Source organism: Lentzea aerocolonigenes (assembly GCF_000974445.1).
GTDB lineage: Bacteria > Actinomycetota > Actinomycetes > Mycobacteriales > Pseudonocardiaceae > Lentzea > Lentzea aerocolonigenes.
On the sequence record NZ_BBOJ01000008.1, the window covers coordinates 113,193 to 343,878 of the forward strand.

Annotated in this window: 197 protein-coding genes, 7 tRNA genes and 1 pseudogene (2 of these 205 only partly in view); 104 read left to right on the plus strand and 101 right to left on the minus strand. The window is 68.6% G+C overall.

Annotated elements, in window-relative coordinates; all coding sequences use genetic code 11:
* The 3 genes from AOM45_RS17065 to AOM45_RS17075 all read right to left on the minus strand — a co-directional run.
* Nucleotides 1–352, minus strand: partial view of a DUF5994 family protein gene (locus tag AOM45_RS17065; RefSeq protein ID WP_174517912.1) — the 5' portion only. Its footprint begins 182 nt before the window's first position; only the first 352 of its 534 coding nucleotides appear in the window; the start codon lies at nucleotides 350–352; its stop codon lies off the left edge, out of view.
* A 149-nt stretch (nucleotides 353–501) separates the two neighbouring features.
* Complete coding sequence (locus AOM45_RS17070) at nucleotides 502–957, minus strand: DUF6292 family protein (RefSeq protein WP_051783594.1); 456 nt, start codon at nucleotides 955–957, stop codon at nucleotides 502–504.
* 205 nt (nucleotides 958–1,162) lie between these two features.
* Nucleotides 1,163–1,339, minus strand: a complete 177-nt coding sequence (locus AOM45_RS17075; protein WP_059362550.1) for a CsbD family protein — start codon at nucleotides 1,337–1,339, stop codon at nucleotides 1,163–1,165.
* Nucleotides 1,340–1,753: 414 nt separating this feature from the next.
* Here AOM45_RS17075 and AOM45_RS17080 point away from each other — a divergent pair.
* Nucleotides 1,754–2,975: pseudogene (locus AOM45_RS17080) on the plus strand (IS110 family RNA-guided transposase).
* A 127-nt stretch (nucleotides 2,976–3,102) separates the two neighbouring features.
* Here the strand turns inward: AOM45_RS17080 and AOM45_RS17085 are convergent.
* The 4 genes from AOM45_RS17085 to AOM45_RS17100 all read right to left on the minus strand — a co-directional run bounded on the left by AOM45_RS17085 (nucleotide 3,103) and on the right by AOM45_RS17100 (nucleotide 7,153).
* Nucleotides 3,103–3,176: transfer RNA gene (locus AOM45_RS17085), tRNA-Lys, on the minus strand.
* A gap of 58 nt (nucleotides 3,177–3,234) precedes the next feature.
* On the minus strand, nucleotides 3,235–3,855 hold the full coding sequence (locus AOM45_RS17090; protein WP_035910461.1) for a lysoplasmalogenase: 621 nt from the start codon (nucleotides 3,853–3,855) through the stop codon (nucleotides 3,235–3,237).
* Between the two features lie 35 nt (nucleotides 3,856–3,890).
* Nucleotides 3,891–6,161 carry a M4 family metallopeptidase gene (locus tag AOM45_RS17095; protein WP_030468304.1) on the minus strand — a complete coding sequence of 757 codons (2,271 nt, stop codon included), beginning with the start codon at nucleotides 6,159–6,161 and terminating at the stop codon, nucleotides 3,891–3,893.
* Between the two features lie 143 nt (nucleotides 6,162–6,304).
* Entirely contained in the window at nucleotides 6,305–7,153 is an 849-nt protein-coding gene (locus tag AOM45_RS17100; RefSeq protein ID WP_030468303.1) for a helix-turn-helix transcriptional regulator, read from the minus strand.
* Between the two features lie 109 nt (nucleotides 7,154–7,262).
* Between AOM45_RS17100 and AOM45_RS17105 the strand changes: the two genes are divergently transcribed.
* Both AOM45_RS17105 and AOM45_RS17110 read left to right on the plus strand, forming a co-directional pair.
* The gene (locus AOM45_RS17105; protein ID WP_030468302.1) at nucleotides 7,263–7,616 is read left to right on the plus strand and encodes a VOC family protein; all 354 of its coding nucleotides are present in this window, start codon (nucleotides 7,263–7,265) and stop codon (nucleotides 7,614–7,616) included.
* Nucleotides 7,616–8,014, plus strand: coding sequence for an SRPBCC family protein (locus AOM45_RS17110; protein ID WP_030468301.1), 399 nt, complete (start codon nucleotides 7,616–7,618; stop codon nucleotides 8,012–8,014). Before AOM45_RS17105 ends, AOM45_RS17110 begins: the two co-directional genes overlap by 1 nt.
* Before the next feature lie 28 nt (nucleotides 8,015–8,042).
* On the opposite strand, the gene AOM45_RS17115 is transcribed toward AOM45_RS17110, so the two are convergent.
* Nucleotides 8,043–9,536, minus strand: coding sequence for a flavin-containing monooxygenase (locus tag AOM45_RS17115; RefSeq protein WP_030468300.1), 1,494 nt, complete (start codon nucleotides 9,534–9,536; stop codon nucleotides 8,043–8,045).
* A gap of 95 nt (nucleotides 9,537–9,631) precedes the next feature.
* On the opposite strand from AOM45_RS17115, the gene AOM45_RS17120 reads away from it, so the two are divergent.
* Nucleotides 9,632–10,261 (plus strand): TetR/AcrR family transcriptional regulator, encoded by a 630-nt coding sequence (locus tag AOM45_RS17120; RefSeq protein WP_030468299.1) that lies wholly within the window; start codon nucleotides 9,632–9,634, stop codon nucleotides 10,259–10,261.
* Here AOM45_RS17120 and AOM45_RS17125 read toward each other — a convergent pair.
* Both AOM45_RS17125 and AOM45_RS17130 read right to left on the minus strand, forming a co-directional pair.
* A complete protein-coding gene (locus tag AOM45_RS17125) occupies nucleotides 10,258–11,448 on the minus strand; it encodes an amidohydrolase (protein ID WP_051783592.1) in 1,191 nt (396 codons plus the stop codon). The genes AOM45_RS17120 and AOM45_RS17125 overlap by 4 nt on opposite strands.
* An 82-nt stretch (nucleotides 11,449–11,530) precedes the next feature.
* Nucleotides 11,531–12,319 (minus strand): hypothetical protein, encoded by a 789-nt coding sequence (locus AOM45_RS17130; protein ID WP_156093873.1) that lies wholly within the window; start codon nucleotides 12,317–12,319, stop codon nucleotides 11,531–11,533.
* 622 nt (nucleotides 12,320–12,941) lie between these two features.
* Between AOM45_RS17130 and AOM45_RS17135 the strand changes: the two genes are divergently transcribed.
* Complete coding sequence (locus AOM45_RS17135) at nucleotides 12,942–16,136, plus strand: LamG-like jellyroll fold domain-containing protein (protein ID WP_030468296.1); 3,195 nt, start codon at nucleotides 12,942–12,944, stop codon at nucleotides 16,134–16,136.
* 30 nt (nucleotides 16,137–16,166) lie between these two features.
* Entirely contained in the window at nucleotides 16,167–22,841 is a 6,675-nt protein-coding gene (locus AOM45_RS17140) for an RHS repeat-associated core domain-containing protein (protein WP_081902189.1), read from the plus strand.
* Between the two features lie 575 nt (nucleotides 22,842–23,416).
* Here AOM45_RS17140 and AOM45_RS17150 read toward each other — a convergent pair.
* Nucleotides 23,417–24,403: a BtrH N-terminal domain-containing protein gene (locus AOM45_RS17150; protein ID WP_236703718.1), complete on the minus strand. Its 987-nt coding sequence runs from the start codon at nucleotides 24,401–24,403 to the stop codon at nucleotides 23,417–23,419.
* 114 nt (nucleotides 24,404–24,517) lie between these two features.
* On the opposite strand from AOM45_RS17150, the gene AOM45_RS17155 reads away from it, so the two are divergent.
* Both AOM45_RS17155 and AOM45_RS17160 read left to right on the plus strand, forming a co-directional pair.
* Entirely contained in the window at nucleotides 24,518–25,009 is a 492-nt protein-coding gene (locus tag AOM45_RS17155) for a SigE family RNA polymerase sigma factor (protein ID WP_030468292.1), read from the plus strand.
* A complete protein-coding gene (locus AOM45_RS17160; protein ID WP_030468291.1) occupies nucleotides 25,006–25,794 on the plus strand; it encodes a hypothetical protein in 789 nt (262 codons plus the stop codon). The genes AOM45_RS17155 and AOM45_RS17160 overlap by 4 nt, the downstream gene beginning before the upstream one ends.
* Before the next feature lie 359 nt (nucleotides 25,795–26,153).
* Here AOM45_RS17160 and AOM45_RS17165 read toward each other — a convergent pair whose 3' ends face one another.
* The gene (locus AOM45_RS17165; RefSeq protein WP_030468290.1) at nucleotides 26,154–27,644 is read right to left on the minus strand and encodes a carboxylesterase/lipase family protein; all 1,491 of its coding nucleotides are present in this window, start codon (nucleotides 27,642–27,644) and stop codon (nucleotides 26,154–26,156) included.
* Nucleotides 27,645–27,742: 98 nt separating this feature from the next.
* On the opposite strand from AOM45_RS17165, the gene AOM45_RS17170 reads away from it, so the two are divergent.
* Nucleotides 27,743–28,342 carry a TetR/AcrR family transcriptional regulator gene (locus AOM45_RS17170; protein WP_030468289.1) on the plus strand — a complete coding sequence of 200 codons (600 nt, stop codon included), beginning with the start codon at nucleotides 27,743–27,745 and terminating at the stop codon, nucleotides 28,340–28,342.
* 417 nt (nucleotides 28,343–28,759) lie between these two features.
* Here the strand turns inward: AOM45_RS17170 and AOM45_RS17175 are convergent.
* A tRNA-Lys gene (locus AOM45_RS17175) sits at nucleotides 28,760–28,833 on the minus strand.
* A 281-nt stretch (nucleotides 28,834–29,114) separates the two neighbouring features.
* On the opposite strand from AOM45_RS17175, the gene AOM45_RS17180 reads away from it, so the two are divergent.
* Entirely contained in the window at nucleotides 29,115–30,245 is a 1,131-nt protein-coding gene (locus AOM45_RS17180; protein WP_236703733.1) for a L,D-transpeptidase, read from the plus strand.
* A gap of 157 nt (nucleotides 30,246–30,402) precedes the next feature.
* Here the strand turns inward: AOM45_RS17180 and AOM45_RS17185 are convergent, their stop codons facing one another.
* The 3 genes from AOM45_RS17185 to orn all read right to left on the minus strand — a co-directional run bounded on the left by AOM45_RS17185 (nucleotide 30,403) and on the right by orn (nucleotide 32,908).
* A complete protein-coding gene (locus AOM45_RS17185; protein ID WP_030468287.1) occupies nucleotides 30,403–32,028 on the minus strand; it encodes an ABC-F family ATP-binding cassette domain-containing protein in 1,626 nt (541 codons plus the stop codon).
* A gap of 136 nt (nucleotides 32,029–32,164) precedes the next feature.
* A tRNA-His gene (locus AOM45_RS17190) sits at nucleotides 32,165–32,237 on the minus strand.
* 65 nt (nucleotides 32,238–32,302) lie between these two features.
* Nucleotides 32,303–32,908, minus strand: a complete 606-nt coding sequence (gene orn / locus AOM45_RS17195) for an oligoribonuclease (protein WP_030468286.1) — start codon at nucleotides 32,906–32,908, stop codon at nucleotides 32,303–32,305.
* A 72-nt stretch (nucleotides 32,909–32,980) separates the two neighbouring features.
* On the opposite strand from orn, the gene AOM45_RS17200 reads away from it, so the two are divergent.
* Nucleotides 32,981–34,501 (plus strand): helicase HerA-like domain-containing protein, encoded by a 1,521-nt coding sequence (locus tag AOM45_RS17200; protein WP_030468285.1) that lies wholly within the window; start codon nucleotides 32,981–32,983, stop codon nucleotides 34,499–34,501.
* Here AOM45_RS17200 and AOM45_RS17205 read toward each other — a convergent pair.
* Nucleotides 34,433–35,698: an MFS transporter gene (locus tag AOM45_RS17205; protein ID WP_030468284.1), complete on the minus strand. Its 1,266-nt coding sequence runs from the start codon at nucleotides 35,696–35,698 to the stop codon at nucleotides 34,433–34,435. The two genes, AOM45_RS17200 and AOM45_RS17205, sit on opposite strands and share 69 nt — an antisense overlap.
* A 71-nt stretch (nucleotides 35,699–35,769) precedes the next feature.
* On the opposite strand from AOM45_RS17205, the gene AOM45_RS17210 reads away from it, so the two are divergent.
* Nucleotides 35,770–36,705: a GlxA family transcriptional regulator gene (locus tag AOM45_RS17210; RefSeq protein WP_030468283.1), complete on the plus strand. Its 936-nt coding sequence runs from the start codon at nucleotides 35,770–35,772 to the stop codon at nucleotides 36,703–36,705.
* Here AOM45_RS17210 and AOM45_RS17215 read toward each other — a convergent pair.
* The 3 genes from AOM45_RS17215 to AOM45_RS53495 all read right to left on the minus strand — a co-directional run bounded on the left by AOM45_RS17215 (nucleotide 36,684) and on the right by AOM45_RS53495 (nucleotide 38,968).
* Nucleotides 36,684–38,234, minus strand: a complete 1,551-nt coding sequence (locus AOM45_RS17215) for a PH domain-containing protein (RefSeq protein ID WP_051783589.1) — start codon at nucleotides 38,232–38,234, stop codon at nucleotides 36,684–36,686. The two genes, AOM45_RS17210 and AOM45_RS17215, sit on opposite strands and share 22 nt — an antisense overlap.
* Entirely contained in the window at nucleotides 38,231–38,719 is a 489-nt protein-coding gene (locus tag AOM45_RS17220) for a PH domain-containing protein (protein ID WP_372497464.1), read from the minus strand. The genes AOM45_RS17215 and AOM45_RS17220 overlap by 4 nt, the downstream gene beginning before the upstream one ends.
* 117 nt (nucleotides 38,720–38,836) lie before the next feature.
* A complete protein-coding gene (locus tag AOM45_RS53495) occupies nucleotides 38,837–38,968 on the minus strand; it encodes a hypothetical protein (RefSeq protein WP_269083649.1) in 132 nt (43 codons plus the stop codon).
* Between the two features lie 29 nt (nucleotides 38,969–38,997).
* On the opposite strand from AOM45_RS53495, the gene AOM45_RS17225 reads away from it, so the two are divergent.
* Nucleotides 38,998–40,236, plus strand: coding sequence for a helix-turn-helix domain-containing protein (locus tag AOM45_RS17225; protein WP_162185668.1), 1,239 nt, complete (start codon nucleotides 38,998–39,000; stop codon nucleotides 40,234–40,236).
* Between the two features lie 222 nt (nucleotides 40,237–40,458).
* Here the strand turns inward: AOM45_RS17225 and AOM45_RS52150 are convergent, their stop codons facing one another.
* Genes AOM45_RS52150 through AOM45_RS17240 form a run of 3 tightly spaced genes read right to left on the minus strand, consistent with a single transcriptional unit; the run spans nucleotide 40,459 to nucleotide 43,570 of the window.
* Nucleotides 40,459–41,787 carry a LuxR family transcriptional regulator gene (locus tag AOM45_RS52150; protein WP_030468279.1) on the minus strand — a complete coding sequence of 443 codons (1,329 nt, stop codon included), beginning with the start codon at nucleotides 41,785–41,787 and terminating at the stop codon, nucleotides 40,459–40,461.
* Between the two features lie 29 nt (nucleotides 41,788–41,816).
* Entirely contained in the window at nucleotides 41,817–43,316 is a 1,500-nt protein-coding gene (locus AOM45_RS17235) for an AMP-binding protein (RefSeq protein WP_030468278.1), read from the minus strand.
* Nucleotides 43,317–43,369: 53 nt separating this feature from the next.
* Entirely contained in the window at nucleotides 43,370–43,570 is a 201-nt protein-coding gene (locus AOM45_RS17240) for a hypothetical protein (protein ID WP_030468277.1), read from the minus strand.
* 189 nt (nucleotides 43,571–43,759) lie between these two features.
* Here AOM45_RS17240 and AOM45_RS17245 point away from each other — a divergent pair, with 189 nt between their 5' ends.
* Nucleotides 43,760–44,947, plus strand: a complete 1,188-nt coding sequence (locus AOM45_RS17245) for an NAD(P)/FAD-dependent oxidoreductase (RefSeq protein ID WP_030468276.1) — start codon at nucleotides 43,760–43,762, stop codon at nucleotides 44,945–44,947.
* On the opposite strand, the gene AOM45_RS17250 is transcribed toward AOM45_RS17245, so the two are convergent.
* Nucleotides 44,944–45,417, minus strand: a complete 474-nt coding sequence (locus AOM45_RS17250; protein WP_236703719.1) for a MarR family winged helix-turn-helix transcriptional regulator — start codon at nucleotides 45,415–45,417, stop codon at nucleotides 44,944–44,946. The genes AOM45_RS17245 and AOM45_RS17250 overlap by 4 nt on opposite strands.
* An 82-nt stretch (nucleotides 45,418–45,499) precedes the next feature.
* Between AOM45_RS17250 and AOM45_RS17255 the strand changes: the two genes are divergently transcribed.
* The gene (locus tag AOM45_RS17255) at nucleotides 45,500–46,081 is read left to right on the plus strand and encodes an FMN-dependent NADH-azoreductase (protein ID WP_030468274.1); all 582 of its coding nucleotides are present in this window, start codon (nucleotides 45,500–45,502) and stop codon (nucleotides 46,079–46,081) included.
* Between the two features lie 10 nt (nucleotides 46,082–46,091).
* Nucleotides 46,092–46,478 carry an NUDIX hydrolase gene (locus AOM45_RS17260; protein ID WP_030468273.1) on the plus strand — a complete coding sequence of 129 codons (387 nt, stop codon included), beginning with the start codon at nucleotides 46,092–46,094 and terminating at the stop codon, nucleotides 46,476–46,478.
* 43 nt (nucleotides 46,479–46,521) lie between these two features.
* Here the strand turns inward: AOM45_RS17260 and AOM45_RS17265 are convergent, their stop codons facing one another.
* Nucleotides 46,522–47,643 carry an MFS transporter gene (locus AOM45_RS17265; RefSeq protein ID WP_051783582.1) on the minus strand — a complete coding sequence of 374 codons (1,122 nt, stop codon included), beginning with the start codon at nucleotides 47,641–47,643 and terminating at the stop codon, nucleotides 46,522–46,524.
* A 149-nt stretch (nucleotides 47,644–47,792) separates the two neighbouring features.
* Here AOM45_RS17265 and rox point away from each other — a divergent pair, with 149 nt between their 5' ends.
* The 6 genes from rox to AOM45_RS17295 all read left to right on the plus strand — a co-directional run bounded on the left by rox (nucleotide 47,793) and on the right by AOM45_RS17295 (nucleotide 54,310).
* On the plus strand, nucleotides 47,793–49,217 hold the full coding sequence (rox, locus tag AOM45_RS17270) for a rifampin monooxygenase (protein WP_030468271.1): 1,425 nt from the start codon (nucleotides 47,793–47,795) through the stop codon (nucleotides 49,215–49,217).
* 66 nt (nucleotides 49,218–49,283) lie between these two features.
* A complete protein-coding gene (locus AOM45_RS17275; RefSeq protein WP_030468270.1) occupies nucleotides 49,284–50,234 on the plus strand; it encodes a tetratricopeptide repeat protein in 951 nt (316 codons plus the stop codon).
* Nucleotides 50,234–50,560: a hypothetical protein gene (locus tag AOM45_RS17280; RefSeq protein WP_030468269.1), complete on the plus strand. Its 327-nt coding sequence runs from the start codon at nucleotides 50,234–50,236 to the stop codon at nucleotides 50,558–50,560. The genes AOM45_RS17275 and AOM45_RS17280 overlap by 1 nt, the downstream gene beginning before the upstream one ends.
* 74 nt (nucleotides 50,561–50,634) lie before the next feature.
* Nucleotides 50,635–52,755 carry a protein translocase subunit SecD gene (gene secD, locus AOM45_RS17285; RefSeq protein ID WP_308202610.1) on the plus strand — a complete coding sequence of 707 codons (2,121 nt, stop codon included), beginning with the start codon at nucleotides 50,635–50,637 and terminating at the stop codon, nucleotides 52,753–52,755.
* Nucleotides 52,756–52,764: 9 nt separating this feature from the next.
* Nucleotides 52,765–53,136, plus strand: coding sequence for a VOC family protein (locus tag AOM45_RS17290; RefSeq protein WP_030468267.1), 372 nt, complete (start codon nucleotides 52,765–52,767; stop codon nucleotides 53,134–53,136).
* Nucleotides 53,137–53,149: 13 nt separating this feature from the next.
* Nucleotides 53,150–54,310 (plus strand): lactate 2-monooxygenase, encoded by a 1,161-nt coding sequence (locus AOM45_RS17295; protein WP_030468266.1) that lies wholly within the window; start codon nucleotides 53,150–53,152, stop codon nucleotides 54,308–54,310.
* 10 nt (nucleotides 54,311–54,320) lie between these two features.
* Here AOM45_RS17295 and AOM45_RS17300 read toward each other — a convergent pair whose 3' ends face one another.
* Genes AOM45_RS17300 through AOM45_RS17315 form a run of 4 tightly spaced genes read right to left on the minus strand, consistent with a single transcriptional unit; the run spans nucleotide 54,321 to nucleotide 57,386 of the window.
* Entirely contained in the window at nucleotides 54,321–55,100 is a 780-nt protein-coding gene (locus AOM45_RS17300; RefSeq protein WP_030468265.1) for an ESX secretion-associated protein EspG, read from the minus strand.
* A 10-nt stretch (nucleotides 55,101–55,110) separates the two neighbouring features.
* Complete coding sequence (locus AOM45_RS17305) at nucleotides 55,111–56,403, minus strand: PPE domain-containing protein (RefSeq protein WP_030468264.1); 1,293 nt, start codon at nucleotides 56,401–56,403, stop codon at nucleotides 55,111–55,113.
* A 4-nt stretch (nucleotides 56,404–56,407) separates the two neighbouring features.
* A complete protein-coding gene (locus AOM45_RS17310) occupies nucleotides 56,408–56,977 on the minus strand; it encodes a DUF3558 domain-containing protein (RefSeq protein WP_030468263.1) in 570 nt (189 codons plus the stop codon).
* A 16-nt stretch (nucleotides 56,978–56,993) separates the two neighbouring features.
* Complete coding sequence (locus AOM45_RS17315) at nucleotides 56,994–57,386, minus strand: hypothetical protein (RefSeq protein ID WP_030468262.1); 393 nt, start codon at nucleotides 57,384–57,386, stop codon at nucleotides 56,994–56,996.
* Nucleotides 57,387–57,534: 148 nt separating this feature from the next.
* On the opposite strand from AOM45_RS17315, the gene AOM45_RS17320 reads away from it, so the two are divergent.
* Nucleotides 57,535–58,362: a hypothetical protein gene (locus tag AOM45_RS17320; RefSeq protein WP_030468261.1), complete on the plus strand. Its 828-nt coding sequence runs from the start codon at nucleotides 57,535–57,537 to the stop codon at nucleotides 58,360–58,362.
* On the opposite strand, the gene AOM45_RS17325 is transcribed toward AOM45_RS17320, so the two are convergent.
* Nucleotides 58,344–59,000, minus strand: a complete 657-nt coding sequence (locus AOM45_RS17325; protein ID WP_236703720.1) for a helix-turn-helix domain-containing protein — start codon at nucleotides 58,998–59,000, stop codon at nucleotides 58,344–58,346. The genes AOM45_RS17320 and AOM45_RS17325 overlap by 19 nt on opposite strands.
* Before the next feature lie 90 nt (nucleotides 59,001–59,090).
* On the opposite strand from AOM45_RS17325, the gene AOM45_RS17330 reads away from it, so the two are divergent.
* The gene (locus tag AOM45_RS17330; protein WP_030468259.1) at nucleotides 59,091–59,279 is read left to right on the plus strand and encodes a hypothetical protein; all 189 of its coding nucleotides are present in this window, start codon (nucleotides 59,091–59,093) and stop codon (nucleotides 59,277–59,279) included.
* Between the two features lie 53 nt (nucleotides 59,280–59,332).
* On the opposite strand, the gene AOM45_RS17335 is transcribed toward AOM45_RS17330, so the two are convergent.
* The 3 genes from AOM45_RS17335 to AOM45_RS17345 all read right to left on the minus strand — a co-directional run bounded on the left by AOM45_RS17335 (nucleotide 59,333) and on the right by AOM45_RS17345 (nucleotide 62,762).
* Nucleotides 59,333–59,404, minus strand: a tRNA-Val gene (locus AOM45_RS17335).
* Nucleotides 59,405–59,455: 51 nt separating this feature from the next.
* Nucleotides 59,456–60,835 (minus strand): carbohydrate-binding protein, encoded by a 1,380-nt coding sequence (locus tag AOM45_RS17340; protein WP_030468258.1) that lies wholly within the window; start codon nucleotides 60,833–60,835, stop codon nucleotides 59,456–59,458.
* Between the two features lie 286 nt (nucleotides 60,836–61,121).
* Nucleotides 61,122–62,762 (minus strand): bifunctional 3'-5' exonuclease/DNA polymerase, encoded by a 1,641-nt coding sequence (locus AOM45_RS17345; protein WP_301314180.1) that lies wholly within the window; start codon nucleotides 62,760–62,762, stop codon nucleotides 61,122–61,124.
* A gap of 175 nt (nucleotides 62,763–62,937) precedes the next feature.
* On the opposite strand from AOM45_RS17345, the gene AOM45_RS17350 reads away from it, so the two are divergent.
* Nucleotides 62,938–65,337, plus strand: coding sequence for a tetratricopeptide repeat protein (locus AOM45_RS17350; protein WP_030468256.1), 2,400 nt, complete (start codon nucleotides 62,938–62,940; stop codon nucleotides 65,335–65,337).
* Here the strand turns inward: AOM45_RS17350 and AOM45_RS17355 are convergent.
* Together AOM45_RS17355 and pruA are read right to left on the minus strand one after the other, a co-directional pair.
* On the minus strand, nucleotides 65,324–66,247 hold the full coding sequence (locus AOM45_RS17355) for a proline dehydrogenase family protein (protein ID WP_030468255.1): 924 nt from the start codon (nucleotides 66,245–66,247) through the stop codon (nucleotides 65,324–65,326). The genes AOM45_RS17350 and AOM45_RS17355 overlap by 14 nt on opposite strands.
* Nucleotides 66,247–67,875: an L-glutamate gamma-semialdehyde dehydrogenase gene (gene pruA / locus AOM45_RS17360; RefSeq protein WP_030468254.1), complete on the minus strand. Its 1,629-nt coding sequence runs from the start codon at nucleotides 67,873–67,875 to the stop codon at nucleotides 66,247–66,249. Before pruA ends, AOM45_RS17355 begins: the two co-directional genes overlap by 1 nt.
* Nucleotides 67,876–68,060: 185 nt before the next feature.
* On the opposite strand from pruA, the gene AOM45_RS17365 reads away from it, so the two are divergent.
* Complete coding sequence (locus AOM45_RS17365) at nucleotides 68,061–69,584, plus strand: PucR family transcriptional regulator (RefSeq protein WP_030468253.1); 1,524 nt, start codon at nucleotides 68,061–68,063, stop codon at nucleotides 69,582–69,584.
* On the opposite strand, the gene AOM45_RS17370 is transcribed toward AOM45_RS17365, so the two are convergent.
* The 8 genes from AOM45_RS17370 to AOM45_RS17405 form a co-directional block, all read right to left on the minus strand.
* The gene (locus tag AOM45_RS17370; protein ID WP_051783580.1) at nucleotides 69,566–70,183 is read right to left on the minus strand and encodes a YidC/Oxa1 family membrane protein insertase; all 618 of its coding nucleotides are present in this window, start codon (nucleotides 70,181–70,183) and stop codon (nucleotides 69,566–69,568) included. The genes AOM45_RS17365 and AOM45_RS17370 overlap by 19 nt on opposite strands.
* Nucleotides 70,184–70,222: 39 nt before the next feature.
* On the minus strand, nucleotides 70,223–70,507 hold the full coding sequence (locus AOM45_RS17375) for a DUF6412 domain-containing protein (protein WP_030468251.1): 285 nt from the start codon (nucleotides 70,505–70,507) through the stop codon (nucleotides 70,223–70,225).
* A gap of 10 nt (nucleotides 70,508–70,517) precedes the next feature.
* Nucleotides 70,518–71,231, minus strand: a complete 714-nt coding sequence (locus AOM45_RS17380; RefSeq protein ID WP_030468250.1) for a hypothetical protein — start codon at nucleotides 71,229–71,231, stop codon at nucleotides 70,518–70,520.
* A complete protein-coding gene (locus AOM45_RS17385; RefSeq protein ID WP_035910455.1) occupies nucleotides 71,228–71,785 on the minus strand; it encodes an RNA polymerase sigma factor in 558 nt (185 codons plus the stop codon). Before AOM45_RS17385 ends, AOM45_RS17380 begins: the two co-directional genes overlap by 4 nt.
* 46 nt (nucleotides 71,786–71,831) lie before the next feature.
* Nucleotides 71,832–72,419 (minus strand): nucleoside/nucleotide kinase family protein, encoded by a 588-nt coding sequence (locus AOM45_RS17390; protein ID WP_030468248.1) that lies wholly within the window; start codon nucleotides 72,417–72,419, stop codon nucleotides 71,832–71,834.
* Nucleotides 72,416–72,958 carry a ribonuclease FAU-1 family protein gene (locus tag AOM45_RS17395; RefSeq protein WP_030468247.1) on the minus strand — a complete coding sequence of 181 codons (543 nt, stop codon included), beginning with the start codon at nucleotides 72,956–72,958 and terminating at the stop codon, nucleotides 72,416–72,418. The genes AOM45_RS17390 and AOM45_RS17395 overlap by 4 nt, the downstream gene beginning before the upstream one ends.
* Complete coding sequence (locus tag AOM45_RS17400; protein ID WP_051783577.1) at nucleotides 72,936–74,210, minus strand: FAD-dependent oxidoreductase; 1,275 nt, start codon at nucleotides 74,208–74,210, stop codon at nucleotides 72,936–72,938. Before AOM45_RS17400 ends, AOM45_RS17395 begins: the two co-directional genes overlap by 23 nt.
* Nucleotides 74,211–74,470: 260 nt before the next feature.
* The gene (locus tag AOM45_RS17405; RefSeq protein ID WP_500789577.1) at nucleotides 74,471–75,934 is read right to left on the minus strand and encodes a GAF domain-containing protein; all 1,464 of its coding nucleotides are present in this window, start codon (nucleotides 75,932–75,934) and stop codon (nucleotides 74,471–74,473) included.
* A gap of 91 nt (nucleotides 75,935–76,025) precedes the next feature.
* Here AOM45_RS17405 and AOM45_RS17410 point away from each other — a divergent pair, with 91 nt between their 5' ends.
* Nucleotides 76,026–77,363 carry an aldehyde dehydrogenase family protein gene (locus tag AOM45_RS17410; RefSeq protein ID WP_030468244.1) on the plus strand — a complete coding sequence of 446 codons (1,338 nt, stop codon included), beginning with the start codon at nucleotides 76,026–76,028 and terminating at the stop codon, nucleotides 77,361–77,363.
* Between the two features lie 4 nt (nucleotides 77,364–77,367).
* On the opposite strand, the gene AOM45_RS17415 is transcribed toward AOM45_RS17410, so the two are convergent.
* Both AOM45_RS17415 and AOM45_RS17420 read right to left on the minus strand, forming a co-directional pair.
* Nucleotides 77,368–78,930, minus strand: a complete 1,563-nt coding sequence (locus AOM45_RS17415; protein ID WP_236703722.1) for a beta-N-acetylhexosaminidase — start codon at nucleotides 78,928–78,930, stop codon at nucleotides 77,368–77,370.
* A gap of 559 nt (nucleotides 78,931–79,489) precedes the next feature.
* Nucleotides 79,490–80,962: a CYTH and CHAD domain-containing protein gene (locus tag AOM45_RS17420; RefSeq protein ID WP_030468242.1), complete on the minus strand. Its 1,473-nt coding sequence runs from the start codon at nucleotides 80,960–80,962 to the stop codon at nucleotides 79,490–79,492.
* Between the two features lie 152 nt (nucleotides 80,963–81,114).
* On the opposite strand from AOM45_RS17420, the gene AOM45_RS17425 reads away from it, so the two are divergent.
* Both AOM45_RS17425 and AOM45_RS17430 read left to right on the plus strand, forming a co-directional pair.
* On the plus strand, nucleotides 81,115–81,924 hold the full coding sequence (locus AOM45_RS17425) for a hypothetical protein (protein WP_030468241.1): 810 nt from the start codon (nucleotides 81,115–81,117) through the stop codon (nucleotides 81,922–81,924).
* Nucleotides 81,925–81,960: 36 nt separating this feature from the next.
* On the plus strand, nucleotides 81,961–82,311 hold the full coding sequence (locus AOM45_RS17430; RefSeq protein WP_030468240.1) for an SRPBCC domain-containing protein: 351 nt from the start codon (nucleotides 81,961–81,963) through the stop codon (nucleotides 82,309–82,311).
* Between the two features lie 27 nt (nucleotides 82,312–82,338).
* Here the strand turns inward: AOM45_RS17430 and AOM45_RS17435 are convergent, their stop codons facing one another.
* Both AOM45_RS17435 and AOM45_RS17440 read right to left on the minus strand, forming a co-directional pair.
* On the minus strand, nucleotides 82,339–83,874 hold the full coding sequence (locus AOM45_RS17435; protein WP_030468239.1) for an amidohydrolase: 1,536 nt from the start codon (nucleotides 83,872–83,874) through the stop codon (nucleotides 82,339–82,341).
* A 10-nt stretch (nucleotides 83,875–83,884) separates the two neighbouring features.
* Nucleotides 83,885–85,135, minus strand: a complete 1,251-nt coding sequence (locus AOM45_RS17440; protein ID WP_030468238.1) for a lysine N(6)-hydroxylase/L-ornithine N(5)-oxygenase family protein — start codon at nucleotides 85,133–85,135, stop codon at nucleotides 83,885–83,887.
* 93 nt (nucleotides 85,136–85,228) lie between these two features.
* Between AOM45_RS17440 and AOM45_RS17445 the strand changes: the two genes are divergently transcribed.
* Nucleotides 85,229–86,176 (plus strand): methionyl-tRNA formyltransferase, encoded by a 948-nt coding sequence (locus AOM45_RS17445; protein ID WP_030468237.1) that lies wholly within the window; start codon nucleotides 85,229–85,231, stop codon nucleotides 86,174–86,176.
* 64 nt (nucleotides 86,177–86,240) lie between these two features.
* The gene (locus AOM45_RS17450) at nucleotides 86,241–86,882 is read left to right on the plus strand and encodes an HNH endonuclease family protein (protein ID WP_035910453.1); all 642 of its coding nucleotides are present in this window, start codon (nucleotides 86,241–86,243) and stop codon (nucleotides 86,880–86,882) included.
* A gap of 753 nt (nucleotides 86,883–87,635) precedes the next feature.
* Here the strand turns inward: AOM45_RS17450 and AOM45_RS17455 are convergent.
* A complete protein-coding gene (locus tag AOM45_RS17455; protein ID WP_236703723.1) occupies nucleotides 87,636–88,316 on the minus strand; it encodes a hypothetical protein in 681 nt (226 codons plus the stop codon).
* Nucleotides 88,317–88,601: 285 nt separating this feature from the next.
* Between AOM45_RS17455 and AOM45_RS17460 the strand changes: the two genes are divergently transcribed.
* A complete protein-coding gene (locus AOM45_RS17460; protein ID WP_030468234.1) occupies nucleotides 88,602–88,859 on the plus strand; it encodes a hypothetical protein in 258 nt (85 codons plus the stop codon).
* Between the two features lie 4 nt (nucleotides 88,860–88,863).
* Here the strand turns inward: AOM45_RS17460 and AOM45_RS17465 are convergent, their stop codons facing one another.
* Complete coding sequence (locus AOM45_RS17465) at nucleotides 88,864–89,139, minus strand: DUF2277 domain-containing protein (RefSeq protein WP_030468233.1); 276 nt, start codon at nucleotides 89,137–89,139, stop codon at nucleotides 88,864–88,866.
* 7 nt (nucleotides 89,140–89,146) lie between these two features.
* A complete protein-coding gene (locus AOM45_RS17470) occupies nucleotides 89,147–89,707 on the minus strand; it encodes a helix-turn-helix domain-containing protein (protein ID WP_035910452.1) in 561 nt (186 codons plus the stop codon).
* A 50-nt stretch (nucleotides 89,708–89,757) separates the two neighbouring features.
* Between AOM45_RS17470 and AOM45_RS17475 the strand changes: the two genes are divergently transcribed.
* Entirely contained in the window at nucleotides 89,758–90,564 is an 807-nt protein-coding gene (locus AOM45_RS17475) for an NAD(P)/FAD-dependent oxidoreductase (protein WP_030468231.1), read from the plus strand.
* Here the strand turns inward: AOM45_RS17475 and AOM45_RS17480 are convergent.
* The gene (locus AOM45_RS17480; protein WP_030468230.1) at nucleotides 90,548–92,275 is read right to left on the minus strand and encodes a sensor histidine kinase; all 1,728 of its coding nucleotides are present in this window, start codon (nucleotides 92,273–92,275) and stop codon (nucleotides 90,548–90,550) included. The two genes, AOM45_RS17475 and AOM45_RS17480, sit on opposite strands and share 17 nt — an antisense overlap.
* The gene (locus AOM45_RS17485; RefSeq protein WP_030468229.1) at nucleotides 92,272–92,937 is read right to left on the minus strand and encodes a response regulator; all 666 of its coding nucleotides are present in this window, start codon (nucleotides 92,935–92,937) and stop codon (nucleotides 92,272–92,274) included. The genes AOM45_RS17480 and AOM45_RS17485 overlap by 4 nt, the downstream gene beginning before the upstream one ends.
* A gap of 80 nt (nucleotides 92,938–93,017) precedes the next feature.
* Here AOM45_RS17485 and AOM45_RS17490 point away from each other — a divergent pair, with 80 nt between their 5' ends.
* The gene (locus AOM45_RS17490) at nucleotides 93,018–93,806 is read left to right on the plus strand and encodes a DUF3152 domain-containing protein (protein ID WP_030468228.1); all 789 of its coding nucleotides are present in this window, start codon (nucleotides 93,018–93,020) and stop codon (nucleotides 93,804–93,806) included.
* On the opposite strand, the gene AOM45_RS17495 is transcribed toward AOM45_RS17490, so the two are convergent.
* Nucleotides 93,754–94,383 carry a class I SAM-dependent methyltransferase gene (locus tag AOM45_RS17495; protein WP_051783574.1) on the minus strand — a complete coding sequence of 210 codons (630 nt, stop codon included), beginning with the start codon at nucleotides 94,381–94,383 and terminating at the stop codon, nucleotides 93,754–93,756. The genes AOM45_RS17490 and AOM45_RS17495 overlap by 53 nt on opposite strands.
* Nucleotides 94,384–94,467: 84 nt before the next feature.
* Between AOM45_RS17495 and AOM45_RS17500 the strand changes: the two genes are divergently transcribed.
* On the plus strand, nucleotides 94,468–95,031 hold the full coding sequence (locus tag AOM45_RS17500) for a TetR/AcrR family transcriptional regulator (RefSeq protein WP_030468226.1): 564 nt from the start codon (nucleotides 94,468–94,470) through the stop codon (nucleotides 95,029–95,031).
* 30 nt (nucleotides 95,032–95,061) lie between these two features.
* Nucleotides 95,062–95,967 carry a LysR family transcriptional regulator gene (locus tag AOM45_RS17505; protein WP_030468225.1) on the plus strand — a complete coding sequence of 302 codons (906 nt, stop codon included), beginning with the start codon at nucleotides 95,062–95,064 and terminating at the stop codon, nucleotides 95,965–95,967.
* Here AOM45_RS17505 and AOM45_RS17510 read toward each other — a convergent pair.
* Complete coding sequence (locus AOM45_RS17510; protein ID WP_030468224.1) at nucleotides 95,924–96,685, minus strand: AraC family transcriptional regulator; 762 nt, start codon at nucleotides 96,683–96,685, stop codon at nucleotides 95,924–95,926. The genes AOM45_RS17505 and AOM45_RS17510 overlap by 44 nt on opposite strands.
* An 88-nt stretch (nucleotides 96,686–96,773) precedes the next feature.
* Between AOM45_RS17510 and AOM45_RS17515 the strand changes: the two genes are divergently transcribed.
* The gene (locus AOM45_RS17515; RefSeq protein WP_156093871.1) at nucleotides 96,774–97,577 is read left to right on the plus strand and encodes an NmrA family NAD(P)-binding protein; all 804 of its coding nucleotides are present in this window, start codon (nucleotides 96,774–96,776) and stop codon (nucleotides 97,575–97,577) included.
* On the opposite strand, the gene AOM45_RS17520 is transcribed toward AOM45_RS17515, so the two are convergent.
* Nucleotides 97,574–97,981, minus strand: coding sequence for a hypothetical protein (locus AOM45_RS17520; protein ID WP_156093870.1), 408 nt, complete (start codon nucleotides 97,979–97,981; stop codon nucleotides 97,574–97,576). The two genes, AOM45_RS17515 and AOM45_RS17520, sit on opposite strands and share 4 nt — an antisense overlap.
* Before the next feature lie 6 nt (nucleotides 97,982–97,987).
* Here AOM45_RS17520 and AOM45_RS17525 point away from each other — a divergent pair, with 6 nt between their 5' ends.
* Nucleotides 97,988–98,509 carry a DUF4303 domain-containing protein gene (locus AOM45_RS17525; protein ID WP_030468221.1) on the plus strand — a complete coding sequence of 174 codons (522 nt, stop codon included), beginning with the start codon at nucleotides 97,988–97,990 and terminating at the stop codon, nucleotides 98,507–98,509.
* Nucleotides 98,510–98,580: 71 nt separating this feature from the next.
* On the opposite strand, the gene AOM45_RS17530 is transcribed toward AOM45_RS17525, so the two are convergent.
* Nucleotides 98,581–98,653 (minus strand) — tRNA-Arg (locus AOM45_RS17530).
* 131 nt (nucleotides 98,654–98,784) lie between these two features.
* On the minus strand, nucleotides 98,785–99,864 hold the full coding sequence (locus tag AOM45_RS17535) for a LacI family DNA-binding transcriptional regulator (RefSeq protein ID WP_030468220.1): 1,080 nt from the start codon (nucleotides 99,862–99,864) through the stop codon (nucleotides 98,785–98,787).
* A 72-nt stretch (nucleotides 99,865–99,936) separates the two neighbouring features.
* On the opposite strand from AOM45_RS17535, the gene AOM45_RS17540 reads away from it, so the two are divergent.
* Nucleotides 99,937–101,100 carry an MFS transporter gene (locus tag AOM45_RS17540; RefSeq protein ID WP_030468219.1) on the plus strand — a complete coding sequence of 388 codons (1,164 nt, stop codon included), beginning with the start codon at nucleotides 99,937–99,939 and terminating at the stop codon, nucleotides 101,098–101,100.
* Here AOM45_RS17540 and AOM45_RS17545 read toward each other — a convergent pair.
* Nucleotides 101,078–101,593 (minus strand): hypothetical protein, encoded by a 516-nt coding sequence (locus AOM45_RS17545; protein ID WP_030468218.1) that lies wholly within the window; start codon nucleotides 101,591–101,593, stop codon nucleotides 101,078–101,080. The two genes, AOM45_RS17540 and AOM45_RS17545, sit on opposite strands and share 23 nt — an antisense overlap.
* Before the next feature lie 35 nt (nucleotides 101,594–101,628).
* On the opposite strand from AOM45_RS17545, the gene AOM45_RS17550 reads away from it, so the two are divergent.
* Nucleotides 101,629–103,560 (plus strand): bifunctional copper resistance protein CopD/cytochrome c oxidase assembly protein, encoded by a 1,932-nt coding sequence (locus tag AOM45_RS17550; protein WP_236703724.1) that lies wholly within the window; start codon nucleotides 101,629–101,631, stop codon nucleotides 103,558–103,560.
* Here AOM45_RS17550 and AOM45_RS17555 read toward each other — a convergent pair.
* Genes AOM45_RS17555 through AOM45_RS17565 form a run of 3 tightly spaced genes read right to left on the minus strand, consistent with a single transcriptional unit; the run spans nucleotide 103,557 to nucleotide 105,888 of the window.
* Nucleotides 103,557–104,354: an ABC transporter permease gene (locus AOM45_RS17555; protein ID WP_030468216.1), complete on the minus strand. Its 798-nt coding sequence runs from the start codon at nucleotides 104,352–104,354 to the stop codon at nucleotides 103,557–103,559. The two genes, AOM45_RS17550 and AOM45_RS17555, sit on opposite strands and share 4 nt — an antisense overlap.
* A gap of 8 nt (nucleotides 104,355–104,362) precedes the next feature.
* Nucleotides 104,363–105,286, minus strand: a complete 924-nt coding sequence (locus tag AOM45_RS17560) for a daunorubicin resistance protein DrrA family ABC transporter ATP-binding protein (protein WP_030468215.1) — start codon at nucleotides 105,284–105,286, stop codon at nucleotides 104,363–104,365.
* The gene (locus AOM45_RS17565; RefSeq protein WP_030468214.1) at nucleotides 105,283–105,888 is read right to left on the minus strand and encodes a TetR/AcrR family transcriptional regulator; all 606 of its coding nucleotides are present in this window, start codon (nucleotides 105,886–105,888) and stop codon (nucleotides 105,283–105,285) included. Before AOM45_RS17565 ends, AOM45_RS17560 begins: the two co-directional genes overlap by 4 nt.
* Before the next feature lie 237 nt (nucleotides 105,889–106,125).
* Here AOM45_RS17565 and ssb point away from each other — a divergent pair, with 237 nt between their 5' ends.
* From ssb to AOM45_RS17585, 4 genes are all read left to right on the plus strand, one after another.
* Nucleotides 106,126–106,539: a single-stranded DNA-binding protein gene (gene ssb, locus AOM45_RS17570; protein WP_081902183.1), complete on the plus strand. Its 414-nt coding sequence runs from the start codon at nucleotides 106,126–106,128 to the stop codon at nucleotides 106,537–106,539.
* 265 nt (nucleotides 106,540–106,804) lie between these two features.
* Complete coding sequence (gene ettA / locus AOM45_RS17575; protein ID WP_030468212.1) at nucleotides 106,805–108,481, plus strand: energy-dependent translational throttle protein EttA; 1,677 nt, start codon at nucleotides 106,805–106,807, stop codon at nucleotides 108,479–108,481.
* 18 nt (nucleotides 108,482–108,499) lie between these two features.
* Nucleotides 108,500–112,885 carry a hypothetical protein gene (locus AOM45_RS52155; protein WP_051783569.1) on the plus strand — a complete coding sequence of 1,462 codons (4,386 nt, stop codon included), beginning with the start codon at nucleotides 108,500–108,502 and terminating at the stop codon, nucleotides 112,883–112,885.
* Between the two features lie 335 nt (nucleotides 112,886–113,220).
* Nucleotides 113,221–118,158, plus strand: a complete 4,938-nt coding sequence (locus AOM45_RS17585; protein WP_030468210.1) for an NAD-glutamate dehydrogenase — start codon at nucleotides 113,221–113,223, stop codon at nucleotides 118,156–118,158.
* A gap of 51 nt (nucleotides 118,159–118,209) precedes the next feature.
* On the opposite strand, the gene AOM45_RS17590 is transcribed toward AOM45_RS17585, so the two are convergent.
* Nucleotides 118,210–118,707, minus strand: a complete 498-nt coding sequence (locus AOM45_RS17590; protein WP_030468209.1) for a DUF2975 domain-containing protein — start codon at nucleotides 118,705–118,707, stop codon at nucleotides 118,210–118,212.
* A gap of 85 nt (nucleotides 118,708–118,792) precedes the next feature.
* Here AOM45_RS17590 and AOM45_RS17595 point away from each other — a divergent pair, with 85 nt between their 5' ends.
* From AOM45_RS17595 to AOM45_RS17620, 6 genes are all read left to right on the plus strand, one after another.
* Nucleotides 118,793–119,224 (plus strand): acyl-CoA thioesterase, encoded by a 432-nt coding sequence (locus tag AOM45_RS17595; protein ID WP_030468208.1) that lies wholly within the window; start codon nucleotides 118,793–118,795, stop codon nucleotides 119,222–119,224.
* Nucleotides 119,217–119,843, plus strand: a complete 627-nt coding sequence (locus AOM45_RS17600) for a DUF8010 domain-containing protein (RefSeq protein WP_030468207.1) — start codon at nucleotides 119,217–119,219, stop codon at nucleotides 119,841–119,843. The genes AOM45_RS17595 and AOM45_RS17600 overlap by 8 nt, the downstream gene beginning before the upstream one ends.
* Nucleotides 119,844–119,876: 33 nt before the next feature.
* Nucleotides 119,877–120,989 (plus strand): low temperature requirement protein A, encoded by a 1,113-nt coding sequence (locus tag AOM45_RS17605; RefSeq protein ID WP_201780002.1) that lies wholly within the window; start codon nucleotides 119,877–119,879, stop codon nucleotides 120,987–120,989.
* Nucleotides 120,990–121,075: 86 nt separating this feature from the next.
* Complete coding sequence (locus AOM45_RS17610; RefSeq protein WP_030468205.1) at nucleotides 121,076–123,892, plus strand: AfsR/SARP family transcriptional regulator; 2,817 nt, start codon at nucleotides 121,076–121,078, stop codon at nucleotides 123,890–123,892.
* Between the two features lie 128 nt (nucleotides 123,893–124,020).
* A complete protein-coding gene (locus AOM45_RS17615) occupies nucleotides 124,021–125,385 on the plus strand; it encodes a CHAP domain-containing protein (RefSeq protein ID WP_156249730.1) in 1,365 nt (454 codons plus the stop codon).
* Between the two features lie 53 nt (nucleotides 125,386–125,438).
* On the plus strand, nucleotides 125,439–125,888 hold the full coding sequence (locus AOM45_RS17620; protein ID WP_051783563.1) for an NlpC/P60 family protein: 450 nt from the start codon (nucleotides 125,439–125,441) through the stop codon (nucleotides 125,886–125,888).
* Here the strand turns inward: AOM45_RS17620 and AOM45_RS17625 are convergent.
* From AOM45_RS17625 to AOM45_RS17640, 4 genes are all read right to left on the minus strand, one after another.
* Nucleotides 125,852–127,444 carry a glycoside hydrolase family 13 protein gene (locus tag AOM45_RS17625; RefSeq protein WP_030468202.1) on the minus strand — a complete coding sequence of 531 codons (1,593 nt, stop codon included), beginning with the start codon at nucleotides 127,442–127,444 and terminating at the stop codon, nucleotides 125,852–125,854. The two genes, AOM45_RS17620 and AOM45_RS17625, sit on opposite strands and share 37 nt — an antisense overlap.
* A gap of 57 nt (nucleotides 127,445–127,501) precedes the next feature.
* Nucleotides 127,502–127,885, minus strand: a complete 384-nt coding sequence (locus AOM45_RS17630; RefSeq protein ID WP_030468201.1) for a globin — start codon at nucleotides 127,883–127,885, stop codon at nucleotides 127,502–127,504.
* A gap of 138 nt (nucleotides 127,886–128,023) precedes the next feature.
* Nucleotides 128,024–128,932, minus strand: a complete 909-nt coding sequence (locus AOM45_RS17635) for a mechanosensitive ion channel family protein (protein WP_081902182.1) — start codon at nucleotides 128,930–128,932, stop codon at nucleotides 128,024–128,026.
* A 14-nt stretch (nucleotides 128,933–128,946) separates the two neighbouring features.
* The gene (locus tag AOM45_RS17640; protein WP_051783561.1) at nucleotides 128,947–131,043 is read right to left on the minus strand and encodes a prolyl oligopeptidase family serine peptidase; all 2,097 of its coding nucleotides are present in this window, start codon (nucleotides 131,041–131,043) and stop codon (nucleotides 128,947–128,949) included.
* Nucleotides 131,044–131,194: 151 nt separating this feature from the next.
* Here AOM45_RS17640 and AOM45_RS17645 point away from each other — a divergent pair, with 151 nt between their 5' ends.
* Nucleotides 131,195–131,863 (plus strand): HNH endonuclease, encoded by a 669-nt coding sequence (locus tag AOM45_RS17645; protein WP_174517913.1) that lies wholly within the window; start codon nucleotides 131,195–131,197, stop codon nucleotides 131,861–131,863.
* 14 nt (nucleotides 131,864–131,877) lie between these two features.
* Here the strand turns inward: AOM45_RS17645 and AOM45_RS17650 are convergent, their stop codons facing one another.
* Nucleotides 131,878–132,381, minus strand: coding sequence for a DUF2345 domain-containing protein (locus AOM45_RS17650; protein WP_162185667.1), 504 nt, complete (start codon nucleotides 132,379–132,381; stop codon nucleotides 131,878–131,880).
* 557 nt (nucleotides 132,382–132,938) lie between these two features.
* Between AOM45_RS17650 and ctaJ the strand changes: the two genes are divergently transcribed.
* Both ctaJ and AOM45_RS17660 read left to right on the plus strand, forming a co-directional pair.
* Nucleotides 132,939–133,184 carry an aa3-type cytochrome oxidase subunit CtaJ gene (ctaJ, locus tag AOM45_RS17655; RefSeq protein ID WP_030468196.1) on the plus strand — a complete coding sequence of 82 codons (246 nt, stop codon included), beginning with the start codon at nucleotides 132,939–132,941 and terminating at the stop codon, nucleotides 133,182–133,184.
* On the plus strand, nucleotides 133,171–133,650 hold the full coding sequence (locus AOM45_RS17660; RefSeq protein ID WP_030468195.1) for a DUF5130 family protein: 480 nt from the start codon (nucleotides 133,171–133,173) through the stop codon (nucleotides 133,648–133,650). The genes ctaJ and AOM45_RS17660 overlap by 14 nt, the downstream gene beginning before the upstream one ends.
* A 42-nt stretch (nucleotides 133,651–133,692) precedes the next feature.
* On the opposite strand, the gene AOM45_RS17665 is transcribed toward AOM45_RS17660, so the two are convergent.
* The 4 genes from AOM45_RS17665 to pepN form a co-directional block, all read right to left on the minus strand.
* On the minus strand, nucleotides 133,693–134,172 hold the full coding sequence (locus tag AOM45_RS17665; protein WP_030468194.1) for a hypothetical protein: 480 nt from the start codon (nucleotides 134,170–134,172) through the stop codon (nucleotides 133,693–133,695).
* Nucleotides 134,173–134,212: 40 nt separating this feature from the next.
* A complete protein-coding gene (locus tag AOM45_RS52350) occupies nucleotides 134,213–135,268 on the minus strand; it encodes a GNAT family N-acetyltransferase (RefSeq protein WP_051783559.1) in 1,056 nt (351 codons plus the stop codon).
* Nucleotides 135,243–135,854: a GNAT family N-acetyltransferase gene (locus tag AOM45_RS17675; protein WP_051783557.1), complete on the minus strand. Its 612-nt coding sequence runs from the start codon at nucleotides 135,852–135,854 to the stop codon at nucleotides 135,243–135,245. Before AOM45_RS17675 ends, AOM45_RS52350 begins: the two co-directional genes overlap by 26 nt.
* Nucleotides 135,855–135,926: 72 nt before the next feature.
* On the minus strand, nucleotides 135,927–138,488 hold the full coding sequence (pepN, locus tag AOM45_RS17680; RefSeq protein WP_030468191.1) for an aminopeptidase N: 2,562 nt from the start codon (nucleotides 138,486–138,488) through the stop codon (nucleotides 135,927–135,929).
* Nucleotides 138,489–138,661: 173 nt separating this feature from the next.
* Between pepN and AOM45_RS17685 the strand changes: the two genes are divergently transcribed.
* The 5 genes from AOM45_RS17685 to AOM45_RS17705 all read left to right on the plus strand — a co-directional run bounded on the left by AOM45_RS17685 (nucleotide 138,662) and on the right by AOM45_RS17705 (nucleotide 143,630).
* Entirely contained in the window at nucleotides 138,662–139,270 is a 609-nt protein-coding gene (locus AOM45_RS17685; RefSeq protein ID WP_030468190.1) for a mycothiol-dependent nitroreductase Rv2466c family protein, read from the plus strand.
* A 36-nt stretch (nucleotides 139,271–139,306) separates the two neighbouring features.
* Nucleotides 139,307–140,158, plus strand: a complete 852-nt coding sequence (locus AOM45_RS17690) for a DNA-3-methyladenine glycosylase family protein (protein ID WP_030468189.1) — start codon at nucleotides 139,307–139,309, stop codon at nucleotides 140,156–140,158.
* 82 nt (nucleotides 140,159–140,240) lie between these two features.
* Nucleotides 140,241–141,593 carry an aldehyde dehydrogenase family protein gene (locus AOM45_RS17695; protein ID WP_035910447.1) on the plus strand — a complete coding sequence of 451 codons (1,353 nt, stop codon included), beginning with the start codon at nucleotides 140,241–140,243 and terminating at the stop codon, nucleotides 141,591–141,593.
* A 41-nt stretch (nucleotides 141,594–141,634) separates the two neighbouring features.
* Complete coding sequence (locus AOM45_RS17700; RefSeq protein ID WP_030468187.1) at nucleotides 141,635–142,849, plus strand: GNAT family N-acetyltransferase; 1,215 nt, start codon at nucleotides 141,635–141,637, stop codon at nucleotides 142,847–142,849.
* Nucleotides 142,850–142,904: 55 nt separating this feature from the next.
* Nucleotides 142,905–143,630, plus strand: a complete 726-nt coding sequence (locus AOM45_RS17705; protein ID WP_030468186.1) for a hypothetical protein — start codon at nucleotides 142,905–142,907, stop codon at nucleotides 143,628–143,630.
* A 57-nt stretch (nucleotides 143,631–143,687) separates the two neighbouring features.
* Here the strand turns inward: AOM45_RS17705 and AOM45_RS17710 are convergent, their stop codons facing one another.
* A complete protein-coding gene (locus tag AOM45_RS17710; RefSeq protein ID WP_030468185.1) occupies nucleotides 143,688–144,488 on the minus strand; it encodes an Fpg/Nei family DNA glycosylase in 801 nt (266 codons plus the stop codon).
* Entirely contained in the window at nucleotides 144,488–144,937 is a 450-nt protein-coding gene (locus AOM45_RS17715) for a ribose-5-phosphate isomerase (protein WP_030468184.1), read from the minus strand. Before AOM45_RS17715 ends, AOM45_RS17710 begins: the two co-directional genes overlap by 1 nt.
* Nucleotides 144,938–144,964: 27 nt before the next feature.
* Here AOM45_RS17715 and AOM45_RS17720 point away from each other — a divergent pair, with 27 nt between their 5' ends.
* A complete protein-coding gene (locus tag AOM45_RS17720) occupies nucleotides 144,965–145,630 on the plus strand; it encodes a 2-phosphosulfolactate phosphatase (protein ID WP_030468183.1) in 666 nt (221 codons plus the stop codon).
* Nucleotides 145,627–146,232, plus strand: a complete 606-nt coding sequence (locus tag AOM45_RS17725; RefSeq protein ID WP_030468182.1) for an MBL fold metallo-hydrolase — start codon at nucleotides 145,627–145,629, stop codon at nucleotides 146,230–146,232. Before AOM45_RS17720 ends, AOM45_RS17725 begins: the two co-directional genes overlap by 4 nt.
* Before the next feature lie 9 nt (nucleotides 146,233–146,241).
* Here AOM45_RS17725 and AOM45_RS17730 read toward each other — a convergent pair whose 3' ends face one another.
* The 4 genes from AOM45_RS17730 to AOM45_RS17745 form a co-directional block, all read right to left on the minus strand.
* A complete protein-coding gene (locus tag AOM45_RS17730) occupies nucleotides 146,242–146,577 on the minus strand; it encodes a histidine triad nucleotide-binding protein (protein ID WP_030468181.1) in 336 nt (111 codons plus the stop codon).
* Between the two features lie 210 nt (nucleotides 146,578–146,787).
* A complete protein-coding gene (locus AOM45_RS17735) occupies nucleotides 146,788–147,123 on the minus strand; it encodes a VOC family protein (protein ID WP_030468180.1) in 336 nt (111 codons plus the stop codon).
* A complete protein-coding gene (locus AOM45_RS17740) occupies nucleotides 147,113–147,436 on the minus strand; it encodes a winged helix-turn-helix transcriptional regulator (RefSeq protein ID WP_051783555.1) in 324 nt (107 codons plus the stop codon). Before AOM45_RS17740 ends, AOM45_RS17735 begins: the two co-directional genes overlap by 11 nt.
* 650 nt (nucleotides 147,437–148,086) lie before the next feature.
* Nucleotides 148,087–148,157, minus strand: a tRNA-Gly gene (locus tag AOM45_RS17745).
* Between the two features lie 64 nt (nucleotides 148,158–148,221).
* On the opposite strand from AOM45_RS17745, the gene AOM45_RS17750 reads away from it, so the two are divergent.
* Nucleotides 148,222–148,295: transfer RNA gene (locus AOM45_RS17750), tRNA-Pro, on the plus strand.
* A gap of 49 nt (nucleotides 148,296–148,344) precedes the next feature.
* Here AOM45_RS17750 and AOM45_RS17755 read toward each other — a convergent pair.
* Complete coding sequence (locus AOM45_RS17755; protein ID WP_030468178.1) at nucleotides 148,345–149,100, minus strand: alpha/beta hydrolase family protein; 756 nt, start codon at nucleotides 149,098–149,100, stop codon at nucleotides 148,345–148,347.
* A gap of 19 nt (nucleotides 149,101–149,119) precedes the next feature.
* Here AOM45_RS17755 and AOM45_RS17760 point away from each other — a divergent pair, with 19 nt between their 5' ends.
* The gene (locus AOM45_RS17760; protein ID WP_156093869.1) at nucleotides 149,120–150,874 is read left to right on the plus strand and encodes a hypothetical protein; all 1,755 of its coding nucleotides are present in this window, start codon (nucleotides 149,120–149,122) and stop codon (nucleotides 150,872–150,874) included.
* Nucleotides 150,875–150,896: 22 nt separating this feature from the next.
* Here AOM45_RS17760 and AOM45_RS17765 read toward each other — a convergent pair whose 3' ends face one another.
* Nucleotides 150,897–151,838: an ABC transporter substrate-binding protein gene (locus AOM45_RS17765; RefSeq protein ID WP_051783553.1), complete on the minus strand. Its 942-nt coding sequence runs from the start codon at nucleotides 151,836–151,838 to the stop codon at nucleotides 150,897–150,899.
* Between the two features lie 344 nt (nucleotides 151,839–152,182).
* On the opposite strand from AOM45_RS17765, the gene AOM45_RS17770 reads away from it, so the two are divergent.
* From AOM45_RS17770 to AOM45_RS17780, 3 genes are read left to right on the plus strand one after another with little or no spacing between them, the layout of a single operon-like run.
* On the plus strand, nucleotides 152,183–153,100 hold the full coding sequence (locus tag AOM45_RS17770; protein WP_211262999.1) for a quaternary amine ABC transporter ATP-binding protein: 918 nt from the start codon (nucleotides 152,183–152,185) through the stop codon (nucleotides 153,098–153,100).
* Entirely contained in the window at nucleotides 153,100–155,022 is a 1,923-nt protein-coding gene (locus AOM45_RS17775; protein WP_030468174.1) for an ABC transporter permease, read from the plus strand. Before AOM45_RS17770 ends, AOM45_RS17775 begins: the two co-directional genes overlap by 1 nt.
* 12 nt (nucleotides 155,023–155,034) lie before the next feature.
* A complete protein-coding gene (locus tag AOM45_RS17780) occupies nucleotides 155,035–155,988 on the plus strand; it encodes an ABC transporter substrate-binding protein (protein WP_030468173.1) in 954 nt (317 codons plus the stop codon).
* 548 nt (nucleotides 155,989–156,536) lie between these two features.
* Here AOM45_RS17780 and AOM45_RS50915 read toward each other — a convergent pair.
* Nucleotides 156,537–156,713, minus strand: coding sequence for a hypothetical protein (locus AOM45_RS50915; RefSeq protein WP_156093867.1), 177 nt, complete (start codon nucleotides 156,711–156,713; stop codon nucleotides 156,537–156,539).
* Nucleotides 156,714–156,895: 182 nt separating this feature from the next.
* On the opposite strand from AOM45_RS50915, the gene AOM45_RS17790 reads away from it, so the two are divergent.
* Nucleotides 156,896–158,032 (plus strand): cytochrome P450, encoded by a 1,137-nt coding sequence (locus AOM45_RS17790; RefSeq protein WP_156093866.1) that lies wholly within the window; start codon nucleotides 156,896–156,898, stop codon nucleotides 158,030–158,032.
* Here the strand turns inward: AOM45_RS17790 and AOM45_RS17795 are convergent.
* The 8 genes from AOM45_RS17795 to AOM45_RS17830 all read right to left on the minus strand — a co-directional run bounded on the left by AOM45_RS17795 (nucleotide 158,029) and on the right by AOM45_RS17830 (nucleotide 169,002).
* Entirely contained in the window at nucleotides 158,029–159,492 is a 1,464-nt protein-coding gene (locus AOM45_RS17795; protein WP_030468170.1) for a PKD domain-containing protein, read from the minus strand. The two genes, AOM45_RS17790 and AOM45_RS17795, sit on opposite strands and share 4 nt — an antisense overlap.
* Nucleotides 159,493–159,505: 13 nt before the next feature.
* On the minus strand, nucleotides 159,506–160,963 hold the full coding sequence (locus AOM45_RS17800; protein ID WP_081902178.1) for a PKD domain-containing protein: 1,458 nt from the start codon (nucleotides 160,961–160,963) through the stop codon (nucleotides 159,506–159,508).
* Between the two features lie 117 nt (nucleotides 160,964–161,080).
* The gene (locus AOM45_RS17805; RefSeq protein WP_030468168.1) at nucleotides 161,081–161,980 is read right to left on the minus strand and encodes a glycoside hydrolase family 18 protein; all 900 of its coding nucleotides are present in this window, start codon (nucleotides 161,978–161,980) and stop codon (nucleotides 161,081–161,083) included.
* A gap of 3 nt (nucleotides 161,981–161,983) precedes the next feature.
* Nucleotides 161,984–164,890 (minus strand): alpha-mannosidase, encoded by a 2,907-nt coding sequence (locus AOM45_RS17810; RefSeq protein ID WP_030468167.1) that lies wholly within the window; start codon nucleotides 164,888–164,890, stop codon nucleotides 161,984–161,986.
* A gap of 7 nt (nucleotides 164,891–164,897) precedes the next feature.
* Nucleotides 164,898–166,016: a glycoside hydrolase 5 family protein gene (locus tag AOM45_RS17815; RefSeq protein WP_059362564.1), complete on the minus strand. Its 1,119-nt coding sequence runs from the start codon at nucleotides 166,014–166,016 to the stop codon at nucleotides 164,898–164,900.
* A gap of 22 nt (nucleotides 166,017–166,038) precedes the next feature.
* On the minus strand, nucleotides 166,039–166,860 hold the full coding sequence (locus tag AOM45_RS17820; protein ID WP_030468165.1) for a carbohydrate ABC transporter permease: 822 nt from the start codon (nucleotides 166,858–166,860) through the stop codon (nucleotides 166,039–166,041).
* Nucleotides 166,857–167,726: a carbohydrate ABC transporter permease gene (locus AOM45_RS17825; RefSeq protein WP_030468164.1), complete on the minus strand. Its 870-nt coding sequence runs from the start codon at nucleotides 167,724–167,726 to the stop codon at nucleotides 166,857–166,859. The genes AOM45_RS17820 and AOM45_RS17825 overlap by 4 nt, the downstream gene beginning before the upstream one ends.
* 10 nt (nucleotides 167,727–167,736) lie before the next feature.
* On the minus strand, nucleotides 167,737–169,002 hold the full coding sequence (locus AOM45_RS17830; RefSeq protein WP_156093865.1) for an ABC transporter substrate-binding protein: 1,266 nt from the start codon (nucleotides 169,000–169,002) through the stop codon (nucleotides 167,737–167,739).
* 100 nt (nucleotides 169,003–169,102) lie between these two features.
* Here AOM45_RS17830 and AOM45_RS17835 point away from each other — a divergent pair, with 100 nt between their 5' ends.
* Entirely contained in the window at nucleotides 169,103–170,116 is a 1,014-nt protein-coding gene (locus tag AOM45_RS17835) for a LacI family DNA-binding transcriptional regulator (protein ID WP_030468162.1), read from the plus strand.
* Between the two features lie 494 nt (nucleotides 170,117–170,610).
* Here AOM45_RS17835 and AOM45_RS17840 read toward each other — a convergent pair whose 3' ends face one another.
* Both AOM45_RS17840 and AOM45_RS17845 read right to left on the minus strand, forming a co-directional pair.
* Nucleotides 170,611–171,510 (minus strand): LysR family transcriptional regulator, encoded by a 900-nt coding sequence (locus tag AOM45_RS17840; protein ID WP_030468161.1) that lies wholly within the window; start codon nucleotides 171,508–171,510, stop codon nucleotides 170,611–170,613.
* A 291-nt stretch (nucleotides 171,511–171,801) separates the two neighbouring features.
* Nucleotides 171,802–172,527 (minus strand): hypothetical protein, encoded by a 726-nt coding sequence (locus tag AOM45_RS17845; RefSeq protein WP_030468160.1) that lies wholly within the window; start codon nucleotides 172,525–172,527, stop codon nucleotides 171,802–171,804.
* A gap of 192 nt (nucleotides 172,528–172,719) precedes the next feature.
* Between AOM45_RS17845 and tig the strand changes: the two genes are divergently transcribed.
* The 7 genes from tig (at nucleotide 172,720) to AOM45_RS17880 (ending at nucleotide 179,492) form a co-directional block, all read left to right on the plus strand.
* Nucleotides 172,720–174,063: a trigger factor gene (gene tig / locus AOM45_RS17850; protein ID WP_030468159.1), complete on the plus strand. Its 1,344-nt coding sequence runs from the start codon at nucleotides 172,720–172,722 to the stop codon at nucleotides 174,061–174,063.
* 187 nt (nucleotides 174,064–174,250) lie between these two features.
* Complete coding sequence (locus AOM45_RS17855) at nucleotides 174,251–174,835, plus strand: ATP-dependent Clp protease proteolytic subunit (RefSeq protein ID WP_030468158.1); 585 nt, start codon at nucleotides 174,251–174,253, stop codon at nucleotides 174,833–174,835.
* 36 nt (nucleotides 174,836–174,871) lie between these two features.
* Nucleotides 174,872–175,486 (plus strand): ATP-dependent Clp protease proteolytic subunit, encoded by a 615-nt coding sequence (locus AOM45_RS17860; RefSeq protein ID WP_154697940.1) that lies wholly within the window; start codon nucleotides 174,872–174,874, stop codon nucleotides 175,484–175,486.
* Between the two features lie 324 nt (nucleotides 175,487–175,810).
* Nucleotides 175,811–177,091: an ATP-dependent Clp protease ATP-binding subunit ClpX gene (clpX, locus tag AOM45_RS17865; protein WP_030468156.1), complete on the plus strand. Its 1,281-nt coding sequence runs from the start codon at nucleotides 175,811–175,813 to the stop codon at nucleotides 177,089–177,091.
* A gap of 142 nt (nucleotides 177,092–177,233) precedes the next feature.
* Nucleotides 177,234–177,812 (plus strand): RBBP9/YdeN family alpha/beta hydrolase, encoded by a 579-nt coding sequence (locus AOM45_RS17870; protein WP_030468155.1) that lies wholly within the window; start codon nucleotides 177,234–177,236, stop codon nucleotides 177,810–177,812.
* Nucleotides 177,813–177,899: 87 nt separating this feature from the next.
* Complete coding sequence (locus AOM45_RS17875; RefSeq protein WP_030468154.1) at nucleotides 177,900–178,202, plus strand: hypothetical protein; 303 nt, start codon at nucleotides 177,900–177,902, stop codon at nucleotides 178,200–178,202.
* A gap of 12 nt (nucleotides 178,203–178,214) precedes the next feature.
* Nucleotides 178,215–179,492 (plus strand): serine hydrolase domain-containing protein, encoded by a 1,278-nt coding sequence (locus AOM45_RS17880; protein WP_030468153.1) that lies wholly within the window; start codon nucleotides 178,215–178,217, stop codon nucleotides 179,490–179,492.
* On the opposite strand, the gene AOM45_RS17885 is transcribed toward AOM45_RS17880, so the two are convergent.
* The 3 genes from AOM45_RS17885 to fdhD are packed head-to-tail and all read right to left on the minus strand — an operon-like array spanning nucleotide 179,489 to nucleotide 182,351.
* On the minus strand, nucleotides 179,489–180,367 hold the full coding sequence (locus AOM45_RS17885) for an alpha/beta hydrolase (protein ID WP_035910444.1): 879 nt from the start codon (nucleotides 180,365–180,367) through the stop codon (nucleotides 179,489–179,491). The two genes, AOM45_RS17880 and AOM45_RS17885, sit on opposite strands and share 4 nt — an antisense overlap.
* A gap of 39 nt (nucleotides 180,368–180,406) precedes the next feature.
* The gene (locus AOM45_RS17890) at nucleotides 180,407–181,537 is read right to left on the minus strand and encodes a CaiB/BaiF CoA transferase family protein (protein ID WP_063757046.1); all 1,131 of its coding nucleotides are present in this window, start codon (nucleotides 181,535–181,537) and stop codon (nucleotides 180,407–180,409) included.
* Complete coding sequence (fdhD, locus tag AOM45_RS17895; RefSeq protein WP_030468150.1) at nucleotides 181,524–182,351, minus strand: formate dehydrogenase accessory sulfurtransferase FdhD; 828 nt, start codon at nucleotides 182,349–182,351, stop codon at nucleotides 181,524–181,526. The genes AOM45_RS17890 and fdhD overlap by 14 nt, the downstream gene beginning before the upstream one ends.
* Nucleotides 182,352–182,416: 65 nt before the next feature.
* Between fdhD and AOM45_RS17900 the strand changes: the two genes are divergently transcribed.
* Both AOM45_RS17900 and AOM45_RS17905 read left to right on the plus strand, forming a co-directional pair.
* Nucleotides 182,417–183,931: a phytoene desaturase family protein gene (locus tag AOM45_RS17900; RefSeq protein WP_030468149.1), complete on the plus strand. Its 1,515-nt coding sequence runs from the start codon at nucleotides 182,417–182,419 to the stop codon at nucleotides 183,929–183,931.
* A gap of 61 nt (nucleotides 183,932–183,992) precedes the next feature.
* Nucleotides 183,993–184,484, plus strand: a complete 492-nt coding sequence (locus AOM45_RS17905; RefSeq protein WP_051783551.1) for a hypothetical protein — start codon at nucleotides 183,993–183,995, stop codon at nucleotides 184,482–184,484.
* Here the strand turns inward: AOM45_RS17905 and AOM45_RS17910 are convergent.
* Nucleotides 184,429–185,013: a DUF2238 domain-containing protein gene (locus AOM45_RS17910; protein WP_030468147.1), complete on the minus strand. Its 585-nt coding sequence runs from the start codon at nucleotides 185,011–185,013 to the stop codon at nucleotides 184,429–184,431. The two genes, AOM45_RS17905 and AOM45_RS17910, sit on opposite strands and share 56 nt — an antisense overlap.
* A 72-nt stretch (nucleotides 185,014–185,085) precedes the next feature.
* On the opposite strand from AOM45_RS17910, the gene AOM45_RS17915 reads away from it, so the two are divergent.
* Nucleotides 185,086–185,649 (plus strand): winged helix-turn-helix domain-containing protein, encoded by a 564-nt coding sequence (locus AOM45_RS17915; protein WP_051783550.1) that lies wholly within the window; start codon nucleotides 185,086–185,088, stop codon nucleotides 185,647–185,649.
* A gap of 272 nt (nucleotides 185,650–185,921) precedes the next feature.
* Complete coding sequence (locus AOM45_RS17920) at nucleotides 185,922–187,394, plus strand: glycoside hydrolase family 28 protein (protein ID WP_236703726.1); 1,473 nt, start codon at nucleotides 185,922–185,924, stop codon at nucleotides 187,392–187,394.
* Here the strand turns inward: AOM45_RS17920 and AOM45_RS17925 are convergent.
* Together AOM45_RS17925 and AOM45_RS17930 are read right to left on the minus strand one after the other, a co-directional pair.
* On the minus strand, nucleotides 187,391–189,676 hold the full coding sequence (locus tag AOM45_RS17925) for an FdhF/YdeP family oxidoreductase (RefSeq protein WP_030468144.1): 2,286 nt from the start codon (nucleotides 189,674–189,676) through the stop codon (nucleotides 187,391–187,393). The two genes, AOM45_RS17920 and AOM45_RS17925, sit on opposite strands and share 4 nt — an antisense overlap.
* 150 nt (nucleotides 189,677–189,826) lie before the next feature.
* The gene (locus tag AOM45_RS17930; protein WP_030468143.1) at nucleotides 189,827–190,684 is read right to left on the minus strand and encodes a hypothetical protein; all 858 of its coding nucleotides are present in this window, start codon (nucleotides 190,682–190,684) and stop codon (nucleotides 189,827–189,829) included.
* Between the two features lie 119 nt (nucleotides 190,685–190,803).
* Between AOM45_RS17930 and AOM45_RS17935 the strand changes: the two genes are divergently transcribed.
* The 13 genes from AOM45_RS17935 (at nucleotide 190,804) to ndk (ending at nucleotide 209,374) form a co-directional block, all read left to right on the plus strand.
* Nucleotides 190,804–193,431, plus strand: coding sequence for a valine--tRNA ligase (locus AOM45_RS17935; protein WP_030468142.1), 2,628 nt, complete (start codon nucleotides 190,804–190,806; stop codon nucleotides 193,429–193,431).
* A gap of 5 nt (nucleotides 193,432–193,436) precedes the next feature.
* Complete coding sequence (folC, locus tag AOM45_RS17940) at nucleotides 193,437–194,774, plus strand: bifunctional tetrahydrofolate synthase/dihydrofolate synthase (RefSeq protein ID WP_030468141.1); 1,338 nt, start codon at nucleotides 193,437–193,439, stop codon at nucleotides 194,772–194,774.
* Nucleotides 194,771–195,169: a DUF4233 domain-containing protein gene (locus AOM45_RS17945; protein ID WP_030468140.1), complete on the plus strand. Its 399-nt coding sequence runs from the start codon at nucleotides 194,771–194,773 to the stop codon at nucleotides 195,167–195,169. The genes folC and AOM45_RS17945 overlap by 4 nt, the downstream gene beginning before the upstream one ends.
* 488 nt (nucleotides 195,170–195,657) lie before the next feature.
* Nucleotides 195,658–195,963 carry a PE domain-containing protein gene (locus AOM45_RS17950; RefSeq protein ID WP_030468139.1) on the plus strand — a complete coding sequence of 102 codons (306 nt, stop codon included), beginning with the start codon at nucleotides 195,658–195,660 and terminating at the stop codon, nucleotides 195,961–195,963.
* Between the two features lie 4 nt (nucleotides 195,964–195,967).
* Entirely contained in the window at nucleotides 195,968–196,576 is a 609-nt protein-coding gene (locus AOM45_RS17955; protein ID WP_030468138.1) for a DUF3558 domain-containing protein, read from the plus strand.
* The gene (locus AOM45_RS50920) at nucleotides 196,573–197,856 is read left to right on the plus strand and encodes a PPE domain-containing protein (protein WP_030468137.1); all 1,284 of its coding nucleotides are present in this window, start codon (nucleotides 196,573–196,575) and stop codon (nucleotides 197,854–197,856) included. Before AOM45_RS17955 ends, AOM45_RS50920 begins: the two co-directional genes overlap by 4 nt.
* Nucleotide 197,857: 1 nt before the next feature.
* A complete protein-coding gene (locus AOM45_RS17965; RefSeq protein WP_051783548.1) occupies nucleotides 197,858–198,556 on the plus strand; it encodes an ESX secretion-associated protein EspG in 699 nt (232 codons plus the stop codon).
* Between the two features lie 66 nt (nucleotides 198,557–198,622).
* Entirely contained in the window at nucleotides 198,623–200,131 is a 1,509-nt protein-coding gene (locus AOM45_RS17970; protein ID WP_030468135.1) for an alkaline phosphatase D family protein, read from the plus strand.
* A gap of 21 nt (nucleotides 200,132–200,152) precedes the next feature.
* Entirely contained in the window at nucleotides 200,153–201,397 is a 1,245-nt protein-coding gene (locus tag AOM45_RS52160) for a hypothetical protein (RefSeq protein WP_063757044.1), read from the plus strand.
* 94 nt (nucleotides 201,398–201,491) lie between these two features.
* Nucleotides 201,492–206,891, plus strand: a complete 5,400-nt coding sequence (gene pulA, locus AOM45_RS17980; RefSeq protein WP_051783546.1) for a pullulanase-type alpha-1,6-glucosidase — start codon at nucleotides 201,492–201,494, stop codon at nucleotides 206,889–206,891.
* 50 nt (nucleotides 206,892–206,941) lie between these two features.
* Nucleotides 206,942–207,424, plus strand: a complete 483-nt coding sequence (locus AOM45_RS17985; RefSeq protein ID WP_030468132.1) for a MarR family winged helix-turn-helix transcriptional regulator — start codon at nucleotides 206,942–206,944, stop codon at nucleotides 207,422–207,424.
* A 40-nt stretch (nucleotides 207,425–207,464) separates the two neighbouring features.
* Nucleotides 207,465–208,907 (plus strand): DHA2 family efflux MFS transporter permease subunit, encoded by a 1,443-nt coding sequence (locus tag AOM45_RS17990; RefSeq protein ID WP_030468131.1) that lies wholly within the window; start codon nucleotides 207,465–207,467, stop codon nucleotides 208,905–208,907.
* Between the two features lie 56 nt (nucleotides 208,908–208,963).
* Complete coding sequence (gene ndk / locus AOM45_RS17995; RefSeq protein ID WP_030468130.1) at nucleotides 208,964–209,374, plus strand: nucleoside-diphosphate kinase; 411 nt, start codon at nucleotides 208,964–208,966, stop codon at nucleotides 209,372–209,374.
* A gap of 167 nt (nucleotides 209,375–209,541) precedes the next feature.
* Here ndk and AOM45_RS18000 read toward each other — a convergent pair whose 3' ends face one another.
* Nucleotides 209,542–210,132 (minus strand): GNAT family N-acetyltransferase, encoded by a 591-nt coding sequence (locus tag AOM45_RS18000; RefSeq protein ID WP_030468129.1) that lies wholly within the window; start codon nucleotides 210,130–210,132, stop codon nucleotides 209,542–209,544.
* Between the two features lie 55 nt (nucleotides 210,133–210,187).
* Between AOM45_RS18000 and AOM45_RS18005 the strand changes: the two genes are divergently transcribed.
* The 4 genes from AOM45_RS18005 to AOM45_RS18020 all read left to right on the plus strand — a co-directional run bounded on the left by AOM45_RS18005 (nucleotide 210,188) and on the right by AOM45_RS18020 (nucleotide 214,874).
* On the plus strand, nucleotides 210,188–211,102 hold the full coding sequence (locus AOM45_RS18005; RefSeq protein WP_236703727.1) for an ABC transporter ATP-binding protein: 915 nt from the start codon (nucleotides 210,188–210,190) through the stop codon (nucleotides 211,100–211,102).
* On the plus strand, nucleotides 211,102–211,875 hold the full coding sequence (locus AOM45_RS18010; protein WP_030468127.1) for an ABC transporter permease: 774 nt from the start codon (nucleotides 211,102–211,104) through the stop codon (nucleotides 211,873–211,875). The genes AOM45_RS18005 and AOM45_RS18010 overlap by 1 nt, the downstream gene beginning before the upstream one ends.
* Nucleotides 211,872–212,714, plus strand: coding sequence for an ABC transporter permease (locus AOM45_RS18015; RefSeq protein WP_030468126.1), 843 nt, complete (start codon nucleotides 211,872–211,874; stop codon nucleotides 212,712–212,714). Before AOM45_RS18010 ends, AOM45_RS18015 begins: the two co-directional genes overlap by 4 nt.
* 198 nt (nucleotides 212,715–212,912) lie before the next feature.
* Nucleotides 212,913–214,874, plus strand: coding sequence for a TIGR03960 family B12-binding radical SAM protein (locus AOM45_RS18020; RefSeq protein WP_030468125.1), 1,962 nt, complete (start codon nucleotides 212,913–212,915; stop codon nucleotides 214,872–214,874).
* Between the two features lie 87 nt (nucleotides 214,875–214,961).
* Here the strand turns inward: AOM45_RS18020 and AOM45_RS18025 are convergent, their stop codons facing one another.
* Nucleotides 214,962–216,377, minus strand: coding sequence for a S8 family peptidase (locus AOM45_RS18025; protein WP_030468124.1), 1,416 nt, complete (start codon nucleotides 216,375–216,377; stop codon nucleotides 214,962–214,964).
* Between the two features lie 205 nt (nucleotides 216,378–216,582).
* Here AOM45_RS18025 and AOM45_RS18030 point away from each other — a divergent pair, with 205 nt between their 5' ends.
* From AOM45_RS18030 to proB, 6 genes are all read left to right on the plus strand, one after another.
* Nucleotides 216,583–217,308: a TIGR03936 family radical SAM-associated protein gene (locus AOM45_RS18030; RefSeq protein ID WP_030468123.1), complete on the plus strand. Its 726-nt coding sequence runs from the start codon at nucleotides 216,583–216,585 to the stop codon at nucleotides 217,306–217,308.
* A gap of 225 nt (nucleotides 217,309–217,533) precedes the next feature.
* A complete protein-coding gene (locus AOM45_RS18035) occupies nucleotides 217,534–220,596 on the plus strand; it encodes a translation initiation factor IF-2 N-terminal domain-containing protein (protein ID WP_030468122.1) in 3,063 nt (1,020 codons plus the stop codon).
* Nucleotides 220,597–220,890: 294 nt separating this feature from the next.
* Complete coding sequence (rplU, locus tag AOM45_RS18040; RefSeq protein WP_030468121.1) at nucleotides 220,891–221,202, plus strand: 50S ribosomal protein L21; 312 nt, start codon at nucleotides 220,891–220,893, stop codon at nucleotides 221,200–221,202.
* Between the two features lie 14 nt (nucleotides 221,203–221,216).
* Nucleotides 221,217–221,474 (plus strand): 50S ribosomal protein L27, encoded by a 258-nt coding sequence (gene rpmA, locus AOM45_RS18045; RefSeq protein WP_030468120.1) that lies wholly within the window; start codon nucleotides 221,217–221,219, stop codon nucleotides 221,472–221,474.
* Nucleotides 221,475–221,577: 103 nt separating this feature from the next.
* Nucleotides 221,578–223,029 (plus strand): GTPase ObgE, encoded by a 1,452-nt coding sequence (gene obgE, locus AOM45_RS18050; RefSeq protein ID WP_030468119.1) that lies wholly within the window; start codon nucleotides 221,578–221,580, stop codon nucleotides 223,027–223,029.
* Nucleotides 223,030–223,032: 3 nt separating this feature from the next.
* On the plus strand, nucleotides 223,033–224,160 hold the full coding sequence (proB, locus tag AOM45_RS18055; protein ID WP_030468118.1) for a glutamate 5-kinase: 1,128 nt from the start codon (nucleotides 223,033–223,035) through the stop codon (nucleotides 224,158–224,160).
* On the opposite strand, the gene AOM45_RS18060 is transcribed toward proB, so the two are convergent.
* Entirely contained in the window at nucleotides 224,153–225,418 is a 1,266-nt protein-coding gene (locus AOM45_RS18060; protein WP_030468117.1) for an MFS transporter, read from the minus strand. The two genes, proB and AOM45_RS18060, sit on opposite strands and share 8 nt — an antisense overlap.
* Before the next feature lie 35 nt (nucleotides 225,419–225,453).
* On the opposite strand from AOM45_RS18060, the gene AOM45_RS18065 reads away from it, so the two are divergent.
* Nucleotides 225,454–225,828, plus strand: a complete 375-nt coding sequence (locus AOM45_RS18065; protein ID WP_201780003.1) for a VOC family protein — start codon at nucleotides 225,454–225,456, stop codon at nucleotides 225,826–225,828.
* Here AOM45_RS18065 and AOM45_RS18070 read toward each other — a convergent pair.
* Nucleotides 225,810–226,712, minus strand: coding sequence for an AraC family transcriptional regulator (locus tag AOM45_RS18070; protein ID WP_030468115.1), 903 nt, complete (start codon nucleotides 226,710–226,712; stop codon nucleotides 225,810–225,812). The genes AOM45_RS18065 and AOM45_RS18070 overlap by 19 nt on opposite strands.
* 81 nt (nucleotides 226,713–226,793) lie before the next feature.
* Between AOM45_RS18070 and AOM45_RS18075 the strand changes: the two genes are divergently transcribed.
* Nucleotides 226,794–227,204 carry an anthrone oxygenase family protein gene (locus AOM45_RS18075; RefSeq protein ID WP_030468114.1) on the plus strand — a complete coding sequence of 137 codons (411 nt, stop codon included), beginning with the start codon at nucleotides 226,794–226,796 and terminating at the stop codon, nucleotides 227,202–227,204.
* Here AOM45_RS18075 and AOM45_RS18080 read toward each other — a convergent pair.
* Nucleotides 227,182–228,366 carry a cytochrome P450 gene (locus AOM45_RS18080; protein WP_035910442.1) on the minus strand — a complete coding sequence of 395 codons (1,185 nt, stop codon included), beginning with the start codon at nucleotides 228,364–228,366 and terminating at the stop codon, nucleotides 227,182–227,184. The two genes, AOM45_RS18075 and AOM45_RS18080, sit on opposite strands and share 23 nt — an antisense overlap.
* A 190-nt stretch (nucleotides 228,367–228,556) precedes the next feature.
* Between AOM45_RS18080 and AOM45_RS53500 the strand changes: the two genes are divergently transcribed.
* On the plus strand, nucleotides 228,557–230,686 hold the 5' portion of the coding sequence (locus AOM45_RS53500) for an Ig-like domain-containing protein (RefSeq protein WP_156093862.1). Its footprint extends 36 nt past the window's final position; 2,130 of the gene's 2,166 nt are visible here — the first part of the coding sequence; it begins with the start codon at nucleotides 228,557–228,559; its stop codon lies beyond the right edge, outside the window.

A 230,686-nucleotide genomic window follows, 5' to 3' on the forward strand; every position in this document is an offset into this window, starting at 1 on the left:
GGAGCAGTGTGAGGCGGCGCCGGTCTCCCGCGACGACGTCCACGGTGTGCGGCGGCCTCGACCAGAACCCGCTGAGCCGGACCCGCACGCCGTCGGCGGCGATCTCCGATGGCGCGGTCTCCCACTCGGTCAGGTTGTAGCTCACCCGCGGGATCTCGCCCAGCCGAACTGCCAGCACCGCGAGCAGCGCGGGCAGTTCGGCGGCGAGGTCCCGGGAACGCGGCCACCAGGCACCGTCGACATACCCCGTGGTGAGCGCCTTCGGCCGCAACCGCAATCGCAGCGGATACCGAGGCTGCTCGTTGGCCGTGACAGCCGGAGGGGCCGTGGAATGGTGAGGAGCCGACGTCATGCCGGGACTCCCGTCTCCGGCCCTGAAAAAGGACCGGTTCAGGTTTCGCCGAGTGCGACGTGAGCTTGACCGCTCAGGTGCGAGATGCTCTCGGCACAACGGACACTACACGCTTTCAGGCCTGATCGACCGAAACGGCGTCGACCACTTCAGGGCGCGTGACGTTCCATGCACTCGGCGAGGTCCGACCATCCCATCAGCGGCGGGCCTGCCACCGGGGCCTCCCCGGCACCGACGCGTCCCATGGACTCGGCCACCAGACGTGCCACGGCCTCCGGTGCCTGCACGATGTCCCCGGTGGCGCGGGCGAGCACGATCCGAGGCTCGGCGGGATCGGTCTCGATCGACACCGCCCAGCCCTGCGTCGCGCTCCAGACGAGCATGACGTCACGATCCGGGTGAGCCACCGCGCGGCAGCCGAGCGCGATGTAGGCCGTCGCGGTGTCGGTGACCTCGAAGCTGATGCCGTCGCCCGGCACGCCGAGAGCCTCGGCGACCTTCTCCACATAACGCTCAAGGGCGCCTGCCAGCACGTACGTGCCCTCGGAGCTGGCGTTCCGGCCACGCGCGACCCGATCATCACCGATGGGCGCGGTCACTGCCATGCGGACTCCGTCTTCCTCAGATCGCTGCGGAGCCACGGCGGGCGGGCGCACGGACCGCGGAGGTGACGAAGCGAGCGGACGGGCCGATCAACGGCCCTGTGCCTTCACTGTAGCTGCTGCAGACTGACGGAGCGTTCGCCAGATCGCACGCACCCACGAGCGCGCACCGCCGCGGTGCGCGCTCCTGGGGAGAGCAGTGAGCCGTTCAGTCCTTCTTGAAGGCGTCTTTGACCTTCTCGGCCGACTCACTCAGGTGACCCTTCGCCTGGTCTACCTTGCCCTCGGTTTCCAAGCCCTTGTCGTCGGTCGCGTCACCGACGCCTTCCTTGACCTTGCCCTTGAGCTCGTCGGCCTTGGCGTCGAGCTTGTCGTCGGTGCCCATGTGTCCTTCCCCGACACCCGAATCTCAGGTGCGACGTCTGCCTCCGGATGCCCACTGAGACAGACCTCAACCGTCCGCGCCTCATCGGCCTGGGGAGTTGCAGGTGTCGACGACACCATTTCGTGTGAGCTGCACGGAACGTTTGCGGTTCACACGTTCGAGTTCACCTGCGGGCGGCGCACAGAAGCGTCCACCGTGGTGCGCCGACGTTGAGGAACGAGATTGCCGCGCAGCGGGTGAGCACTTGGCTCGTTCGGAATTGGTGAGTCCTGCCTGGGGTTCGTGCGCCTGCTGGTGGCTGGGGGGAGTGACCGCTGAAGGGAGGTCGTGCCGCACCTGACGCCGGTGTGAGCACTTGACCATTGGCTGCTGGCGTTCCCCATGTCCTTTCTGGTCGACTGGAGTTAGGTAGCGGTGTTGTTCGTCGGTGATGACTGGGCTGAAGATCATCACGACATTGAGATCATGGACATGAGTGGACGGGCGCTGGTCAAGGTCAGGCTGCCAGAAGGAGTCGAAGGGATTGCTCGGCTCCACGGGCTGATCGCCGAGCGGATCGGATCGGATGTTGATCCCGACCAGGTGCTGGTCGGGATCGAGACCGATCGTGGTCCGTGGGTGGCGGCGCTGGTGGCGAGTGGCTGTCGGGTGTTCGTGGTCAATCCGCGGCAGACGTTCCGGTTTCGCGAGCGGTTCTCGCCGTCTGGCGCGAAGAGCGACGCCGCGGACGCCCACGTGTTGGCAGACATGGTGCGCACCGACTCCCATCAACTGCGCCCAATCGCCGGAGACAGCGACCTGGCGGAGGCGGTCAAGCTGCTGGCTCGTGCTCACCAGAGCCTGATCTGGGACAGGCGGCGTCTGGTCGCTCGGTTGCGAGCACAGCTGCGGGACTTCTTCCCCGCCGCGCTGGCCGCGTTCGGTGAGGAACTCGCCGCCGCCGAGGCGTTGGACATCCTGAGGCAGGCGCCAGATCCAGACAAGGCGGTGACGTTGCCGCTTGCGAAGATCACCGCAGCCTTGCACCGCGCAGGCAGGCGCAAGATCGACGAGCGTGCGCGGAAGATTCAGGACGGGTTGCGTTCAGAACAGCTGCGCCTGCCCGCGACCGTGCAGCAGGCCTACGCCGCGATCGTGAACTCGCTCGTCGCGATGATCGCCACGACCGTCGAGCAGATCGACCACCTCGAGCAGGAACTGGCTGAGCAGTTCCACGAACACCCGGACTCGGCGATCTACCTCTCCCAACCCGGCATCGGCGTGGTTCTGGGGAGCCGAGTGCTCGGCGAGTTCGGTGACGACCCCGGCCGCTTGCCGGGCCCAAGGCTCGCAAGAACTACGCCGGCACCAGCCCGGTCACGATCGCCTCCGGCTGCAGAAGCGCTGTCAACGCCCGCTACGTGCGCAACGCCAGACTCATAAACGCGCTGATGCGCCAGGCGATGGCCGCGCTCGCGGCTCACCCGGCGCGCGGGCCTACTACGACCGCCAACGCGCACGAGGGCTCCCGCACAACGCCGCGCTGCGGCACGTCGGTAACCGCTTTGTCGGGATCCTCCACGGTTGCCTTGCTACCCACACGACGTACGACGAGACCACCGCCTGGAGCCACCACACCGCGGTTTCAGCGGCCTGATCCCTTAATCCCAGGGATGTCCTCGGGCTCACAAACCATGATCCACAACGATGAAGCGGAGAATGAAGATGTGTACGCAGAATGCAAAGAAGCAGGTAGAGACGAATCTCTACCTGCTTCTTCGAAGTACGCCGCCAGGGACTCGAACCCCGGACCCGCTGATTAAGAGTCAGCTGCTCTAACCAACTGAGCTAGCGGCGCTTGTTCACGGTGCCGTTTCCGACATGAAGAACGTTAGCACAGGGCATCCAACGGGTTTTCACGCGGGGGGTCGCTCGCCCTTCTCGAACCCGGTGTGGATCAGCCACTGCGCTGCCGCGTACGTCGGCATCACGCCGGCCGTCGCCACTCGTGCCGCACGTCCTTTGAGGACGAACCGACTCGCGCCGAGCAGGGCGTCCGATGCCGCGAACAGGGCCGCACCACCGAAAACTCGTCGTGCGCCCGCGCCTCGGACGGTCGACGCGGCGGCCACCATCGTGCCCAGGGTGAGGGCGTAGAGGCCCACTGGCTTGCCCATCGGGCCTGCTGCGCGGGCGAACGCGTAGGCACCGGCGGCGGAGGCTGCGACGATGGGCACCACCGCCTTGCGGGCGCCCGGTGTGGAGCGGCGGGCCAGGGCCGCGGTGTAGCCGACGTGGGCGACCAGGAAGCTGAAGAGTCCTGTTCGGAACGCTCGGTCGGAGTCGCCCAGCAGCGCCACGTCGCCCGCCCACGAGCCGGCCAGGCCCACGGCCATTCCCGGGTCGCGGGGAGGGCTGGCGACTGCCAAAGCGGGCATCAGCGCCGTTTTCGTGACCCTGCGCGCGGGCTTCGCGGAACGCACGGCTGCCGCGATCGAGTCCACGATCGCGGCAGCCGCGTAGAGCTTGTTCTTCATGAGCACCCCTCGTCTTCGAGGTGCTCACCTTAGGCTCAGCTCAGCGTCAGCGCTGTGTCGTCGATCACGAACGACGTCTGCAGCGACGCGTCCTCGACGCCCGTGAACTTGAAGGTCACGGTCTGGCCCGCGAACGACGACACGTCGAACGTCTTGAGCACGTAGCCCGCGGCCGCGTTCGTGTTCGACAGCGTGCCGAGCGTGGTGCTGCCCGCCGTGACCGTCAGCTTGTCGTAGACGGTGCTGCCGGTTTCGGCGGTGTCGATGTGCACGTAGAACGTCAGCGTCGCCTTGCAGCCGGCGGGGATCGTCACCGACTGGGACAGTGAGTCGGTGTGCGACGAGCCGTAGCCGTTGAGCCACGCCGAGTTGGTGCCGGTGCGGGCCGGCTGGGAGCTGTGCTGGCCGATGACGCTCGCGGTCGCCGTCCACGAGGCGGTGCCCGACTCGAAGCCCGGGTTGGCGATCTTCTGGCCGGAGCAGTTGCCGCCGCCCGTGCCGACGGTCCAGCTGAACGACGCGGAGCCGCTCTTGCCCGTGCTGTCCTTCGCCGTCACCGAGACGGTGGAGGACGCGGCGGTGGTGGGCGTGCCGGAGATGGTGCCGGTGCCCGAGTTGATGGACAGGCCCGCGGGCAGGCCGGTGGCGGACCACGTGTATGGCGCGGTGCCGCCGCTGGCCGACAGCGGCAGGTTCACCGCGGTGCCGACCGTGCTCGACTGGTTGCCTGGGTTGCCGACGGTGACGGTGCCGGTCGCGCTGCACGTCGGGTCGGCGGACTGGGCGGGCACGCTGACGGCGTCCCAGGCGGCCTTGACGGTGTCGAACTCCGCGCAGCTGCCGGGGTAGAGGTTCTTCGCGGCGGTCAGGGTCCACGTGCGGTACTTCAGGTACGAGCTGCCGGAGGTCTTGAGCAGCATGGCGTTGTAGAAGATCTTGATGGCCTTCTCGACGCCGAGACCCGTGATCGTCGTGTTGTTGCACGTGGTGCTGGCCGGCTGGCCGTTGGTCGGGTTCGTGCCCTGCGAGAGCAGGTAGAACCAGTGGTTGCCGGGGCCGGCGGCCGCGTGCACCTCGGTGTTCGGGATGGAGCTCGAGTAGCAGTTCGCGTGGCCGAGCGCCGACGGGTTGTACATGTTGCGGATCGGGCCCTTGCCGACCAGGTTGATCGTCTCGCCGACCAGGAAGTCCGGCTGGTCGTACGGCGACGGCTCGTTGGCGAACCACTCGGTCGTGGCGCCGAAGACGTCCGCGACGAACTCCTGCGTGCCCGCGCCGGAGATGCCGCCGGGCGTGTGGTCGTCGATGCCGTGGCCGAGCTCGTGGGCGACGACGTCGATCGAGCCGATCCACTGGTTGGTGCTGTTGTGTCCGATCTGGACCTGGCTGCCGTCGTAGTAGGCGTTCTGGTCGTTCAGGCCGACGCGCATCGGCCAGCCGCCGCCGTTGCCGTCGAAACCGTTGCGGCCCAGCCACTGCGTGAGCATCTTCGACTCGGTCTGCGCCGCGAACAGCACGTCGACGCACCCGGTCTCGCGGTTGGTCGCGGTGCCGTTGCCCCACGTGTCGGTCGACTTGGTGAACGTCGTGTTGGTCGCCGCGTCCTGGCAGCTGACGTTGGTCAGCGTCGGGTCCTTCATGGAGAACGACGAACCGGACTGCGTGGTGGCGATGGAGACGGGGTTCGGGCCGTTCCACGCGCTCGTGCCGGTGCCGTGCAGGACGTGTTCCTGCGTGTGCAGGACCTTGCCGGTGGTGGCGTCGACGACCACGTCGAGCTTGCTCGGGCCCTCGGCGTCCCGGCCGGTGACCGGGACCTTCCACGCGAGCACGGGAGCGGTGTCGAGCGCGTAGACGACCTGTTCTGCGGCGCCGACGCTGTCCACAGTGGACATCGCGGACCTGGCGGTGGTCTCGGCCTGGGCCTTGGTGACCGACCCGGTGGTGCTCGCCAGATCGATCGTCGAGCTCTGGCCGACGGAGGTCTGCAGCACCTGGCCGGTCGAGTTGGTGACGACGACGAAGTCACCGCCCACCACCGGAATCCCCTTGTAGGTCCGCTCGTACGGGATGTACTTGAGCCCGTTCGTGGACGAGATGACGCCGCGGCGGACGAACGTGTCGTTCGCGCCGGCGTGCAGCTGGGACGGCCGGCTGTCGACGAGGCTCGCGGCCGCGTCCACGGCCATCGCCTCGGCGGTCTGCGCCGGCGGCTGGGCGGCGGCGGTCTGCGCGCCGGTCTGGGTGAGAACCGCGGCGACCAGTGTTCCTGCCGCGGCCAGCACGAAAGTGCGTCTGGCTTGCATTTGTTCTCCTCGGTGCAGGGCGAAGACACCGGCCCTCGTTCGCAGGGGGAGCCGGTGGTTCGTCGAGGTGAATGTGGTGGCGGAGCAGGGAAAGGATCGGTTCTCCGCCGATCGTTAACAAGTACTAACTTATTCACACACAACTATTCGTGCATATATGTAGGGATTGATGCCGCACATTCCTGTGTTGGGGTTGTTGGCCGATTTGCCCCGAGAAGTCTGCGCAGTGCGGTTGGGGTGTGGCCGAGGTGTTCGCGCACGGTCCGGCACAGGTGCGCCTGGTCGGAAAAGCCGAGGTCCGCGGCGAGCACGGCCAGGCGGGACTCACCTCGTTCCAGCCGGTCCAGCGCGCGGCCGACGCGAACCCTGTTGCGGTAGCGGGTCAGCGACACCCCGAGCTCGCGGGTGAACGCCCGGCTCAGCCGGTACGGCGAGACACCGAGCAGCTCCGCGAGTCCGATCAGGCCCGCCGCGGCCGGGTGGTCGTCGCCGATCACACCGCGCGCCCTCGCCACCAGCGCCCTGTCTCCCGTGCCGTCCGGGACCGTCGTCGTGACGACCTGCCCCACGACCTCCGCCACCAGACCTGCCACGTCCTCGGCCACGTCGTCCGCGGTGCGGGTGGCGGCCAGGAGCCGCCGGTGGGCGAGGTCGAGCCTGCCGTCCACGTACAGCGACGACCGGGCCAGGCGCGGTGCCTCACCGGCCACGGCGTGCCACAGGCGGGGCGTCAGGCCGATCGACGTGCACACGTCGCCACCGGCGGGATGGGCGAAGTGCTCCTCCTCGCCGGGCAGGCCGAGGTAGCCGACGGTGCGGTCGAGGTCCGCGACTTCACCGCGGGCGCGCCGCCGGAACCCGCCGCGCTGCACGAGCACCAGCCGCACGTCCTCCCTCGGCTGTTCGCCCTTCCAACCGCGGTGGTCGTCCAGGCAGTCCACGACGGACACGCTGAACTCCGGACGCGCTGCGAGGTCGACGAAGGAGAGCACGTTTCCAGGCTAGGCCGGGGGTCTGACAATTTTCGGCGCAAGGATCTTCAAGACCCGCGGGCGGCCACGGCGCAGGCTGGAGCGGAGCACAACCTCGTAAGGAGCAGACATGCCCGCATTGGCCCAGCTCACCACGATCGTCCTCGACTGCGCGGACCCCGGACCGCTGGCCGAGTTCTACCGCGCTGTCACGGGGTGGGAGGTGACCTCCAGCGGTGAGGAGTACGCCTACCTGGGCTCGGACGGCGTCCAGCTCGCCCTCGTCCGCGTCCCCGACTACCGGCCGCCCTCGTGGCCGGGCCCCGACAAGCAGGCCCACCTCGACTTCCAGGTCGCCGACATCGACCTCGCGGTCAAGCAACTGCTGGAGCTCGGTGCCACCAAGCCGGACTTCCAGCCGGGCGGGGACGAGTGGACGGTGCTCGCCGACCCGCAGGGCCACCTCCTGTGCCTGGCCGCGTGATGGCGTCGATCATCAGGGAAGTCGTGATCGAGTCGAGCGCGGACGACGTGTGGAAGGTGGTCGGCGACTTCGCCACGGGTCCCTCGCGCATGGCACCGGGGTTCGTGGTCGACACCGTCGTCGAGGGCGACCGCCGGACCGTCACCTTCGGCAACGGCTCGGTGGCCGTGGAGCGGTTCGTCAGCCTCGACGACGACGCGCGCCGCCTCGCCTACTCGGTCGTCGGCGGCACCGTCGAACCGGAGCACGACAACGCGGTCTTCCAGGTCGTGGCCGACGGTGAACGGCGGTGCCGCGTGGTGTGGACGCGCGACGTGCTGCCGGAGGAGCTCGCTGCCCCGATCGCCGACGCGATGTCGCGCGGTCTGAGCGTCGTCAAGCAGACCCTGGACCGCTGAGCCAAGCCGATCGCGAGCCCGCGGCGGGTCATGCCGGCGTCGCCGCGAGGACGGGCGAGAAGCTGTAGTGCTCCACCGGGAAACGGCTCGCGGCCCGGTGCGCGCTGATCGTCGACGTCGGCCGCAGCAGGGTCGCTTCGCCGTGCTGGTTGAAGTAGTAGCTGCGCGCGGTGGCGCACTGCCCGAGCGAGAACACCGAGTTCTCCGCGACCCTCGTGCGCATGCGGCCGAGGAACTCGTCGTTGGCCCGCTGGGTGATCTCGAAGATCGAGGCGTCGCGGGAACGCATGGCGGTGAACAGCCGCCGGATGTGCTTCATCTGGCACTCGATGGTCGTGAAGTACGACAGACCGCTGTAGGAGTACGGACTGTTGAGCGACAGGTAGTTCGGGAACCCCGGCACGGTCACGCCCTCGTAGGCCTGGAACCTGTTCTGCCGCCACCACGCGCCGAGGTCCCTGCCGTCGCGGCCGAGGACCTCGAACGCGGGGAAGTTGGTGTCCCACAGGTTGAATCCCGTGGCCAGCACGAGAACGTCGATGTCGGTGCGGCCGTCGGCGGTGACCACGCCGGTGGCGTCGATCCGTTCGATGGCAGAGGTTTCGAGGTGCACGCGCGGTCGCGTGAACGTGCGGAAGTAGTCGTTGGAGAACGTGGGCCGCTTGCAGCCGAACGAGTAGTCCGGCGTGAGCTTGCGGCGCAGCCCCGGATCGCGGACCTGGCGGTGCAGATGCCTGCGGCACCACCACTCCGCGAGCCGGTTCGCGACGCGCAGCTGCTTGTAGTGCACGACTCCCGAGATCATCATCAGTTCGAGGAGCGAACTGCCCAGCCACCGCACGGCCCGTTGCACGAAAGGCAGGCGCGCGAACAGCTTCCGCACCGCCGGCGGGATCGGGTAGTCGGGTTTCGGGCTGACCCAGATCGGTGTGCGCTGGTACACCGTCAGCGCCGACGCGGTCTTCGCGAGTTCGGGGATCAGCTGCACGGCGGTGGCGCCGGTGCCGATGATCGCCACCCGCTTGCCCGTCAGGTCGGCGGGTTCCCAGGCGGCGGTGTGGATCACCTGGCCCTGGAACGACTCGATGCCCTCGATGTCGGGAGTCTTCGGCATCGACAGGAAGCCGGTGGCGGTGACCAGGTAGCGCGCGGTGAAGGTCTCGCCGTCGGTGACGACCTCCCAGTGGTCGTCCTTCCAGGTCGCGCCGGTGACGACCGTGCCGAACCGCATGAACCGCCGCAGGTCGTACTTGCGCGCCACGTGCCCGGCGTACCGCTTGAGCTCCTCGCCCGGCGCGAACAGCCGTGACCAGTGCGGGTTCGGCTCGAACGAGTAGGAGTACGTCGAGGACGGGATGTCCACGGCCAGCCCCGGATAGCGGTTGACGTGCCAGGTGCCGCCGAGGTCGTCCTCCCGCTCCAGGATCAGCAGGTTCTCGAACCCGAGCCGCCTGAGCTCGATCGCCGCGCCCATGCCGCCGAACCCGGCGCCGACGACGATCGCGTCGTGCTGCGGAGCCATCCCAGACCTCCTCCTGCGGAATCGCATGTCAGTTCCGGAACCGTATGTCAGTTCTCGGGTGATCACAAGAGTCCGCAGGTCATAGACTTGGCCCCATGACGTCCAGTGCCGAACCCGTCAGCCGCGCCGAGCGCAAGAAGCAGGAGCTGCGCCGCGAGATCATCGACGCGGCGTTCGACTGCTTCGCCGAACGCGGCTACCACGCCACCGGAATCGCCGACGTCGCCGCGCGGCTCGGCATCGGGCACGGCACGTTCTACCGGTACTTCCAGAACAAGCGGGACATCGTCGACCACGTCGTCGACGACCTGGTCGCCCGCATCACCGGCGCGCTCACGGCGGAGAACGCGCCGGACGCGGTGTCGACGCTCGCCGAGTACCGCGAGCAGTCCGCGCGCATCGGCGAGGCGCTGGGCCGCATCTTCGGCGAGGACCCCCGCGTGCCCCGCCTGCTGCTGTTCGAGGCGCCCGGCATCGACAGGGCGATGTCCGAACGGATCCTCGACCTGTTCGACCTGGCCGCCGCGCTCACCGCCGCCTACCTCTCGCACGGCGTCGAGCTGGGCTACCTGCGCGCGGACCTCGACGTCGACAACACCGCCAGGGCCATCAACGGCATGATCCTCGGCACGGCGATCTCGTCGCTGCGCACGCCGGAGGCCCAGGCGGCGCAGAGCGAGGCGCTGCGCCGCGTGATGTACGACGGCATCGCCGCACGCCCCTAGGCGAGCCAGGCCCGCGCGGCCACGACCAGCGCGTCGACCCCGGTGGACAGCGTCGGCTCGATGTCCGGCGCGAACTCGGGGGAGTGGTTCATCGCGACGGGCTGACCGGGTTCGCGCGTGCTGAAGTCGGTGCCGCCGAAGAACCAGAACACCGTCGGCACTCCCGCCGCCGTGCCGAACACGCCGACGTCCTCGCTGGCGTTGACCACGGCGCCCGGGATCAGGTTGTGCTTCCCGAAGTGCTCGGCGAAGACCTCCACCGTCCTCGCGGTCGCGTCCGGATCGGACACGAGCACGGGAGTGCCGTCGTACCAGTCGAACTCGGGCTCGCGCGGCGCCCCGGACGCGGCGGACTCGGCGCGGACGATCCGTTCGACGGCGCCGCGGACGATGCCCCGGACGTGCTCGTCGAACGACCGGATGTTGATCCCGATCTCGGCCGTCTCGGGGATCACGTTCTCCTTCGTGCCGGCCTGCAACCGTCCAACGGTGACGACGGCACGGTCGCTGGGCGCGATCTCGCGCGCGACGATCCCCTGCAACCGCACCACGGTGTGCGCGGCCATCAGCACCGGATCGACGGCCGTCTCGGGAGCCGATCCGTGGCCGCCGCGCCCGAACAACGTGACGCGAACGGAGTCGGAGGCCGCCATCACCGGGCCGCTGCCGTGCGCGATCATCCCGGCGGGCAACGGGCTGACGTGCTGCGCCAGCACGACTTCCGGCTTGCCGAACCGGTCGAACAGCCCGTCCTCGACCATGTTCCGCGCGCCGCAGCCCAGTTCCTCCGCCGGCTGGAAGACCACGAGCAGCGTGCCCGACCACTCCGCACGGGTCCGCGCGAGCTCCGCGGCCGCCCCGACCAGGCACGTGGCGTGCATGTCGTGCCCGCACGCGTGCGCCACCGGCACGTCCTCACCGTCGGCGTTGGTCGCACGGACGACCGACGCGTAGGGCAAGCCGGTCTTCTCCTGCACGGGCAACGCGTCGATGTCCGCCCTGAGCATGACGAGCGGGCCGTCCCCGTTGCGCAGCACTCCGGCGACACCGGTGCCGCCGATCCCGGTTGTGACGTCGAAACCCAAGGGGCGCAAGGCATCGGCGAGCACACCCGCCGTGCGGAACTCCTGCAGCGACAGTTCGGGGTGGCGGTGCAGGTCGCGGTAGAGCTCGTGCAGGTCGGTCATGGCCAGATCCTGACGACTGCGGACCGGCAACGCAAAAGGCCCCGACCGGCGAACCGGTCGGGGCCCTCTCACATCAGGTCGATCAGCCGATCAGACGCGTGCCACCCCAGCCCCAGCCGCGCTCGGTGCCGACCCACTCACCGGACTCGCCGGTCTGGACCCACGCGTACTCCATCAGGACGCCGTCGGTCCGGATGATCGTGAAGTGGTCGGCGTCGCCGCCCGCGATCAGTCGGATCCAGCGCCTGTCGCCACCCTCGTGGAACTCCTGCAGGCCGGTCGAGCCGTTGACCCACCAGGAGAGGGAGTTCAGGGCGTCACCCTTGATCTCGATGAACAGGTACGGGTCGAGACCCGTGATGCTCTTCGTGCCGCCCCAGCCCCAGCCCTTGATGACCTTGGAGAGGACGTTCGAGCCGTCGAACGTCCAGTAGGCCAGTTCGCCCTGGTTGTTGATCTCGATGAACTGGTTGCCGCTGACACCCGTGATCAGGCGGGCGTTGTTCCAGCCCCAGCCGACGACGTTCTCGGAGTAGGCACCGCCGTTCCACGTCCACTTGGACAGGCGGCCGTCGCCCTTGATCTCGAGGAACGTCTGCTCGTCGAGGGTTGTGATGGTGCGGGTGCCACCCCAGCCCCAGCCGCGGACCTGCTTGGCGTAGGACGAGCCCGAACGCTCCCAGTGGACGAGCTCACCCGCCCCGTTGATCTCGAGGAAGGACTGGCCGTTGGTCGTGGCGGTGGACATGCTCCGCTCACGCTCAACGCCCTTGAACGTCTTGTCCCCCTGCGCGAGGCTCGGGTTCGCAGTGACGACGGTGACCATCGCCGCGATGCCGAGCACAGCTGCCATTGCGCGCTTGAAACGCATGATTCGACTGCCCCCATAAACATTCAGTCGTGTACTAGACGCAGGCCATCTTGGCCTGACAACGCGCAGGTCACAACACATTTGTGTGCTATGTGAAACGTAGGTGACGCCGAGAGCGATGGAAGAGGTGCGAGGGAGTCTGTGCAGCACTGGACACACGCGTGCAGACGGGCTTTGAGGCGCGTGAGTGGGGCGAGAAGTGGGCGAGACGAATCCGAACAGGCTTCCCCATGTACATCAACCGGGCTCGAACTCAATTCTCTGATCAAGTGCCCTCGGCTGAGCTTCCGTCATCCGGCCAGGTGATGTCCGCGCAAGGACCTGACGCTGGATATCGTGTTCGGCGATCGGTGGAGCCTGATGATGGGCGGACGGTGGCGACTTCACAGCTTCGCCGCTATCGGTGTGACCGACACCACAAATGTTACTCACCGTATCTCGAGGGTCACGCTCGTTAGACCGGTCGGTCGATTGTTCTGAAGAGAACGCTGGTTGAAGCTGGCTGTCGCTATGGGGGATGTGTTCGACTTGGGGGGCTTTGATGCGCCACAGACCGGCGCGCGTTTTTGGCATGCGTGCATTCGCACTTGTCCTGGCTGTGTCAGCTGCGTCCATCGCACCAGTGGCGAACGCCGCTCCGGCGCCGAACGAGTTGCCGGACGGGGCGTCTGCCTTGGCGGCGGCGCGGAAGTTCGACAAGCCGGTGAAGGTTTCCGGGCTCACGACGGAAGCGTCGGAGACGGTGGCGAACCCGAACGGCACGATGACGTTCGCCCAGACGCTCAGGCCGGAGCGGGCCAAACGTGGTGGCAAGTGGGTGCCTGTTGATACCAAGTTGCGCAAGCATGCGGATGGCCTGATCCGCCCCGAGGCGACCTTGGTGGACCTCAGGCTCGCCGGAAAGGGCGAGGGCACGCCGCTTGCGGTGGTGGCCAAGGACGGCCTGGAGGTCGGCTTGAGCTGGCCCGAGGCGTTGCCGGAGCCGGTGGTCGACGGTGCAACGACGCGGTACTCGGAAGTGTGGCCCGGCGTTGACCTGAAGGTCATCGCGTCCGCTACCGGGTTCGGCCAGGTGCTGGTGGTGAAGACCTCCGAGGCGGCGAAGTCGGAGAAGTTGCGCAAGATCACTTACGGCTCGCACGTCAAGGGAGGAGTGCTGAGCCAGATCGATGGTTTGCTGCAGGTGAAGGACGGCAACGGACAAGTCCGGTTCACCGGTGACGCCTCACAGATGTGGGATGCGACCGGACGCTCGGCAAAGATGGGTGTCGAGGTCGCAGGCGACACGATCTCCGTCCTGCCCGATGAGGCGTTCCTGGCGTCGCCTGAGACGAAGTTCCCGGTGTCGATTGATCCGAGCTACAGGTGGGCCGGCTACAAGAATCACCACGCGGTGGCACAGGAATTGGCCCCGGATGCGCCGAACTACGACCGTACCGACGGCGAGCTGGGGGATCTCAAAGCGGGCTGGCATCCCAAGACTGGTTTCTCGGTCTCCTACGTCGAGATGGACATCGCGCCGATGGTCGGTAAGAAGATCCACTCGGCGAAGCTTGCGATTAAGGTGATCAACTCCGCGAACTGCGACCTGGTCGAACCGACTGCCGCGTGGCACACCGGGCCGATCGGTCCGGGCACCACGTGGCGCACCGGACCCCAGTGGTACACCAAGCAGTCGACTACCAACAAGAAGAACAACCCCAACTTCTGTCCCACTGACGGGCTGACCGAGTTCGACGTGCGGGGACAGATGCAGTACCAGGTCGACAACGGGTACACGAGCATGACCGTTGGACTGTCAAGCGACAACTACGCGGTGAACGACACGGCGTGGCGCCGGTTCGATCTCAACCCCGTGCTGCGTGTGGAATTCAACTCGTACCCGCTCCCGGCATCTGATCGCAGCCTGGAGCGCGGCCTGTTGCCCTGCCGCGAAGGCGGGGCGGCCAACCTGGTCTACGTGCCGACCAGGACGCCCCGCATGCGCGCCAAGCTGCAGGACCCGGATGGCGGTTCGTTGTGGTCATACTTCCAGCTTTACAAGTGGGTCGACCGAGTACCCCAGCGGATCGCGGCTTACCAGAACCAGGACACGCCGTCAGGATCCTATTCGGAGGCTGAGGTACAGCCAGGCACCATCACCCAAGACGGTCACTACTTCTGGACCGTGAGCACCGGTGATGGTGAGCTCGAGACCGTGGCCGGAGGACTGGGAACTTCGTGCGAGTTCATCGTCGACACGGTCAATCCGGTTGTTCCGCAACTGAGTTCGGTCGAGTATCCCTCGTCGCAGCCTGGTGGCGGTGTCGGCGTGACCGGCACGTTCGAGCTGGACTCGGTGAAGTCTGCGAGCGGCGACGTGGCGAAGTTCATCTACTCGTTCACCTCGGACGGGAGTGACTCCCTCAACAAGGAGATGCCTGTCAACTCCGATGGACGAGCGACGATCCGCTGGACGCCGAAAACGGCGGGCCCGCAGACGCTGTTCGTCAAGACTGTGGATCGCGCGGGCCGCCTGTCCGACCTTCAACGCTACGGGTTCATCGTGCTGGCCGGTGGGCATCCCGTCGCGCACTGGCCGCTGGACGGCACGCTGACTGACACCAACGGTGGCAACGCGTTGATGCCGGGTGGCAACCCAAACCTCGCCGCCACCGGTTACGTGGGCAAGGGGGTGGGGTTGAACGGCACGCAGGACTACTTCACCGGTGGCGCGGTGGACACCTCGAAAAACTTCACGTTGTCAGCATGGGCGAAGGCGGACAACGGTGGTTTCGACCGCACTGTTCTGTCTACTGTGGATTCATCTGTGCTCAGCTCGAGTCTGTACTACGACCAGGGGACCAAGCGCTGGACTTTCGGCATGACGGCCGCGGGTAACAAGGCCGACCTCAAGGTGGTGCGCGCAAAGGGTGAGGCGCCGATCGGTGTCTGGACTCACCTCACTGGCACCTACGAAGCCACCACCAAGACGCTCACTCTTCACGTCGATGGCCTGAAGCAGGGTGAGGTCGCGGGAGTAGAAGGCTGGCAGGCTTCGCAGTTGCTGGTGGGGCGGCACCGTTGGAACGGCCAGGACGCCGGCGGTTTCGTCGGCACGATCGACGAGATCAAGATGTACAACCGGACGCTGAATGACTCTGAGATCAAAGTGCTGGCCAGGCAGGCAGGAATTCGCGCCCACTACAAGATCGGTGAGGCCGCTGGTACCTCGACCAAGGACGAGGTAACGGGCAGGAACGCCATTCTCGCTGGCAAGACCACTTGGGAGCAGGGCGGCAACTACACGTCGCTGCTCCTCAACGGACCTGACGCGGACGGCAATCCGCAGGATCTCGAGGCATATGTGTCGACTCCGAGCCCTGGAATCCGCACGGACCGTTCCTACACGGTGTCCGCTTGGGCCAGGCTGGATCTGGAGGCGCACGAGGACAAGCCCAGGACAATCGTGAGCCTGGTGCAGAACGGCGCCTCGCAGTTCGATCTCCGCTACAGCGGCGCATCGAAGAAGTGGGAGTTCGTGATGGGCGGCACCACTGTGGAGACTGCCTACCGTGCGGGTCTGAAGAAGTGGGTCTATCTGACTGCCGTGCACGACACGACGGACTCCGAGATGCGGCTGTACCTCAACGGTGTGTACATCACCAGGGCGCCGTTCACCGGCGGGTCAGCGTCGACGGAGTCCACTTTGGAAATGGGCAGGCTCACCCCTACCACCGCCGCGGGCGCGTTCTGGAAGGGCGGCATCGACGACGTGCGGGTCTACGCCGGTGCGCTGTCGGACGAAGAGATCCTGGCCCAGGCAGTTCGCAGCTGATCCAGTACCTCCGCCTAACAGAGGAAATTCATGCGTGCTCACGCGACGTGGTCACGCGCACTAGCCCTGTCGCTGGGCTGGGTCATGATCGCTGGTGTCGTCACTCCGACTCCGGCGCTTGCCCAGCCCACGGGCAGAGACGTGCGCAAACCCGACACCCAGACCGAGAAGAACGTCCCTGGCGTGCCCGCGAAGTTGCGGCAGGCCAACCAGATCACGGCGACCAACGAGCCTGTCGCGAAGGTCGGCTGGCCCGTGCCGAGCAAGTCGGACGTCGCCTCCTCTGGCGACTTCCGGCAGGCGGGCATTTCCCCGATCAAGGTGAGCAAGACGGATGCGACCCCGGTGCGGGTCGAGACCTTCAGCCAGGACACGTCGGCGAAGGTCGGCGTGGCCGGTGTGGTGCTGAAGGTGTCCGACAAGGCGGGTAAGTCGCCCGGCAAGACTTCGGTTCAGCTCGACTACGCCGGCTTCGACAACGCCTACGGCGGCGACTACGGCTCGCGGCTAAGGCTAGTGCAGCTGCCGGAGTGCGCTCTGTCCACACCGGACAAGGCAGAGTGCAGGACCCGGACACCATTGGCGTCACGCAACGACGTCAAAGCCAAGAGGCTGACCGCAACGGACGTCACTGCCACCTCGGGGCCGATGGTGTTGGCGGCCGAGCCTGCCGCGGGTGGTGCGGGTGGTTCGTTCCAGGCGACCACTCTGTCTCCTGCGGGCAGCTGGTCAGCAGGTGGTTCGAGCGGTGACTTCACCTACAACTACCCGATCAAACTACCGGGTTCTGTCGGTGGAAATGCACCACAAGTGGCGCTGGGCTACTCGTCCAGTGGTGTCGACGGGCGCACCAGTGCGACGAACAACCAGGCGTCATCCGTCGGTGACGGGTGGGATCTCAGCGCGGGCGGGTTCATCGAGCGTCGGTACAAGGGCTGCGGCGAGGATGTGAACACCACGATCGGCCAGCAGAAAACGGCCGACCTGTGCTGGGCGACGGACAACGCCACGATCCAGCTCGCCGGCATCTCCTCGGAACTGGTGAACATCCCCGGCACGAACCAGTGGCGGGCCAAGAACGACGACGGTTCCATGATCGAGCGCCTCAACCGCGCGCCGGTGGCGGGCGGCGACGACAACGGCGAGTTCTGGAAGGTCACGACGCCGAACGGCACCCAGTACTTCCTGGGCTCCCGTGAAGCCGAGTCGACGTGGACCGTGCCGGTGTTCGGCAACCACCCCGGTGAGCCGTGCTGGGTGCAGGGCAAGCCGTTCAAAGAGCTGTCGTGCCGCCAGGCATGGCGGTGGAACGTCGACTACGTGGTGGATCCCAGGGGCAACGTCACCCGGTTCTACTACCAGACCGAGAAGAACCGGTACGGCCGCAACCTGGACGCTGCCGACGGCGTGCAGTACGACCGTGCCGGACGACTGCACCGGATCGACTACGGCCTGCACAGCTCGGATGAGAACGCGCCGGCACCGGGACGGGTCCAGCTCCACTACTCGGAGCGGTGCGTTCCGTCGAGTGGTTTCGACTGCAACCCGAGCAAGTTGAACAAGGACAACGCGAAGCAGTGGCCGGATGTGCCGTTCGACCAGATCTGCGCGCCTGGTGCGAGGTGCGAGAATCAGTACTCACCGACGTTCTTCTCCCAGCTGCGGCTGACGAAGATCAGCACTCACGTGCGCAGGGAGAACGTCGCGGCGGAGTGGCGCGATGTCGATCAGTGGGAGCTGGGCCAGAGCTTCCCTCCGTCCAACGACGGTCTCGACCCGGCGCTGTGGCTGGACAGCATCAAGCACACCGGCCTGGTGGGTGAGTCGAAGTCGTTGCCGGCGACGAAATTCGAGCGCATCACGCTGGCGAACCGGGTGGATGGCGACGAGTACCCGCCACTGTTGCGCGGGCGGATCAAGCGTGTCCAGCACGAGGCAGGTGGCATCACCGAGGTCGAGTACACCGACAAGGACTGCGTTCCCGGTCAGCGCATGCCCACCAAGGAGAATGCGCACCTCAACACGCTGCGGTGCTTCCCGTCGTACTGGACTCCGGAAGGCGCCCTGAAGCCGCAGCTGCACTGGTTCCACAAGTACGTGGTGCGCGCGGTGATCGCGGACGACCGCGTTCGTGAGCTCAGCGAGCAGACCAAGGTCTACTACGAGTACGAGAGCATCGCGAACGCTCCGCTGTGGCACTACGACGAGAACGACTTCGCCGACGCGACTTACCGGACGTGGTCGCAGTGGCGCGGCTACAACAAGGTCCGCACGATCTCCGGTGACGTCAACGAGCCGGATCGGCCGGTGACCGAAAAGATCTACTTGCGCGGCATGGACGGCGACACGGAGCCGGACGGCAAGCGCGATGCTTGGGTCGAGTACGACGGTGAGCGGATCGAGGACGTCGAGCGTCTCAAGGGCTTCGAGTGGAAGACGATCGTCAGGAACGGCAACGCGGTGCACTCGAAGGCCACGAGCGAACCGTGGATGTCACCGCCCACCGCGCTCAACGGTGACGACAGGGCGTTGCTGCTCAACACCAAAACCGTGACGACCGCGAACCACCTCGGTGCTGACCGGTGGCGGACCAAACGGGCGAGCACGACGTTCGATGATGTTCACGGCCGCGCCCTCACCGTCCAGGACGAGGGTGACGTCGACGTCACCGGTGACGAACGGTGCACGATCACCACCTATGTGGCCAATGAGGCCGCGTGGATGTGGAACTACGCCAGCCGGATCCTCACCTATGCCGCGAAATGTGACGCTGCCGCAACGGATGACAACACCATCAGTGACACGGTTTCCGCCTACGACGGCAAGTCGTTCGGTGAGGCGCCGACCAAGGGCCTCGTGACTACCGCGTCGCGGTGGAACGGCGAGCGTACGAGCCCGCGTCTGTACCAAGCCGTCACGACAACCGAGTACGACATCTACGGCCGGGTCAAGAAGACGACTGACCCCGGACTCGGCGAGACCACCACGGTGAGCGAACCCGCGTTCGGCTTCCCGGTGCGCAAGGTGACCACCACCAACGCCAAGGGCCACGTCTCGATCGTCGAGTACGATCCTGCGCTCGGACTGCCGATCGCCCAGATCGGCGCCAACGGTGAACGGACCGACGCGAAGTACGACGCGCTCGGCCGGCTGACCCACACCTGGTTGCCGCACCGCGAGCGTGATCTGAGCGCCAGCGCGATGTACGAGTACGTCTACGACGAATCAACCGCGACCGTCGTGGAGGTCTCGAAGTCGTTGCGCGAGCGGGACGAGGGGTACAACGTCTCGTACAAGATCTTCGACGGCCTGCTGCGCCCCCGGCAGACCCAGACTCCAGACGGCGAGCAGAAGGCCGGGGAGCTCGGACGGGTCATCACCGACACGTTCTACGACTCGCGCGCTCTGGTCACCAAGACCAACAACGCGTTCTTCAACAACCAGCCACCGGACGGCAAGTTGTTCGTGGTGCTGGACGTGCAGGTGCCGAACCAGGAGTTCACCAAGTACGACAAGCTGTCCCGCCCGGCCAGTGTGTCGTACCACAAGTTCGGCACGCCGCAGTGGAGCACGACCACTGTCTACGCGGGCGACCGTGTCCATGTGACGCCGCCGCCGGGGCAGATCCCGACAACCGTCGTAACCGACGCACACGGCCGCGAGATCGAACGGCTCCAACACGACGGCCTCGGTGCCGACAGCACGAAGTCGAAGTACAACTTCAAGGGCCAGTTGGAGGAGGTCACCGATCCCTCAGGCAACAAATGGTCATACGAGTACGACCTGCTGGGCCGCAAGTGGAAGGAAACCGACCCGGACCGCGGTACGACCACTGTCGAGTACAACAATCTCGACCAGGTTGTGAAGACGACCGACAGCGAAGGCCGGTCGATGTCGTTCAAGTACGACCAGCTCGGACGCAAGACCCAGATGCTCTCCGGCGGGACGAAGCTTGCGGAGTGGACGTACGACGGACAGAAGAAGGGGCTGCTCGATTCGGCCACCCGGTTCTCCGGAGGACAGGCGTACGTCCAGCGGATCACCCAGTACGACGACTACAGCCGCATCCTCCAGTCCGAGGTCGAGATCCCTGCGTCCGAAGGGGCCCTGGGCGGCCGGACCTACAGGTTCGAGCGCGACTACACGCCGGTCAGCGGTGCACTCCTCTTCACGCAGTCGCCAGCCGCTGGTGGGTTGGCTGTGGAAAGGGTTTCCACCGCCTACAACGACCAAGGCGCGCCGATCAAGACGGGCGGCCTGAACACCTATGTGAACGAGCACATCTACTCGAAGTTCGGTGAGACGCTTCGCCTGACCCTCGGTGCCGACCAGAGCCCCGACCAGCTGTGGCTGACGAACTACTTCGAGGAGGGCAGCCGCCGACTCGAACAGTCCATCGTGGACCGCTCGCGAGACACCGACTACCGGATCTCCAACCGGAAGTACTCTTACGACACCGGTGGGAACGTCACGAGGATCGCGGACGAGCCGAGCAACAAGTCGGCGTGGGACACCCAGTGCTTCCGCTACGACAACCTGCGCAGGCTGACCAAGGCGTTCACGCCCAGCTCCGGTGACTGCGCCACGACTGCTGTCGGTGGTGTGGACCCATACCAGCAGGAGTACCAGTACGACAAGATCGGCAACCGGACGCTGGAGCGCACGACCACGGCATCGGGCGTGGCCAGCCGCAAGTACAACTACGATCCGGCGAACCAGCCGCACGTGGTCCGCTCGATCGACGAGACCGGCCCGTCCGGCACCGCTCGCGACGAGTTCGGCTACGACAAGACGGGCAACACCCGCACTCGCAAGGTCGCGGGCAACACCCAGACGATCGCTTACGACGTCGAGGGCCGCACCGCCAAGGTGGTGGAAGCTTCCGGCAAGGAGTCGTCGTACCTGTACGACGCCGATGGCGGTCGCCTGATCAAGCGAGAGCAGGGCCGCACGACGCTCTATCTGCCCGAGGGCATGGAGTTGGTCAAGGATGATGCGACCAACCAGGTGTCCGGCAAGCGGTACTACGCGCACGGCGGCACCGTGGTGGCGGTCCGGCACTCGAACGGCCGGCTGTCCTACGAGGTCAGTGACCACCAGGGCACGCCGACGCTCTCGGTCAAGGCCGGGGACCTGACGTACCAGCGTCAGTACTTCGACCCGTTCGGCAAAGCACGTGGCCCGAACGGCGGCGCGTGGCCCGATGACAAGGGTTTTGTCGGCGGTACCCGTGACACCTCGGGCCTGACTCACCTTGGTGCTCGTGAATACGACCCGGCGACCGGCCGGTTCCTGTCGGATGACCCGATCATGAACACGGCGAACCCGCAGCAGGTCAACGGTTACTCGTACAGCAACAACAACCCGGTGACGTTCAGCGACCCGACAGGCATGTACCTGGAGGGTGGTGTCGAGAACGGCCAAAGCTACGGGATCGACAAAGAACGCAACATCATCGTCGGCAACTGGCCCGGCGGCGATGAGGCGTCTGCGGCGGCCTATCCGACGGCGACGAACAAGCGTCGCAAGGCTCACGCCGCTCACAACGCGCAGCAGCAGGCTCGTTATGACGCTGCCGGTGGCAAGGACAAGTACGAGGAGTATCTGCGCGAGGCGAACAACTCGCAGTCGTGGTGGGACGTCGTCGTCGCGGAGCTTCCTGAGTTGTTGATGGACCTCACGGGCATCAACGACGTCAAGAACTGCTTCACGCAGTTCGACATCCTGGCGTGCGTCAGCCTGGTGCCGTGGGCGAAGGCGTTCAAGCTGGTGCAGGCCGGGGAGCGGATCGCCAAGGCGATCATGAAGGCCAACCGGATCATCGACAAGATCAAGGACTCGTGGGCTCGGCTTCGGAAGATTGAGGACAAGGCCGAGGAGGTCGCTGAGACTGCGACCGCGTGTCTGGTCAACAGTTTTGTGCCAGGTACGCGGGTGTTGATGGCCGACGGCTCGTCGAAACCGATCGAGCAGATAAAACTAGGCGACAAGCTTCTTGCCACAGATCCGGAGACCGGTGAAAGCCGGGAGCAGGACGTGGTGCGGACCATCGTCGGTGACGGCTCCAAGAATCTCGTGGAACTGACCGTCGACGGTCAGGCCGAGAAGATCGTCGCCACCGACGGGCATCGGTTCTGGTTGCCGGAGCTCAAGGAGTGGGTGCGAGCGGACAAGCTCGTCGCCGGTGTCTGGCTGCAAACCTCTGCCGGCACCTGGGTGCAGGTCGTTCAGGTACGGCAGCGGACTGCTCAACAGCGCGTTCACAATCTGACGGTCAACGGTGCCCACACCTACCATGTGCTTGCAGGCAGCACAGCGGTCCTTTCCCACAACTGCGGCACCTCGATCGGGCCGGTAGACCATCTCGCACTCGGCCGAGACAAGTACGACGTGACAGGTTTCGCGGAGCACGTCGAGGCACGGCACCTCATGGGTAACGTCGACGGTTGGCGTCAGGAGGTGTCCAAAGCGGTCCAGCGCACGGCAAATGGTGAAGGCCGCATTTCGTTCATGCTCGATGGTCTGCCAGGTGCGGGGCAGGGGCCGCAGGTTGCACTCAAGCGGGCCAGGGAAGCTGCGGCCGCGAACAATGGTAGTCTGATGCCCACGCAGTGGGAGCTGATCCAGGTGGCGGATGCTGGATTGATGGATTTTGTTCAGTTCTTCAGGCACAACAAGCGTCTTGGTACTTGGGGGCCGGTGTGAAGCGCTTTCCTGCGGGGTTCGATCTCCGCGACGGGCGATCATTTTCTTTGATCGACTATCGGCATGGTCATGGCTACGTGCTCTTGCGCGGGTTCCCTGAAATCGATGACGACCTTCCAGGCGGAGCTTCCTTGCGGGTCCTGGATGTGCTCTTCTCTGGTGTCATCAGGCTGTCCTGCTGGAAGGACGCCGGCGAGCTCCACCTCAGGGAAGCGACTGTCGCTCAGCGGACTGGGATCGAAGCCAGGGTTGGCGGATTCCGCGCTGGGCAGAGAGTGTTCCTGCTCAGGTCGGACTCGCTTGAAGAGTACATTGTCTCCTATGGCATTCAATGGGCGGAGTTCGAATTGCCTGGCGGTGCTCAGAGTCCTCTCGTCTCCGAGGATCCTGAATACCGAAAGGCGTATCCTCCGACTGCAGGAGTGATCTGTACCGCTTAGCTTAGGTCATCTCGTTACTGGGGTTGCACCGGAAAGGCTGGACCCTTTCACCTGAAACCTGCGGCCCGGACACGATCAAGGTGCCCGGCCCGCAGAGCGATGGAGAGGGTGCGCGGAAGTCCGCGCGGCCCCCGCTCAGACGTCGGCCAGCACCTGCGTGGCGTGGCGTTCCGCGGCTTCGAGTCCGATGAGGATCTGCGAGGCGCGGGCCAGGTGAGCAGGGTCACCGGTCTTTCCCGCCGCCGTCACGAGGTCGGCTACTTCGGTCCACAACGGAGCGATCTCGGCGTACAGCCGGTGCCCGAGGCGGATGTCGTCGTCACCGGTGATCTCGGCGGCCTCGGCGAGGAAGTCGCGGTACAGCGCGCGGAACAGCGAGCCGCCGGTGCCGCCGCGTTCCATCAGCGTCGCGGCGAGCGGCAGATCGTGGGCCGGCTCGCGGGAGCGGTCGAGCCACTTCGTCACCTGCCGGGCCGCCTTGCCGATGCCGCGGTGGCCGAGGTTCGCGATGGGCGGGTTGAGGAAGGCACGCGCGTTGCCGGCAATCGCTTTCCGGACGGCGTCGCGCAGATCGACCTCCACGGCGCCGGAGATCGTGAACGAGAGGTTGCGGGCGGTCATCGGCCCTCGTTCGCCGCGCGCCCGTGCCAGGCTCTCCAGCGTGGTCGTCACGGCGCCGCCCTGCTGTGCGGTGTCGATCAGGTGGGCGTGGGTGTCGTCGTAGCCGCGCATCGCGACGAAGTGGCCCCCGAAGTGCACTTTCGTGCCGAAGTACTCCAGGTGGTAGCAGTCCAGCTGGAGCCCGACCGGCCGTCCTTCGGCGAGCGCGGTGGTCACGTTCTGCCAGGCCTTGCGGGGTGAAGTGGTCTCCTGGACGTGCAGCGTCAGGCCCAGCCGGTCCGCGGCGGTCCGGGTGAGCGCCATCGGTTTGACGCGACCGCCGAGGAACGGGAAGTCCATGTTCTTCGCGTCCCAGTAGACGAAGCCCAGCCCCTCGCCGAGGCCGAACAACATCGGCTCGGAGCGTTCGAGACCCTCGTGGCGCAGCAGGGCGCCGAGCGTGGTGGTCTCGCAGTGCAGGCCGCCGGGGAACGCGACGTTCTCGATGATCACGCGGTCCATGCTCGACCCTCTCACGGTGTGAGGGTCAACTTCTGGGAGATCGGATGCAACGTTGGAGGCCACTTCTCCATTAGGGGTGCGAAATCGAGGTCGAGCGACGATCGGGAGTGGCCGGTGGAGTTTGCTGAGTACGTGGCGAGGCAGCGTCCCGCGCTGATGCGGTTCGCCATGGTCCTGACCTGCCGGACGTGGCTGGCCGAGGACCTGGTGAGCGACGTGTTGGGCCGGGCGTTCGAGCGCTGGGAACGGATCTCGGTGATGGAGGAGCCGAACGCCTACGTGCGGCGGATGATCGTCAACGAGTACCTGTCCTGGCGCAGGATGCTGAGCCGCACGTTCCCGCGCGCCGAGGTCGAGCCGTCGGTGATCTCCGACGGCGCGGACGAGCGGGCCGAGCGGGACGCGATGATCAACCGCCTCGCCGGCCTGCCGAAGAAGCAACGCGCGGCCGTGGTCCTGCGCTACTACGCGGGCCTGTCCGACAGGGAGATCGCCACGCAGTTGGGGTGCCGGGAGCCGACAGTGCGCAGCCAGATCCACCGGGCGCTCACCGTTCTGCGCATCGACCTCACGGCCACCGCACCCAACTTCCAGGAGACCTCATGAGCGACCTTCGCACCCTCCACGACGCCTTCGCAGAGTTGGAACGACGCGTCGACGCCGCAACCGCGGGCGTGGCACCGGTCGTGCGCCCGCGGCGAGCAGTGCGGCTGGTCCCCGTGATGGCCACCGTAGTCGCGGTGGCGGCCCTGTTCGCGGGCGCGGTGTGGCTCGTACCGGGCAACTCCAGCACGCCCGCCGGCCCACCGACCCCGGCACCGGCCACGACCACGGCGCGCAACCCGGTCCCCGCCACACCGGACGACCTGATCGCCCGGTTCAAGGTGGTGCTCGGCGACACCGCGACGGTCGAGGTGACCCAGAAGCACACCTTCTCAGGAGCGCCCGCGTCCTCGGGGAACAACGCGCCACCCGGTGGAGGAGTGGTCCTCGTCCCCGAGACAGTGAACCCGAACTACCCCAGCTACGCGCTCGTCGGCGGGACTCTGACCTCGGCAGGCATCAAGGGGAGCTTCGGCCTCCTGATGTACCCCGGCCACGACTCCGAGCCCCGCAATTGGTGCAGGAACGCCAAGCCGGCGGACTGTGTCGTCAGCACACTGCCCGACGGCTCCCGGCTGGCGGCCGAGACCGCGCGGCCGGATCAGGGCGCGGTGTCGTACATGGTGTGCATCAAGCGGCCCGACGGGACGATGATCCGGTTGCAGATCAGCAACCAGGAGGACCCCGCGGGCGCGGTGATCGGCACGCCGGGCGGCCTGTTCTACGCGTCGCAGCCGCCGCTGACCCTCGAGCAGCTGAAGGCGATCGTCACCTCCGACAAGTGGTGACGATGATGGCCGGCCACCTCGGTGGCCGGCCATTCGCCGAAATGCAGAAAAGCAGGCAGAGACGAATCTCTACCTGCTTCTCTGGAGTACGCCGCCAGGGACTCGAACCCCGGACCCGCTGATCAAGAGTCCTCGGGTGGGGCCCGTTGGGGGTGCCGGTTGATGTCGGTGGGTGCCGTTTCCGCACTTCGAGGTCAAGCAGCGCCGGGTGTCCCTGTCTCGTCATGTCGCCTTGTGTCGCAACAGGTCGGGGATCTCGGGCGCGGCTCGGGCTCCCGAGGCACCGCTTCGGGGGCCTGCACGATGTCGAGCGGACAGGTGAGTGGCGGCGTCGTAGTCGTCGGAGCCGACCTGGACGCTCACGAGAGGTCGAAGGGGGAGGGGGAGTGGTTCTCCCAGATCTGGCGGGATGCCTGTTCTGGGTAGGGCAGAGTCTTGGACTCGGTGTCCAGGACACGGGTGAGGTGCTCGCCAGGCCGGTGTGCGGACCAGCCCGCGTCGCCGGTGGTGACGAAGCGGACCCACGTTTCCCGGAGTTCGCGGGAGAGCGCGACGGCGTCGGGAGTGGGCTCCTCGCCGATGAGTTGGGTGCCGACGGGGCTGTCCAGCGTGCCGAACGCCAAGGGCATGTCGAGGCTGTGGCAGGCGCCCAGGATGCCGCCGAGGGCTGGGGCGGTCCAGCACAGTTCGAACAGGTACGAGGTGCCCCCGGCTGCGGCGTTCGCCTCGGCCAGCTGCTGTGACGGCATGCGGAAGAGGGCGTCGGAGTACACCGCCTCGACCAGTTCCTCCGGGCCTGCCTGCGGGAACGCGGCGCGGTAGGCCCGCGCGCCGTCCGGCTGCGGGGCGAGCAGTTCCAAGGCTGCGTGGGCATCCTCCTCGGTGAAGGTGCCATGCCGTCCGCTCATGACGCTGAAGTACCGGAATTCGTCCTGGGCGTGGCCGACGAGCAGTTCGGTCCCGCTCGCACGCCCGCCGGTCAGCGCGGGCCATGGTGTTTCCGGGAAGACCTCTCCGTCGACGACGGGGCACAGCGCGGCGCCGGTCTCCGTGAGGCGTCCCCAGCTCTCCCGGTACGCGTGGAGGCCGGCGTTGAAAGAGGTGAGCTCCGCGGCCAGGTGCCACGGGTCGATGTCGCGCAAGGCCTCGACGGTGGGGCCCGCCGCGCCGACCCGGTCCGCGAACACGGCGGTGACCTGCCGTGCCAGCGCGGGGGTGCTGTACAGCCCCGGCACCGAATGGGCGATGGCCCGCCGGAACAGACCGCGCGCGGACTTCATCGTCAGCAGGGCGGCGACCGAGCCCGCACCGGCCGACACCCCGCCCACGGTGACCCGGCCGGGATCGCCACCAAAGGCAGCGATGTTGCGCTGCACCCACTCCAGCGCTGCGATCTGGTCGAGGAATCCGCGGTTGGGTGGCGCGTCGTCGAGGAATGCGAATCCCTCCGCACCCACGCGGCAGTTGATGGTCACCACGACGATTCCCGACTCGGCCAGCGCTGCCGGGTCGAACATCGGGTCGCTCGACGCCGCCGAGAGGTAGCCGCCCACGGGAATCCACACCAGCACCGGCAGTCCCGCCGCGCCGGGATCCGGAGTGCCGATGTTGAGCGTCAGCCAGTCGGTTCCCTGCGGGGCCACGGCGATCGGCAGGGACAGCGGCACCACGGGGCCGAACTCGACCGCCTGCCTGGTCCCCTCCCAGTGGTGCGGCGGCGCCGGCGCGGCGAAGCGGAGCGCCCCGACCGGGGGCTGGGCGTAGGGAATGCCGCGGAACACCGTGTGCCCCTGCCGCCGGCGCCCCTGCACCACGCCTTCCGTAGTCCGTGCTTTCGGCTCTTCGGTCATGTCGATTCCCTCCCTCGATCGAACCACCAGGGTTATAGGTCAGGTGTATTATGTCAACTGTATTGGATAATTCTCGGGTGCGAGGGAGAGGGCTGGCGATGCCGAAACAGGTGGATCACCGCGGACGCCGCGAAGCGATTGCTCGCGCACTGTGGCGCGTGGTGGAGCGGCGCGGCGTCACACAGCTGACGATGCGCGTGGTGGCGCAGGAGGCAGGCATGTCACTCGGGCAGCTGCAGCACTACTTCGCCTCCCGGACCGCCATGCTCTCCTTCGCCATGGATCTCGCGTCCGAGCAGACCTCGATGCGCATACAGCAGGGCCTCGATCAGCTCGGTGACCGCCCGCACCCCCGTGCCGTGCTGCGACTGACGCTCGCCGAAATGCTCCCCCTGCACGCCGACGCCCGCGCGACCAGTCGGATGAGCGCCGCCTACGTCCTGGAGGCGCTGCACGACGAAGCCGTGCACGAGCAGGCGCGCCGCGGCCTCGTCGAAGGGCGGGCCCTCGTCGAGCAGTTGGTCCGCCAGGCGATCGCCGACGGGCACATCGACTCCAGCTACGAGCCGGCGACTGAGACCAATCTGCTTCTCGCCCTCACCGGCTTCACCTCCTTGATCGAACTCGACGTGATCGAGCCCCAGGACGCGCTCGCGGCGATCGACGTGCACTTGGACCGGCTGTTCAGCTGCACGTGACCTGCCCCAGGGCGGACGGATGGGCAGGATCAGCTCTGATCCGGCGGCATTCGAGCGTGACGTCCTGCTGCCCGAGGTCAAGGTCGTGTTGTGCTGGGCACGACCTTCTTGCCGGAGCACCAAGCACCCGATCACGCGCACCTGAGCTACTACGGCGGGTTGGACGCGAGACCTCGTCCACGGACTTACCCGACTCGCCGGCCTCTTGCGTCGCGGGCGATCAAAATCGGGTCGCGCGGTGCTGTGGCGGCCGCCTCGGATCGCCTGTGCGTGCCACGCCGCCGACTCGCAGGCCTTAACCCCAGGGATGTCTCGGGCTCGCAAACCATGATCCAGAACCACGAAAGGGAGAATTCGGATGCGCACCCGAAAAGCAAAGAAGCAGGTAGAGACGAATCTCTACCTGCTTCTCTGGAGTACGCCGCCAGGGACTCGAACCCCGGACCCGCTGATTAAGAGTCAGCTGCTCTAACCAACTGAGCTAGCGGCGCTTGTTTGTGTGCCGGTCACTTGCCGTTCCGACGTGGAGAACGTTAGCACACGCCGAACGCGCGCTCCCAATCGGCTGGTCAGCACCGGTTTTGGTGCATCGGGAGCGTAACGATCCGGCCACTCGCGCAACTTCGGACCACCTCCTGTCGTCCCCTGATCGGGGGACGCTGAAACGACTTCGTGCAGGCAGTCTCGGGAGTGGCGACAAGAGATCGGAAGTACGTCGATGGGGATGTGGGGCAGGCGCGGTCGTGGGGTGGTCGCAGCGGGAATCGCTGTGATGCTGATCGCAGGCTGTTCAGGTGGAGGCGAGGGGGCCAAGGGCGCTGCGGGTGAGTCGTCGGCTGCTCCTCCGCCGCCGAAGCCCGTCACTCTGACGCTGGCGTTGAACAACGGCGCGGCGGACGTGTCGCCCGGCCTGCCCGTCATCGCGACGGCGGCGGACGGGAAGCTGACCGAGGTCAAGCTGACCAACCCAGAGGGCAAGGTCGTCGAGGGGAAGATGAACCCCGAGTCGACGCAGTGGACCAACACCGAGCCGCTCGGGTACGCGAAGACCTACAAGCTGGTGGCCACGGCGACCGGCGAGGACGGCAAGCCGCAGACCAAGGAGTCGTCCTTCACCACGGTGAAGCCGCGCACGCTCACGTACGTGTCGACGAACCCGCAGGACGGCACCACGATCGGCGTGGGTCAGCCGCTCGCCTTCTACTTCGACGAGCCGGTGGCCGACAAGGTCGCGGCCGAGAAGATGCTGGAGATCACCACCGAGCCCAAGGTCGAGGGCGCCTTCTACTGGTTCAACAAGAAGGAGGTGCACTGGCGTCCGGAGAAGTTCTGGAAGCCGGGCACCAAGATCACCATGCACATCAAGGTCTACGGCAAGCACGTCGGTGACGGCATCTACGGCCAGGAAGACCGCACGATCACCACGACGGTCGGCGACGAGGTCATCTACGAGGCGGACGGCCAGACCCACCAGGTCAACGTCAAGGTCAACGGCCAGGTCGTGCGGACCATGCCGACCTCGATGGGCAACGCGGCCAACACCACCCCCACCGGCACGTACGTGCTGATGGAGAAGCACGACCGCATGATCATGGACTCGACCACGTACGGCTTGGCGCTGGAGAACGGCGGCTACAAGACGCCGGTCAGCTGGGCGTACCGCATGTCGAACAGCGGCATCTTCTTCCACCAGGCCGAGTGGTCCATCGGTGACCAGGGCCGCCGCAACGTGAGCCACGGCTGCCTCAACCTCTCGCCGGAGAACGCCAAGTGGGTGTTCGACACCAGCAAGCAGGGCGACGTGGTCGTCGTCACCAACTCGGGCGGCCCGCCGCTGGAGCCGTGGGACGGCTTCGGCGACTGGCAGGTGCCGTGGAACCAGTGGGTGCAGGGCAACCGCTGACGTGCCCTGCGGCAGGCAGGCGGGCGGTCGTCGCTCGCCTGCCCGGTTCCGTTCCACGGTCAGCGTCAGCAGCTTTCACTCCGTGCCGTGGTCCGCGTGCAGGCAGCCTCTGCGACGAAGTGAGTTTGACGCACGTCCACGTGCCGCCTGGACACTCTCAGGACACCGTGACCCGGCCGCCCTCCACGGTCAGGTGGCGGTTCACCCGCACCGCCTCCAGCATCCGCCGGTCGTGCGTCACCAGCAGCAACGTGCCGGGGTAGTTGTCCAGCGCCGACTCCAGCTGTTCGATCGCCGGCAGGTCGAGGTGGTTCGTCGGCTCGTCGAGCACCAGCAGGTTCACCCCGCGGCCCTGCAGCAACGCCAGCGCGGCCCGCGTCCGTTCGCCCGGCGACAGGGAAGAAGCGGTCCGCAGCACGTGTGCCGCCTTGAGGCCGAACTTCGCCAGCAACGTCCGCACGTCGGCCGGGTTCATCTCCGGCACGGCCTCCTGGAACGCGTCCACCAGCGGCAGGTCGCCGAGGAACAGGCCGCGGGCCTGGTCGACCTCGCCGACCACGACGCCGGAGCCCAGGGTCGCGTAGCCCGACGCCAGTTCTGCCCTTCCGAGCAGTGCCGCGAGCAACGTCGACTTGCCCGCGCCGTTCGCGCCGGTGATCGCGACGCGGTCCGCCCAGTCGATCTGCAGGTCCACCGGGCCGAGCGTGAACTCCCCGCGTGACACGACCGCCGCGCGCAGGGAGGCCACCACGGCGCCGGAACGCGGGGCGGAGGCGATCTCCATCCGCAGCTCCCACTCCTTGCGGGGCTCCTCGACGACGTCCAGGCGTTCGATCATGCGGTCGGTCTGGCGGGCCTTCGAGGCCTGCTTCTCGGTGGCGTCGGCGCGGAACTTGCGGGCGTTCTTGTCGTTGTCGCCCGCCTTGCGCCGCGCGTTCTTCACGCCCTTCTCCATCCACGACCGCTGCATGCGGGCGCGGGCCTCCAGCGAGGCCTTGGTGTCGGCGTACTCCTCGTAGTCGTCCCGTGCGTGCTGGCGGGCACGCGCGCGCTCTTCGAGGTACGACTCGTAGCCGCCGCCGTACAACCGCACCTGGTTCTGGTGCAGGTCGAGCTCCAGCACGCTCGTCACCGTGCGGGCGAGGAACTCGCGGTCGTGCGACACCAGGACCGTGCCGGCGCGCAGTCCTGTGACGAACTTCTCCAACCGCTCCAGGCCGTCGAGGTCGAGGTCGTTGGTGGGTTCGTCGAGCAGGAAGATGTCGTACCGGCTCAGCAGCAACGACGCCATGCCCGCCCGTGCGGCCTGACCACCGGACAGCGAGGTCATCAACGCGTCCAGGCCCACGGTCAGCCCGAGGTCGTCGACGACCTCCAACGACCGTTCCTCCAGGTCGGCACCGCCCAGGGCGAGCCACTGGTCCAACGCCTCGGAGTAGCCCTCGTCGTTGCCCGCCGTCAGCGCCTCGGTGGCCACGTCCAGCGCCGTCTGAGCCGCGGCGACACCGGTGCGGCGGGCCAGGAACTCCCGCACGGTCTCGCCCTCGAGACGCTCCGGCTCCTGGGCGAGGTGGCCGACGTTCGCCGAGGGCGGGTTCAGCGAGACGCGCCCTGACTCGGCGGGGATGAGGCCGGCCAGCGTGCGGAGCAGCGTCGACTTGCCCGCGCCGTTCACGCCGACGAGGCCGATCACGTCACCGGGAGCGACCACGAGGTCGAGGCCGGAGAACAGGACTCGGTCACCGTGACCTGCGGCGAGATCCTTGGCGACGAGCGTGGTCATAAGAGGGCGCTCCGGCAGGAATGGGAGGGGGGTCCGGGGGCTTGCCCCCGGCGTGGGGTCTGGGGGCTCGGCCCCCAGAAAACACAACGAAGCCTGGCTATGTTTGCGCCTTTTGCAAACATAGCCAGGCTGTCAGGGTGAGTGACGGGACTTGAACCCGCGACACCTGGGATCACAACCCAGTGCTCTGCCAGCTGAGCTACACCCACCACGTACCGGCGTTCACCGGCGGGGAAAGCATAGCAACGACAGCTACCGATATTGAAATCGGGGGTCAGTCGGCGTTCTTCAGCAGCTCAGCGGCCACGGCCTGCGCCTGCTCCGTCGTCGGACCGGGCTGCGGCACGAACGCCGTCCGCCGGTAGTACGCGAGCTCCCGGATCGACTCGACGATGTCCGCGAGCGCCCGGTGCGCGAGGCCCTTGCCCGGCTGCGCGTAGTAGATGCGCGGGTACCAGCGCCGGCACAGCTCCTTGATCGACGACACGTCGACCATGCGGTAGTGCAGGTGCGCGTCCAGCGCCGGCATGTCGCGGGCGATGAAGCCGCGGTCGGTGGCGATGGAGTTGCCGGCCAGGGGAGCGGTCCGCGGGTCCGGGACCCACTCCTTGATGTAGGCCAGGACGGCGGCTTCGGCTTCCTCCATCGAGACCGTGGAGGCGCGCACCTCCTCCGTCAGACCTGACTTGGCGTGCATCTCCATGACGACTTCCGGCATCGAGGCCAGCACTTCGTCGGAAGCGTGGATCACTATGTCCACGCCGTCGCCGAGCACGTTCAGCTCGGCGTCCGTGACCAGTGCCGCGATCTCGATCAGGGCGTCCTTGCCCAGGTCGAGTCCGGTCATCTCGCAGTCGATCCACACCAGACGATCCATCACGCCTCGAACATTACTGCGCCGGGGCTCAACTTCGAGTGGCGGCGTGCAGCAACCTGGTTACGCTCCTCGTGCATGACGGTTCAAGCTGAGATCGCTGCTGGATACGCGTCCGAGAGCGCGGCCATCGAACTCGGCGCTGTGCTGGTCGACGGAGCAGTCGAATCGACCGCACACGTCCGCATCCCGTTGTCCATGGTCAACCGCCACGGACTTGTCGCGGGCGCAACGGGAACGGGCAAGACGAAGACGTTGCAGCTGCTCGCCGAACAGCTGTCGAACAACGGCGTGCCGGTGCTGATGGCGGACGTCAAGGGCGACTTGTCCGGTCTGTCGCGGGAAGGCGAGCGCAGCGACCGGACGGACACCCGCGCCAAGGACACCGGCGACGACTGGCAGCCGCAGTCGTACCCGATCCAGTTCCTGTCGATCGGCACGGGCGGCATCGGGGTGCCGCTGCGGGCGACGATAACGAGCTTCGGGCCGATCCTGCTGTCGAAGGTGCTGGGCCTGAACGACACCCAGGAGTCGACCCTGGGACTGATCTTCCACTGGGCGGACTCGAAGGGGCTGCCGCTGCTCGACACCAAGGACCTGCGCAGCGTCATCCAGCACCTCACGAGCGACGAGGGCAAGGAAGACCTCAAGGGCATCGGTGGCGTGTCGAGCTCGACGGCGGGTGTGATCCTGCGGGCGCTGGTCAACCTGGAGGCGCAGGGCGGCGACAGGTTCTTCGGCGAACCGGAGCTGGACCCGGCCGACCTGATGCGGCAGCGCGACGGCAAGGGTGTCGTCAGCCTGCTCGAACTGGCCGAGCTGCAGGGCAATCCCGCGTTGTTCTCGACGTTCCTGATGTGGCTGCTCGCGGAACTGTTCGAGACGCTGCCGGAAGAGGGCGACGTCGAGAAGCCCAAGCTCGTCTTCTTCTTCGACGAGGCGCACTTGCTGTTCTCGAACGCGTCGAAGGCGTTCCTCGACCAGATCACCCAGACCGTGAAGCTCATCCGGTCCAAGGGAATCGGCGTCTTCTTCTGCACGCAGCTGCCGACCGACATTCCGAACGACGTGCTGTCACAGCTCGGCGCGCGCGTACAGCACGCACTGCGGGCCTTCACGCCAGACGACCAGAAGGCGTTGTCGCGCACGGTGAAGACGTACCCGAACACACCGCACTACGACCTGGAGAAGGCGCTCACGTCGCTCGGCATCGGCGAGGCGATCATCACCGTGCTGAGCGAGAAGGGCGCACCGACCCCGGTCGCGTGGACTCGGCTGCGGGCGCCGCGCTCGTTGATGGACACCATCGGCAACGACGCGATCAAGCAGGCGGCCCAGCAGAGCGACCTCCACGGCAAGTACTCCGAGACCGTGGACCGCGAGTCGGCCTACGAGCAGCTCATGCGGAAAGTCGCGCCACCTCAGCAGGAACAGCAAGCCCCGGAACCCCCTCCGCAAAGGCACGAGAAGGAGGAACCGGGACTCGTCGAGAAGGTGCTCGGCAACAGCGCGGTGAAGTCGTTCCTGCGGTCAGCCGGCAGCGCCCTGGCGCGCGAGATCACGCGGGGCATCTTCGGCACCTCGCGCAAGCGACGCTGACAGCACAGCCGCGCCGAGGCAGAGGGCGCCCGCGACGTACCAGGCCAGGTCGTAGCTGCCCAGGTGGTCCCGGGTGAGCCCGGCCGCGGACGCCGCCAGTGCCGCGCCGAGCTGGTGCGACGCGAACACCCAGCCGAACACCACGGGCCCGGACATGCCGAAGTACTGGCGGCACAACGCCACGGTCGGCGGCACCGTCGCGACCCAGTCCAGGCCGTAGAAGATGATGAACACCAGCATCGACGGGTGTGCCGACGCGCCGAACAGCTGAGGAAGCAGCATCAGCGAGAGGCCGCGCAACGCGTAGTAGGCGGCGAGCAGCAGCCGTGAGTCGACACGGTCCGTCAGCCATCCGGACGCGATAGTGCCCACGATGTCGAACACACCGACCAATGCGAGCAGTCCGGCCGCAGTCGTCGTCGGCATGCCGTGGTCGTGCGCGGCGGGAATGAAGTGCGTGCCCACCAGACCGTTCGTGGACGCACCGCAGATGGCGAACCCACCGGCCAGCAACCAGAACGGCCGTGTGCGAGCAGCGGAACCCAACGCGGTCAGAGCACGACGAGCCGCACCACCGGACGGCGGCGGGGGAGTGTCCTCGGTCGCGCCGAGCGGCAAGAGCCCCACGTCCCGCGGGTACTCGCGCAGGAAGAACGCCGCCAGTGGCACCACGGCCAGCGCGGCGATGCAGATCACCAGCGACGCGGGCCGCCAGCCGTAGCTCTCGGACAGCCACGCCACGGTCGGCAGGAACACCAGCTGACCGGCCGCACCACCCGCCGTCAGCACGCCCGTGACCAGGCCCCGGTGCCGCACGAACCAGCGCCCGGTGATCGTCGCGACGAACGCGAGCGCCATCGAGCCCGTGCCGAGCCCGACCACGACACCCCAGAGCAGGACCAGCTGCCACGACGCCGTCATGAACACCGTCAGCCCGCTGCCGACGGCGACCATGGTCAACGCGTACGTCACCACGACCCGCACGCCGAACCGGTCCATCAGCGCGGCCGCGAACGGCGCGGTCAACCCGTACAGCAAGAGGTTGATCGAGATGGCGAGCGAGATCGTGCCGGTCGTCCAGCCGAACTCCGCCCGCAACGGCTCGATCAACGCGCCGGGTGCCGCGCGGAACGACGCGGCACCCACCAAGGCGATGAAGGACACACCTGCGACAACCCAGGCCCAATGGAGTCTCACGCCGACAAGGTTCGGTGATGGCCGACCCTGCGACCAGTGGCCCGATGGCCAACATGTGAAAGAATCCGGCCATGCACCGGATCGCCGTTCTCGCGCTCGAGCAGTCGGTGGCGTTCGACATCGGCAGCTCGACGCACATGTTCGCCCGGCTCGCGGACCGCTACGAGGTCGTCGTCTGCTCGCCGGACCGCCGTCCGATCCCCACGACCGGCGGCTTCACCATCGCGCCCGAGTACGGCTTGGAGGTCCTCCAAGACGCGGACACGGTGCTCGTGCCGGGCACCCACTACCCGCCGGCGCGCGAAGGCAGGCTCGAACCCGCCGTCCGGGAGGCCCTCACGACGACGAACGCGTCCCGGATCATGTCGATCTGCACCGGCGCGTTCGTGCTCGCCGCCGCCGGGCTGCTCGACGGCAGGCCCGCGACCACGCACTGGGGCACCACTGACCAGTTCCGCGCGCTGTACCCGAAGGTGCGCCTCAACCCGGACGTGCTGTTCATCGACGACGGCGACATCCTCACCTCGGCGGGCGTCGCCGCGGGCATCGACCTGTGCCTGCACGTCATCAGGTCCGACCACGGCAGCGAGGTGGCGAACTGGATCGCCCGCTACTGCGTGGTCCCCGCGTGGCGGCAGGGCGGCCAGTCCCAGTTCGTCGACCGCCCGGTGCCGAGCTACCCGGACACCTCCACCGCGCTCGCCCGCGAGTGGGCCTTGGAACGCCTCCAAGAACCGCTCGACCTCGCCGCGATGGCCGCCCAGGTGCGGATGAGCGTGCGCACGTTCACCCGCCGGTTCCGCGCGGAGACCGGCATGTCACCGGGCCAGTGGCTGACGCAGCAGCGCGTCGACCGGGCCCGGCACCTGCTCGAGTCCACCGACCTGCCGATCGACCAGGTCGCGAGGCACGCGGGGTTCGGGACGGGAGCGGCGTTGCGGCAGCAGCTGGCGGCGTCGATCGGGGTGTCGCCGAGCGCCTACCGTCAGACGTTCCGTTCCGCTTGACCCTCCACAGTGGACTGCTCTGGGGACACCTCGACCAGGAACGGCCGCAGCAGGTCCGGCACGGCGGCGTCGGCCAGCGCCAGGCCGTCGGACTCGCCGACGTCCGTCACGTGGTACACGCCCGCACCCGCCGCGGTCGTCGCGCCGATCGTCATCAAACCGCTGCGGCGCTGGAAGAACGACCTCCGGATGCGCCAGCCGATGATGCCGGTGCGCTGCAACGCGACCGTGCTGCGGACCAGAGAGTTGTTGCGCGTCACCAGATAACGCTCGTCGAGCGCGTTGCCGAGCGAGCGGTAGTTGTCCCAGCCGATCAGCGCGGCGAACGGGATGATCGCCACGGGGATCGGCCACGCCCACGACGGCGCCCAGGCCGCGAGGCCGGCCGCGATCACGACCCACGGCACCACGTGCCGGACCACGCTGCGGCGCAACGCGGCGAACGGGTGCTTGCGGAGCTTGCGCAGAGTCGGGTCGTCGGCGACTTTCAGCACGTCCTGGGAGACCTGGTGCGCCACGGACAACGGCGCTGGCGGCAGCAGCAGGTTGCTCTCGCCCTTCGAACCCAGTCCCGTCGTCACCGCGGCCAGCTTGGCGCCCCTGCCGGCACGGACCAGCAGCGGTTCCTGGATGTCGACGCCGCGCAGCCGTTGCTCCTCCACGGAAACCGACCTCGTGGTGAGCAGACCTCGTTGCACCCGCAGGGTTCCGTCCGGCTCACGGGTCAGCCGGTAGTTCCAGAACTGCAGGACGTAGAGCGGCACCGACAGCACGAGCCCCGCCACGACGAGCGCCACCGCGAACGCGCCGAACAACGTCAGGCTCGGGTGCTCGAACAGCCACTCCCACAGGTCCTGCACCGGGTGCAGGCCGAGGTCGTCCGCGTAGTTCGACAGCACGCCGAACAGGGCACCGATCGCGACCAGGCCCGACAGCGACAGCGGCGCGAACTTCAGCCACTTCAGGTCGAGCTGCGAGATGACCGCGGACTCCGGCAGCACCGGCACCGCGTGCGCCTCACCCCGGGGCACGACCGCCTTCTGCAGCAACAGGACCCGCAGCCGTTCGGCCTCCTCCTGCGTCACCGCGTCGAGCGTGAGGCCGTCGGTGCCGGGGGTGTCCTGCTGGCCCGTGCCGATCCGCACCGCTGAAAGCCCGAAGACGCGGTGACCCGGCTTCGAGGTGAGGTCGACCGTCCTGATGCGATCACGCGGGACCGCGAGCTGCTTGCGGGTCAGCAACCCGGTGTGCAGCTCGACCTGGTCGTCGGTGATGCGGTACTTCGTGGTGCGCCAGATGAAGTAGCTGAACGCGAGGATCGCCGCGACGGTGACACCGCTGGCGATCAGCCGCCACTTCTCGCCGTTGCCGGTGAACAGCAGCACGAGGATCGGCACCAGCATCGCGATGCCCTCGTTGAGCGGACGCACGACCAGCATCCGCACGTGCAGGCGGTGCCACTCGGCCAGCGGCTCGGTGAACTCCGGCGCCGCGGGCAGGCCTGCCGGCAACTCGGCTGGAGTGCTCACGTGGCATCACCGGGCGTGGCCTGCGTGGTGTTCGTCAGCTCCACCACGAGCTGCTGCGCCGTCACGTGGTCCAGGCCCTCGATCTCCACGGGACCCGCGGCCGACGCCGTCGTCACCGTGACCGTCGCGAGGCCGAGCAACTGCTGGAACGGCCCGCGTTTGGTGTCGATCGTCTGGATCCGCGAGACCGGGGCGACGCGCCACTCCTGGTTGAGCCAGCCGGAGAGCGTGTACACCGCGTCCGGCGTCGTCTCCCAGCGGTGGACGCGGTAGCGCCACGTCGGTTCGACCGCGGTGTGCACGAGTCCGACGACCAGCGTGGCGATCAGGAGTGCGAGCTCCCACGTCGGTGGTTCGTTCACCAGCAGGAACACGACGAGCTGTGGCACGAAGAGCACGAGCCAGAAGAAGGCAGCCTGCATCGTCCACAACAGGACGGACTTCGGGCTCACCTGGTGACGAGGCGTGCGCAGTTGCAGAGTCACCCCACAAGGGTGCCTCACCCGCACCTGGTGGTGTGGCCAGGTGGGTCAATTCGGGTGGTGACGGCGAGGTGGTCTTGCTTGCGAGGGAGGCAAGACCACCTCGACCGGCCGGTTCGATCAGGGCTTGGCGCAGTACGGGGGTGTGAAGGTGTCAGGGGTGTCGGCGGATGCCGCACCCGCCACCGTCACGAGCGCCCCCAAACTGAGGATCACCGCGGCGATGGTTCGAGCGATAGTGTTCAACTTCATTGAGGTGCTCCGTTCGATAGGTGGCGGCCGTGGATGAGGGCAGGAAGTCGTTGACGAGGTTCGGCGCGCGGTTGCGGACGGTCCGGCTGCAACGCGGCCTGTCGCAAAAGGACCTCGCGTGCCCCGGTGTCTCCATGAGCTACGTGTCGCGGCTGGAGTCCGGCGAACGGGTGCCGTCGCCCGCCGTCGTGCGCAGGCTCGCGGAGGTGCTCGGCGTCGACCCGTCCGAGCTGATGGTCGACGAGGACCGCACCGCCATGCAGGACGAGGCGCTGGCGTGGTGCGAGGCGCTGCTCGCCTACCACGACGGCGACCTGGTGATGGCCGTCGACCTGCTGGAAACGCTGGGAAAGCGGTCGGACGAGGAGATGTTCGGCTGGTGCGTGCGGTGGACTCGCCTGGTGATGCTGGCGAGGCAGCGCGACCACGAGGGTCTGCTGCTGGCGGCGGCGAAGCTGCGCAAGTCGTGGTCTCCAGGTCCGGCGGTGGACGCGCTGGTGGAGATCCTGCGCGCATCCTCGTTGCGGCGCCTCGCCCGGACGGCCGAATCCGTGAAAGCCGCGACGGAGGCCGTAGAGCTGGCCAGTGGTGACGGCGAACGGGTGCGCCGGGTCAACACGCGCGCGCTCATCTCGTTGTGCGCGGAGCTGACGGCGGCCGGACGTCTCGCCGACGCGGAGCAGGTCGTGGACCAGCTTTCCGCGCGGCTGCCCGAACTCGGGCGCGACCGGCTCGCGATCTCCACGTGGTGGGCGCGGGCCAAGGTCGCCGACCGGCTGGGCGACCGCACGGAGGCCGCGCACTGCATCCGCGAGGCCGTCGCGATGCTCGACGACTACGACGGCGATCCCGAGTACCGGTGCCGGATTCGGCTGGCCGGTGCGTCCATCGGGTTGCGCACGCCCGGTGCGAACCTCGACGAAGTCGTTGCGTTGCTGGACAAAGTGGAGACGACCGTCGCGGCGATGCGCCGGCAGGGCGGCCTGCTCGCGCACGCCCGCGCGTTGCGGGCGGAACTCGCGTTGCGCGACGGCGAGGTCGACCGGGCGCGTGAGCTCGCCGAGAGCGCGCTCTCGACCGGACAGCTCGACGCCGAGCAGCAGCTGCGGTGCCACCTGCTGCTCGTGCGGGCGGCGGACGAGGTCGACCCGGACGGCAGCACCTCCGCGCGCACGGCACTGGCCGCGCTGCTGGAACACATCAACCCCGAGGGCGTCGACCCGCTCCTGTGGCGCGACGTGGCTCGCATCGCGCTGCGCAAGCACTGAGGGCGCAAGCTCTGCGGCTGGGCGACGTTGCCCGGTCATGACCGCCCCTCGCTCGTTAACTGGACACCTTGTTAACGGAGCATGACACACACCGGATACCCCTCACATCACCCAATTCCACCCTGTGAGCATGGGTAAAACACCCAAGAACCGGCAGTAACCGGTAGGCGGCAAGCGACCGAACGGGCGATTGATCGGCGGGCCTCTCGGAGTAATTGTCAATTACTTGACAATGGATGCCTCGGTGGTGGTCAAGTTCATCCACCACACCACGGCTCCGGCGCGTCCCTTGACGTCAAGGGTCGTGTAGATGCGCTGGAGGTGGTTCTGCACCGTCTTGGGGGACAGACCGAGCGTCTCCGCGATCATCGCGGTGCTCGCGCCGGCGGCCACGAGCCGCAGCACCTCGATGCCGCGTTTGGTGAGCCCGGCCCGCAGCGCGCGGGCGATCCGGGTGTTCGTGTGCTCCGCGGTACCGGCGTCGTGCAGCTCTCCCGGCTGCGGGACGCGTATCACGGCGTCCTCGCGCTTGGGCTCGAAACGCCTGTGCGCCAACTGTTCCACGAGTCGTGACGACAGGTCGTGCTCGCGCATCCTGAGCAGGTCGCGGCCTTCCTGCAGCTCCCACAACCGGTACTGCTCCAGCTGGAGGCGTGCGTGCCGCAACGCGCGTTCGAGGTCGCCGGACCGTTCGTGCGCCTCGCTCAACTGCTGGTGCGCGTGCACCGCGACTTCCCGTGCCAGACAGCTCATCGCGAGCTCGGCGGCCTGGGTCAGCTGGGTGATCTGCTCCGGGTAGCGCCCCCGCGCCCCGCTCAGCCGGGCGCGCGCCATCAACGCCTCCGCCCTCGCGACCGGGCGGGTCCTTCCGGCAAGCAACTGGTCAGCGCGCTGCCAGCTGCGGTGCGCGCGGTCAAGTTCACCCAGATCGATGCGCACGTGTGTCAGCAGCACGTTGACCATCGCCATCCGCACCGGGTCGCCGACCTGCTTCCACCGGTCGCGCACCTGTGCGCACAACGCTTCCGCGCGCCGGAGCTTGCGCACGCACGGCTCGCCGTCGAGGCTGCAGCGGTTCTCCGCGGTCCGGATCATGCAGTGCTCGTGGTACTGCACGCGCAGCACCTTCGCCTGTTCGAACAGCACCGAGCCGATCAGCTCGCTGTCGCCGGTGAGCTCCGCGAGGCCCAGCGCGCGGGCGAACGAGTGGAAGCTCCGTTCCCGCGAGTCGAGCCGCAGTTCCACCACGGCACGGGAAAAGCTGCACCGCGCCTGCAGTCCGATGTGGCGGTTCGCCGCCGCGATCTCCTGCACCTTGTCGATCGTGTCGAGCGCGCTGGGCCACAACCCGCGTTTGCCGAGCGCCACGGACTGCGTCAGCACGCCCTCCGCGACGCCCTCGACGTCGTCCAGCCACGTGAACGCGGCAACCGCTTTCTCCGCGTACTCCAACGCATCGCCTGGTCTGCCCTCGTCCAGTGCGATGCGCGCCTCGCGCAGGTTGTGCACGGCGTTGGACCGCGGATCCGCCGTCCTGCCGGGAACCGTCATGGGTGTTGCCCCCTCACTCGGGGGCGAGCCTACTGCTGTTCCCGCAGTTGACGTTTCAACACTTTTCCGGCCGCGTTGCGTGGCAGCTCCTCGAGGAAGAAGACATCACGCGGAACGGAGAACCGCGCGAGGTTCGCCCTCACGTGGTCCCGCACCTGTTCCGCGGTCAGGGTTTTCGCGCCGACGACGAACGCGGCGAGGCGCTGCCCCCACTCGTCGTCCGGCACGCCGAGCACCGCGACCTCCGTGACGCCGTCGAGGTTCGAGAGGAGGTCCTCGACCTCGCGCGGGTAGACGTTCTCGCCGCCGGAGATGATCATCTCGTCGTCGCGGCCCGCCACGAACAGCAGGCCGTCGCGGACGTAGCCGAGATCACCGGTCGACATCAGGCCGTTCAACGACTCCTTGCTGGTGCCGTTGGTGTAGCCGTCGAAGAGCATCTCGTTGCCGACGAAGATCCGCCCGGTCTCGCCGGGCGCGACTGGGTTGCCCCTGTCGTCCACAATGGCCAGACGGGTGCCGAGCGGTGGTTGTCCCGCCGTGCCGGGCTCGCGGAGCATCTCCTCTGGTGTCGCGATGCTCGCCCAGCTCACTTCCGTTGAGCCGTAGAGGTTGTAGAGCACCGGCCCGAACTCCTCCAGCGTGCGGGTGGCCACGCGCGGGGGCAGGGCGGACCCGCTGGAGGCGATGATCCGCAGCTTGGGCCGGTGCGGGGTCTCCAGCATGCGTTGCAGCATCACGGGAACGACGAACATCGCGGTGCACTGCTCCGCGTCCTTCAGCGCCTGTGCGGGATCGAACTTCCGGCGCAGCACCAGCGTCGCCCCGAGTACGAGCCCGAGCTGGAACGCGGCGAGGCCCCAGGCGTGGAAGAGCGGGGAGGTGATCGAGATGACGTCGCCGTGCCTGAGCGGGATCCGCGACAGCAGTGCGGCGGCGGGGGCGAGGCTCGCGGGTTCCGGGCGTTTGGCGCCCTTGGGCGCACCGGTTGTGCCGGAGGTGAGGATGATCAGCCGGCCGCGCGGAGGCCTGCGGGGCAGTGGCGTCGTGGGCCCGTTGAGGATGAGCGACTCGAGCTCGTCGCTGAAGTACGTGGGGACGTCGGGCAGCAGGTCGGCGAACTCGCGGTCGGCGACGATCCTGTCGATCTTCTGGTCCTGCGCGACCTGGGCCAGTTGTCCTTTGCTCAGGCCGGTGTTGAGCAGGACGGCGTCAGCGCCGATCTTGGTGCAGGCGGTCATCGTCTCGATGAACCCGCGGTGGTTGCGGCACAGCAGGCCGACGCGTTCCCTGGCGCGGAAGGCGTGCGCGAGCCGGCTGGTGCGCTCGTGGACCTCGGCGTAGGTGAGAGTGCCGTCGTCGTCGACGATCGCCGCGCGGTCGGGGTGTCGTCCCGCGCCCGTCTGGTAACCCCAGGCGAGCGTGATGTCCCACTGCACGTAGCCGCGCACGGTGCCGGAGAGCCCTCGCGGGCCCAACGGCCGGATCACTCCGGCTTTGACCAGGGTCAGCAGCACGCGGGTCAGCATGAACCACACTCTGCCACTAACCTACTTGCGAGTAGGTAACGCTGTGACTGCGGTCACATCTCGGTGTCGGACGCGGCGACGACGGCTTCCCTCAGCGCTGCCCGCAAACGGCCGACTTCCAGCGGTGTCAGCACGGCGGCCTCTCCCGGCGGCACGTTGATCACGATGTGCCCCTGGCTGACGAACACCGTCAAGTCCCGTCGGCGCGAAGCGATGTCGCGGCAGCTCACCTGCCACTCCTCTTTGGCTCCCACGGGTTTCTTCCTCCAGCTCACTCGGCGCGCCGGGCCCGGTCGTCCCGGCGCTCGCGTCGGTGAGACGCGCGCCACCGGTGGTCATGACGAAGGTTTCCCGTTCGGGGGAACCGTCTTCGCCGAGCGACCGTGCCGAGCTGCGGATAGCGTCGCACGTGGGACGAGTTCTGGTCACCAGGAGGGGTGAAAATGGCGGAACCGCAACGCATCGTGATCGCAGGGACGGGCCTCGCCGGTGCCTCCGCGGCGGGCGCGCTCCGGGAGCGCGGCTACGGCGGCAAGATCACCATGTTCGGCACCGAGCACCACCGGCCCTACGAACTGCCCGCGCTGTCCAAAGACCTGCTGCTGGGAAAGGCCTCCGAACCCACGTGGGTGCACGAGCCGAGTTTCTACGCCGACAACGAGATCGACCTCCAGCTCGGCGTCTCGGTGCTGGAGGTGCGGCCCGGCGATCACGCGATCGTTGACTCCGATGGAGCAGTGCGTTCCTACGATCGGCTCTTGCTCGCGACCGGATCGCGCCCCCGCGTTCTGCCTGGCGCGCAAGGACATGTGCTGCGCACGCTGGACGACTCGCTCGCGTTGAAGTCGGCGTTGCGCGAGGGCAGGCACGTCGTGATCATCGGCGCGGGCTGGATCGGCTGCGAGGTGGCGTCCGCGGCCCGCACGCACGGCTGCCGCGTCACGGTGGTCGATCCGCTGTCCGAACCGCTGGTGCGCGTGCTCGGCACCGAGATGGGCGCGATGTTCCGCGGCCTGCACACCGAACACGGCGTCGAGTTCAAGCTCGGCACCGGAGTGCAGGGCTTCACCCCGTCCGGCCCGCGCCTCGACGACGGCACCGAACTGATCCCGGACGTGACGGTGCTGGCGGTGGGCGCGACACCACGACTCGAACTGGCCGAGGCCGCCGGACTGGACCTGGCCGACGGGGGCGTGGCCGTCGACGCCACGTTGCGCACCTCCGCGCCGGACGTGTTCGCGGCCGGCGACATCGCGGCGCACGACCACCCCCGCTACGACGGCCGGGTCCGGGTCGAGCACTGGGCCAACGCGAAGGACCAGGGCACCTACGTCGCCGGTCCGCTGCTCGGGGAGGACGAGCCGTACGAGAAGTCGCCGTACTTCTTCACCGACCAGTACGACCTCGGCATGGAGTACCGCGGTCTCGCCGGTCCCGACGACGAGGTGGTGGTGCGCGGCGACCTGGCCGCGCGGCAGTTCATCGCGTTCTGGCTGCGGGACGGGCGGGTGCGGGCCGCCATGAACGTCAACGTCTGGGACGACGGCGCGGCGTTGAAGGCGTTGGTGGACGCGCAGGCGACCACGACGCCGGATCAGCTGCGCGAGGCGGAGCTGAGTTCGCTGGTCTAGATGCAGGACCCGTGCACGGGGCTCTCGCCCTCGGCCAGTTCGCTGAGGGCCTTGCGGAGGACCACCATCTCCTGATGGGAGAAGCGGGTGCGGAAGGAGCGCTCGACGTCGGCCAGCGCGTCGCCCGCCTCCTTCTGCAGCTCGCGACCCTTGTCGGTGATCACCGGCGTGCGCACCCGGCGGTCCTTGGGGTCGGGCACCCGCATGATCAGGCCGGCCCGTTCGAGCTTGTCGAGCTCGCTCATCAGCGTGGTCTTGTCCAGGCCGAGCATCGCCCCGAGCTTGAGCTGGGTGCGCGCGGCCTCCTCGTCGCTCGCGAGCGCCTGGAGCACCAGCTGCCCGCGCAGGGAGATGCCGAACTTCGCGATCTCGTCGGCGAACGCGGACCCGACCCGCTGGGCGGCGCGGTGCAGCAGCCAGTTGAAGTCCCACTTCTCGACGCACGCGGCGATCGGTTGCTGCACCTCCATGTGGTCCATCCTACATCCCGGCGAAGATGTTCTTGGTTGAGAACATCTTGACTCGGAACTTCTCCACTCGTATGTTCTGGGTATGACCAATCTGCTGCACATCGACTCGAGCATCCGCCACGAGGGCTCCGTGACCCGCGAGATCACCGGTGCGTTCGCCGACGTCTGGAGGTCCGTCAACCCCCAGGGCGGCTACACCCACCGCGACCTGGCCGCGGCGCCGATCCCGCACGTGGACGGCACGGCGCAGGACATCAAGACCGACCTGGTCGCCGAGGTCAGGGCCGCGGACGTGATCCTCATCGGCGCACCGATGTACAACTTCTCGATCCCGTCGACGCTCAAGGCGTGGATCGACCAGATCGCGAGCCCGGAGTTCTTCCCGCGCGAGGACGGCACCTTCGAGCTCGGCGGCAAGCGGGTGGTCGTCGTGACGGCTCGCGGTGGCTCGTACAAGCCGGGCACGCCGCGCGAGGGTTTCGACTTCCAGGAGCCGTACCTGCGGGCCGTGCTGTCGATGATCGGGCTGGACCAGCACCTGGAGTTCGTCCACGCAGAGCTGACCATGGCCGAGGTGAACCCGCAGCTGCACGAGTTCCGCGAGCTGGCGGTCGAGTCGCTGGCCGACGCGCACCGCGTGGTGAAGGAACTCGCGTCCGCCTAATGTCGGTCGGGTGATCGACAAGGTTGCTTGGGTTCACGTCCTCGACGGACGGGTGCTCGTCGCCCGTTCGCACGGCAAGGACACGTTCTACGTGCCCGGCGGCAAGCGCGAGCCGGGTGAGTCCGACGTCGAGACGCTCGTGCGCGAGATCCGCGAGGAGCTGTCCGTCGACGTCTCCGCCGCCGAGCTGCTCGGTGTGTTCGAGGCTCAGGCGCACGGTCGCGCCGAGGGGGAGACCGTGCGGATGACCTGCTACACGGCGTCTTTCGCGGGAGAGCTGAAGCCGGCGAGCGAGATCGCCGAGCTGGCGTGGTTCACCGCCGCCGACGCGGACCGGGTCTCACCGGTCACGCGGATCATCTTCACCCATCTGCACGAGGCCGGACTGCTGGCCTAGTCTGGTAAGCGCTTTCCGGGCAGCGGGTGGCCACTCCATCTGGTCAGCCGCTTCGCGCGGGGGCTCGACGCGCTGTGAAGCGGCGCGTCCGGCTCCCGTGCGCCCAGAAGGCGGCGGCCGTGCTGAGCACGGCGATGATCACGTAGATCGCCGTGAAGCCGAGGTGCGCGACGAGCACCGCGCCCACCGCGAGGCCGAGCGGCCCCGCGGTGAACACGATGCTGATCGCGGTGGCGCTGACCCGGCCGATCACCGCGGGCGGCGTGCGCTGCTGGACGAGGGTGGCGACCGCGATCACGGCCCAGGCGAGACCTGCACCGTGCACGAACCCGGCCGCGAGGACCGCGGGCAGCCAGGCCGTCGTGCGGGCCAGCGCCGCGACCGCGATCAGGGCGAGTCCCACCGCGACGTTCGCGCGTCGTCCCAGCAGGCCCGCGACGACCGATCCGGCGCCCTGGGCGGCGGTCAGCACGCCGAGGAACTCCGGTCCGTGGTGCAGGCCCTTCTCCACCAGTGAGAACGCCGCCGCGGTGTGCAGTGAGCCCGCGAACAACGCCGTTGCCGCACCAGCGATCGGCCAGATCAGGGCCTTCAGGTGCGGCCAGCTGGGTGACTCGTGCGGTGCGGGCGGTGGTTCGGCGACGCGGATCATGCTGGTGGCCGCCGCGGCGAACAGGAACGACAGGGCGTCGATCGCCACCACCGGCCACGCGCCGTACGCGGCGAACAGGGCCGCGCCCGCCAGCGGTGCGACGAGCTTCATGCCTTCCTGCAACGACATCCGCAGTCCGTTGATCCTCGCGAGCCGGTCCGGTGGCAGCAACGCCACGAGCAACGCCGGTTCGGCGGCGCTCACCAGCACTGCTTTCGTGCCGTAGACCAGCAGCACCGCGAAGACCACCCAGATCTCGTCGGTGAAGAACAGCACGGCGAGCACCGGGACGATCGCCAGGTCGGTCCAGACGAGCAGGGGCTTCTTGCGGCGCGCGTCCACGAACCTGCCGAGCCACGGCGAGAGCACACCCGGCGCGTACACGCACAGCAGCGCGAGAGTCGCGAGGGCGTCGCTGCCCGTCAGCGTCTTCACCCAGACTCCGGCGACCAGGTACATCGCGCTCGTTCCGAAGAAGGACAGCGCAAGACCCGCGAAGTACCACCGCACCACGTCGCAACCCCCCCAGATACGACGGAAGGAGGCGAGCAGCGCTCTCCTCCCACTTCAACATATAGCGCACCCCCGCTCTTGCGGCAAGACCCCCGGTGTGCTTCATCATTTCCCGGCCAACGCGTTTTACCTGGGGAAATGGGGATTCCATGATCGACGTCATCATCGCCGGCGGCGGGCCGACCGGCATGATGCTGGCCGGCGAGCTGCGGCTGCACGGGGTGCGGGTGGTGCTGCTGGAGAGGGACCTGGAGCCGACCGAGGTCGTCCGGGCGCTCGGCCTGCACGCGCGCAGCATCGAGATCCTGGACCAACGCGGCCTGGTCGACCGGTTCCTGCCGCTGGGCACGAAGCACCCGCTCGCCGGCTTCTTCGCGGGCATCGACAAGCCCGCGCCGGAGCGGCTCGACACCAAGTACCCGCACACGCTCGGGCTGCCGCAGCCGGTCACCGAGCGCCTGCTCACCGAGCACGCCGTCGAGATGGGCGCCGAGATCCGGCGCGGATGCACGGTCACGGGGCTCTCGCAGGACGACGAAGGGGTGACCGTCGAGCTGGCGGACGGCACGTCGTCGCGGGCGCGCTACCTGGTCGGGTGCGACGGCGGGCGCAGCACCGTGCGGAAGCTGGCCGGCATCGACTTCCCCGGCGAGCCCACGCGGGTGGAGACGCTGCTCGGCGAGATGGAGATCGGCGTCCCGTGGGAGGAGGCGATGCCGTTGATGCTGGAGGTCCGCAAGACGCAGAAGCGGTTCGGCATCGGCCCGTTCGGCGACGGGGTGTACCGGGTCGTCGTGCCCGCCGAGGGGGTGTCGGAGGACCGTGCGGTCATGCCGACGCTCGACGACTTCAAGGAGCAGCTGCGGCGGGTCGCGGGTACCGACTTCGGCGTGCACTCGCCGCGGTGGATGTCCCGCTTCGGCGACGCCACGCGGCAGGCCGAGCGCTACCGGGCGGGGCGGGTGTTCCTCGCGGGCGACGCGGCGCACATCCACCCGCCGACCGGTGGCCAGGGGCTCAACCTCGGTGTGCAGGACGCGTTCAACCTGGGCTGGAAGCTCGCCGCGGCCGTGCACGGCCGGGCACCCGCCGGGCTGCTCGACACCTACGAGGCCGAACGGCACCCGGTGGCCGAGGAGGTGCTGAACAACACCCGCGCCCAGATCGAGCTGATGAAGGTCGAGCCGGGGCCGCAGTCGGTGCGGCGGCTGCTGACGGAGCTCGTCGGGTTCGAGCAGGTCAACAGGTACCTGGTCGAGAAGATCATCGCGGTGTCGGTGCGGTACGACCTCGGTTCCGAGAACGACCTGGTCGGCAGGCGGATCGGGGACCTCGCGCTGAAGCGGGGCGGGCTCTACGACCAGATGCACGCCGGTCGCGCGATCCTGCTCGACCAGACCGGAACGCTCTCGGCCGGGGGCTGGGCGGACCGGGTCGACCACCTCGTCGACGTCAGCGAGGAGCTGGACGCGCCCGCCGTGCTGCTGCGGCCGGACGGGCACGTGGCGTGGGCCGGCTCCGACCAGCAGGAGCTGGAGGCGGAGCTCGCGCGCTGGTTCGGTGCCGCCTTGTAGCCGCTCCAATCGCCAGGCCGAGGTCACCCGTTCGGGGGCCGGGGGCGCGCTGTCACACTGTGCGGCGTGTCCGAGCCGACGAACGCCGTGCTGCTCCGCGCAGCCGAGCTCACCGCCTCGGGGAAGCCTCGGCAGGCCATCGACCTGCTGCGGCCCCTCGTGGCGGCGAACCCTCGGCACGCCGAGGCGTGGTGCCGGCTCGCGGCCGCCCACCTCGACCTCGGTGAGGCGGACCGGGCACTCGACTCGGCCAAGCGGGCGATGACCCTCGACGGCGAGCCCGCCTGGCCGCAGCGGCTGGCGGCGCTCGCGTTGAGCGACCTCGGCCGGCACCAGGAGGCGGCGGTCGCGGCACGCGAGTCCGTGCGCCGCAAGCCCGGCGACTGGCGGTGCTACGTCGTGCTGGCCGAGGTGCTCGCCGACGCTCCGGACGGTGCCGTGGAGGCGTTCGACTCGGCCCTGCACGCTTCCCAGCTCGCGCCGAGCGAGGCGCGGGCGTTCCAGGTGCTCGGCGACGCGGCCCTGCGTCTGCGCGACTGGGGCACCGCGGAGCACGCGTACCGCACGGCGATCAAGCTCGACCCGTCCGACGCCGACTCCAAGGCGAACCTCGCGACCGTGCAACGGCGGCGTTCGGCCAAGCCCGCGCCGGTGCAGTTGAACAAGCTCCAGGTGTGGCGCGCGCTGCGCATGCTGTCGTTGCTGCTCGTCGGCGGCGGTTTACTCGCGTTGATCGCGGGCATGCCGCGGCCCACGCCCTACCTCGGGTTCTTCACCGCCGCCCTGGTGCTGTGCTGCCTGGTCGTGGCGTTGCGCCTGCGGCCGTTCAGGATGCTGTTCGGCCTGCGCAAGCTTGCCGTGACGGTGTCGCTGCTCGCCGCGTCGGCTCTCATCCTGACGGCGTGGACGGTCGCGTTGCTGTTCGGCGCAACCACGATGCAGCCGCTTGTGCTTTCCTGGTTGTGCGCTGTCGTGGGGGGAGCGCTCGTCTACGTCGGAGGAGGCAGGAAGCGGTGATGCGTCGCAACGCGGTCGCGCTCGCGTTCCTGCTGTTCCTCGGACAGCTGTTCATCGTCGCCGCGCCCGCGGAGCCCGCGCCCGCCTCCGGTTCCGTCGTCCGCCACGGCCACGACTTCGCGAACCTGCCCGGCGCCGCGCCCAAACCGCACAACCGCAACGCGGCGCAGGTCCCGCAGTCCCAGCTGCCGATGGACTCCCCGCCGGTCGCGAAGCCCTCGCTGCCCGTCCGCTTCATCGTCTCCTTCGCCCGGCGCGTGCACCGCACGCCCGACGGCATCCGCTGGACCCCGCAGCGGGACCGCTCTCCGCCTTCCGGTCGCTGAAACCCGTTTCCAGCAACCAATTCCGGAAGGCTTTCCCAACCATGTCGCGTGACAACGCGCGACGGGGTCTCCTCGTGCGCGCACTGGCAGCGCTCGGGGTCCTCGTCGCGTCCACTTTCCTGCTGCTCACCACCGATCCCCGCCTCGGCCTCGACCTGCGCGGCGGAACCCAGATCGTCCTCGAGGCCAAGGGCGACGCCGACGCCGCCGACCGCTCACTGGAGGTGTTGAGGCGCCGGGTCGACGCTTTGGGCGTCGCCGAACCGGTGATCGCCCGCTCCGGCGAGAACCGCATCGTCGTCGAACTGCCCGGCGTCCAGGACCCCGAGGAGGCCGTGAAGGTCCTCGGCCGCACCGCGCAGCTCCTGGTGCAGCGCAACGGCCAGACCGTCATGACCGGCGAGGGCATCTCGGACGCCACGTCCGTGCGCAACCCGCAGGGCGCGGGTTTCCTGGTCAACATCCAGTTCCGCGGCGACGCGCCGTCGAAGTGGCAGAAGGTCACCGGTGAGGCGGCCTGCGAACCGTCCGGCACGCCCGGCCGCCAGATCGCGTTCGTGCTGGACGGCAAGCCGATCTCGTCGCCGGAGGTCAGCCTCGACACGCCGTGCGGCGCCGGCCAGGCGGGTGGTGCCACGTCGATCACCGGCCGGTTCTCCCAGGAGGAGGCCAAGGAACTGGCCCTGGTCATCCGTTCCGGCGCGCTGCCCGTGCCGGTCGAGGTGATCGAACAGCGCACCGTCGGGGCGACGCTCGGTGCCGAGGCGATCGAGGCCAGCGCTCAGGCCGCGATCATCGGCATCGCGCTCACCTCGGTGTTCCTGATCTTCGCCTACCGGTTGGCGGGGTTCCTCGCCGTGGTGGCTCTGGCCGGTTACGCGGCCGTCGCCTACGCGGGGCTGCTGGCCGTGGGCGCGACGTTGACGTTGCCAGGCCTGGCCGGTTTCGTGCTCGCGATCGGCATGGCGGTCGACGCGAACGTCCTGATCTTCGAACGGGCGCGGGAGGAGTACGCCCGCAAACCGAACCTGCGGCGCGCCGCGGAGGGAGGTTTCCGCGGTGCGCTGAGCGCGATCGCCGACTCGAACGTGACGACCCTGCTGGCGGCCGGTCTGCTGTTCTGGCTGGCCACGGGCCCGGTGCGCGGCTTCGGCGTCACGTTGACCATCGGTGTGCTGGCGTCGATGTTCAGCGCCCTCGTGCTGTCGCGCGTGCTGGTGCTGTGGCTGTTCGGCACCCGGTTCGTGGCGAAGCGCCCGCGGTTGAGCGGCCTGCACACGTTGGGCTGGGTGCGCCGGCGGCTGTCCGTCGTGCTGTACCGCCGTCCGTCGTTGTGGCTGATCAGCGCCGGTGCCGTGGTGCTGGTGGCGGTCGCGGGCCTGTTCGTGCGCGGCCTGAACCTGGGCGTCGAGTTCACCGGCGGCCGCATGCTCGACTTCACCGCGGGCGGCCCGATCGACGCCGGCAGGGTGCGCACCGCGTTGTCCGACGCGGGTTTCCCGGACGTGGTCGTCTCGTCCTCTGGCTCCGAGGTCTCCCTGCGCACCGGCCCGATCGACGACGCGCAGTCGTCCCGCATCGGCCAGGTCGTCTCCTCGGCGGTGGACGGCGGCGCCCGCCAGTCGAGCAACGAGCTGATCGGCCCGTCGCTGTCGTCCGAACTGCGCCGCAACGCCGTCATCGGCCTGGCCATCGCCGTGCTCGCCCAGCTCGGCTACCTGGCCGTCCGCTTCGACTGGCGCCTGGGCCTCGCCACGGTCGCCGCCCTGCTCAGCGACGTGCTGGTCCTGATCGGCGTGTTCGCGTGGCTGGGCAAGACGGCCGACGGCGTGTTCCTCGCGGCCCTGCTGACCGTGATCGGCTACTCGGTGAACGACTCGGTGGTGGTCTTCGACCGCCTGCGCTCGTTGCGCGGCTCCCGGTTGAAGGCGCCTTACCCGGACGTGGTCTCGGACGCGGTCGTGCAGACCGTGCCCCGCACCGTGAACACGGGCATCGGCGTGCTCTTCGTGCTGTCGGCGTTGCTGGTGCTCGGCGACGGCTCGTTGGCCAACTTCGCGACGGCGCTGCTCATCGGACTGATCGCCGGCACCGCGTCCACAGTGGTCACCGCAGCCCCGGTCGCCCTCTGGCTGGAGTCGCGCTGGCCGCGTCGAGCAGTTTCGAAGAAGCGCGTCTCGGAGGTGCGGGCCTAGCGTTTGCGCATGATTACTCACGCGCACTCGATGACCATCAACGTCGGGGACCTGGACGAGGGCCTGCGGTTCTACGTGGACGTGCTGGGTTGGGAGAAGCGGCAGGACAACAACGAGGCCGGCCTGCGCTGGCTGACCGTCGCTCCTCCCGGCGCCCAGACGGCGTTCGCGCTGACGGTTTCCGACACGCCCAACGTGTCGTTCTCGACGGGCTGTGGGGTCTCGCTGATCACCGACGACATCGACGCCGACGTCGCGGCGTTCGAGCGGGAGGGGGTGCGGGTGAAGGCGGCGCCGGAGACCATGCCGTGGGGTGATCGGGCGACCTGGTTCAGCGACCCGTTCGGCAACGAGTTCTTCCTCGTTCAGCCCGCTTCGTAGCAGAGTGGGCGGCATGACCTCTTTCGCCGCGTACCAGAACGAGATCTACCTGCAGGGGCTCGGCGGCGCGGTGCCGCCGTTCACCACCGACCCGGACGCGCTGGAGCAGTCGGCGCGCGAGCGGCTGGGGCCGGGTCCGTTCTGGTACGTGGCGGGAGGCGCGGGCTCCGGCGCCACCGTGCGGGCGAACCGGGACGCGTTCGAGCGGGTGCGGATCGTGCCGCGGATGCTCACCAACGCGACCGAACGCCACCTCGGTGTCTCGGTGCTGGGCACGGAGCTGCCCGCGCCGGTGATGCTCGCACCCGTTGGCGTGCAGTCGATCCTGCACCCGGACGGCGAGCTGGCCACCGCCCGTGCCGCGGCCGAGCTCGGGGTGCCGATGGTGCTGTCGACGGCGTCCTCGCACACCATCGAGGAGGTCGCCGAGGCGTCCGGCGACGGGCCGCGCTGGTACCAGCTGTACTGGCCGAACGACCCGGACGTGTGCGCATCGCTGCTGGAGCGGGCGAAGAAGGCCGGGTACACGGCGTTGGTCGTCACGCTCGACACGTGGACGCTGGCGTGGCGGCCGCACGACCTCGACCAGGCGTACCTGCCGTTCCTGCGCGGGGTGGGCACGGCGATCCCGTTCAGCGACCCGGTTTTCCGCGCCGGGCTGCAGAAGTCGCCCGAGGAGGATCTGCCGATGGCGATCCTGCGGTGGGTGCAGCTCTTCACCGGCACCGACAAGTCGTGGGACCAGCTCGCGTTCCTGCGCGAGCACTGGGACGGGCCGATCGTCCTCAAAGGAATCCAGCACCCGGACGACGCGCGCAAGGCCGTCGAGTCCGGAATGGACGGTGTCGTCGTGTCGAACCACGGCGGGCGGCAGGTCGACGGCGCGGTCGGGTCGCTGGACGTGCTGCCGTCGATCGTCGAGGCGGTGGGGGAGCAGGTCGACGTGCTGTTCGACTCCGGGATCCGCTCCGGTGCCGACATCGTGAAGGCGCTGGCGCTGGGCGCCAAGGCCGTGATGGTCGGGCGGCCGTTCGCCTACGGACTGGCGCACGGCGGGCAGGTCGGTGTGAAGCACGTGCTGAGGAGCCTGCTCGCCGACTTCGACCTGACGCTGGGACTGTCGGGTCACCGCAGCCCGGCCGAGCTGGGCCCGGACGCGCTGCGGTTCACCTGACGAACGAGTACTACGGCATCGTCGCGGTCATCCGGGCGAGCGTGGCGAAGTCGGCTGGCTGCACCCGCAGCCAGCCCTCGCTCTTCGCCGCGAGGTACCGCCCGCTCGGCGTGTCGATGTACGAGAGCGGAGCGAGGCAACGCTGCTTGCGGCCCCGGTGGTCGCGCTTGGCCGAGTAGACCTGACCGGCACCGGTGCGCGGCTGGCCCATGATCTCCTTGAGCTGCGCCACCAGCTGGTCGTTCGGCGTGCTCGTCGGACGGCTCTGCTGCATGAACGAGCCCGTGTCCTCATAGGACGGCTGACGCTTCTGCTTCAGCGCGTCCTCCGGCACCGTGATCGGGTTGCCCTTGCCGGCCGGCGTGGGCGGCAGCGCGCCGACGAGCGCCTGCGGTGCCTCCTCCGGGCGGACGGGCTCCAGCACGAACTGCTGGTCCGGCGTCAGCACGATGCGCAGCGCGTCCTGGCCGTTCGACACGACCAGCGCGCTCTGCTGCGGGCCGTCCTTCACGCTGAAGTACGCCCAGTACTCGACGCCCGCCTCCACCACGAGCCGCAGCGCGCCGGCCAGGTCCGGGTGGACCTGGCTGCCGCGCGCGAGCCCGGTCTGTTCGAGTTGCGCCCACGCCGTGCGCTGCAACTGGTCGAGCTCGCTCAGGTCGCCCGACTCGAGGCGTTCCTCGTCGTAGTCGACCTGGGCGAGCAGCGCACGGTGCAACGACGGCAGGCCCGCCGCCTGCCACGCCTGGTAGAGCGCGGTGACTGGAATGGCGACCCTGCTTCTCAGCACGACTTTCTCCTCATCCGCCGATGACGGGCGGAGCCACCATCGTTCCGTCACCGAAGATGTCCTCGGTCTCCTGCAGGTAGGACGCGGACTTGTGTTCCTTGTCCTCGTCTCCCTCACCTTTGCCACCGTGGCCGCCCATGCCGCCACCCATGCCCGCGGCGCCACCGCGCCCGGCCGCACCAGCAGCGCCGGACCCGGCAGGCCCGAAGCCGCCGGCGCCACGCCCCTGCTCACCGGCGACACCGGCCGCGCCACCGAACCCGCTGCCCATGCCACCGGGACCGCCGAGGCCACGGGCCGCCGCGGCACCACCGAGGCCACCGCCGCCGCCACCACGACCACCGCCCGTGCCACCACCGGGCCCGCCGAGCCCACGACCACCGGGGCCGCCACCCTGACGGTTGCGCGGGTCGTTGGGGTCGAACCGGCCGCGGTTGCGCGGGTCGTTCGGGTTGTTCGGATCCCACCGGCCACCGGGCGGAATGCCCTGGTCGGAGCCGGGAGGCCGGTTGCGCGGGTCGTTGGGGTCGGTGCCGGGCGGGAACTGGGTCTGCGGGGGACCCGGTTCGAGCCACGACGGGTTGGTGGTGTCACCCGGCGGCTTCCAGCCGGACTTGTTGGTGTCGTCACCGGGACCGCCCGTGCCGGGCGGCTGGCCGGTACCGGGAGGCTGGCCCGTGCCGGGAGGCGTGTACGGATCTCCCGAGCCGTTGCGGTCGACCTGGTTGATGTTCTTGTCGCCGCCGCCCTGCTGCTCCATGCCCGCATCGCCGGCGGTCGGCGAGATGAAGGTCGGCATGGTGCTGACGGTCGCCGCGGCGGCGTCCCGGTACTGGTTGTACGCCCGGATGTTCTGCTCGTTGGACTGCTGGTTCTTCTTGACCGCCTCGTCGTAGTCGGTCTCCCACCACGCCAGGTCGTTGAAGTACGGCTTGTCCGGCACCTTCGGAGGTTCCGACATCGAGTTCTTGGCGTTGACGTACGCCTCACCGAGGGCTTCGGTGTTCTTTCCCGCGGTGCCCGCGGACTCGCCGGTGACGTCGGCCCAGGTCGCGAGCGGCGACGTCGCGCCACGGGCCGCGTCACCTGCCGAGCCCTCCCAGCTGGCGCCGGAGTCGCTCACCGCCTTGTTGATGAGAGCCGACACGTCGACGTGGCCGTTGGCGAGGTCCGTCCAGGCCTGCGCGGCCGGTGTGGTGCTCTGGTTCGGCCCCTTGCCCTTGTCGAACCACTTGTAGACAGTTTCGCCGTCCGCGCAGGGAATCAGCGCGAAGCCGGCAGTACTCGACGCGTCCCCAGCCATCTCCCTACCCCTTCAGGTTCGTGATGATCAACTGCGCGACTCGCTCGCTCTCAGGGCACGGCTTCTTGGCGGTTCGCTCGTCCGCGGCGGTGGAGACCTGAACCATGACCGAGTCGGTCTTGGAGGCCTGGACGACGGTCGCGCACGCCAGCTCGCCACCACCCCGGTCATAGGAGACCACCCGTACACCGTCGATCTTCTTGTCGGTGAAGTTGGGAGTGTCCTTGACGTTGTTTACCGCGTCTTCGAAGTCCTGGCCCTCGGTCACCGTGACCACGTAGGTCGAGTTCTTGATGACGTCCTTGCCTTGATAGGTGCAGTTCGGGCCGAGCACGCCCGTGCCGGGCGTGGTGGCGCGCAGCGTGCCGAGTGTGGCCACCTGGTCCGGCTTGAGGACGCTGCACGGGGCGGACACGTACTTGGCGATGCTCAGGCCCGGTCCGCCACTCGTGGGCTCACTGGTCGTCGTCTGGCCGCCGGTCGCAGGCGGAGTCGTGGGGTTTCCGCCGGTCTGGCTGCTCGTACATCCTGCGAGCGCACCGAAGGCGAACACCGTGGCCAGCAGAGCGGTCATGCGCTTCAAGATCGTGTCAGCCCTTCACCGCGGCCTCTGCCGCCTCGTCGGTGCCCCGGTACTCGGCCAGAGCCTTTTCGATGTTCTTGATGGTCTGCTCGAGCGCCTTCTGCGCTTCGATGTTCGCCCACACGTAGCCACCTTCAGCACCGCTGGCAGCCCTGACCACGGAGTTCTTCGCAGCCTCGCTGACCGGGTCGGGGCCGGGAGCGCCCAATCGCTCGAGGTCGTTGCCCTTGCGCTGCAGGTCCATCAACTTTTCGATCGCAAGCCTCAAGCCGTCGATCATCTTCTGCGCCTGGTCAGGATCGACACTGAACTTCGTGACTCCGCCACCTGCGGCCGCGCCTGCCGCCGCTCCAGCGGCCGCACCGGCTCTCACGGGCACGAGTGCATCGAACATCAGCATCTCAGCCAGCTCCCCTCAGAACTCAACACCCCGGTTAGAGGATTTTTACACAGGCGAGGTTCCCCTTGGAGGCGATCGAATCAGCTGATCAGGTCACATGGCCGATTCGTTCAAGACCACGCGGAGCAACCGGCCTACGGTCGAGGACATGATCGAACGAGCGAGGAACTTCATCTGGCTGAACGCCCGCACGCTGGAACAACGCTGGTTCGAGCACGCCTTCGACGGTGGCGCGGCGCACGCCGTCGTCCAGGCCGTGCTGGCCTTCCGCAACGACGACGGTGGTTATGGTCACGCCCTCGAACCCGACCACCGCGGGCCCACCAGCCAGCCGCTGCACGTCCTGCGCGCCCTCCAGATGTTCGGCGAGGTCAACGCTCCCGAGCACGCCGAACCGGTGTTGGCCTGGCTCGAGGCGACCTGTCCCGACGGGAGTGTCCCGTTCGGCATGTCGACGTCGAAGGGTCACCCGATGGCGCCGTGGGTCACCGCCGACGACCAGGGCGGACTGCTGCTGACCTCCCAGATCGCCGCCGCGCTGCACGCTCTGGAGCTGAACCACCCCTGGCTCGACCGGGCGACCGACTACTGCTGGCAGGAGATCGAGAAGCTCGACCACACCCATCCGTATGAGCTGCGCGGGGCGGTGATGTTCCTGGACGAGGTGCCCGACCGGGCGCGCGCCGAGCTCGCCGCCGAGAAGATCAAGCACCTCAAGCCGAGCACCGAGGGGTACGCGGAGGGCGAATCCCTTCCGCTGCACGAGTACGCGCGGAAGCCCTCCAGCGTCGCCAGGACCTGGTTCTCCGAGGAGGAGCTCGAGAACGACCTCGACGAGTTGCAGAACGGACAGCAGGAGGACGGCGGCTGGAACTTCGGCTTCCCCGCCTTCACTCCGATCACCCACTTCGAATGGCGCTCCATCGCCACGATCGACGCCCTGCTGACGCTGCGCCGTTACGGCCGGATCAGCTGACCCAGCGGCACGCCGGCCAACGCGCGAACCTCGCGGGCCAGGTGCGCCTGGTCCGCGTAGCCGGCTTCGACAGCCACCGAGGCGAACGGCAGCCCGCTCCACGCCAGGCGCATCGCCGCGTCGAACCGCAGCACGCGCTGCAACACCTTGGGCGGATAGCCGAACGCGTCCAGGCACCGGCGCCGCAGCTGCCGCGAGCTCAGGCCGATCTCCCACGCCGCCGCGGCGACGTCGACGGTTCGCAGCAACGAGGCCGTGCCGCTCAGCACGGGATCCACCACCACCCGCGTGGCGCAGAACGCCACCATGTCCGAGAAGGACTCGAGCCGGGCGGAAGGCACCAGTTCCGGCAACGGAACCCGCAGATCCCGCACCGCGTGCGCGGGCACGCCGAACACCGACGGGAACGCCCCCGGTGGCAGCCGCACGCCGTACAACGTCCCGGGCGCGACGTGAGCGAGCTGCGCCCGCGTGTCCGGGCCTGCCACGAACAACGCGCCGGAAGCGGGTGTCCACATCAGATCGGTGCAGCCGTCCGGCACCACGCGCTGCACGGTCGGCGTGGAGACCGTGCGCGTCCACAGGCAGGCGAGGCCCGCGGGGGCGGGACGTTCCGCGTACACAGGTCCATCATCCACCCGTGGCAGGATGATCAACGACATCTACTGGGAGGAATGTCGATGAAGTGAATCCTGTCCACGGCAGCAGCGGTTTCGGTCGCTCTGGGCGTGATCCTCGCCGGCGCGGGCACTGCGTCCGCGCAGGAGCCCTACAAGAAGTACCCGACGAAGTCCGCGTGCGAGACGGCGGGCTTCCAGTACTACGCGACCGGCAAGACGGTGCGCTGGGACTGCACCGGGCCGCACTCCGCGAGCCCCGCCGGCCAGAAGTACTGGCTCTACCTGCTGCCCAGGTGAAACGACCGGAAGCCCTGCTCCTCGCGCTGAGGAGCAGGGCTTCCGGTTTCCTGTGGACGATACTGGGATTGAACCAGTGACCCCTACCGTGTCAAGGTAGTGCTCTCCCGCTGAGCTAATCGTCCGTGCAGGACGAGATTCTAGCCCAGAGCCGCCGGGACATGCGCACGCAGGGGTCAGGTTCCGAACTTCACCCAGTTCACGCTCACGTACGGCGCGGGCTGCCCCGAAGTGAACGTCACGTAGACGTCGTGCACCCCGCTGATGTCGGAGATGTTGGCCGGAATGGTTCTCCACGCGTCCCAGCCACCGGTGTTGCCCACCGCGAACGAGCCGACGGGAGCCGCCGTCCGCGAACCCAGCCGCACCTCGACCAGGCCGCTCACGCCGCCACTCGCACCGGAGGCGACCCGCGCGTAGAACTGTCGGGCCGGACCGGAGCCGAAGTCGACGCCGGAGAACTTCAGGTAGCCGCCGTTCGCGATCTGGTGCACGCCCGAACCGCCCTCGGCCGGGGCGATCGAGCCGCCGGAACGCTCGGACGCGTTCTCCGCCTGGAGTTCGGAGTACGCGCTTCCGCCGCCACCAGGGGGAGTGGTGGTCGTGGTGGTGGTGGTCGTCGGGGGAGTGCCGCCAGCCGTGTAGACGGCCACGTAGTCCACGACCAGCGAGTGCCCGGACTGAGTGGCCGCGACAGGGGTCGGCTGGTTGTTGTTCAGCGCGTTCGGGAACGCGCCGCCCATCGCGAGGTTCAGCAGGATGAAGTAGCCCGCGTGCGACGTCATCTGGTCCCACACGCCGGCGCCGACGCGGTCCCTCGTCACCTGGTGGTACGACTGGCCGTCGACGAACCACGTGAACGTCTTCGCGGCGTCGTCCCACTCGAAGCGGTAGGTGTGGAAGGCGGACTGGCAGGACGGGCCGGGGCACGTTCGCGAGTTGCCGATGCCGGTGAACTCGCCGCAGGCACCGCCGGGCGCGACGTCGCAGTGCAGCACGCCCCAGACGGAGTTGATGCCGTTGACGTTCTCCATGATGTCGAACTCGCCGATGCCCGGCCAGTTCCAGTAGTTGCCGCGGAACGGCGAGCCCAGCGCCCAGAACGCCGGCCAGTAGCCGAGTGCGGCCTGGCCGGTGACGTTCGGCATCTGGATGCGGCCCTCGATCGCGAGCTTCCCGCCCACCGCCGGCTTGAAGTTCGCGCGCTGGGTCTCGATGCGCGACGACGTCCAGTTGCCCGCGCCGTCCTTCAGCGCGGTGATGCGCAGGTTGCCCGCGCCGTCGAGTTTGATGTTCTGCGTGCTGTTGGTGTAGTTCTGGATCTCGCCCGTGCCCCAGTTGGCAGGACCGCCGGGGTAGGCGTGACCGAGGTCGAAGATCCAGTTGGAGCTCGACGGCAGCGAACCGTTCGGGCCGTTGAAGTCGTCACCCCACACCTGCGTCCATCCCGCGGCAGGGGGTGGGATCGAAGCGTTGGCGGACATGGCGGCGATCGCCAGGGGTACCGCGGCAAGAAGAGCTGTCGTGGCCGCGAGGACGCGGCGGCGTTGCTTCATGCGCGAGTGACCTCCTCGTCACGGGTGCAGTCCATTTATGAGAGCGCTCTCACGGCGTAAGAACAAGCGCCCGTTCGGACCAACGCTCGTCAATGCGCCAGGTTGCGCCGCGTCTCGTTTGGACTGGGCAGATCAGGTCGAGGGTGGCGGGCAGATCCAGCGGCGCGGTTCGGAGAGCGGACGTTCGTGCAGCTGCTGCCAGACGCCACCTCATGCGTCTCGCTCAACCCGCCGTGATCTGAAACGCCCTGCGCCACAAGCAAAGCCCAGACTTCAGCTGAAACGATCACTTGGCGTCCGCGTAGCACGTCACCGGCACCGCGTTCATCGGGAACCGCACCGCGGTCTCGCCGAACAGCAACCGCGTCGCCTCGCGCCCGGCGTCCGCGATCGCCTCGATCACCGCCTCCGCGTCCTCACGAGGGCAGTGCACGAGCACCTCGTCGTGCTGGAAGAACACGAGATGCGCATCCGCGGGCAACCGGTTGCGCAGCACGCCGAGCAGCGCCGCCGTCCAGTCCGCCGCGCTGCCCTGCACGACGAAGTTGCGGGTGAACCGGCCCCAGTTCCTGGCCGCCTGCCGCGACGAGCTCGACACCTCGCCCGAGTCGTCGGCGCCGCCGGTCAGCTCGCGCCACGCCTCCGAGGGGGAGGGGGAGGTGCGCCCGAGCCGTGTGCGCACCATCCGGCCCTGTTCACCGGCCTGCGCCGCCGCTTCCACGTAGCCGACTGCGACGGGAAACCTCCTGCGCAGCACGGCGAGCAGCGGCCCCGCCTCACCGGACGTGCCGCCGTACATCGCCGACAGCATCGCGATCTTCGCGCGCGGTCTCTCGCCGGAGAACGAGTCGGCGGCCAGCGCGGAGTACAGGTCGTCGTCCCCGCACACCTCGATCAACCTCTGATCTCCCGACAGCGCCGCGAGAATGCGCGGTTCGAGTTGCGACGCGTCCGCCGCCACCAGGCACCAGCCCTCGTCCGCGATCACGGCCTTGCGCATCAGCCGTGGAATCTGCAGCGCCGCACCGCCCCGCGACGCCCATCGGCCCGAAACCACCCCTCCCACAACGTAATCAGGCCGGAACCGCCCGTCCCGCACCCACGCGTCGAGCCACGTCCAGCCGTGCGCCACCCACAGCCGTGCACGCTCCTTGTACTCCAGCAACGGTTCCACGGCGGGATGGTCGATCTTCTTCAGCACCCACCGCCGCGCGGACGGCACGTCGATGCCCTCCCGCGCGAACGCCCGCACGATGCTCGCCGGCGCGTCCGGGTTGACCTCCTTGCCGCCGAACGCCTCACGGATCTGGTCCGCGAGCGCCTGCAACACCTTCGGCCGCACGCCCGGCGCGGTCCGCGGGCCGAGCATCTCCTCCAGGATCTCGTTGTGCACGTCCTCCCGCCACGGCAGTCCGTGGTGCGTCATCTCCGCGGCCACCAGCGCCGACGCCGACTCCGCCGCGATGAGCAACCCCAGGGCCGGATTCCGTTGCTGGGCGCGGAAAACGAGCGACAACGCCGCCACCGCGTCCGTGCCGCCCGGCAGCACCACCGGCTCCGGCTCGAACAACGTCAGCTCGACGTCCTTCTTGCGCGGTCCCAGATCCGCCGGTGCGGGCAGTCCCAGCTCCCGCGCCAGCGCCGCGGGGAGCTCTCGCGGTTCGCGGTGCCTGCCCTCGGCGCCGAGCAGCAACGCCTCGGTCAGGTGGAGGTCCCAGCACCGGTCCACCCGCACCCCTTCGGCCAGCAGCGCCGGGTAGATCTCGCCGGTGTCGGCCCACACCCACCTCGGCCTGTGGGCGCGTTCCAGCGACGTGACGGCGGAGGCCAGCGACGAAGCCGTCATCACGGGACCGGCGGGCGTCCCGTCGTCGTGCAGCTTCTGCCACCGGCCCGCGCCGTCCGCTTCCGGGACGAGGGCGACCAGCACAGCTCAGATTGTGCAGCGGGGGTCTGACAATTTCAGTTCAGGCTGAAACGCAGGCCGCTAGTCGTTGGAGCTTCTCCATGCCAGTCAGCAAAGGAGTGAAGGAAAAACGGGAAAAGACCACGATGGTGTGGTCTTCCTACCCCTCGCCCACACCCCAGCCGACTATGAAGCCGTGGACCGAGCACTCAGCGTCGCCGCATTGCTGGATCCCACCCACCAGGTGGTCCCCTTTCACGGCAGAGAAACCGAGCTGCAGACCCTCACGCACTGGCGCGACAGCCCCGCGCCACAGGCGTCCCTGCTGCTGCACGCACCGGCCGGCGCGGGCAAGACCAGGCTCCTGCAGCACTTCCAGCAGGAGCACTGGGACGACGACGAGCACGGCAGGCTGCTGCTGATCGACGACGCCGACCGCCTGGCGTGGCAGGACGTCTTCCGGAAACTGCAGGACACCCTCCGGCACGGACCGGCGCGCACGCGCGTGCTGCTGGCGGCGAGGGCCACGGGCTGGTGGTGGTCCTCCACCCGCCAGCGCATCGCGGACTTCGACCACGAGGTCACCGACCTCGAGCTCGCCCCCACCCTCGACGACCGCGCGGAGTCGTTCACCCTGGCCTGCCAGCACTTCGCCAAGCAGCTCAGCGTCACCGCCCCCGACGAGCCACCGCCGAACATCGCCCACGAAACGGTCCTCGACCTGCACCTCGCCGCGCTGACCTCGGTCCGCGGCGACCCGTGCGACGTGAACCGCACCCAGCTCGTCCGTCAGCTCCTCGACCACGGCCCGGCCACCGGCCGCCTGGCAGAGGACTTCCTCGCGGTCACCACGCCGAACACCCCGGACCCCGACTTGCTCGCCCGCGCGGCCCCGCGCTGGCCCCAGCTGCGCCAGAAGCTCGACGAGGTCGTCGCCACGAACCCGGCGATCGCGCTCGTCCTCGCCCCGGACAGCCTCCGCATCGCCGCCGAGATCGGTTCCCAGGCCACGCTCGACCACCTCGCCCGCCAGGTCTTCCGCTCCGAACGGTTCGCCGTCGACGCGATCGGATCGTTGCTCACCCGCAGGTTGGTCGAGCGCGCCACCAGCACCCTCGAACGCGCCGAGATGTACGGGATGCTCAGCGCCCGCACGATGCTCTGCGGCCTGCGCCAGGAGTCCGTCGAGGCCTCCCAGAACGAGGTCGAGTGCTACCGCGAGCTCGTGCGGCAGGACCCCGAGAACCGGCCGTTGCTCGCGGACGCGCTCGGAGACCTGGGCCTGAGGCTCATCAACGCCGGGCGGCGGGACGAGGTGCTGGCGGTCTCCGAGGAGGCCATCGCGCTCTGGCACGAGATCGCGCTCGACGACCCGGAAACCACCCCGCAGCTCGCCTCCGCCCTCGAACAGATCAGCTACCGCTACCAGGCGCTCGGCCAGGACGAGGCCGCGATGACCGCCATCAGCCGCGCCACCCTGCTCTTCCAGGAACTGTCGAAGAACCACCCGGCCCTGTTCCGCTCCGACTTCGCGCGGGTCGCGGCCGCCATGGCCCGCCGCTTCCACGTCGAGGGCCAGAAACAGCACGCGGCGGACTCGATGCAGCTCTCCATCGCGAACTGGCGGGTGCTCGCCCAGGAGGATCCGCGCTACGAACCGGAGCTCGCCCGCAACCTCGTCGTCGCCGCCACCATGCTCATCGACCTGAGCAGGGCCGAAGCGGCGCGCGAGGCGGTGAAGGAGGCCGTCGACCTCTTCCGCAGGCTCGCTGTCGTCAACCCCGAGACGTTCCGCGCCGAGCTCGCCGGTGCGCTGGTGCGGCACAGCCAGGCGCTGGGCGAGGGCCTGGACGCCGAGCTCACCGCGCGCGAAGCCGTGATGGCGTGGCGCGAGACCGGCGACAGGAAGGGCCTCGGCGCGGCACTGCTCAACGTCGCCCAGATCGCCCGCGACCTCGGCGCGGCGGAGGAAGCCGTCGAGGTGTACCGGGAACTGGTGGCGGAGGACCTCGTCTGGAACCAGGTCGACCTCGTGGTCGCCCTGGCGGCCCTCGTCGAGCAGCAGCTCCGGCACGACCTGGACGACGAGGCGTTGCGCACCGCCGACGAGTGTCTCGACATCTGCCACCGGCTGCCGTCGCAGCTCGTCGACTTCTTCGGCGCGAAACTGGCTCCCGCCCTGCAGTCCGCGGCGCGCGCACTGTCCGATTCGGACCACCACGTCCGCGCGGTGCGGGCGTCCGAGTTCGCGGTCGAGGTCTGCTGTGTGCTCATTCCGAAGACGTCACCCGCCGTCTACCCCGCCGCTGTCCAGCAGCACGCGTGCCGGCTCCGTGGCGCGGAACGCAAGGACGAGGCGCGCAACACCGCGCACACGGCCCTCGTGATGTGGCACCTGAGCGGGCTGGACCTCGACCGGCAACCCGACTACGCCGATGCGTTGACGATCTACGGACGGCTCTGCGCGGAGACGAGTTACGAGACGGACAAAGCACTTCGGCTCACCCACCGCGCGGTCGAGATCCTCCGCGAGGCGGGTGAGCCGGTGAAGCTGGAGTTTGCCCTCGAAACGGTCGAGGCGCTCAGCTCTTGGTGAGCATCGACCGCACGAAGAACGCCACGTTGGCCGGACGCTCCGCCAGACGACGCATGAAGTAGCCGTACCACTCGTCGCCGTACGGCACGTACACGCGCATGCGGTTGCCCTCGGCGGCGATGCGGCGCTGCTCCTCGGGCCGGATGCCGTACAGCATCTGGAACTCGTAGGAGTCCTTCGACCGCGCGGAGGCCAGGTCGGCGGCGATCGCGATCAGCCGCGGGTCGTGCGAGGCCACCATCGGGTAGCCCTGACCCTCCATCAGCACCTTGAGGCACCGCACGTACGACAGGTCGACGTCGTGCTTGTCCTGGTACGCAACGGAAGCAGGCTCCTGGTACGCACCCTTGCACAGCCGCACACGCGAACCGGAGTACGCGAGATCCCGGCAGTCCTGCTCGGTGCGCCGCAAGTACGCCTGCAGCACCGCGCCGACCCAGGGGAAGTCCACGCGGAGCTCACGCAGGATCCCCAGCGTGGAGTCCGTGGTGGTGTGGTCCTCCATGTCCAGCGTCACGGTCGTGCCGACGACAGCGGCGGCGGCACAGATCCGCCGCGCGTTCTCCAGCGCGATCTTCTCGCCGTCGACCGGCAGCGACTGGCCGACGGCGGACAGCTTCACCGACACCTCGGCGCCGTCCGTCAGACCGTGCGACTCCAGCCGCGCGAGCAGCGTCAGGTACGCCTCGACGGTGTCGTTGGCCTGCGATTCCTCGACGGTGTCCTCACCGAGGTGGTCCAGCGTCACCAGGCGCCCGTCGGCGAGCACCTCGGCCGTCGCGCGGATCGCCGACGAGACGTCCGCACCGGCGACGAACCGCTCGACGACCGGCCGGGTCAGCGGCGTCGACTCGACGAGCTTGCGCGTGCCCGCGCTGCGGGACGCCAGAAGAAGGCTGTTGCGCAACATCAGAGCCCCTGGTGCGGGTGGAGGTGGTTGGTGGGCGCCGCGAAGGTCTCCTTGATGGAACGCGGGCTGACCCAGCGGAGCAGGTTGTGGACCGACCCCGCCTTGTCGTTCGTGCCGGACGCGCGGCCGCCGCCGAACGGCTGCTGACCCACGACGGCACCGGTCGGCTTGTCGTTGACGTAGAAGTTGCCGGCGGCGAACCGCAGCTCCTCCTGCGCGTGCGCGACGGCGGACCGGTCACGAGCGATGATCGAACCGGTCAGCCCGTACGGCGCCGCGCTCTCCATCTGCCGCAGGACCTTCAGGTAGTCCGCGTCCTCGAAGACGTGGACCGCGAGCACCGGGCCGAAGAACTCGGTGGTGAACACGGAGTTCGTGGGGTCGGAACCGACGAGCACGGTCGGGCGGACGAAGAAGCCGTCCGAGTCGTCCGCGGTGCCGCCGGCGGCGATCTCCAGCGACGAGTCGGCGCGAGCGGCCTGCAGCACACCCGACAGCTTGTCGAACGAACGGCGGTCGATCACCGCGCCACCGAAGTTCGAGAAGTCGGTGACGTCGCCGTAGGTCAGCGCCTCGACCTCGGCCAGGAACTGGTCGGAGATCTTGTTCCACACCGACCGCGGCACGTAGGCGCGCGACGCGGCGGAGCACTTCTGGCCCTGGTACTCGAAGGCACCGCGGAGCAGGGCGACGCGCAGCACGTCCGGGTCGGCCGACGGGTGCGCCAGGACGAAGTCCTTGCCGCCGGTCTCTCCGACGATCCGCGGGTACGAGCGGTAGTTGGCGATGTTCGCGCCGACCTGCGCCCACAGCTTCTGGAACGTCGCGGTGGAACCGGTGAAGTGGATGCCCGCGAGGTCAGGGGAGCTCAGCGCCACCTCGGACACGGCGAGACCGTCGCCGGGCAGCAGGTTGATGACGCCGGGCGGCATGCCCGCCTCTTCCAGCAGCCGCATGGTGAGGTGCGCGGCGAACGACTGGGTCGGCGACGGCTTCCACAGCACCACGTTGCCCATCAGCGCGGGCGCGGTCGGCAGGTTGCCGGCGATGGCGGTGAAGTTGAACGGCGTGATCGCGTAGACGAAACCCTCGAGCGGACGGTGGTCCGTGCGGTTCCACACGCCGGGGGACGAGATCGGCTGCTCGGCCAGCAGGTTGCGGGCGAACTGCACGTTGAAGCGCCAGAAGTCGATCAGCTCGCACGCCGAGTCGATCTCCGCCTGGATCGCGGTCTTCGACTGGCCGAGCATCGTGGCGGCGTTCAGCGTCTGTCGCCACGGGCCGGCGAGCAGGTCGGCGGCACGCAGCAGGATCGCCGCGCGGTCGTCGAACGACATCGCGCGCCACGCCGGAGCGGCCTCACGAGCGGTGCGCAGAGCGTCCTGGGTGTCCTGCTGGGTCGCGCCGGCCAGCGTGCCGAGGACCGAGCGGTGGTTGTGCGGCTGGACGACGTCGAACCGCGCGCCGCCACCCATGCGCTGCTCGCCACCGATGGTCATCGTCAGCTCGAGCGGCTCCTTCTGCAGCTCGGCCAGCTTGGCCTGCAGTTCGGCGCGCTCCGGGGTGCCGGGGGCGTACTGCAGGACCGGCTCGTTGACCGGGGCGGGAACCTGGGTGACAGCGTCCACTCGTCAACTCCTCTTTGAGATGGGGTGCCCAAACCGTAAGTCCGCACCCTCTCCTCCTCTTTGTGCAACCGGCCAAGATTCACCATGCCAGATGTAGAATCGGCCAACATTGAAGTGCACGCGGGGAGCTTTCGTGTCGTAAAAGGACACGCGGGGTCCCCGCGTACCGGAAAGGCAGGGCGGGGATGAGCCTGCGTCACATCCTGATCGCGCTCGGCGATCCCCTCGTCGAACTGCAGGTCGCGCCCAACGGCCTGGAGGTCGACGTGCGCGATGTCGTGATCATGGATCCGGACGACCCGCCGGATGCGGCTGCCGGAGATCTGGCCTTGCTCATCGGGGCACGTGGCCGGGCCGCGTTGCCGCTGATCAGGGCCGCCGGACGAGCGAAAGCAGCGGCCGTCGCGGTCAAGGAGTCGTCGCAGGCGCTCGAACAGGCGGCGACCGACGCGGGCGTGGCCTTGCTGGAGGTCCGGCCCGAGGTGCGCTGGGGGCACCTGGAGTCGTTGGCCAAGGGCGTGCTGACCACCACGACCGACGACGGCGAGGTCCTCGGTGACCTGTTCGCGCTCGCGCAAACGATTGCGACCCTGACCGGCGGCATCGTCAGCATCGAGGACACCGCGAGCCGCGTGCTGGCCTACTCGCGGTCCTCCGACGAGGTCGACGAACTGCGGCGGCTGTCCATCCTGGGCCGCCAGGGCCCCGAGCCGTACCTGAAGATGCTGCGCGAGTGGGGCGTCTACAACCTGCTGCGGTCGTCGGAAGAGGTCGTCCGGATCGACGAACGCCCGGAGCTCGGCATCCGGCGCCGCATCGCCGTCGGCATCCACGCGGGACGGCAGCCCCTCGGCGCGATCTGGGTGCAGGAGGGCGACCAGCCGTTGACCGAGCAGGCGGAACGGGCGTTGCTCGGCGCCGCCCGCGTCACCGCTCCGCACCTGATCCACCAGCGCAACCAGCCTGCGTCACGGTTCCGCGAGAACCTCCTCGCCGCGCTGCTGACCGGCCGGATGGACGCCGCCACCGTCGCCGGCCAGATCGGCGCCGATCCGCGCAAGCCCGCCGCCGTGGTGGTCTTCGCGCTGCGAGGTGGCGAAGGCGACCGCAGCGAGCACGAGCTCCGGCGCGCCGAGATGACCGGGCTGATCTCCGTGCACGCGGCGGCGTACCGGCGCAGCGCGTTGGTGAGCGAGTCCGGCGGCCGCACCTACGTGCTGCTCCCGGACCTCGCGCCGAACGCCCAGCTGCTGAACCTGACCAGGGAGATCGTCACCACCGCACGACGGCACCTGCACACGGCCGTCCAGGCGGCCGTCGGCTCGACGGTGTCCACGTTGGACGAGGTGCAGATCTCCCGGCAGGAGGCCGAACGCGTGCTCGACGCGATGGCCCGCGACCTCGACGACGAGGTGGCGACGCTGGCCGACGTCCGGTCGCAGGTCCTCGTCAGCGAGATCCTGGCGCTGCTCCAGGACAATCCGCGGATCCGCGATCCCCGGATCGACGCGCTCGACCCGGAGCTCGCGAAGTCACTGCTGGCGTACCTCGACGCGTTGGGTGACGTGCGCGCGGCGGCAGACCGTCTGCACGTACACCCGAACACGTTGCGGTACCGGTTGAAGCGTGCCAAAGAGAGTGGTGATGGCCTGGACCTCGACGACCCGCTCGTCCGGCTCGTCGCCCAGCTTCAGCTCAGGATGCGGTAGAGCAGCGCCCGTTCCGCGATCGTCCACGTCGTCGTGGTGAGCAGGTAGAGGCCTGCTGCCAGCGGCAGGTAGGCCGCCACCAGGATCGTGCCGAACGGCAGCACCTTGATCAGCCCGGTCATGAACCCCGGCGTGGGAGTCGTCGTCATCCGCGACTGTTGCCAGCGCACGGTCAGATAGGCCACGACGGCGAGCAGGCCGAACAGCACGAAGAAGACCCACGCGAAACTGCTCATGAAATGAGCACTTAGCGAAACCCCGAAAACAGTGCCATCCAGGAGGGGGTTGGGGGTCGTGACGACCTGGTAAATGACCATGAAGAACGGCATCGTGGCGAGCATCGGCAGCATGCCGGCGAACATCGACACACCGTTGCGCTTGTAGACCTTCTGGGACTCCTCGGAGAGTCGCACGAGGTCCTTGCCGTACTTCTTCTGCAGCTTCTGGATCTCGGGGGCGAGCTTGGCCTTGGCCTTCTCGCCGCGCACGGCGGCGCGGTACAGCGGGTGCAGCATCAGCCGCACCGCGATGGTGAACAGGACGATGGCGAGCGCGGGCATGCCGAAGCTCGCCAGGGCAGCGCCCAGGTCAGCGAACAAGGGTTGGTTCTCCGTATCGAGTTGGGATTTCGGGGGACGTCAGAACGTCCCGCATCCCGGTGCTCGAGGACGGGCCCTGCCTGCGGCGTCGGGATTGCGCAGCCGCAGTTGTGCTGTGCGTTGTGCTCGTTCCCGGATCGAGAGCGACCTCGCCGGTGCCACCGACAGCGGCACCAGCGAGACGATCACGATCAACGCCAGGGCGAGCGCGGTCACGGCCGCGACGACCTCGGTGGGCGAGGAGAACAACGTGAAGGCGTAGAGGGCAGGCAGGAAGACCGCGAGCATCAAGAGCGCTCGATTCCTGGTCTCCGGCCGCCACATGCCTTGCAGACTACCGGGTAGGGAGCGGCTCGGTGCCGAGAACGTTGCCCTGGTGGTCGTACAACGTGACGAGCGTCGCGTCCTCCTTGCTGGGCCACCACGCGAGCAGCCAGTCCCTGCCGATGGTCGCCGTCACCTTCAGGCCGTCCCTGGTCTCGATGAGGGCCTTGCCGACTTTCGGGCTCACCCTTGCGCTGAAGAAACGCATGGGGTTGCTGCCGTCACGGTCCGAATGAAGGCTCGCTCCGTACGAGAGGACCAGCCTCGACCCGAGTTCTTCGAGGCCTTCCGCTCGTCCGCTGCCCGTGAGACTGGCGTGGCCGCCCTGGACGTGGCGGCACAGCAACTCGCTCTGCGGGCCGGTGAACAGCGCCAGCGTCATGATCCCGCGCTGGTCGACGACTGACACTTCGGTGGGAGCCTCGGGGAAGTTCGGCGGTTTCTCTCGCCGGTCGCTCGCCTCGATCATCTCCCGGCACTCCGCGAGCGCGGCCTCGGTGTCCGCGCCGGGCGCCCTGGGCTCGGCCGTCCACGACGCCGAGGCGTTCGGGTTGGTCGGCGTCCAGAGCACCAGCGTCACGGCGACGGCGGCCACGAGCGCGGTCGCGGGCACGGCGAGGCGCCACCAGCGGCGGGACGGTTTCGTGCTGATCTCGTTGAGCAGCGCGTGTTTGCGGACCTGCACGCGCAACGGGTCGAGCTGCGGGATGTCAGGGGTGATCACAGTGCCTCCTCCACGAATGCGCCACGCACGGTGCGTTGCGCACGAGCGAGTCGGGACTTCACCGTGCCGACCGGGATGCCGAGCACCTGGGCGATCTGCGCCTGGCTCAGGTCCGACCACGCGGACATCTCCAGCACCTCGCGGTCCCCGGCGGGCAGCTTCTCGAGCTCGGCGATCACCGCTCTGGTCCTGGTCTCCGCGTCCACCCGCCACGCCACGTCGTCGGCGTGGTCGTCGTCGGTGTCGTGCCGCGGAACCCTGCCGAGCGCTGCCCGGTACCGCGTGCGGGAGCGCTGGTGGTTGCGGGTGGCTCCGAGCGCGACCGTGTACAACCACGGCAGCAGTGACCACGGTTGGGATCCCTCAACCACGACTGACGTGCGTTTGCGCCACGTTTCCATGAACACCACGGACACCAGGTCCTCGGCGACCGCCCACGTGCCGGTGCGGCGCAGGCAGTAGGCGAACACGGCTCGGGCGTGGCGTTCGAACAGCTGCCCGAACGCCTCGCTCCCGCCGGCCCGGACCTGCCCCCAGAGTTCTTCGTCGGTCACGGACCCTCCTCTCTGCTCCGTTCATGTCCGCAGGGGGAGGGCCGGTTCACGCCTCGACCAGGCCGGGCCGTTCCGGGTGGTCGTAGCGCACGAAGAGGTCGGCCACCGGGTCGTAGTCGTCGAACGCGGGCAGCGTCCACTCCTCGGCGGTCTTGCGCCTGAGCGCGCTGGGGGAGAGCCACAGGTGCACCGTGAGCTCGGCGGGCAGCCAACGGTCGAGCATCAGGGTGCCGTCGACGAGCACGACACCGTTCTCCGGCAGGTCGACGTACTCCGCGCGGCTCGCCCGGTCGGTGGCCGCGTTCCACAGCGACGGCAGCACCTTGCCGTCCGGCGCGGGGTCGAGGACCTCGCGCTGTAGGCCCTTGTAGTCGAACCAGTCGTGCCGGTAGGAGTACGGGTCGGTGCGGCCGTGTTCCAGCCGCACCGACGCCGGGCGCAGGAAGTCCTGAATGGACACTCGCTGGACCGTGCGGCCCAAGGAGCGCAACGGTTCCACGACGGCGTCCGCGAGCCTCCCCGGCTCGGCGGCGGGTGCCGCGTCGATCAGCACCCGCACCCGGCCGTCCATCTCGCCGATGCGGTCGACGATCTCCGTCACGAGCGTGTCGAACGTGAGAGGCCGGACCTTCACGGCTGCCAGTCCGCCCAGGCCGTGTCCCACCAGATGTCACCGGAGGCGAGCATCTTCTCGATCTTGATGCCCTCCGCCCGGATCGACTCGGCCTCCTCTGCGGAGTACTTGCCCGAGGCGACCTGCTCCTCGAACTCGTCGAGGTCGCGCTGCTCCCAGGTGCCGTCGGGAGCCAGGGTGTAGTCCAGCGCGTGGTCGAGGGTCTCGAACCCGTCCTCGACGCGCCGGTAGGGCGCCTGGAGGTTCAGGTAGTAGTTGCCGAAGACCCGGTCGTCGCCCTTCCAGAACAGGTCGACGGAGTAGGCGTCGCCCGGCCGGTGCAGCATGAGCTTGCCGTGGCCTCGCCAGAAGCCGCGGTCGGGCTTGTCCCACGGGTGCGGGTGGTGGTGGTCGGGGTAGGTGAGCCGGGTACCCGGTTCCACGAACACCGCGAGCAGCCCCGGCTCGTCGACGATCACCCTCGTCGGCATCTCCGACCAGACCTTGCCGTGCAGCACCTCACGCCGCACCACGACCTCACCCGGCGTGAACCACCTCATGGGCTGAACTTACGTGATCACGCCGCGCCGCGTCCTGGGCCATCATCCTCCGCTTGAGCGCGGGCACGGCGTTGGTCACGCGCAGGAACGTCCGCAGGAACGCGAGCACGATCCGTCCGATGACGGGCTTGTGGATCGCGCCGTTGCCGTCCATCTGCGCGCGCGAGGCCAGCACCGCCTCGAACCCGTACTGGATCATCTCCCGCTCGTACTCGGAGATCGCCTGGACGACGTCCTTGCCGTGGTGGGCCTCCGTGAGCTTGCGGCAGAGCAGTTCCGCGTCCCGCAACGCCGTGTTCGCGCCGATGCCGCGGCCGGGCGTCATGAGGTGGATCGAGTCGCCGATCATCGTGACGTTGCTCGCCTCCCACGGTTCCAGCGGTTCGGACGTGCGGACCTTGATCGGGAACACGGTCGCGGGGTCGGCCAGCGCGAAGAGCTTGCGCAGGTTCGGGTGGAACTTCGGCGTCATGTCCAGCACGACCTGCTTGAGCTGCTCCTGGCTCAGGCCCTTGAGGTCCCCGAACTTGTCGTGCGAGGCCGCGTAGCCCCACATGATGTAGTCGTCCTCGGCGCTCCTCCCGTCGAAGCGCATGACGTGGATGATCACGAACGCGCCCTTCGGCCCGTACAGCAACGTCACGCCGCCGTCGGCCTGCGGCGGCAGGAGGTTCGCGTTCTCCGGCGTGAGCGGCAGCTTGGCCGCGATCGACGTGATGCCGGTGTCCACGATCTTCGCGTGCGGCAGGTACTGCCTGCGCACCTTGGACTGCGCCCCGTCCGCGCCGACCAGCACGTCACCGGTCTCGGACGTGCCGTCGTCGAAGAACGCCGTGACCGAGCCGTCGTCGTTGCGGCTGAAGTGCGTGAACGTCTTGTCGAACCGGACGACGTCGTCCAGGCCGTTCAGCAGCGCCGTCCGCATCGCGATCCGGCTGACCGAGTTCTCCCGGTGGGCGGGGTCCTTGGCCTGAGGGATCTCGCCGACCAGCAGCTCCCCGTACTTCTCGGTCCGCATGTTGATCCGCACCGCCGGTCGCGCGGTGGTGCGGACGAACTCGGCGAACACGTCCGGCGGCAAGCAGCTCTGCAACGCCTTGCTGCCGTCCGGGCTGATCCCGACCCGGAACCCGATCAACATGCTGCGCGGCGTGCGGTCGCGTTCGAACAGCGCCACCTCCACGCCGGCCTTCTTCAGCCCGTGCGCCAGGCACAGGCCACCTGTCCCCGCTCCGATGATGAGCACCCGCATGACAGCCTCCCCTACTAAGTCTCTTAGCAAGAAAGATATTCAGTTCGTGAGACTCTTGTCAAACACTTCTAGTGGGGCAGCTGGCTCGCCACGTCGGAGAGCTGCACGAATGGATCCCGCGCCTGGGCGAAGGAGTGCGAGACACGCACTCCTGGCGGTGGGTCGCGTGTTCGAGGTGTTCAGCAGTGGCCCCGCAGCGCCTCTCCTGAGGGGCGGTCCTCCGCTCGCGGTGACCGACTGGGCCACAAGGCGGCGCGATCTCAGAAGTCGTCGCTGCCGAGCCGCTTCAACCGCGCCGACCCGATCGAACGCCGCACGTCGTCCGCCGGCAGCAGCCTGACCAGCTGTTCCAGCGCCTCGACGTCGTGCTCGCCGGAGTCGGTCTGCGTGAACGTCCACAGCGCGTTCGCGTCCCCGCGCGAAAGCACGGCCTTGCGCACGCCGGTCGCGAGGTCGTCCCGCTCGGCCAGCACGAACGGTGCCTCGGAGCGGCGCAGCAGGGAGCCGCGGTAGCGGGAGGCGGCCAGCGGGACGTCGCCGTCCTTGAGCGCGGCACGGACGGCGAGGAAGTCCGCCTCGACGTCCGCGGTGAGCCGGTAAGGCCTGGTCGCGAGCACGTCGGCGCCGAGTTGGGCGCGCAGGCGGTGCAGCTCGGCGCGCACGGTCGTGGGGTTGCCGCGTTCGCCGTAGAGCCGCAGGGCGAGCTGGTCTGCCGACAGCCTGCCGTGCAACGTCAGCGCGCACAGGATCTCGGCGTGCCGTGAGGAGATCGGAACTTCGCGCCCGTCCAGCACGACCTTGGGCTCGGGCAGCAGGAACGACAGCGACAGCACGCTGCGCCGCACGTGGCGTTGCCTCGGCACGCGCAGCAGGTAGCCCTGGGCGAGCGGCTCCAGCAGCGCCTCGCGGCCGTCGGGCAGGCGCACCCGGTCGGTGGAGACGTCGACGCGCGACGGCAGCAGCCCGTACGGCTCGACCGCGACGACCCGGCCGGTCTGGCTGAGCAGGGCGCCGGGTTCGCCGCGCAGCGCGATGAGGTGCCGCATGTTGCGCGCCCGCAGCTCATCGTCCTGCGCGTGCATCCTGGCGAGCATCGCGGACTCGGCGAGCCTGGCCGAGGCGGACACCAGCGCCACCATCGACGGGTGGACCGTCTCGATCGGGCCGCTGAGGTCGACGACGCCGATCGTCGTGCCGGTGTCGGGATCGCGGATCGGGCTCGCCGCGCACGTCCAGCGGTGGTAGGTCCGCACGAGGTGCTCGGCGGAGTGGACCGTCACCGGCGCGTTCGTCGCGAGCGCGGTGCCCATGCCGTTCGTGCCGGCGGCGTCCTCCGACCAGCACGTTCCCTCGGCCAGGCCGACGTCCTCCGCACTGCCGCGGGTGTCCTTGGAGCCTTCGCACCACAGGATGTGGCCCTGCGCGTCGGCGACGATCATGATGTGCCTGGCCTCTTCCGCGAAGCCCAGCAGGGTCTCGCGCAGCACCGGCAGGCTCGAGTGCAGCGGGTGCCGTTCGCGCAGGTCGGGGAGCTCGTCGGCGGCGAACACGGTCGGCGCGGTGTGCAGGTCGGGATCGACGTTGGCGGCGAGTGACCGTTGCCACGACGCGGAAATCACCGAGCGTGGCGAATCAGCCGTGCGAGTACCACTCAACACGGCTTCTCTGACGCGACTCAGCAACAGCGCGTGTTGCCCGGGGTCGTGGGTCACTGATCCATCCACGGCTTGCAACGAGCATGCAACGTTCTGCTGCTTACTTTCTCATTTTCCCCAGCGATGTCCTTCAGCGGGCCTTTGTTCAGCAGGAGCGAGAATGACGCAGTACGCGGCACCGGGTCGGCCCGGCAGCGTGGTCGCGTACCGGCAGAGGTACGACCACTTCATCGGCGGCGACTACGTGGCCCCCGTGTCCGGTGAGTACGCCGGGAACGTCACGCCGGTGACCGGCGAGGTGTTCACGGAGGTCGCACGCGGTACCGACGCTGACCGCGCACGTGCCCTGCACGCGGCCAGTGGCGCCGCACGGGCGTGGGGGAGCACCACGGCACGAGAGCGCGCAACGGTCCTGTGCGAGATCGCGGACCGGGTCGAGGAGCACGCGACCGAGCTCGCCGTCGCCGAGACGTGGGACAACGGCAAGCCGGTGCGCGAGGCCCTGGTCGCCGACGTGCCGTTGCTGATCGAGCAGTTCCGCCAGTTCGCCGCGGCCATCCGCACCGAGGTGGGTCAGGTCGAGCAGGTCGGCCGCGACACCTGCGACTACCGCTCGTACCAGCCGCTCGGTGTCGTGCACGAACGGCTGTCCTGGACGTTCCCGCTGTTGAACGCGGGCCGCGTCCTCGCCCCGGCGCTGGCCGCGGGCAACGCCGTGGTGCTGGAGCCCGCGCTGCAGACGCCGGCGTCGATTCACGTCCTGCTAGGCGTGATCGCGGATCTGCTGCCGCCCGGTGTGGTGAACGTTGTCACTGGATCGGATGACCACCCGGTCGTGTCCGCCCGGTGCCCGAACATCTTCTTCGCGGACGTGCCCGCGCACCGCGACAACTTCTTGGACAAGGCGCTGGAAGGCTTCGCGATGTTCGCGGCCAACCAGGGCGAGATCTCCACCGCCCCGTCGCGCGCGCTCATCCAGACCTCGATCTACGAGGAACTGCTCACCCTCGCGACCGAGCGCACGCGGCAGCTCCGGCTGGGCGACCCGCTCGACACCGACACGATGGTCGGCGCTGTCGTCAGTCTCGCCCAGCGCGACCGGGTCATGGCCTACGTCGAGCGCGGCAGGGCCGAGGGCGCGCGCCTGGTGACCGGTGGCGAGGCGGACGGTCACTACGTCCAGCCCACGATCTTCGAGGGCGACCACCGTTCCGCGGTGTTCGCCGCCGACGTGCTCGGCCCGGTCGTGTCGGTGACCAGGTTCGACGACCGCGACGACGCGCTGAAGATCGCCAACGAGTCCACGGCCCAGCTCGGCGCCGGCGTCTGGTGCCGCGACGTGACGCTGGCGCACAACGTCGGCCAGGAACTGCGCGCCGAGCGGGTGTGGGTCAACAACTACCACGCGTACCCGGCGAACACCGCCGCGCTCGCCGAGTACCGCCGTCCGAAGCACCTGCTGGTCAGCTACTCCGACCGCGCGCAGGGCTACTTCTGAGGGCCTACTTCTTCCACGGCACCTGCGTGGACGCGTAGTAGTTGATGCCCTGGAGCTTCCAGCGCGGCCCCTGCGCGCCCAGCCGCGGCGCGAAGCGGTCCCAGTTGTGGGTGGCTGCGCTCGACCAGCCGAGCTCGGCGGCCACCGGCAGGCGCGGGAACGCCATGTACTCGATGTCGGCGGAGGTCCTGATGGTCTCCGTCCACAGTGGAGCTTCAACGTCGCGGATGCTGGTTTCGGTGACACCGTTGAGGTACGCGCCGGGGTTCCAGCTGTAGGCGTCCCTGACCTCGACGAGTCCTGCCCAGTCCAGGCCGAGCTTGGTGTTCTTGTTGTACTTCATGTCGAGGTAGACGCGGTTCGCCGGCGACATCAGGACCTTGTTGCCGCGCTGGGCCGCCGCGGCGACGTTCGCGTCGGACCTCGTCGTACCCCAGAACTGCGGGACGAGCGCGGTGTCCGTGGTGGTCTTGATGAACTCGTGCCAGCCCGCCGTGGTCTTGCCGTACTTCTTCACGATCGGCAGGACCCGGTTCATGAACGTCACGTAGTCCGCGTCGGGCGTGCTCAGCGCCTCGTCGCCGCCGATGTGGAAGTACGGGCCGGGCGTGATCGCGGAGACCTCGCGGACGACGTCCTCGATGAACTTGTAGGTGATCTCCTTGCTGATGCACAGGCTGGAGAAGCCGACGTCCGTGCCGGTGTAGAGCGGGCGCTTTTTGCCGTCGCAGTTCAGTTCGGCGTAGCTCGCCTGCGCGGCGTTGGTGTGGCCGGGCATGTCGAACTCCGGGATCACCGTGATGCCGCGGTTCTGGGCGTAGGTGACGAGGTCCTTGTACTGCTCCTGGGTGTAGTAGAGCTTGCCCGTCCTGCCGCCGACCTCGGTGCTGCCGCCGATCCTGGTCAGGTCCGGCCAGCTCTTGATCTCCAGCCGCCAGCCCTGGTCGTCGCTCAGGTGGAGGTGGAAGTAGTTGATTTTGAACGCTGCTGTCTGGTCGATGTAGCGCTTCACCTGGTCCGGCGTGAAGAAGTGCCTGCTCACGTCGAGCATGGCGCCTCGGTGCTGGTACCTCGGGTGGTCGAGGATGCTGGCGCCCGGGACCTGCCACGGGCCTGGCTGCTTGGTCCTGGCCTCTGATTTGGGCGGCAGGAGCTGGCGCAGCGTTGCTGTGCCGTTGAAGTGGCCGGCTGTGGTGTTGGCTCGGATGATCACCTGGTTCGGGGTCACGTCCAGCTGGTAGCCCTCTTGGCCGGTTTTCGGGTCTGCGCCTGATGTCAGGACGATTCCGTCTCCGGTTATGCCGTCGGTGATCGGGAGTTGGAAGCCTGTCGAGGGGCGGAGGATTTCTGCCAGGCGTTCTGCTGGTTTGCGGGCGTCCGGGGTGGTCAACTGGATCTTGGCGGAGGCGGTCAGGGTGAAGGTGATGTCCGTGCGGGGTTGGACCTGTACGGGCTGGGGGACCAGTTCCTGGAGCGGGGTCGCTGCCTCTGCTGTTCCGGTCATCAGGGCTCCTGATGCGGTGATCGCCAGGGCTGCCAGGGCGGCCTGCAGTTGTTTTCTTCTCACGCCAATCCTCCGGGCACGGGGGGACCTGGGGTGGCGGCGTTGGAGTCACGGTTTCAGGTGGTGGTGGGGGTGTCAAGGTTCAGACCAATTGGGGTGTGCGCCTGGGTTGCGTAGGTCGTCCCCCTGGTGCGTTGGCGTCTGCCGGCTTCGTGTCCGATGGGTGGTTGGGGTTGGGCGGGTTCCGTTCCTGTTTCGAGATTTCTGGGGCGCCGCCCCAGACCCCGCCAATCTGATCAAGGACCGGTCCAGCGCCGTGGGCGGGTTGATGGCACGCCTGTTGGGTTGGGCGGCTTGCTGTTGGGTGGGTGGTGCGGTTCGGGCGGTGTGGTCCCGTCGCGAGCCGTGCCAGGAGCTGGTCACACCCGAGGGGAGAGGTCAAGTCGCGAAAAGCGTGCGACTTGACCTCTCCCCTCGGGCGCGACAAGAGCTGTGGCACGACTCGTGACGGGACCACACCGCCGGAACCTCGCGTTTCAAGCAAGGACTGCTCGGCTGCGCCATCGCGTCGCCTCGCCTTCGGCCTCGGGCTTGGGCTTGCCTGCGGCGTCGCGTTGCCTTGCTAGAGGTGTTCCTTGCTCAGCTTGCGCCACAGGGCCGGGAGGTCTGCTTCCGTCTTGTGGGCTCGCTCCACTTCCTTGCCGTACAACAGGCCGAAGGTGAAGCCGTTCTCGTCGCCCCTGCCCAGTTCCAGCAGAACGGGGCGGGCTACGACCGAGTCCTGGTGCTCGCCCAGGAGGGTTTGGACGTCCTTTGCACGCTTGCGCAGGGCCTTCGCGTGCTTGCCCAGGGCGGGCTCGGCCACCTCTGCACTGTAGCGCAGGCGTTTGGCGGCCTTGCGGGCCTCGTGGAGGGGCTCGTCGCTGTCTTGGGTGGAGAGGGCTGCTTGTACGCGCTCGTCCAGGCGGTGGCGGGCCTTTTCCACCAAGGCGGGGAGGACGTCTTTGGCCTTGCCTGCGGCTTGCTTGGTCAGAGGTGGGGCGGAGAGCAGCGCGTCGATGGCGTTCAGGAGGGTGAAGTAGCGCTTGCTGTCCAGGGCGGCGATGGAGTCCTTGTGCGCCTTGGCTTCCAGTGGGGCGAAGTGTCGGGTGAGGCGGGCGGCCACGTCGCCCAGGACCACCTCTGGGGGGAGGGCGTGGAGGCCGTCTTCGAAGCGGGCGCGGAGTACTTCCAGGTCTCGGGACGCGCCCAGGACGGTGGCCAGCCACTTGAGTTCGTCGGTCAGTTCTCGGGTGGCTTCGCGGGGGACGACCTTGCTGAAGGCTTGCAGGGCCGAGCGCATTCGGCGGGTGGCCACTCGCATCTGGTGGATGGCGTCCGGCTCGTTGCGGCGGACTCGGGGGTCCTGGTTCTGGAGGGCGGCGCGTTGTTCGTGGAGGTAGGCGAGGACCACGTCGCCCGCTGTGGATTTTTTGGTGAGGGTGGGGATGGCGTCTCGTTTCACGCCGATCACCTGGGAGAGCTTGGACTTCGAGGACGAGGGGCGGATGCCCGCGTCGCCCAGGTGGCGTTCGACGGTGTCCAGGAGGGCGCGGTCGCCGCTTTCGCCCAGTTCCACCTCGATCTCGCGCCACGACGTTGTGGTGGTGGAGGAGCCCATGGTCTGGGCGGTGACCACGTCGTCCACGACCTCGGCCAGCAGTTCGCCGGTGCCGTTGGTGAGTTGCCAGCGGCGGCGGTTGGTGTGGATTTCGGCGACGGGGGCCAGACCTTGGCCGCGGGTGTGGGCTCGGACCAGGGAGGAGAGGTCCTTCGGCGGGTTCTTGGTGCCTCGGCCCAAGGGGACTCGGATTTCCTGGCGGGAGTCTTCGCCTGCGGGGAGTTTGAGGTGCCAGCCTTCGTCGTCGCCGCCCACTCGGCGGCGCAGCGTCACGCCTGCTCGGGCCAGGCGGTAGTCCGTGGTGTCGAAGTACGTGGCTGCCAGGTCGAACTCCTCCGGGCCCGTTGCCACGCCGGTGATCTCCGTGAGGTCTGGCAGGCTCGCGTCCGATGGTGCCTCGTACTTGCGTTCGGTCTCAGTAACAGAGGTCGCCATTTACTAGTAATACCTCGTTTTGTCGCAGTTCACCCACTGTGGTGACCGTGCGTGAGGAGTGGTGGCCACGGCTGGGCGGAACGTGAACTCGAATGCGTGTATTCAGTGGTCGGCGCCTTTCGTAGGGGTGTGGTGTCCGGTTCGCTGGGTGGGTGCCCACGGAGAAGGAACGGCTTGACGTCGTCGAGCCGCAGGTCGCCACGTTGATCAGTCACGTCGGTCAGCTCGCGGCCGAGCTCGAACGTGTTTCGGCTCGGTTGACCGTGTTGGAGCGGCGGCTGTCCGGTGCGGGGGACGGGCCGCTGGCCGACCTCGACGCGGTGGAGGGGGAGATCGCGCCGCTGGTCTTGGCGTTGCGGAAGGCGTGGGACGCCGAGCAGGAGATCCTGGCCGATCCGGCTCGGGTCGAGCTGAAGCAGGAAGTGCTGGAGTTCGACGGGCTCAAGGCTCGGCGGGACGAGGCCCGGTCCAAGTTGGACGGTGGGCGCGTGCCGCGGTTCGAGCGGGACGCGTTGTCGCACGAGGTTCGCCAGATGGAGTGGCTGATCAACGCCAACGAGGCCAGTGCCAAGCGGGCGGCGGAGCGGCTCGAGGCCGACGAGGACGCGGCTGCCGAGGAGTGGCGGACCGAGGCCGTGCTCGCCGGGGACAAGGCTCGCGGTGAGATCAAGGACGCGGCCGCGCGGCGCATTTCCGAGGCGCTCGGGCAGTACTCGCGGATGCCCGTGTGGTTCCGCGTGGGGCTGGGGGAGATCCCGACGCCGGACCCGTCGTTCTGGCTGGAGTCGGCGATCGCGGTGCTCGCGTACCGGCTGGAGTACGGGGTCACGGACGCCGTGTCGCCGCTGGGGACGCCGCCGTCGGCTTCGTCCGGGTGCCAGAACTGGGTTCGCCGCACGAACGTCCACGCCGACATCACCGACCGGCTCACGACGCTCGCCGCCACGTTCCACCTGCAGTAACCTCCGCGGCAACCGCGCGGTTGCGGGAGGTGTCGAGTGGACCGGATCGAACGCGATGTGCTGATCAACGCGTCGCGGCGGCGCGTCTGGGACGCGCTGACCTCGGCCGTGCACGGCACCGGACGTGGGGTCACCGAGAAGGTCGAGCCCGAGTCGTTCCTCTCGTGGCGCCGGCCGGGTCCGCTGGGGCCCGACCCGGTGCCCGGCAACGCGACGCTGGTCGAGTTCACGCTCACGCCCGCGGACGGCGGCACGTTGTTGCAGGTCGTGGAGAGCGGGTTCACGCAGCTCGACCTGCCGCCGGAGGAGCAGGAGCGGTACGCGGCCGGCAACGTCGGTGGCTGGGGACGCGAACTGGACGAGCTGCGGGAGCACCTGGAGAAGTGAGTCAGGTCGACGACGTGCTGACCGCCATCAAGAGGATCGCTGAAAGCTGAAGCTGCCGCCCACCACCGTCGCGAGTACCGGGATCTCCGCGATCGACTCACTCGTGCGGGGATCGTCGCCGAGCACCACGAGGTCCGCGAGCTTGCCCGGCGTGAGGCTGCCCAGCACGTGCTCCTTGCGGCAGGCGTGGGCGCTGCCGAGCGTGTACGCGCGGATCGCCTCCTCCACGGTGATCGCCTCGTCCGGCCCGACCGCGCGGCCGCCGGACGAGCGGCGCCGCACCATGAACTCGATGGCGCGCAACGGGGCTCCGTCCGCGACCGGCCGGTCCGAGCTGCCCGCGACGATGATCCCGCGGTCGAGGAACGACCGTCCGCGGTACATCCAGGGCGCTCGTTCCTCGCCCATGATCTCGCTGTAGTCGTCGCCGTACGACCAGAGGAACGTCGGCTGGACGACAGGGATCAGGCCGAGCGCGGCGATCCGGTCGAGCTGGTCGGGGCGCACCAGGCCGCAGTGCTCGATGCGGTGCCGGGCATCGGCGCGCGGTCGTTGCCGCTGGGCTTCCGCCACCGCGTCCAGCGTGAAGTCGATCGCGCGGTCGCCGATCGCGTGGATCGCGAGCTGCCACCCGGCGTGGTGCCCGTCGACGATCGCCGCCCGCATGAACTCCTCGGACTCGGCGAGCTGACCGGTGTTCGCGGTGCCGGCGTAGGGCTCGGTCAACGCGGCCGTGCGCGCGATCATGCCGCCGTCGGTCCACAGCTTCATGGCGCCCAGCGACAGCATGTCGTCGCCGAACCCGGTGTGCAGGCCCAGGTCGATCGCGCGGGGAACGCCGTCCGCGGGGTCGGCTGCGACCTCGTGCAGGACGTGCGCGGAGACCATGAGCTGCACGCGGATCGGCAGCTGGGCGCGTTGGTACGCGGCTGCTTCCAGCGGGCTGCCGGCGATCAGGCCCGCGCCGATGCCCGCCTCCGCGCACATCGTGACGCCCTCGGACAGGACCTGCCGCGCGCTGGTGTGCAGTTCGGCGGCGATCTCGTCGAGCGAGTACGGCAGCCGCAACGAGCGGGCGGCCAACTGCTCGTTCTCAGTCAGCCAGCCGTCGCTGCTGATGCCGGGAAGCCGGTCGAGCACCGGTGAGTTCACGACGCACGCGTGCCCGGAGATGTCGGCGACGTAGACCGGCCTGCCGCCGCTGACCTGGTCGAGGTCGGCGGCGGTGAGCGGGGAGTCCATGATCCGGCGGTCGTAACCGGACGCCTCGATCCAGCCCTCGCCGGGCGCGCCGGCGAGACGGTCGAGGATCTGGGCGACGGTCGACAGCCCGGACAGGTCGACGGTGCGGCGGCCGTTCCACGCGAGGTGCGTGTGGGCGTCGATGAAACCGGGCAGCACCACGGCGGTGCCGAGGTCGACGGTCTCGGTGGCCGGCAGGTCCTCGACCTGCTCGTCCAGCCCGGCGATGCGGCCCTGCCAGATGCCGATCGTGTGCGCGGCGGGACGTGCCGGGTCCATCGTGAGGGCCCGGCAGCCCGTCAGTTTCAGGTCCAGCTTCACCCGATGAGTCTCATGCCGTCGCGAGGACCGGCACGGGAGTGTTGGTCAGCACGGAAGCCAGGATCTCACCCGAACGCACCGCGACGTTGGACAGCAGCGACGACGTGATGCCGTGCGAGTGCTCGGTGCCGCCCTGCAGGTAGATGCCACCGCGCAACGTCGACTGCACGCGGTAGTCGCGGCCCACGACCAGACGGCCCGCATCGTCGCGTGCGCACGTCACGTCGAGTGAACCCAGTGCGGGCGCGGCCTCGTCGTAGCCGGTCGCGAGCAGCACGAGGTCGGCGTCGACGAACTCCTGCTCACCGGTGACGAGCGACTGGATCACCGCGCGGGCGCCGTCCGCGGACTCCTCGACCGCGACGAGCCTCGTCATGTTCATCATCTTCAGGCGCTCGGTGCCGAGGACCTTCTCCTGGTACGCGGTGCGGTAGAGCTGCGCGATCAGATCGACGTCGACGACCGAGTAGTTGGTGTTGCGGTGGTAGTCCATCAACCGCTGCTTCACGGCGTCCGGGGCGTCGTAGTAGTGGTCGACGGCCTCGGGGTCGAAGATCCGGTTCGCGAACGAGCTGTCGTCCGCGGGGGAGTAGCCGTAGCGGGAGAACACCGAGCACACCTCGGCGCCGGGGAACTCGCGGTGCAGGTGCGCCACGGCCTCGGCGGCGCTCTGGCCGGCGCCGACGACGACGCAGCGCTTCGGGTCGTCGAGCTCGCCGATGCGGTGCAGGAACTGGCTGTTGTGCCAGACGCGGTCCGACAGCGCGATGCCCTCGGGCACGGCCGGGCACAGTCCGGTGGCGAAGACCAGGTTGCGTGCGTGGTACACGTCACCGGTGGCCGTGGTCACCTCGAACAGGTCGTCCTGGATCGCTTCCACGCCAACGGCTTCGGTGCTGTACGCGACCAGGTCGTCCACCTGCGCCGCCGCCCACTCGAAGTAGTCGTGGAACTCGACCCGCAGCGGGAACAGGTTCTTGTGGTTGACGAAGTCGATGAGCCGGTCGCGGTCTTTGAGGTAGCAGAGGAACGAGAAACCGCTAGCCGGGTTCCTCATCGTGACCAGGTCCTTGAGGAACGACACCTGCATGGTGGCGTCGTCGAGCAGCATGCCCCGATGCCAGCCGAACGTCTGCTGACGTTCCAGGAACACCGCGGTGACAGGGGTTTCGGCCTGCTCGTTGTGCTCGGTGAGAGCGATGGCGAGCGCCAGGTTCGAGGGACCGAACCCGATGCCGACGATGTCGTAGATCGGATGCATGAGCACTTAACTTAGGGAAGCCTAAGCTTGCTTGGCAAGCCGTCAGTTAGGTTAGCCTGACCGTATCGCACCGGAGTAGAGGGAGGCACCCCCATGCGGGTCGTCATGTTCGGGTTCCAGACCTGGGGTCATCGCACCCTGCAGGCACTTTTGGCGTCCGAGCACGAGGTCGTCCTGGTGGTGACCCACCCCGGGGGTGAGGGTGCGTACGAGAAGATCTGGAGCGATTCGGTCGAGGACCTGGCGCGCGAGAACGGCGTCGAGGTCGTCGTCCGCGAACGTCCGGAGGACCAGGAACTGCTCGAGAAGCTGCGCGCGGCCGACCCGGACGTGATCGTCGCCTGCAACTGGCGGACCTGGATCCCGCCGCAGGTCTTCGCGCTGCCCAAGCACGGCACGTTGAACGTGCACGACTCGCTCCTGCCGAAGTACGCGGGCTTCTCGCCGTTGATCTGGGCGCTGCTCAACGACGAGAAGGAAGTCGGCGTGACGGCGCACATGATGGACGACACGCTCGACGCCGGCGACATCGTGCTGCAACGCTCGGTCCCGGTCGGCCCACGCGACACGACGGCGGACCTGTTCGCGAAGACGCTGGAGCTCTTCGGCCCGATCACCGTCGACGGCCTCGCCGAGATCGCGTCCGGCCGGACGGACTTCGTGAAGCAGGACCGGTCGCAGGCCTCGTTCTTCCACAAGCGCGCCGAGGAGGACCTGCGAATCGACTTCTCGTGGACGGCCGAGGAACTGGACCGCCTGGTGCGGGCCCAGTGCGCGCCGTACCCGAGCGCGTTCTGCTTCCACCGCGGCCAGCGCCTGGAGATCATCGAGGCGGAGGTCTCGGAGGCCGTGTACGGCGGCACTCCCGGCCGGATCTTCTACCGCGAAGGCGACGGCGTGGCGGTCGTCGCGGGCGCCGAGGCCCGGCGCGGCCGCAGCAAGGCGTTGCTGGTCAAGAAGGTTCGCGTCGCCGACGGCACCGAGCTCAAGGCCCACGAGTACTTCAAGAACATGGGCGGCTACCTGACCTCCCGTCCCTGAACTGTGACACGCGGATCACGGGCCGCTTGATCGGCTCGTGATCCGCATGGTCGATCATTGCCGCATGAATCGCGCGGCGGTGACGTCACTGGTGGTCTTCGTACTGCTCGTGGCAGTGGGCTGGTACCTGACGAAGCTCCAGTCGTCCCAGGAGAATTCGCCCGTCCCGACCGGCGCCGCGCCGTCGGGCTCCAAGGACCTCGGCGCGCTGAAGATCGCGCCGGAGGGCAAGATGGCCGGCTACAGCCGCGACCGGTTCCCGCACTGGGCCTCGCAGGGGAACTCCTGCGACACCAGGGAGATCGTGCTGCAGCGCCAGGGCACCGACGTGAAGACGGACAAGGACTGCAAGGCCGTCTCCGGCACCTGGAACAGCCCCTACGACAACGTGGTGATCAAGGACGCGGCCGAGGTCGACATCGACCACACCGTGCCCCTGGCCGAAGCGTGGCGTTCCGGCGCGGACAAGTGGACCGACGACGAGCGCAAGGCGTTCGCCAACGACCTCGGCGGCATCCAGCTGATCGCGGTGACCGCGAAGTCCAACCGCGGCAAGGGCGACCAGGACCCGGCGAAGTGGAAGCCGCCGGTCGAGGCGTACTGGTGCACGTACGCGCAGCACTGGATCTCGGTGAAGGTCACCTACAAGCTGACCGCGGACCAGGCGGAGCACGACGCGCTGGCCGTGATGCTCAAGGCCTGCTGATCGGTTCGCCCGGACGCCGGTCGGGCCCGCCTTCTGCCGCGCCAGAACCGGGTCGACGCCGTGTTCGGCCCTGCTCCACGGGTCGGCCCTGCCGCAGCACGCGACGTCGTGTGCACCGCCGGCAACCCGAACACGCCCAGCCGAGGCAACCTCCGCGCTGTCGCCTCCGCGCCGCTGCCTCCTCGGTGACGACGACGCAGCCCGCCCCAGGTAGGCCGCGTCGCCCACGCCCCACTGGTCAGCCTCCGCCTCAGCGCCGCCACGAGGTCGCCTGCACGGCCGGCGACCCGAACACCTCCAGCTGAGGCAACCTTCAGCCGTGGCAACCTTCGCGCCGTCGCCTCCTCGGTGACCACGCCTGCTCGGTGACGACGTGGCCCGACCCAGGCGGGCCTCGTCGCCCACCCCCGAGTCAGCTTCCCCACGAGGTTGTCCGCACCGTCAGCGACCCCAACATCTCCGGCCGCCGCCTTCCCGGTGCCGCGCAAACCTCTGCGCTGCCGCCTCCCGCCGGCGCCGTCGCAACCTTCGCGCCGCCGCCTCCCGCCGGCGCCGCCGCAAACCTCCGAGCCGCAAACCTCCGAGCCGCAACTTCCCCGATGACGACGCTTCCCCGATGACGACGCTTCCCCGATGACGACGCTTCCCCGATGACGACGCTTCCCCGATGACGCCGTCTCCCCGATGACCACGCCTCCCCGGTGACGACGACGCGGCCCGACCCCCCAGGCGGGCCGCGTCGCCCACCGCCCCCTACACGGCGTGAACCGACTCGAACAGCCCCGACAGCTTCCAGTGCGTCACGTACCCCATGGCCTCGGCCGCGATGAGCACGTCCAGCTTCCCGAGGTTCGTCCGCGCGGGCATCTGGTACGCCTTGCCGCGCCGCACATCGAGGATCATCGGCGTGGCGCCCGGCAGCGTGTCCGCGATCGTGTGCTGCAGGATCCGCAGCCCGACGTTCGCCGCCTCCCTGGTCAGCGGCGTCTCCTTGGTGTGCACGAGCACCGCGTAGGTCGATCCGTCCTTCTTGCGCAGCCCCAGGTGCGGACGGACCTTCAGGGTGAGCTCGCCGGCGCGGTAGGTGGCCCCCTCCACCGGCACGCCGGTCGCCTTGAACGACGCCAGCCAGGGCAGGAAACCGTCGGCGATCTCCTCGAACGCCCGCGGCTGCCCCGTCCGGTTGGCGTTCATGACCGCCTTCTTCAGCTCCAGTTCAGGTTCGGTGGAGTTGACCGCTCGGCGCATGGCGTCGCGGATCGGGTTGTAGAACCCGCAGACCCTCGTGTCGGAGGCCAGGTACATCCCCCGCTGCTCGGAGACGATGTTGATGCGTCCACGCTGGCCGCTCATGACGTACTCGGTGAACGACAGTGCGGTGACGCTGACGTTGTTGTCCGGCAACGCTTTCTCCCCTCGTACCGCTCTCTTCACCTGACGTTATCCGAGGGGTCTGACAAAAACGGGACTGCGCCGAACGGGCTAACCGTCACAGAGAGTTGAACATTCAACCGAACGGGTGGCACTCACAGTTGCGACTTCGGCCTCAATCGGTGAGCGGACGGTGATGGACTGGCTGCTGATCGCATGGATGACCGTTCGTCTGCCGTTCGCCGACGCTCACTGAACGCTCACCGCACGGCAGTCGGAAGTCACACTCCGTAGAAGATCAACTCAGGAGAATGGAACCCGTCAGGAAGAACACGGCGAGGGAGCACGATGGCGGTCAAGGCGGAGCGTTCACCCGATAGAGCGGGTGACGTCGAGGTTCCGCAGCCGCGGCAGCCGACGAGGTGGCTCGTCCACCCCGACCAGTGGCCGCACGCGGCCCAGGTCACGGTCATCCTCGTGCTGATCGCCCTGCTGCTGTGGGCCATCGCCGTGACGCTGGGGCCTGACCAGGCCTTCATCGTCGGTTCCGCGGGCATCGCGGCCAAGCTCATCTGCATGTACCTGGACACCCGCGTCCGCCACTGAGCGGTCAGCCCGTCCGCCCGTACCGCTCCGCCGCGCGTGCCTTCGCCTTCGCGGCCTCGATCTCGCGGTCCTTCGGCGGCGCGGTCGTCACCAGCGCGTCGAGCAGTTCCTGCGTCGCCGCCGCCACCGCCGCGACGGCCTGGTCGAACGCGGCCTGGTTTGCCGCCGACGGTTTCGCCGCCCCGCTCACCTTCCGCACGTACTGCAGCGCCGCGGCCTGCACCTCGTCGGACGTGGCAGGCGGTTCGAAGTTGTGGAGCACCCGGATGTTTCGGCACATGCCTCCACTATGACCTGTTGGGCGGCGCCGCGCGGGTGTGGATGCGTTCTCCCTGCTTGCCGAACAGGCTGATGATCTCGGCGGGCCGGCCGTCCGCGCTGCTGAGCGCGTGCGGCTGACGGCAGTCGAACTCGGCCACCTCGCCCGCCCGCAGCACGACCTCCTTGTCGCCGAGCCGCAGCCGGATCCGTCCGCTCAGCACGTAGAACCACTCGTAGCCCTCGTGCACGCGCGGCTCGTGCAGCTCGGCGTCGCTGAGGATCATCTTCCACGCCTGCAGCGGGCCGATCGAGCGCGTCAACGGGATGCCGACGCGGCCGTGGTCGAGCTCGCGCGGCTTCATCGCGACGCGCGGATCACCCACCTCGGGCGCTCCGACCAGGTCGTCCAGCGTCACCTGGTAGGTCCGCGACAACGGCAGCAGCAGCTCCAGCGTCGGCTTGCGCTGGTCGGTCTCCAGGCGCGACAGCGTCGACTTCGAGATGCCCGTCATCTCGGACAACGTCGCCAGCGTCAGGTCGTGCTCGGCTCGCAGCGCGGCGAGCCGTTGTCCCACGGTTGTTGCCATAACGGCAACATACTTTGCCAAAACTGGACTGTCGACCGCACTGTTGAGCCATGGGACACGAAGTAGTGATCATCGGTGGGGGAGCGGCCGGACTCAGCGCCGCTCTGGTGCTGACCAGGGCGCGCCGCAGGGTGCTCGTGGTCGACGGTGCCGAGCCGCGCAACAAACCGGCCGCGCACATGCACAACTACCTCTCTCGTGACGGGCTCTCGCCGTTGGACCTGCTCAAGCACGGTCGCGCCGAGGTCGAGGGCTACGGCGGAGAGATCGTCAACGACACGGTCACCCGCGTGACCAAGACGGACGACGGGTTCGCCGTCGAGTTGTCCGAACGCACGGTGCACGCCCAGCGCCTGCTGTTCGCGACAGGTCTGGTCGACGAGGTGCCGGACCACCTGCGCGAGCGCTGGGGACGCGACGTCTTCAGCTGCCCGTACTGCCACGGCTACGAGGTCCGCGACCAGAAGCTCGCGGTGTTCGGCGAGGAGATGAAGGTCGCGCTGGTCCGGCAGTGGTCGGACGACGTCACGCACGTTCCGTCGGTGGACGGCATCGAGGTGGAGGACGACCGGCTCGTCGCGGTGATCTCCGGTTCCGACCGCATTCCGGCCGACGCGCTCGTGTACTCCGCACCGGTCAAACCGCGGGACGAGTTCCTGCTGGCGTTGGGTGCGGAAACCGAGAAGACACCAGTCGGTCCGTTCGTGCGCACGGATGGAAAGGGCCGCACGAGCGTGCCTGGTGTCTACGCAGCAGGCAACGTCACGGACCCGGCGGCCATCGTGATCGTCGCCGCCGCCCAGGGCGCCCAGGCGGCCGGAATGATCAACATGGACCTGGTCACAGCGGCAGGCTGATCCGGAACACCGAACCGCGGCCGAGCTCGCTGGTCACCGACACCGTGCCGCCGTGCGCCTCCACCAGGTGCCGCGTGATCGCGAGGCCGAGTCCGCTGCCGCCCGTGCGGCGGCTGCGGGACTTGTCGGCACGCCAGAACCTGTCGAACACGTGCGGCAGGTCGTCCGGGGCGATGCCCGTACCGGTGTCGGCGACCTCGAGAACCGCGTTGCCCTGCTCCTGGAAGAGCTTCACGACGACCTCGCCGCCAGGCGGGGTGTAGCGGACGGCGTTGGCGACGAGGTTGCCGAGCGCCTGGCGCAGCCGCACCGGGTCCGCGCTGAGGTGCACCGGCGTGGTCTCCGCCCGCAGCAGGATCTCGCGGTTCTGCTGGGAGTTCACGACCTGCTCCACGACGTCGTCGAGTGCGATCGGTTCGGGGTGCAGCCGCAACGTGCCCGCGTCGGCCTGCGCCAGGTCGTGCAGGTCGTCCACGAGTCGTTGCAGGAGAAGGGATTCCTCCAGCAGCATGGCGATCAGGTGCGGGTCCGGCTCGGCCAGCCCGTCCTGCGTCGCCTCCAGCCAGCCGGTGATGTTGCCCAACGGCGTGCGCAGCTCGTGCGCCACATCGCTCACCATGGCCTGCCGCTGCCGTTCGGTCTCGGCGAGCTTCTCGGACATCGCGTTGAACGACTTCGCCAGCTCGCCGATCTCGCCCGCGCCGCCGTCGACGCGCACGGTCCGATCGCCCTCGGCGGTGCGCCTGGTGGCGGTGGTCAACGCCCGGATCGGCCGGACCAGCTGCGTCGCGGTGATCCAGGACGCGAACCCGGCCAGCGCGAGAATTCCCAGCGCCACCAGGATGATCCGCTTGGTCCCGGTCGTCGACAGGTCGATCGTCTGCGGTCCGGCACCGGTCGGTTCGGTGATGAACGCGTGCGCGTACTCGGCCACCCACGGTCGCAGCTGCTCGCGGCGCGCGGTGTCCATGCACTCCGCGACCGGGGGATCCGAGTACTTGACGACCGTGATCTCCCAGTCGAGTGGGATCGGCCCGTCCTTCGGCGCGAACCGGTAGGTCTGGGGCAGCCGGCTGATGCACCCCTCGAACAGGCCGTGCAGCTCGGCGTAGGCGGCTGTCTCGGTCGGCGTCAGCGTGTAGAGCTGGTCGCCCACCGTGCAGTCCTCCCACTGGGACAGGTTGCCAGGCTCGTCGCTCGCGAGCCGCGGCCTGCGGTTGGGCTGCTCCACGATGGTGATCTTGTCGTTGCACTGCAACAACCGGTCCGCGTAGCTCCGCAACTTGGCGTGCTCGTCGTCGGTGAGCATGAACGGTCCGACCGCTCTCGGGTCGATCTTGCCCGCACCCGGCTTGAGCCACGAGTCGACGTTGAGCGGGTCGACCGACACCTTCGGGTTGACGGGCAGTGGTGGAGAACTCGCGTTGCCGGTGTCCAGCAACGGTTTGCCGTTGCGGTCGGTCAGCGCGATGCGCCGGCTGAACGCCCGCGCCAGATCGTCCACTTCGGACTTGGCGGCGGCCCAGCTCCGGTGCGTGGCCGCCGCCTTCAGCAGCCCGTCGTAGATCTGCGCGTCCGTGGCGAGCGCTTCACCCTGCTCCTGCCGGATCGCGCCGGTGGTCGCCTGGCTGGCGAGCCACGCCGTCACCGCGATCGAGCACGCCGCGATCACCAGGGAGAACAGGAAGAACCGGACCAGGAGGCTCTTCATACCAGCTTGTACCCGATGCCGTAGACGGTGAGCAGTCGTTCCGGCCGGCGCGGATCCTGCTCGATCTTGCGGCGCAGCTTCATCATGTGCACGTCGACCGTCCGTGCCGTGATGAACCCGTCGTCCAGCAGCTGTTCGCGCGTGAACACCCGGTGCGGCTGCGCGGCCATCTTCGCCAGCAACCGGAACTCCGCGGGCGTGAGGCTCACCAGCTCGTCGTCGATGCGCACCTCGTGCCGGATCGGATCGACCGTCAGGCCGCCGACCTTGAGCACGGTCGCGCTGGTCTCACGCGCACGCCCGGTGCGTCGCAGAATCGTCCGCACCCGCGCCACCATCTGCCTGGGCCGGAACGGTTTGGTGATGTAGTCGTCCGCGCCCAGGTCGAACCCGAGCAGCACGTCGTCCTCGGTGGACCTCGCGGTGAGCAGCACGATCGGCACGTCCGACTCGGTGCGGACGGCCCGCATCACGTCGATCCCGTCCACCAGCGGCATCATCACGTCCAGCACCAGCAGGTCGGGGTTGCGCCGCCGGGTCTCGTCGATCGCGGCCCGCCCGTCGTGGACGACCACCACGGAATGCCCGTCGTGCTCGAGGTACCGGCGCACGAGCTCCGCCTGGTGAACGTTGTCCTCGGCGACGAGGATGTGTGCACACACAGTTCGAAGTATGCAGGTCTTCACGACAGTCAAGCGGGACGTAAACAGGTTCTTCATCAGTTCCGGCGAGCGTTGCGGTCATGAAGGTGCACCTGGTTCTGGGGGCTGTCGCACTGACGGCGCTCCTGCTGACCACCTCGCAACTGGCAGGTGAGACATCTCCGGCGGCCGCGCCGACCACCGCTCCGCCGCCGTCTTCTTCCGCCGCGCCTTCGCCGATCCCACCGCCCCCATCGCCGCCGCGCGTCTACGCGTCCAGTTCGGACCTGCCCGACGGCCCCGACTTCCCCGCCACCGGAGCCGCCAGCTTTCACGTCGTCCCCGGCTCGGGACCGGTCGTCGGCACCGGCCCGTTGCGCACCTACGCCGTCGAGGTCGAAGACGGCGTCACGGTCGACGAGCAGGCTTTCGCGTCGTTCGTCGACGCCACGCTGGCAGATCCGCGCGGCTGGACAGCGAAAGGCGAGCGTTCGGTACAACGTGTCTCTGGCCCGGCGTCGGTGCGCATCAGGTTGACCTCGCAGCAGACCGCACGCGCCGTGTGCGGCTACGAGATCCCGGTGGACGTCTCGTGCCGCAACGGCAACCTGGTGTTCCTGAGCGCCGCCCGCTGGTTCCGCGGCGCCGTCGCCTTCCTGCCCGACCTGACCTCGTACCGCCGGTACATGGTCAACCACGAGGTCGGCCACGCGTTCGGCCAGGGACACCGCCCGTGCGAGGTGGAGGGCGGTCCGGCGCCGGTCATGATGCAGCAGACGTTCAGCGTGGCGAACGACGAGATCGTGCGCATCACTCAGGGCGTGCCACAGGGCGCGGTCATTCCGCAGGACGGGAAGGTGTGCACGCCGAACGGGTGGCCGTATCCGTGACCTTGCGGGCCACGACCACCGTCGTGGTCTCGCCCTCGACCGCGAACACCGGTTCCACGTGCCCGAACACCTTCCTGAGCTCGGTGACGACGTCGGCGCCGCTGAAGCCCGCGATCAGCCGGTAGCCCGTGCGCAGGAGCTTCGTGGTCCAGGTCTTCTTGGCGAGCCGCACGTCGAACACGAACAACCGCCCACCCGGCTTGAGCGCGTCCGCCGCGTTGGCGATCGCCGCCGGCACGTCCGGCATCGCGCTGAACGCCCCGAGCGCGACCGCTGCGTCGAACTGCCCGGCCCCGTGGTCGGTGGTGCACGCGTCGGCCTGCCGCACATCGACGTTCGCCGCCCGCTTCCTGGCGATGGCGACCATGCGCGGGCTGAAGTCCATCGCGACCACACGTCCTTGCGGCCCAACGGCTTCGACGAGGGCGGGGATCAACGCCCCGGTGCCGCACCCGATGTCGAGCACGGCCTCGCCGGGTTTCAGGTCCAGTTCGGCGATCGCCAGCGCGTTGAGCTTTCCGGAGAACCGGTCGAGCACGCGGTAGTAGGTGAGTGCGGCGAAGTCCCAGAGCTGCATGGCGTCCCCCTTCGTTTTGCAATGCGATCGCATCGTAAAACAGGGTGCAGCTAGGATGCAATGCGATCGCATTGGAGATGTCGCATGCCGAAGCAGGTGGACCACGACGAGCGCCGGCGCCAGATCGGTGACGCCGTGTGCCGGTTGATCGCCGCGCGTGGCCTGGACGCCGTGAGCCTGCGTCACGTGGCCGCCGAGGCGGACGTGTCGATGGGGCGCGTCCAGCACTACTTCGCGACCAAGGACGAGATGCTGATGTTCGCGTTCGAGATGATCAGCGAACGCGTCGCCGCCCGCCTCGGCGCGGTCTTCTCGGACGACCCGGCGCGGTACCTGCGCGCGATCCTGCTGGAGCTGCTGCCGTTGAGCCCCGCGGCTCGTGCGGAGGCGCCGGTGCTCGCGGCGTTCCTCGCGCACGCCGTGGTCGAACCGCGCGTCGCGGAACCGTTGCGCCAGGGCCACGGCGAGATGGTGGCGTGGCTGGCGGGGATGATCGGCGCCGTGCGTCCGGGCGGTGATCCGGAGCAGGACGCCGCGGCGCTGCTGGCGTTCGCCGACGGGCTGATGCTTCAGGTGTTGATGGGTCAGGTGTCACCGAAGGCCGCGGAAGCGTTGGTGGACCACCAACTCGGCCGTGTGCTCACTTGATGTTGATGTCCGTCTCCATAGCCTGACCGGATGGACGTGGACACGAGGCTGCTGAGGTACTTCGCCGCCATCGCAGAGGAGGGCAACCTCACGCGCGCCGCGCATCGGCTGTTCGTGTCGCAACCGTCGTTGACCAAACAGCTCAAACACCTCGAGTCGCAGCTGGGTGTGCGGCTGTTCACCAGGTCCAGCACCGGAATGACGCTGACGGACGCCGGTCACGCCCTCGCCGCGCGCGTGCCGCCGGTGCTCGCGGACTGGGACGCCGCGGTGAGTCAGACCAGGAGCGCGGCGCGCGTGCTGCGCGTCGGATTCCTCATCAGCGCGGCGAACGACGCGACGCAGGACATCGTCACGTCGTTCGGCAGGCTGAGGCCGGGGTGGCAGGTCGATCTGAGGCAGGCGTCGTGGTCGGACCCGACGGCGGGCCTGGGTGCGGAGGAGGTGCCGGTCGCCTTGCTGCGCCTGCCCTTTCCCGGTCAGGAGTCGTTCGAGGTGCGCCCGCTGTTCACCGAACCTCGTTGCGCCGCCTTGCCTTCCGCGCATCCGCTGGCCGGACGTGACGAGATCGCCTTCCCGGAACTGTGGGACGAACCGGTGATCGTCGCCCCGTCGCTCGAGGGAACCTGGCGCGAGCACTGGCTGGCTCTGTCCGAACGGGACGGTCGCGAGGTCCGCGTCGGTGCCGTCACGGAGCGGCCGGACGAGTTCCTGAGCGCGATCGCCGACGGCCACGGCATCGCGCTGGTGCCGGCGTGCGCGTCCCGGTTCCACGCCAGACCGGACGTGGTCTACGTGCCGGTGACCGGCGTGAGCCCCAGTGAGGTGGCCGTGGCGTGGCTCCCGGACGCGGGCGACGTGGTGGCCGACTTCGTCCGCTGCTGCCTGGACGTCACGCGCTCGCGGCGCACCGGCTGCGGCACTCGCTCGGGCTGAACCCGTGCACGCGCTTGAACGCGGCGCTGAACCCGAACGCGTCCGCGTACCCGACCTGCCGCGCCACCGCTGCCACCGTCCGCGACGGGTCGGCGAGCAGATCGGCCGCCACGGTCATCCGCCACTCGGTCAGGTAGGTCAGCGGCGGCACCCCGACCAGCCTGGCGAACCGCCCGGTGAGCGTCGTCCGCGACACCCCGGCCTCCTTGGCCAGCAAGGCGAGGGTCCACGCCTTCCCCGGCTGCGCGTGCATCGCTTCGAGGGCCGGTCCGACCACCGCGTCCGCCCGTGCCGCGAGCCACCCGGAGCTATGTTCGCGGTCGAACCACTCCCGCAGCGCACACACCATCAGCCAGTCCAGCAACCGATCCGTCACCACCCCGGGCCCACCGGTTCCCACAGCCGAATAGAACGCAGCGCACTCGTCGGTCCCCGGAGCCACGAGCGCATCCGGCAACACTGCCGTCAGCCGCCGCGCCACGGCCCCCGTGACCTCGTACGTCCCGCTGACCACCGTCGCACGTCCTTCCGCGACAACGGATTCCTGCACCACGACGATGTCCCCGGCCTTCGCGGTCTCGCCCAGCACCGTGACCTCGCCCGACGCCACCGCGTACAACGTGAGCCCGGACAACACCCGCGTCCCGGCCATCTCGACCCGGCGCACCCCGGCCCCATCCGCGCGCACCCCGCGCAGCAGTTCGTCGAACGGCTCCATGCCTCACACGATACGTCCGGACGATCGAACATCATCGATGAACTCTCGGCCATGTCCGCCGCCCACGATGCCGGGTTGGCTGCAGTGCATGACACAAGAGATCCTGGTCCTCGGCGCCACCGGCAAGACGGGCCGTCGCGTTGTCCGCACCCTGGAATCCTCAGACGCCGAGGTCCGCAGCGCTTCCCGTGCCACCGGCTTCGACTGGAACGACCCCACGACGTGGAAACCGTTCGTGCACGGCACCCACGCGGCCTACGTGATCGCGCCGGAAGACCCGCGGAGGGCAGCCCCGTTCGTGGAACTGGCAGAGTCGTCCGGCGTCCAACGCCTGGTCCTGCTCTCGGGCCGAGGCCTCGACGAAACGCCCGAGGAGTTCTTCCAGGGCATGCACGCCGCCGAGAAAGCGGTCCGGGCCAGCACCCTGCCCTGGACCATCCTGCGCGCCAACAACTTCAACCAGAACTTCTCCGAGGACGTCTGGCACCCCGAGATCCGCGCCAGCCGCCTGTCCCTCCCGGTCGACGACACCCCGGAACCGTTCGTGGACGTCCAGGACGTGGCCGACGTGGCAGCACTCGCCCTGACCACCGACGACCACAACGGCCAGACCTACACCCTCACCGGCCCGGAAGCCATCACGTTCACCGCGGCCCTGGCCAAGATCTCCACGGCCAGCGGCCTCCCAGCAGAACTGGTCCGCCTCACCCCGGAGGAGTACCGGAACCTCCTGCTCTCCCAGGGAGTCCCGGAACAGGTGGCCGCCGAGCTGAACGAGATGTTCGACGGCATGCGCCGCGGCCGGCTGGCCACCCCGACCGACGACGTGAGCCGCCTGCTGGGCCGCCCGGCCACCAGCTTCGACACCTACGTGGCCACCGCCCGGTTCTAGCGCCGAGGCAACAACAGGTGCACGGCAAACCCGGCCGCCGTGGCCATGACCGCCTGGTAGACGACCGAGAGCTGGTACAGCGAGCCCACGACGAAGGCCGCCTCCAGCCCGGTCGCCCACCACCCGGCCAACTCGCCGAGCCCGAGCACGTGCCACCCGAAGAACCCGGCACACCACCCGGCCACGACCCACCCGGCCCGCCCGCCCCGCCTGGCCAGGAGCACGGTGGACACAGCGGCGACGGCGTTGAACGCGAGCGCGACCCCGGTCAGCGTCGCGTCGGGGCTCCAGAGCAGGCCGGCGAGCGTCTGCACGACCAGAACAGTGATGACGAGCCCGATGCCCAACCGCGTCTTGTCCACGCGGCAGGGTAACCAGCCGTGCGCGTCCCGGCGTGGTTCCATGCCCTGATGATTCCGACCGAAGCGGACCTCGCGGATGCGTTGACCACGGCCGTTCGTGCGGCCGTCATGGACCTGTTCCGCGACAACCCAGGTCACACGTTCTACTTCATCACGCTGACCACGCCCGGCGAGGCGTTCGGCCCGGCGCTGTCGGCGTGGTCGTACGAGGCGCTGGCGCAGAGAACGGACGCCGACGACGTTCGCTACTCCTACGCCGATTCGCCGTTCTCGATCGTGGGCGAGGAGCACCTGAAGCCGGTCCGCGAACTGTTCGCCGCGCGGCCCGAGGTGTTCGCCATCGACTACGACGACGTGTCCGAGGCGGAGTTCGATCTTCGCCTGCGCGCGATGGAGACGGCGCTGCAGAGGCTGTCTGACGAAGGGCTGTTCGGTGTCGGCGAGGCTCGCGCGGGCGTGCTGGTCCTGGTCGAGGTCGTTCCTGACGACGAGGAGAACACCGCTGCCAGGGCTCGTCGGCTCAACCCGCCGGGGCCGGCGCTGGACGCTTGGCTGGCCTACTGGACCTAGACCTGTTCAAGAGCCACGGAACGAAGAAGGCCGCTGACCTGTCTGTGCAGGTCAGCGGCCATTCGTTCCAGCGCCCCTGGCAGGATTCGAACCTGCGACCTCGGGATTAGAAGTCCCTCGCTCTCTCCACTGAGCTACAGAGGCTGGAGGGGGTTCGGAGACGGCCACGAATCGTGGTCGCCTGGCGCCCCCACCGGACACATCGTCCGAAGACGATCGACTGTTTCCGCCCTACGTCCAAACGGGTGACGAAAACAGTCTAAACGTGATGAGGGTCACGTCCGTGGGGCCGTTGAGGCTCTCTCCACGAGAGAAACGTCGAGTCTCGTCGGCCGCGGCGGTCTGCCGCCGGCCAGTAATTTCAGCGCCAGCTCGCCGGCTCGGCGACCCTTGTCGGCCAGGGGTTGACGCACGGTAGTCAGTGGCGGGTCGCTGTAGGCCGCTTCAGGCACATCGTCGAAGCCGACCACGGAAAGGTCGCGCGGGACGGTCAGGTTCAGGTCGCGGGCCGCTTGGAGGGCGCCGAACGCCAGTTGGTCCGACGCGCACAGCAGGGCGCTCGGGCGCGGCTCGCGGGTGAGCAACCACCGCGCGCCTAGACGTCCGAGTTCGCGATCACTGCCGCGCGCCTCCCACACCGGAACATTGTCCGGTCGCACCCCGCCTTTTTCCAAAGTGTCGAGGTAGCCGCCGAGTCGGTCGCGGCTGACGCGAAAGCCCACGTCCGAACGGCGCTCGGCCGACACGGGGCCGGTTGCTCCGTCCGGGTGCAGTGCGAACGTCAGAACGCCGAAGCGGGTGTGTCCCAAGCCGAGCAGGTGTGCCGCGGCGAGCGATGCGCCCTCGTGGTCCTGCACCTCGACTCGTGCCGTGCCGGGCAGCACCGGCTGGTCGATGACCACCAACGGGAGTCCGCGGGCGGCCACCGCGTCCAGTGCGGGGGCCGAGTCCGGCAGCGAGTACGCCACCATCACGTCGGCCTGGGCTCGCGTCACGATCGAGGGGCGCGGGCCGCCCGTGGCGTCGCCCGGCATCAGGACCAGGCTGTGGTCGTGGCCGTCGACGGTCGACGCCAGGCCGTCGAGCACGATCGACAGCGCCGGATCCGAGAACGCGCCGGACAGGCCCTGCGGCAGCATGAAGCCCACGGCTGCCGACGACCGTGTGGCCAGAGAGCGTGCAACGGGGTCAGGGCCCGCATAGCCCAGAGAGCGCGCCGTCTCGAGGATGCGTTCGCGCAACGACGACGAGAGCTGATCGGGACGGTTGTACGCGTTCGACACCGTTGCCCTGGAAACCCCGACCGCTGCGGCGACGGTGTCCAGCGTCGGCCGGCGTCGGCGATCGGAGTCCACGAAAGCATCGTATGCGACAGATCGCACCCAAATCACTGGCGCGGCTGAAGCGCTTCAGTCATGCTGGAACGCATGTCCCCGCGCCTGGCCACGTTCGTCGTCTTCCTGTTGAACGGCGCTGTCTTCGGCACCTGGGCGGCCCGCGTGCCCGCGCTGGCCGAGCAGGTCGGCGCGGAGGTGGGCAGCCTCGGGCTGGCGTTGCTCGGGGCGAGTGCCGGGCTGGCCGTCACGGCGCCGCTCGCGGCACGGGTGTGCGCCGTCTACGGATCGCGCGGAGTGCTGATAGCGAGCAGCGTCCTCAGTCCGTTGCTTCTGCCCGTGCTCGCGCTTTCGCAGTCGCCCTTGCAGTTGGGATTGACGCTCATCGCACTGGGCGCGAGTGTCGCCGCGATGGACGTGTCGATGAACGTCGCCGCGGTCGTCGTCGTCCGCGATCTCCAACGGCCGTTGATGCCGCAGTTCCACGCGGGCTTCAGCGTCGGCGGTCTCATCGGCTCGTTGGGCAGCGCCGCCGCCGCTCAGGCGCAGTGGTCACCCATGAGGCATTTCTTGCTGGCGGCGTTCATAGGTCTGTTGGTGACCGCCGTCATCGCGCAGAAGATCCCTGGGGGAGTAGGGGAGCGTCATAGGGAAGAAGTCACCGAACGCACAAACGTGCTCAAGAGCCCTGTCCTCTGGCTGTTGGCGAGCGTCGCGCTGTGCAGTGCCATCGCGGAAGGGTCGGCGGCGGACTGGTCGGCGTTGTTCATGGTGCGTGAACGGGGCATGGGCGACGCGGCGGGTGCATACGCCTATGCGGGCTTCTCCGTCGCGATGGCGCTCGCACGATGGTTCGGCGAACCCATTCAACGCACGCTCGGCCCGCACCGCCTGCTCGCCGCGGGTGGTGGCCTTGCCGCGACCGGACTGGCAACGGCCGTTCTCGTCCCTGTGCCGGCCGCCGGATACCTCGGGTTCGGGCTGGCCGGCCTCGGGCTCGCGTTCTCGTTCCCCGTGGTCATGGACCTGGCGAGCGAGACGGGCAAGCGTGCGGACGGCAGCGGTGGCGAACGGGAGCTGGGGCTCGTGACGACGATCGCCTACACGGGGTTCCTCGCGGGTCCGCCGATCGTGGGCGGGCTGGCGCACGTCAGTTCGCTCGTGGTGTCGCTCGGGTTCGTGGCGCTGGTCACCGCGCTGATCATCCCGGCGACGTGGCTGGCCAGGCGGGCCGCTAGGCAGTCGGCATCCGTTTGAGCGCCTGCTGGCCGATCGGCTCCAGCGCGTCCCGTGCCTTCGCTTCCGTTGCGCCGCTCATGCCGATGGCGACCAACAACGACTCGGTGCGCGTCACGGCGATGGTGGCCGTGCACACCATGTCCTTCTCCTGCTGGCCGCAGCTGAGCCACGTGGCGTGCTTGCTCGTTTCGACCTCTTGGCCCTTCTTCTGGATGTTCTTCGACTCGTCGAACGAGCGGTAGGGGACCGCCACCAGCACGTACGCGCTCTCCTTCAGGCTGAAGAGGCACGAGTTCGGCATCTCCTTGCGAGGCGCGGGCTGGACCTGCAGCGTCCCGATCGGCTTGAGGTCCTTCTCCGTCACCAGGCCGCACGGGTCGACTCCGGCGGTCTTGCGCGGCGTCGCGATGGCGAGCGGAGGCGGCGGCGCCGCGACAGGTTCGCCCTGGACGCGGTACGAGCAGCCGGCGACCGCGAGCAGGGTGAGCAGGAGGAGGAGAGAACGTCTCACACGGCGCAACCCTAGAGGGTCGTAGGCTCCCGGACGTGGCAATCGAACGCTCCACCAGAACGGGTTTGGTGCCCCTCGTCGTCATCGGCTTCGCGGTGGCGGCGCTGGCCGCCGTCGCGCTGAGCGCGCTCTCGGGCAACCCTCCGGCAGGGCTGCTCGTGGTGCGCGTGCTGACTGAGACAGGCGCGGTGGTGACCATCGGCTCGTTGCTGCTGGCGGCGTTCCTCGTGCCACCGCAGAAGAACGGCACTCTCGCAGCAGACGGTTACGCCGCGATGCGCACCGCGGGGTGGTTCGCGTTGGTGTGGCTGGTCGGTGCCGTGCTGTCGGTGCCGTTCACCACGGCCGCCGCGATCGACCGCCCGGTCGGCTCCTTCACCCTCAGCCAGATGATCGCGACGGCGATGCTGCTGGAGCAGTCCAAGGCGTGGATGCTGACGGCGATCATCGTGAGCTTGCTCGCACTGGCCTGCCGGTTGGTGCTGTCGTGGGGATGGACGACGGTCCTGCTGTTCCTGGCGATCTTCGCGCTGGTCCCGGTGGCCGTCACCGGTCACTCGTCGTCCGGCGGTTCGCACGACATGGCGACGAACAGCCTGTTGTTCCACCTGGTCGCCGCGGTGCTGTGGGTGGGCGGGCTGATCGCGTTGCTCGCGCACGGCAGGCGTGGCGGTGCTCACCTGCCTCTCGCCGCGACGAGGTTCTCGAAGGTGGCGCTGGTCTGCTGGATCGTCATGGCGGTCTCTGGCGTGGTGAACGCGTTCGTGCGCATCACTCCCGTTGACCTCTTCACGTCGACCTACGGCATGCTCACGCTCGGCAAAATGGCGTGTCTGCTGCTGTTGGGCGTCTTCGGCTACTTCCAGCGCGAACGCGGCGTGAAGGGTGTTGTCGACGGCAAGCCGCACGCGTTGCTCAAGCTCGCCGGCCTCGAAGTGCTGCTGATGATGTTCACCATCGGTCTCGCGGTGGCGTTGGCGCGCACTCCTCCTCCGTCGGGCAGCACCGAACTGCCCAGCCGCACGGAGATCGCCATCGGGTACGACCTGGCCGGGCCGCCCACGCTGGCGAAGATCCTGTTCGACTGGCGCTTCGACCTGATCTTCGGAACGGCGGCGCTGGCGCTCGCCCTGCTGTACGTCCTGGGTGTGCGCAGGCTCGTCAAGCGCGGTGACAAGTGGCCGGTCGGCCGCACGGTCGCGTGGCTGTGCGGGTGTTTCTCGTTGCTCTTCGCGACGTCGTCGGGCATGGGGCGGTACTCGCCGGCGATGTTCAGCGTCCACATGGAAGCGCACATGGTGCTGTCCATGCTGACGCCGATCCTGTTCGTCCTGGGTGGACCGGTCACGCTGGCGTTGCGCGCGTTGCCGGTCAACAAAGAAGTGCCGGGGTCACGAGAGTGGGTGCTGGCCTTCGTGCACTCACCGTTCGCGCGTCTGCTGACGAACCCCTTCGTCGCGTTGGCGTTGTTCGTCGGGTCCTTCTACGCGCTGTACTTCTCCGGCCTGTTCGAGGCTGCGCTGCCGTACCACTGGGCGCACCTCGCGATGAACGCACACTTCATCCTCGCCGGCTACGTCTTCTACTGGCCCGTGATCGGCGTTGACCCGTCACCGAACAAGCTGCCGCCGCTCGGCCGGTTGGGGCTGTTGTTCGCGTCGATCCCGTTCCACGCGTTCTTCGGTGTCGTGCTGATGAGTTCGCAGACCGTCATCGGTGAACAGTTCTACCGCGGCCTCTCGTTGCCGTGGGTGCAGAACCTGCTGGAGGACCAGCGACTCGGCGGCGGCATCGCGTGGGCGGCGGGGGAGCTGCCGTTGCTGGTGGTCATGGTCGCCCTGCTCACGCAGTGGGCGCGGCAGGACACCCGCGACGCGAAGCGGTTGGACCGCAAGGCCGACGCCGATGGCGACGCCGACCTCGAGGCCTACAACGCGATGCTCCGCAAGATGGCCGGAAAGGATTAGAGCGACAGCGGCCTGCGGAACCCGCGGACCGCGAAGAACGCGCCGACGGCGGCGATCGCGCCGCTCGTGGCCAGTGCGCCGACCACGCCGGTGACGGGGTGGGCGAGCGCGAGGCTGCGGGCGGCGTCGACCGCGTAGGTCAGCGGGTTGACCTTCGCGATCGCCTGCAGCCAGCCGGGCAGGCCGCCCACCGGCACGAACGCGCTGGACGCGAACATCAGCGGGAACATCGCCAGGAAACCGACGGTCTGCATCAGTTCCGCCTTGCGCACCCACGCCGCGATCGCGATGAACACCCAGCTCAACGCCCATCCGACGACCAGAGCGAGGCCGAGGGCGGCGAGCGTGCCGACCATGCCGCCGTCGGGGCGGAAGCCGAACACGAGCACGCCGAACGCGATCATCAGCACGAGCTGGAACGCCGTGCGAACCGCGTCGGAGAGGTTGCGTGCCAGCAGAACCGTGCTCGGGCGGATGGGCAGCGAACGGAACCGTGCGAGCACACCGTTCGACATGTCCTGCACGAGCCCGATGCCGGACGCGAGAGAGGACTGCATCGCGGTGTTCACGAGGATCGCGGGCAGCAGGTAGTTGATGTAGGTCATGCCGGGCGGGAAGTTCGCCGTGGACGTGATGCTGCTGAAGATCTGGCTGAACAGCGTCAGCATGATCAACGGCTGTAACACGCTGAAGAACACCAGTGCGGGCGTGCGCAACAGAGCTCTGAGTGAACGGCCGGTCAGCACGAGAACCTGTGTCGGGTAGCTGCTGCCGTGCCAGGTCAAGGTCGCCATGATTCCCCCTAGTTCGCGGCGAGAGTGAGGTAGACGTCGTCCAGGGTCGGCTCTTTGAGGCCGATTTCGTGCGCTTCCAAGCCGTTGTCGTCCAACGCGCGCACGACCGTTGCAAGGTCCCGTGAGGCGCTGACGGGCGTAGTGAGCGTGAGGCCTTCCACGACGGGATGGAGTCCCACGGCGTTGACGGCCTTCATCGCTATGTCCACATCGGACGCCGAGTCGAGCGTCACCGTCACCGTGCGCTGGCCGACCTGGGCCTTGAGCTCGGCCGACGTGCCGGACGCGACGACCTTGCCCTTGGACAGCACGGTGATCGTGTCGGCGAGCCGGTCAGCTTCGTCCAGGTACTGGGTTGTGAGCAGAACGGTTGTGCCGTCCGCAGCGAGCTTCTCGACGATCTCCCACATGGCGAGCCGGCTGGCCGGGTCGAGTCCGGTGGTCGGTTCGTCGAGGAACAGCACCTCGGGACGGCCGACCAGGCTGGCGGCCAGGTCGAGACGGCGCCGCATACCGCCGGAGTAGGTCTTGGCGTTGCGCTTGGCGGCCTCGGTGAGGTCGAACTGTTCCAGCAGGTCGTCCGCGCGCTGGTGGGCCTGGTTGCGGCTGGCGCCCAGCAGGCGGGCGATCAGAACGAGGTTGTCGTGGCCGCTCAGCTGTTCGTCGACGGCCGCGAACTGGCCGGTCAGCCCGATCCGGCTGCGCACCTCGTGACCCTGGCGGACGACGTCGAACCCGGCGATCTTCGCGCTGCCACCGGACGGCGGCAGCATCGTCGTGAGAATGTTGATCAGTGTGGTCTTGCCGGCGCCGTTGTGGCCCAGCAGGCCGAGTACGGAGCCCCTCTTCGCGGTGACGCTCACGCCGTCGAGCGCGTGCACGTCGCCGAACTTCTTGCTGACATCGGTGGCTTCGATCATGAGCTCACTCATCTGTCTCCCCCTTTGAGTGCGCCGTGCAGGAAAAGGTCGACGATGGTCGCGGGTTCGGCGGTGGTCTGGCCGAAGCCCGCGCCCATGCGGTTGGTGAAGACGGCGCCGAGCAGCATCCGGGCGGCGAGATCGGGGCTGACCCGCATCTCCTCCTCGCCGAACAGGCCTGCCACGGCCTCGGACAGCTGCTGCATGCCGATCGGCGGTCCCTTGTGCTTCTTGTGGTCCTCGTCGTGCGGTTGGTAGCCGGTCTCGCGCAACGTGCCGATGAGGCCCCACATGCGGTCGAGGTAGCCGCTGAACGTGGCGACTCCCGAAGTCAGCCGTTGCTCCAACGGCATGTCCGCCGGGATCGCTTCGAGGCGGGCGACTTCCTCGTCCGACCGCAGCGCGCGTTGGACGCACGCGTCGAGCAGCTCCGCCTTGTCCCTGAAGACGCGGAACACCGTGCCTTCCGCGATGCCCGCGGCCGCGGCGATCTGGCTGGTGGTGACGTTCGCGCCGGCCTTCACGACGAGCGGCAACGTCGCCTGGACGATCGCTTCTCGGCGATCTTCCGGGCTCATCGCGGGGGCGCGGCGGCGGCGAGGTTCCTCTGACACGTCCGCAACTGTATGAGTGAGTCCTCACTCATGTCAATGAGTGGGCGCTCACTCACTCGCCCGGCTCGAGCGTCGCCCTAGCAGACACCTCCGACAATTCCGCGGTCCGAGGCGGTCCAAGATCCCGACCTGTCCACAACCCGCGAGTAATCCACAGATCCCCGGCCACCCCACTCCCTCCGCCCCCTCCAGGAGCAACCTGGACCAGCAACCCCACGACCTGGAGGCAAGAACCCGATGTCCTGGAATTCCACGCTGGTCACCGTCGTTGGACATGTGGCGAGCGACATCTCGTACCGCTTCGGCGACGACGGCAAGACGAACGCCTTCTTCCAGCTGAGCTCGACCGAACGCCGGTACAACACGGCGATCGGCGACTGGGAGGACGGCGAGACGCTCTGGCTCGGCGTGTCGTGCTGGCGCAAGTTGGCCGACAGCGTGAAGACCGCGCTGTCCAAAGGTGATCCCGTGATCGTCCAGGGAAAGCTGCGCATGCGTCAGTACGAGAAGGACGACGTGAAGAAGACGGTGTTCAACCTGGACGCGTCGCACATCGGGCTGGATCTGAGCCGTGTGCAGTCACTCGGCTCCGCTCCCGTCGTTGAACCGCGGGTGAGTCACGATCTCGCCGAGGAACCCGTGCCGTTTTGATCTTGCGCCCTTCGGGGCAACCGGGCACGAGAGTTCCCCGATCCCACCCGATCCGGCAGCGCCGCCGGTGAAGATGTACGCACTGCGATCCACGAAGGAGGGAAGCTCGTAGATCGGGGCCGCTGAGGACCGATCGCCGAGAGTCGTTCACGTTCGAACGGAACGGGCAGGTCACCGACTCGCGTGACGCTTGATCCGAGGGTGAACACGGGCTTGTCGGCGACCGAGGTCAGGAGCCTCCGAGCACCGCTCTACGATCGCCGCCATGGCCGAGTTCATCTACACCATGAAAAAGGTGCGCAAGGCGCACGGTGACAAGGTCATCCTCGATGACGTCACGATCATGTTCTACCCCGGCGCGAAGATCGGTGTGGTCGGTCCCAACGGCGCCGGCAAGTCGAGCGTGCTCAAGATCATGGCGGGGTTGGACACACCCGGCAACGGTGAGGCCTACCTGTCCCCCGGTTACTCGGTGGGCATCCTGCAGCAGGAACCGCCGCTCAACGAGGAGAAGACCGTCCTCGGCAACGTCCAGGAGGGCCTGGGCGAGATCAAGGTGAAGCTGGACCGCTTCAACGAGATCGCCGAGCTGATGGCGACCGACTACTCCGACGAGCTGATGGAGGAGATGGGCAAGCTCCAGGAGGAGCTCGACCACGCCAACGCGTGGGACCTCGACTCCCAGCTGGAGCAGGCGATGGACGCCCTGCGCTGCCCGCCGCCGGACGCCGAGGTCACCAAGCTCTCCGGTGGTGAGCGCCGCCGCGTCGCGCTGTGCAAGCTGCTGCTGAGCAAGCCCGACCTGCTGCTGCTCGACGAGCCCACCAACCACCTGGACGCGGAGAGCGTCCTGTGGCTGGAGCAGCACCTCGCGCAGTACCCCGGCGCCGTGCTCGCCGTCACCCACGACCGGTACTTCCTGGACAACCTGGCCGAGTGGATCCTCGAGCTCGACCGCGGCCGCGCGATCCCCTACGAGGGCAACTACTCCACCTACCTGGAGAAGAAGGCCGAGCGTCTCGCGGTCCAGGGCAAGAAGGACCAGAAGCTGCAGAAGCGCCTCAAGGACGAGCTGGAGTGGGTGCGCTCCGGCGCCAAGGCCCGCCAGGCCAAGTCCAAGGCGCGTCTGGGTCGCTACGAGGAGATGGCGGCCGAGGCGGAGAAGACCCGCAAGCTCGACTTCGAGGAGATCCAGATCCCGCCGGGCCCGCGTCTGGGCAACGTCGTGGTCGAGGTCGACAAGCTGAAGAAGGGCTTCGGCGACCGGGTGCTGATCGACGGGCTGTCGTTCACGTTGCCGCGCAACGGCATCGTGGGCGTCATCGGTCCGAACGGCGTCGGCAAGACCACGCTGTTCAAGACGATCGTCGGCCTCGAGCAGCCGGACGCCGGCGACGTCAAGGTCGGCGAGACGGTGCTGCTGTCGTACGTCGACCAGAACCGCGGTGGCATCGACCCGAAGAAGAACGTGTGGGAGGTCGTGTCCGGCGGACTCGACTACATCCACGTCGGCAACGTCGAGATGCCGTCGCGCGCGTACGTCAGCGCGTTCGGCTTCAAGGGCCCGGACCAGCAGAAGCCCGCGGGCGTGCTGTCCGGTGGTGAGCGCAACCGCCTGAACCTCGCGCTCACGCTCAAGATCGGCGGCAACCTGATCCTGCTGGACGAGCCGACGAACGACCTCGACGTCGAGACCCTGGGCTCGCTGGAGAACGCTCTCGAGCAGTTCCCCGGCTGTGCCGTCGTGATCTCCCACGACCGGTGGTTCCTCGACCGCGTCGCCACGCACATCCTCGCGTGGGAGGGCACGGACGAGAACCCGTCGCAGTGGTACTGGTTCGAGGGCAACTTCGAAGGTTACGAAAAGAACAAGATCGAGCGCATGGGTGCCGAAGCGGCCCGCCCGCACCGTGTCACGTATCGCAAGCTGACACGGGACTGAGAGGGCAACGGCGACGTCGTGGCGGCGAGGGGCGAGACGCAGGCGAACGTCGAGGTGAGCACGCTGGTCGTGCCCGCCTGGCGGCTGCGTTGGCGCGCACCGGAGCTCGCTCTGGTGCTGGGTGAGCGCGCACTCGCGCTCGCCTCCGCCCGTCACGACGAGGCCGACCGCCTGCGGGCGGAGTCGCTGGTGGTCTTCGCGGGCAACCGCGTCGGCCGCGGCGTCCGCGTCGCCGACCGCGCGATCGACGCGTTGAAGGCGGCCGAGGCCGCCGGTGAGTACGAGACCGCGTGGCTGCTGCGGGTGGAGCTCGCCGCGTGCGCGCGATCCGTGGGCGCACCGCTGACGGGGTTCGCGGCGGTGACGCCCGTGCTGGAGGCGCCGGACGTGCCCGCGGAACTGCGGGCGTCGGCCCTGGTGCAGGCCAGCGAATGCCTCGTCACCGTCGGCCGCGGTGACGAACCCACCCTCGCGCTCGCGGAGGCGGACCAGCTCTACGTCGCCGACACGACGCTGGACGACGACACTCGCCTGCTGCTGCGCGGACTGATCCGCGCGGTGCAGGCGGCGCGGCACCGGCGGTGGGGCGACATCGCCGCCGCCATCGGTGCCGCACGCGAAGGCCTCGACCTGCTGAGCAGGTTCGCGGACCCGTCGGCGGACAGCGGCCAGGGGCTCGGCCGGCTCACGCTGGAGCTGGTGCTCGCGTTGATGGACGCGAACCGCCTGCTCGACGCGAGCGCGGCCGGCACCCCGCTGCTCGACCGCCCGGTGCGCGCGCCCTCGGCCTCCACCACCGGCTGGCTGCGCCTGGCTCTGGCGACCCGAGTGCACCTGCCCGCGGGCAGGGTCGCACTCGCCAGGGAGATGCTGCACGAAGCCGCGGTGAGCGCCGAACGCCATCAGCTCGACACCCTGATGGCGGAAAGCCTGCTCGCGCTGGCTCACGTGCACGAGGTGTCCGGTGAACTGGCTGAGGCGCTGACCAACCTGCGTTCGGCCCACGCCGCCGAACGCCGCCGGGCCCGCGCCGTCTACGCGGTGCGCGCCCGACTCGCCGCCGAGTTCTCCGGTGTCCACAGACAGCCGGCCGACCTGCACCAGCAACTGGCGAGCCTGCTCCGCCCGGTCGAGGGCATGCCCGCCGTCACCGACGGCGTGCTGTCCGCCGCGCTGAAGCAACAGCTGCGCCAGTGGCGCCCTGTCCAGGTCCGCAAGGGCGAGGGCTTGAAGGACAGGCGCGTTCGCCGCGCCGCCGAAGACATGACCGTGGAAGGCTTGTCCGCGGCCCGCCAGCACGCCGCCGACCGGTGGCGCATGGTCCAGCCGTTCGGCGAGCCCGACGACAAAACCCCGGAACCTGTGGAACTGCCACCCGCATCCCCGTCCTCTTCCTCTGATCGCACCGTCCCGGCCTCGGGCCTGATCGCCTCCGCCGGAGCCATGGTGAGCGGCCGCCGTCGCGCCGCCCGTGTGGCCGCTGGCGAGATCGAGGACGACCAGCCCACCACCGTCGCCGAAACCCCTCCCGCTCCGGAGCCGTCGGCGCCGCAGCTGTCCGTCGAGCAGGAACGCAAGCGCAAGGTCGAGCAGCAGCTCATGGAGCTGCAGCGCGAGGCTCGCCGCCAGATCGAGGCGGAACGCCAGGCCCGCGCAGAACAACGTGCTCAGGCGGAACGCGAAGCCCAGGCCGCGGAGGAAGCGGCTCGCCAGGAGGCCGCGCGCCAAGAGGCTGCCCGCCAGGAAGCCGCCCGTGAAGAGGCCGCGCGGCAGGAAGCCGCCCGTCAGGAGGCCGCGCGTCTGGAAGCGGCTGCCCGCGAGGAGGCCGCGCGGCAGGAGGCGGCTCGTCTGGAGGCCGCGCGTCAGGAAGCGGCCCGTCTGGAGGCTGCCCGCGAAGAGGCCGCTCGCAAGGAAGAGGCTCGCCGGGAAGCCGCCCGTCAGGAGGCGGTGCGCCGGGACGTCGCCCGCCAGGAAGCGGCTCACCAGGAAGTCGCGCGTCAGGCCGCCGAACGCGAAGCCGCCGCCCGCGAGGAGGCAGCGCGCGCGCAAGCCGTCCGCGAGGAAACCGGTGCGTCCCAGCCGGAAAGCGTGCTCGACATGCTCAAGGCCCAGGGCCTGCGAGCCGGCGGCCGTCGCCGGGCGAAGGACACCGAGTCGCCGTCCGGCACCCCGTCGTGGCGGGTGGAACCCCCGTCCCGCCTCCGCCAGGAGGACTCGGCCGCAGAACCGCAGAAACCCTTCGCCGCCTCGGCCGGCGCCCACACGTCTGCGGAGGACCAGCCGAACCACCTCGGCGACCAGAGCACCCCGGACCGTCCCAGCCGCTCGGGCCTGTCCGCGGCGTTCGCCCGCCCGCCGGCGGCCCCGGACTTCGGCCCCCACCTGGACGAGCCGGCCTACCCGCCGCACACCCCGGCATCGGGCTTCCCTTCCGCTCCGCAAGACCCGGACGAGCGCAAGCTCCCCGACCTGGACTTCAGCTCACTCGACTTCAGCACCCCGAAGCCGGCCGCCTCACCGGAGCCGGAACCAGACCGCGAACCGCTGCCGCCCGTCCCGGACCCGATCCCGTCGGTGCCGACGCCGGACGAGATCCCGCAGCCCTCCGAGCCGGACCTGATGTCGAGCACCTTCCTGAGCTCCGCGGACGTGGAGGACGACGTCCCGACGGTCCCGGTACCCCGCCCCGACCCGGCCGAAAAACCCACCTTCGGCACCCAGCCCGGCTTCGGCACGCAACCGACGTTCGGCACGCAGACCTTCGGCACCCAGCCCACCTTCGGAACCCAGACGGGCTTCGGCACCCAGCCCGCTTTCGGCTCCGACCCGGCTCCGGGCACACAGCCCGACCCGGCTGGCCAGTCCGGCTTCGGCTCCGGGGCTGGTTTTGGCGGGCAGTCGGACTCGGCGACCCAACCCGGCTTCGGCTCCGGTTTTGGTGCGCAGCCGGACTCTGCGATCCAATCCGGCTTCGGCTCTGGGGCTGGTTTTGGCGGGCAGTCGGACTCGGCGACCCAACCAGGCTTCGGCTCCGAAGCCGGGTTCGGAGCGCAGCCCGACTCGACCGGTCAGTCCGGCATCGGCTCCGAGACCGGGTTCGGTGCACAGCCCGACTCCGCCACCAAGCCAGGTGTGACGGTGCCGGAAGGGTCAGCCCAACCAGATTTCGCCGGCGGCTCCGACTCGACCCCGCAGTACGACTTCTTCGCCACGGGCTCCGAGTCTCCTGACGCGTCGGCTCAAGCGAGCAGCGAGTCGGCAGACGCCACTCCCACCACACCGATCAGCACGCCGTCAGGCGAGCAGGCAGGCGAGCAGGCAGGCGAGTCCGGTGGCCGGGCGGGCCGTCCGAGCAGCCGTCGCAGGCCGAGCGATCTCAGCCTCGCGGATCTGCTCGCCGAGGCGTTGGTGGCCTACGAAACAGGCCGTCGCTCGGACGAGGAGCAGCTCGAAGCCGCCGACCTGTCTCCCGCGGACTGGTCGGCCGGCGAATCAGGGTCCAGCGCCGAAACCGCCTCCGAGCCGGCCGGCGCGGACTCCGCGGCTGGTCCAGGGGAGTCGTTCGGCTCGTCGCAGGCGTCGGCGGTGTCGGAGACGTCGTTCGGCTCGCAGGAGTCGGCGGAGTCCGGGTCGGATGCCGAGTCGAACTCCGACTCGATCTTTCGCTTCGGCTTGCCGCCGTTCTCAACGGAGTCGACGGCGGACGCTCGCCCGGCCGCGGACTCAGGTTTCGGCTCTACGTACAGCTTGCAGCCGGATGACTCCTCGGCGGAGGCCCGGCCCAGCTCCGACTCGTACTTCGGCACCGGCCAGTCCTTCGGCACGCGGCAGGACACCGCGGCCGAAGCCCTGCCCAGCTCGGACGCCTTCGGGACGAGTCCGTCGTTCGGGTCCCCGCAGGTACCGCGGGAAACAGGTGACAGCCGGCTGAGCTCGGAGTCGTACTTCCTCCCGGAGCAGCCCTCGGCCGAGCCGCAGCCCTTCACCCCTCAACCCACAGCTGAGCCGTTCCTGACACAGCCCGCAGCCGAGCCCTTCGTGCCGCAGCCCGCTTCTGAGCCCTTCCTGACACAGCCCGCGGCCGAGCCGTTCGTGCCACAGCCAGCGGCCGAGCCCTACGTCCCACAGCCCGCGGCCGAGCCCTTCGCCCAGCCGTTCGCCGAACAGCAGCCCTACACCCAGCAGCCGTTCAGCCAGCAGACCTTCGGCTCGCAGCCCTTAGCTTCCCAACCCTTCACCCCCCAGCCGGAAGCGAACGCCACCACGGCTCCACCTGCCGAGTCCGAGCAGGAGAAGACCGGCCCGATCGTCCCCGTGGGCGCCGCCCCGGACAGCGAGACGACCGGTCCCATCCGTCCCGTTCGCCCGGACGGGCCCGCCGGGTGGACGTTGCCGGGGGCGTGAGGTGGTCAGCGCCACACCTCAAGCCTTGCCCAACTCGCCCGCGCGCGCCTGAGCGGGCGGGTGGGTGAGTTCCTCGGTTCGGCGGTCGTGTCACGCCGGGCCCGTGATCTGTTGTGTGCCACGGATCGGGTGGTTGCGGACCGTCCGAACCAGCCGCGTTCCTGGCTCGCCCGCGATGCGGAATGTGTTGTCACGACTGATGATGTGACTCGATTCAGCCCTCGATTCAGTGGTTCGACAGTGCCCCTCCCGTTGCCGGTGACGGCCCTCACCCCATCTAGGGTGGGGGCGGACCCGGCACACAGAGGTGCCGGATAGCGTGGAGTCGCCTGAAGATGACCTCGACTGGAGCCCCGACCCGAACCGACGACGTCTCCGCGGTACCCGCCGCGGGTGATGACAGTCGATCGGCCAGTCCTGAGCAGGTCCGTGACGAGCTGATCGAACGGGCCGCCGCCAATGCCCCCGAACTCGCTGATCTGATCCGCCTCTTCTACCGGCACGTGCCCGCCGAGGAAGTCAACGACGACGACCCGGTGGACCTGGTCGGAGCGGTGCGGTCGAACTACCAGCTCGCCGAGAGCCGCGTTCCCGGACGCGCCGCGGTGCGCATCCTCAACCCGACGCGGGCGACCGACGGGTGGCAGTGTCCTGTCACCGTGGTCCAGGTCGTCACGGACGACATGCCGTATCTCGTGGACTCGGTGGCGTCCGAGCTCACGCGGGGCGGTGTGCAGGTGCAGCGCGTTGTGCACCCCATCGTCGTCGTGCGGCGTGACCCGGTCACCGGTGAGCGCACCGAGGTGCTGCCGCTCGCGGATCCGGCCGACCCGCCGGCTGATGCGCTGGCCGAGTCGTGGATGAACATCGAGGTCGACCTCATCACCGACCCCGATCGGGCCCGCGAGCTCGAGACCCGGCTGCTGACGGTGCTCACCGACGTCCGCGAGGTCGTCGAGGACACCGACCGCATGGTGACCACGGCGCTGCAGCTGGCCGACGAGCTGGAGAAGGACTCGTCCGAGGACACCACGGACGGCGCGAAGCTGCTCAAGTGGCTCGCGGACGGGCACTTCACGTTCATGGGCTACCGGCAGTACGAGCTGGTGCAGGAGGACGGCGAACCGGCGCTGCGGGCCGTGCTCGCGAGTGGTCTCGGTGTGCTGCGGCAGGACAGCCTCGCGGCGCGCAGCCTCACCGCCGGGCCGGACAACGGCGCGCAGGCGCTCAGCCCCGAGCTGCTGGTGCTGACGCAGGCGAGCGCGCAGAGCAGCGTGCACCGCAGCGTCTACCCCTACTACGTGGGCGTGAAGACGTTCGACTCCGAGGGCAACGTCTCCGGTGAGCACCGGTTCCTGGGCATCTTCAGCACCACCGCGCTGCACGAGGACGTGCTCGACATCCCGGTGATCGAGCGCCGCGTGCGCGAGGTCATCCACCGCGCGGGCTTCCCGCTGCAGTCCTACTCGGGCCAGCGGATGCTCGAGGTGATCCAGAACTACCCGCGCACCGAGCTGTTCTCGGTGGACAGCGACACGCTGTACCAGACCACGACGGGCGTCATCGCTCTCGCGGAACGGCGGCGGCTGCGGCTGTTCCTGCGCCGCGACCCGTTCGGCCGCTTCTTCTCGTGCCTGGTCTACCTGCCGCGCGACCGCTACACGACGACGAGCCGCCTCGCGATGCAGGAGGTGCTGCTCGCCGAGCTCGGTGGCCTGAACCTCGAGTACAGCGCGCGCATCGGCGAGTCGGCGCTGGCCCGCGTGCACTTCATGGTGCACACGGACCCCGCGCGCACGCTGGAGCCGGACGTCCACGCGATCCAGGCCAAGCTCGCCGAGGCCGTGCGCAGCTGGGACGACCGCATGGTCGAGGCCGTCGGGGGCGACGACCTCGGCGCCGAGTCGGCCACGGAACAGGGCCAGCGGTTCGCCTCGGTCTTCCCGGAGGCCTACAAGGAGGACTTCCCGGCCTCCACGGGTCTCGAGGACTACCGGCGCATCGAGAAGCTCGTCGAGGGCGACCTCGACATGGTCTTCTACGTGCCCGAGGACGCCGAGCCGGGGGAGCGGCGCTTCAAGCTGTTCGTGACCGGTGCGGGCATCACGCTGTCCGACGTGCTGCCGATGTTGCAGCGCATGGGCGTCATCGTGGTCGACGAGCGGCCGTACGAGATCGCCCGCGAAGACGGCGTGCAGTGCTGGATCTACGACTTCGGCCTGCGGATCGACCAGGCCGCGCTCGCGCAGCTGTCCGAGGCCGACCTCGAGAACGTCCGCGAGCGGTTCCAGAACGCGTTCGCCGCCGTCTGGCGCGGTGAGGCCGAGGTCGACCGGTTCAACTCGCTGGTGCTGCAGGCCGGGCTCACCTGGCAGCAGGCCGCGATGCTGCGCGCGTACACGAAGTACCTGCGGCAGGCGGGCACGCCGTACTCGCAGGACTACATCGAGGACGCCGTGCTCGGTCACACGAGCGTGGCGATCGCGCTGGTCGCGTTGTTCGAGGCGCGGTTCGACCCGCGCCTGGACGAGCCGACGCGGGCCGACCGCACCGAGACGATGGTCGTCGAGATCGGCAAGCTGATCGACGACGTGACGAGCCTCGACGCGGACCGGATCCTGCGCAGCCTGCTCGCTCTGATCAACGCCACGCTGCGGACGAACTACTTCTTCCGCGACGCCGACGGCAACTCCCGGCCGTACCTGTCGGTCAAGCTCGACCCGCAGGCGATCCCGGACCTGCCGGCGCCGCGGCCGAAGTTCGAGATCTTCGTGTACTCGCCGCGGGTCGAGGGCGTGCACCTGCGGTTCGGCAGCGTCGCGCGTGGTGGTCTGCGCTGGTCCGACCGCCGTGAGGACTTCCGCACGGAGATCCTCGGCCTGGTCAAGGCACAGGCCGTGAAGAACGCGGTGATCGTGCCGGTCGGCGCCAAGGGCGGCTTCGTCGTCAAGAAGCCGGTCCCGCCGACGGGCGACCCCGGCATCGACCGCGAGAACTTCATGTCCGAGGGCATCGCCTGCTACAAGATGTTCATCTCGGGCCTGCTCGACCTCACCGACAACCTGATCAACAACGAGGTCGTGCCCGCGCCGCAGGTCGTGCGCTACGACGGCGACGACACGTACCTCGTCGTGGCCGCGGACAAGGGCACCGCGACGTTCTCCGACATCGCCAACGGCGTGAGCCAGAGCTACGGCTTCTGGCTGGGCGACGCGTTCGCCTCCGGTGGCTCGATCGGCTACGACCACAAGGCCATGGGCATCACGGCCAAGGGCGCGTGGGAGAGCGTGAAGCGCTCGTTCCGCGAGCTCGGCGTCGACACGCAGTCCGAGGAGTTCACCGTCGTCGGCATCGGCGACATGTCCGGTGACGTGTTCGGCAACGGCATGATGCTGTCCGAGCACATCCGGCTCGTGGCCGCGTTCGACCACCGGCACGTGTTCATCGACCCGAACCCCGTCGCGGCCACCTCGTTCGCCGAGCGGGTGCGGCTGTTCAACGTGCCGCGCTCGTCGTGGGACGACTACGACCGCTCGCTGATCAGCGAGGGCGGCGGCGTCTTCCCGCTGTCGGCGAAGTCGATCCCGATCTCGGAGCAGGCCCGCGTCGCGCTGGGACTGGCCGAGGGCGTGGAGAAGCTGTCGCCGCCGGAGCTCAAGAAGGCGATCCTGCTCGCGCCGGTCGACCTGCTCTGGAACGGCGGCATCGGCACCTACGTCAAGGCGTCGACCGAGTCGCACGCCGACGTCGGCGACAAGGCCAACGACGCGATCCGCGTCAACGGCGCCGACCTGCGCGTCAAGGTCGTCGGTGAGGGCGGCAACCTGGGCCTGACCCAGCGCGGCCGCATCGAGTTCGCGCGCAGCGGCGGCAAGGTCAACACCGACGCGCTCGACAACTCCGCGGGCGTCGACTGCTCCGACCACGAGGTCAACATCAAGATCCTGCTGGACCACCTGGTCCGGGAGGGCTCGCTGGAGCAGCAGCAGCGCAACGAGGTCCTCGGCGAGATGACCGACGAGGTCGGCGAGCTCGTGCTGGCCGACAACTACTCGCAGAACAACGTCCTCGGCGTCAGCAGGGCGCACGCCGCCCCGATGCTGTCGGTGCACGCGCGGCTCACGGCCGACCTCGAGCAGCGCGGTGCGCTCAACCGCGAGCTGGAGGCGTTGCCGAGCCCGGCGGAGTTCAAGGCGCTGGAGAAGAACGGCGAGGGCCTCACCTCGCCCGAGCTCGCCACGCTGCTCGCTTTCACCAAGCTCACGCTGAAGGAAGAGCTGCTCGCGAGCGACATCCCGACGATCGACACGTTCAAGAACAAGCTGCCGGACTACTTCCCGACCCTGCTGCGCGAGCGTTTCGGGACTGCCATCCCGAACCACCCGCTGGCCAGGGAGATCATCACCACGGTGGTCGTCAACGAGGTCGTCGACGGCGGCGGCGTGTCCTACGCGTTCCGGCTGGCCGAGGAGATGAGCGCGTCGGCGACCGACGCGGTCCGCTCCTACGCCGTCGTGACCGAGGTCTTCGACCTGCCGGCGATCTGGCGCGAGATCCAGGCGCTGGACAACGTGGTTCCGACGGCGGTCCAGGACAGCATGGTCCTGGAGACCCGCCGGCTGCTCGACCGCGCGTCGCGGTGGCTGCTGTCGAACCGCCCGCAGCCGCTGGCGGTGGGCTCGACGATCAACCGCTTCCGCGGCGTGGTCGAGGGGCTCAGCCCGTACGCCTTCGACCTGTTGCAGGGCAAGGAGTACGACGTGGTCGCGGGCAAGGCGGACCGGTACGTCGAACAGGGCGTCCCGGCCGAGCTGGCCCGCAAGGTCGCCGCGCTGCTGTACATGTACGGCCTGCTCGACGTCACCGAGATCGCCGAGCTGGCCGAACGCGAGTTCGGGCCGACCGGCGGCGCGGGCCCGGAGCGCTCGCACCGGGAGACGGCCGAGGTGTACTTCGCGCTGTCCGACCACCTCGACATCGACCACATGCTGGACTCGGTGACGAACCTGGAGCGCGGGAACCGCTGGCACGCCCTGGCCCGGCTGGCTCTGCGCGACGACTTCTACTCGTCGTTGCGGGCCATCTCGATCGACGTGCTGAGGGCGAGCGACGACGGCGACACGCCGACCGAGAAGATCGCCAAGTGGGAGCAGGCCAACGCTTCCCGCCTGGCCCGCTCGCGCGGTGCGCTGGAGGAGATCAACCGGGCCCACCAGCTGGACCTGGCCACGCTCTCCGTCGCCGCACGCCAGGTGCGGAGCATGGTTCGCTAGTACGTGCAGACCGGGGCGCAGCGGATACCGGTCCGCTGCGCCCCGTTCGCGTCAGACGACCTGTTCCAGCTCCACGCGCTGTGCGATGGCGCGACGCAGCCAGTGCCGTCCCACCACGAGCAGCAACGCCACCCCGATCGCCGCGACCGTGCCGACGGCGGACCCCAGCCACAGTCCCAGCGTGTCCATGCCGTCGGCGGGGGAGGGGATGTCGGCGAACGTGACGTAGACGAACAGCCAGGCGAGCACCACGGCTCCTGCGGCGATGGCGCCGATCGCGATGTTCGTCCACGTGATCGCGCCGGACTCGAACACGGTGCCCTGGCCCGCCCGGTGCAGCATTGCTCCCAACGCCACCGCCAGGACCTGGCAGCACGCGACGAAGATGATCGCGGACGTCACGAACGGCACGCGCACGGCCTCGTAGGGCGGGAAGAACGCGACCTCGTCGGCGGCGGCCGTCGGGATCACCACCACCTGCGCGAACAGCCCGCCGAGGAACGCGATGGCGAGCAGGGACTGCAGGAAGATCACCAGTAGGCGAGACATAGATCGAGTATCGAGAGTTGCCTATCGACTTTCAATCGGCTGGCGTGGAGATCCTGTGAAGGTTCGCGGGCTGTAGGGTCCCTGCATGGGTGTCTTCGTCACGGGTGTGCGACCGCGGTGGTCGGACATGGATGCGTTCGGCCACGTCAACCACGCGAACACGGTGACGTTGCTGGAAGAGGCCCGCATCGAGCTGCTGTTCACCGAGGCCGCCCGGCACGGCGTCAAGGAGATGGCCGAGGGCATGGTCGTGGCGCGGCTCGTCGTCGACTACCTGGCGCCGATCGTGTTCACGGGCGAGGACGTCGTGGTCGAGATGTCGGTGCGGGAGCTCAAGTCCGCGTCGTTCACGCTCGACTACGTGGTGCGCGGCAGCCGCGAGCCGAACAGCCCCGTGGTCACCAGGGCGGAGACGCTCATGGCGCCCTACAACGTGACCACCGCACGGCCTCGGCGCCTGACCGATGCCGAGCGCGATTTCCTCGCCGGGTGGCGAGCAGGGGGTAATGGTGCCTGAGCTGGTGCTGGCCGACGCGGCCGAGAGAGACGACCTCGGGGCGTTCGCGGCGCGGGCGGTGCGGCTCGACGGCCAGACCGTCGTGCGGCTGCGCAACCGCAACTCCGAGCTGCTCGACGCGTGGGTCGCAACGCCGTTCGACACGCTCGCCACGCGAACCGTTGCGGGGCAAGCGAATCCGGCCGACGTGACGGTGTCGGGCTCCGAGTTGCTGACGGGCCTCGCGGTCATGCGGGACGAACGCATCGACCCCGGAGCGGCCAAGGACCTGATGTGGCGGTCGGCCCTGCCGCCCGTCGAGGGCTGGCTGGTGGTGGACCGCCTGCCCGTCGAGGTCGTCTCGAAGCTCGCGGACGAAGGTGTCGAGGTGGCGCGGGAGAACACCGGCCCGCACGGGACGCCGCCCGCGTCGTTGCTCGACCAGACCGTGCTGACGGTCAGCGGGTCCGGGCTGGACGTGAAGATCCCGCTGCGGTGCCTGTTCGCCTTGTCGGGCATGGGTTTCCTCGGCGAGAACGGCGACGTCCGGGTCACCGCGACCGACTCGTGGCTGCGGATCGACGCCAAGTTCGGCGCGGTGGTCCGCAGAAGGCACTCGATGCTGCCGCTGATCGTCTGATCAGGACCGCATGATCGTGGCACGATGTCGCGCGTGTCCGCCGATACGCACGAGGAGATCGAGTACCGCGTCTCCACGCTGGAGCTCTTCTTCGACCTGGTCTTCGTCTTCACGATCACGCAGCTGACCGGCAAGCTGGCCGACGACACGTCGCCACTGGGGTTCGCGCAGATCGTGATCATGCTGTTCGTGATCCTCTGGATGTACTTCGGGTACGTCTGGCTGACGAACGCCGTCCCGCCGAACACCACTCTCCGGCGGTTGCTGCTCATGGGCGGTATGGGTGGGTTCCTGGTCATTGCGCTGGCCGTGCCGAACGCGTTCGGGTCCGCCGGAATCGCGTTCGGTGTCGGGTACCTGATCGTGAACCTGGTGCACTCCGGGCTGTTCATCTCGGCGGCCGGGCCGGGATCGGCGGCGGCCATGGCGAGGCTCGCGCCGTTCAACCTCGGGTCGGCGGGTCTGGTGTTCATCGGCGGGTTCCTGCCCAGCACGTGGCGGGCGGTGGCGTGGACCGCGGCGGTCGCGCTCATGATCCTGTCGCCGTACGTGAACCGGCGGCACGGCGAGTTCCAGATCAGGTCGGCGCACTTCGTGGAACGGCACGGGCTCGTGGTCATCGTGGCGCTCGGCGAGTCGATCATCGCCATCGGCATCGGGGCGGCGGGACTGCCGATCAACCTGCAGCTCGTCGTGGCGTCCCTGCTCGGTCTCGCGCTGGTCTACCAGCTCTGGTGGTGCTACTTCGGCCGTGAGCAGGACGCGCGCGCAGAGCACAACCTCGCGAGCATGACGCCGTCCGACCGTGCACGTGCGGCGCTCTCGGCGTTCGGGTTCGCGCACGCGCCGATCCTGCTCGGCATCGTCGTCGTCGCGGTCGGGGTGAAGAAGACGATCGGGCACGCCACCGAGCACCTCTACTTCAGCGGAGCGCTGGCGCTGGGCGGCGGCGCGGCGATCTTCCTGCTGGGCGAGATCTACTTCCGGTGGCGGCTGCGGATCGGCAGCAACACGTGGCGGGCCGCCGCGGTGATCGCGGCACTCGCGACCGTGCCGATCGGGTTGTGGCTCGCGATCGCCCAACTCGGCGCGCTCGTACTCGTGTTCGGTGTACTTCTGGTCGTGGAGGGCAAACGGGCCGTGTGATACGGATCGCACTTCCGCTCCGACGTCATGTTCCGGGCCCCCTGACGTTTTACAAAGGACGAAGGACTAGTTCTGGGGGTTGACCAGTGGAGTTTCGCCTCCTGGGACCGATCGAGGTCGTCGACGGGGGCCGGGCACTGCCGGTGGGAGGGCCGAAGCCGCGGACGCTGCTCGCGGTCCTCGCGCTGTCGGCCGGCCGCACGGTGCCGGTCGACTCGTTGATCGACGCCGTCTGGGGCGAGGATCCGCCGGACACCGCACGGGCTGCGCTGCACACGTACGTGTCGTCGATCCGCCGGTCGCTGAAGGTCGACGTCATCAGCCGGGACGCCGGCGGCTACCGGCTCGACGGAACCACAGACCACAAGAAGTTCATCGACCTCGTGGCACGCGCACGGGCAGAGCAGGACCCCGCGCTCTACCGGGAGGCTCTCGGCCTGTGGCGGGGTGAACCGCTCGGCGGCGCGCAGGGGACGTGGGCGGACAACGAACGCGCACGGCTGGGAGAGCTGCGGTACGCGGCGATCGAGGAAAGGGTCGAGGCCGAGCTCCAGCGCGGTGACGCCACCGACATCGCGGAGCTGACGAGCCTGGTCGCCGGGCAGCCGTTGCGCGAACGGTTGCGCGCCCAGCTCATGCGCGCGTTGCACCAGGCGGGGCGGCAGGCCGACGCCCTCGCGGTGTACCAGGAGGGCAGGACCGTCCTCGACGAGGAGCTGGGTCTCGAACCCGGCGCGGAGCTGCGGCAGGCCCACGACCTCGTTCTCCAGGGTGACGACCACCAGCCCGAACCGGTCGAGGTGACCCGGCCGAGCCAGCTGCCGTTCGACATCGCCGACTTCACCGGGCGCCGCACCGAGACCGCCGAACTGCTCAAGAAGCTCAGGCAGGAGGCGACCGGCTCACGGTTGTGCGCCGTCTACGGCAAGCCCGGCGCGGGCAAGAGCACGCTCGCCATGCACGTCGCCCACCTGCTGCGCGACGACTTCCCCGACGGCCAGCTCTACGCGTCGTTGCGGGGAGTGCAGACCGTGAGGTCCGATCCCGCCGAAGTGCTCGGTGGGTTCCTGCGCGCGCTCGGCGTCGCGGACCTGCCACAAGACCTCGACGAACGCACACAGCTCTACCGCTCGTTGCTCGCCAACCGGCGCGTGCTCGTCGTACTGGACGACGCGTCGGACGAACGCCAGGTGCGGCCGTTGCTGCCCGGCAGACACACGAGCGCTGTGCTCGTCACGAGCCGAGAGCGGCTCAGCGCTCTGGAGGGAGCCGCCCAGCTCGACCTGGGCGTTCTCGACGACGAGGAGGCACTGGAACTCCTCGACACCGTCGTCGGCAACCGGCGCGTCGGAGCCGAGCTCGACGAAGCCCGCGACATCGTGCGGCTGTGCGGACATCTGCCGCTGGCCCTGCGCATCGCGGGCGCCCGGCTCGCCGCACGGCCGCAGTGGCAGCTGCGCAGGCTCGCCGACCGGCTGCGCGTGCAGCACCGCGTTCTCCAGGAGCTCACCCTCGGCGATCTCGAGGTGCGCGGCAGTCTCGCGTTGAGCTACGACGGGCTGGAAGAGACCGAACGGGCAGCGCTGCGGCGGCTCGGGTTGCTGGACGTCTCGTCGTTCGGCGGCTGGGTCGTCGGGCCGTTGCTCGGCTGCGACCGCTACGACGCCGAGGACGTCGTGCAACGGCTCGTCGACGCGCAGCTGCTGGACGACACCGGCGGCGACCGGTACCGGCTGCACGACCTGACCAGGGCGTTCGCCAGGGAGCGCGGCGAGACCGAGGAGACGGACTTCGCCACCGCCGCCACCCGCGCCGCCGAGGCGTGGCTCGCGCTGGTCGAGACCGCGGGCAGCCGGATGCCGCACGCCACGTTCGACATCGACGTCGTGAACCCGCACCTCGACGCCGACCAGGTCGACGAGATCCTCGCCGACCCCGAGGCGTGGTTCGACGCGGAGCAGACGGGGCTCGTCGGCGTCGTCGAACGGGTCAGCGAGCTGGACCTGACCGACGTCGCGACCAGGCTCGCGGCCGCGCTGTGCTCGTCGCGGTTCTCCGTGCGCAACCTGTTCGGCCAGTGGTGGCGCACGCACTCCGCGGCTCTCGAAGCCGCCCGCCGTGCCGGTGACACCGACGGCGAGGCGAGGCTCCTCGCCGGGCTCGGCTGGCTGCGCTACGAGCAGGACCGCTTCGACGAGGCCGCGTCCTGCTACCAGCAGTCGCTCGCGTTGCGCGACGACCCGAAGGTGTGGCTCGACCTCAGCACCGTGCAGCGCGAGACCGGCCGGCTGGCCGACGCCCGCGCGTCACTGGACCGCGCGCTCGCCGACCTCACCGAACCCCAGCTGCGCGCCCAGGCGTTGCACGGGCTCGGGCGCGTGCTCACCGAGCAGGACGAGCTGACCGAGGCGCTGGCCGCGTGCGAGGAGGCCGTGCGCCTCTACACCGAACTCGGTGACGAGCGCGCCAGGGCCATCGCGGCCCGGTCGGTCGGCATCGTCCACCGCGCCGCCGGCAGGCTCGACGACGCCGCCCGGTGGTGCGAGGAGGCCGTCACGCTCCTGCGCGGCATGGACGACCCGCTCATGTCCGCCTACGCGGTGCAGGCGCTCGCCAAGGTCCGCATCCGGCAGGGACGCGGTGCCGAGGTGCACGAGGAGCTCCTCGCGAGCCTGACCGTGTGCAACGAGATGGGCGACGGCTTCGGCCAGGCCCTCGTCCTGCGCACGCTCGGCGAGCTGCACCTCGCGGACGGCGACTACGCCGAGGCGGTGCGCCGCCTGGAGCGCTCCCTGCAGTGGTGGGAGGCGCTGGGCCTGCCCGTCTGGCGTGAGCGAACCGCCCGTGACCTGCGGGAAGCTCGTCAGGGTGAAGCTTCGCTGTCCGTTCTGAAAGTTTTCTGAAAGACCGCTCTGAGGTTTCTTTCAGTTCTCTCCCGCAGTCTTTCCCCATCGCACCGAGAGCAGATGACGAGCCGGTGAGCCACCTGGGGGTGCTCACCGCCTCGTGTGACAGCTGGGGGGAACCAGTCATGATCCGCAAGACGATGACCACCGCGATCGTCGGCGTGATCCTCGCTCTCGGTGCGATTCCCGCCAGCGCGGACACCCGCCTCGACGTCCGCGACCTCGCCGCCGCGAACCTCGGCAAGACGACCTGCGACACCAACAGCCTCGGTGGCCGCGGCTTCATGGACAGCTGCCGCCTCCAGCACGCCTGGTGCGCGGACTTCGCCAGATGGGTCTGGGGCAACCGGAACCTCTACACGGACCGGCTGAACCCCGCGGCAGGCAGCTTCTACCTCTACGGCGAGCAGAACGGCACGATCCACAAGGACGCGTCGTACGTCCCGCAGGTCGGTGACGCGATCGTCTACGACTACTTCGGTGCCGGCCGGGCCAAGCACGTCGCCCTCGTCGACGCGGTCAACGCCGACGGCACGATCCGCGCGATCAACGGCAACTCCGGCGGCACCACCGAGATGAACTCGACCGTCCGGTACTCGACCGGTGTCGGCCGCGTCGGCCAGGTGATCAACGGTCAGACCGTCTCCGCGTTCGTGAGCCCTGTCGGTGCCGGCAACGTCCGTTCCGCCGTGTCCCGCATCGGCGTCCGCTTCACCGACTCGTCCGTCCACGTCAAGGAGGGCAACCTCTACGACGGCTGGCTCAACGAGTACGGCGGCGGTGTGGTGAAGTCTGAAGTGGACGGTGACATGATCGGTGTCCTGACCACGTCCGGTGACCTGTTCGTCAAGCAGGGCAACCTCTACGAGACCTGGTACAACCAGGCCGGTGGCGTGAAGGACTTCTCGCTGGAGTCGTCGAAGGGCCGCGTCGGCATCGTGCGCACCGACGGCACCGTCGCGGTGAAGGAAGGCGGCCCGCAGGGCACCTGGGTCGAGCAGATGGGCAATGCCAAGGAAGTCGAGCTCTCCGGCGACTACCTCGGTGTGGTCAGCAACGACAGCACCGCGTACGTGAAGAAGGGCAACCTGTACGAGTCCTGGACGACGCAGCTCGGTGACGTCGCCGACCTGGAGATCTCGGCCGACCGGATCGGCGCGCTGCGCACGGACGGCACGCTGACGGTCAAGGACGGCGGCCTGTACGGGTCGTGGGTCGAGCAGACCAGCGGTGTCAAGGACTTCGACCTCTCCGGTGACTACATCGGTGTCGTGTTCAACGACGGGCTGGCCACGGTGAAGCAGGGCACCCTCTACGCGGGCTGGGTCAACCAGCTGGGTTCCGCGAAGGCCGTCGAGGTCAACGCCAAGGCCGGACGCATCGGTGTCCTGACCGACAACGGCGCGCTGACCGTGAAGGAAGGCGGCCCGTACGGCTCCTGGGTCGACCAGACGAGCGGCGTCGCAGAGTTCCAGCTGACCAACTACTGATCGGGGGACGAGAGGGCCGCGGGGTGAAGATCCCGCGGCCCTCTCGCGCATTCATGAACGACATCCTGCTCAGGGCCGCCAGCTGGGTCGGCGTGCCGTACAGCCAGGAAGCGCTGCACACCAACGAACACGGCACCTACCGCACCGACTGCTCCGGCTACGTCTCCATGGCGTGGGGACTCACCTGCGCCCGCGGGGGCCTCAACACCGTCGACCTCGTCGGGGTGAGCACACTCATCACGAAGGACGAGCTCCAGCCGGGGGACGTGCTGATCGACGCGAACGGGGACCGCACCACCCGGCACGCCACGATTTTCGTGGGCTGGGCCGACGTCCGCCGCGAGTCGTACTGGGCCTTCGAGCAACGCGGCGGGTACGGCACCACGATCAGGGTCGTGCCGTACCCGTACGACGACCGCGCCGACAACTACCGGCCGTACCGGCGGCCACGGCTGGTGGCAGCCGGTCAGACGAGCCAGACCGCGGTGTCCGGCGGCAGCTGATCGCCGTCCATCGGGCCGGACGACAGCAGCACCTGCCCGGGAGGCAGCGGCACGGACGCACCCGACGTGTTCAGAGCACAGATCAGCCCGCCACCCTTGCGGCGGAACGCGAAGCAGCCCGCCGGGGCGCCGTACCACTCGAGCTCCTCGCCGGAGAACGCCGCGTTGGACTTCCGGTGCTCCAGCGCCTCGCGGTACAGCGACAGCATCGAACCGGGGTCCTCGAGCTGGGCCTCCGCGGTGAGGTGGTCCCACTCGTTCGGCTGCGGCAGCCACGTGTTCACCGCCGTGGAGAACCCGAACGGCGGGGTCGTGCCCTCCCACGGGATCGGCACGCGGCAGCCGTCACGGCCGCGCTCGGTGTGGCCGGAGCGCTCCCAGGTCGGGTCCTGCAGGGCCCAGTCCGGCAGCTCCACGTTCGGCAGGCCGAGCTCTTCGCCGTTGTAGAGGTAGATCACGCCTGGGAGCGCCAGTTCGACCAGCGTCATCGCGCGGGCCCGCTGCTCGCCCAGCGCGCCGCCGCCGTAGCGGGTCACGTGCCGCACCACGTCGTGGTTGGACAGCGTCCACGTGGCGGGCGTGCCGGTGAGAGCCACGGCGCCCAGCGAGTGCTCGATGGCCGACCGCACGGCGTCTGCGTCGAAGCCCGCCTCGACCAGGCGGAAGTTGAAGCCCAGGTGCAGCTCGTCGGGACGGACGTAGGCGGCGAAGCGCTCGTCGTCCTTCACCCAGATCTCGCCGACGGCCATCGTGCCGGGGTAGCCGTCCATGACCTTGCGGATCATGCGGTGGATCTCGTGCACGCCGTCGTTGTCGAAGCGCGGGTCGTGCGCGTCGTCGGACAGCACGCCGGGCACCTGGACGCGGATCTCCATGTCCGGCAGGCCCTCTGGCTTGGCCATGCCGTGCGCCACGTCGATGCGGAAGCCGTCGACGCCGCGGTCCAGCCAGAAGCGCAGCGTGTGCTCCAGGTCGGCGCGGACCTCCGGGTGGTCCCAGTTGAGGTCCGGCTGCTCCGGCGCGAACAGGTGCAGGTACCACTGGCCGTCGGGCACGCGGGTCCAGGCGGGGCCGCCGAATACGGAGACCCAGTTGTTCGGCGGCTGCGAGCCGTCGAAGCCGCGGCCCTCGCGGAAGATGTAGCGCGACCGCTCCATGCTGCCGGGACCGGCCTGCAGCGCCTCCTGGAACCACTCGTGCAGGTCGCTCGTGTGGTTCGGGACCAGGTCGACGGTCACCCGGATGTTGTGCTCGTGCGCGTCCGCCACCAGCCGGTCGAACGCGGCCAGGTCGCCGAAGAGCGGGTCGACGTCGCGCGGGTCGGCGACGTCGTAGCCGTGGTCGGCCATCGGCGAGCGGTAGAACGGGGTGAGCCACAGGGCGTCGACCCCGAGCAGTTCCAGGTAGCCGAGGCGGGACCGGATGCCGTCGAGGTCGCCGACGCCGTCGCCGTTGGAGTCGGCGAAGGAGCGCACGTAGACCTGGTAGAAGACGGCGTCACGCCACCAGGCGGCCTCTTCGGCGATCTCGGGGGTGAGGTCGGAGGATCGTCGCACGGGGGGTCATCCTGCCATTCGTATCGCTGCGAAAGGACCCGTTCGGGTGATGGGCGCTCAGGACCAGCTGTTCATCAGACTGTTCGCGGCCATCTCCAGGTAGTCCCAGAGCTGCTTGCGGTGTGCCTCGTCCAGGCCGGCCTCGTCGACGGCGATCCGCATGCAGCGCAGCCACGCGTCGCGTTCGATCGGTCCGATCTTGAACGGCACGTGACGCATCCGCAGCCTCGGGTGGCCCCGGTTCTCCGAATAGGTGTGGGGGCCGCCCCAGTACTGCATGAGGAACAGCCGCAGGCGCTCTTCCGCAGGTCCGAGGTCCTCTTCCGGGTACAGGGGCAGGAGGATCTCGTCGGCCTTCACCTCTTTGTAGAAGCGCGCGACGATGCGGTGGAACGTCTCCTCGCCACCGACCTGTTCGAAGAAGCTCACGGGGTTGCCCACACGTCCATCCTGACTCACGCCGGCCACCGCGCGCAGGCCGCCCCGCCTGTTCGTTTCGCCATAGGGGTGTGAACTGGCAGGACGCCGGGTGATCACCGTCTCGAATGGGTGTTCTAACTCACCCTGCGCCGTGCGCGGTCACTTCGCGGTGAAGCCGGCTTCCTCCAGCGCGGGCATCAGCTGCGCGCGCAGGTTGCGCTGGACCGCCCACTGCCGGCCCGGCCGCGTCTTCACGGTGACGCGCAGGGTGATGTTGTCGGCGGTGAACTTCTCCACGCCGAGCACCTCGGGCTTGGCCGTGATGTCCGTCTTGACCGGGTCCATCTCCGCGACCTCGGAGACCTTGCGCTCCAGCACCTTGGTGGCCTCGGCGAGGTTCGCGCCGTAGCTCAGCGGCAGGTCGACGACCGCGACCGCGAAGCCCTGCGACGAGTTGCCGACGCGCAGGATCTCGCCGTTGCGGACGTACCAGACGGTGCCGCCCGTGTCCCGGATCGTGGTGGTGCGCAGCGCGACCGCCTCGACAGTTCCGGTCGCCGGGCCGAGGTCGACGACGTCGCCGACGCCGTACTGGTCCTCCAGCAGCATGAACATGCCGGACAGGAAGTCCTTGACCAGGTTCTGGGCGCCGAAACCGATGGCGACGCCCAGGATGCCGGCCGAGGTCAGCACCGGTGTGATGTCCATGCCGACCACGATCATGATCTCCAGGAACGCTATTCCGAAGATCAGGATCGTCACGATCGACTTGAGCACCGAGCCGATGGTCTTCGCGCGCTGCTCACGGCGCTCGGAGATCAGGTTCCCGAGCGCCTGCGGTGCGCGTTCCCGCAACGGCTTGAGCAGGCCAGGCTTCTTGCCCTCCTTGCCCGGCGTCGTGATCCGGTCGATGACCTTGCGGAGCAGCGCCCTGATCACGATGGCGGCGATCAGGATCACGACGATCTTGATCGCGCCCGCCAGGATCGTGGGACCGTACTTCTCGAAGAAGTCGATCGCCTGGGCCGTCTTGTTCGCGGCGTCATCCACGGGACTCTGCGCCAACACGTGGTCGTGCCCTCCTACAACTCCATGCCGGTGGCATTCGCGAGAAACGTCAGCTGGTCCACGGCGAGAGCGACCGTCCGGCTGACCGAACGGCCCGCGTGACCGACCTCGGTCTCGCGGCGGATCAGCACGGGGTGCTTGGTCGGATCACTTGACGAAGCGTGCTGCAGTGCCGCGCACATCTTCCTGGCGTGGTTGGGGTCCACACGAGAATCCGACTCGAACACCGTGAACAACACGGAAGGGTACTCAACGTCCGTTACCACTCGGTGATAAGGCGAGTAGGAGAGCAGCCAGTCCAGCTCCTCGGAAACGCTTGCGCTGCCGTACTCGTCGGCCCACAACCGTCCGAGCAGGAACTTCTCGTAGCGCACCATGTCCAGCAGTGGCGCTGAGCACACCACGGCGGCGTAGAGCTCTGGCCGCTGGGTCAGCGCGGCGCCCACGAGCAGGCCGCCGTTGGAGCCGCCCATGATCGCCAGCTGCTGGGGCGTGGTCCAGCCGTCGCGCACCAGGCGTTCCGCGGCGGCGTGGAAGTCGTCGAACACGTTCTGCTTGTTGGCGCGCATGCCGGCGACGTGCCAGTCCTCGCCCTCCTCGTCGCCGCCGCGCAACGACACGTGCACCCACACACCGCCCGCTTCCACCCAGGCCAGCGTGGTCGCGCTGTAGCCGGGGCCGCGGCCGATCGCGAAGCCGCCGTAGCCGGTGAGCAGCGCGGGGCGGGGCAGGTCGGGCTTCTGCTCGCCGCTCACGACGAACATGCGGACGGTGGTGCCGTCCTTGGACGTGTACGCGATCTGCTGCGTCTTCACGGCCGGCAGCTCGACGCGGCCCGGCGAGGCCTCGTGCAGCACCGTTTCGCCGGTGGACGTGGAGAAGCGGTACACCGACTGCGGCGTGACGAAGTCCGTCCACCCGAACCACACCGTGTCCTGGTCGTGGCCGGTGTGCGCGTCCACGACGGACATGCCGTGCACCGAACCCGTGCCGGGCAGCGGGATCTGCCGCTGGTGCGCACCGGTCGCGGCGTCGTGCAGGTGCAGCTCGGACACCGCGTGCCGGGTGCGGGCGACGACGAGGTCGCCGTCGAGCCAGCGCACACCGTCCAGCACGGAGTCCGGTTCCTCGCCGATGAGCTCGGTCCACTCGGTGGGGTTCGCCGGGTCCGCGACGCAGAGGCGCTGCCGCGGTGCGTTCAGGGTGGTGTGCAGGTAGAGCCTGCCATCGCGCGCGACGAACGCCGAGCACTGCACGCCGGCCTCGGACAGGATCACGGGCTTGAGCTCGCCGTCGCCGTGCAGGTCCGCGATCCACACGGAGTCGTGCTTCGTCGTGCTCGGTGCACCGCTCACGATCAGCCAGCGGCCGTCCTGCGAGAGGTTGAGCGTGTAGTAGAAGGTGTGCTCCAGGCCGTCGCCGTGCACGTTGAGGTCCGTGTCCGGGTCGGTGCCGACGCGATGGCGCCACACGCGCCGATGGAACAGCTTCTCGTCGTCGGGCAGCAACGCCGGGTCGACCTGGCGTACGTAGTAGAACTCCTCACCGCCGGGCAGCCAGCCGATCGCGGAGTAGCGGCACCGGTCGATGGGGCCCTCGATGAGCTCGCCGGTCTCGACGTCGATGACGTGCAGCAGCGAGTGCTCGTTGCCGCCGATCGAGACCTGGTAGGCCAGCCGCGTTCCTTCGAGACTGGGGGACCAGCCGTCCAGCGTGGTCCTGCCGGACGGGTCGAGCGCGCTGACGTCGAGCAGCACGCGTTCGGTGCCGTCGGTCTCGCGCACCACGACGACGGGGTGGTCCTGCTCGGGACCGCGGCTCGTGAAGAACGCCCTGCCCGCGCGCCAGGTCGGGGTGGACACCGAACCCGTGCGCATCAGCTCCTTCAGCCGCTCGCCCAGGCGTGCGCGGCCCGGCATCGCGTCCAACCAGGAGCGTGCGAGCACGTCCTGCGCCTGCGACCACGCTTCGGTGCGAGGGTCCGCGGTGTCCTCGAGCCAGCGGTACGGATCGGCGACTTCGCGCCCGTGAATCTGCTCGGCGAGGTTTAGCCGCTCGGCGATCGGGTAGATGATCGTCGCAGGCAGTGGAGTGGAAGGTGCCTCTGTCACCTTGTCAAGGGTAGCGGGCGATGAAAACCATCTCCGATAGGGAGCTGGTTCACCCCGGGTTTGATCACACATCCATGACGCGTCACTTATCACACGTGATTTTTTGCTGGTAAGTGTGGTCTCCTATGGCTGAACCGGTGGAGGTGGTCGCGTGCCAGACCGACAACCGACCCCTATCGGCGCCTCGCAGGCCGGCGAGACGGCGCCGACGGTGCCCCCATGCCGAAAACAGGCCGAACTGCGGGCAGTGCCCGATGGGGAGCGAGACGGGGGAGGTTCCGGTCAGACACCGGCGATTTTCCCCTGGGGAAGACGCAAGGTCCTGCTGCTGAACGCCACGTTCGAGCCGCTCACGGCCCTGTCACTGCGCCGGGCGGTCGTCCTGGTGGTGTGCGGCAAGGCCGAAGTCGTGCACGGAGACGCCTCCGGGCTGGTGCTGCACTCGTCGAAGTCCGAGGTGCTCGTGCCATCCGTGATCCGGCTGAGCACCTACGTGCGGGTGCCTTATCGCGGTCGTGTGCCGATGACCCGTGCCGGGCTCATGCACCGGGACCGTTATCGCTGCGCCTACTGCGGCGGGCGGGCCGAGACGATCGACCACGTCGTGCCGCGCTCTCGTGGCGGACCTCACGCCTGGACCAACTGCGTCGCCTGCTGTGCGAAGTGCAACCACCGCAAGGCGGACAAGCTGCTGTCCGAACTGGGCTGGCGGCTGCGCGTCGTTCCCGCGGCGCCACGTGGTCCTCACTGGCGGCTGCTCGCCGGGGTGGCCGAGGCTGATCCGCAGTGGCTGCCGTACCTGGGTGAACCCGCGGCCTGATCAGCGTTGCAGGGTCAGGCCGCGAGGGAGAAGTCGTTCTGGCGCGCGGTGATGCGCACGGAGTCGTTCGCGGTGATGCGGACCGAGTCGTCCATCGTGATGCGCACGGAGTCTTCACGCGCGGTGATGCGGACGCTGTCCTGCTGAGCGGTGATGCGCACGGAGTCGTCGAGCGCCGTGATCCGGACCGAGTCGTCGTGCGCGGTGATCCGGACCGAGTCGTCCATGGTGATCCGGACGGAGTCGTCGTGAGCGGTGATGCGCACCGAGTCGTCGTGAGCGGTGATGCGGACCGAGTCGTCCATGGTGATCCGGACCGAGTCCTCGGCCGTGATGCGCACGGAGTCGTCCATCGTGATGCGCACCGAGTCGTCGAGCGCCGTGATCCGGACCGAATCGTCAGCGGTGATCCGAACGGAGTCGCTCATCGTGATCCGGACGGAGTCACTGGCCGTAATACGCACTGAATCGTCCTTGTAGCTCGGAAGAGTGAAGGTCACGGCCTGGGGGCGGGTCATCGTGAACATTTTGTGTCCTCCAGGACTCTCGGGGCGGGTGCGCAAGACCCGTATAGGTGAAAAGCTAAGAGGTGGGTGTTCCGGGAACAAGACCCCAAACCGGCACCCGTTCGCATCCGACCGGGTGAGGACTGACCGGGTGTAACCGCTGCGCCGCACGAGAGCACTCATTGCCTCTACTGGCCGGTATCGGCACGCTGCGTAGCCCCCGAACCGGTCGAACGTGATATGCGTCATACCCCGGAAGGTGTGACTGGAGCCTGCGGCCCGCGCTCGTGACCGCACGAGGCCGTCGACCCGCTGTCACTGGTAGTTGCTGCCGCAATCACGGCCGTTCTGCACGGCCACGACCCGCGCCCTGCTCCATCCAGGTGCTCGGTCTCGCCGAACCGGTGGTTCCGCGCCGTGTCGCGTCCACGGCGGCCGGAGCTCTGCTAGGGCTTCGGTCGACGTCTGATCCGCGACAGCCGGGCCCGAGGCGGCTCGATCGTGGGATTGATCGCGATCACGCTGGCCCGGCCGCTCACGCGCGGGTGAGTTGGGCTACCGTACCCGCCGTGACCATCGTGGAGACCGTTCTCGTCTTCGCGCTGATCCCGCTGGCGATCTACGGCGTGATCACGCTGCTGACGGTGAGGCCAAAGGCCACCCGGATTCCCCGGTACCGGCCCGGCCAGGAGTGGGGCTACGCCCCGGTGTGGTGGAGCGCGAACCCGGCCGGGTTGAGCGCGGAGCACCACAGCGCCGCCGAGCCCGCTACCTCGGGCTCGACCGCCAAGGGAGGTGCCCGTGGCAACTGGTAAGGCGATCGAGGCCGTCGACCCGTCGACGCTGCCGGTCGGTGCCGTCGTGACGAACAGCGGCCGTGTGTCCGTGGCGAAGATGTACGAGCCGCACGCACCGGAGCTGCCGTTCACGCCGACCCAGCTCGCGCAGCTGGACGAGGCGCTGACCCTGTCGAGCCGCACGACCGGCCTCGACTTCAGCGTGTACCTGGGCGAGCTCGGCTCGTCCTCCCGCGAGCGCGCGGAGGAACTGCACGCCTCCACCGACCGCCCGTCGCACCACGTCCTGGTGGCCGTGTCGCCGGGCGAGCGCGTCGTCGAGGTCGTGACCGGCGAGGAGTCCCACCGCCGTCTCCCCGACCGCGGCGCCAAGCTCGCGGTGATGAGCATGGTGGCGTCCTTCAAGGAGGGCGACCTCGCGGGCGGCCTCGTGTCGGGCCTGCGCATGCTGACCGACCAGGCGGGCAACGCACCGCGTTCCTGATCCCCGTTGTGAAGGCCCCCGGTGCGCGCGCCGGGGGCCTTCTTACGTCTTGAGCAGGATCACCACGTCGGACACCTGAGTCCAGCCCCGGTACTGGCCGGGCTCGGCGGTGATCACGAACCCCGTGCGCGCGCCGGCTTTCCGCGCCTCGTCGACGAGCACGCCGAGCACCACCTCGAACCGGCCGCTGATGTCGTGCGGAGCCGCGTCCTCGCCGTGCACGCCGATCGTGCCGGACCCGATCAGCTCGCCGTCACGGGTGATGCGCACCGAGATCACCTCGCCGCGCGTCACCGACACCGTGCAGCCCTCCGGAATCTCGGTGGGCGCGGTGAGATCGGTGCGCAGGAACTTCTCCGGCGGACCCGCGGGACGACCGCGCAGACGGGCGTGGGCGAGCACGTCGTCCACGTCGATCGTGGGGTACACGAGCCGGTCCGCGTGTTCGGTGTTGACGCTCACGTGGAAGTTCGGTGAGTCCGAACTGGCCACGACGACCTCGCCGTCCCGTCCGGGAAGCATGTTGTGCGACGGGTTGCGAGGCTTGCGGCCGATCGTCTTGCTACCACCGGCGCACCTGCCGGGACAGTCCGAAGTGCGGGTGGTGCTCGGCCACCAACGCCGACAGCCTGCCGTCCAGGACGCCGTACTCGTTCAGCAGCGCGAAGACGCGTTCGAAGTACGTCGGCATCGCCTCGGAAGCGACGTACCACTGGTGCCACTTCTTCAGCGTGAAGCCGGAGCGGGCGGCGAGGTGAACGCGCAGTTCGTCGAGTGTGCGGCCGAAGTGCCGGCCAGGTCCGAGCAGGGCTTCGCCGAGCGCGAGGTGGAAGCCCGGTTCGTCGGTGACGAACTGCCCCTCCATCTCGTGTTCGCCCTCGACCACGTCGTCCAGACCGGGGCCGGTGGTGTCGTCGAGGCACGCTTGTCGTGCGACCGTGTCGAGGTCCACCCACGGCTGCACGTCGGCGCGGTCGTTGCGCGCCACCACGAGATCGGACACCTTCTCCCAGCCGAGCCGGGTGTAGAGGTGCGCGCCCTCCGCGGAGGCGAACAGGAACCCTGTCGTCGCGCCTTCCGCGACCGCCGCGTGCACCAGGGCACCCATCAGCACGCTCGCCAAGCCGCGCCGCCGGTGCTCGGGTTCGGTCCAGATGCGGTGTGCCACGGCGTCTTCACCGACCACGGCCATCAGTCCGCTCGCCGCTTCCTCCCCGGCCGACGTCAGGAGCCGCGCCTGGATCACGTGCGTGCGCTTCACTTCCACCGTGTAGCCGGTTGGCGCGGACGGCCGCAGATGGCCGGTCAGCGCGCACCGCATGAAGGCTTCATCCGGCCGGGCCACCACCAGTCCGGCCTTCTCCACGGCCCGGCACACCGCGTCCGGCGACTGCGTCGGCACGCTGAGCCAGGTCGGTTCGCGCTTGAGGGCGACGCGGTGGGCCATCGCCGTCGCGTTCGCCTCGTCGGTGGCGATCCACTCGGCCCGCCGATGAGGTCGCTTGACGTCGACGACCAGGTAGCCGTCCTCGTAGTGGGAAGTCAGCTGGTCGGCCGCGATCCAGCCGCGGTGCCAGCGCTCCACCGGGGTCTCAGTCCCTGCGGGCGACGACGACATCGGCGACCTCCTCCCAGCCGAGCCTGCGGTAGAGGTGCAGGCCGTCGTCCGAGGCGAACAACAGCCCGGTCGTCGTGCCGTCCGCCACGGCCTCCTGGGCGAGCACGCCCATCACGACACTGCCGAGGCCTCGGCGCCGATGCTCCGGTGACGTCTGGATGCGGTGCGGCACAGCGTCTTCACCGACGACGGCCATCAGTCCGCTCGCCGCTGGTGCGCCGTTGTGCAGCAGGCGGACTTCGATGACGTTCTCGCGCTTCACCACCACCGAGTAGCCATCGGGCGGTTGCGGAGCAGGGTGATCGGCGAGCGCACGTCGCATGAACGTCTCCGGTGCGCGCACGGTCAAACCGGCGTCCTGCAAGGCTTTCAAGACAGCTTCCGGAGAGTTCGTCGGCACCGTCAGCCAGTCGTCCTGACCGGTCAGAGCGGTGAGTCCGGTCACGGTGGACTCGTCGGTGACGACACGTTCGACGCGCCGGCCCGGCCGGTCGACGCGGATTTCCAGCCACCCCGGGCCTTCGCGTTCCACCAGCCCGTCGGCCTTGGCCCAGCCCGCGCACCAGCGCTTCACGAGTTCTTTCACAACTTCCCCCAAGAGACGGGACGGCCCCGTGACGCGTCGAAGCGCCACAGGGCCGTCACCACCAAGCGAAATTCAGGAGCGGTCGAACTCCTGAGCCGCCAGAGCACGCACGATGCCGGCACGCCCCTCGGACACCAGGCGGCGCAACGCCGGCGGGTGTTCGTCGGCGAGCCACGCGTCCGCGGCCTCCACAGTGGACCTGGCGATCGACCACGCCGGGAACATGCCCACGACCATGGACTGCGCGCGCTCGGACGTGCGGCGGTCCCACACGCTCTTCACGTCGGCGAAGTAGCGCTCGACGTACGGCGCGAGCAGCTCCTTCTGGCCGGGGTGCGAGATGCCCGCGATGATCGCCTCGCTGACCGCGTTGGGCAGGTCGTCGTCGTTCACCGCGCGGTCCCAGGCCTCGTCCTTGGCCTCGATCGTCGGGCGCAGGGCACGGGCCTGCTGCGCGCGGCGGTGGCCGGTGGAGGTCGGGTCGCGCTCCTCCTCGGCGTTGATCTCCGGCAGGTCCGCCTTGCCGTGCGCCACGAGGGCCTGCAGCAGACGCCAGCGCAGGTCCGTGTCGACGTCCAGGCCTTCCAGGACAGCGCTGCCGTCGTACCAGCCGCGCAGCACGTCCAAAGTGGACTCGTCCAGCACGGACGACGACAGCGCGTTCACGAACGCCAGCTGGTGGTCCGAGCCCGGTTCGGCCGCCTGGGCCAGCTCCAGCGCCTTCGCCACGAACCGGCGCCAGCCCTCCGCACGCCACGAGTCGTCCGCGTACGAGGACAGCGAGGTCTGGGCCTGCAGCAGAAGCCGTTGCACGACACCGACCTCGGACTCGGAGTGCAGACCGCCGAGCACCAGGTTCACGAAGTCGCGGGCCTTCAGCTCGGCCTCGCGGGTCATCTCCCACGCGGCCGACCAGCACAGCGTGCGCGGCAGCGGCTCGGCGATGTCGGAGATGTGGTCGATCAGCCCGGCCAGCGAGTCCGGGTCGAGGCGCATCGTGCAGTACGTGAGGTCGTCGTCGTTGACCAGCACGATCTTGCCGCGGTGCACGCCGACCAGTTCCGGAACCTCGGTGCGGTCGCCGGTCACGTCGAGCTCGTGGCGGTGCGTGCGGACGAGTTTGCCCGAAGAGTCAGCGTCGTAGACACCGATCGCGATGCGGTGCGTGCGCAGTTCGCCGGCACCGGGACGCGCGCCGCCCTGCAGCACCGCGAACTCGGTGAAGCGGCCGTCCGCGTCAACGGTGAACTTGGGGCGCAACAGATTCAGGCCGGTGGTCTCCAGCCACTGCGCGCTCCACCACGACAGGTCGCGGCCCGACGCCTCCTCCAGCGCGCCCAGCAGATCGGCCAAAGTGGCGTTGCCCCAGGCGTGCTTGGCGAAGTAGACCCGCAGGCCCGCCAGGAAGTTCTCCAGGCCGACGTACGCGACGAGCTGCTTCAGCACGGAAGCGCCCTTGGCGTAGGTGATGCCGTCGAAGTTGACCTCGACCGCCTGCACGTCGGAGATGTCCGCGGCGACCGGGTGCGTCGACGGGAGCTGGTCTTGCCGGTACGCCCACGACTTCTCGATCTTCGCGAACGTCGTCCACGCCTGGCGGTACTCGGTGGCCTCGGCCTGCGCGAGCACGGAAGCCCAGGTGGCGAACGACTCGTTCAGCCACAGGTCGTCCCACCAGCGCATGGTCACGAGGTCGCCGAACCACATGTGCGCCATCTCGTGCAGCACGGTCTCCGCGCGCCGCTCGTAGAGGTAGCGCGTGACGCGGCTGCGGAAGACGTAGTCCTCCAGGAACGTGACGCAGCCCGCGTTCTCCATCGCACCCGCGTTGAACTCCGGCACGAAGCACTGGTCGTACTTGCCGAACGGGTACTGCACCCCGAACGCCTTGTGGAAGAACCCGAAGCCCTGCTTGGTCTCGGTGAACAGGCGCTCGGCGTCCATGTGCGGCGCGAGCGAGGCACGGCAGTAGATGCCGAGCGGGATGCGGAAGTCACCCTCGACGAACTCGTCGCGCCACTCCGCGTACGGCCCGGCGACCAGCGCGACGATGTAGGTCGACATCGGCTTGGTGGTGGCGAACGTGTGCACGTCCGCGCCGCCCTCGCCGTCCTCGGTGGAGGTGATCTCGCCGTTCGAGATGACCTTCCAGTCGTGCGGCGCCGTCACCTTCATCGAGTAGACGGACTTCAGGTCGGGCTGGTCGAAGCACGCGAACATGCGCTTGGCGTCCGCGGTCTCGAACTGCGAGTACAGGTACACACCGCCGTCGACCGGGTCGACGAACCGGTGCAGGCCCTCACCGGTGTTCATGTACCGGCAGTCGGCCTCGATGGTGAGCTCGTTGGTCTCCGCGAGGTCCGGCAGCTTGACGCCGTCCTCCTCGCGGTAGTCGGAGACGTCCAGCTCGCTGCCGTTCAGCACAGCGCGGTGCACGGTCGCCGCCACGATGTCGATCCACGAGGAAGCACCCGGAGTCCGGCTGCGGAACACCACGGTGGTGGTGGAGCGGAACGTGTCCGTACCCGGCTTTCCGCCGCCGTCGGTCAGGTCCAGCTCGATCCGGTAGGACTCCACTTCCAGCAGCTCAGCACGTTCCTGAGCCTGGTCGCGGGTGAGGTTGGGCGCGGCCACTGGTCACCTCGTCTGCCACGCGTTTGGTTACGCGCTGACGTCGTCGGGAATGGTTATGACTCCCGCATCCAATCACGGAACCGGCGTACGGGAAGAGATGACAGGGTGATCTGGTTGGGCTGATGGGGCGATAACCGCACCCAACGCGACAGAACGCGACTGAAGGGGCACGCATGGCCGACAAGGCGAAGGTCGACTTCTACTTCGACCCTCTTTGTCCGTTCGCCTGGATCACCTCCCGGTGGATCCTCGAGGTGGAGAAGGTCCGCGAGATCGACCTGAGCTTCCACGTGATGAGTCTTTCCGTGCTGAACGAGGGCCGCGACCTGCCCGAGCAGTACAAGGAGCTCATGACCAAGGGCTGGGGTCCGGTCCGCGTCGCCATCGCCGCCGAGCAGAAGTTCGGCAACGAGGTGCTGCCGCGCCTCTACACCGCGATGGGCACCCGGATCCACAACGAGGGCAACAAGAACTTCGACGAGGTCATCAAGCTGGCGCTGGCCGACGCCGAGCTGCCCGCCGAGCTGGCGGACGCCGCGACGTCGACCGACTTCGACGACGAGCTGAAGAAGAGCCACCACCGCGGCATGGACCCGGTCGGCATGGACGTCGGCACGCCGACCATCCACATCGACGACGTGGCGTTCTTCGGCCCGGTGCTCACGAAGATCCCGCGGGGCGAGGAAGCCGGCAAGATCTTCGACGGCGCCCGGCTGCTCGCCGGCTACCCGCACTTCTTCGAGCTGAAGCGCACGAGGTCGGGCGAGCTGGACTTCAGCTGAGTTTTTTGTCGGTGGTGCTCGCTAACGTCCTTGGACATGGCACACCACCACGTCGAAGTCGCAGTGCAGGGGTCCTGGTCGCTGGCGACGTCCCGGGCCTTCTGGGAGGGCTTCACGCCGTCGGCGTTGCCTGCGCGCGAAGGCGAGGCGCTGCAGGCGACGTTCCTGGTCGAGGGTGAGTGGCGTCGTGCTTCGGTCTCCGTGACCCAGCGCGGCGCCACAGCTGTGCTGGCCCTGTCCGGTGACGGTGACGGTGACCTCGACCTGGCCGCGGCGCAGGTGAGCCGGTTCCTGTCCCTGGACGTCGACGGCCGGGCCTGGCCTGAGGTGGGCGCGCGCGATCCGGTGATCGCCGCCGCTCAGGCCTCGTTACCCGGCTTGCGGCCGTGCGGCTTCTACTCGCCGTACGAGGCCGCGGCCTGGTCGGTGCTGTCGCAGCGGATCCGCGTGTCGCAGGCGGCGGCCCTGAAGGCCTCGCTGTCCCGTGACGGTGTGTTCCCGGCACCGGCCGAGCTGCTGGGGCTTTCTCTGGACCTGCCGGGCCGCAAGCCCGAGTACCTGCGCGCGGTGGCCGAGGCGGCGCTCGACGGTCTGCTGGACGCCGTGACGTTGCGCTCGATGAAACCCGCGGCGGCCGTTCTGGCCGTGCAGCAGGTCAAGGGGCTGGGCCCGTTCGCCGCCGAGCTGGTCGTGCTGCGCGGGGCGAACGCGCCGGATGCCGTGCCGCACAACGAGTCCCGGCTGACCGACGAGGTGGCTCACCGGTACGGGCGGCCGTTGACCGAGGTGTCCGAGGCGTGGCGGCCGTACCGGACGTGGGCGGCGGTGCACCTGAGGGTGCTGCGGGAACGGCGGCTCGCGGGTGTGGTGGCGGCTTCGAGTGGGTGAGGTGCCCTCGTGCACCGCGACCCGATGTGACACTCTGGAGCCCGTCAGCGCATTAGGTGTCACATCCGCCTGGAGGGCTCTCGTGATCGAGGTCGTCAACCCCGCCACCGAGGAAGTCGTCGGCACGCTCGCCGAAGGCACACCGGCCGACGTCGACACGGCCGTGGCCGCCGCGGTGGCCGCCTTCCCGGCGTGGTCGCAGACCTCGGTGGACGAGCGCGCGAAGATCGTCCGCACCATCGTCGAAGGCCTCAAGGAGCGCGCGGGCGAGCTCGCCGCCACCATGACCACCGAGATGGGCACGCCCATCACGTTCAGCCAGAAGGTCCAGGTCGCGAACCCGATCGCCATCGCGGAGGGCGTCGCGGACGTGCTGGAGAGCGGCTACTTCGAGCCCGAGGAGATCGGCAACTCGCTGATCTTCCGCGAGCCGATCGGTGTCGTCGCCGCCATCACGCCGTGGAACTTCCCGTTGCAGCAGATGGTCGCGAAGGTCGTGCCGGCACTCGCCGCGGGCAACACCGTGGTGCTCAAGCCGAGCGAGCTCGCGCCCAAGACCGCCGACCTGCTCGCCGAGATCGTCGTGGACGCCGTGCCGGCGGGCGTGTTCCACCTCGTCCACGGCACCGGGCCGGTCGTCGGTGAGGCGCTCGCAGCGCACCCGGACGTGGACATGGTGTCGTTCACCGGCTCGACCAAGGCCGGACGCCGGGTGTCCGCGGTGGCGTCCGAGACGGTCAAGCGGGTCGCACTGGAGCTCGGCGGCAAGTCGGCGTGCATCGTGCTCGACGACGCCGACCTCGGCCGGGCGGTGAAGATCGCGGTCGCCAACTCGTTCATGAACAACGGCCAGGCGTGCAGCGCGTGGACCAGGCTGCTCGTGCCCGCTGACCGCCACGACGAGGCCGTCGAACTGGCTGCCCAGGCCGCGGCCAAGTACACCCCGGCAGACCCTGCGGACCCGGCCACCCGCATCGGACCGGCCGTGTCGAAGGCTCAGCGCGACCGCGTGATCGGCTACATCCGCAAGGGTGTCGAGGAGGGCGCGCGACTTGCCGCCGGTGGGCCGGAATCGCCTCTGCCGCAAGGGTTCTACGTCATGCCGACGGTGTTCGGCAACGTCACGCCGGAGATGACGATCGCCCAGGAGGAGATCTTCGGGCCGGTTCTGTCGGTCATGCCGTACGCGGACGAGGACGACGCGGTGCGGATCGCGAACTCCACCATCTACGGCCTGGCGGGTGGCGTGTTCTCCGCCGACACCGACAGGGCGTTGCGGGTGGCCAAGCGACTGCGGACCGGTCAGGTCGACATCAACGCCGCCGCGTTCAACACCAGCGCGCCGTTCGGCGGCTACCGCCAGTCGGGCAACGGCCGCGAGTTCGGCAGGTTCGGCCTGGACGAGTTCTGCGAGATCAAGTCGGTCCAGCGTTAATTGAGCTGCGAGTAATGCCGTGGCGGCGTATCACTGCTGCCATGGCTGACTCGGCGCTGAGCATCAGGACCATCACCGAATCCGACATCCCCGAGTTCCAACGGGTGATGGCGTGGGCGTTCAACGACGACCCCCGCGGCGTGGACAGCAAGTGGCTCAAGGTGATCGAGCACGACCGCGCGCACGCGGTCCTCGACGGCGACGAGATCATCGGCACCGCAGGCATTCTGACCCGCGAGATCACCGTTCCGGGTGGTCTTCAGGCACCGGCCGGCGCGGTCACCGTCGTCACGGTCAAGCCCGGTCACCGGCGCCGGGGCGTCGCGACGTTGCTGATGAAGACCCAGCTGCACGGCATGCACGAGTCGGGCGAGCCGATCGCGATCCTCTGGGCCTCGGAGGGCTCGATCTACCGGCGGTTCGGCTACGGCGAGCTCGCCACCAGCCTCAACCGGATGACGATGCCGACGCGGGTGGCGTTCCACCCCGGCGTCCCGGTGAGCGGCACCCGCATCCGGCAGGTGAGCCGCGAAGAGGCGATGCCGTTCATGCGCGAGATGCACGACCGGGTGCGCCGCACGCGCGTCGGCTGGCTGAACCGCGTCGAGGCGACGTGGGACGTGCAGCTCGCCGACCGCGAGGTCGACCGCGACGGACTCACCGCGTACCGCTACTGCCTGCACCCCGAGGGGTACGTCGTGTTCCGGGTCAAGGGCGGCCGCAGTCCGCGCGGGCCGCAGGACGAGCTGCACGTGCGGGAGCTGGTGTGCGAGACCGAGCAGGCGTACGCGGACCTGTACCGGTTCCTGCTCGACACCGATCTGACGGCCGAGATCTCCTTCTACACCGCCGCCGACGACCCGATCCTGCACATGGTCGACAACCCGCGGCAGGTGAGCCGTGACCTCGGCGATGCGCTGTGGCTGCGAATCGTCGACGTCGACCGCGCGCTGCCGCTGCGGCGTTATTCGTCCGATGTGGACAGTGTGATCGAGGTCGAGGACTCGTTCTGCCCGTGGAACTCCGGCCGCTGGCGCTTCACCGTCAAGGGTGGTGAGGCGGTCGTCACCCGCACCGAGGATCCGGCGGACGTCTCTCTCGACGCGGCCGCACTCGGCAGTGTTTTCCTCGGCGGTGTACGGCTTTCCGTGCTCAAGCGTGCACACCGCGTGGTGGAACACACACCAGGACACGTGGACATGTTGACGTTGGCGTTCATCGACACGCAGGAGCCGCATTGCCCTGAGGTGTTCTGACGGAACTACGCCCGCCGTCCACTCGTTGACGGTTTACCTGGTGTGGGAGGTAACCGTGGGCACCGTCGTGTGGGTTGTCGTGCTGGTACTGCTGGTCGCAGGGGTGTTCTACCTGGTCAGTCAGAGCAACGCGCGCAAGGCGCGTGAGCTCGACGACGCCAAGGCGGAGGCGCGTCGCTGGGTCGAGCGGCTCGGCGGGCAGGTGATGAGCCTCACGGGCACCAACTCCGCGTCCACGCAGGCGCTGGCGGACGCGTCCGAGCGCTTCACCGCGGCCGGCTCGCAGATGGAGCAGGCCCGCACGATTCCGCAGGCGCGGCTGGTCACCGAGACCGCGATGGAAGGTCTGCACTACGTGCGCGCGGCGCGTGAGGCCATGGGCATGGACCCCGGACCCGCGCTGCCCGAGAGCGCCGGGCAGCGGCAGGCGGGTGCCGTGAGCGAGGACCGCCAGGTCAGCGTCGAGGGCCACCAGTACGCCGCGTCGCCGCAGTCCGGCGCCGGCACGCCCTACTACTACCCCGGTGGCATGGTCGCTGGGCGCCCGGTGCCGCGTGGCTGGTACTCCGAGCCGTGGTGGAAGCCCGCGCTGGTGGCCGGTGCATGGGGCGTGGGCACGTTTCTGCTGATGGACGCCATGTTCTCCGGTATGCACGGAGTCGGTGACTACGGCATGGCGGACATGGGTATGGGCGACTTCGGTGGCGACATGGGCGGTGTCGCGGACGTGGGCGACGCCGGTGGCTTCGACTTCGGCGACATGGGCGGGTTCGATTTTTAAGTGCTCACGAACTGAGCACTTTCCAGCCGCACCCCAAACCACCCCGCCGAACTTTTCTCAGGGCTGGCAGGCAGGGCACCAGAAGAGGTTGCGAGCTGCCAGTTCCGTGGTCATGACCTCGGTGCCGCAGATCAGGCACTGCTCACCGGCACGGCGGTAGACGTACACCTCACCGCCGTGCCGATCCACGCGCGGCGCACGACCCATGGCCCGCGGCATGTGCTCGCGGCGGACGGTGTTGATCTGCCCGACCTTCACGCCGTCCTTCATCAGCACGACCAGGTCGTCCCACATCGCGTCCCACAGCTCGCGGCTGACCTTGTTGCCGACCAGCAGCGGGTTCACGTTGTGCCGGAACAGCACCTCGGCGCGGTAGACGTTGCCGACGCCCGCGAGGACCTTCTGGTCCATCAGCAGCACGGCGAGCGGCTGCTTCGACCGGATGATCCGCTCGTAGGCGCGGTCGGGGTCGGCGTCCTTGCGCAACGGGTCGGGGCCGAGCCGTTCCCGGATGGCCTTGACCTCGTCTTTGTTCAGCACCTCGCACGCGGTGGGGCCGCGCAGGTCCGTCCAGTGCGTCTCGCCGGCCATCCGCATCCTGACCTGTCCGACCGGTGGCAGGACGGGCAGCGGTGACTCGGTGAACGTCCCGTACAGGCCGAGGTGGACGTGCACGACCGCGTCCGGGCCGTACACGTGGAACAGGTGCTTCCCGTGGGCCTCGGCGCGGACGAGTTTCCGTCCGTCCACGAGGGACGCCGCGAAGCGTCCCTGCGGACTGGAGACGGACACGGGCCTGCCCGCGTACCGGCGCTGGTGCAGCCGCGCGAGGCGGTGCAGCGTGTGGCCCTCGGGCATCAGGCCTTGTTCTCGTAGGCGCTGACCTTGTCGATGCGGCGCTGATGCCGCGGCTCGCCCGAGAACGGCGTCTTGAGGAACGCCGAGACGATCGCCGTCGCCTCCTCGGTGGAGTGCTGACGGGCGCCGATGCCGACGAGGTTGGCGTCGTTGTGCTCGCGGGCGAGCTGGGCGGTGTCGGTGTTCCAGGCGAGCGCGGCGCGGGCACCCTTCACCTTGTTCGCGGCGATCTGCTCGCCGTTGCCCGAGCCGCCGATCACCACGCCGAGGCTGCCGGGGTCCGCCACGACCTTCTCGGCGGCGTCGGTGCAGAACGAGACGTAGTCGTCCTGGGCGTCGTATTCGTGGGCGCCGACGTCGACGACCTCGTAACCCTGCTCCTTGAGAGCGGTGGACAGGTGGGACTTCAGCTCGAAGCCCGCGTGGTCTGCTGCCAGATAAACGCGCACGTCCGGGAGTCTGACACGCTGGTGGGTGTGTTCAGCCAAGAGGGGTACCAGCTGAGGCTGGAATGGGGGCCCGAAGGCGTCGACGCGCTGCGGGACTGTGACGTGCTGGTTGTCGTCGACGTGCTGTCGTTCACGACGTCTGTCGACCTGGTCGTCGGCAACGGTGGTCAGGTGCGGCCGTCCCGTTGGCAGCCGGCTTCGGGGAGAACACTGCGACCAGCATCACTGGTCGGTCGGAGTGGATTGGTCGAGTTGCCGTCACCGAACGGGTCGAACCTCTGCTTCCTCGCCGCCGAGACCGGCGCCCACGTGCTCGCCGCCTGCCTGCGCAACGCCTCGGCGGTGGCGAAGCGGGCGCAGGAGCTGGGGGAGACGATCGGCGTGATCCCAGCCGGTGAACGGTGGGGGCTCGACATCCTCAACTCCGGCCCGCGGGAGTTCGGGCCGCTGCGGCCGTGCGTCGAGGACCACCTGGGGGCTGGCGCGGTGCTTTCTGCGTTGTCCGGTGACGCGTCGCCTGAGGTTCAGCTCGCGGTCGCGGCGTTCAGGAACACCGATGTCGCGGACGCCGTGCGGAAGTGCGGGTCGGGACGTGAGCTGATCGAGAACGGCCATGCCGCGGACGTGGAACTGGCGGTTGAGATCGGGGTCAGCAACGCTGTCCCCGTACTGGTGGAGGGGGTTTTGCGGTGATCGAGATCGCCGACGGTGTGTTCATCAAGCGGCACACCGACCTGGACCTGACGTTGGGGTACATCACCGGCTCAGGTGATTCGCTGCTCGTGGACTCGGGGATGGACTACGCGCTCGCGCAGGAGATCCGCCCGTCGCGGATCGTGTTGACGCACAACCACTTCGACCACGTGCTCGCGACGGAGGCGTTCCTGCCGTGCGAGGTGTGGGCGCACGAGGACTGCGTCGTCGACGAGGAGCTGCTCGAAAGCCGTGCCGCGTACTACTCGGAGCCGTTCGAGGGCAAGCTGATCGAGCCCACGCACACGTTCCGCGACACGGTCACGCTGGACGTCGGCGGCCGCAGGGTCGACCTGCACCACTTCGGGCCCGCGCACTCCTCGCACGACGTGATCGTGCACGTGCCGGACGTGGACGTGGTGTTCGCGGGCGATCTGGTCGAGGAGGGCGCTGAGGCCAAGGCCGGTTCGGATGCCACGCCCTCGAACTGGCGCGCCGTCCTCGATCGGATCCTGGACCTGAACCCGCGGATCATCGTGCCGGGCCACGGGAAGCCGGTCGACGCGCAGTTCGTGCGGGAGATGGAGATCCCCGGCGAGTAGCAACGGGGTCTAGCCAGGGGGCCAGGTGAGGCCGCGTCCGCCCAGGACGTGGCAGTGCACGTGGAAGACGGTCTGGCCGCCGTCCCTGCCGGTGTTGAACACCAGCCGGTAGCCGGACTCGTCGACGCCCTCGGACTTCGCGACCTGGTGCGCGGTGGCGAGGATCTCCCCCGCGAGCACCGGGTCGACGTCGCCGATCGCCTGATGGTGCTCCTTGGGGATCACCAGGACGTGCGTGGGCGCCTTGGGGTCGATGTCGCGGAAGGCGAGCGTGGTGTCGGTCTCCGTCACCACGGTCGCCGGGATCTCGCCCGCGACGATGCGGCAGAACAGGCAGTTGGTCACCCTTGAATGCTATTGGGTGCCGCATTGGTTCCATTGGGCTCTGTTGTTCCCGCCCGCCGGGGATCAATCATGTCGGGATGAAAGGCGCCAAGCTGCTGGTGGTCGTGCGGTGCCTCATCAGCTTCGCGATCGGCGTGCTGCTCCTGGTCCTCGCGATCCGCTTCGGTGAGGCGCTCTGGCGGGCGGTCCAGTAGCTCCCCAGCTGTTTCCTCAGTGGACGAAGCAGAACTCGTTGCCCTCCGGGTCGCGCATGACCTGGAAGCTGCCCTTCTCGTCGGTGACGACCACGCCCTCGCGTGACGCGCCGAGGTTGACCGCCTTCACGACCGCCGCTTCGATGTCGTCGACCTCGAAGTCGAGGTGCAGCCGGTTCTTCACGTCCTTGCGCTCGGGCACCGGCTGGAACGACATCCGCACGCCGCCGGGCGGTTCGACGTGCGCCCAGCCGTGCTCGCGGTTCACCGGCTCGCAGCCGAGCAACTCGGCCCAGAACCGGACCAGCCGGCTCGGCTCGTTGCTGTCGATGACGATCTGCTCAAGACGCATCGGTGTCCACCAGGTTCTCCCGTGCCCAGTTCTGTCCGGCCCAGTTCTCTCGGGCCCAGTCGCAGCAGAGATCGAGCAGTCCGAGCATCTTGCGCCCTCGCGCGGTCAGCTCGTACTCGACGCGCGGCGGGTTCTCGTCGAAGGCCTCGCGCACCACCGTGCCGTCGCGCTCCACCGCCCGCAACGTCCCGGTGAGCACTTTGGGAGTCACGACCGGCAGCCCGCGCAACACGTGCGTCGTCGACTTGTCACCGATGCGGTACGGCAGGTCGACCACAGCGTTGGTCGTTGGCTCGCCGTGCTGGCATTCCACCTGCTCACCCCCAGCATCGTCGCGGAAACCGGATCCCCGCACCCTACCGTCGCGCCCATGGCGAAGATCGTTGTTTCCGGAGCGTCCGGCAACGCGTGACGACAGATCGTGGCGGCACTCCGGCCCCAGCCCGCCAGCATCACGCAGCACAAAGGCCACAAGCCACCGTCATCACGCAACCACGAAATCCGCAGGTCACCCGCATCGCGCAACCACGAGGCCAGCAGCCCAGCCGCTTCACCCAAAGAAGGAGCAAACCTGCCCGCTCACGCATCCACGTGGGAACCGGGCCCGACCTCGCTCACGCAATCCATATGGGAACCGCACCCTCACGCACCCCACATGGCGACTGAATCCGGCCGCTAACGACCCCACGCGAGAACCCCACCGCATATCGGATCCGTACCTGGCCAGCTCATGCACCGCACGTGAGAACCCATCGCACATCGGATCCGCACCCGGCAGCTCGCACACCCCACGTAAGAACCCACCGCACATCGAAACCGCACCCCGCCAGCTCACCCAACCACCCGCGATGGGGGTCCGGGGGCAAGCCCCCGGCTGGGGGTCTGGGGGCTCGGCCCCCAGAAAAAACACGAGAGGCCGACGAGGTCTGCGCTCTCCGCAGACACACGTCGACCTCGGCCGCGAGCGGGCGACGGGAATCGAACCCGCGTAGCTAGTTTGGAAGACTAGGGCTCTACCATTGAGCTACGCCCGCGTTGCCGCCCCTCGGAAGGGGCTGCGGTCAAGAGCTTAACGCAGGGCGGTAAGCTGGTTGCAACCGGGGCGTGGCGCAGTTTGGTAGCGCACCCGCTTTGGGAGCGGGGGGTCGCAGGTTCAAATCCTGTCGCCCCGATCGGTTGACGAAAGCCCTCGGCAACGGCTGTTGTCGGGGGCTTTCGGTTTCACAGGTATCTGCTGGCCCACGCCGCGAGCACTTCTGCCACGTAGGCGGCGTCGGCGCGACCTGTGAGCAGGTGGTCGGCGCCGTCGAGTGAGATGAACGACTTCGGGTGGCGGGCCGCGTCGAAGATGGTCCTGGCGTTGTCGACGCCGACGAGGTCGTCCTGTGGCGAGTGCATGACGAGCAGTGCGCGGTGCAGGCCGGCGATGCACGCGGTCTGGTTCTGTTCTTTGATGTCGGTCAGGAAGTGGTGGCTGATTCGGAACGGGCGTCCGGCGAGCTGCACTTCGGCCACGCCGTGTTGCTCGATCTCCGCTGCCGATGAGCCGATCAGGTGCTCGACGTGGGCGGTGTCGGCTGGTGCGCCGATCGTGACGACGGCGCGGACTTCTGGCACCTGGTGTGCGGCGGCGAGGACTGCGGCGCCGCCGAGTGAGTGTCCGATGAGGACGCTGGGGGCGCCGATCGTGTCGCGGAGGTGGGTTGCGGCGCAGACGAGGTCGTCGACGTTGGAGGTGAACGTCGTGTTGGCGAAGTCGCCGCCGGACTGGCCGAGGCCGGTGAAGTCGAACCTCAGGACCGCGACTCCGCGGGCTGCCAGTGCGCGGGAGATCCTGGTGGCGGCCACCGAGTCCTTGCCGCAGGTGAAGCAGTGTGCGAACACCGCGGTCGCGGCGATGTCTCCCGGCGGCAGTTCGAGCCGGCCTGCCAGCGACTGGCCGTCGATGCCGGCGAAGACCGCTTTCCGGTTGTCCATGACCTCTATGGTGCGTCACGTGCGCTATCAGTACCTGGACGCCCGGCTCCGGCACGCGTTCGACGACGCGAAGCTCGACCGGGGGCAGCGGGCGCTGTTGCAGGGGGTGTTGCGGGCTCTCGATCCCGACGCGCATCTCGGGGAGCACGTGGCCGGGCTCAACAGCGCGTTTCTGGCCGTCACCCGTGCGCAGGTCGCCCTCGAGAGTCACGCCGTTGAGGATCAGCCGCGGTGGAACCTGTTGCGGCGCATCATCACCACCTCGCTCGCGTGTGTGGACGCCGCCAAGCCCGCGTACGTCCACGGTGGCGCCGGGGAGCTCGCGCGGGCGCGCAGGGTTCTCCTCGGCGTCGACGCGGCCATCGCGGCGGATGGTCAGAGGCTCGATCCGCAGGTCACGGCCGCGGCTGCCGCGAAGCTCGACCCGCGGGCGTTGGGGGACGCGGTGAAGCGGTGGATCACTCCACTGTGGAACGGGATCGAACTTCCGTTGCGCGCCAGGATGATCGCGGAGGTCGCGGTCGTGGTGGCGGTGCACGGCAGGGACGGGCGGCAGCTGCGCGCGGATCTGTTGCGGTGGCTCAAGAAGCCCGGTGATCTCGAAGAGGTGCTCTGGCCGGAGCCGCGCCGGCACGTCGTGGCGTTGGTCGTGCGGGGTGCGCGGGTGTTGCGGCACCTGGACGAGCTGCTGCCAGAGGCGCGGCAGGAGCCGTTGCACCGCAACAGGTTGCCGAAGGACGACTTCCTGAAGGACGCCGTCAACGGGTCGTCGGTGCTGGTGCGGTTGCCGGTCAACGCGGCCGACACGCACACCGCGGCGTTGCGGGGGAGGCGGATCCTCAACGAGGTGCTCGACCAGTACGCGGCGGGGGAGCGGCTCACCGAGCTGCACGTCGCGCCCGTTTGGCAGGTCAGCGGGCCTGGTGGGCGGGTCACGCGCGGTACCGAGCACCGGCGCACGGTCGGCAACGCGTATCCGCTCACCGCGTACTGGCCGGCGGAGCTGCGCAGTGCGATGCGGGTGGCGAATCTCGCACGTCAGGTCGACGCGCCGATGGCCAGCGCCGGGCTCGCGTGGAGTGCGCTGGAGGCGACCGGGCTGGATCCGAGCAAGATCGCGTGGCTGGCGAAGGCGTGCGCTTTGCAGATGCTGCGGCAGCACCTGATCAGCCTGCACGTCCTCGTCATCAACCACGACGACGAGCTGCGCCGGCCGCTCGCCGCGCAGGTGCCGACCACCGGCGTGAAGCACCACCTGAGGTCCGTGGACGCCTGGCTGGAGGTGCTGGTCCGCAACAACCGCCCGAACGAACAGCTCGCCGCAGCCCAGGAGGCCCTCGCGGCGCTGGCCGAGGACGAGGGCGGGCTGGTGCAGGACCTGGTGGAGCTCTGGCAGGGCAGGCTCGCGGACTCGAAGGTCCTCGCGGGCTGGTTGCGGGAGCAGGAGGACACCGCCGCCGCGGTGCTGGAATGGCTCTACGTCACCAGGAACCTGGCGTTCCACGCCGGCCGGTTCGTCTCTCCCGCCGACACCCTCACCGCGCACGCCGGTCAGGCCGTCGCCGATCTGACGCTCGAGTTCCTCGGGAACTGGCGCACGGTGGAAAGACAGCGGAGCCGGCAGGAGACCTCCTCGGTGGAGATCTACCGCCGGCTCGCGCAGAGGCAGGATCAGCTGGTGGCCCGGCTCAAGCGGGCGGGATCCGTCCGCAGGCTCAGCGTCGAGGACATCTCCGGCCCCGACGAGAAGTGGTGGTCCCGCGGTAAGAGTTAAGGCACTGAGTTACAGCTCACAGCTACGGCTTGGCCTTGGTGAGCCAGTCCTCGACGCGGTCGGGGTTCGCTTCGACCCACCGCCGTGCCGCCTCGTCCGGCGACATCTTGTACTTGGCGATGAACGACGCGACCGCGTTCTGCTCGTCGTTGCTCCACTGGAAGTTCTGGATCAGCCGGGCAGCGGGGCCGCCCTTGTCCATGAACTTCTTGGACGCGATCTTGTCGAGGTCGTAGCCCGGGTAGTCGCAGGCGACCTTGGCGGGATCGGCGTCGCAGCCCGCCTTGTACTCCGGCAGGTCGACCTTGATCAGCTCGATGTCGAGGTGCAGCCACTGCGGCTCGAAGAAGTAGCCGATCAGCGGCGTCTTCTTCTCCTCGGCCTGCCGGAACGCCTTGATCAGGGACTGCTCGCTGCCCGCGTAGACGACCTTGTAGTTGAGGCCCAGGTTCTTGACCAGTGCCTCGTCGTTCGTCACGTACGAGGGGTCGCCGTCAAGCACCTGGCCCCTGCCCTCGGACTGCGCGGTCTTGAACAGGTCTGCGTACTTGTTGAGGTTCTGGTAGTTCGTGATGTCCGGGTAGGTCTTCTTCATCCACGGCGGCACGTACCAGCCGATCACGCCCTGGTTGCCGGACGGGCCGACTCGCACGGCGGTGCGCTTCTCGTCGATGTACTTCTGCTTCAAGTCCTCGTGACCCCAGTTCTCCAGGATCACGTCGATCTCGCCCGAGTCGAGGCCCTGCCAGGCGGTCTGCTCGTCGACCTCTTTCTTCGTCACCTTGCAACCGAGGCGCTTCTCGGCGAGGTAGCCGATGACGGCCGCGTTCGCCTCGTAGCCGACCCACGGGTTGACCGCGATGGTGATGGAGTTGCAGGGCTCGGTCGGAGTTGCCGAACTGGAACGCGGTGACGACGACGTCGATCCACCGCCGCATCCGGCAATCGTCAACACGAATGTCATTGCCAGAGCGATTCTGGGGGCTTGCACGAACAGCTCCTCGTCGAGGGGAACGAGCGGTGCAGGAGACCGCTCAGTTCAGCTTTTCCCCTTCGCTCAGACCCAGTCAAGTCATGGGATGATTGGTTGTCCATAAAGGACTCCATTCGTCGTAACCCTTGACCGCATCCGTGTGAAGGTCGATGCTGTCGCGCATCGAGAAACGGTGTGCGCAGTCCGCAACAGGTCGGAGTGGTTTGAGCGTGGATCCCGTGATTTCGGTCAGGGACCTGTGGAAGGTGTTTGGCTCCAATGCGTCTCAAGTGGTGGCATCGGACGAGCTGAAGTCGTTGTCACGGTCGGAGCTGATGGACCGCACGGGTTCCGTTGCCGCTGTGCGCGGAGTGGACTTCGACGTCGCTCCGGGCGAGATGTTCGTGGTCATGGGCTTGTCCGGGTCGGGCAAGTCCACACTGGTCCGTTGTCTCACGAGACTGGTGGAACCGACCGCGGGCACGATCATGTTCGAAGGCGAGAACATTCTCGAAGCGGACGCCAAACGCCTGCGCGACCTGCGCAGGAACAAGTTCTCCATGGTGTTCCAGCACTTCGGTCTGCTTCCTCACCGCACCGTCGCCGACAACGTCGGTTACGGACTGGAAATCCGCGGGGTACCGCGGGCGAAACGTGGAGAACGATCACAGGAAGTGATCGATCTCGTGGGCCTCTCGGGCTACGAGAAGTCCTATCCGGATCAGCTGTCCGGCGGTATGCAACAGCGCGTCGGGCTTGCGCGCGCGCTCGCCGGTGATCCAGATGTTTTGTTCTTCGATGAACCTTTCTCCGCGCTCGACCCGTTGATCCGGCGCGACATGCAGTCCGAGGTCATCAGGCTGCACCGCGAGGTCGGCAAGACGATGGTCTTCATCACCCACGACCTGAGCGAGGCGCTCAAGCTGGGCGACCGCATCCTGATCATGCGTGACGGTCAGGTCGTGCAGGTCGGCACGGGTGACGAGCTGGTCGGAGCCCCCGCGGACGACTACGTGCGGGACTTCGTGAAGGACGTTCCGCGTTCGCACGTGCTGACCTTGAAGTGGATCATGCGGCCGCCGCGTCCCGAGGATGAACTGGACGGGCCGGAGCTGTCGCCGGAGACCGTCGTACGTGAGGCCGTGCGCAGCGTGCTGAGCGCCGACAAGCCCGTGAAGGTCGTGCGGGACGGCGAGCTGCTCGGCGTGGTGGCTGACGAGGAGATCCTCGGGGTCGTGGCCGGGGAGGCGTGATGGTTGCCGTAGCCGCCCCGCGGCAACTACCTCGCAAGGCCCTGATCATCGGCGCGATCGTGCTCGCCTGGCTGGTGTTGTGGCTGCTCCTGCGCAACATCGGGACGTTGCCGCTGGACGCCTCCGCGATGACGCCGCTGCACCGGTGGATCAACAGCATCAACGACGCGGTCGGTGCGTCCAGGAACTCCAATCCGCTGTTCCTGTACTTCTTCAACGAGATCCGGCTCGTCATCAACGAGTTCGTGACCTTCGTCCAGGCCCTGATCGCGCAGCCGTCGTTCGGGCGGCCGGTGCCGGTGATCGGCTGGCTCGGCGTGGTCGGGATCGCGGGGTTCGTGAGCCTCGTGGTCGCCGGCTGGCGGGTCGCGCTGCTCGCCGTCGCGGGGTTCGTGTTCCTGGGCCTGCAGGGGTTGTGGCAGGAGAGCATGGACACGCTCTCGCTGACGCTCGCCGCCGTCGTGATCTCGTTGCTCATCGGCATTCCGCTGGGCATCTGGGCAGGACTGTCCGATCGGGCCAACCGGGTCATGACACCGGTGCTCGACTTCATGCAGACGATGCCGACGTTCGTCTACTTGGCACCGTTGACGTTGTTCTTCCTGATCGGTCCCGCTTCGGCGACGATCGCGACGCTGATCTACGCGGCGCCGCCGGCGATCAGGATCACCGCGCACGCCATCAGGTCGGTGCCGCGCAACACCGTCGAAGCTTCGGAGTCCCTTGGCGCGACTCGGAAGCAGACGCTGGTGAAGGTGCTGCTGCCGTCCGCGCGCAAGACCATCGTGCTGGGCGTGAACCAGACGATCATGGCCGCGCTGTCCATGGTCACGATCGCCGCGCTGATCGACGCGCCGGGCCTGGGCAAGACGGTCGTGAAGGCGTTGCAGACGCTCGACGTCGGCACGGCGTTCAACGCGGGCCTCGCGATCGTGGTGCTGGCGATCGTGCTGGACCGCGTGACGACCGCCGCGACCGAACGCCGCACGCTTCCGCGCTGGGCGTTGTTCAGCGGCCTCGGCGTGACAGGTGTCACCGTCTACTTCTCCTACACCTACCTGTGGGCGGCGGAGTTCCCGTCCGAAGTGGAGATCGGCAGCTCGATCCGCAAGGGCGCGACGGCCGTGACGGAGTGGGCGCAGGACTCGCTGACGGTGCTCACGGGTGGCTTCAAGGACTTCGTCACCTGGGCGCTGATCAACCCGTTGCAGGCGCTGCTGGCCGAGTCGCCGTGGTTCCTGGTGGCGCTGGTGATCGTGGCGCTGTCGTTCCTGATCGGCGGCGTCCGGTGCGCGGTGGTGTCCGCGGCGTGTGTCGGTCTGCTCGTCGCGACCGGTCTGTGGCAGGACTCGATGATCACGCTGGCGTCCACGCTGGTCGCCACGATCATGGTGATGATCCTCGGCGTCGTGGTCGGCGTGTGGATGGGACGCAGCAGGCGCGCGGACCGGGTCATCAGGCCGATCCTCGACGCCGGCCAGGTGATGCCCGCGTTCGTGTACCTGGTGCCGTTCCTCGCGCTGTTCGCGGCTTCGCGGTTCACCGCGATCATCGCGGCCGTGGTGTTCGCGGCACCGGTCGCCATCAAGATCATCGCTGACGGCATCCGCGCGGTCTCGCCCGCGACGGTGGAAGCTTCCACGGCTCTCGGTTCCAGCTCGTGGCAGACGATCGTGAAGGTGCAGCTCCCGATGGCGCGCGGGGCGTTGACCCTCGCCGCCAACCAGGGACTGATCTACGTGCTCTCGATGGTCGTCGTCGGCGGTCTCGTCGGCGCCGGCGCACTCGGCTACGACGTCGTGGCCGGGTTCTCGCAGAGCAATTTGTACGGCAAGGGGCTCGCGGCAGGTGTCGCGATCGTCGTGCTGGGCGTGATGCTCGACCGCCTCACCCAGGCGGCCGCCAAGCGGTGGACCAACTAGGAGGTCTGGAAAGTGGCAAGGCACAACGTGCTGGGAGCGGTGCTCGTAGGGGCACTCGCGCTTTCAGGTTGCGGTGGCGCCAAGGTCGGTGACTCGTCCTCGGGCGCGACCGGCGACTGCGGCACGTTCAACCTCGCGGTCAACCCGTGGGTCGGCTACGAGGCGAACGCGGCGGTTCTCGCGTACGTGGCCGAGAAGGAACTCAAGTGCAAGGTCACCAAGAAGGAGCTCAAGGAAGAGGTCGCCTGGCAGGGCTTCGGCACCGGTGAGGTCGACGCGGTGGTCGAGAACTGGGGCCACGACGACCTGCGCAAGAAGTACATCGACGAGCAGAAGACCGCCGTCAGCGCGGGTTCGACGGGCGTGAAGGGCCAGATCGGCTGGTACGTGCCGCCGTGGCTCGCCAAGGAGCACCCCGACATCCTGGACTGGAACAACCTCAACAAGTACGCCGACCAGTTCAAGACGTCCGAGTCGGGCGACAAGGGCCAGCTGCTCGACGGCGACCCGTCGTTCGTGACCAACGACGAGGCTCTGGTGAAGAACCTCTCGTTGAACTACAAGGTCGTCTACGGCGGCAGCGAGACCGCGTTGATCCAGGCCTTCCGCCAGGCGGAGAAGGACAAGAAGTGGGTCATCGGCTACTTCTACTCGCCGCAGTGGCTGCTCAACGAGATCAAGCTCGAGAAGGTGAAGCTGCCCGAGTACAAGGCGGGCTGTGACGCCGACGCCGAGAAGGTCGCCTGCGACTACCCGGACTACGACCTCGACAAGATCGTGTCCAAGAAGTTCGCCGATGCCAACGGTCCCGCGTTCCAGTTGGTCAAGAACTTCAAGTGGACCAACGAGGACCAGAACACGGTCGCGAAGTACATCGCCGAGGACAAGATGAAGCCGGAGGACGCGGCCAAGAAGTGGGTCGAGGCCAACGGCGACAAGGTCAAGGCCTGGATGGCCAAGGCCTAGTGCTGTGACTGCCGGTCTTCGCCGTGTTCCGCTGGCCGGACGCGGCGGGGGCCGGCAGTTCCACGTCCGCTGCACACCACGGGGTTGAGTGGGTCGAACGGCTCACCGACCGCGAAACAGCTGACGGCCGGTCGTCTGGACGTTCGAGAGCCCTCGACGTGCGGTGGCAGCACACCCCAGGTCGGCGTCGTGCATCGGCTGCGGCAGGGACGCGACCTGTGACGGTTCGACACGGCAGCGGGAGTGCATCGTCGTCGGGGTCGCGAGCCCGGGCTCACGAACGGGGCAGTCGCGGCCGCGGACGGCACTGCCGGTCGTCCCACCGACCGTGGAGCTGACCCTGCCGGTGGCGAACCGGATCGTCGTCCACCCCCGCTGAGCTCGGCACCCGAGCCGGGAGGACCTCGTCGCCGACCGCGTGGCGGCGTCCATCAACACTCCCGGTCATGGCAGTCGGGTGACGCCGCGAGGTCAACGCGCGGAAAGGCGTCTGCAAGCACTACCGGCCCCCGAGCCGATAGTGATCGCAGACGCCCATACCCCCGGCATCACGCGGCCTGTTGCCCGTTCGGTACCTCAGGCTCGTGCCGATGCGTCATCCGGTGCCACCACGAACGCGGCTGCCCGCCGTTGTGGTAGTACTCCCGGACGCGGCGGGCGTCCTCGTGCAGGGCGGCCTGCCGGTAGTCGATCTCGGCCTTGATCGCTTCGGGCGTCCATTCCATCTGACTCACTCCTCAGTTTCGCCGTGCAGATGTCACTGTTGACGAGGATGAGATTGGTCCTGAGGGGTAGCCCCTCACATCCGACGATCACCTAAGGGACGGCCGCAGGACCCCTTACGCCGGGCTCTCGTAGCTGGATCAGGCGATTCCCGAGGTGCGGGTAAGGGACCACGATCGAAGGCATGACTGTCGCCCACTTACCCATGCGAGCTGCGAAGTTCTTCGATCCGACCACCGAGGTGCACTTCGACGAGGTGCTCGACACCTGGCACGTCTTCAGCCTCAGCGACGTCCAGCGCGTGCTCTTCGACGAGGAGCACTTCTCGGCCGGCTACGGCCTCACCGACGAGACGAGGCCGCTCGCCAACCCCGTCCTCAGCGGCATGTGGGCCGCGGACGGGCAACGCCACCGCGACCTGAGGGTGGCCGTCGCCGACCCGTTCAGCCCTCGCGTGATGTCCCGGCTCGAAGACCAGATCCGCGCGATCGCCACCGAGCTGATCGACGGGCTCGAGCCGTCGGGGTTCGATATCGTGCCGCGCGTCGCTAGGCCGCTGCCCACCAGGGTGATCTGCCACCTGCTCGGCCTCGACCTCAGCGCCGAGACGAAGATGACCGCCTGGATCGACGAGTGGTACCGGGCCTCGGTCACGACCAGCACCGTCCCGCCGCAGAAGGAGATGGCGCGGTACTTCGCCGAGGAGATCGAGCGTCAGCGCACCGAGCCGGAGGGCGGGCTGATCGCCGAACTGCTCGCCGCGCAGACCGGCGGCTACCACGTGGACGGGCGGCCCCTGTCGGACTGGGACCTCGTCGGGTACTGCGCGATGCTGCTGGGCGCCGGCGTCGACACGACGTTCGCGAGCATTCCGAACGCCGTGCTGTTCCTCACCGAACACGGGTGGTGGAGCGAGCTGCACGACGACCCGTCGCTGATCCCCGGTGCCGTCGAGGAGACGATGCGGTGGTACCCGGTCTTCCCAGGCCCGCGTCGGCTGGTGCTGCGGGACGTCGTGATCGGTGGTCAGCAACTCCGGGCGGGCCAGTGGGTGAGCGGGTGGCTCAGCGCCGCCAACCGCGACCCCGCGCGCTACCCGGACCCGAACGTGTTCGACATACGGCGGCGGACCCGCATCATGTCGTTCGGGCACGGGCCGCACCACTGCCTCGGCGCGAACCTCGCGCGGCTGGAGCAGCGGGTGCTGCTGGAGGAGATGGTGCGCCGGCTTCCGTTGCTGCGCAGGGAAACCGGCGCACCGCTCGTGCGGCGGGAGTGGATGCTCGACAACCTCGAGACAGCCACCTTCCGCTTCGACTAGCTGACGCGGGCGTTCGCCGTCGCGCTCTCGGCCGTCGCGCGCACCGCGGTGACGGCGACGAGCTCGTTGTCCGCCGGTTGCGCGTCCTCGTAGTTCGAGTTGATCACGGTCACGAGGTTGAATTCCACCTGGCCGGCCGCCGCGTCGGCGGCCGTGTAGGTGTAGGCGAACGGGAACTCGACCTTGCCGGTGGGCGACGCAGCGACGCGCTGGATCAGGTAGCCGACCTCCTCGTAGTAGCCGTGCACCGACTTGCGCTTCAGCGAGACGCGGACGTTCTCGTCGTAGCGGGTGTTGGTGACCGACACCTTGATCCTCTTGGTCTCGCCCGCGCGCGCCGTGGACGGCACGGACAGGCCGGACAGCTTGACGTCGTGTGTCGCCACCTCCAGCACCTGCTCGGTCGTGCCGGTGCGGCCGTCCTTCGTGGTGCCGGTGACGCGCACCGTGTACTTGCCGTCCTTGGCGTAGCGGTGGCTGACTGCCTGTGTACCGGTGACCGGCGTGGAGGCGCCGTCACCGAACTGGATCTCGCCGCTCACCAGCTCACGGCCGAGCGGATCTCCCGAGCCGGGCTCGAACTGGACGTCGTCGAAGACCGACGGCTGCTCCACGCTCGTGTACGCATTGGGCTTGATGGCCGGGGCGTTCGCGAAGCTCACCTTGAACTGGCCCGCGCTCTCGGCGTCCTGGGCGACGCGGACCAGGTAGCTCTCCCCGGCGGTCGCGGTGAACACCAGGCCGTAGGGGTCCGAGCCGCCCGCGCAGTCCAGTTCGGACAGATCAGCCGCGCGGCGGACGTTCAGCACGGTGGACCAGACCGACCACTTCACGTGCACGATGCGCGTGCGGTCTGGGGTGTAGCGGAACCAGACGGACTGGTTGGCGTCCGGACCACAGCTCGCCGTCAGCTCGTCCGGCTCGCTGGTCGCTCGGCGCAGGTCGCCATCGAGCGTCGCGGGGAATCCGACGACCGTCGCCGACGCACGGTTGTCGTTGGGCGCGGCTGGGATCGTCGTGAGATCGAAGGTGAATTCCCGGCCGTATCCCGCGTAGTTCTCGATGAGTGCGAAGTGGTAGGTCGTGCCGGCCTTCACCGGGAACACGTCGGCGGTGAATCCGGTGTTGTAGGTGCAGGCGCCCGGCACAAGCGTGAGCGCGCCGCGGTCGCCGGTGTACACGCCGATGGTGGGCCCACCGGAGGATGAGACGCGCAGGAACCCGTCCTCCTGCGCGGTGTAGCGCGTCCACACGGTCGACTGACCCCAGTAGTGGCACGCGGTCGGGTCGTCGGTGGCCTTGGTGGCACCGACGGTGGTGAGCTTCGCGCTGAACGGCAGTGCGGTGATCGTCGTGGCGTTGCCGAAGTCGTCGTTCGCGGGCGGGTCGGCGGCGAGTGCGACACCCGGCAACAGTGCGGTGGCCAGTGCGGCCGCCATCGTGGCGATGAAGGTTCTCATTGTGTCCCCCAGGTCAGTTCATGGCCGAGTCGGTCACGGCGGCGGGACGCACGGTCGTCGCGATCGAGATGACCTCGTTGTCCAGCGGGCGTGCGTCCCGCACGGGGTAGGACGGCGACGCCACCGCGCGGAAGGCGACCTTGCCCATCGCCAGGTCCTCGGGGGTGAAGGTGTACGAGAACGGGAACTGCACCTTGCGCGTGGGGTGCGCGGGCACGTCGAGCGTCAACTGCCCGACCTCGTTCCACGACGAGCCGTTGGACCGGTACAACGTGACGGTGGTCTTCTCGAGGTACCGCGTGTTCGCCACGTGCACGGTGATCGGCTTGCTCTGACCGGCCCTTGCGGACGTCGGGACGACGAACTTCGTGATGCCCACGTCGTGGGTCTCGATCTTCACCTCCCCGGTGGCGGTTCCGGTGCGGCCGTCCGCGGAGGTCGCCCTCGTGGTCACGCGGTAGGTGCCGTCGGCCTGGTACCGGTGGCTCACCGAACCCTGCTGGGCCGGCAGGGTCGTGCCGTCGCCGAAGTCCCACTCGGCGGCGAGTTCGCCGTCGTCGGGGGCCGAGTCGGCGTTGAACGCCACGTCGCTGTAGACCGTGTTCCCGTTGCCGCCGATGCCGATGTAGGGCCGCAGGGGCGGCGCCTCGGTCAGGCTCACGGAGATCGGCTGGACGTTGCGGTGTGCGGCGGTGAAGCGCAGGTAGTAGGTCGTGCCGGGAGTGGCCCGGAAGATCGCGCGCTGCGAGGTGTTGCCGTCGGCGCAGGTGACCTCGCGGAGTCCGGTGATGTCACTGCCAGCGTAGACGGTGACGGCCGACGTGTTGCCCTGGACCCTCGGCACCACGGACAGCGCCTCTGCCGGGGCGGTGTAGGAGTACCACACCGACGGTCGCTGCTCGTCGTACACGCAAGTCGACTCGGGCTCGTCGGCCTCGAACGACGCCACGGTCACGTCCGGCTGCGCGGTGAACGGCAACGTGACGGGCTGGGCCTGGGCGAAGTTGTCGTTGGCCGCAGGGGCGAGCTGGTCGAGCGCGAACTTCAGCGTGCCGCCGTAGCCGCCGACGAGGAAGTGGTAGGTCGTGCCCGCCTTGGCGGGGAACGTGATCGGCGAGGTGGCACCGATGCTGCACGCGTCGTCCACGCCGCGCAACTCACCACGCAGGCCCGTGCTGGCTGACGTGATCATGCTCTGGCTGCTTCCGGCGGTCGTGGCCCGCACCAGCACGTCCGCGGTGGGCGTGTAGGAGTACCAGACCGACCGCTCGACGGACGTCTGGCACCAGGTCGGGTCGTCCGCCGCCCTCGTGGCGCCGCCGATGTCCTGCGTGTCGCTGAAGGGCAGGGTCGTGACCTGCGTGGACGTGGAAAAGTCGTCGTTGGACGGTGGTGCCGCGTGTGCCACACCCGGCACCAGCACCCCCATCAGCGCGGCGGTCACGACCGCCAGTGATCGTGCGGAAGGCATGCGAAAGCTCCCCCAAGTCCCCAGACCCCCGCGCCCGAACGGCCGGGAGTTCCCCGGCCCTTAATCGTTCCGGGCGGGACGTGTGTTGCACGTCCCGCCCGAATTGCTCTGTCCGGCCTACTTCTGCATGGCCGTCACATCAGCCGCCCACTGCCAGGGCGCCGCCGTGCCACCGGGCAGCGAGTTGAAGTACTCCCACCCGGCCACTCCACCGAAGTTGGAGTACTTGGTCTTCAACGACATCACGGTGTTCCTGAGCGTGGAGATGCTCACGTAGCCCGACCCGCCGTTGGCCGGGTTGGTGAGCGTGCCGAGCACGACCTTGTTCGCCGGGATCACCCGGCGGTTGATGATCTGGTCGTAGTGGGCGGTGCTGCCCGCGTTGCCCCAGCCGTTGTAGAACTGGCCGTTGAACCATGCGATCTTCGAGCCGTGGCTGCGGTACAGGTCCTCGTAGTTGAAGCCCGACAGGTTGCCGCCTCCCTGCAGCGCACTCGCCACGGGGGACAGCGTCACGATGAAGCCGGCGCCGAAGTCCGCCTTCAGCTGGTCGATCACCCGCCGGATGCCCGCGATCGACATGCGCTCCTCGACGTCGAGGTCGACGCCGTTGAGCTGGTAGGTGCGGATCACGTCCCGCAGCAACGGGTAGTACTCGGTGAACCTGGTGTCGAGCCTGGTGAACGAGCCCGGCGCGGCGCCGCCCACCATGCCGATCACGTTGACGCCGCGAGCCCGCAGCGCGGCGAGGTCCCGCCACATCTGGGTGTACCGCGAGTGCGACGGCGGGTGGTCGTTGAGGTGGACGACCTTGTCCTCGTTGAGGTGGATGGCGGCGACGAGGACGTCGGTCACGCCGGTGTTGCGGTCGATCAGCGGCTTCGGCGAGACGTACGTGCCGGTCGCGCCGTTGCTGTACTGGGTCTGGTAGTAGACGACTGTGCGTTTCTGCGTGGCCGCCTGGGCCGGTGGCGCGGCGAGCGCCACCAGCAGCAGGGCCAGGAACAGCTTCTTCATGCGTTACCTCGTGAATCGCAGGGTGATCACTTGGAACGGGCGCAGCACCACCTCTGCCGACGCGTCACCCAGAGGCCGTTCGAGCAGGTCGGTCTCCTGGATTCCCTTGTGGGCGAAGGAAGTGCTGATGCGGGCGCGGGCTCGGCCGCCGTGCGCCTCGTAGAGCCGGACGACGACGTCGCCCGACCGGTCGTCGGCCAGTTTCACGGCCTCGACCCTGACCGCGGGGTTGTCCGTGGACACCAGCGGTTCCGGTGTCACGGAGCCGCGGACGACCTGCGGCGGCAGGTTGATGCGACAGCCGGCGTCGATGGCGGCCGGGAGGTCGCCGATCACCAGGGCGTAGCGGAAGCGGTGCTCGCCCTGGTCAGTTTCCGGGTCGGGAAAGCGAGGCGCGCGCAGCAGGGACAGGCGCACGGTCGTGGTGGTTCCGCCGTCCTCACGGGTCGTGCGGGTGACCTCGTGGCCGTAGGTCGAGTCGTTGACGACCGCGACGCCGTAACCGGGCTCGCCGACGTGCAGGAAGCGGTGGGCGCAGATCTCGAACTTCGCGGCCTCCCACGAGGTGTTGGTGTGCACCGGGCGGTGCAGGTGGCCGAACTGGGTCTCCGCGGCCGAGACCTCGGCGCGCAGGTCGAGCGGGAACGCGATCTTGAGCAGCTTCTCCCGTTCCTGCCAGTCGATCTCGGTTTCGAAGTCGACCTGCTTCGCGCGCTCGCGCAGCCGGATCGTCTGGGTGAGCACCGAGTTGCCGAACTTGGCCCTGACCACGATGCCGTCGGAGGTGTCGACCCGTTCGGACGGGATCAGGTCGGCCTTCCAGTTGCGGTAGAACGGGTCGATGTCCCAGGCGTCCCACTGGTTCGGGTTGTCGCGGTGCAGCTGCGGCATCCCCGCGAACCCGTGCGGCGGCAGGACCTCCCGGTCGTTCTCCAGGTCGAGGATCGAGGTCACGATGCCGTCGGTGTCGATCGTGACGCGCAGCCGGCCGTTGTCCAGCACGCCGTTCTCCGGCGCCACGAACGGCTCGGGCGCGTCGCCGCCGAGCACGTCGAACGTCAGCTCGTCGTCGCCGTCACCCTTCAGAACGTCGATGGCCTGCGCGGTCAGGGCCTTCAGCTCCGACGCCACACGGGCGTAGGTGGCCTCGGCCTCGCGGTGCACCCAGGCGATCGAGCTGCCCGGCAGGATGTCGTGGAACTGGTGCAGCAGCACGGTCTTCCACAACCGGTCGAGCTCGTCGTACGGGTAGTCGGCGCCGGCGAGAGCGGCGGCCGTGGACCAGTGCTCGGCCTCGCGCAGCAGGTGTTCGCTGCGGCGGTTGCCCTGCTTGGTCTTGGCCTGCGTGGTGTAGGTGGCGCGGTGCTTCTCCAGGTACAGCTCGCCCGCCCACACCGGGGCGTCCGGGTACTCGTCCTGCGCGGCCTGGAAGAACTCGCGCGGAGGTTCCACGCGAACCGTCGGTGAGCCTTCGAGGTTCGCCACGCGGTGCGCGGTCTCCATCATCTCGCGGGTGGGGCCGCCACCGCCGTCGCCGTAGCCGAACGGCACCAGCGAGCGGGAAGCCTTGGCGTGCTCGGCGAACTGGCGTGACGCGCGGGCCAGTTCCTCGCCGGACAGCGACGAGTTGTAGGTGTCGACGGGCGGGAAGTGCGTGAAGATCCGCGTGCCGTCGATGCCCTCCCACCAGAACGTGTGGTGCGGGAACTTGTTGATCTGGTTCCACGACAGCTTCTGGGTGAGGAACCAGCGCGACCCGCTCAGCTTGATCAGCTGGGGAAGCGCGGCGCTGTAGCCGAAGGAGTCCGGCAGCCAGACCTCTTCGGTCTCGACACCGAAGTTGTCCAGGAAGAAGCGCTTGCCGTGCACGAGCTGGCGCGCCATCGCCTCTCCGCCGGGCATGTTCGTGTCCGACTCGACCCACATGCCGCCGACCGGCACGAACTGGCCGGCGCGGACCTTCTCGCGGACGCGGTCCCAGACGTGCGGGTGGTGCTCCTTCATCCACGCGTACTGCTGGGCCTGGGAGCACGCGAAGTAGAAGTCCGGGTAGGAGTCCATGAGCTTGGTGACGTTGGAGAACGTGCGCGCGCACTTGCGGACCGTCTCGCGCAGCGGCCACAGCCACGCGGAGTCGATGTGCGCGTGGCCGATCGCGGAGATCTTGTGCGCGGAGGCGTTCGCGGGCAACGAGAGCACGTGCTCCAGCTCGGCCCGGGCCAGGTCGGCGGTCGCGGCCACCTCGCCCGGGTCGAGCGCGTCCATCGCCCGGTCCAGCGCGTGCAGAACCTTGTGCCGGCGCGGGTCGTGGTCCGGCAGTTCCTTCATCAGGCTTTGGAGCACCTCGATGTCGAGCATCAGGTGCCAGACCTGCGGCTGGAACACCGCGAGCTCGGCCTTGAGGATCTTGTACAACGGGTCGGTGCCCGCCGTTTCCTTGTCGCCCAGCGGGGTCGGCAGGAACGGGTGGAAGTCGAGGATCGTCGGGTTGCCCGCGGCTTCGAGGTAGAAGAGGACCTCGTCACCGTCGACCGGGAGGTAGGTGTTGCGCGGCTCGATGCCCTTGATCGGCTCGCCCTGCGCGTTGTAGGCGAGGCCCTCGGACTGGAAACCGGGGCCGGGGTGGGTGAAGCCGAGGTCCAGCACGACCTCGACCTGCTTGCCCTGCCACGCCTGCGGGACCTGCCCGGTCAGCCGGAACCAGCTCGTGCTCCACGGCGCACCCCACGCGTCGCCGACGCTCGCCGGTGCGTAGGTGGCCTGGAGGGCTTCGGCGACAGGGACGGGCTCGTCCGGGACGTTCCAGACGGCGAGCTCCAACGGTGCGGTCTCGCCGTAGATCGCCGGGCGGATGCGTTCCTTCAGCGTGCGGTTGAGTCGTTCTTCCAGCAGCGCGCGTTCGTCGTGCACTTCGTCGTCACCCCAGCTCGATCGAGGCCCGCACGCCGTTGCGCGCGAGAGACATCCACTCTTCGAAGAAAGCGCCACCAGGTCCCCACGAGGGCCGGTCGCCGTGCAGCGTGATCGGTGTGCGCTCGGCGGGTGCCGGCGCGGCCTCGCGCACGATCCTGGCGATCGCCTCCCCGAGCGGCTTGACCTTGCGTTCCGTCGTGAGCAACCCCAACTCGTACTCGCGTTCGGGGAAGTCCACCAACGCGCGGTCGACGTCGTGCGAGCACCACCACGTGACGCCCCACAGGTTCGAGCAGGTCAGCGCGTTCGCAAGCGTTTGCTCGGCGAACTGGGGTGCCTGCTCGGCGCTGATCTCGGGCTGGGCGGCACCGACCTCCTGCAGCCACACCGGGCGTCGCGGGTCCTCGGCGTGCGCCTTGGCCAGTTCCACCAGGTACTCGGCGTGATGAACGCTCTCAGGCGAGAGGGGGCCGTAGCGCTGTGCCGTGCCGTTGAACACCCACGAGTGCACGGTGGTCATCGCGCCCTTGTTGGCCGCGTGCTCGGGCAGGAACGAGTGCTCGCTCTCGTACCAGACCGCGTCGTACTCGGAGTGCACGTGCGGCAGGCCCGGTGCGGCACTGTCGCACTCCGCGAGCAGGGTGTCGATCCACTCCGACGCCTGCTCGGGGGTGCACGGGTTCGACTCGGTGAGCAGGTTGACCTCGTTGCCCAGCGTGAAGCCGAGGAAGTTCGGCTTGTCGCGCAACGCCTCCGCGAGCGTGCGGACGTAGAACCTCTGTCCGCTGATCACGTCCGCGTCGGTGAAGATGTTGCGGCGGTGCCAGGTCTGCACCCAGGACGGGTAGAAGTCGAAGCTCGACAGGTGTCCCTGCAGCACGTCGACCTGCACGTCCAGGCCGGTCTCGCGGGCTGCGTCGACCATCCGGGCGAGCTGCTCGACGGCGGTGGGGCGGACGAGACCGCGGTTGGGCTGGAACACCGGCCACAGCGGGAAGACCCGCACGTGGTCGAGGCCCAGGTTCGCGATGGACTCGAAGTCGGCTTTGACGTCGTCGAGGGAGAAGTCGAGCCAGTGGTGGAACCAGCCGGTGGACGGGGTGTAGTTCACGCCGAAACGCACAGTGTTCAATTCCTCTTGGTTTCTATCCCTTGATGGCGCCTTCTCCCACACCGCGGAAGAAGTGCTTTTGCAGCAACAGGAACAGCAGGATCAGCGGGAGGACGGCGATGATCGTGCCCGCCGCCACCAGCCGCTGGTTCTGCACGAACGTGCCCTGGAGGTACGCCAGGCCGATGGTGAGCGTGTACTTCTGCTGGTCGCTGAGCACCACGAGCGGCCAGAGGAAGTCGTCCCAGCTGAACATGAACGAGAACAGCGCCACCACGACCAGCGTGCCCTTCACCGACGGCAGCGCGAGGCGGGTGAAGCGCTGCCACGCGTTGGCGCCGTCGATGACCGCGGCTTCCTCGACTTCGGCGGGCAGTGCGAGGAAGGCGTTGCGCAGCAACAGTACGTTGAGCGCGGCGATCGAGCCGGGCAGGACGACGCCGGTGAGCGTGTTGGTGAGGCCGAGCCCGCGCATCACCAGGAACAGCGAGATCAGGATCGCCTCGAACGGCACCAGGATGCTGCTCGCGAAGATCACCGCGGCGAACCTGCGGCCCTTGAACTTCAGCCGTGCCAGCGCGTAGCCGGCCATGGCCGCGCCCAGGCAGTTGGTGATGACGTTGACGCCCGCCACACCGAGCGAGTTGAGCGCGAACGTCCAGACCGGTACCACCTCGGCGACCGCGGCGTAGTTGCCGAACGTCGGGTCGTCCGGGATGAAGTCGGGGACGAAGACGTCCTCGCCCGGTCCCTTGATGCTGGTCGCGAACTGCCAGAGGAACGGTCCGATGCTGATCGCGAGGATGCTCAGGAGTCCCAGGTAGCGCAGTGCCAGTTTGTAGTGGGCCGGTTTCACAGCTGGTCCTCCCTGCGGTTGAGCTTGAGGGTGATCAGCAGCAGGCCCAGCAGGATCACGAACAGCACGAAGCTCAGCGCCGAGGCGTACCCGACCTCGCCGGTGAGGCCGCGGCCGACCGACTGGATGAGCATCACCATCGTGGTGCCGGCCCCGCCCGGTCCGCCGGTGCCGCCGGAGAGCAGGTAGATCTCGGAGAACACGCGGAAGCCGTTGACCGCGCTCAGCGCCGCGATGAGCACCATGGTCGGCCTGAGCGCGGGCACGGTGACCGACCAGAAGCGGCGCACCGGTCCCGCGCCGTCGACCATCGCGGCCTCGTGCAGGTCCTTCGGCACGTTCGCGAGCGCGGCCAGGTAGATCACCATGTAGTAGCCGAGGCCGCGCCAGACCGTGACGACCATGGAGCTGACGAGCAGCAGCGTCGAGTCGGTGAGGAACGGGATCCTCGTGCCACCCAACGCTTCCACGACGCTGTTCACCAGGCCGCGGCTGTCGAGCAGCCAGGTCCAGATGAGGCCGACCACGACCGCGGACGCGATGACCGGCGTGAAGAACGCCGTGCGGAAGATCCCGATGCCCGGCACGACCTTCTGCGCGAGCATCGCGATCAGCAGCGGCAACAGCACCAGTGGTGGGACCACGCCGATCATGTAGAGCAGGCTGTTGCGCGCGGCCAGCCAGAACTTGGGGTCCTGCGCCATCCGCACGAAGTTGTCGACGCCGGTGAACTGGCCGCCGCCCAGCGCGCTCGCGTCCGTGAACGCGAGCACGATCATGTTCAGGAACGGGAAGATCGTGAACATGAGGCAGACGGCCAGTCCTGGCAACAGGAACAGCCACGGCGTGTAGGGCCTGTGCGTCATTTTCCGGGGATCACTTGAGGAGCCGGTTGCACTCGGCGACGGCGTCGTCGAGGGCCTGTTTGGCGGACTTCTTGCCGAGCATGGCGTCCGCGAGCTGTTGCAGCAGCGCCTCGCGCATCTGGTCGCTGAACTGCACGGGCGTGTAGTTGACGGCGGTCTTGAGCTGCTTGGCCGCCGCGACGCGCACGCGTGCCTCGTCGCTGCCGTCCTCCGTGGTGAAGTAGGGGTCGTCGCCGCCCTTGCTGGTGGAGGGGAAGATCGAGGCGAGCTTGGCGAACTTCACCTGGTTCTCGGCGTTGGTGACGAACCGGCCGAACGCGAGCGCCGTCGCCTGGTTCTTGCTGCTCTTGGGCACGCTCACGCCGTGCAGGAACATGTTGGCGCTGCCCGTGTTCGTGATGGGCTTGGTGATGCCGATGTTCGCGTACAGGCTGGGCGCGTCGGTCTTGAACTTGCCGAGGTCGTACGCGCTGCCGGGGTTGAGCGCGGTCTGCTGCGCCATGAACTTCGCGCCGGCGCCGGTGTAGTTCTGCGTCAGCGCCTCGGGGATCAGCGCGCCCACGTCGTACATCCGCTTGTAGGTCTCGACGAACTCGACGCCCTTGGGTTCGTTGAACGTGAACTTGTCGTTCTCGAACACCTTCACGCCGTAGAGCCCGAAGTCGGCGATGGACGGCGTCTGGCCGAGCATCGCGACCTTCTTCTGTGCGAGCTGAAGGGCCTGCTGCTCCAGCTCCTTGAAGTTCGTCGGCGGCTTGTTCGGGTCGAGGCCTGCCTGCGTGAACAGGGCCTTGTTGTAGAAGATCGGGCCGGTGTTGAGGTACCAGGGGAAGCCGTAGCAGCCGCCCTTGCCGGGGATCTCGAACGCCTGCCAGGCGTTCTCGAGGTACTCGGGCTTGGCGTCTTTCAGGCTCTCGTCGAGGTTCACGAGCTGCCCTGCCTTGGCGAGCGGGAAGCTGAGGTCCGGCGGCACGTTGATCACGTCGGGGAGGCTCCCCGCGCTCGCGTCGGCCATGACCTTGGCCAGGTACCCGTCCGCGGGCTGGTCCACCCACTTCACGGTGGTGCCCTGGTGCTGCTTCTGGAACGCGTCGATGACACCGTTGACGTAATCGGTGTACTTGGGCTTGAGAGACCAGGTCTGGAACGTGATCTCACCGGTGACCTGGCCGGACGCCGACGAGTTGCTCGCGGTGTTGCTCGACAGACCACAGCCCGCGACGGACGACGTGATCGGGAGGGCCACCAGGCCCGCGAGGAACGTGCGCCTCTTCATTGACACCCACCTCCTTGGACGCGGACCCTAGCTAAACCGGTTTATCTCCGGCTAGCCTCCGAACGTCTAGTTGTCTTGTTCCGGACAGAGCGGGGTTGTCGTGAAGAGGCCGACGATCAAGGACATCGCGGCTGCCGCGGGCGTGTCCAAAGGGGCCGTGTCGTTGGCCCTGAACGGCCGGTCAGGGGTGTCCGAGCAGACTCGCGCGCGCGTGCTGGCGGTGGCGTCGTCCCTGGGGTACCGGCCTTCGGTGACCGCGCGGGCGCTGTCGTCCGCGTCGGCCGACGCGGTGGGGCTGGTGCTGGTGCGGCCGCCGCGGGCGTTGGGGGACGAGGCGTTCTTCTTCCAGCTGATCGCCGGGATGCAGTCCGCGATGTCTTCCGCGTTGCTGCTGCAGGTGGTGGAGTCGCGCGAGGCGGAGATCGAGCTGTATCGGCGGTGGTGGGCGGAGCACCGAGTTGACGGGGTGTTCCTCGTGGATCTGCTGGTGTCGGATCCGCGGGTGGAGTTGATGTCGTCGTTGGGGCTGCCGGCTGTTGTGGTGGGTGGGGCCGGGCACCACGGGGAGCTGGCATCCGTGTGGGCTGATGACTACGCGGCGATGACTTCTGTTGTGGAGTATTTGAAGTCGTTGGGGCATCGGCGGATTGCCCGGATTGCCGGGTTGGGGTCGTTGTTGCACACGGTGCGGCGGGATGAGGCGTTTGCTTCGTCTGTTGTGGACGGTGGTGCGAGCGGTGGTGTGGACGGTGTTGTGGTGTACGGGGACTACTCGGCGGAGTCCGGGGCCGCTGCTACTCGGGAGTTGTTGTCGCGCGGTGATCGTCCTACGGCGATCGTTTACGACAACGATGTGATGGCCGTGGCTGGGGTCGAGGTTGCTTCTTCGTTGGGGGTTGCGGTGCCTGCGGAGTTGTCGATTGTTGCTTGGGACGACTCGGTTTTGTGTCAGCACGGGCGGTTGACTGCGTTGTCTCGGGACACGTTCGCGTTTGGGGCTCGGGCGGCTCGGGCGTTGTTGGCTGTGGTGGGTGGGGCTTTGCCCACGGATGTCGAGGATGTGTTGCCTGAGTTGGTGGTTCGGGGGTCTTCTGGGGGCGCGCCGGGTGCGTAGGTCGTCCCCCTGGTGCGTTGGCGGCTTGCTGTTTGGTGTCCGATAGGTGGTCTTGTTGCGTGCTTGGGGTGCCGGTTGCGTGCTGGGTGCCGGTTGCGTGCTTCCCCTTTTCTGGGGCGCCGCCCCAGACCCCGCCAATCTGATCAAGGACCAGTCCAGCGCCGTGGGCGGGTTGATGGCACGCCTGTTGCTTTCGGCGGCTGCGCGTTGCGTTGGTGGTGCGGTTCGGGCGGTGTGGTCCCGTCACGAGCCGTGCCAGGAGCGAGTCACACCCGAGGGGAGAGGTCAAGTCGCGAAAAGCGTGCGACTTGACCTCTCCCCTCGGGCGCGACAAGAGCTGTGGCACGACTCGTGACGGGACCACACCGCCGGAACCTTGCGGTTTCAAGCAAGGACGGCTCGGCTGCGCCTTCGCGTCGGCTCGCCTTCGGCCTCGCCTTGGGGCGGCTCGCCTTCGGCCTCGCCGCTCGGGCTCGCCTGCGGCGTCGCGGGGGTCAGGTCAGTGAAGCCACCTGGTCGCTGACCACCTGTGCTGCTGCGGAGACCAGGGCTGTGACCGCCGGGTTCGTCGAGTTGTCCTGGCGCCAGCCGAACTGCGTGTAGACGCGGAACGTCGGGGACCAGGGCAAGCGGACCAACCTGCCTTCCGCCAGCTCGGAGGACACGGTCACCTCTGGCATCAGGGCGATGCCGAGGCCTGAGGCCACTGCTCGTTTCGCCGCGTCCACCGAGTCCAGTTCCAGGACGGGGGCTCTGGTGTCGTCGAAGCCGAGGCTGTTCTCGAACAGTTCGTGGTACGAGGCGCCGTTCTCCGCGCGGATCAGGGTGCTGCTGGTGATGTCGTCCTCGGTCAGGGACTGGCGCTGGGCCAACACGTGGTTGGGGCCCGCGACCATGACGAGAGGTTCGGGGCAGAGGACTGTGGTTTCGAGGCCCTCGCGGGGCTCGATGGCTCCGATGAAGAAGGCGCAGTCCAACTGGCCGTCGCGCACCGAGTTGAGGTTGTTCAGGGCGTTGCGCGAGTGCAGGGAGAGTTGGACGGACGGGTAGCGCCAGCACATGTATTCGATGAGTGGTAACAGGCGGTAGTCGGTCAAACTCTGTGCGGAACCGATGACGAGTTTGCCGTGGGGCTCGCCGTTCATCGTTATGGCTTTTCGGGCCTTTTCGGTGAGGTTGATGATGTTTCGTGCGAACGGGAGGAGTTCCACGCCCGCCGACGTCATCTGGATACCTCGGGGGAGACGGCGGAAAAGGACGACGCCGAGGCCCTCCTCGAGGGCCTTGATGCGGGTCGTGATGGTTGGCTGCGAGCAGTTGAGCGTGGCTGCGGCCTTGGTGAAGCTCCCTGTCTGTACCACGGTTGTGAACGCGAGAAGCTGGCGTGTCTCCATCAGGCGGATCCTCGGAGTAAAACGGTGCGACGACTTTTTCTCGTTCGTTCCCGTGGTCCTGTTACGCGTGGTTCGGGAGTCGTAACGCTACCTGTCTGCCGCGACGTCCCGATTAGTGCTAACGGAGTCATCTTGATCGGTTGGGAAACGTGGCTGCGGCCGAAAGAGTGAAATTTAAACGTCGCCTTTGACGGGCCGTAGTCGGATGACTCTTTTCTGTTAAGTGGTTCGGCAGGCGAACAAAAACGCCGCCGCCCCGGGGTGGGCGGCGGCGCTGGTGGAGTGCGGGGACTAACAGGACGCGGCGGCTGCGGCCACGAGGATGCGGTAGGTCGTGTCGGCCTGGGTGATCTGCAGTTCGTAGCCGCCGCCACCGGACTCCGGGCGGCCGTCGTACTTGGCGAACTCGGGGTACGTGGAGAGCTCGGTGGTGGTCGTCAGGCGGTTGACCTTCACGGTGGTGGGCATGCGGACGGTCTGGCGGGAGGTCGGGGGCATGGCGCTCGTCCAGCTCGTGAGTTCGCCCTTGATCTCGTAGAGCTCGCCGTCGGTCTGGCGCAGCCACAGGCGCGGGCGGTCCCGGTCGGTGTTGCTGAACGGCCTGCCGACCGAGCAGGAGTGGTAGCGCTGGCCGAGTTTCACCACGGCGAACGGGACGTCGCGGACGTCGCCGTCCAACAGGGAGACGAAGCCTCCGGCGATCGCGCTCGCGTTGGTCTCGCGGTGGGCGGCGATGGCGCGGAACGACTGGGTCGGCATGCCCGCGTTGTAGTCCTCGTCGGACAGGCGGATGTCCCAGCCGCGGTGGGCCTCGGTGTAGCCGGAGGCCAGCTGTGGTGCGGAGAGGTCGGCGTTCTCGGCGACCAGGCCTTCCGAGGTGGTGCCGTCGGTGTAGATGTAGGCGGCGACGGTGGCTTCCGGTGGTGTGGCCGCGGTGGCCGCCGGTGCCGTGGTCAGGCCGATCAACGCGGCGGTCGCGGCCGTCAGCGCGAGGAGTCTCGTGCGGTGACGCTTCATCGTTGTTCCCCCAACTGAGAAGAAGTCGTGCCCGGAAGCCAATCGGGGGTGGCTCACAGTCGGGTCACGGGCGCGGAACCGGGGTGGCGGCGGTCACAGCGCGGGTCTCGCCTAGACTCGCTGGGAATCCGGGCGCCCTGTGTGGCGGTACCGGCTGTCTTGCACGTTCTTGTTCGTATCGAGGAGTCCACGTTGAAGAGCACCGTCGAGCACCTGAGCCCGACGAGGGTCCGGATCAACGTCGAGGTGCCGTTCGACGAGCTCAAGTCGAACTTCGACCAGGCGTACCGGAAGCTCGCGAAGCAGGTCCGCATCCCCGGCTTCCGTCCGGGCAAGGCCCCGGCCAAGGTGCTGGAGAGCCGCATCGGCCGCGCGCCGGTCCTGGACGAGGTCATCCAGGAGGCCATCCCGGCCAAGTACCTGGAAGCGGTCTCCGCGGGTGAGGTCCGGACGCTCGGCCGTCCCGACTTCGAGGTCACCAAGATCGAGGACGGCGAGACGCTCGAGTTCACCGCCGAGGTCGACGTCCGGCCCGAGATCACCGTGCCCGCGTTCGGCGAGCTCGCCGTGACCGTCGACGAGCAGGAGGTAACCGACGAGGACGTGACCACCCAGCTCGACGAGCTGCGCGCCCGCTTCGGCACGCTCGCCGGCGTCACCCGCCCGGCCGAGACCGGCGACTTCGTCAGCATCGACCTGTCCGCCACGGTCGACGGCGAGGAGGTCGAGGAGGCCCGCACCACCGGCCTGTCCTACGAGATCGGCTCCGGCCAGCTCGTCGAAGGCATCGACGACGCGCTCGTCGGCGCCTCCGAGGGCGAGACCAAGACCTTCTCCACCACGCTCGTCGCGGGTGAGCACACCGGCCGCGAGGCCGAGGTGTCCGTCGTGCTGAACTCCGTCAAGGAGCGTCAGCTGCCCGAGCTGGACGACGAGTTCGCGCAGCTCGCCAGCGAGTTCGACACGCTCGACGAGCTCAAGGACGACCTGAAGACCCGCCTGGCCCGCGTCAAGAAGATGCAGCAGGGCGTCCAGGCGCGCGACAAGGTCCTCGAGGCGCTGCTGGAGACCACCGAGGTCCCGCTGCCCGAGGGCATCGTCCAGGGCGAGATCGACGCCCGCAAGCACGACGCCGTGCACGCCTTCGACCACGACGACGCGAAGTTCGCGTCGTGGCTCGAGGAGCAGGGCCAGTCGGAGGAGGAGTTCGACACCGAGCTGCGCAAGGCCGCCGAGCAGGCCGTCAAGACGCAGCTGGTGCTCGACTCGATCGCCGACGCCGAGCAGGTCACGGTGTCCGACGGCGAGCTGACCGAGCGGATCATCTACCAGGCCCAGCGCTTCGGCATCTCGCCCGACGAGTACGTCAAGCGCGCGCAGCAGTCCGGTCAGCTCGGCGCGATCTTCGCCGACGTCCGCCGCGGCAAGGCGCTGGCGAGCGTCGTGCGCCAGGCCACGGTGAGCGACACCTCGGGCACCAAGCTGGACCTCGAGGAGCTCTTCGGCGAGACCAAGTCCGGAGAGGACGCGGAGTAGCTCCCGTCACTCCCCGCGCGAGCGGGCGAGCGCCGGAAATGCAGCCCTGAGCGAACGCGGGCGGTGTCGGGCATCTGACGCCGCCCGTCTTCGTTAAGGTCGATCGCAGAGAGTTTTGGCATCCAGATTCGTTCCACCTGGAGTTAGGCAGGCAGACGTGACGCAGCACTCCTTCCCGACCCCCGAGATGCGGTCGGCCACCGCCGGGATGAACCTCAACGACTCGGTGTACGAGCGGCTGCTCCGCGAGCGGATCATCGTCCTGGGATCGCAGGTCGAAGAGGGCATCGCCAACCAGATCACCGCTCAGCTGCTGCTGCTGGCCGCTGAGGACCCCGAGAAGGACATCACCCTCTACATCAACTCGCCGGGTGGTTCCGTCACGGCGGGCATGGCCATCTACGACACGATGCAGCTCATCGAGCCGGACGTGGCCACCGTCGCGATGGGTCTCGCGGCCTCGATGGGGCAGTTCCTGCTCTCCGCGGGTGCTCCTGGCAAGCGCCAGGCGCTTCCGCACGCGCGCATCCTCATGCACCAGCCGTCGGCCGGTGTCGGCGGTACGGCCGCGGACATCGCGATCCAGGCGGACATGCTGACGCGCACCAAGCGCGAGATGGCCGAGCTGATCGCCGAGCACACCGGCCAGCCGGTCGAGCGCATCATCCAGGACTCCGACCGCGACCGCTGGTTCACCGCGCAGGAAGCGCTGGAGTACGGCTTCGTCGACAAGGTCGTTACCCGCGCGCAGCCGGTCGGCTCGAGCAACTGACGTCAGCTAGGAGATCTCGAAGTGAGCCAGTTCCACATGCCTCAGTCGCGGTACGTGCTGCCGTCGTTCGTCGAGCGCACCAGCTACGGCATGAAGGAGTCGAACCCGTACAACAAGCTGTTCGAGGAGCGCATCATCTTCCTCGGCGTGCAGGTTGACGACGCTTCGGCCAACGACGTGATGGCGCAGCTGCTGGTGCTCGAGTCCGAGGACCCCGACCGCGACATCCTGATGTACATCAACTCGCCGGGTGGCTCGTTCACCTCGCTGATGGCCATCTACGACACCATGCAGTTCGTCCGCCCGGACATCCAGACGTACTGCCTCGGCCAGGCCGCCTCGGCCGCCGCGGTGCTGCTGGCCGCCGGCACGCCCGGCAAGCGCCACGCGCTGCCGAACGCGCGAATCCTGATCCACCAGCCCTCCATGGAGGGTGCGTACGGTCAGGTGTCCGACCTGGAGATCCAGTCGAACGAGATCCAGCGCGTGCGCCGCCTGATGGAGTCCACCCTCGCGCGGCACACCAACCGGACGGCAGAGGAGGTCCGCGAGAGCATCGAGCGCGACCGGATCCTCACGGCCGACGAGGCCAAGGAGTACGGCATCGTCGACTCGGTGCTGCCCTACCGCAAGCTCTCGGCCAAGTCCTGACGGGCGCCGGTGGGTGAGGTGTGCTCGCGAAGAGCACTCGCCTCGCCCACCGCCCGGGTTCGTCGGGGGACACCCCGGACCCCCGGGCCTCCCGAGGGCTGGGAAACTCCAGCCCTCGGAGCCGCGCACCCGTCCGACACGCCGGTGTGACCGGTTAACTGGCCTGATCGGCGCGTCGGAGGGACGCTGGTCCTCCCCTGAAACGGGGTAGGCCAGGTACCGTCAGGAGAACGGGCTCAGCACCCACAGCCAGTGGGACTGCCACAGCAAGTCAGCAGGCGCACTACAGCAGGTGTGCGCCGGAGGGGACATAGGTCAGCGGTCATGGCGCGTATCGGTGACGGCGGCGACTTGCTGAAGTGCTCTTTCTGCGGAAAGAGCCAGAAGCAGGTGAAGAAACTCATCGCCGGCCCCGGCGTCTACATCTGCGATGAGTGCATCGATCTCTGCAACGAGATCATCGAGGAGGAGCTGGCCGAAGCCGGCGACGTGAAGCTCGACGAGCTGCCGAAGCCCGCCGAGATCCACGAGTTCCTCGACCAGTACGTCATCGGCCAGAGTGATGCCAAGCGCACCCTCTCCGTCGCCGTCTACAACCACTACAAGCGCATCCAGGCGGGCGACCGCGGGCGCGAGGGTCGTGACGACGGCGTCGAGCTGGCGAAGTCGAACATCTTGATGCTCGGCCCGACGGGCTGCGGCAAGACCTACCTCGCGCAGACGCTCGCGAAGATGCTGAACGTGCCGTTCGCCATCGCCGACGCGACCGCGCTGACGGAGGCCGGCTACGTCGGTGAGGACGTCGAGAACATCCTCCTGAAGCTCATCCAGGCCGCGGACTACGACGTGAAGCGCGCCGAGACGGGCATCATCTACATCGACGAGGTCGACAAGATCGCTCGAAAGAGTGAAAACCCGTCGATCACGCGCGACGTGTCCGGTGAGGGCGTCCAGCAGGCGCTGCTCAAGATCCTGGAAGGCACCACCGCATCGGTGCCCCCGCAGGGCGGCCGCAAGCACCCGCACCAGGAGTTCATCCAGATCGACACGACGAACGTGCTGTTCATCGTGGCGGGCGCCTTCGCGGGCCTCGAGAAGATCATTCAGGACCGCGTCGGCAAGCGCGGCCTGGGCTTCGGTGCCGAGGTGCGCTCCAAGGCCGAGGTGGACGCGGCGGACTACTTCGCCGACTCCATGCCGGAGGACCTGATCAAGTTCGGCCTGATCCCCGAGTTCATCGGGCGTCTGCCGATGGTCGCCTCCGTCACGAACCTCGACAAGCCGTCGCTGGTGATGATCCTCACCGAGCCGAAGAACGCCCTGGTCAAGCAGTACCAGAAGCTCTTCGAGATGGACGGCGTCGAGCTCGAGTTCACCAAGACCGCGCTCGAAGCGGTCGCCGACCAGGCGATCCTGCGCGGCACCGGTGCTCGTGGTCTGCGCGCGATCATGGAAGAGGTCCTGCTCCCGGTGATGTACGACATCCCGAGCCGCACGGACGTCGCCAAGGTCGTCATCACCGAGCAGACGGTGAAGGAGAACGTGAACCCGACGATCGTGGCCCGGCAGCCCTCGCGCCGGGAGCGGCGAGAGAAGTCGGCGTAGCGTGCTCGCAGTGGACTTCTCTCTCGTGCTGGCCGGGGGGACACCTCCGAACCTCCGAGGCGGGAAGTCGGCGTAAGCGATCTTTGTTCGAAAGGGCGTCCGGTTCCGGCCGGGCGCCCTTTCGGCGTTCTAAGGTGGAGTCATGTCGCTGCCTCACGTGCTCCTCATCCACGGCTGGACCGGCTCGGGCCCCGACCACTGGCAGAGCTGGCTCGCCCGCACGGTGTCCGAGCACGGCGGCCTCGCCGACATGCCGCATTTCAGCGACCCGGACGAGCCCGACCTGGCCACCTGGCTGCGTGAGCTCGACACCCACCTCGAAGCCGCCCCGGCCGACCGCGAACGGGTCGTCGTGGCCCACTCACTCGGCTGCTACCTGTGGCTGCACCACGCCGCCCGTCAGGGCATCGGACACGTCGACCGCGTGCTCCTGGTGGCGCCGCCCGCCCCGGACCACCCGGAACGCGCGATCAAGTCGTTCTTCCCCGCCCCGCTCGACCCAGCGGGCCTGCGCCGCGCCGCCACCGACACCCGCCTGGTCGTGGGCGAGGGTGACCCGTACTGCTCGATGACCGCCTCGAAGCAGCTCGCCGAGGCGTTGCGGATCGAGATCGACGTCCTGCCGGGGGCGGCGCACATCAACACCGACGCGGGCTACGGGGAGTGGCCGTCGGTGCTCAAGTGGGTGCGGTCGAAGACGGTGCCGCTCTCACCGCGCTAGAGACTGTTGCTGGGGGGGCAATGGTGATCGAGTGGCTGGCCCGCGGGCTGCCCGAGCTCGTCGAGGCGCACCGGCGCCGGTGCGGCGGTGACCACCTCGTCGCTGTTCCAGGTCGGGCCGATCACGAAGGTCGGGACCGCGACCCTCGTCGTGCAGTTGGCCAACGAGGGGCTGTTCGACGCGCCCGCGCCGGTGGAAGTCGGGAAAGCCGTTGGCACGTACCGCACAGGACAGGTTGACGTGCACGTGACGCCGAGTGTCGGCGGCGGGATACGGGTGATCGCGGTCGAACCCGTCGGCGGCCGCCACCCGACGACCGTCCTTTGTGGACGTGACGAGCGGGGTTTCGTGCGCTGGCTGCACCACGGACGGGTGGCGGTTCGGATCTGACAAGGGGGACGGATGATCGACCTGCAGGAGCTGATCGACGAACACGGTGTCGTCGGTGCTCAAGTGGCCGTGCTGCACAACGGCGAAATCGTCGACATAGCAGCAGGTGTGCTCAACAACGTCACACGCGAGCCTGTGACGTCGGACGCGATCTTCCAGATCGGGTCGATCACCAAGATCTGGACGGCGACGCTCGTCCAGGAGTTGGTGAACGAGGGCCTGCTCGACCTCGACCGCCCGGTCCGCGACGTCGTCCCCGAGTTCCGGCTGGCCGACGAGCAGGCCGCGCGCGTCATCACGCCGCGTCAGCTCCTCAGCCACACCGCGGGGTTCGAGGGCGACCTCTACCACGACACCGGCAACGGCGACGACATGCTGGTGAAGTACATCGAGCGCATGGCCGACACCGCGCAGACCACTCCGCCCGGCGCGCTGTACGTGTACTGCAACGCCGGCTACGTGGTGCTCGGCCGGATCGTGGAAGTGTTGCGCGGCAAGCCTTTCAACACGGTTCTGCGTGAACGTCTCATCGAACGTCTAGGTCTGCCCGCCGCCACGCGCCACACCGAGTACGACGGCCACACGTGCGCCTCTGGCCACGTGGGCGCTGAGCTCAAACCCACGGAGGAGAAGACACCCGAGGGCGACTCACCGGCCGGGTCGGTGCTCGCGATGAGCGCGCGGGACCTGCTCGCGTTCGTGCGGATGCACCTCGACACCACCGAGTTCGACGCGATGCGCGAGACCCAGGTCGTGCTCCCCGACCTCGGTTACGGCGGCAGGCAGGGTCTCGGCTGGATGTTGCACGAGTACGACGGCGGCATCACCGGCCTCGGGCACACCGGTCAGACGCCGGGCTTCCAGTCGTCCCTGCGGGTCGTTCCGGAGCGCGGCCTCGCGATCGCGGTGCTCACCAACGGGGGAGCGCCCGCGCCGGTCATGCGGGCGGTGCACGAGAAGGTGTTGGGAGAGCTGGCGAACATCAGTCTGCCGACCCGCCCGGAGCCGCCTGCCGTGCCCGTCCCGGTCGACGTCGAGAAGGTGGCCGGCGTCTACCGGGCCGTGCGGGCCGATGTCCACGTCACCGCGACCGAGCACGGCACGGTGCAGGTGCGCGCCGTGCCCGACGCTGGTGAGGACGTGGTCGAGGAGTACACCGGGTTCCGCGACGACGCCCTGATCGCCGTGGAGAAGGAAGGCGGGCACCACTCCGTGGTCGTCCTCTGTGGACGCGACGAGCAGGACAGGGTCAAGTGGCTGCACTACGGCCGCGTGGCCGTGCGCGTCTAAACAGCGCGCTTCGCGTACTTCGCGAGGAACTGCACGACGTCCGGGGTCACCTTGCGGTAGAACTCGTCGTCGTGCCCGCCGGGCTTCACCGTGCCGACCTCGGGCCGCACCTCGCGGATGAACCGGCGGGTGCCCTCGATGAACCGGTCGTGGTCGCCGATCCACACGCCGAGCGCGGTCGGGCCGGTGGAGCCGAGGTGGCGCAACGGGTCCAGCGACGTCCACTCGGCCTCGTTCTTGAACGCCCTGCGCTTGGCCATCTCCGGCCACGTGGTGATCAGGCCGGGGGAGACGGTCGCCGCGGCCGCGATCGGGTCGCCACGCTCGGCGCGACGGCGGGCGTACAGCAGCGCGCCGAAGCCGCCCATGGACACGCCCGTCACCGCGAACGGCTCGCCGTAGCCGCGTTCCTTGAGCCAGCGGGGGATCTCGTCGAGCAGCATGGCCATCGGGTCGTCGCCGGGGACGTTCTCGTGCCAGTAGTTGTCGCCGCCGTCGACCGCGACGAAGCCGAACGCCGGGACCGAGCCCTTCGCCACCGCAGAGGTCAGGACGCCGGCGAGATCGCCCGCGTTGGCGTGCCGGGCGTCGCCGTGCAGGCCGTGCAGGAGGATCGACATCGGCAGGCCGCGGGTGCTCGCGCCGGTCGGGAGGTAGAAGGTGAGGGTGACGTCGCGGTGGCGTGCGGCCGAGTACACGCGTTCGAAGCGGACGGTCGGCTTGGCCGCCGGCGTCCGGCTGAGGCCCTCCGCCGTCGCGATCTGCTGCTCGGCGGCGGTGGACGACGACACGTACGTCGCTACCCCTGCGGCCGTCGCGACGACCGCGCCGATCGCCGCGAGGAGTGTGCGGCGGCTGTACCTCGGTTCCCCCATGCTCACCTCATCGCGTGGGCACCGTTCCTCGTTTCCTTCTCAGAGGACGGAACGCACGCGTAAGGAGGACAGTTCCTCGTCCGAAAAACCCAGCCAGCGCAACACGCGATCATTGTGCGCGCCGAGCGCGGGCACCGCACCCGGTGACCACTCGAAGCCCTCGGTCGCAGGTGGCAGCATGCGGGCCGTTCCGCCGGGAACCTGCACGTCAACCCACGTGTCGAGCTGCGGGTGGGTGGGCAGTTCGGTGATCGAGCGGGTCAGCGCGGCTGGCACGTCGGCCCGGTCCAGAGCGGCCAGCAACTCGGTCGCGGTGAGGTCCGAAAAGGCCTGTTCGAGAATCTTCTGCAGCTCCGCTCGGTGCTGGACGCGGGACGCCACTGTGGCGAACCTCTCCTCCGCCGCCAGCCCGATCATCGCGCACAGCCGCTGCCACTGGCCGTCGTTCTGCACGGCCAGGTGCACGGCGCCGTCCGCGCAGGTCACCGGCCCGTACGGCGCGATGCTCGGGTGGTGCGCACCCGACCGCGGCGCCGCGGCACCCGTCCCGGCCGCGTAGAGCATCGGCTGGTGCATCCACTCGGCCATCGCCCCGAACAGCGACAGCCGCAGCCGCGTGCCCGAACCCGTCCTGGACCGCTGCAACAACGCCGCCAGCACCGCCGCGTGCAGCTGGACGCCCGCCGCGATGTCCGCGACCGAGATGCCGGCCCGCGCGACCACGTCACCCTCTCCGGTCAGCGACACCAGCCCGGCCTCGGACTGCACCAGTGCGTCGAACGCCTTGCGGTCCGCGTACGGGCCGTCCCAGCCGTAACCGGACAGCTCGCCGACGATCAACGTCTCCGGCAGCTCCAGCGCGAGACGAGACCACACGCGGGGCGACAGGTTGCACAGCAGCACGTCAGCCCGCGCGATCAGCCGGTCCAGCACCTCGCGGCCGTCGGGGTGGTTGATGTCGAGCGACACCGACTCCTTGCCGACGTTCGTCCACGCGAAGTACGACGACACCTCTCCGCACGCCGAGTCGTAGTGCCGAGCGAAGTCGCCGACGCCCGGCCGTTCGATCTTGATCACGCGAGCCCCGAGATCGGCCAGCAGCCGCGTCGCGTAGGGCACGGCGACGGCCTGCTCCAGGCTCACCACCACGACACCGTCAAGCGGTCTCAAGCACGCGCTCCCCACCGGTGTAGATGTTCATCGAGTCGCCGCGCAGGAAGCCGATGAGCGTCATGCCCTGCTCCTCGGCGAGCTCGACGGCGAGCGACGACGGCGCCGACACCGCGGCGAGCACCGGAATCCCGGCCATCGCCGCCTTCTGCACCAGCTCGAACGACGCCCGCCCGGACACCATCAGCACCGCGCCGCGCAACGGCACGAGGTTCTGCAGCACCGCCCAGCCCAGCACCTTGTCGACGGCGTTGTGCCTGCCCACGTCCTCCCGCACGACCAGCAGCTCACCGTTCACGAACAGCCCGGCCGCGTGCAGCCCGCCCGTGCTCTCGAAGACCTTCTGCCGTTCCCGCAACGCGTCCGGGAACCCCGTGAGCGCGTCCGGCGTGACTCTGACGTCGTCCAGCGCGGGGGAGTGCCGCGTCTTGAGCTTCACCGCGTCCAGCGCGGCCTTCCCGCAGACCCCGCACGACGACGTGGTGTAGAAGTTCCGCTCCACCCCGGTGTCCGGCGGCGGCACCCCGTCGGCCAGCGCGACGTCCAGCACGTTGTAGGTGTTCATGCCGTCGGGCCCGGTGCCCTCGCAGAACCGGGCGACCGAGACGTCTTCCGCCGACCCGATGACACCCTCGCTGAGCAGGAAGCCGTGCGCGAGCTCGACGTCCTGGCCGGGAGTGCGCATCGTGACGGCCAACGCCTTCCCGTTGACCCTCAGCTCCAGCGGCTCCTCGGCGGCGAGCGCGTCGACCCTGCGGCGCCGACCGCTCGACGACACCCGCTCGACCGCTCGGCGCACCGTCACTCGGCCCATGTGCACATCTCCTTCGGACCGCTATGTTCCCCACCGACCAGGCTACGTGGGAGGGATCTCGGGGCATGGACGACGTCGTGATCGTGGGAGGCGGCCACAACGGGCTGGTGGCGGCCGCGTACCTCGCGCGGGCGGGGAAGTCGGTCAGGGTGCTGGAGAAGCTGCCGCACGTCGGCGGGGCGGCGGTGAGCGCGTCACCGTGGGAGGGTGTCGACGCCCGGCTCTCGCGCTTCTCGTACCTCGTGTCGCTGCTGCCCGACCAGATCGTGTCCGATCTCGGGCTCAACCTGAAGCTGCGGTCGCGGGCCGCGTCGTCGTACACGCCGAACGGCAAGACCGGGCTGCTGGTCGAGCGTTCGCCCGGCGAGGCGACCGTGAAGTCGTTCGAGGCCGTCTGCGGGTCGCTGGACGACTGGGAGCGGTGGCAGCGCTGGTACGCGGACCTGGAGCTGATGGCCGCTGCTCTGGCGCCGACACTCCTGGAGCCGTTGGTGTCACGCGAACACCTGCGCGTGCACGTCGACGCGGTGGCGCGCGGGCGGTTGTGGGAGCAGGTCTTCGAACGGCCGATCGGCGCGACGTTGCAGGAGCTCTTCGACAACAACCTGGTGCGCGGTGTCGTGGCCACGGACGCGTTGATCGGCACGCACTCGTCGTTGCACTCGTTGCGCGCCAACAAGTGCTTCCTCTACCACGTGATCGGCAACGGTTCCGGTGAGTGGAAGGTCCCCGTGGGCGGCATGGGCGGGGTCACCGCCGAGCTGGAACGGGTGGCGCGCGAGGCCGGCGCCCAGATCGTCACGGGTGCCGAGGTGACGTCCATCGAAACGGACGGCAAGACCGTGTCGGTGGTGTGCGGCGACGAGACTTTCGAAGCGCGGTTCGTGCTGTCCAATGTGGCCCCTTCGGTGCTGGGGCGGTTGCGGGGCGAGGAAGTTCACGACGCGCCCGGTTGTCAGCTGAAGATCAACATGTTGTTGCGCAGGCTGCCGGAGCTGAAGTCCGGTGTGGACGCTCGGCTCGCGTTCGCCGGCACGTTCCACCTCGACGAGTCGTACGACCAGCTGGAGACCGCGTACCTGGAGAGCGTCGCGGGGCAGGTGCCGTCGGTGCTGCCGGGCGAGATGTACTGCCACTCGCTGACCGACCCGTCGATCCTCGGGTCGTCGCTCGCGGGCCACGAGACGCTGACGCTGTTCGGTCTGCACCTGCCCGCCTCACTGTTCGAGGGTCGCAACACCGAACTCCGCGACGAGCTCGTCCAGCGGTACCTGAACCAGCTCAACGCGCACCTGGTCGAGCCGATCCAGGACTGCCTCGCCGTCGACGCCGACGGCGAGCCGTGCATCGAGGCCCGCACGCCGCTGGACCTGGAGGAAGAGCTCGGCCTGCCGGGTGGCAACATCTTCCACGGAGAGCTCGACTGGCCGTTCGCCGAGACCGACGACGAGGTCGGCAGGTGGGGTGTCGAGACGGGCGACGACAACGTCTTCGTCTGCGGCGCGGGGTCCCGGCGGGGCGGTGGGGTCAGCGGCATCGGCGGCCACAACGCGGCGCGGGCGGTTCTCGAACGCATTTGAGACATTTTTACCGTGACATTTAGGATGACAGACGCCGTCATCTATGGTTACAGTTGTCCGCGTGGGGGACTTCTACGGAATCGCAGAGATCGCTGACGCCATGGGCCTCAGCCGGCAGCTGGTGGCCGTGTGGCGCAAGCGTCGCTCGCACGGCATCCCGGAGCCGGACGCCGAGCTCGCGTCCGGCCCGATCTGGCGCCGCGAGACCGTCGAGCCGTGGATCGAGCGGACCCGAGGACGGCTCGGCCTCGCCGGGGCGCGGGAGTCGGCGAGCCGGAGTCTGCGGCTGCGGACGTGCCGCCGGGTGCTGCGGCTCGCGGCGCTGATGCTGGAGGAACCCCAGCGGCCGCGGGTGCTCAACGAGGCGGCGGACCAGCTGCGCGACCTGATCCACGAGATCGACCAGACCGCGGACGACGTGGTGGGCGCGCTGCTGCGGGAGCTCGTCGAACCGGTGCGCGACCCGGACGTGCCCGCGGAACTGCTGCGGGTGCCGGTCATCGAGTCGTTGCCGCTGGTGACCGCCGTCGCACGGAACTCGCCAGACTGGTGACCAACGCGCCGAGTGCGGCCAACGCCATGTCGGCGTGGGCGTCCCACATGTCGCCCTGCTGGCCGTTGTAGGCCTCGGCGAGATCAGGGGCGAGCGTCATGGCGATCGCCCACTCGAGCAGTTCGTAGAGCGCGCTCGTCGCCAGCACGATCTCCAGCGACCGCAACCACTTCTGCCGCAGGACCGCGGTCACGCACACGCCGTACGCGAAGTGCACGAGCCGGTCGAAGTGGTTGCGGTCCCAGGAGAACACCTCGGACAGCCGCACGCCGAACAGTGCGTCCGTCCAGTCGTCGTACGGGACGAACGAGTAGATCCAGCGCGCCGCGATCGTGTGCAGCGCCAGGAACGTCAGCGCCCACGCCCATTGTGCGGTGTCGAGGCGCTTGCGGAGCAGCCACAGCGCCACCAGTGCCACCGCCGTCAACGAGCTGTGCAACGCCTGCTCGGCTGGCCACGGCGGGTCGATCCACGTCACCGCGACCAGTGCTCCGAACGCCCCCAGCAACCACAGCGGCCCCCGTGTCATGCGGCTTTTATATCAGGATTTATATATCAAGGAAGCTTGCTAAAGACTTCTTGCTACGCGTACGGTGGTGTCATGACCGAGCCCCGCATACGCGACCCCAAGGCGCTGCGAGCCCTCTCGCACCCGTTCCGGTGGAAGCTGATCAACCTGCTGACGGAAGAGGGCGCGCAGACCGCGACGCAGTGCTCGGAGCGGCTCGACGAGAGCGTCGCGAGTTGCTCGTACCACCTGAACATGCTGGCCAAGTACGGCTTCGTGGAAGAGGTCGAGAGCCCAGGCCGGCAGAAGCCGTGGCGGATCGCGAAGAAGCGTGAGGCGATCTCGCCGGACGGGCTCGACCCCGAAGGTGCGATGGCCGCCGAGGCGGCCGCATTGGCTTACGTGGACCAGCAGTTCGAGATGCTCCGCGAGCGGTTGATCGCACGCAAGTTGCTGCCGTGGGAATGGCGTGACTCGGTCGGCACCATCGACAGCGTCAAGTTTCTGACCGTCGAAGAACTCGCCGAGTACAAGGCCGAGTTGGAGGCGTTGCTGCGCAAGTACAAGGAGCGCGCGGACGACCCGTCCCTGCGTCCCGAGGGTTCTCGTCCGGTCCGGTTGTTCCTGGGCGTCACCGTGGCGCCTGAACACGAGTAACTGTCACAAGATAGGGGAATTGTCGTGTTACCTCACGATCAAGCGTTTGCTATCGCGAAGCAACGACGGGATGACCTGGAGGGCGATGCGGCAGCTCACCGGCTCGTTCGCACACCTGAGGAAGTCGCTGCCAAGTCGGAGCGCCGGGGTGGCGCGGGCGTGCTCGCCTCAGGGCCTCGCCGCTGGAGGCTGTTCGGACGCGTTCGACCGGCGTAACGTGTGACCTCGCCGCCGCTGTAAAGGTTTTCAACACCTTTCATCGGGAGGCACGTGTGTTCTCCAGGCTCGGTGCGGCGGTGGCGGCGGCACTGCTCGCCACGACAGTGCTCGCACACCCCGCCCAGGGTGTTCAGACACCGGCGGCGGACTTCAACGTCAAGGACTACGGGGCCGTCGGCAACGGCAGCGCCAGCGACACGGCGGCGATCGACAGGGCGATCACGGCGGCGAACGCGGCCGGTGGCGGGACGGTCCGGTTCCCGTCCGGCACCTACCGTTCGCCCAAGTCGATCCACATGAAGAGCAACGTCACGCTCCAGCTCGACGCCGGTGCGACGATCATGGGGGCGAAGGGTGGCGGTTACGACAAGCCCGAGCCGAACCCCAACGACAAGTATCAGGACTACGGGCACAGCCACTTCCGCAACGCGATGATCTGGGGCGACCGGCTGACCAACATCGGCTTCGTCGGCTCCGGCACCATCGACGGCGGTGGCGCGCTGATCACCGGCAACCCGGACAGCGGCGAGGCCGACAAGATCATCTCGTTGACGCGCTGCGAGAACCTCACCGTCAGCGGCATCAAGCTGCGGCGCGGCGGCCACTTCGCGATGCTGATCAACGGGTGCAAGAACGTCGTCTCCGACCGGCTCACGATCGACACCGCGAGCGACCGCGACGGCTGGAACGTCATCAGCACCACCAACGTGACGATCACCAACGGCAACTTCGCGGCCAACGACGACGCGCTCGCGTTCAAGAGTGACTACGCCCTCGGGCAGAAGCTGTCCAACGGCAACGTGAAGGTCTACGACACCAAGCTCAGTGCCAAGTGCTGCAACGCGTTGATGTTCGGCTCCGAGACGTGCGGCGACTTCACCGGCTACGACTTCCAGCGCATCGACGTCAAGGGCTCCAACAAGTCCGGGCTCGGGCTCGTGTCGATGGACGGGTCGGTCATCTCCGACGTGCACTACCGGGACATCACCGTCAGCGGTGTGCGGTCGCCGATCATGCTCAAGGTCGGCGCCCGCAAACGCTGCGGCAACAGTCCCGGCGTCGGCACCATCAAGAACATCACCTACGACAACATCACCATCAACGGTGCCTCGCCGTCGTTCAGCCCCACGATCATGGGCGACGTCGACGGCCACGTCACCGACGTGACGTTCACCAACGTCAAGATCAATGTGCCGGGTGGCAACGGCACGACGTCGACGAACCCGCCGAGCAACGACCGCAAGAACTACAACCCGAACAGCATCGGCACCAGGCCCGCGTACGGCTGGTACGTCCGCTACGCCGACCGCATCAGGTTCCAGGGCGGCGGAGTCTCGTTCACCAGCGACGACGGCCGTCCCGCCGTGATCGCCAACAGCTCCAGCGACATCACGTTCGACGGCTTCGCCTGGGAGCGCGGCGGCAAGAGCCCCGCGGACTTCGTCTTCCAGAACGTCAACGGGTTCTGCGTGCGGGGGAGCGGGTCGCCGCGCGTGACGGCGACCGGCTCCACCGAAGGCTGTTAGGCCGCTTCCAGCCGCACGATGACCGACTTGGAGGTCGGAGTTCCCGAGATGTCCGCCTTGGAGTCCAGTGGCACCAAGGGGTTCGCCTCCGGGAAGTACGTGGCCACGCACCCGTGCGCGGTCGGGTAGGAGACGATCCGGAACGACTCGGCGCGGCGTTCCACGACGCCCGTCGGGTCGTCCTTCCACTCCGACACGATGTTCACCATCTGACCGTCGGAGAGCCCCAGCCGTGCGATGTCATCGGGGTTCACGAACACCACGCGCCGTCCGTCCTTCACGCCGCGGTAGCGGTCGTCGAGGCCGTAGATCGTGGTGTTGTACTGGTCGTGGCTGCGCAGGGTCTGCATGAGCAGCCTGCCCTGCGGCACCTCGATCACGGTCAGCTCGTTGGCCGTGAAGTTCGCCTTGCCGGTCGTCGTCGCGAACTCCTGCGAGTCGCGCGGCGGGTGCGGCAGCACGAAACCGTCGGGCTGACGCACGCGCGTGTTGTAGTCCGTGCACCCCGGCACCACACGAGAGATGTGCTCGCGGATGACGTCGTAGTCCTTCTCGAACTCCTCCCACGCCACCGGGTGCGCCGAGCCGAGCACCTTGCGGGCGAGCCGGCAGATGATCGAGACCTCGGACAGCAGCTGGTCGGACGCGGGCTTGAGCCGGCCGCGCGAGCGGTGCACGACCGACATCGAGTCCTCGACCGTCACGAACTGCTCACCGGAGTGCTGGACGTCGCTTTCGGTGCGGCCCAACGCGGGCAGGATCAACGCGGTGCGGCCGTGCACCACGTGCGAGCGGTTGAGCTTCGTGGAGACGTGCACGGTCAACGAGCACTGCTCCAGCGCCTTCTCGGTCACCGGGGTGTCCGGGGTGGCGCTGACGAAGTTGCCGCCCATCGCGATGAAGACCTTGCCGCGGCCGTGGCGCATGGCGTTGATCGCGTCGACGGTGTCGAAGCCGTGCTTGCGCGGCACCTGGATGCCGAACTCGTTCTCCAGCGCCAGCAGGAACTTCTCCGGCATCTTCTCGTAGATGCCCATGGTCCGGTCGCCCTGCACGTTCGAGTGGCCGCGCACCGGGCACAGGCCCGCGCCCGGCTTGCCGATCATGCCGCGCAGGAACATGACGTTCGCGACCTCGCGGATCGTCGGCACGCTGTGCTTGTGCTGCGTCAGGCCCATCGCCCAGCAGGCGATCGTGCGCTGCGAGTCGACGAACATGCCGGCGACCCTGGTGATCTGCTCGCGGGTGAGGCCGGTCGCGGTGAGCACGCGGTCCCAGTCGAGTTCGCGCAGGCTCTCGGCGTAGGCCTCGAAGCCGTGCGTCTTGGAGGCGATGAAGTCCTTGTCGAGCTTGTCCCACGACAGCAGCAGGTGGCCGACCGCCTGGAACAGCGCCTGGTCGCCGCCGACCTTGATCTGCACGAACTCGTCGCACAGCGCCGTGCCGCGGCCGACCACGCCCGCGACGTTCTGCGGGTTCTTGAACCGCATCAGGCCCGCTTCCGGCAGCGGGTTCACGGCGATGATCCTGGCGCCGTTCTTCTTGGCGTCCTCCAGCGCGCTGAGCATGCGCGGGTGGTTCGTGCCGGGGTTCTGGCCGATGACCACGATCAGGTCGGCGCGGTCGAAGTCGGAGATCGACACCGAGCCCTTGCCGATGCCGATGGTCTCGTTCAGCGCGGAGCCCGACGACTCGTGGCACATGTTCGAGCAGTCCGGCAGGTTGTTGGTGCCGAACGAGCGGACCAGCAGCTGGTAGAGGAACGCGGCCTCGTTGCTGGTGCGGCCCGACGTGTAGAAGATCGCCTCGTCGGGCGACGACAGGGCGTTCAGCTCGTCCGCGATCATCATGAACGCGGCGTCCCAGCCGATCGGCGTGTAGTGCGTGGCGCCGGGCTCGAGCACCATCGGTTCGGTGAGCCGGCCCTGCTGCCCGAGCCAGTAGTCGGTCTTCGTGCGCAGGCTCTCGATCGAGTGCTCGGCGAAGAACTCGGGCCCGATCCGCCGCTTGGTGGCTTCCTCCGCGACGGCCTTGGCGCCGTTCTCGCAGAACTCCGCCATCTTGCGGTGGCCCTGCGGCTCCGGCCACGCGCAACCGGGGCAGTCGAAACCTTCGCGCTGGTTGAGCAGGCGCAACGTCTTGACCGTCCGGCTCACGCCCATCTGCTCGACCGCGCGGTCGAGCGACACGAGCACACCGGGAATACCCGCCGCCCATGTCTTGGGGGTGCTGACTTCGAGCTCGGACTCGTCGACGTCGTGCTGCGGGGGCTTGCTGCTCATGGGGTTCATTCTTCGCTGATCGACGTCGGCGCCGCCAGCGCCCCCGAAGAACGCGGCGGCGTCGCCCGTCACGGGCCCCAAGGGGTTGAACGGTCCGTGACGGTCAATTGTGATCGGGGTCACTCCCGCCCGGCACCTCTGAAAGGGTGATCATTCGCAGGTGTTCTCGGTCGGCATCTGACCGTCCGTGGAGAAGTACCTGCGCCGGTCGCCGGGAAGGCCCTGGTCGGGTTTCGGCGGTTCGACGAACTGCGGCGCGAGGTAGCCCTCCCGCGCCGCCGTGCACGAGATCGAGTACTGGAAGCCCTTGGAGTCCGAGGGCCACAGCCCCTCGGGGGTGATCGCGTACGTCACCTGCTCGCGGACGGCCGCGACCATCTCCATCTGGTCGAGGAGCTTCTTCGGCTCCGGCGGCTCGAACGCGTACGCGAACACGTAGTCCGCCGTCACGGCCGGATAGCCGTCCTTCTCGCCGAGCGTCATCTTCCCGGACACGCGGATGCCGCCGGGCAGCAGTTTCATGCCCTGCTTGAGGCGCGTGGTCCAGCCGGGCAGGTTCTTCGCGACGTGCTCGCGGACCTCCGGCGCCAGCATCGCGAGGAACCGGTCGGGCTTGTGCTCGGTGAGCATCGCCGGGTCCATCCGGGACGCGATGAGGGCCTGCCGCACCTGCTCGTACGCCGGGTTGGCGTCCGGCACGACGATGCCCTTCTCGCCCTCCGGCCACTGCTCCGCGGGTGTGCTCGCGAACGGGACCTCGACGTTCACGCCCGTGGGAGGCAGTTTCACGTCGGGCAGCGAGACCTGGTCGAACCTGCCGGTGAGGTAGAACCCGAACAGCACGGCGCCGATGACGAGCAGCGCGATCCCGGACACGATCTTGCCGCCGTGCCTGCGCAGCCGTGCCTGCCTCCGTTGCCTGCGGATCTCGCGTTTCGCCCGCCTGTTGGCCGCGCGGATCCACGCCGCGTCCTTCAGATCGGGATGGTCGTCGATGTCGTACTGCACGTTCCCCCCAGGAAAGCTCCGATACGACCTCACACGTTCGCGGGCTCCCGCGGGTTGCCACCGCGTTAGCAGGTATCTCGTTTCAAGTCGATACCCCCGGCTCCGTAGACTCGTCAGCTGTGACTGAACTCGACACCGCAACCCAGCGTCCTGACCTCCCCGCCGCGTGGACTCCGGCGGAGGTAGAGGCGGAGCTGTACCAGCGGTGGGTCGACCGGGGCTACTTCGAGGCGGACGTCAAGAGCGACAAGCCGCCGTTCACCATCGTCCTGCCCCCGCCCAACGTCACCGGCAGCCTCCACATGGGCCACGCCATGAACCACAGCGTGATGGACGCGCTGACCAGGCGCCGCCGCATGCAGGGCTACGAGGTCCTGTGGCTCCCGGGCATGGACCACGCCGGCATCGCGACGCAGAACGCCGTCGAGCGCGACCTCGCCAAGCAGGGCCTGTCGCGGCACGACCTCGGGCGCGAGAAGTTCGTCGCGCGCGTCTGGGAGTGGAAAGAGGAGTACGGCGGCAAGATCCTCGACCAGATGAAGCGGCTCGGCGACGGCATCGACTGGTCGCGCGAGCGCTTCACCATGGACGAGGGGCTGTCGCGCGCCGTCCAGACGATCTTCAAGAAGATGTACGACGACGGCCTGATCTACCAGGCCGAGCGGATCATCAACTGGTGCCCGCGCTGCCAGACGGCGCTGTCGGACGTCGAGGTCGACCACAGCGACGACGACGGCGAGCTCGTCTCGATCCGCTACGGCGACGGGGAGAACTCGATCGTCGTCGCGACCACGCGCGCCGAGACGATGCTGGGTGACACCGCGGTCGCCGTCCACCCGGACGACGAGCGCTACCAGCACCTCATCGGCACCGAGGTCGAGCTGCCGCTGACCGGCCGCCGCATCCCGATCGTCGCGGACACGCACGTCGACCCGAAGTTCGGCACCGGCGCGGTCAAGGTCACGCCGGCCCACGACCCGAACGACTTCGAGATCGGCCAGCGCCACGACCTGCCGAACCTCACGATCATGGACGGCCGCGCGACCATCACCGCACACGGCCCGTTCGAGGGGCTCGACCGGTTCGAGGCACGTCCGGCGATCGTCGCCGCGTTGCGCGCGGAGGGCCGGATCGTCGCGGAGAAGCGGCCGTACGTCCACGCCGTCGGGCACTGCTCGCGGTGCGACACGGTCATCGAGCCGCGGCTGTCGCTGCAGTGGTGGGTCAAGGTCGAGAGCATCGCCGCCAAGGCGTCGGCCGCCGTCCGCGACGGCCGCACCAAGATCCACCCGGCCGAGCTGAACAAGCGGTACTTCGACTGGACCGACAACCTGCACGACTGGTGCATCTCGCGTCAGCTGTGGTGGGGGCACCGGATCCCGGTCTGGTACGGCCCGAACGGCGAGGTCGTCTGCGTCGGACCGGACGAGGAGGTTCCCTCCGGCGAGGGCTGGCGGCAGGACGAGGACGTCCTCGACACCTGGTTCTCGTCGGGCCTGTGGCCGTTCTCGACGCTGGGCTGGCCGGACTCCACCGAGGACCTTCGCAAGTTCTATCCGACGTCGGTTCTGTCGACCGGTTACGACATCCTGTTCTTCTGGGTCGTCCGGATGATGATGTTCGGCCTGTACGCGATGGACGACGTGCAGCCGTTCGACCACGTCTTCCTGCACGGCCTGATCCGGGACCAGTACGGCAAGAAGATGTCGAAGACCAAGGGCAACGGCATCGACCCGCTGGACTGGATGGAGCGCTACGGCGCGGACGCCACCCGGTTCACGTTGCTGCGCGGCACGAACCCCGGTTCGGACATGGCCGTCGCCGAGGAGTGGGCGGCCGGTTCGCGCAACTTCACCACGAAGCTGTGGAACGCCACCCGTTTCGCGCTGGCCAACGGTGCGACGGTGGCTCGTCCGCTGCCTTCACGCGACGAGTTGACGGCGGCCGACCGCTGGATCCTCGACGAGCTCGACGCGTTGGTGTCCACTGTGGACTCCAACTTCGAGGCGTTCCAGTTCTCGCGTGCTTGCGAGGCGCTGTACAGCTTCACGTGGGACGAGTTCTGCGACTGGTACCTGGAGATCGCGAAGGTCCAGATCGCGGACGGCCGCGCCGAGGCCACGCAGTCCGTCCTGGGCCACGTCCTCGACGTGCTGCTGCGCCTGCTGCACCCGTCGATCCCGTTCATCACCGAGACGCTGTGGACCGCGCTGACCGGTGAGGAGTCGCTCGTCGTCGCGGAGTGGCCGAAGGCGTCCGGTGCCGAGCGCGATCTCGACGCCCTGGCGCAGATCGAGGGCCTGAAGAAGCTGGCCACCGAGATCCGCCGGTTCCGTTCCGAGCAGGGCCTCAAGCCGGGCCAGAAGGTCGTCGGCAAGGTCCGCGGCGCGTGCTGCGTCGGCCTGACCGACCAGGTTCCCGCGGTGCGTTCGCTGACGCGCCTGACCGAGCCGACTGACGAGTTCACGGTCTCGGCGACGCTGGAGGTCGGCCTGCCCAAGGGCGCGGTGAGGGTCGAGCTGGACCTGTCCGGCGCGATCGACGTCGCGGCGGAGCGCAAGCGGCTGGCGAAGGACCTGGCCGCGGCGCAGAAGGAGCTCGAGGGCACGACGAAGAAGCTGGGCAACGAGGCGTTCCTCGCCAAGGCGCCCGCCGACGTCAAAGCCAAGATCGAGGAGCGCAAGGCCACGGCCGAGGCCGACATCGAGCGGATCAACCAGCGCCTGGCAGCGCTGCCGGAGGCGTAAGCACAGTGGACACGAACCTCGACGAGTTCCTCGACGTCGAGAACGAGCTCAACGAGCGGTGGCCCGAGACCAAGCTCGAGCCGTCGCTCGACCGGATCAAGGCGCTGGCGCACGTGCTGGGCGACCCGCAGACGAACTACCCGGTCGTTCAGCTGACGGGCACCAACGGCAAGACGTCGACGTCGCGCATGACCGATGCGTTGTTCACGCGCATCGGTCTGCGCACCGGCCGGTACACGAGCCCGCACCTGCAGCTCGCGACCGAGCGGATCAGCCTCGACAACCAGCCGATCAGCCCGGAGCGCTACGTCGAGGTCTACCGCGACATCGAGCCGTACGTCGCGATGGTCGACTCGCGGTCCGAGATCCGGATGAGCAAGTTCGAGGTGCTCACCGGCATGGCGTACGCGGCCTTCGCGGACGCGCCGGTCGACGTCGCGGTCGTCGAGGTCGGCATGGGCGGCACGTGGGACGCGACGTCCATCGCGGACGCGAAGATCGCCGTGCTGACGCCGATCGGACTGGACCACACCGAGTACCTGGGCAACCGTCCCGAGGACATCGCGGTGGAGAAGGCCGGGATCATCAAACCCGGCTCGGTCGCGATCGTCGGCGAGCAGACGCCCGACGTCATGAAGGTCATCCTGGAACGAGTGGCGTCGGTCGACGCGACGGTGGCCCGTTTCGGCAGCGAGTTCGGCGTTGTGTCGAGGTCGGTGGCGGTGGGCGGCCAGCTGATCACGTTGCAGGGCCTCGGCGGCATCTACGAGGACATCTTCCTGCCGTTGCACGGGGAGCACCAGGCGGCCAACGCCGCGCTGGCGCTGGCGTCGGTCGAAGCGTTCTTCGGCGCGGGCCCGGACCGCCAGCTCGACGTGGAGGCGATCCGCGAGGGCTTCGCCACCGTGATCAACCCGGGCCGCCTGGAACGGGTCCGGTCCGCGCCCAACGTGTTCGTCGACGCCGCGCACAACCCGCACGGCGCCGCGGCACTGGCACAGGCGTTGGAGTCGGAGTTCGGCTTCCGCAAGCTCGTCGCGGTCGTGGCCGTCATGTCCGACAAGGACGCCGAGGGCATCCTGTCGGCCCTGGAACCGGTCGTGCAGGAACTGGTGATCACCACCAACTCTTCGCCGCGGGCCATGGACCCGGACGTCCTGGCGGGTCTGGCCGTGCCGATCTTCGGCGAGGACCGTTTCGAGGTGCGCCCGCGCCTCGTGGACGCCGTCGAGGAAGCCATCCACCTCACCGAGGACGAGCTGTCCGGCGGCGGCGTCATCGTCACCGGCTCCGTCGTCACCGCGGGCGAGGCCCGTGCGCTGTTCGGAAAGGAGCCGGCATGACCTCCCCGGCCCCTCTGAAGAAGGACCCGCTCAAGGCGTTCCGGGGCATCATGGCCGGCACGTTGATCCTCGAGGTCATCGTCGTGGCCCTGGCCCTCCCGGTGATCGCGAAGCTGCACGGCGGCGTGGGCACGCTGGTGGGCTGGGTGGCGTTCGGCTTCATCGCGGTGTTCATCGCGATGTGCGCCTTCGTCCGCCGCCCCTGGGCCATCCCCGCCGTGGTGGCGCTGCACGTCCTGCTGATCGCCACGTGGTTCCTGCTGCCCGCGCTGGGCGTGATCGGCGTGATCTTCGGCCTCGTGTGGATCTACATGCTGTGGCTGCGCAAGGACCTGCTCAAGCGCATGGCGGAGGGCAGGCTGCCCGCGCAGCAGGCGGATCAGGCCTCGTCGTAGGCCATCAACGAGTTCGGCTCGACGAACCCCCTCGGCATCGGCGTGGTCAGTCGAATGCGGGGTTCTCGGGTTCGTGAGGCGAGAGATAAACGGAAAGGCCGTTGTAAATTCCACTCGCCTTGTGCCCGCGAACCGAAAATTGGCAGTAGAACTCGTCCGTGGCGACCCGTGCGACGTCGGCTGATCTCAATGCGCCCGCGAGAACGTCATCTTTGAGCGCGTCACACCAGCAATAGGGGCCCACTTCAGTCCCTTGCCCGCGACGGCAGCCGCGACCGGCCTGGGCGACGCGCACAGGCGGCGAGCAGCATTGCGGCGCTGACGAAAAGCATCAAAGAACGACGCATGCCGCACTTCGTACCCTTAGTCGTCGCAATGCCTCGGTGACACTTCGCGTGGTTCACCCGATCGTGCTTTGAAACCGGGACGAGGGCCGTGGCCTGGCGCTATGCTGCAAGGCGCACGAATCTGCAGGGGAGGCACTGGGGATGAGCGGAACCAAGGTCGATCTCGACACGCTGCGCGCGGCCATCAAGGAGTACGAGTCGATCCGCGACGAGCTGATGGACGCGAAGACCACGGGCAACGCGATGGTGGCGGTCAAGGGCGCCGGTCGCGACATGCCGAGCCAGGTCTACGCGACCTGGGCTGCCACCGCGGGTGAAATGCACCAGAAGTCGAACCAGCAGCTCCAGGACACGTTGACTGCCCGGATCGACAACCTCAAGGCCACTCTGGCTCAGTACGAGCAGACCGAGCAGGGCAACCAGGCCAACCTCAAGCCGAAGGACTGAGCTGTTGCGCATCCGAACGATCGTCGCCGGCACCGCCGCCCTCGCAATCCTGGCGGGATGCAGCACCGGCGGCGGTACCACCGGTACGCCGACCACCGCGACCCAGCCGACGAGCACCAGCAGCAGCGGCGGAGCGCCGAAGGTTCAGAACCCGCTCGATCTGAAGGCTTTCGAGGCTGATCCGTGCAGTGCGGTCAAGCCTGCCCAGATCGAGGCCTACGGCATGCCGGGCGTCGCCGGCAAGGTGAACACCACTGCTCCTGGGCCTGCCTGTTCCTGGCTCGGCGCGAGCACCGCGGCGAAGGCCGCTCCCGCTCTGGTGATCCTGCCCGCCGGCACGAACCTCGACTCCGTGTACGGCAACAAGGACAACGGAACCTATGCGGTGTTCGAGCCGCAGCCCGCCGTCCAGGGCTACCCGGCTGTGCTCACCCTCGCCGTCGACCAGCGTTCGAGCGGCAGCTGTGAGCTCACCGTCGGAGCCTCCGACGACAGGGCGATCCTCTTCACGTTCCAGAGTGTCAAAGGCAGTTCCCGGTTCGCCGACCCGTGTGGCTCTGTCACCGAGTTCGCGAACCTCGCCATCACGACGATCAAGGCAGGTGCGAAATGACACGGCCCGCGCCCAGCTGCTTCACCCAGGACAACACCCGTGCTGACGGGTTCACCGGGCACGAGATCTACGCCCAGATGACCAGCGGTCCCGGCACCGGTAGCGCGCAGGCCGGAGCCAACGCCGCTGCTCAGCTCGAGCGCACGTACGCCGGGATCGAGACGCGGCTCAAGCGGGTCGGCGAGACGCTGGGGGAGGCGTGGACCGGCGCCAGCGCGGACGCCGCGCAGGCCGCCGGCAACCCGATCAACCAGGCCATGATCCAGATGCAGGATTCGTTGCGGCAGGCGGACCACTCGCTGTCCAACCAGGTCTACCAGTTCAACTACAACAAGTCCCAGCTCAAGAACATGCCGGAGAAGAAGCCGGACACCGGCTTCTGGGACGACGTGACGCCCTGGGACACCGACGCTGAGGACGCCGTCAACGGCTACAACAGCGACGAGTCGCACAACCGCAAGGTCTACCGGGAGTTCCAGAGCGCCAGCAACACGAACCGGGGCGATCTGCCCAAGGAGTTCCCCGGCGTCACGGCGGACAACCTCAACATCGAGGTGACCAACACCGGTGGTGACGACGGCCGGGACAAGACCACGAACACCAGCACCGGCCGCCCGTCCGGCAACACCGGCACCGGTTTCCCGAACCCGACCGGTTCCCCGACGGGCCCGCCCGGCACCACCTGGACCCCGCCCGGCGGCGACAACGGCGGCCGCACCGACCTCAGCTGGGCCGGTGGCGGCGACGGTGGGGGCGGCGGCGGTGGCGGCAACAAGCCGGGTGACCTCGGTGGCGTCAAGCCGCCCGCCGGCAACGTGATCGACCGGCCGCCGAACGCGGGCATTCCGCCTATCGGTGTGCCCGGTGGTCCTGGCCCGGCTGGTCAGAGCACCGGTCGCGGTCCCGGCGGCGGTGGCAAGTTCGGTGGCGGTCCCGGTGGTGGCGGCAAGTTCGGCGGCGGTCCCGGTGGCGCCGGCAAGATGGGCGGGCTCGGCGGCACGGGTACCGGTAGTGGCACCAGTGCTCAGCAGCCCGGTGGCAAGTCCGGTGTGTTCGGTGGCATGGGCGAGCACGGGCCCAACGCGGGCGGTCGTGGTGGTGCCGGTGCTGCCGGTCGTGGTGGCGCTGCCGGCGCGGGTGGCATGGGCGGTCACGGGCAGAAGGGGCAGGGCGAGGACGACCTCGAGCACAAGTCCGCCGACTACCTGATCACCGAGGAGAACACGAACGAGATCATCGGTGACATGCCGATGGTCGCACCGCCGACGATCGGGGGGTGAAGTGCTGCGATCGTCCATTCAGCTGTCCGACCTCGCGTTCGACGTGCTGTGGAAGCAGGAGAAGCTGGGTGACTACCACCCGGCGCTGCACGTCGACTCGCCCGGTGAGACCGAGGACGAGCGCGCTGTCATCGAGCGCGACGTCATCGGCGAGCTGCGCAGGGTCGGGCTGGACCACCCGGACGTTCGGGGCACGCTGCACCTGATCGCCAAGGCGGACAGGGACTACTCGGCGTGGATCGCGGTCACGCCGAGCGAGACCAAGCCGGTCGTCGTCGCGGCGAACGGGCAACACGGCGTGCTCGCCGTGCACGACAACGGATTCGTGCAGCTGCACCCGGTCCGTCCGGAGAACGCGCCGGAGGTTCTCGCGATGCAGCTGCCGGACGTGCCCGCCGGCCGGGGCGCGTCGATCAACGTGCACGCGTCCGAGATCAACGTGCACCAGCCGGGCAAGGCGTCGCCGTCGGTGTCGCTGCGCCAGCTGCTCGCCCAGCCCCGCAAGGGCACGGCGAAGCTGTACGCGGCGAAGCGCGGCGCTGAGGGCAGGGAGCGGGCCAAGACCTTCCTCACCACGATCGACTTCGAGGACGGCCGCTGGCTCGTGGTCAAGTACACCGACCAGAACCACCAGACGTGGGTGCACGCCACGCCCGCGTCGCGCCAGATCATCACGGACTGGCTCAAGCGCCTCACGTGACCCTGTGACGGTCGAAGTTCACTTCCGGTTTCACCGCCGGTCAGACCGGCGGACTACAAACCGCGCATGACCTTCGACCGTCGCACGTTGTTCAAGGCAGGCGCACTCGGCACGGCCGCGGCGCTGGTGCCGTCCGGCATCGGCCTCGCGCAGACCAGCCGACCGATCCTCACCCACGGCGTGCAGTCCGGCGACGTCACGCGGGACGGCGCCATCGTGTGGACCCGCGCCGACCGCCCGTCCCGGATGCTCGTCGAGGTGTCCAACGACCCGAGGTTCCGCCACGCCCGGTGCGTCCGCGGTCCGTTGCTCACGCCGGAAACCGGTGGCACCGGCCAGGTCAGGGTCACGAGCCTGCTGCCCGGCCGTCCCGCCTACTACCGCGTCACGGCCGAGGACCTCGACGGACGCACCCGCAGCGAACCCGTCACCGGCAGTTTCACCACCGCCCCGCTCGGCCGCGACGACGTGCGGTTCGTGTGGTCCGGTGATGTCGCGGGCCAGGGCTGGGGCATCAACCCCGACATCGGCGGCATGCCGATCTTCAAGGCGATGGCCGACCGCCGTCCCGACTTCTTCATCCACAGTGGCGACAGCGTCTACTCCGACGGCCCGATGAAGGAGTCCGTCACGCTCCCGGACGGCCGGATCTGGCGCAACGTCGTCACGCCGGAGAAGTCCAAAGTGGCCGAAACGCTCGACGAGTACCGCGGCCAGTTCGCCTACAACCTCCTCGACGAGAACCTCAAGCGCTTCGCCGCCCAGGTCCCCGTCTTCGCGCAATGGGACGACCACGAGGTCACCAACAACTGGTACCCCGGCGAGATCCTCGATCTCCCGCAGTACACCGAGAAGCGCGTCGACGTGTTGGCGCAGCGGGCTTTCCAGGCGTTCCACGAGTGGATGCCGATCGACCGGCACAAGGCTGTCGACGGCCGCGTGTACCGGAAGTTCAGCTACGGCCGCAACGTCGAGATCTTCGTGCTCGACATGCGCACCTACAAGGACAAGAACACCTCGCCCAAGGACCAGCCGGGCGTGATCCTCGGTGCGGCACAGGCGAAGTGGCTCGTGGACGCGCTCTCCCGCAGCACCGCCACGTGGAAGATCATCGCCGCCGACCTGCCGATCGGCCTCACCGTGCCCGACGGCGCCGACATCGAGGGCGTCGCGAACGGCCTGCCCGGCGCACCCAACGGTCGTGAGCACGAGATCGCGTGGGTGTTGCGGGAGCTCAAGAAGCGGCGCGTCCGCAACACCGTGTGGCTCACCGCGGACGTCCACTACACCGCGGCGCACCACTACTCGCCCGAGCGCGCGGCCGTCGGCGACTTCGACCCGTTCTGGGAGTTCGTGTCCGGCCCGCTGCACGCCGGTGCGTTCGGCCCGAACAAGCTCGACCCGACCTTCGGCCCCGAGGCCGTCTTCGTGCACGCCCCGCCGGCCGCCAACACCACGCCGCTGGACGGGTTCCAGCACTTCGGCGAGGTGCAGGCGAGCCGGGACGAGCTCACGGTCTGGCTGCGTGACGCGACCGGCGCTTCGCTCTGGTCCAAAACGCTGAGGGCGGCCTGACGATCGCAATAGGGTCGGTGCGTGCCCATCTCGTTCGACACCACCGGCTTCCGTCAGCTCGGCCAGCACATCTGGCAGCACCCCAGCGGTGACCAGGCCGAGCTGGCCTACTACAACCTGGTGCCGGACCTGCCGGCCGGGCTGGACGACCTGCCCAAGCTCAGGCACGACCTCGCACTGATCCACGGCGAGAGCGGCTGCCTGATCGAGGCGCACGTCGTCCAGCTCGCCGGAGTGCCGGCGCTGCTGCGGATCGTCAAGATGCCGTTGCCGAACCAGCCGAACGGGCAGGTGTTCCTCTGCTCGTTCACCGTGCCCAAGGCGAACTGCAGCGCCGTGCTGCAGCTCGGGGCGGTGGAGCGCGGGACGACAGGCCTGCGCGAGGCGATGTTGATGGCGGAGATCGGGTTCGACCAGTGGGTCAGGCCGCATCCGTACGCGCCGGAGCTGCAGGGCGTGCTGCCGTTCCACGCGGGCGACGATCCCCGCCACGACTCGAGGTTCCCTGACCACCCGTTGTCGCGCGTGCGCGCATGGGCGCACCACGTCGTCCGCACGGCACGACTGGACCCGCAGTTCGGGTCGCTGCCGCCGTTCCAGGTCCAGGCACCACCGCCGCCGGTCGCGCCGGGCCAGACGCTGGTGACGGCACTGCCCAGCCTGCCGGTCAAGGACTTCGTCGGCCTGCAGATCGGCGAGCAGACGACGTACTGGCGGATGACGGACCCGAAGCTCAAGGAGATGCTCGGCCGCGGCCTCATGGGCCGGTCACCGCTCGCGGAGACCAGGTTCCGCGACATGCTCATGATCGACGTCGAGTCCGGCGAAGCGATGATCCCCGACCGGTTCACCACCAACGGCAACATGACCGCGCACGGCACACATCTGGTTCAGGTCACGCTGCCCGAAGCGGATGCCCAGCTCTCGGACGACGACGTGAACGAAGCGTTCGCGTGGGCGGGACGGATGGCCGCGGTCGCGGCGGAACGCGGTGAGCACCTCTCCCTCGAACCGATCGAGAGCCAGGCGGAGCAGGCGAACCCGCACGTGCTGCTGGCCGTGCAACAGCACGAGGGGCAGCCGGTCGCCGTCGCCCAGTTCTCGCCTCCGCCGACGGAAGGACCGCTGGCGGGGTCGCCGAGCCGCAGCGCGCCCGCGACACCGGAGTCCGTCGAGGGCATCGGCCTGATCGCCGGGATGGCGGTCAACGAGTGGCGGTCGCACCCGCTCCGGATGGCGATCACCTACAAGCGTCCGGCAGGCTGATCGCAAATATTTGCAGAGCCCGACGTATTGTTTCCCGCTCTTTCTCGTGGTTTCGTGCAGCAACCCTGCAAGAAGTTGCGACAAGGAGGTCGCGATGCGTCGGGTCGTCGCCGCGCTCGCTGCACTGGTTCTGCTCCCCCTCACACCGGTCCAGGCCGTTGCCGCACCGAAGCAACGCCTCGCCGTGGGCGAGGTGGTGGACATAGCGCCCGGTGTGCGCGACGGGGACGCGAAACTCGCGTTGCCGCCGAAGCGCGACGACCTCCGAGGTGAGCGGTTCTACTTCGTGATGCCCGACCGGTTCGCGAACGGCGACCCCGGCAACGACCGCGGCCGCTCCACCGCCGCCGAGAACGGCTTCAACCCCGCTGACAAGGGCTTCTACCACGGCGGTGACCTCAAGGGCCTGCGCGGGAAGCTCGACTACCTCGACGGCATGGGCATCACGGCGATCTGGATGACGCCGATGTTCCTCAACCGCTGGGTGCAGGGCGATTCCGCCGGCTACCACGGTTACTGGACCGTCGACTTCACCAAGCTCGACCCGCACTTCGGCACCACGCAGGAGATGCGCGACCTGATCCGCGACGCGCACCGGCGCGGCATCAAGGTGTTCTTCGACATCGTCGCGAACCACACCGCCGACGTGATCAAGTACGCCGAGGGCAAGACGCAGTACGTCAGCACGGGTGCGCAGCCGTACCTGGACGCCGACGGCAAGCCGTTCGACATCGCCGAGTACGCGGGCCGCAAGGACTTCCCGAAGCTCGACGCGGCCAAGTCGTTCCCGTACACGCCAGTCAAGCAGGGCCCGACGAAGTACCCGTTGTGGCTCAACGACTCCACGCTCTACCACAACCGCGGTGACTCGACGTTCTCCGGCGAGTCGAGCGAGCAGGGCGACTTCTCCGGCCTCGACGACCTGATGACCGAGCACCCGCGCGTGGTCAACGGCATGAAGGACATCTTCACCAGCTGGATCGACACGCTCGACATCGACGGCTACCGCGTCGACACCGTCAAGCACGTCAACCTGGAGTTCTGGCAGGCACTCGCGCCGCACGTGAAGCAGTACGCGAACCGCAAGGGCAAGAAGGACTTCTTCGTGTTCGGCGAGGTCTTCGACTCCTCCCCGGAGAACACCTCGAAGTACACGACCGCGGGGAAGATGCAGGCCACGCTGGACTTCCCGTTCCAGAGCAGCGCGCTGAGCTTCCTGTCCGGCAAGGGCTCGCAGCGGCTCGGTGAGGTGCTGCTGGACGACGACCGCTACACCGACGCCGACTCCAACGCCTCGTCGTTGCCCACGTTCCTCGGCAACCACGACATGGGCCGCATCGCGTGGATGATCCGCAACGACCGTCCTGGCATCTCGGACGCCGAACTGCTGGAACGGCTCAAGCTCGGCAACGCCCTGATGTACCTGTGGCGCGGCAACCCGGTCGTCTACTACGGCGACGAGCAGGGTTTCGCGGGCACGGGCGGCGACAAGCTGGCGCGCCAGGACATGTTCGCTTCCAAGACGCCGGAGTACATGGCGGAGAAGCTGGTCGGGTCGGATCGAACTGGAGCCCAGGACAACTTCAACACCGCGCACCCGCTCTACCAGCAGCTCAAGGCACTCGCGGCCCAGGTCGACCGCGACCCCGTGTGGCGTGACGGCAACCAGGTGCTCCGGTACGCCGACGGTGACGTGTTCGCGTTCAGCCGCATCCTCGGCCGCGAGCACCTCGTCGTCGCCAACGCGGGCACCTCGCCCGCGACCGTGACCGTGCCGGTGTCCTCGGCGGCGTTCGAGAACGCGCAGGTCCAGAACGGCCGTGTCACGGTGACCGTGCCCGCGCTGTCGACGTTGGTGCTCAAGGGAACCAGCGATGTGACGGCCTCGAAGCCGTCGCCCGTGCTGGTCGCGCCGGCCGCTGGAACCGTGCTGGACAAGCGGGTCGAGCTCCGCGCGGACGGCATCGGCGCGCCCAACGCGGCCGCCACGTTCGCGGCGCGCGTCGAAGGCACCAGCGACTGGACCGTGCTGGGCACCGACGACGCCGCTCCGTACCGCGTTTTCGCTGACCTGTCAGCACTTCCGGGCGCCGCGGTGGGCAAGCGCGTCGAGCTGCGGGTCGTGGCGAAGTCGGGGGAGATCGGTGCGGACGGCGCGTTCGTCTCGCTGGTCGCCGCGCCGCCGGTGCCGGATCCCGGCACGAAGAACCCGGACTGGCTGGTCGTGCACTACGCACGCGACAACTACGACGGCTGGGGCCTGCACGCCTGGGGCGACATCGAGACGCCGGTCGACTGGAACGCGCCGCTGCCGTTCGCGGGGGAGGACTCCTACGGGCGCTTCGCGTGGGTGAAGCTGATGCCGGGCGCGAAGTCCGTTGGGATCATCGCGCACAAGGGCGACGAGAAGGACACGTCCGCCGACCGGTTCGTCGACCCGAGCGTGACGCCCGAGGTGTGGCTGAAGCAGGGCCAGCCGCAGGTGTTCGCCTCGGAGCAGGCCGCTACCGGCAAGGCGGTCGTGCACTACGTCGGTGACGCCACGGGAACCGTGGTGCGAGTGGCCGGACGGGCGGACGTGCCGTTCACCAACGGCCAGGCGGAACTTCCCCCGACCACGGACTTCTCGGTGGTGCGCGGCACGACCGTGGAGGCTTCCGGCAAGTTCACGAGTGGCCACTCGTGGGTCGCGAACGGCGAGGTGCACGCCACGAAGGCCGCTGCCGAGAACCGGGCGGTGATCCACTACCACCGCGCGGACGGCGACTACACCGACTGGACGATGTACCACTGGACGGGGTCCGCGGAGCCCTCGCCGGGCTGGAACCAGTCGCAGGTGCCGGACGGGCGGGACGCGTTCGGTGTGTACTGGTCGGTGCCGCTCGCCGCGGGCGCGGCGGGGCTGAGCTACATCATCCACCGCGGCGACACCAAGGACCCCGGACCCGACCAGTTCCTCGACCTGGGGCAGAAGGGGAACGAGGTGTGGCAGTTGCAGGGCAACGAGACCTACCTGCTGCCGTCGAACGCCGGTCCGGCCGCCGATGACGACCTGACCAAGGCCAAGGCGATCTGGATCTCCCGCGACAAGGTCGTGTGGGACGTGCCGGCGGTCCAGTCCGACGGCTACCGGCTCGAGTACGGCTCACGGGTGCTGCGGCTGTCTCCCACGACCGAGGAGGTGTCGGCGCAGTTCCCGCACCTGCGCGGCACGCCGGTGTTCGCGGTGCGCGGGTTCGTCGACGAGGCGTTGCGGGACAAGCTCTCCGCCGTGCACGTCGACGCGGGCGGCGCGATCCGGCACCGCACGGGTGTGCAGATCGCGGGGGTGCTCGACGACCGTTATGCCGCTGCCGCAACGAAACTGACGTTCGGGCCGACGTTCGACCGCGACCGCGCGTCGGTGCGGTTGTGGGCGCCGACCGCTCAGAACGTGAAGCTGCGGCTGTTCGACCAGCCGTCCGGCGAACCCCAGAAGGTCGTGCAGCTCAAGCGCGACGACGCCTCGGGCTCGTGGACCGGTTCCGGCAACTGGAAGAACAGGTACTACCAGTTCGAGGTCACCAACTGGCAGCGCACGGTCGTGGTCACCGACCCGTACTCCGTCGCCCTGTCGGTGAACTCGACGCACTCGCAGTTCGCCGACCTCCAGGACGGCCGGTCGATGCCCGCCGGGTGGTCTCGCGACGTGGCCAAGGGCATGGGCGGCGCGATCACCGAGCTGCACGTGCGGGACTTCTCGATCAACGACCAGTCCGTCCCGGCGGCCGATCGCGGCACGTACAAGGCGTTCACGCACCGCGACTCCGTCGGCATGAAGCACCTCAGGACGTTGGCGGGCGCGGGCATGGACACCGTGCACCTGCTGCCGACGTTCGACATCGCGACGATCCCCGAGAAGCGCTCGGAGCAGGCAACGCCCGCGTGTGATCTGAAGTCGTTGCCCGCGGACTCTTCTGAACAGCAGGCCTGCGTCGGTGCGGTGGCTGGTCGTGACGGCTTCAACTGGGGCTACGACCCGTTCCACTACGACGTGCCGGAGGGTTCGTACGCCACGGCGGACGCGCAGAACGGCTGGGCGCGGTCGAAGCAGTACCGCGAGATGGTGAAGTCGTTGCACGACAACGGCAACCGCGTCGTGGTGGACGTGGTCTACAACCACACTGCGGCGTTCGGCGACGCACCGACGTCTGTGTTGGACAAGGTCGTGCCCGGCTACTACCAGCGGCTCAACCTCGACGGGTCGGTCGCGAACTCGACGTGCTGCGCGAACACGGCGACCGAGAACGCCATGATGGGCAAGCTCGTCGTGGACTCGGTGGTGCGCTGGGCGCGCAACTACAAGGTCGACGGGTTCCGGTTCGACCTGATGGGCCACCACCCGAAGGCGAACATCCTGGCCGTGCGGGCCGCCCTGGACGCGCTGACCGTGGAGAAGGACGGCGTGGACGGGCGCAAGATCGGCGTCTACGGCGAGGGCTGGGACTTCGGCGAGGTGGCCGGCAACGCCCGGTTCGAGCAGGCCACCCAGGCGAACATGGCGGGCACGGGCATCGGCACGTTCAGCGACCGGCTGCGTGACGCGGTGCGCGGCGGTGGGCCGTTCGACGACGACCCGCGCGTGCAGGGCATCGGTTCCGGTCTGGCCGGGGACGTGAACTCGTCGCCCGCCAACGGTGATGTCGCCGCACGGCTGGAGAACTACAGCGACCTGGTGAAGCTGGGCATGGCAGGCAACATGGCGTCGTACCGGTTCCAGTCGACGGCCGGGCCGGTGGTTGCGGGACGGGATGTCCGGTACAACGGCTCGCCTGCCGGGTACACCGGGCAGCCGTTGGAGGCCATCACGTACGTCGATGCGCACGACAACGAGACGTTGTTCGACGCGTTGACCTACAAGTTGAAGCCTTCGACGTCTGCCGCGGATCGCGTGAAGATGCAGACGGTGGCACTGGCGCCGGTGCTGCTCGGGCAGGGGTGGCCGTTCGTCCACGCGGGCACCGAGTTCCTGCGCTCGAAGTCGTTGGACCGCAACAGCTACGACTCCGGCGACTGGTTCAACTCCTACGACCCGTCGTTGCGCGACAACGGCTTCGGTCGAGGTCTGCCGCCCAAGGCCGACAACGAGTCGAAGTGGCCGTACGCGAAGCCGTTGCTGGCCGGGCCGAAGCCTTCGTCCGCGGACATGAAGGCCTCGCTGGACGCGACGCTGGAGCTGCTGCGCATTCGTCAGTCGTCGCCGCTGTTCTCGCTCGGGTCGGCCGACCTCGTGCAGCAGAAGGTGTCGTTCCCGGCCGCGGCGTCCGGGGTGATCGTCATGCACGTCGACGACACGGTCGGCCCGGACGTGGACCCGGCCCGGCGCGGGCTCGTCGTGGTGATCAACCCGTACCCGACGGACCAGGCCGTCACGCTGCCGCCTGGTGACTGGAAGCCCGTGACCAGCGAGAAGCGGGCGGGGGCAGCGCGTTCGGTCGTGGTGCTCGAGAGGTAGTTGGGCTCACAAATAGTTTTGCTGACAGATTATTTGGTACCGTAGTGCTCATGGGCACGACGGGGTGTGTTGACCTGCTGATGCTGCTGCATCTGACGGGGCATGCGCTGGAGACAGAGCTGACGGCGAGGCTCGCGGAGATCGGACTGACTCCGCGAGCCCGCTGCGTGTTGTCCAACGCGCTGGACGCGGATCGCACGCAGTCCGAGATCGCCGACCTGGCCAGCATCGACAAGACGACCATGGTCGTGACGATGGACGCCCTGGAGTCGGCGGGGTATGCAGAGCGCAAGCCGTCGCCGTCGGACCGTCGTGCGCGCGTGGTCGTGGTGACCGAGCTGGGCCGGGAGATGGTGGCGAAGGGCGACCGGGTCGTGGCCGACGTCTACGAGAGCGTCCTGGGCTCGTTGCCGGCCGATGAGCGAGATGGCCTGGTCAGGGGCCTGGAGCGGCTGTTGGAGGGGCGCCTGAGCGTGCCGATGCCGTGCGAGAAGCCGCCGCGCAAACGTGCTCTGCGTCATGCAGTTGGGTAAAAGATAGTCCCGTACAAAACTATCTGTTACGGTTCCTCTTATGACTTCAGGGGGATCGAAGACGGACTCGCGCTGGCTGGCGCTGATCGTGCTGTGCGCGGGCATGTTGATGATCGTTCTCGATCAGACGATCGTGAACGTGGCACTGCCCGCGATCGAGGAAGACCTCAAGTTCGGCCAGGCCGGGCTGGCCTGGGTCGTGAACGCGTACCTGATCGCGTACGGCGGTCTGCTGCTGCTCGCCGGGCGCCTGGGCGACCTGATCGGGCACAAGAAGGTGTTCCTGCTCGGCCTCGGCGTCTTCACGGTCGCGTCGCTGCTGTGCGGTGTGTCGTTCAGCGCGGAGATGCTGATCGTTTCTCGTTTCGTCCAGGGTGCCGGTGGCGCTCTGGCCACGTCGGTGACGCTGGGCATGGTCGTGACGATGTTCCCGGAGCCGGAGGAGCAGAGGCGCGCCATCGGTGTGTTCAGCTTCGTGGCGGCGGCGGGCGCGTCCATCGGCCTGCTGCTCGGCGGCGTGCTGACCGACGCCATGTCGTGGCACTGGATCTTCTTCGTGAACATCCCGATCGGCGTCGTGGCGGCGGTGGCTGCTGTCCGCCTGGTGCCTTCGTCGGTGGGGCTGGGCCTGCGCGAGGGCGCGGACGTCCTCGGCGCACTGCTGATCGTGGCCGCGGTGATGCTCGGCGTGTACACGATCGTCAAGGCGGAGCACTACGGCTTCGGCTCGGTCCAGACACTCGGCCTGGGCGCCGTAGCGGTGGCGTTGCTGGTGGGCTTCGTGTGGCGCCAACGCACCGCCGTGAAGCCGTTGCTGCCGTTGCGGGTTTTCCGTTCACGCAACGTGACCGGTGCGAACCTGGTGCAGATCTCGATGGTCGCCGGCATGTTCGGCTTGTTCTTCCTCGGCACGCTGTACATGCAGCTCGTGCTGTCGTACACGCCGCTGCAGATCGGCCTGGCGTTCATGCCCGTCGCCGGCGCGATCGCGGTGTTCTCGGTGTCGCTCTCGGCACGCCTGAACACCCGGTTCGGCGAGCGGAACATGCTGATCGTGGGCCTGCTGTTCATGCTGGTGGGCATGGTGGTGTTCACGCAGGTGCCGGTGGACGGCTCTTACGTCGCCCACATCCTGCCCGCGGTGGCACCGCTCGGCATCGGCCTGGGCCTGTCGTTCCCGGCCCTGATGTCGCTCGCGATGTCCGGCGCCGCACACGACGAGGCCGGCCTCGCGTCGGGGTTGGTGAACACGACCGCGCAGGTGGGCGGCGCCCTCGGCCTGGCGGTGCTGGCGACCACCTCGACCACGTACACGTCGTCGCTGCTGGCGTCAGGCGTCGGCCGGCTGGAGGCGTTGACGTCGGGCTTCCACCTGGCGTTCTGGATCTCCGCCGTGCTCGTGGCGGTGGCGCTGGGCCTGGCGGTGTTCGTGCTGCGGCAGGTCACGCCGGACCGCGAGGCCCAGCCGGTGCTGGTGCACTAGCGGCTTCGCTACCCTGTCGGCACTTCCCGTTCCTGTTTTGCAAGGAGTTGTCCGTCGTGTCCGAGCGCACCCTGGTTCTGGTCAAGCCCGATGGCGTCGAGCGTGGTCTCGTTGGCGAGGTGATCGCCCGCATCGAGCGCAAGGGCCTCAAGCTCGCCGCGCTGGAGCTGCGCACCGCTGACCGTGCCACCGCCGAGCAGCACTACGCGGAGCACGACGGCAAGCCGTTCTACAACGACCTCGTCGACTTCATCACCGGCGGCCCGCTGGTCGCGCTGGTCGTGGAGGGCGTGCGGGCGATCCCCGCGTTCCGTCAGCTCGCCGGCGGCACCGACCCCGTGGAGAAGGCGACTCCCGGCACGATCCGTGGGGACTTCGGGCTGGAGGTCCAGTACAACCTGGTGCACGGGTCGGACTCGGCGGAGTCGGCGGAGCGCGAGATCAAGATCTGGTTCCCGAACCTCTGAGGGGTTTGCTGAACGGCCTCGGCTTTGTGCCGGGGCCGTTTTGTTTGCTTGGAGGGATCCCACCGCCGGGGCCGCTCGAGTGTGCGGGTGGGCTCGGCCATCGCGCCTGTCGGGGCGTTGGCCCTTGATCCACAGCGCTTCGCGCGGGCTGGCTGGAACCCCGCGGATCAGGCGGTTCGGCGCGGGCTGCTTCCCAAGCCGCCTGCCTTCGCGCCGTTCAGCACTGTCCCCTCCGGATATCCGAGGGGCAGGTACATGTCCACCGCGTCCCACCGTTCGTTGCCCACCGCGATCGCGTTCGGCATCCGCCCGTACTCCCGGAAACCGAGGCTTTCGTAGAGCTCGATCGCGCCGTGGTTGTTGCCGCGCACGCCCAGCATGAGGATCTCGATGCCCGCCTCGCGGGCGCGGTCGATCAAGCCCGCGACGACCAGTTTGCCGAGGCCCAGGCCTCGCGCGCTGGGGTGGGCCATGATCTGCTGGATCTCGGCGCGGTGCTGGAAGACGGCGGTGCCTCCACGCCGCCAGAGCCCCACCGCCCGCACCACACCGTCGACCAGAGCGGCGGCGAACGCGGCGTCGTCGTCGCGGACCTGCTTCAGCACGCCGTCGAGCCACAGCGAAATGCGTTCCAGGGTTGGGGGCTCGTGGTAGCCGACGGCGCCGCCTGAGGCGACCACGTCGTGCACGACTGCGTGGATTTCGGCGCGCATCTGGTCGTCGGCCTCGGTCAGCCACCGCAGCGAGATCTCCGGCATGTCGCGATCGTAATTGCGTCGAAAATTGTCGGACCCCTTGGCTAACGTCGGGTGGGTGGAGAACCTCGTCGAGGCCAAGGCGCTGACCAAGCACTTCGGGACGTTCGAAGCCGTGCGCGGCATCGACGTCGAGGTGCGGCGCGGGGAGGCTTTCGGGTTTCTCGGGCCCAACGGGGCGGGGAAGTCGTCGACCATGCGGATGATCTCGTGCGTGTCCGGGCGCACGGGTGGTGAGCTGAAGGTTCTCGGCATGGATCCGGACGTCGACGGGCCCAAGATCCGGGCGCGGCTCGGGGTGGTGCCGCAGCTGGACAATTTGGACACCGAGCTCACGGTCCGGCAGAACCTCCAGGTCTACGGGCGGTACTTCGGGATGTCGCGGCAGAAGTGTCGCGAGAAGGCGACGGAGCTGCTGGAGTTCGCGCAGCTCTCGGACCGGGCCGACCACGAGGTCGAACCGTTGTCGGGCGGGATGAAGCGCCGGCTGACGATCGCGCGGTCGTTGGTCAACGACCCCGAGCTGCTGCTGCTCGACGAACCCACGACGGGGTTGGACCCGCAGGCGCGGCACCTGTTGTGGGACAGGCTGTTCCGGCTCAAGCAGGACGGCGTCACGCTCATCATCACCACGCACTACATGGACGAGGCCGAGCAGCTCTGCGACCGGCTCGTGGTCATGGACGGCGGGCGGATCGCGGCCGAGGGGTCGCCCGCCGAGCTGATCGGCCGGTACTCCACCAGGGAGGTGCTGGAGCTGCGGTTCCAGCCGGGGGCGCCGAAGCCCGACCTCGAGCGGTTCGCCGAGCGGGTCGAGGTGCTGCCGGACAGGTTGCTGCTCTACACGCAGGACGGTGAGCACACGCTCGGCAAAGTCCACGAGGCCGGGGTGCAGCCGGTGCAGAGCTTGGTTCGGCGGAGTTCACTGGAGGACGTGTTCCTCAAGCTCACCGGCCGGACGTTGGTGGACTGATGCAGACGCTGAAGGCCTCCTGGTTCGGCTTCGAGAAGCACTGGACGTGGTACCGGCGCAACTGGCGGGCCACGGTCGTGACGAGCTTCCTCACGCCGGTGCTGTTCCTGCTGGCGCTCGGGATCGGGTTCGGCTCGCAGGTGCAGTCGACGGCGCTAATCGGAGGCGTGCCGTACCTGCAGTACATCGCGCCGGCGTTGGTGGTGGTCACGGCGTTGCAGGGGGCCACGTTCGAGGCGACGTACGCGATCATGTCAGCGTTCCTGTGGCAGAAGACGTACGTCGGCATGGTGGCCACGCCGATCACGCCCGCGCAGGTCCTCTACGGGCAGGTGTTGTGGATCGGGGCGCAGTTGTTCGCGCGCTCGGCGGTCTTCGTGGTCATCGCGGTGCTGCTGGGAGCGGCGGCCGGTCCGGGACTGCTGTGGTCGGTTCCACTCGGGACGCTGGCGGGGCTCGCGTTCGCCTGTCCGTTGATCGCCTACAGCGCGCGGCTGGACAAACCGGACAGCTTCACCACCATCTTCCGCTTCGTGCTCATGCCAATGATGTTGTTCACCGGCGCGTACTTCCCGGTCAGCCAGCTGCCTGACTGGTTGGTGCCGCTGGTGTGGCTGACGCCGGCGTGGCACGGCATCGAGCTCGCGCGCGGCACCGCGTTCGGGACGTTGGACCTCTTACCGGCGTTGGGGCACATCGCGTTCCTCACGGCGATGACGGCCGCGGGCATCGCCCTCGCGGTGAAGACCTTCCACCGAAGGCTGGCGGTATGACGCAGACCCTCGATCGAGAGAAGGCCGCGCCCGCGAGCGTCGGGTTGCTGTGGCGCGTGATCCCGCCGGGGCTGTACGGCGGGAAGGCCAGCATGCTCGTGGAACGGGCCGCGCTGGTGAACCGGCGGGCCTGGTTCGTGCTGGTCGGCGGGGCCTTCGAGCCCCTGCTGTTCCTGTGGTCGCTCGGGCTCGGCTTCGGTCAGATGGTCAGCTCGGTGGCCGGGCCGGACGGGCGGCCGATCAGTTACGCGGCGTTCGTGGCGCCCGCGCTGCTGGCGGCGAGCGCGATGAACGGGGCCGTGTACGACGCGACGTTCAACGTGTTCTTCAAGTTCAAGTACGTGAAGCTGTACGACGCGATGCTCACGACCCCGATGGGGCCGATGGACATCGCGATCGGGGAGATCTCCTGGGCGTTGCTGCGGGGCGGGCTGTACTCGGCCGGGTTCCTCGCGGTGATGCTCGGGATGGGGCTCATCGCCTCGCCGTGGGCGTTGCTCGCGTTGCCGGTGGCGCTGCTGGTGGCGTTCGCGTTCGCGGCGGTGGGCATGGCGGCGACGACGTTCATGCGGTCGTGGCAGGACTTCGACCTCGTGCAGCTCGCGGTGCTGCCGCTGTTCCTGTTCTCGACGACGTTCTACCCGCTGTCGGTCTACCCCGGCTGGTTGCAGGCGGTGGTCAGCTGGACGCCGCTCTACCACGCGATCGAGCTGATGCGCGGGCTCACGCTGGGCGTGGTCGGCTGGGGCATGCTCGGTCACGTCGCGTACTTCGTGGTGTTGGCGGCCGTGGGAACGGTGGTGGCGGCGAGGCGCCTGGGGACGTTGTTGCTGGACTGACCGCGATTCGGCGTCCTGTGCCGCGATCGGCAACCAACGCCCGCGTCTTCGGCGCTCAGCAGGGCGCCTCGCGGCACCGGCCCCACATAACCAGGATGAGGACGTGGGGCCGGCACCGCGATGCACCCGTCTGACCACCGAATACGGAGCAAAGGCTGCCGATCGCGGCACTGACACAGGGCCCGTTACTCTGGAAGCGTGAGTGTCGAGTCTGTTTTCCCCAGGTTGGAGCCACTGCTGCCGCGGATCTCCAAGCCGGTGCAGTACGTCGGCGGGGAGCTCAACGCGACCGTCAAGGACTGGGACGCGGCGTCCGTGCGCTGGGCTTTGATGTACCCCGACGCGTACGAGGTCGGCCTGCCGAACCAGGGCGTCATGATCCTCTACGAGATCCTCAACGAGCTGCCGGACGTGCTCGCCGAGCGCACGTACGCCGTGTGGCCGGACCTCGAGAAGCTCATGCGTGAGCACGACGTCCCGCAGTTCACGGTGGACGGGCACCGGCCGTTGAAGGCGTTCGACCTGATGGGCATCAGCTTCGCGACGGAGCTGGGCTACACGAACATGCTCACGGCCCTGGACCTCGCGGGCATCCCGATCCACGCTGCCGACCGCACCGAGGACGACCCGATCGTGGTCGCCGGCGGCCACGCGGCGTTCAACCCGGAGCCGATCGCGGACTTCGTCGACGCGGCGGTGCTCGGCGACGGTGAGGAAGCCGTCCTCGAGATCACCGAGATCGTGAAGACGTGGAAGGCCGAGGGGTGTCCCGGCGGCCGCGACGAGGTGCTGACCAGGCTCGCCGAGACCGGTGGCGTCTACGTCCCGCGCTTCTACGACGTGGAGTACCTGCCGGACGGCCGCATCCAGCGCGTCGTGCCGAACCGCGACCGCGTGCCGTACCGCGTGTTCAAGCGCACCACGATGGACCTCGACGCGTGGCCGTACCCGAAGCAGCCGCTGGTGCCGCTCGCCGAGAGCGTGCACGAGCGGATGAGCGTCGAGATCTTCCGCGGCTGCACCCGCGGCTGCCGCTTCTGCCAGGCGGGCATGATCACCCGCCCGGTGCGTGAACGGTCCATCGAGGGCATCGGCGCCATGGTCCAGAAGGGACTGGAGGCGACCGGCTTCGAGGAGGTCGGGCTTCTCAGCCTGTCCAGCGCCGACCACAGCGAGATCGCCGAGATCACCAAGGGCCTCGCGGACCGCTACGAGGGCACGAACACGGGCCTGAGCCTGCCGAGCACCCGCGTCGACGCGTTCAACATCGATCTCGCGAACGAGTTGTCCCGCAACGGAAGGCGCTCCGGTCTCACCTTCGCGCCCGAAGGCGGCAGCGAGCGGATGCGGCGCGTCATCAACAAGATGGTGTCCGAAGAGGACCTCATCAGGACGGTGTCGGCCGCGTTCTCCAACGGCTGGCGCCAGGTGAAGCTGTACTTCATGTGCGGCCTGCCCACCGAGGAGGACGAGGACGTCCTGCAGATCGCGGAGATGGCGAAGAACGTCATCCGCGCCGGACGTCAGGCCAGCGGCCGCAACGACGTCCGCTGCACGATCTCCATCGGCGGTTTCGTGCCCAAGCCGCACACGCCGTTCCAGTGGGCCCCGCAGTGCGACCCGGACACGGTCGACGACCGGCTCCGCAAGCTCCGCGAGGCCGTCAACGCCGACCGCAGCCTCGGCCGCAACATCGGCATGCGCTACCACGACGGCAAGCCGAGCCTCATCGAAGGCCTGCTCAGCCGCGGTGACCGCCGCATCGGCAAGGTCATCGAGGCCGTGTGGCGCGACGGCGGCCGGTTCGACGGCTGGACCGAGCACTTCTCCTACGACCGCTGGACCACCATGGCCGCGCGGGAGCTGGAGCCGCTCGGCGTCGACCTCGCCTGGTTCACCACGCGTGAGCGCGAGGAGCTGGAGGTCCTGCCCTGGGACCACCTCGACTCGGGCCTCGACAAGGAATGGCTCTGGGCCGACTGGCAGGACGCGCTCGACGAGCGCGAGCAGGACGACTGCCGCTGGACGCCGTGCTTCGACTGCGGTGTCTGCCCGGCGATGGGCACGGACATCGAGGTCGGCCCGACGGGCCGCAAGCTGCTGCCGATCTCCCCGGTGGGCGTCGGCTCGCCGGTGAAGAACCCGTCCCTGACCTCATAGCTCTCAGCTGACGGCACGCGGGGCCCTTTCGTGCGGCCAGAGCGAACGAAAGCTCCCCGCGTGCACTTCGTACGAGCGTTGGCGGCCCTACTTCGTGACGGCGGCCAGCGCGTCCACGAGCCCGTGCCCGTAGAACGAGTTGTACTCCGAGTACCCGGTGCAGAACGCGTCCTGCACCCCGGTCCCGTTCAGGTCGTAGTCAGCCGGACACGCCAACGTCTCCGCCTGCGCGTTCAGCATCCGCCCCAGCGACAGCGCGTCGGTGTCCGGATGCGTCGACGCGATCAGCGCCGCCACCCCGGCCGCGTGCGGGGTCGCCATCGACGTCCCGCACGAGTAGTCGTAGCCGGACGGCACGGTCGACAGCACGCACCCGCCCTGCGTCCGCGAGTCGCCACCTGGTGCCGTCACGTCGATCGCGCCGAGCCCGTACGAGCTGTAGCCCGCCTTGGTCTTGGTCGACTCCACCGCCGACACGCCGACCACGTTCTTGAGCTGCGCGGGCAGCACCACGCAGGTCGAGTCGACCGGCCGCGTCTGCGCGTCGCCGTTCGTCGGAGACACCGAGTCACGGCCCGGCCGGGACAGGTCCGCCGCGTTGTTGCCCGCCGCGGCGACCGTGAGCACGTTGCGAGAGGTGGCGTAGTCGACGGCACGACGCACGGCCTCGTACACGACGCGCTGACCAGGAGCGCTCTGGCACGTGAACAGGTACGGGTCGATGAAGTAGCTGTTGTTGGTGATGGTCATGCCCTGTGCGGCAGCCCACATGAAGCCGCACACCGCGTACTCGGGGTAGATGAAGCCGTCGTCGTCCACGACCTTCACGGACGCGATGCGCACACCGGGTGCGACGCCCGTGGTGCCGCGGCCGTCGTCAGCCGCGGCGATGGTGCCCGCGACGTGCGTGCCGTGGGCCGAGGTCGTCGGGGCCCACGCGCCGGGTGACGTGTCCGGCTTGCCGGTCAGGCAGCCCGCGGACAGCTCCGGGGCCAGCGCCTCGACCAGGTCGGGGTGACGCGGGTCGACACCGGAGTCCAGCACGCCCACGACCACGGACTTCGAACCCGTGCTGATCGCGTGCGCGGCCGGGGCCTTGATGAGATCCATGTCCCACTGTTCGCCGGAGCGGACGCCGGACGGCCTCAGCAGCTCGGTGTCGTCCTTCTTCCGCTTCACCGACTTCTTGACGCTCTCTGCCTGGGCGCTGTACGCGCGCTGCGGGCCGATCATCTTGAGGAATCCCGGGTCGGGTGACGTGGCCACCGCGACACCGATCTCCGGGTAGTAGACGGTCGTGGTGCCGCACGCCTCCGCGATCTCGGCGTTGGCCGCCTCAGCGGTCGTGAACTGCGAGAACACCACGAGGTAGCGCAGCAGCGGGCCCGGCTGGATGCACGAGGAGACCGCCGGCTCCGCACCGGCGGGAAGTGACGCCGCCAGACACCCGGCCGCGAGCAGCGCGGACAGAGCCGCCGCCCGTGCGCGGTGGAGCAGAGGCACCGGGGACCTCCAGGTTGGCAAGGCGTCCAGTCAGCCGGACCGTAGCCACGCGCAACGATCTAGACAAGCTGAACGTTCTGAATCGGGTTCACGGTACCGTCCTACCGGACGAACAGCCTGCGCCGATGGGACCGCTCACCCGTCGGAACACCTCTCGGGAGCACCACTGAGCCGCCACCAGCCCAACAACCCGTCTGCCGCAGCCGTGCAGAAACTGCGCCTCCGCTACACCAAGCGGGGGAGGTTGCGTTTCACCTCGCACCGCGACATCGCTCGTACGTTCGAACGTGCGCTGCGCAGGGCAGGCGTACCCATGGCGTACTCGCAGGGCTTCAGCCCTCACCCGAAGGTGTCGTGGGTCGGTGCCGCGCCGACCGGTGTCGCCAGCGAGGCGGAGTACGTCGAGGTGTCGGTGGTCGAACGGGTCGACCCGCAGGCGCTGAAGATCGCACTCGACGAGGCCCTGCCGCCCGGCATCGACGTCGTCGACATCGTGCAGGCGCACGGTGGCAACCTCACCGAGCGCATCGACGCGAGCGAGTGGCGGATCGAGCTCGACGGGGTCGAGCCCGATGAGCTCGCGAAAGCGGTGAGCGTCTTCCTCGCGGCGGAGTCCGTCGAGGTCGAACGGCTCACCAAGAGCGGCACGAAGATGCTCGACGTGCGGCCCGCCGTCGTGTCAGCGCTGGTCGAACCACGTTCGAGCGACGCCGGACACGATGAGGCCGGATTGTCACAACCGTGTGGGATACTCATGACGGTCGTTCGGCAGGTAACGCCTACCGTCCGACCCGACGACGTGCTGAATGCGCTTCGTGTCGTCGCCGATCTCGTGCCGCCGGTACCTGCGAGAGCAACCCGGATGGCGCAGGGACGGCTCGACGACGAAGGCAGGCTGGTGGACCCGCTCCAGCAGGACAGAGAGTCCTGACGAGTGCAGACGGTGTCTGATTGGTCCTCGCCAGCCGCGCGCAAACAGGAGGAGCGGCGCTGACAGCGGCGTCGTCGTGGGACCTGCGCAAGCGTGCGCCCGGTGAGGCGCCACGCCACTGCGCGCGAGGCAAGGATTCCCGCCGCGAGCAGCGGTGGAGAGAGACAAGAGAGGCCCCTGCGCGGCCGCGTCCTCACGGGACGCGCCCGGGGGTGGAGGAGCTGCATGTCGAACACGGAAAAGCCTGCCGGTGGCACCGGCGGGCAGGGTGTGGTTGCCGCACGCCCTGAGCTGGCGGACCTGCCGGACAAGCTGCGGGTGCACGCGTTGGCGAAGCTGCTGGACGTCAGCAGCAAGGACGTGATGACGGCGCTGGCCGACCTCGGTGAGGTCGCCCGCAGCGCGCAGTCGAGCGTGAGCCGCGACGTCGCGCTGAAGGTCGCCGAGACCCTGGTGGACTGGGACGACGTCGTCACCGGTGAGGTCACCGAGGACTACGAGCCGCCTGCGGTCCCCGCCTTCGAGGCACCGGCGCTCGCGCCGATCTTCGCGGCACCGACGGCGGTCTTCATGCCGCCGCAGCCGATCGAACGGCCGAAGGCGGCGGCGTCGCCCTTCGTCGTCGAGGAGGAGTCGGCGCAGGACGAGAAGTCCGTCGGCGAGATCGCCGCGGACGAGCTCGACGCCGCGGAGGCGGAAGCGGAGACCGAGGGCGAGGACGAGGGCGACAGCCGTCGCCGTCGTCGTCGTGGCCGCCGTGGCCGTGGCCGCGGGAAGGGCACGGACGCCGAGGCGGGTGGCGAGGAGACCGACGAGGCCGAGGACGCCGAGGCCACCTCGGAGACCGAAGCCGCCGACGAGACCGACGAGGAGGGCGACGAGAGCTCGACCCGTCGTCGCCGCCGTCGCCGCCGCCGCAAGACCGGCGCGGACGACGACGTGACGTCCGAGGACGACCCGCCGAACACGGTGGTGCACGTCCGCGAGTCGCGCGACGCGCGTGACGACAAGGCCGACTCCGAGGCCGCGCAGAGCGAGGTGCGCAGCATCCGCGGCTCGACGCGCCTGGAGGCCAAGCGCCAGCGCCGGCGCGACGGTCGCGAGGCCGGTCGCCGCCGTGCCCCGGTGCTGACCGAGGCCGAGTTCCTGGCCCGCCGCGAGGCCGTGGCCCGCACGATGGTCGTCCGCGAGCGCGGCGACCGCACCCAGATCGGCGTGCTGGAAGACGGCGTGCTCGTCGAGCACTTCGTCACGTCGTCGGGCAGCGGCTCGATCGTGGGCAACGTCTACCTCGGCCGCGTGCAGAACGTGCTGCCGAGCATGGAGGCCGCGTTCATCGACATCGGCCGCGGCCGCAACGCCGTGCTGTACGCCGGTGAGGTCGACTGGGACGCCGCCGGTCTCGAGGGCAAGTCCCGCAAGATCGAGCAGGCGTTGTCGAGCGGCGACTCCGTGCTCGTCCAGGTCACCAAGGACCCGGTCGGCCACAAGGGCGCGCGCCTCACGACCCAGATCAGCCTGCCCGGCCGCTTCCTGGTCTACGTGCCGGGCGGCGGTGCGACGGGCATCAGCCGCAAGCTGCCGGACAACGAGCGCAAGCGCCTCAAGGACATCCTCAAGCGGGTCGTCCCCGAGGACGCCGGCGTGATCATCCGCACCGCCTCGGAGGGCATCTCCGAGGAGGAGCTGGCGCGCGACGTCACGCGTCTGCAGGCGCAGTGGAAGGTCATCAAGGAGAAGTCCGAGAGCACCTCCACCAAGGCGCCGACGCTGCTCTACGAAGAGCCGGACCTGCTGGTGAAGGTCGTCCGCGACCTGTTCACCGAGGACTTCGCCCAGCTCGTCGTCCAGGGCGACGAGGCGTGGGACGTCATCGACGGCTACGTCCGCCACGTGGCGCCGGACCTGCAGGACCGCCTGAAGAAGCACGTCGGCAACAACGACGCGTTCGTCGAGTACCGCATCGACGAGCAGCTGTTGAAGGCGCTCGACCGCAAGGTCTGGCTGCCCTCGGGCGGCTACCTGATCATCGACCGCACCGAGGCGATGACGGTCATCGACGTCAACACCGGCAAGTTCACCGGATCGGGTGGCAATCTCGAAGAGACGGTGACTCGCAACAACCTGGAGTCGGCCGAGGAGATCGTCCGACAGCTCCGGCTGCGCGACATCGGCGGCATCATCGTCATCGACTTCATCGACATGGTCCTGGAGTCGAACCGCGACCTGGTGCTGCGCCGCCTGACCGAGTGCCTGGGCCGTGACCGCACGCGTCACCAGGTCGCCGAGGTCACCTCGCTGGGCCTGGTGCAGATGACCCGCAAGCGGGTCGGCACCGGTCTGCTCGAGGCGTTCAGCCAGACGTGTGAGCACTGCCGCGGCCGCGGCGTCGTCGTGTCCACCGAGCCCGTGCACTCGCACGGCGGTGGCAACGGCGGCGGCCAGCAGCAGCCGCAGGGCGGTGGCCGCAAGTCGCGCCGCAACAAGGGTGGTTCGGAGCAGGCGGCCGAGGTGGTCGAGGCGGCCGTCGAGGCGCCGGTCGAGCCGGAGATCCCCGAGGTCGTCGAGCCGGGCGAGCCCGAGGACGTCTCCGAGGACGCGGTCGCCGCGGACCAGGAGCACGACAGCCACGGCGGTCGCCGCCGTCGCCGTCGTCGCCGCGACAAGGAGTCGCAGGCGGTCGTCGACGCGGTCGTGGTCGAGGAGCAGGCGGTCAACGGCACCGTGCCGCACGAGGTCGCGGAGGACCCGGCCCCGGTCGAGGTCGAGCCGGTCGTCGAGACCCCGGCGCAGCAGCCTGCCGCCGAGGTCATCGAGGAGTCGGCCGAGGAGCTCGTCGAGCCGGTGGCCCCGGAACCCGAGCGCCCGCTGGTGACCGGCCGGATCGGCGCGCAGCAGCCCGCCGTGACGGGCCGCATCGGTGCGCAGCAGCCGAAGCCGGTCGAGGAGCCCGCGCAGGCACCCGTCGTGACCGGTCGCATCGGCGCACAGCTGCCCAAGCCGGTCGAGGAGCCCGCGCAGGAGCCCGTGGCGGCTCCCGAGCCGGTCGCCGCGCCCGAACCCGTCGCCCAGGCCCCTGTGGTGCCCGTGGAGCCTCCTGCGGCCCGTCCGCGGCGTCGTGCGGCCAAGCGCGCCGCCGGTGCCCCGGTCGCGCACGAGGCGCCCGCTCCGGTGGTCGTCGAGGTGCCGAAGCAGCCCGAGGTCCAGATGCCCGCACCGGTGGTCACCACCACCCGCAGGCGCCGCGCCGTGTCGCGGCCCGCGGGACCGCCGGTCCAGGAGGACTGACGCAGGAGCGGTCGTGCGTGCAGGGCGCTCACCGAGGCGAACGCCCTGCACGTGTTCGGACAGATCCCCAGACCGGGGCTGCCTTCAGGCGGCCCCGGTTCTGCTGTGTGAGGGACTGCACAGCCAGCACGAACGCGATCAGGGCACCCCGGTTTGCTCCGGCCGTACCCACTCCCGTAACCTTGTGGACGGCCCGTTATCCAACGGGTCCTGTCGTGTGCCCCCTCTGGTGAATTTCCCAGGCGGGATGGCGCATGGCCCGTCACCATCGAGTAGCAGGAGACTTCCGTCCTGATGTACGCGATCGTCAAGACCGGCGGCAAGCAGTACAAGGTCGCTGTCGGCGACATCGTCGAGGTCGAGAAGCTCGAGGGCGAGCCGGGCACCGAAATCTCCCTCCAGACGCTGCTCGTGGTCGACGGCACTGACGTCACCGCTGACGCGGCGGCCCTGGAGAAGTTCTCGGTGACCGGCAAGGTCGTCGAGCACACCAAGGGCCCGAAGATTCGCATCCACAAGTTCAAGAACAAGACCGGCTACCACAAGCGACAGGGTCACCGTCAGAAGCTGACCCGCGTCGAGGTCACCGGCATCACCGGTAAGTGAGGACCTGACTTCTCATGGCACACAAAAAGGGTGCGTCCAGTTCCCGCAACGGCCGTGACTCCAACCCCCAGTACCTGGGTGTGAAGCGGTTCGGCGGTCAGGTCGTCAAGGCCGGCGAGATCCTGATCCGCCAGCGCGGCACCAAGTTCCACCCCGGCGTCGGCGTCGGCATCGGCAAGGACGACACGTTGTTCGCCCTGCTGCCGGGTGCGGTGGAGTTCGGTATGAAGCGCGGTCGCAAGACCGTCAACATCGTCCCGGTTGCGGTCTGAGGACCGTCTCCGCGCGATAGCACTACCTCATCGAGGGGCGGGACCGGTCTTCCGGCACCGCCCCTCGTCGCTTGTTCAAGACCTTTTGAGAGGAAGTAGTTCCGTGGCTCGTTTTGTTGACCGGGTGGTGATCCACGCTGCCGCCGGCAACGGGGGCAACGGCTGCGCTTCCGTGCATCGCGAGAAGTTCAAGCCGCTCGGCGGCCCGGACGGCGGCAACGGCGGCAGCGGCGGCAACGTCGTGCTCGTCGTCGACTCGCAGGTGCACACCCTGCTGGACTTCCACTTCCGCCCGCACGCCTCCGCCACCAGCGGCAAGGCCGGTGCCGGTGCGAACCGCGACGGCGCGAACGGTGAGGACCTGGTCCTGCGCGTCCCGGACGGCACCGTGGTGCTGACCGAGGACGGCGAGATCGTCGCGGACCTCGTCGGCGAGGGCACCCAGCTCATCGCCGCCGCCGGTGGCCGCGGTGGCCTGGGCAACGCCGCTCTGGCGTCCAAGGCCCGCAAGGCCCCCGGTTTCGCGTTGCTCGGTGAGCCGGGCGAGACGCGGGACCTGGTGCTTGAGCTCAAGTCCGTCGCGGACGTCGGCCTGCTCGGGTTCCCGTCCGCCGGCAAGTCGTCGCTGATCTCGGTGCTCTCCGCCGCGAAGCCGAAGATCGCCGACTACCCGTTCACCACGCTGGTGCCGAACCTCGGCGTGATCACCGCGGGCGAGACCATCTTCACGATGGCCGACGTCCCCGGTCTGATCCCCGGCGCGTCGCAGGGCAAGGGCCTCGGCCTCGACTTCCTGCGCCACATCGAGCGCACCGCCGTGCTCGCTCACGTCGTCGACTGCGCGACCTACGAGCCCGGCCGCGACCCGATCGCGGACATCGACGCGCTGGAGAACGAGCTGGCGCAGTACACCCCGTCGCTCGGCGGCAACCTGGCCGACCGGCCGCGCGTGGTGATCCTGAACAAGATCGACATCCCGGACGCCAAGGACCTGGCCGACATCGTCCGCCCGGAGATCGAGGCCCGCGGCCTGCCGGTGTTCGAGGTGTCGACGGTGTCCCGCGAGGGACTGCGCGAGCTCTCCTTCAAGCTCGCCGAGGTGGTGCGCGAGTACCGCGCCGCCCAGCCGAAGAAGGAATCGACCCGCATCGTGCTGCGGCCGACCGCCGTGGACGACGAAGGGTTCACCGTGACCGAGGACCCCTCGGTCGAGGGTGGCTTCATCGTCAGGGGCGACCGCCCCGAGCGCTGGATCCGCCAGACCGACTTCTCCAACGACGAAGCCGTCGGTTACCTCGCGGACCGCCTGAGCAGGCTGGGTGTCGAGGACAAGCTCGTGAAGATGGGCGCCGTTCCCGGCTGCCAGGTCACCATCGGCGACCTGGTGTTCGACTGGGAGCCGACCACGCCGGCCGGTATCGCGATGACGATGACCGGACGTGGCACGGACGCCCGCCTCGAGCGCAACGACCGCATCGGCGCCCACGAGCGCAAGGCCCTGAAGAAGGCCCGCCGCGCGCCCGGCGACTACGGCGACGACTTCGACGAGGAGTAAACCGTGACGGCCCCCGCGGTCTCACAAGCTCGCACCGCGGTCGCTTCGGCGAACCGCATCGTGGTGAAGGTCGGTTCTTCCTCTCTGACAACGGCCGAGGGCGGCCTCGACCCGGCGCGCCTCGACGCGCTGGTCGACGCCGTCGCGGCCCGGTGCGCCGCGGGGAGCCAGGTCGTCCTGGTGTCCTCCGGTGCGATCGCCGCGGGCCTGGCGCCGTTGAAGATCTCCCGCCGCCCGCGCGACCTCGCCACCCAGCAGGCCGCGGCGAGCGTCGGTCAGCTGACGCTGGCGCACGCTTACGCGAACTCGTTCGGCCGCTACAACCTGATCGTCGGCCAGGTCCTGCTGACCGCCGACGACGTCGTGCGCCGCGCCCACTACCGCAACGCCCAGCGCACGTTCTCGCGCCTGCTGGCCCTGGGTGCCGTTCCGGTCGTGAACGAGAACGACACCGTTGCCACCGAAGAGATCCGCTTCGGCGACAACGACCGCCTGGCCGCCCTGGTGGCTCATCTGGTGGGCGCCGACGCGTTGTTCCTGCTGTCCGACGTGGACGCCCTCTACTCGGGCGACCCGCGCAAGCCCGGCGCCGTCCGCATCTCCGAGGTGGCGTCGGCGTCCGATGTGGACGGTGTGCAGGCCGGAAGCGTTGGTGCGTCGGGGTTGGGCACCGGCGGCATGGCCTCCAAACTCGCCGCCGCCCGCCTGGCCTCCTCCGCGGGCATCCCGGTCCTGCTGACCAGCGCCACCGAGGCACACCGCGCGCTGACCTCCGCGGACGTCGGCACCGCCTTCGCCGCAACGGGTTCGCGCCTGACCGCCCGCCGCTTCTGGCTCGGCTACGCCACCGACGCGAACGGCCGCCTGCACCTCGACGACGGCGCCGTCGCCGCAGTGGTGGGCAGGCGCCGCTCGTTGCTGGCGGCTGGAATCACGGGAGTGGACGGCGACTTCGAAGCAGGCGACGTCGTGGAGCTGCTCAGCCACGCGGGCGAGGTCGTGGCCCGCGGCGTGGTCGGCTACGACTCGGCGGAGCTGCCGTCGTTGATCGGCCGCAAGACCCACGACCTGCCGGAGGAGCAGCGCCGCGAGGTCGTGCACGCGGATGACCTGGTGCCGCTGACTAGGTGAGTTCGGCGCCCTTCGTCTCCGGAAGCGTCAGCACCACCAGGAACGTGATCACCGCGGCCACCGCGACGTACCAGAAGAACACCGTCCCGCCGACGGCCTGGATGACCAGCGGAGCGGTGCCGCCGAACAGCGCGACCGTCAGGTTGTACCAGGCACCGATGCCGAGCCCGCGCAGTTCGGTCGGGAACAGCTCGCTCATGATCGCCGGCGCGATCGACGTGAGTGCGGTGTAGAGCCCGAGACCGACGCAGAACACGATCACCAGGTTCGCCAGACCGGGTTTGACCAACGTGGACAGCGGCACGACCAGCAACGCCATCGCCGCCGACCACACGAGCATCTGCGGTTTGCGGCCGTAGCGGTCTGCCATCCACCCCATCGGGTACTGCAGCGCGATGAACACGACGGTGCCGATCGACAACGCCAGGAACACGTCGATGTCGTTGGCGCCCTTGGTCTTCACCGCGAACGGCGTCAGCGCCGAGAAGAACGTGTAGAAGCTCAGCGTCGAGAGCAACGTGATGCCGATGAGCTGCCCGACGGCCTTCGGGTGCTCCTTGAGCGTCGTCATCAGCGGGTTGCGCAGGCTCTGCGCCTTGGCCTTGTTGTCCTCGAACTGCTCGGTCTCCTTGAGCTCGCGCCGCAGCCACAACCCGATCAGCCCGAGCACGCCGCCGATCAGGAACGGCACGCGCCACCCGTAGGAGGCCATCGCGGCCTTGTCGAGGTTGCGGGACAGGAAGAACCCGAGCAGCGACGCGATCAGCACCGCCGCACCCGTCGAGATGTAGAAGAACGACGAGTACCGCCCACGGTGGTCCGCCGGCGCGATCTCCGCGAGGTACGCCGACGCGTTGGAGACCTCACCGCCGAGTGCCATGCCCTGCGCGATGCGGGCGAGCACGAGCAGCACCGGTGAAAGCCAGCCGACCTGCTCGAACGTCGGCAGCAGTCCGATCGCGACCGAACCACCCGACATCAGCACGATCGTCAGCAGCATCGCGGTGCGGCGTCCTTTGAGGTCCGCGAACCGGCCGAGCAGGTAGCCGCCGAGCGGCCGGAAGAAGAACGCGAGCGCGAACGTGGCGAACGTGCTGAGCAGCGCGGCGGTTTCGTTGCCCGCCGGGAAGATCTGGGTGGCGAAGTAGATGCTGAACGCCGTGTAGATGCCCCAGTCGTACCACTCCACGGCGTTTCCGGCGCTTGATGCGACCAGCGTCCGGACGGGCAGTCGATGCGTCTCCGATGTAACCGCCATGGACGCACCCTGACACACTCAGTGGCGTGCGATCTATGGGTTTGGTGACCTTGGTTGTCCGCGACTACGACGAGGCGATCCGCTTCTACGTGGACGGACTGGGATTCACGCTGGTCGAGGACACGCCGCAGGGCGACAAGCGCTGGGTCGTGGTGTCGGCCGGCGGAGGAGCGTCGCTGTTGCTGGCTCAGGCGGACACGGACCAGCAGGCCGCGCGGGTCGGTGACCAGACCGGCGGCCGCGTCGGGTTCTTCCTCAACACCGACGACTTCGACCGCGACCACGCGCGCATGACCGCGTTCGGCGTGCGTTTCCTGGAGACTCCGCGTGAGGAGGTCTACGGCAAGGTCGCCGTGTTCGAGGACCTCTACGGCAACCGCTGGGACCTGCTTCAGCCCGCGCGCGCCTGACCCGGAGACATCCCGACGATCCGTTTGAACGCACGGCTGAACGCCGCCTCCGACTCATAGCCGAGGCCACGGGCGATCTCGCTGACGGTGGTGTCACGGTCCCGTAGACGGTTCATCGCCACGTGCATGCGCCACCGCGTGACGTAGCGCATGGCCGGTTCGCCGACGAGATCGGTGAACCGTGCCGCGAACGCCGACCGGGACATCGACGTCTGGTGCGCCAGCCGTTCGACGGTCCACGGCTGGGCGGGATCGCGGTGGATCAACGCCAGCGCGTGCCCGATCTGCTGGTCCTGCAACGCGCCCAGCCAACCGGTGCGCGCGGCCGGATCGTTGGCGAGCCAGGAGCGGATCGTCTGGATCACCAGGACGTCCGCGAGCCTCGTGATCACCGCTTCGCCGCCGGGGCGCAGGTTTCTCGCCTCGACGGCCATGAGATCGATCGTGGCGCGCATGTCGTCGGCGCGACGGACGTACAGGACGTGCGGCAACACGTTGATGAGGTGCTTCGCCGCGGGATGGTCGAAGCGCACCGCACCACACACGAGGTGCGTGACGGCGCCACCGTCGCCGTGTCGGAGGATCGCGTAGTTGTTGGTTTCGAACGTGTGCGGCAACGTCGTGACGAGCGGCGTCTCGGCGTTGGGAGCGCTGAACAACCGGTGGCCTTCGCCGCCCGGCACGAGCAGCACGTCGCCGGGTTCGAGCTCGGTGACCTTGCCGTCGACCTCGATCTCGCAGCGGCCGCTGGTGAGCACGTGGAACCACAGGCAGTCGGCCATGTCGGGCATCGTGAGGCCCCACGGCTCGGTGAGCTCCGTCCGGCAGTAGAAGGTGCCGGACATCCTCATCAGGTGCAGGGCCTCACCCAGTGCGTCCGTCATGCACCCAGTCTGGACGAACGAGCAAGTCTGCGCGATGAACTGTCATTGAGAGTCCGGCGGTGAGGCGACAGAGTGAACGCCATGGGGACAATCACGCTGATCGCAGCCGCCGCGTCCGGTCTGATGGCCGGCCTGTTCTTCGCCTTCTCCACCGCCGTCATGCCCGGTCTCGCCGACCTGCCGGCCGAGGACGCCCGTGCGGCCATGCGCCGGATCAACGTCCGCATCCAGAACCCGCTATTCCTGCTGGTCTTCCTCGGCAACGTCGTTCTGTGCGGCATCGAGGTCTTCCAGGGCAGGGTCGTGGGCGGCCTGCTCTACATCGTGGGGTCGTTCCTTCTGACGATGGTCGTCAACGTGCCGATGAACAACCGTCTCGAGAGGACCGACGACGCGTACTGGCCCGCCTACCTGCGCACGTGGACGCTCTGGAACCACGTGCGCGGCGTCGCCTGCCTCGCCTCGACGGTCACCCTGCTGCTCGGATTCTGAGCCCGTGCTTGGGGCGCATCGCGGCGACGCCGGTGGGGGTGATGCGCTGGTTCAGCAGTTCCGGCTTCGGCCGTTGCAGCAACGCTTTCAGCATCACGGTGAGCTCTGTCGTCGCGAGCCCGGCACCGATGCACCGGTGCGGACCGCCGCCGAACGGCAGGAACTCGTGTGGCGCGGGCTTGCGTTCCCAGCGGTCCGGGTCGAACCGCAGCGGATCCGGCCACACCTCGGCCAGCCGATGCGTGACGTACGGGCTGTACAGCAGGAACGTGCCTTCCTTGATCCGTTTCCCGGCGAACTCGAACGGCTGCGCCGCCACGCGTGCCGAAACCACCGCCGGCGGGTAGAGCCTCAACGTCTCGTTCACCACGTTCGCCAAGTAGTCGTCGTCCTCGCAGGCGCGCTCCCACACGCCGTTGTGCCGCAACAGATTGAAGATGGCCCACGCCATCGCACCGCTGGTGGTCTCGTATCCGGCGGCGATGAGCGTCACGACCTGGTCGCGCACTTCGAGGTCGCTCAGGCCGTCGCTGTGCACGAGAGAGGTGAGCACGTCACCGGTCGTCTTGCCTTGACGTGTCTCCTCGATCGCCTTGTACACCCGTGCGTCGACGGCTCTGCGCGCCCTCATCGCGTTGCGCCACGCCGGGGCTTTCGTCCGTCTGAGCAACGTGACCACCGCGGGGTTGCGGTCGATCAGGTTGATCAGCACCTGCAGGTGTGCCCCGAAGAAGTCCGCTTCCCGCGCCAGCTCCTCGCCGAACAACGCGTGGATCGTGCTGCGCCGGATCGCCCGGCGGAACTCCTGGTAGGCGTCCACGACCTCGCCCGGCCGCCACGCGTCGAGCGCCGCCTCCGCGTTGGCCTGCATGACCGGCACGTAGCTCGCGATCTGCCGGTGCACCAGCGCGGGCTGCACGAGCCTCCGCCGTCGCTTGTGGTCCTCGCCGTCGCTGACGATCAACGACGTGGGCCCGTCGACCGGCACCAGCACCTGGAACGCCCGCTCCACCTCGAAGAGCTCGGAGTGGGCGAACACGAACCTGTTCGCCTCCGGCCCGAGCAGGTAGGTGTACGGGCCCATCCGCACGACCGGCCCGAACCGCCGGTGCAGGGCGGAGAGGAGATCGGCCTGCCGGAACCGCACGACGTCCGGAATCATGGCCCCGACACTGCCACACCGCGGTGGTGGCGGGCTTGGCGTCCGATCGGCTCACTTCGCGTGGCGTTCGGGTGAATGTCGTGCCGTGCCGAACCGCGCTGCGAGATCCTTTCGCCGGGTCGGGGCCCACCGCACGGAAGGCACCACCGTGTCCCGAGCCAGGCTCGCGATGGCACTCACCATCGGTTTGATGAGCACCGCCGTCGTGTTCGCACCACCGGCGCTCGCCGACCACTTCGTGTCGAAGACGTTCCACCCGACCGGCGGCGAACAGACCTACCCGATCCCCGCGGGCGTCACGAAGCTCCGCGTGGTCACCATCGGCGGCCGTGGCGGCAAGGGCGCCGACGGCGGCGACAACTCGGCCCCGAGCGGCAGACCGGGCTTCCGCGCCACGGCGGACCTCGCCGTTCCTCCCGGCGTCACGCAACTCGTGGTCGCGGTCGGTCAGAACGGCGGCGACGGCAGCGGCGCGAACGGCGGAGAACCCGGCTTCGGCGGCGGCGCGTCCGGTGGGCTCGGCACCCCGTTCGCGGGCGGTGCCGGTGGCGGCGCGAGCCACGTGCGGCTCTGCGCGGGCTGCGAAAGGGTGGTCGTCGCACCTGGTGGCGGTGGCGGGGGAGGCCGCTGTTTCGCGATCGGCTGCATCTCGGGCAGCAACGGTGGCAACGCGGGCGAGAACAACGGCGGCTCGCCGGGCGTCCCGGGACCCGGTGGATTCCCTGGATTTCCCGGCGTTTTCGGGCTCGGCGGCGTCGGCGCGCCCGGCAACCCCGCGACCGCCGGCGGTGGCGGCGGGGGAGGAGGCGGCGGTGGCTGGTTCGGTGGCGGAGGCGGCGCGTCCGGCTTCCAGGCACCGACCCCGTTGATCGTCGCGGTCGACGGCGGTGACGGCGGCAACGGTTCGGGCCACGCCGGTGCCGGGGTGTCGGGCTTCGTGCTCGAGGAGACCACCGACGAGCCGTCGGTGACCATCAGCTACCTCGTCGAGTCCACGACGATCACCTACACAGGTCCCGCTTCCGGTTTCACCGGCGAACCGGTGATGCTGTCCGCACGCCTCACCTCGTCGAGCGGGCCAGTGCCGAACGCCCCGCTCGTGTTCCGCCTCAACGCCACCGAAACGTGTGTCGGCACGACGAACTCCAACGGCGTCGCGTCCTGCTCGATCACGCCGGACGAGGTCGCGGGCACCTATCCGCTGGCGATCGGCTACGGCGGCGACGTGACGCACCAGCCGTCACGCACCGAGGTCCGGTTCGAGGTGACGCGCAAACCGACCACGCTCACCTACACGGGCGCCGTGACCGGAGACTTCCACGACCCCGCAACGGTGTCCGCCCGCCTGACGGTCTTCGGCGCACCTGTTGCCTCCCAGCCTGTCGCGTTCAAGCTCAACGACACCGAGACTTGCACCGGCACCACCAACGCCGACGGGGTGGCGTCCTGCGCTCTCACGCCAGGTGAACCCGCCGGCACGTACCCGTTGACCGCGGCCTTCGCGGGCACCAAGGGCCTGCTGCCGTCGGATACCGGCATCGATTTCGTTGTCACCAAAGAAGAAACCGGCCTCATCTACACCGGCGACGCCACGGTCGCCAACGCCGAACCCGCCCGGCTCGCCGCCAAGCTGATCGAGGACGACGGCACACCCGTCGCCGGACGCAGCGTCCAGCTCGGCCTCGGCGGCACACAGTCCTGTGTGGACACCACGAACACCCAAGGCACGGCGGAGTGCACCATCACGTCCGTCGACCAACCCCTGAACGCGGCCGGAACCCTGCCCGTGACGGCGACCTTCGCCGGCGACCAGTTCTACGAACCGAGCCAGACGTCCGCCGCGGTCGGCCTGCGACACATGACCGGCCGCGGCTTCGGCGTCTCCGGACGAGTCCTCGGCCTGACGGTGGCACCGACCCCCGACACGGGCGAAGTCCGCGTCGCCCGCGCCACGACCACCGCACCACCGTGCACCGCGACCGTCTCGGCACCGCTGAACGCCTGGGCGCTCTGCGCGTCGGTGATCACGACCCTGGCACCGGGCACCTCGACCACACGCGCGTCGGTCGCGGAACTCGGCATCGGCGTCGTCGCCCTGCGAGACGTCGTGGCGACGTCACGCAGCACGTGCGGCGGCGCGACCGGCACCGTCACGATCGGCGCGCTCACCGTCGCAGGCATCCCGGTCACCGTCACGACGGCGCCCAACACCACGATCCCGCTGCCCGGCGGCAAGATCGTGATCAACGAACAGGTACCGGCGCCCGGCGGCCTCAAGGTCAACGGCGCGCACATCACCCTGCCCGGCGTGGACCTCGTG

Bases quoted from the DNA above. Each gene is read 5' to 3' on its own strand.
- AOM45_RS17070 (WP_051783594.1), bottom strand. From the start codon at position 957: ATGGCAGTGACCGCGCCCATCGGTGATGATCGGGTCGCGCGTGGCCGG.
- AOM45_RS17075 (WP_059362550.1), bottom strand. From the start codon at position 1,339: ATGGGCACCGACGACAAGCTCGACGCCAAGGCCGACGAGCTCAAGGGC.
- AOM45_RS17090 (WP_035910461.1), bottom strand. From the start codon at position 3,855: ATGAAGAACAAGCTCTACGCGGCTGCCGCGATCGTGGACTCGATCGCG.
- AOM45_RS17095 (WP_030468304.1), bottom strand. From the start codon at position 6,161: ATGCAAGCCAGACGCACTTTCGTGCTGGCCGCGGCAGGAACACTGGTC.
- AOM45_RS17105 (WP_030468302.1), top strand. From the start codon at position 7,263: ATGCCCGCATTGGCCCAGCTCACCACGATCGTCCTCGACTGCGCGGAC.
- AOM45_RS17110 (WP_030468301.1), top strand. From the start codon at position 7,616: ATGGCGTCGATCATCAGGGAAGTCGTGATCGAGTCGAGCGCGGACGAC.
- AOM45_RS17115 (WP_030468300.1), bottom strand. From the start codon at position 9,536: ATGGCTCCGCAGCACGACGCGATCGTCGTCGGCGCCGGGTTCGGCGGC.
- AOM45_RS17120 (WP_030468299.1), top strand. From the start codon at position 9,632: ATGACGTCCAGTGCCGAACCCGTCAGCCGCGCCGAGCGCAAGAAGCAG.
- AOM45_RS17125 (WP_051783592.1), bottom strand. From the start codon at position 11,448: ATGACCGACCTGCACGAGCTCTACCGCGACCTGCACCGCCACCCCGAA.
- AOM45_RS17130 (WP_156093873.1), bottom strand. From the start codon at position 12,319: ATGCGTTTCAAGCGCGCAATGGCAGCTGTGCTCGGCATCGCGGCGATG.
- AOM45_RS17140 (WP_081902189.1), top strand. From the start codon at position 16,167: ATGCGTGCTCACGCGACGTGGTCACGCGCACTAGCCCTGTCGCTGGGC.
- AOM45_RS17150 (WP_236703718.1), bottom strand. From the start codon at position 24,403: ATGGACCGCGTGATCATCGAGAACGTCGCGTTCCCCGGCGGCCTGCAC.
- AOM45_RS17160 (WP_030468291.1), top strand. From the start codon at position 25,006: ATGAGCGACCTTCGCACCCTCCACGACGCCTTCGCAGAGTTGGAACGA.
- AOM45_RS17165 (WP_030468290.1), bottom strand. From the start codon at position 27,644: ATGACCGAAGAGCCGAAAGCACGGACTACGGAAGGCGTGGTGCAGGGG.
- AOM45_RS17170 (WP_030468289.1), top strand. From the start codon at position 27,743: ATGCCGAAACAGGTGGATCACCGCGGACGCCGCGAAGCGATTGCTCGC.
- AOM45_RS17180 (WP_236703733.1), top strand. From the start codon at position 29,115: ATGCTGATCGCAGGCTGTTCAGGTGGAGGCGAGGGGGCCAAGGGCGCT.
- AOM45_RS17185 (WP_030468287.1), bottom strand. From the start codon at position 32,028: ATGACCACGCTCGTCGCCAAGGATCTCGCCGCAGGTCACGGTGACCGA.
- AOM45_RS17200 (WP_030468285.1), top strand. From the start codon at position 32,981: ATGACGGTTCAAGCTGAGATCGCTGCTGGATACGCGTCCGAGAGCGCG.
- AOM45_RS17210 (WP_030468283.1), top strand. From the start codon at position 35,770: ATGCACCGGATCGCCGTTCTCGCGCTCGAGCAGTCGGTGGCGTTCGAC.
- AOM45_RS53495 (WP_269083649.1), bottom strand. From the start codon at position 38,968: ATGAAGTTGAACACTATCGCTCGAACCATCGCCGCGGTGATCCTCAGT.
- AOM45_RS52150 (WP_030468279.1), bottom strand. From the start codon at position 41,787: ATGACGGTTCCCGGCAGGACGGCGGATCCGCGGTCCAACGCCGTGCAC.
- AOM45_RS17235 (WP_030468278.1), bottom strand. From the start codon at position 43,316: ATGCTGACCCGCGTGCTGCTGACCCTGGTCAAAGCCGGAGTGATCCGG.
- AOM45_RS17245 (WP_030468276.1), top strand. From the start codon at position 43,760: ATGGCGGAACCGCAACGCATCGTGATCGCAGGGACGGGCCTCGCCGGT.
- AOM45_RS17250 (WP_236703719.1), bottom strand. From the start codon at position 45,417: ATGGAGGTGCAGCAACCGATCGCCGCGTGCGTCGAGAAGTGGGACTTC.
- AOM45_RS17255 (WP_030468274.1), top strand. From the start codon at position 45,500: ATGACCAATCTGCTGCACATCGACTCGAGCATCCGCCACGAGGGCTCC.
- rox (WP_030468271.1), top strand. From the start codon at position 47,793: ATGATCGACGTCATCATCGCCGGCGGCGGGCCGACCGGCATGATGCTG.
- AOM45_RS17280 (WP_030468269.1), top strand. From the start codon at position 50,234: ATGCGTCGCAACGCGGTCGCGCTCGCGTTCCTGCTGTTCCTCGGACAG.
- AOM45_RS17290 (WP_030468267.1), top strand. From the start codon at position 52,765: ATGATTACTCACGCGCACTCGATGACCATCAACGTCGGGGACCTGGAC.
- AOM45_RS17295 (WP_030468266.1), top strand. From the start codon at position 53,150: ATGACCTCTTTCGCCGCGTACCAGAACGAGATCTACCTGCAGGGGCTC.
- AOM45_RS17305 (WP_030468264.1), bottom strand. From the start codon at position 56,403: ATGGCTGGGGACGCGTCGAGTACTGCCGGCTTCGCGCTGATTCCCTGC.
- AOM45_RS17310 (WP_030468263.1), bottom strand. From the start codon at position 56,977: ATGACCGCTCTGCTGGCCACGGTGTTCGCCTTCGGTGCGCTCGCAGGA.
- AOM45_RS17315 (WP_030468262.1), bottom strand. From the start codon at position 57,386: ATGCTGATGTTCGATGCACTCGTGCCCGTGAGAGCCGGTGCGGCCGCT.
- AOM45_RS17320 (WP_030468261.1), top strand. From the start codon at position 57,535: ATGATCGAACGAGCGAGGAACTTCATCTGGCTGAACGCCCGCACGCTG.
- AOM45_RS17340 (WP_030468258.1), bottom strand. From the start codon at position 60,835: ATGAAGCAACGCCGCCGCGTCCTCGCGGCCACGACAGCTCTTCTTGCC.
- AOM45_RS17355 (WP_030468255.1), bottom strand. From the start codon at position 66,247: ATGTTGCGCAACAGCCTTCTTCTGGCGTCCCGCAGCGCGGGCACGCGC.
- AOM45_RS17365 (WP_030468253.1), top strand. From the start codon at position 68,061: ATGAGCCTGCGTCACATCCTGATCGCGCTCGGCGATCCCCTCGTCGAA.
- AOM45_RS17375 (WP_030468251.1), bottom strand. From the start codon at position 70,507: ATGTGGCGGCCGGAGACCAGGAATCGAGCGCTCTTGATGCTCGCGGTC.
- AOM45_RS17395 (WP_030468247.1), bottom strand. From the start codon at position 72,958: ATGAGGTGGTTCACGCCGGGTGAGGTCGTGGTGCGGCGTGAGGTGCTG.
- AOM45_RS17400 (WP_051783577.1), bottom strand. From the start codon at position 74,210: ATGCGGGTGCTCATCATCGGAGCGGGGACAGGTGGCCTGTGCCTGGCG.
- AOM45_RS17410 (WP_030468244.1), top strand. From the start codon at position 76,026: ATGACGCAGTACGCGGCACCGGGTCGGCCCGGCAGCGTGGTCGCGTAC.
- AOM45_RS17420 (WP_030468242.1), bottom strand. From the start codon at position 80,962: ATGGCGACCTCTGTTACTGAGACCGAACGCAAGTACGAGGCACCATCG.
- AOM45_RS17440 (WP_030468238.1), bottom strand. From the start codon at position 85,135: ATGCATCCGATCTACGACATCGTCGGCATCGGGTTCGGTCCCTCGAAC.
- AOM45_RS17445 (WP_030468237.1), top strand. From the start codon at position 85,229: ATGCGGGTCGTCATGTTCGGGTTCCAGACCTGGGGTCATCGCACCCTG.
- AOM45_RS17450 (WP_035910453.1), top strand. From the start codon at position 86,241: ATGAATCGCGCGGCGGTGACGTCACTGGTGGTCTTCGTACTGCTCGTG.
- AOM45_RS17460 (WP_030468234.1), top strand. From the start codon at position 88,602: ATGGCGGTCAAGGCGGAGCGTTCACCCGATAGAGCGGGTGACGTCGAG.
- AOM45_RS17465 (WP_030468233.1), bottom strand. From the start codon at position 89,139: ATGTGCCGAAACATCCGGGTGCTCCACAACTTCGAACCGCCTGCCACG.
- AOM45_RS17470 (WP_035910452.1), bottom strand. From the start codon at position 89,707: ATGGCAACAACCGTGGGACAACGGCTCGCCGCGCTGCGAGCCGAGCAC.
- AOM45_RS17475 (WP_030468231.1), top strand. From the start codon at position 89,758: ATGGGACACGAAGTAGTGATCATCGGTGGGGGAGCGGCCGGACTCAGC.
- AOM45_RS17480 (WP_030468230.1), bottom strand. From the start codon at position 92,275: ATGAAGAGCCTCCTGGTCCGGTTCTTCCTGTTCTCCCTGGTGATCGCG.
- AOM45_RS17490 (WP_030468228.1), top strand. From the start codon at position 93,018: ATGAAGGTGCACCTGGTTCTGGGGGCTGTCGCACTGACGGCGCTCCTG.
- AOM45_RS17495 (WP_051783574.1), bottom strand. From the start codon at position 94,383: ATGCAGCTCTGGGACTTCGCCGCACTCACCTACTACCGCGTGCTCGAC.
- AOM45_RS17500 (WP_030468226.1), top strand. From the start codon at position 94,468: ATGCCGAAGCAGGTGGACCACGACGAGCGCCGGCGCCAGATCGGTGAC.
- AOM45_RS17505 (WP_030468225.1), top strand. From the start codon at position 95,062: ATGGACGTGGACACGAGGCTGCTGAGGTACTTCGCCGCCATCGCAGAG.
- AOM45_RS17510 (WP_030468224.1), bottom strand. From the start codon at position 96,685: ATGGAGCCGTTCGACGAACTGCTGCGCGGGGTGCGCGCGGATGGGGCC.
- AOM45_RS17515 (WP_156093871.1), top strand. From the start codon at position 96,774: ATGACACAAGAGATCCTGGTCCTCGGCGCCACCGGCAAGACGGGCCGT.
- AOM45_RS17520 (WP_156093870.1), bottom strand. From the start codon at position 97,981: ATGGAACCACGCCGGGACGCGCACGGCTGGTTACCCTGCCGCGTGGAC.
- AOM45_RS17525 (WP_030468221.1), top strand. From the start codon at position 97,988: ATGATTCCGACCGAAGCGGACCTCGCGGATGCGTTGACCACGGCCGTT.
- AOM45_RS17540 (WP_030468219.1), top strand. From the start codon at position 99,937: ATGTCCCCGCGCCTGGCCACGTTCGTCGTCTTCCTGTTGAACGGCGCT.
- AOM45_RS17555 (WP_030468216.1), bottom strand. From the start codon at position 104,354: ATGGCGACCTTGACCTGGCACGGCAGCAGCTACCCGACACAGGTTCTC.
- AOM45_RS17560 (WP_030468215.1), bottom strand. From the start codon at position 105,286: ATGAGTGAGCTCATGATCGAAGCCACCGATGTCAGCAAGAAGTTCGGC.
- ssb (WP_081902183.1), top strand. From the start codon at position 106,126: ATGTCCTGGAATTCCACGCTGGTCACCGTCGTTGGACATGTGGCGAGC.
- ettA (WP_030468212.1), top strand. From the start codon at position 106,805: ATGGCCGAGTTCATCTACACCATGAAAAAGGTGCGCAAGGCGCACGGT.
- AOM45_RS17585 (WP_030468210.1), top strand. From the start codon at position 113,221: ATGACCTCGACTGGAGCCCCGACCCGAACCGACGACGTCTCCGCGGTA.
- AOM45_RS17590 (WP_030468209.1), bottom strand. From the start codon at position 118,707: ATGTCTCGCCTACTGGTGATCTTCCTGCAGTCCCTGCTCGCCATCGCG.
- AOM45_RS17595 (WP_030468208.1), top strand. From the start codon at position 118,793: ATGGGTGTCTTCGTCACGGGTGTGCGACCGCGGTGGTCGGACATGGAT.
- AOM45_RS17615 (WP_156249730.1), top strand. From the start codon at position 124,021: ATGATCCGCAAGACGATGACCACCGCGATCGTCGGCGTGATCCTCGCT.
- AOM45_RS17620 (WP_051783563.1), top strand. From the start codon at position 125,439: ATGAACGACATCCTGCTCAGGGCCGCCAGCTGGGTCGGCGTGCCGTAC.
- AOM45_RS17650 (WP_162185667.1), bottom strand. From the start codon at position 132,381: ATGACCCGCCCCCAGGCCGTGACCTTCACTCTTCCGAGCTACAAGGAC.
- AOM45_RS17665 (WP_030468194.1), bottom strand. From the start codon at position 134,172: ATGCTTCCCGGACGGGACGGCGAGGTCGTCGTGGCCAGTTCGGACTCA.
- AOM45_RS52350 (WP_051783559.1), bottom strand. From the start codon at position 135,268: ATGTCGTCGTCGCCCGCAGGGACTGAGACCCCGGTGGAGCGCTGGCAC.
- AOM45_RS17685 (WP_030468190.1), top strand. From the start codon at position 138,662: ATGGCCGACAAGGCGAAGGTCGACTTCTACTTCGACCCTCTTTGTCCG.
- AOM45_RS17690 (WP_030468189.1), top strand. From the start codon at position 139,307: ATGGCACACCACCACGTCGAAGTCGCAGTGCAGGGGTCCTGGTCGCTG.
- AOM45_RS17700 (WP_030468187.1), top strand. From the start codon at position 141,635: ATGGCTGACTCGGCGCTGAGCATCAGGACCATCACCGAATCCGACATC.
- AOM45_RS17710 (WP_030468185.1), bottom strand. From the start codon at position 144,488: ATGCCCGAGGGCCACACGCTGCACCGCCTCGCGCGGCTGCACCAGCGC.
- AOM45_RS17735 (WP_030468180.1), bottom strand. From the start codon at position 147,123: ATGCGTCTTGAGCAGATCGTCATCGACAGCAACGAGCCGAGCCGGCTG.
- AOM45_RS17755 (WP_030468178.1), bottom strand. From the start codon at position 149,100: ATGGACAACCGGAAAGCGGTCTTCGCCGGCATCGACGGCCAGTCGCTG.
- AOM45_RS17765 (WP_051783553.1), bottom strand. From the start codon at position 151,838: ATGACATTCGTGTTGACGATTGCCGGATGCGGCGGTGGATCGACGTCG.
- AOM45_RS17770 (WP_211262999.1), top strand. From the start codon at position 152,183: ATGGACCGCACGGGTTCCGTTGCCGCTGTGCGCGGAGTGGACTTCGAC.
- AOM45_RS17775 (WP_030468174.1), top strand. From the start codon at position 153,100: ATGGTTGCCGTAGCCGCCCCGCGGCAACTACCTCGCAAGGCCCTGATC.
- AOM45_RS50915 (WP_156093867.1), bottom strand. From the start codon at position 156,713: ATGGAATGGACGCCCGAAGCGATCAAGGCCGAGATCGACTACCGGCAG.
- AOM45_RS17790 (WP_156093866.1), top strand. From the start codon at position 156,896: ATGACTGTCGCCCACTTACCCATGCGAGCTGCGAAGTTCTTCGATCCG.
- AOM45_RS17795 (WP_030468170.1), bottom strand. From the start codon at position 159,492: ATGAGAACCTTCATCGCCACGATGGCGGCCGCACTGGCCACCGCACTG.
- AOM45_RS17800 (WP_081902178.1), bottom strand. From the start codon at position 160,963: ATGCCTTCCGCACGATCACTGGCGGTCGTGACCGCCGCGCTGATGGGG.
- AOM45_RS17805 (WP_030468168.1), bottom strand. From the start codon at position 161,980: ATGAAGAAGCTGTTCCTGGCCCTGCTGCTGGTGGCGCTCGCCGCGCCA.
- AOM45_RS17825 (WP_030468164.1), bottom strand. From the start codon at position 167,726: ATGACGCACAGGCCCTACACGCCGTGGCTGTTCCTGTTGCCAGGACTG.
- AOM45_RS17830 (WP_156093865.1), bottom strand. From the start codon at position 169,002: ATGAAGAGGCGCACGTTCCTCGCGGGCCTGGTGGCCCTCCCGATCACG.
- AOM45_RS17840 (WP_030468161.1), bottom strand. From the start codon at position 171,510: ATGGAGACACGCCAGCTTCTCGCGTTCACAACCGTGGTACAGACAGGG.
- AOM45_RS17845 (WP_030468160.1), bottom strand. From the start codon at position 172,527: ATGAAGCGTCACCGCACGAGACTCCTCGCGCTGACGGCCGCGACCGCC.
- AOM45_RS17855 (WP_030468158.1), top strand. From the start codon at position 174,251: ATGCGGTCGGCCACCGCCGGGATGAACCTCAACGACTCGGTGTACGAG.
- AOM45_RS17860 (WP_154697940.1), top strand. From the start codon at position 174,872: ATGCCTCAGTCGCGGTACGTGCTGCCGTCGTTCGTCGAGCGCACCAGC.
- clpX (WP_030468156.1), top strand. From the start codon at position 175,811: ATGGCGCGTATCGGTGACGGCGGCGACTTGCTGAAGTGCTCTTTCTGC.
- AOM45_RS17870 (WP_030468155.1), top strand. From the start codon at position 177,234: ATGTCGCTGCCTCACGTGCTCCTCATCCACGGCTGGACCGGCTCGGGC.
- AOM45_RS17880 (WP_030468153.1), top strand. From the start codon at position 178,215: ATGATCGACCTGCAGGAGCTGATCGACGAACACGGTGTCGTCGGTGCT.
- AOM45_RS17885 (WP_035910444.1), bottom strand. From the start codon at position 180,367: ATGGGGGAACCGAGGTACAGCCGCCGCACACTCCTCGCGGCGATCGGC.
- fdhD (WP_030468150.1), bottom strand. From the start codon at position 182,351: ATGGGCCGAGTGACGGTGCGCCGAGCGGTCGAGCGGGTGTCGTCGAGC.
- AOM45_RS17900 (WP_030468149.1), top strand. From the start codon at position 182,417: ATGGACGACGTCGTGATCGTGGGAGGCGGCCACAACGGGCTGGTGGCG.
- AOM45_RS17910 (WP_030468147.1), bottom strand. From the start codon at position 185,013: ATGACACGGGGGCCGCTGTGGTTGCTGGGGGCGTTCGGAGCACTGGTC.
- AOM45_RS17915 (WP_051783550.1), top strand. From the start codon at position 185,086: ATGACCGAGCCCCGCATACGCGACCCCAAGGCGCTGCGAGCCCTCTCG.
- AOM45_RS17925 (WP_030468144.1), bottom strand. From the start codon at position 189,676: ATGAGCAGCAAGCCCCCGCAGCACGACGTCGACGAGTCCGAGCTCGAA.
- AOM45_RS17945 (WP_030468140.1), top strand. From the start codon at position 194,771: ATGACCTCCCCGGCCCCTCTGAAGAAGGACCCGCTCAAGGCGTTCCGG.
- AOM45_RS17950 (WP_030468139.1), top strand. From the start codon at position 195,658: ATGAGCGGAACCAAGGTCGATCTCGACACGCTGCGCGCGGCCATCAAG.
- AOM45_RS50920 (WP_030468137.1), top strand. From the start codon at position 196,573: ATGACACGGCCCGCGCCCAGCTGCTTCACCCAGGACAACACCCGTGCT.
- AOM45_RS17970 (WP_030468135.1), top strand. From the start codon at position 198,623: ATGACCTTCGACCGTCGCACGTTGTTCAAGGCAGGCGCACTCGGCACG.
- pulA (WP_051783546.1), top strand. From the start codon at position 201,492: ATGCGTCGGGTCGTCGCCGCGCTCGCTGCACTGGTTCTGCTCCCCCTC.
- AOM45_RS17985 (WP_030468132.1), top strand. From the start codon at position 206,942: ATGGGCACGACGGGGTGTGTTGACCTGCTGATGCTGCTGCATCTGACG.
- AOM45_RS17990 (WP_030468131.1), top strand. From the start codon at position 207,465: ATGACTTCAGGGGGATCGAAGACGGACTCGCGCTGGCTGGCGCTGATC.
- AOM45_RS18000 (WP_030468129.1), bottom strand. From the start codon at position 210,132: ATGCCGGAGATCTCGCTGCGGTGGCTGACCGAGGCCGACGACCAGATG.
- AOM45_RS18010 (WP_030468127.1), top strand. From the start codon at position 211,102: ATGCAGACGCTGAAGGCCTCCTGGTTCGGCTTCGAGAAGCACTGGACG.
- AOM45_RS18015 (WP_030468126.1), top strand. From the start codon at position 211,872: ATGACGCAGACCCTCGATCGAGAGAAGGCCGCGCCCGCGAGCGTCGGG.
- AOM45_RS18035 (WP_030468122.1), top strand. From the start codon at position 217,534: ATGTCGAACACGGAAAAGCCTGCCGGTGGCACCGGCGGGCAGGGTGTG.
- rplU (WP_030468121.1), top strand. From the start codon at position 220,891: ATGTACGCGATCGTCAAGACCGGCGGCAAGCAGTACAAGGTCGCTGTC.
- rpmA (WP_030468120.1), top strand. From the start codon at position 221,217: ATGGCACACAAAAAGGGTGCGTCCAGTTCCCGCAACGGCCGTGACTCC.
- AOM45_RS18060 (WP_030468117.1), bottom strand. From the start codon at position 225,418: ATGGCGGTTACATCGGAGACGCATCGACTGCCCGTCCGGACGCTGGTC.
- AOM45_RS18065 (WP_201780003.1), top strand. From the start codon at position 225,454: ATGGGTTTGGTGACCTTGGTTGTCCGCGACTACGACGAGGCGATCCGC.
- AOM45_RS18070 (WP_030468115.1), bottom strand. From the start codon at position 226,712: ATGACGGACGCACTGGGTGAGGCCCTGCACCTGATGAGGATGTCCGGC.
- AOM45_RS18075 (WP_030468114.1), top strand. From the start codon at position 226,794: ATGGGGACAATCACGCTGATCGCAGCCGCCGCGTCCGGTCTGATGGCC.
- AOM45_RS18080 (WP_035910442.1), bottom strand. From the start codon at position 228,366: ATGATTCCGGACGTCGTGCGGTTCCGGCAGGCCGATCTCCTCTCCGCC.